Source organism: Treponema vincentii (genome assembly GCF_010365865.1).
In the GTDB taxonomy this organism is placed as follows: Bacteria; Spirochaetota; Spirochaetia; order Treponematales; family Treponemataceae; genus Treponema.
The window spans coordinates 2,303,764-2,534,449 of sequence record NZ_CP048020.1; the positions used below are offsets into that span (position 1 = coordinate 2,303,764).

The 230,686-nt window shown below is 44.5% G+C and carries 203 protein-coding genes, 5 tRNA genes and 10 pseudogenes (2 of these 218 running past the window's edge); 100 read left to right on the top strand and 118 right to left on the bottom strand.

All coding sequences use genetic code 11. The annotated features are described in order from the left end of the window. Window positions 1–287, top strand: the 3' portion of a protein-coding gene (gene rlmN, locus GWP43_RS10755; protein WP_162664847.1) for a dual-specificity RNA methyltransferase RlmN. Its footprint begins 739 nt before the window's first position; 287 of the gene's 1,026 nt are visible here — the last part of the coding sequence; its start codon lies beyond the left edge, outside the window; it ends in the stop codon at window positions 285–287. A gap of 145 nt (window positions 288–432) precedes the next feature. Here rlmN and GWP43_RS14995 read toward each other — a convergent pair whose 3' ends face one another. Genes GWP43_RS14995 through GWP43_RS10765 form a run of 3 tightly spaced genes read right to left on the bottom strand, consistent with a single transcriptional unit; the run spans window position 433 to window position 2,025 of the window. Beyond that, window positions 433–774, bottom strand: a complete 342-nt coding sequence (locus tag GWP43_RS14995) for an OmpL47-type beta-barrel domain-containing protein (protein ID WP_230977677.1) — start codon at window positions 772–774, stop codon at window positions 433–435. Between the two features lie 28 nt (window positions 775–802). Continuing rightward, window positions 803–1,477, bottom strand: a complete 675-nt coding sequence (locus tag GWP43_RS15000) for an OmpL47-type beta-barrel domain-containing protein (RefSeq protein WP_230977678.1) — start codon at window positions 1,475–1,477, stop codon at window positions 803–805. Between the two features lie 44 nt (window positions 1,478–1,521). Next, a complete protein-coding gene (locus tag GWP43_RS10765) occupies window positions 1,522–2,025 on the bottom strand; it encodes an OmpA family protein (protein ID WP_162664157.1) in 504 nt (167 codons plus the stop codon). 381 nt (window positions 2,026–2,406) lie between these two features. On the opposite strand from GWP43_RS10765, the gene GWP43_RS10770 reads away from it, so the two are divergent. Both GWP43_RS10770 and GWP43_RS10775 read left to right on the top strand, forming a co-directional pair. Further along, window positions 2,407–3,231, top strand: coding sequence for an SDR family NAD(P)-dependent oxidoreductase (locus tag GWP43_RS10770; RefSeq protein WP_162664158.1), 825 nt, complete (start codon window positions 2,407–2,409; stop codon window positions 3,229–3,231). A gap of 101 nt (window positions 3,232–3,332) precedes the next feature. Beyond that, on the top strand, window positions 3,333–3,827 hold the full coding sequence (locus GWP43_RS10775) for a flavodoxin domain-containing protein (protein WP_162664159.1): 495 nt from the start codon (window positions 3,333–3,335) through the stop codon (window positions 3,825–3,827). Between the two features lie 106 nt (window positions 3,828–3,933). Here GWP43_RS10775 and GWP43_RS10780 read toward each other — a convergent pair whose 3' ends face one another. After that, window positions 3,934–4,710, bottom strand: coding sequence for a MerR family transcriptional regulator (locus GWP43_RS10780; protein ID WP_162664160.1), 777 nt, complete (start codon window positions 4,708–4,710; stop codon window positions 3,934–3,936). 122 nt (window positions 4,711–4,832) lie between these two features. Between GWP43_RS10780 and GWP43_RS10785 the strand changes: the two genes are divergently transcribed. From GWP43_RS10785 to GWP43_RS10795, 3 genes are all read left to right on the top strand, one after another. Continuing rightward, window positions 4,833–6,245 carry a YfcC family protein gene (locus GWP43_RS10785; protein WP_162664161.1) on the top strand — a complete coding sequence of 471 codons (1,413 nt, stop codon included), beginning with the start codon at window positions 4,833–4,835 and terminating at the stop codon, window positions 6,243–6,245. Window positions 6,246–6,324: 79 nt separating this feature from the next. After that, window positions 6,325–7,464, top strand: a complete 1,140-nt coding sequence (locus tag GWP43_RS10790; RefSeq protein WP_162664162.1) for an amidohydrolase family protein — start codon at window positions 6,325–6,327, stop codon at window positions 7,462–7,464. Window positions 7,465–7,530: 66 nt separating this feature from the next. Beyond that, the gene (locus GWP43_RS10795; protein WP_162664163.1) at window positions 7,531–8,922 is read left to right on the top strand and encodes a YfcC family protein; all 1,392 of its coding nucleotides are present in this window, start codon (window positions 7,531–7,533) and stop codon (window positions 8,920–8,922) included. A 37-nt stretch (window positions 8,923–8,959) separates the two neighbouring features. Here GWP43_RS10795 and GWP43_RS15285 read toward each other — a convergent pair whose 3' ends face one another. Further along, window positions 8,960–9,487, bottom strand: a complete 528-nt coding sequence (locus GWP43_RS15285) for a PD-(D/E)XK nuclease family protein (RefSeq protein ID WP_269138852.1) — start codon at window positions 9,485–9,487, stop codon at window positions 8,960–8,962. A 4-nt stretch (window positions 9,488–9,491) separates the two neighbouring features. Continuing rightward, complete coding sequence (locus GWP43_RS15290) at window positions 9,492–11,720, bottom strand: PD-(D/E)XK nuclease family protein (RefSeq protein WP_269138853.1); 2,229 nt, start codon at window positions 11,718–11,720, stop codon at window positions 9,492–9,494. Window positions 11,721–11,967: 247 nt separating this feature from the next. Between GWP43_RS15290 and GWP43_RS10805 the strand changes: the two genes are divergently transcribed. The 5 genes from GWP43_RS10805 (at window position 11,968) to GWP43_RS10825 (ending at window position 14,808) form a co-directional block, all read left to right on the top strand. Continuing rightward, on the top strand, window positions 11,968–13,230 hold the full coding sequence (locus GWP43_RS10805; RefSeq protein WP_162664164.1) for a DUF2715 domain-containing protein: 1,263 nt from the start codon (window positions 11,968–11,970) through the stop codon (window positions 13,228–13,230). A gap of 56 nt (window positions 13,231–13,286) precedes the next feature. Beyond that, the gene (locus GWP43_RS10810) at window positions 13,287–13,805 is read left to right on the top strand and encodes a hypothetical protein (protein ID WP_162664165.1); all 519 of its coding nucleotides are present in this window, start codon (window positions 13,287–13,289) and stop codon (window positions 13,803–13,805) included. A 114-nt stretch (window positions 13,806–13,919) separates the two neighbouring features. Beyond that, window positions 13,920–14,177, top strand: coding sequence for a hypothetical protein (locus GWP43_RS10815; protein ID WP_162664166.1), 258 nt, complete (start codon window positions 13,920–13,922; stop codon window positions 14,175–14,177). A 75-nt stretch (window positions 14,178–14,252) separates the two neighbouring features. After that, on the top strand, window positions 14,253–14,540 hold the full coding sequence (locus tag GWP43_RS10820) for a BrnT family toxin (protein WP_162664167.1): 288 nt from the start codon (window positions 14,253–14,255) through the stop codon (window positions 14,538–14,540). Further along, window positions 14,518–14,808, top strand: coding sequence for a BrnA antitoxin family protein (locus tag GWP43_RS10825; protein ID WP_162664168.1), 291 nt, complete (start codon window positions 14,518–14,520; stop codon window positions 14,806–14,808). The genes GWP43_RS10820 and GWP43_RS10825 overlap by 23 nt, the downstream gene beginning before the upstream one ends. Before the next feature lie 319 nt (window positions 14,809–15,127). Here the strand turns inward: GWP43_RS10825 and GWP43_RS10830 are convergent, their stop codons facing one another. Next, a complete protein-coding gene (locus GWP43_RS10830; RefSeq protein WP_162664169.1) occupies window positions 15,128–15,838 on the bottom strand; it encodes a hypothetical protein in 711 nt (236 codons plus the stop codon). Further along, window positions 15,829–17,265, bottom strand: a complete 1,437-nt coding sequence (locus tag GWP43_RS10835; protein WP_162664170.1) for a hypothetical protein — start codon at window positions 17,263–17,265, stop codon at window positions 15,829–15,831. Before GWP43_RS10835 ends, GWP43_RS10830 begins: the two co-directional genes overlap by 10 nt. Window positions 17,266–17,464: 199 nt before the next feature. On the opposite strand from GWP43_RS10835, the gene GWP43_RS10840 reads away from it, so the two are divergent. After that, window positions 17,465–17,707, top strand: a complete 243-nt coding sequence (locus GWP43_RS10840) for a hypothetical protein (protein WP_162664171.1) — start codon at window positions 17,465–17,467, stop codon at window positions 17,705–17,707. A gap of 236 nt (window positions 17,708–17,943) precedes the next feature. Here the strand turns inward: GWP43_RS10840 and acrA are convergent, their stop codons facing one another. From acrA to GWP43_RS10855, 3 genes are read right to left on the bottom strand one after another with little or no spacing between them, the layout of a single operon-like run. Further along, on the bottom strand, window positions 17,944–19,047 hold the full coding sequence (acrA, locus tag GWP43_RS10845; protein WP_162664172.1) for an acryloyl-CoA reductase electron transfer subunit beta: 1,104 nt from the start codon (window positions 19,045–19,047) through the stop codon (window positions 17,944–17,946). A gap of 20 nt (window positions 19,048–19,067) precedes the next feature. Then, window positions 19,068–19,868: an acryloyl-CoA reductase electron transfer subunit gamma gene (gene acrB, locus GWP43_RS10850; RefSeq protein WP_162664173.1), complete on the bottom strand. Its 801-nt coding sequence runs from the start codon at window positions 19,866–19,868 to the stop codon at window positions 19,068–19,070. A 15-nt stretch (window positions 19,869–19,883) separates the two neighbouring features. Beyond that, entirely contained in the window at window positions 19,884–21,056 is a 1,173-nt protein-coding gene (locus GWP43_RS10855; RefSeq protein ID WP_162664174.1) for an acyl-CoA dehydrogenase, read from the bottom strand. A 221-nt stretch (window positions 21,057–21,277) separates the two neighbouring features. On the opposite strand from GWP43_RS10855, the gene GWP43_RS10860 reads away from it, so the two are divergent. From GWP43_RS10860 to GWP43_RS10875, 4 genes are all read left to right on the top strand, one after another. Beyond that, window positions 21,278–22,654: an aldehyde dehydrogenase gene (locus GWP43_RS10860; protein WP_162664175.1), complete on the top strand. Its 1,377-nt coding sequence runs from the start codon at window positions 21,278–21,280 to the stop codon at window positions 22,652–22,654. Between the two features lie 110 nt (window positions 22,655–22,764). After that, a complete protein-coding gene (locus tag GWP43_RS10865) occupies window positions 22,765–23,787 on the top strand; it encodes a calcium/sodium antiporter (protein ID WP_162664176.1) in 1,023 nt (340 codons plus the stop codon). A gap of 16 nt (window positions 23,788–23,803) precedes the next feature. Further along, window positions 23,804–24,697, top strand: a complete 894-nt coding sequence (locus GWP43_RS10870) for an RsmE family RNA methyltransferase (RefSeq protein ID WP_162664177.1) — start codon at window positions 23,804–23,806, stop codon at window positions 24,695–24,697. Continuing rightward, the gene (locus tag GWP43_RS10875) at window positions 24,694–26,412 is read left to right on the top strand and encodes a hypothetical protein (RefSeq protein ID WP_162664178.1); all 1,719 of its coding nucleotides are present in this window, start codon (window positions 24,694–24,696) and stop codon (window positions 26,410–26,412) included. The genes GWP43_RS10870 and GWP43_RS10875 overlap by 4 nt, the downstream gene beginning before the upstream one ends. Before the next feature lie 161 nt (window positions 26,413–26,573). Here GWP43_RS10875 and GWP43_RS10880 read toward each other — a convergent pair whose 3' ends face one another. From GWP43_RS10880 to GWP43_RS10895, 4 genes are all read right to left on the bottom strand, one after another. After that, a complete protein-coding gene (locus GWP43_RS10880) occupies window positions 26,574–27,209 on the bottom strand; it encodes a PrsW family glutamic-type intramembrane protease (RefSeq protein WP_162664179.1) in 636 nt (211 codons plus the stop codon). Between the two features lie 13 nt (window positions 27,210–27,222). After that, window positions 27,223–27,876 carry a pyroglutamyl-peptidase I gene (pcp, locus tag GWP43_RS10885; RefSeq protein WP_162664848.1) on the bottom strand — a complete coding sequence of 218 codons (654 nt, stop codon included), beginning with the start codon at window positions 27,874–27,876 and terminating at the stop codon, window positions 27,223–27,225. A gap of 375 nt (window positions 27,877–28,251) precedes the next feature. Next, window positions 28,252–29,250: a DUF979 domain-containing protein gene (locus GWP43_RS10890; protein ID WP_162664180.1), complete on the bottom strand. Its 999-nt coding sequence runs from the start codon at window positions 29,248–29,250 to the stop codon at window positions 28,252–28,254. Continuing rightward, a complete protein-coding gene (locus GWP43_RS10895) occupies window positions 29,243–29,917 on the bottom strand; it encodes a DUF969 domain-containing protein (protein ID WP_162664181.1) in 675 nt (224 codons plus the stop codon). Before GWP43_RS10895 ends, GWP43_RS10890 begins: the two co-directional genes overlap by 8 nt. Window positions 29,918–30,068: 151 nt before the next feature. On the opposite strand from GWP43_RS10895, the gene GWP43_RS10900 reads away from it, so the two are divergent. The 3 genes from GWP43_RS10900 to GWP43_RS10910 all read left to right on the top strand — a co-directional run bounded on the left by GWP43_RS10900 (window position 30,069) and on the right by GWP43_RS10910 (window position 32,811). After that, window positions 30,069–30,371 carry a BrnT family toxin gene (locus GWP43_RS10900; RefSeq protein WP_230977679.1) on the top strand — a complete coding sequence of 101 codons (303 nt, stop codon included), beginning with the start codon at window positions 30,069–30,071 and terminating at the stop codon, window positions 30,369–30,371. Beyond that, a complete protein-coding gene (locus GWP43_RS10905) occupies window positions 30,352–30,627 on the top strand; it encodes a BrnA antitoxin family protein (protein ID WP_044015505.1) in 276 nt (91 codons plus the stop codon). Before GWP43_RS10900 ends, GWP43_RS10905 begins: the two co-directional genes overlap by 20 nt. A 489-nt stretch (window positions 30,628–31,116) precedes the next feature. Next, entirely contained in the window at window positions 31,117–32,811 is a 1,695-nt protein-coding gene (locus GWP43_RS10910) for a DNA repair helicase XPB (protein ID WP_162664849.1), read from the top strand. Between the two features lie 163 nt (window positions 32,812–32,974). On the opposite strand, the gene GWP43_RS10915 is transcribed toward GWP43_RS10910, so the two are convergent. The 3 genes from GWP43_RS10915 to tsaE form a co-directional block, all read right to left on the bottom strand. Continuing rightward, a complete protein-coding gene (locus GWP43_RS10915; RefSeq protein WP_230977681.1) occupies window positions 32,975–34,012 on the bottom strand; it encodes an HD-GYP domain-containing protein in 1,038 nt (345 codons plus the stop codon). 143 nt (window positions 34,013–34,155) lie between these two features. After that, the gene (gene tsaB / locus GWP43_RS10920; protein WP_230977682.1) at window positions 34,156–34,731 is read right to left on the bottom strand and encodes a tRNA (adenosine(37)-N6)-threonylcarbamoyltransferase complex dimerization subunit type 1 TsaB; all 576 of its coding nucleotides are present in this window, start codon (window positions 34,729–34,731) and stop codon (window positions 34,156–34,158) included. Beyond that, a complete protein-coding gene (gene tsaE, locus GWP43_RS10925; RefSeq protein ID WP_162664184.1) occupies window positions 34,728–35,183 on the bottom strand; it encodes a tRNA (adenosine(37)-N6)-threonylcarbamoyltransferase complex ATPase subunit type 1 TsaE in 456 nt (151 codons plus the stop codon). The genes tsaB and tsaE overlap by 4 nt, the downstream gene beginning before the upstream one ends. Before the next feature lie 311 nt (window positions 35,184–35,494). Between tsaE and GWP43_RS10930 the strand changes: the two genes are divergently transcribed. The 10 genes and pseudogenes from GWP43_RS10930 (at window position 35,495) to GWP43_RS10970 (ending at window position 42,002) form a co-directional block, all read left to right on the top strand. Further along, entirely contained in the window at window positions 35,495–36,322 is an 828-nt protein-coding gene (locus GWP43_RS10930; RefSeq protein ID WP_162664185.1) for an RluA family pseudouridine synthase, read from the top strand. Further along, the gene (locus tag GWP43_RS10935) at window positions 36,319–37,173 is read left to right on the top strand and encodes an RsmB/NOP family class I SAM-dependent RNA methyltransferase (RefSeq protein ID WP_162664186.1); all 855 of its coding nucleotides are present in this window, start codon (window positions 36,319–36,321) and stop codon (window positions 37,171–37,173) included. Before GWP43_RS10930 ends, GWP43_RS10935 begins: the two co-directional genes overlap by 4 nt. A gap of 46 nt (window positions 37,174–37,219) precedes the next feature. Beyond that, window positions 37,220–37,993: a tRNA (guanosine(46)-N7)-methyltransferase TrmB gene (trmB, locus tag GWP43_RS10940; protein ID WP_162664187.1), complete on the top strand. Its 774-nt coding sequence runs from the start codon at window positions 37,220–37,222 to the stop codon at window positions 37,991–37,993. Beyond that, window positions 37,993–38,346 (top strand): hypothetical protein, encoded by a 354-nt coding sequence (locus GWP43_RS10945; RefSeq protein ID WP_162664188.1) that lies wholly within the window; start codon window positions 37,993–37,995, stop codon window positions 38,344–38,346. Before trmB ends, GWP43_RS10945 begins: the two co-directional genes overlap by 1 nt. A gap of 9 nt (window positions 38,347–38,355) precedes the next feature. After that, window positions 38,356–38,730, top strand: a complete 375-nt coding sequence (locus GWP43_RS10950; RefSeq protein WP_162664189.1) for a chorismate mutase — start codon at window positions 38,356–38,358, stop codon at window positions 38,728–38,730. 70 nt (window positions 38,731–38,800) lie between these two features. After that, window positions 38,801–39,550: pseudogene (locus tag GWP43_RS15010) on the top strand (glycogen/starch synthase); the annotation flags it as partial. A gap of 207 nt (window positions 39,551–39,757) precedes the next feature. Continuing rightward, on the top strand, window positions 39,758–40,438 hold the full coding sequence (locus GWP43_RS15015) for a glycosyltransferase (RefSeq protein ID WP_414162735.1): 681 nt from the start codon (window positions 39,758–39,760) through the stop codon (window positions 40,436–40,438). Window positions 40,439–40,591: 153 nt separating this feature from the next. Then, window positions 40,592–40,867 carry a hypothetical protein gene (locus GWP43_RS10960; protein WP_230977683.1) on the top strand — a complete coding sequence of 92 codons (276 nt, stop codon included), beginning with the start codon at window positions 40,592–40,594 and terminating at the stop codon, window positions 40,865–40,867. 72 nt (window positions 40,868–40,939) lie between these two features. Next, entirely contained in the window at window positions 40,940–41,869 is a 930-nt protein-coding gene (locus GWP43_RS10965) for a hypothetical protein (RefSeq protein ID WP_162664191.1), read from the top strand. A gap of 60 nt (window positions 41,870–41,929) precedes the next feature. Then, window positions 41,930–42,002, top strand: a tRNA-Phe gene (locus GWP43_RS10970). A 231-nt stretch (window positions 42,003–42,233) separates the two neighbouring features. Here GWP43_RS10970 and GWP43_RS10975 read toward each other — a convergent pair. From GWP43_RS10975 to GWP43_RS11015, 9 genes and pseudogenes are all read right to left on the bottom strand, one after another. Further along, window positions 42,234–43,749: pseudogene (locus tag GWP43_RS10975) on the bottom strand (carbon starvation CstA family protein). 199 nt (window positions 43,750–43,948) lie between these two features. Then, window positions 43,949–45,868: a PfkB family carbohydrate kinase gene (locus GWP43_RS10980; protein ID WP_162664192.1), complete on the bottom strand. Its 1,920-nt coding sequence runs from the start codon at window positions 45,866–45,868 to the stop codon at window positions 43,949–43,951. Beyond that, on the bottom strand, window positions 45,855–46,763 hold the full coding sequence (rbsK, locus tag GWP43_RS10985) for a ribokinase (protein ID WP_162664193.1): 909 nt from the start codon (window positions 46,761–46,763) through the stop codon (window positions 45,855–45,857). Before rbsK ends, GWP43_RS10980 begins: the two co-directional genes overlap by 14 nt. Window positions 46,764–46,782: 19 nt before the next feature. Next, window positions 46,783–47,718 carry a nucleoside hydrolase gene (locus GWP43_RS10990; RefSeq protein WP_162664194.1) on the bottom strand — a complete coding sequence of 312 codons (936 nt, stop codon included), beginning with the start codon at window positions 47,716–47,718 and terminating at the stop codon, window positions 46,783–46,785. Between the two features lie 11 nt (window positions 47,719–47,729). Further along, window positions 47,730–48,653 carry an ABC transporter permease gene (locus GWP43_RS10995; protein WP_162664195.1) on the bottom strand — a complete coding sequence of 308 codons (924 nt, stop codon included), beginning with the start codon at window positions 48,651–48,653 and terminating at the stop codon, window positions 47,730–47,732. Further along, a complete protein-coding gene (locus GWP43_RS11000) occupies window positions 48,646–49,722 on the bottom strand; it encodes an ABC transporter permease (RefSeq protein ID WP_162664196.1) in 1,077 nt (358 codons plus the stop codon). Before GWP43_RS11000 ends, GWP43_RS10995 begins: the two co-directional genes overlap by 8 nt. Then, window positions 49,719–51,284 carry an ABC transporter ATP-binding protein gene (locus GWP43_RS11005; protein ID WP_162664197.1) on the bottom strand — a complete coding sequence of 522 codons (1,566 nt, stop codon included), beginning with the start codon at window positions 51,282–51,284 and terminating at the stop codon, window positions 49,719–49,721. Before GWP43_RS11005 ends, GWP43_RS11000 begins: the two co-directional genes overlap by 4 nt. A 98-nt stretch (window positions 51,285–51,382) precedes the next feature. Beyond that, complete coding sequence (locus GWP43_RS11010; RefSeq protein ID WP_162664198.1) at window positions 51,383–52,462, bottom strand: BMP family ABC transporter substrate-binding protein; 1,080 nt, start codon at window positions 52,460–52,462, stop codon at window positions 51,383–51,385. After that, window positions 52,459–53,850, bottom strand: coding sequence for an ADP-ribosylglycohydrolase family protein (locus tag GWP43_RS11015; protein WP_162664199.1), 1,392 nt, complete (start codon window positions 53,848–53,850; stop codon window positions 52,459–52,461). Before GWP43_RS11015 ends, GWP43_RS11010 begins: the two co-directional genes overlap by 4 nt. 260 nt (window positions 53,851–54,110) lie before the next feature. Between GWP43_RS11015 and GWP43_RS11020 the strand changes: the two are divergent. Then, window positions 54,111–55,176 (top strand): annotated as a pseudogene (locus GWP43_RS11020) (PD-(D/E)XK nuclease domain-containing protein). Window positions 55,177–55,436: 260 nt separating this feature from the next. Here the strand turns inward: GWP43_RS11020 and gap are convergent. The 7 genes from gap to GWP43_RS11045 all read right to left on the bottom strand — a co-directional run bounded on the left by gap (window position 55,437) and on the right by GWP43_RS11045 (window position 62,797). Then, a complete protein-coding gene (gap, locus tag GWP43_RS11025) occupies window positions 55,437–56,486 on the bottom strand; it encodes a type I glyceraldehyde-3-phosphate dehydrogenase (protein WP_162664200.1) in 1,050 nt (349 codons plus the stop codon). A gap of 176 nt (window positions 56,487–56,662) precedes the next feature. Continuing rightward, a complete protein-coding gene (locus tag GWP43_RS11030) occupies window positions 56,663–58,540 on the bottom strand; it encodes a hypothetical protein (RefSeq protein WP_230977685.1) in 1,878 nt (625 codons plus the stop codon). Next, complete coding sequence (locus tag GWP43_RS15020) at window positions 58,515–58,787, bottom strand: metallophosphoesterase (protein WP_230977686.1); 273 nt, start codon at window positions 58,785–58,787, stop codon at window positions 58,515–58,517. The genes GWP43_RS11030 and GWP43_RS15020 overlap by 26 nt, the downstream gene beginning before the upstream one ends. Continuing rightward, window positions 58,784–59,374, bottom strand: coding sequence for an AAA family ATPase (locus GWP43_RS15025; RefSeq protein WP_230977687.1), 591 nt, complete (start codon window positions 59,372–59,374; stop codon window positions 58,784–58,786). Before GWP43_RS15025 ends, GWP43_RS15020 begins: the two co-directional genes overlap by 4 nt. Further along, window positions 59,364–60,812 (bottom strand): 3' terminal RNA ribose 2'-O-methyltransferase Hen1, encoded by a 1,449-nt coding sequence (locus GWP43_RS11035; protein ID WP_162664201.1) that lies wholly within the window; start codon window positions 60,810–60,812, stop codon window positions 59,364–59,366. The genes GWP43_RS15025 and GWP43_RS11035 overlap by 11 nt, the downstream gene beginning before the upstream one ends. 49 nt (window positions 60,813–60,861) lie before the next feature. Beyond that, window positions 60,862–62,070: an exodeoxyribonuclease VII large subunit gene (gene xseA, locus GWP43_RS11040; protein ID WP_162664202.1), complete on the bottom strand. Its 1,209-nt coding sequence runs from the start codon at window positions 62,068–62,070 to the stop codon at window positions 60,862–60,864. A gap of 46 nt (window positions 62,071–62,116) precedes the next feature. Continuing rightward, window positions 62,117–62,797: a DUF3298 and DUF4163 domain-containing protein gene (locus GWP43_RS11045; protein ID WP_162664203.1), complete on the bottom strand. Its 681-nt coding sequence runs from the start codon at window positions 62,795–62,797 to the stop codon at window positions 62,117–62,119. 556 nt (window positions 62,798–63,353) lie between these two features. On the opposite strand from GWP43_RS11045, the gene GWP43_RS11050 reads away from it, so the two are divergent. The 5 genes from GWP43_RS11050 to aroC all read left to right on the top strand — a co-directional run bounded on the left by GWP43_RS11050 (window position 63,354) and on the right by aroC (window position 68,253). After that, window positions 63,354–63,599 carry a type II toxin-antitoxin system prevent-host-death family antitoxin gene (locus tag GWP43_RS11050; protein ID WP_162664204.1) on the top strand — a complete coding sequence of 82 codons (246 nt, stop codon included), beginning with the start codon at window positions 63,354–63,356 and terminating at the stop codon, window positions 63,597–63,599. Continuing rightward, window positions 63,599–63,931: a type II toxin-antitoxin system RelE/ParE family toxin gene (locus GWP43_RS11055; RefSeq protein WP_162664205.1), complete on the top strand. Its 333-nt coding sequence runs from the start codon at window positions 63,599–63,601 to the stop codon at window positions 63,929–63,931. The genes GWP43_RS11050 and GWP43_RS11055 overlap by 1 nt, the downstream gene beginning before the upstream one ends. A 660-nt stretch (window positions 63,932–64,591) precedes the next feature. Beyond that, window positions 64,592–66,244, top strand: a complete 1,653-nt coding sequence (locus GWP43_RS11060) for a leucine-rich repeat protein (RefSeq protein WP_162664206.1) — start codon at window positions 64,592–64,594, stop codon at window positions 66,242–66,244. Between the two features lie 155 nt (window positions 66,245–66,399). Further along, window positions 66,400–66,999, top strand: coding sequence for a hypothetical protein (locus GWP43_RS11065; protein ID WP_162664207.1), 600 nt, complete (start codon window positions 66,400–66,402; stop codon window positions 66,997–66,999). 138 nt (window positions 67,000–67,137) lie between these two features. After that, window positions 67,138–68,253: a chorismate synthase gene (aroC, locus tag GWP43_RS11070; protein WP_162664208.1), complete on the top strand. Its 1,116-nt coding sequence runs from the start codon at window positions 67,138–67,140 to the stop codon at window positions 68,251–68,253. A gap of 67 nt (window positions 68,254–68,320) precedes the next feature. On the opposite strand, the gene GWP43_RS11075 is transcribed toward aroC, so the two are convergent. After that, window positions 68,321–68,392: transfer RNA gene (locus tag GWP43_RS11075), tRNA-Val, on the bottom strand. A 179-nt stretch (window positions 68,393–68,571) separates the two neighbouring features. Here GWP43_RS11075 and sufC point away from each other — a divergent pair. The 5 genes and pseudogenes from sufC (at window position 68,572) to GWP43_RS11100 (ending at window position 73,956) form a co-directional block, all read left to right on the top strand. Beyond that, window positions 68,572–69,302, top strand: a pseudogene (sufC, locus tag GWP43_RS11080) (Fe-S cluster assembly ATPase SufC). Between the two features lie 8 nt (window positions 69,303–69,310). Further along, window positions 69,311–70,759, top strand: a complete 1,449-nt coding sequence (sufB, locus tag GWP43_RS11085; protein WP_162664209.1) for a Fe-S cluster assembly protein SufB — start codon at window positions 69,311–69,313, stop codon at window positions 70,757–70,759. Beyond that, on the top strand, window positions 70,759–71,973 hold the full coding sequence (gene sufD / locus GWP43_RS11090; RefSeq protein WP_162664210.1) for a Fe-S cluster assembly protein SufD: 1,215 nt from the start codon (window positions 70,759–70,761) through the stop codon (window positions 71,971–71,973). The genes sufB and sufD overlap by 1 nt, the downstream gene beginning before the upstream one ends. Further along, complete coding sequence (locus GWP43_RS11095; RefSeq protein WP_162664211.1) at window positions 71,966–73,162, top strand: SufS family cysteine desulfurase; 1,197 nt, start codon at window positions 71,966–71,968, stop codon at window positions 73,160–73,162. The genes sufD and GWP43_RS11095 overlap by 8 nt, the downstream gene beginning before the upstream one ends. 8 nt (window positions 73,163–73,170) lie before the next feature. After that, window positions 73,171–73,956, top strand: a complete 786-nt coding sequence (locus GWP43_RS11100; protein ID WP_162664212.1) for a TIGR00282 family metallophosphoesterase — start codon at window positions 73,171–73,173, stop codon at window positions 73,954–73,956. A 123-nt stretch (window positions 73,957–74,079) separates the two neighbouring features. Here GWP43_RS11100 and GWP43_RS11105 read toward each other — a convergent pair whose 3' ends face one another. The 6 genes from GWP43_RS11105 to GWP43_RS11125 all read right to left on the bottom strand — a co-directional run bounded on the left by GWP43_RS11105 (window position 74,080) and on the right by GWP43_RS11125 (window position 77,627). Continuing rightward, the gene (locus GWP43_RS11105; RefSeq protein WP_230977688.1) at window positions 74,080–74,283 is read right to left on the bottom strand and encodes a thioredoxin domain-containing protein; all 204 of its coding nucleotides are present in this window, start codon (window positions 74,281–74,283) and stop codon (window positions 74,080–74,082) included. Between the two features lie 165 nt (window positions 74,284–74,448). Then, window positions 74,449–74,841 (bottom strand): hypothetical protein, encoded by a 393-nt coding sequence (locus GWP43_RS15030; RefSeq protein WP_230977689.1) that lies wholly within the window; start codon window positions 74,839–74,841, stop codon window positions 74,449–74,451. Next, window positions 74,828–76,342 (bottom strand): hypothetical protein, encoded by a 1,515-nt coding sequence (locus GWP43_RS11110; RefSeq protein WP_230977690.1) that lies wholly within the window; start codon window positions 76,340–76,342, stop codon window positions 74,828–74,830. Before GWP43_RS11110 ends, GWP43_RS15030 begins: the two co-directional genes overlap by 14 nt. 80 nt (window positions 76,343–76,422) lie before the next feature. Beyond that, window positions 76,423–77,232: a class I SAM-dependent methyltransferase gene (locus GWP43_RS11115; protein ID WP_162664213.1), complete on the bottom strand. Its 810-nt coding sequence runs from the start codon at window positions 77,230–77,232 to the stop codon at window positions 76,423–76,425. 230 nt (window positions 77,233–77,462) lie between these two features. After that, window positions 77,463–77,544: transfer RNA gene (locus GWP43_RS11120), tRNA-Tyr, on the bottom strand. A 9-nt stretch (window positions 77,545–77,553) separates the two neighbouring features. After that, a tRNA-Thr gene (locus GWP43_RS11125) sits at window positions 77,554–77,627 on the bottom strand. Window positions 77,628–77,823: 196 nt separating this feature from the next. Between GWP43_RS11125 and GWP43_RS11130 the strand changes: the two genes are divergently transcribed. The 3 genes from GWP43_RS11130 to GWP43_RS11140 all read left to right on the top strand — a co-directional run bounded on the left by GWP43_RS11130 (window position 77,824) and on the right by GWP43_RS11140 (window position 81,114). Next, window positions 77,824–79,089, top strand: a complete 1,266-nt coding sequence (locus GWP43_RS11130) for an ABC transporter substrate-binding protein (protein WP_162664214.1) — start codon at window positions 77,824–77,826, stop codon at window positions 79,087–79,089. Between the two features lie 253 nt (window positions 79,090–79,342). Further along, window positions 79,343–80,260 (top strand): carbohydrate ABC transporter permease, encoded by a 918-nt coding sequence (locus GWP43_RS11135; RefSeq protein WP_162664215.1) that lies wholly within the window; start codon window positions 79,343–79,345, stop codon window positions 80,258–80,260. Between the two features lie 17 nt (window positions 80,261–80,277). Beyond that, window positions 80,278–81,114: a carbohydrate ABC transporter permease gene (locus GWP43_RS11140; RefSeq protein WP_162664216.1), complete on the top strand. Its 837-nt coding sequence runs from the start codon at window positions 80,278–80,280 to the stop codon at window positions 81,112–81,114. Window positions 81,115–81,215: 101 nt separating this feature from the next. Here GWP43_RS11140 and aspA read toward each other — a convergent pair. Both aspA and GWP43_RS11150 read right to left on the bottom strand, forming a co-directional pair. Then, a pseudogene (aspA, locus tag GWP43_RS11145) lies at window positions 81,216–82,617 on the bottom strand (aspartate ammonia-lyase). 90 nt (window positions 82,618–82,707) lie between these two features. Next, complete coding sequence (locus tag GWP43_RS11150) at window positions 82,708–83,121, bottom strand: cytidine deaminase (protein ID WP_162664217.1); 414 nt, start codon at window positions 83,119–83,121, stop codon at window positions 82,708–82,710. Between the two features lie 23 nt (window positions 83,122–83,144). On the opposite strand from GWP43_RS11150, the gene GWP43_RS11155 reads away from it, so the two are divergent. From GWP43_RS11155 to GWP43_RS11185, 7 genes are all read left to right on the top strand, one after another. Further along, a complete protein-coding gene (locus GWP43_RS11155; protein WP_162664218.1) occupies window positions 83,145–84,263 on the top strand; it encodes a PQQ-binding-like beta-propeller repeat protein in 1,119 nt (372 codons plus the stop codon). 21 nt (window positions 84,264–84,284) lie between these two features. Next, on the top strand, window positions 84,285–85,148 hold the full coding sequence (locus tag GWP43_RS11160) for a peptidoglycan DD-metalloendopeptidase family protein (protein WP_162664219.1): 864 nt from the start codon (window positions 84,285–84,287) through the stop codon (window positions 85,146–85,148). Between the two features lie 216 nt (window positions 85,149–85,364). Continuing rightward, a complete protein-coding gene (locus GWP43_RS11165; RefSeq protein WP_162664220.1) occupies window positions 85,365–86,012 on the top strand; it encodes a bifunctional 2-keto-4-hydroxyglutarate aldolase/2-keto-3-deoxy-6-phosphogluconate aldolase in 648 nt (215 codons plus the stop codon). A 77-nt stretch (window positions 86,013–86,089) separates the two neighbouring features. After that, a complete protein-coding gene (locus GWP43_RS11170; RefSeq protein WP_230977691.1) occupies window positions 86,090–87,673 on the top strand; it encodes a ClC family H(+)/Cl(-) exchange transporter in 1,584 nt (527 codons plus the stop codon). 136 nt (window positions 87,674–87,809) lie between these two features. Beyond that, the gene (locus GWP43_RS11175) at window positions 87,810–89,159 is read left to right on the top strand and encodes a uracil-xanthine permease family protein (protein ID WP_162664222.1); all 1,350 of its coding nucleotides are present in this window, start codon (window positions 87,810–87,812) and stop codon (window positions 89,157–89,159) included. 5 nt (window positions 89,160–89,164) lie between these two features. Next, the gene (locus GWP43_RS11180) at window positions 89,165–89,878 is read left to right on the top strand and encodes a nucleoside-triphosphatase (RefSeq protein WP_162664223.1); all 714 of its coding nucleotides are present in this window, start codon (window positions 89,165–89,167) and stop codon (window positions 89,876–89,878) included. After that, entirely contained in the window at window positions 89,875–90,696 is an 822-nt protein-coding gene (locus tag GWP43_RS11185) for a nucleotidyltransferase family protein (RefSeq protein WP_203232406.1), read from the top strand. Before GWP43_RS11180 ends, GWP43_RS11185 begins: the two co-directional genes overlap by 4 nt. A 170-nt stretch (window positions 90,697–90,866) precedes the next feature. On the opposite strand, the gene GWP43_RS11190 is transcribed toward GWP43_RS11185, so the two are convergent. The 3 genes from GWP43_RS11190 to GWP43_RS11200 all read right to left on the bottom strand — a co-directional run bounded on the left by GWP43_RS11190 (window position 90,867) and on the right by GWP43_RS11200 (window position 95,114). After that, window positions 90,867–92,108, bottom strand: coding sequence for a hypothetical protein (locus GWP43_RS11190; protein WP_162664224.1), 1,242 nt, complete (start codon window positions 92,106–92,108; stop codon window positions 90,867–90,869). 85 nt (window positions 92,109–92,193) lie between these two features. Then, window positions 92,194–93,642 carry a hypothetical protein gene (locus tag GWP43_RS11195; RefSeq protein WP_230977692.1) on the bottom strand — a complete coding sequence of 483 codons (1,449 nt, stop codon included), beginning with the start codon at window positions 93,640–93,642 and terminating at the stop codon, window positions 92,194–92,196. Window positions 93,643–93,887: 245 nt separating this feature from the next. Then, window positions 93,888–95,114: an exo-beta-N-acetylmuramidase NamZ family protein gene (locus GWP43_RS11200; protein ID WP_230977693.1), complete on the bottom strand. Its 1,227-nt coding sequence runs from the start codon at window positions 95,112–95,114 to the stop codon at window positions 93,888–93,890. A 112-nt stretch (window positions 95,115–95,226) separates the two neighbouring features. On the opposite strand from GWP43_RS11200, the gene mgtE reads away from it, so the two are divergent. Together mgtE and GWP43_RS11210 are read left to right on the top strand one after the other, a co-directional pair. Then, entirely contained in the window at window positions 95,227–96,576 is a 1,350-nt protein-coding gene (mgtE, locus tag GWP43_RS11205; protein ID WP_162664227.1) for a magnesium transporter, read from the top strand. A 24-nt stretch (window positions 96,577–96,600) separates the two neighbouring features. Next, on the top strand, window positions 96,601–97,227 hold the full coding sequence (locus GWP43_RS11210; protein WP_162664228.1) for a diacylglycerol/polyprenol kinase family protein: 627 nt from the start codon (window positions 96,601–96,603) through the stop codon (window positions 97,225–97,227). 1 nt (window position 97,228) lies between these two features. Here GWP43_RS11210 and GWP43_RS11215 read toward each other — a convergent pair whose 3' ends face one another. Next, complete coding sequence (locus tag GWP43_RS11215) at window positions 97,229–98,095, bottom strand: hypothetical protein (RefSeq protein ID WP_230977694.1); 867 nt, start codon at window positions 98,093–98,095, stop codon at window positions 97,229–97,231. Window positions 98,096–98,576: 481 nt separating this feature from the next. Here GWP43_RS11215 and GWP43_RS11220 point away from each other — a divergent pair. Next, window positions 98,577–99,876 (top strand): annotated as a pseudogene (locus GWP43_RS11220) (NCS2 family permease). Window positions 99,877–99,998: 122 nt separating this feature from the next. After that, on the top strand, window positions 99,999–100,934 hold the full coding sequence (locus tag GWP43_RS11225) for an NYN domain-containing protein (RefSeq protein WP_162664229.1): 936 nt from the start codon (window positions 99,999–100,001) through the stop codon (window positions 100,932–100,934). Window positions 100,935–101,230: 296 nt separating this feature from the next. Here the strand turns inward: GWP43_RS11225 and GWP43_RS11230 are convergent, their stop codons facing one another. The 19 genes from GWP43_RS11230 to GWP43_RS11320 form a co-directional block, all read right to left on the bottom strand. Continuing rightward, entirely contained in the window at window positions 101,231–102,997 is a 1,767-nt protein-coding gene (locus tag GWP43_RS11230) for an ABC transporter ATP-binding protein (protein WP_162664230.1), read from the bottom strand. Beyond that, entirely contained in the window at window positions 102,994–104,772 is a 1,779-nt protein-coding gene (locus GWP43_RS11235) for an ABC transporter ATP-binding protein (protein WP_203232407.1), read from the bottom strand. Before GWP43_RS11235 ends, GWP43_RS11230 begins: the two co-directional genes overlap by 4 nt. A 107-nt stretch (window positions 104,773–104,879) precedes the next feature. Continuing rightward, window positions 104,880–105,326, bottom strand: a complete 447-nt coding sequence (locus GWP43_RS11240) for a hypothetical protein (RefSeq protein ID WP_162664231.1) — start codon at window positions 105,324–105,326, stop codon at window positions 104,880–104,882. A gap of 72 nt (window positions 105,327–105,398) precedes the next feature. Next, window positions 105,399–105,800: a type II toxin-antitoxin system tRNA(fMet)-specific endonuclease VapC gene (vapC, locus tag GWP43_RS11245; protein ID WP_162664232.1), complete on the bottom strand. Its 402-nt coding sequence runs from the start codon at window positions 105,798–105,800 to the stop codon at window positions 105,399–105,401. After that, a complete protein-coding gene (gene vapB, locus GWP43_RS11250; RefSeq protein WP_162664233.1) occupies window positions 105,800–106,030 on the bottom strand; it encodes a type II toxin-antitoxin system antitoxin VapB in 231 nt (76 codons plus the stop codon). Before vapB ends, vapC begins: the two co-directional genes overlap by 1 nt. Window positions 106,031–106,172: 142 nt before the next feature. Next, a complete protein-coding gene (locus GWP43_RS11255) occupies window positions 106,173–106,787 on the bottom strand; it encodes a TetR/AcrR family transcriptional regulator (RefSeq protein ID WP_162664234.1) in 615 nt (204 codons plus the stop codon). Window positions 106,788–106,962: 175 nt separating this feature from the next. Then, the gene (locus tag GWP43_RS11260) at window positions 106,963–108,330 is read right to left on the bottom strand and encodes a CCA tRNA nucleotidyltransferase (RefSeq protein ID WP_162664235.1); all 1,368 of its coding nucleotides are present in this window, start codon (window positions 108,328–108,330) and stop codon (window positions 106,963–106,965) included. 27 nt (window positions 108,331–108,357) lie between these two features. Further along, window positions 108,358–109,593, bottom strand: a complete 1,236-nt coding sequence (locus GWP43_RS11265; protein ID WP_162664236.1) for a dicarboxylate/amino acid:cation symporter — start codon at window positions 109,591–109,593, stop codon at window positions 108,358–108,360. 257 nt (window positions 109,594–109,850) lie between these two features. Further along, window positions 109,851–110,435: a flavin reductase family protein gene (locus GWP43_RS11270; RefSeq protein WP_162664237.1), complete on the bottom strand. Its 585-nt coding sequence runs from the start codon at window positions 110,433–110,435 to the stop codon at window positions 109,851–109,853. 176 nt (window positions 110,436–110,611) lie between these two features. Further along, window positions 110,612–110,848, bottom strand: a complete 237-nt coding sequence (locus GWP43_RS14275) for a DUF2726 domain-containing protein (RefSeq protein WP_203232408.1) — start codon at window positions 110,846–110,848, stop codon at window positions 110,612–110,614. Between the two features lie 93 nt (window positions 110,849–110,941). After that, window positions 110,942–113,701 carry a DEAD/DEAH box helicase gene (locus GWP43_RS11280; protein WP_203232409.1) on the bottom strand — a complete coding sequence of 920 codons (2,760 nt, stop codon included), beginning with the start codon at window positions 113,699–113,701 and terminating at the stop codon, window positions 110,942–110,944. 106 nt (window positions 113,702–113,807) lie between these two features. Next, on the bottom strand, window positions 113,808–116,051 hold the full coding sequence (locus GWP43_RS11285) for a DEAD/DEAH box helicase (protein WP_162664238.1): 2,244 nt from the start codon (window positions 116,049–116,051) through the stop codon (window positions 113,808–113,810). A gap of 20 nt (window positions 116,052–116,071) precedes the next feature. After that, window positions 116,072–117,403 (bottom strand): ATP-binding protein, encoded by a 1,332-nt coding sequence (locus tag GWP43_RS11290; protein WP_162664239.1) that lies wholly within the window; start codon window positions 117,401–117,403, stop codon window positions 116,072–116,074. 251 nt (window positions 117,404–117,654) lie between these two features. After that, the gene (locus GWP43_RS11295) at window positions 117,655–119,475 is read right to left on the bottom strand and encodes a TerB N-terminal domain-containing protein (protein ID WP_162664240.1); all 1,821 of its coding nucleotides are present in this window, start codon (window positions 119,473–119,475) and stop codon (window positions 117,655–117,657) included. Window positions 119,476–119,499: 24 nt separating this feature from the next. Beyond that, window positions 119,500–119,994 (bottom strand): methylated-DNA--[protein]-cysteine S-methyltransferase, encoded by a 495-nt coding sequence (locus GWP43_RS11300; protein ID WP_162664241.1) that lies wholly within the window; start codon window positions 119,992–119,994, stop codon window positions 119,500–119,502. Window positions 119,995–120,031: 37 nt separating this feature from the next. After that, window positions 120,032–121,366 (bottom strand): hypothetical protein, encoded by a 1,335-nt coding sequence (locus GWP43_RS11305; RefSeq protein ID WP_162664242.1) that lies wholly within the window; start codon window positions 121,364–121,366, stop codon window positions 120,032–120,034. A 339-nt stretch (window positions 121,367–121,705) separates the two neighbouring features. Further along, a complete protein-coding gene (gene dnaJ, locus GWP43_RS11310) occupies window positions 121,706–122,857 on the bottom strand; it encodes a molecular chaperone DnaJ (RefSeq protein WP_162664243.1) in 1,152 nt (383 codons plus the stop codon). A 474-nt stretch (window positions 122,858–123,331) separates the two neighbouring features. Next, window positions 123,332–125,254 carry a molecular chaperone DnaK gene (gene dnaK, locus GWP43_RS11315; protein ID WP_162664244.1) on the bottom strand — a complete coding sequence of 641 codons (1,923 nt, stop codon included), beginning with the start codon at window positions 125,252–125,254 and terminating at the stop codon, window positions 123,332–123,334. Window positions 125,255–125,298: 44 nt separating this feature from the next. Next, entirely contained in the window at window positions 125,299–126,033 is a 735-nt protein-coding gene (locus GWP43_RS11320; protein WP_162664245.1) for a nucleotide exchange factor GrpE, read from the bottom strand. A 345-nt stretch (window positions 126,034–126,378) separates the two neighbouring features. Between GWP43_RS11320 and GWP43_RS11325 the strand changes: the two genes are divergently transcribed. The 4 genes and pseudogenes from GWP43_RS11325 (at window position 126,379) to GWP43_RS11340 (ending at window position 132,520) form a co-directional block, all read left to right on the top strand. Beyond that, window positions 126,379–127,617, top strand: a complete 1,239-nt coding sequence (locus GWP43_RS11325; RefSeq protein WP_162664246.1) for a hypothetical protein — start codon at window positions 126,379–126,381, stop codon at window positions 127,615–127,617. A gap of 125 nt (window positions 127,618–127,742) precedes the next feature. After that, window positions 127,743–129,485: a hypothetical protein gene (locus GWP43_RS11330; RefSeq protein ID WP_162664247.1), complete on the top strand. Its 1,743-nt coding sequence runs from the start codon at window positions 127,743–127,745 to the stop codon at window positions 129,483–129,485. Between the two features lie 191 nt (window positions 129,486–129,676). Further along, window positions 129,677–131,080, top strand: a complete 1,404-nt coding sequence (gene trkA / locus GWP43_RS11335) for a Trk system potassium transporter TrkA (protein ID WP_162664248.1) — start codon at window positions 129,677–129,679, stop codon at window positions 131,078–131,080. Next, a pseudogene (locus GWP43_RS11340) lies at window positions 131,077–132,520 on the top strand (TrkH family potassium uptake protein). The gene trkA and the pseudogene GWP43_RS11340 overlap by 4 nt, the downstream one beginning before the upstream one ends. 51 nt (window positions 132,521–132,571) lie before the next feature. On the opposite strand, the gene GWP43_RS11345 reads toward GWP43_RS11340, so the two are convergent. From GWP43_RS11345 to GWP43_RS11420, 18 genes are all read right to left on the bottom strand, one after another. Beyond that, window positions 132,572–132,644: transfer RNA gene (locus tag GWP43_RS11345), tRNA-Asn, on the bottom strand. A 93-nt stretch (window positions 132,645–132,737) separates the two neighbouring features. Further along, window positions 132,738–134,465 (bottom strand): AMP-binding protein, encoded by a 1,728-nt coding sequence (locus tag GWP43_RS11350; protein ID WP_162664249.1) that lies wholly within the window; start codon window positions 134,463–134,465, stop codon window positions 132,738–132,740. A 63-nt stretch (window positions 134,466–134,528) separates the two neighbouring features. Further along, window positions 134,529–136,457 (bottom strand): DNA topoisomerase IV subunit A, encoded by a 1,929-nt coding sequence (locus tag GWP43_RS11355; protein WP_162664250.1) that lies wholly within the window; start codon window positions 136,455–136,457, stop codon window positions 134,529–134,531. A 253-nt stretch (window positions 136,458–136,710) separates the two neighbouring features. After that, window positions 136,711–137,712 carry a LacI family DNA-binding transcriptional regulator gene (locus GWP43_RS11360; RefSeq protein ID WP_162664251.1) on the bottom strand — a complete coding sequence of 334 codons (1,002 nt, stop codon included), beginning with the start codon at window positions 137,710–137,712 and terminating at the stop codon, window positions 136,711–136,713. A gap of 12 nt (window positions 137,713–137,724) precedes the next feature. Beyond that, window positions 137,725–138,606 carry a DMT family transporter gene (locus GWP43_RS11365; protein WP_162664252.1) on the bottom strand — a complete coding sequence of 294 codons (882 nt, stop codon included), beginning with the start codon at window positions 138,604–138,606 and terminating at the stop codon, window positions 137,725–137,727. 70 nt (window positions 138,607–138,676) lie between these two features. Beyond that, window positions 138,677–139,387, bottom strand: coding sequence for an extracellular solute-binding protein (locus GWP43_RS15295; RefSeq protein WP_269138856.1), 711 nt, complete (start codon window positions 139,385–139,387; stop codon window positions 138,677–138,679). 38 nt (window positions 139,388–139,425) lie between these two features. Further along, window positions 139,426–139,527, bottom strand: a complete 102-nt coding sequence (locus GWP43_RS15300; protein WP_269138857.1) for an extracellular solute-binding protein — start codon at window positions 139,525–139,527, stop codon at window positions 139,426–139,428. Window positions 139,528–139,576: 49 nt separating this feature from the next. Beyond that, the gene (locus tag GWP43_RS15305; RefSeq protein ID WP_269138858.1) at window positions 139,577–139,921 is read right to left on the bottom strand and encodes an extracellular solute-binding protein; all 345 of its coding nucleotides are present in this window, start codon (window positions 139,919–139,921) and stop codon (window positions 139,577–139,579) included. Beyond that, window positions 139,902–140,840 (bottom strand): carbohydrate ABC transporter permease, encoded by a 939-nt coding sequence (locus tag GWP43_RS11375; RefSeq protein WP_230977695.1) that lies wholly within the window; start codon window positions 140,838–140,840, stop codon window positions 139,902–139,904. Before GWP43_RS11375 ends, GWP43_RS15305 begins: the two co-directional genes overlap by 20 nt. After that, window positions 140,837–141,712 carry a carbohydrate ABC transporter permease gene (locus tag GWP43_RS11380; RefSeq protein WP_162664253.1) on the bottom strand — a complete coding sequence of 292 codons (876 nt, stop codon included), beginning with the start codon at window positions 141,710–141,712 and terminating at the stop codon, window positions 140,837–140,839. The genes GWP43_RS11375 and GWP43_RS11380 overlap by 4 nt, the downstream gene beginning before the upstream one ends. After that, on the bottom strand, window positions 141,709–144,798 hold the full coding sequence (locus GWP43_RS11385) for a glycoside hydrolase family 2 TIM barrel-domain containing protein (RefSeq protein ID WP_162664254.1): 3,090 nt from the start codon (window positions 144,796–144,798) through the stop codon (window positions 141,709–141,711). The genes GWP43_RS11380 and GWP43_RS11385 overlap by 4 nt, the downstream gene beginning before the upstream one ends. Before the next feature lie 247 nt (window positions 144,799–145,045). Continuing rightward, window positions 145,046–146,743, bottom strand: coding sequence for an amylo-alpha-1,6-glucosidase (locus GWP43_RS11390; protein WP_162664255.1), 1,698 nt, complete (start codon window positions 146,741–146,743; stop codon window positions 145,046–145,048). Then, complete coding sequence (locus GWP43_RS11395; protein ID WP_162664256.1) at window positions 146,740–147,564, bottom strand: carbohydrate ABC transporter permease; 825 nt, start codon at window positions 147,562–147,564, stop codon at window positions 146,740–146,742. Before GWP43_RS11395 ends, GWP43_RS11390 begins: the two co-directional genes overlap by 4 nt. Next, entirely contained in the window at window positions 147,561–148,484 is a 924-nt protein-coding gene (locus GWP43_RS11400; RefSeq protein WP_162664257.1) for a carbohydrate ABC transporter permease, read from the bottom strand. Before GWP43_RS11400 ends, GWP43_RS11395 begins: the two co-directional genes overlap by 4 nt. Window positions 148,485–148,666: 182 nt before the next feature. Further along, window positions 148,667–149,887, bottom strand: coding sequence for an ABC transporter substrate-binding protein (locus GWP43_RS11405; RefSeq protein ID WP_162664258.1), 1,221 nt, complete (start codon window positions 149,885–149,887; stop codon window positions 148,667–148,669). A 233-nt stretch (window positions 149,888–150,120) separates the two neighbouring features. Continuing rightward, on the bottom strand, window positions 150,121–152,211 hold the full coding sequence (locus tag GWP43_RS11410) for a methyl-accepting chemotaxis protein (RefSeq protein WP_162664259.1): 2,091 nt from the start codon (window positions 152,209–152,211) through the stop codon (window positions 150,121–150,123). A gap of 148 nt (window positions 152,212–152,359) precedes the next feature. Continuing rightward, complete coding sequence (pepT, locus tag GWP43_RS11415) at window positions 152,360–153,568, bottom strand: peptidase T (protein ID WP_162664260.1); 1,209 nt, start codon at window positions 153,566–153,568, stop codon at window positions 152,360–152,362. 15 nt (window positions 153,569–153,583) lie between these two features. Then, entirely contained in the window at window positions 153,584–155,371 is a 1,788-nt protein-coding gene (locus tag GWP43_RS11420; protein ID WP_162664261.1) for a DEAD/DEAH box helicase, read from the bottom strand. Window positions 155,372–155,594: 223 nt separating this feature from the next. Between GWP43_RS11420 and nifJ the strand changes: the two genes are divergently transcribed. Together nifJ and GWP43_RS11430 are read left to right on the top strand one after the other, a co-directional pair. After that, window positions 155,595–159,149: a pyruvate:ferredoxin (flavodoxin) oxidoreductase gene (gene nifJ / locus GWP43_RS11425; RefSeq protein WP_162664262.1), complete on the top strand. Its 3,555-nt coding sequence runs from the start codon at window positions 155,595–155,597 to the stop codon at window positions 159,147–159,149. Window positions 159,150–159,590: 441 nt separating this feature from the next. Further along, the gene (locus tag GWP43_RS11430; RefSeq protein ID WP_162664263.1) at window positions 159,591–159,740 is read left to right on the top strand and encodes a hypothetical protein; all 150 of its coding nucleotides are present in this window, start codon (window positions 159,591–159,593) and stop codon (window positions 159,738–159,740) included. Between the two features lie 303 nt (window positions 159,741–160,043). Here the strand turns inward: GWP43_RS11430 and GWP43_RS11435 are convergent, their stop codons facing one another. The 4 genes from GWP43_RS11435 to GWP43_RS15645 form a co-directional block, all read right to left on the bottom strand. After that, window positions 160,044–160,952, bottom strand: a complete 909-nt coding sequence (locus GWP43_RS11435; RefSeq protein ID WP_162664264.1) for a radical SAM mobile pair protein B — start codon at window positions 160,950–160,952, stop codon at window positions 160,044–160,046. Further along, on the bottom strand, window positions 160,940–161,629 hold the full coding sequence (locus tag GWP43_RS11440; protein ID WP_162664265.1) for a radical SAM mobile pair protein A: 690 nt from the start codon (window positions 161,627–161,629) through the stop codon (window positions 160,940–160,942). Before GWP43_RS11440 ends, GWP43_RS11435 begins: the two co-directional genes overlap by 13 nt. Beyond that, window positions 161,626–162,063 (bottom strand): radical SAM mobile pair system MarR family transcriptional regulator, encoded by a 438-nt coding sequence (locus GWP43_RS11445; protein ID WP_016518098.1) that lies wholly within the window; start codon window positions 162,061–162,063, stop codon window positions 161,626–161,628. Before GWP43_RS11445 ends, GWP43_RS11440 begins: the two co-directional genes overlap by 4 nt. 165 nt (window positions 162,064–162,228) lie before the next feature. Further along, window positions 162,229–162,525 carry a recombinase zinc ribbon domain-containing protein gene (locus tag GWP43_RS15645; protein WP_203232475.1) on the bottom strand — a complete coding sequence of 99 codons (297 nt, stop codon included), beginning with the start codon at window positions 162,523–162,525 and terminating at the stop codon, window positions 162,229–162,231. Window positions 162,526–162,665: 140 nt separating this feature from the next. On the opposite strand from GWP43_RS15645, the gene GWP43_RS11455 reads away from it, so the two are divergent. Genes GWP43_RS11455 through GWP43_RS11470 form a run of 4 tightly spaced genes read left to right on the top strand, consistent with a single transcriptional unit; the run spans window position 162,666 to window position 167,576 of the window. Continuing rightward, complete coding sequence (locus GWP43_RS11455; RefSeq protein ID WP_162664266.1) at window positions 162,666–163,781, top strand: hypothetical protein; 1,116 nt, start codon at window positions 162,666–162,668, stop codon at window positions 163,779–163,781. Window positions 163,782–163,804: 23 nt separating this feature from the next. Further along, a complete protein-coding gene (locus tag GWP43_RS11460) occupies window positions 163,805–165,634 on the top strand; it encodes an ABC transporter permease (RefSeq protein ID WP_162664267.1) in 1,830 nt (609 codons plus the stop codon). A gap of 1 nt (window position 165,635) precedes the next feature. After that, complete coding sequence (locus tag GWP43_RS11465; RefSeq protein WP_044015199.1) at window positions 165,636–166,745, top strand: ABC transporter ATP-binding protein; 1,110 nt, start codon at window positions 165,636–165,638, stop codon at window positions 166,743–166,745. Between the two features lie 39 nt (window positions 166,746–166,784). Next, complete coding sequence (locus GWP43_RS11470; RefSeq protein WP_162664268.1) at window positions 166,785–167,576, top strand: inositol monophosphatase family protein; 792 nt, start codon at window positions 166,785–166,787, stop codon at window positions 167,574–167,576. A gap of 77 nt (window positions 167,577–167,653) precedes the next feature. On the opposite strand, the gene GWP43_RS11475 is transcribed toward GWP43_RS11470, so the two are convergent. Genes GWP43_RS11475 through GWP43_RS11485 form a run of 3 tightly spaced genes read right to left on the bottom strand, consistent with a single transcriptional unit; the run spans window position 167,654 to window position 170,041 of the window. Next, window positions 167,654–168,271 carry a hypothetical protein gene (locus tag GWP43_RS11475; RefSeq protein ID WP_230977696.1) on the bottom strand — a complete coding sequence of 206 codons (618 nt, stop codon included), beginning with the start codon at window positions 168,269–168,271 and terminating at the stop codon, window positions 167,654–167,656. After that, window positions 168,271–168,948 carry a response regulator transcription factor gene (locus GWP43_RS11480; RefSeq protein ID WP_162664269.1) on the bottom strand — a complete coding sequence of 226 codons (678 nt, stop codon included), beginning with the start codon at window positions 168,946–168,948 and terminating at the stop codon, window positions 168,271–168,273. Before GWP43_RS11480 ends, GWP43_RS11475 begins: the two co-directional genes overlap by 1 nt. Further along, entirely contained in the window at window positions 168,917–170,041 is a 1,125-nt protein-coding gene (locus tag GWP43_RS11485) for a sensor histidine kinase (RefSeq protein WP_162664270.1), read from the bottom strand. Before GWP43_RS11485 ends, GWP43_RS11480 begins: the two co-directional genes overlap by 32 nt. A gap of 171 nt (window positions 170,042–170,212) precedes the next feature. Here GWP43_RS11485 and GWP43_RS11490 point away from each other — a divergent pair, with 171 nt between their 5' ends. The 7 genes from GWP43_RS11490 (at window position 170,213) to GWP43_RS11520 (ending at window position 176,131) form a co-directional block, all read left to right on the top strand. Next, window positions 170,213–170,608 (top strand): hypothetical protein, encoded by a 396-nt coding sequence (locus GWP43_RS11490; RefSeq protein WP_162664271.1) that lies wholly within the window; start codon window positions 170,213–170,215, stop codon window positions 170,606–170,608. Then, window positions 170,605–171,072 carry a hypothetical protein gene (locus GWP43_RS11495; RefSeq protein WP_162664272.1) on the top strand — a complete coding sequence of 156 codons (468 nt, stop codon included), beginning with the start codon at window positions 170,605–170,607 and terminating at the stop codon, window positions 171,070–171,072. Before GWP43_RS11490 ends, GWP43_RS11495 begins: the two co-directional genes overlap by 4 nt. A gap of 1 nt (window position 171,073) precedes the next feature. Further along, a complete protein-coding gene (locus tag GWP43_RS11500; RefSeq protein WP_016518950.1) occupies window positions 171,074–171,685 on the top strand; it encodes a zinc ribbon domain-containing protein in 612 nt (203 codons plus the stop codon). 19 nt (window positions 171,686–171,704) lie between these two features. Then, entirely contained in the window at window positions 171,705–173,036 is a 1,332-nt protein-coding gene (locus GWP43_RS11505) for an SPFH domain-containing protein (RefSeq protein WP_162664273.1), read from the top strand. Window positions 173,037–173,062: 26 nt separating this feature from the next. Beyond that, on the top strand, window positions 173,063–173,398 hold the full coding sequence (locus tag GWP43_RS11510) for a hypothetical protein (RefSeq protein ID WP_162664274.1): 336 nt from the start codon (window positions 173,063–173,065) through the stop codon (window positions 173,396–173,398). An 88-nt stretch (window positions 173,399–173,486) separates the two neighbouring features. After that, the gene (locus tag GWP43_RS11515) at window positions 173,487–174,362 is read left to right on the top strand and encodes a hypothetical protein (protein ID WP_162664275.1); all 876 of its coding nucleotides are present in this window, start codon (window positions 173,487–173,489) and stop codon (window positions 174,360–174,362) included. 41 nt (window positions 174,363–174,403) lie between these two features. Then, a complete protein-coding gene (locus tag GWP43_RS11520) occupies window positions 174,404–176,131 on the top strand; it encodes a hypothetical protein (RefSeq protein WP_162664276.1) in 1,728 nt (575 codons plus the stop codon). Window positions 176,132–176,300: 169 nt separating this feature from the next. Here the strand turns inward: GWP43_RS11520 and GWP43_RS11525 are convergent, their stop codons facing one another. Beyond that, the gene (locus GWP43_RS11525) at window positions 176,301–177,467 is read right to left on the bottom strand and encodes a leucine-rich repeat domain-containing protein (protein ID WP_162664277.1); all 1,167 of its coding nucleotides are present in this window, start codon (window positions 177,465–177,467) and stop codon (window positions 176,301–176,303) included. Between the two features lie 133 nt (window positions 177,468–177,600). Continuing rightward, entirely contained in the window at window positions 177,601–178,476 is an 876-nt protein-coding gene (locus GWP43_RS11530; RefSeq protein WP_162664278.1) for a ketopantoate reductase family protein, read from the bottom strand. Window positions 178,477–178,556: 80 nt separating this feature from the next. Between GWP43_RS11530 and GWP43_RS15455 the strand changes: the two are divergent. Continuing rightward, window positions 178,557–178,655, top strand: a pseudogene (locus tag GWP43_RS15455) (NAD(P)H-dependent oxidoreductase); the annotation flags it as partial. Window positions 178,656–178,824: 169 nt separating this feature from the next. Here GWP43_RS15455 and GWP43_RS11540 read toward each other — a convergent pair. Together GWP43_RS11540 and GWP43_RS15310 are read right to left on the bottom strand one after the other, a co-directional pair. Continuing rightward, window positions 178,825–179,421: a hypothetical protein gene (locus GWP43_RS11540; protein WP_162664279.1), complete on the bottom strand. Its 597-nt coding sequence runs from the start codon at window positions 179,419–179,421 to the stop codon at window positions 178,825–178,827. A gap of 158 nt (window positions 179,422–179,579) precedes the next feature. After that, a complete protein-coding gene (locus tag GWP43_RS15310) occupies window positions 179,580–179,711 on the bottom strand; it encodes a hypothetical protein (RefSeq protein ID WP_256481804.1) in 132 nt (43 codons plus the stop codon). Between the two features lie 166 nt (window positions 179,712–179,877). Here GWP43_RS15310 and GWP43_RS11550 point away from each other — a divergent pair, with 166 nt between their 5' ends. The 8 genes from GWP43_RS11550 (at window position 179,878) to GWP43_RS11590 (ending at window position 187,243) form a co-directional block, all read left to right on the top strand. Beyond that, entirely contained in the window at window positions 179,878–181,083 is a 1,206-nt protein-coding gene (locus GWP43_RS11550) for a hemin-binding protein B (RefSeq protein ID WP_162664280.1), read from the top strand. Window positions 181,084–181,405: 322 nt separating this feature from the next. Next, window positions 181,406–181,624, top strand: a complete 219-nt coding sequence (locus GWP43_RS11555; RefSeq protein WP_162664281.1) for a helix-turn-helix transcriptional regulator — start codon at window positions 181,406–181,408, stop codon at window positions 181,622–181,624. Continuing rightward, on the top strand, window positions 181,621–181,953 hold the full coding sequence (locus GWP43_RS11560) for a HipA N-terminal domain-containing protein (protein ID WP_162664282.1): 333 nt from the start codon (window positions 181,621–181,623) through the stop codon (window positions 181,951–181,953). Before GWP43_RS11555 ends, GWP43_RS11560 begins: the two co-directional genes overlap by 4 nt. Further along, window positions 181,950–182,918 carry a HipA domain-containing protein gene (locus tag GWP43_RS11565; protein ID WP_162664283.1) on the top strand — a complete coding sequence of 323 codons (969 nt, stop codon included), beginning with the start codon at window positions 181,950–181,952 and terminating at the stop codon, window positions 182,916–182,918. Before GWP43_RS11560 ends, GWP43_RS11565 begins: the two co-directional genes overlap by 4 nt. A 648-nt stretch (window positions 182,919–183,566) precedes the next feature. Beyond that, complete coding sequence (locus GWP43_RS11575) at window positions 183,567–184,169, top strand: TetR/AcrR family transcriptional regulator (protein ID WP_162664284.1); 603 nt, start codon at window positions 183,567–183,569, stop codon at window positions 184,167–184,169. Between the two features lie 250 nt (window positions 184,170–184,419). Then, window positions 184,420–185,016: an MptD family putative ECF transporter S component gene (locus tag GWP43_RS11580; protein WP_162664285.1), complete on the top strand. Its 597-nt coding sequence runs from the start codon at window positions 184,420–184,422 to the stop codon at window positions 185,014–185,016. After that, entirely contained in the window at window positions 185,013–185,765 is a 753-nt protein-coding gene (locus GWP43_RS11585; RefSeq protein WP_162664286.1) for an energy-coupling factor transporter transmembrane component T, read from the top strand. The genes GWP43_RS11580 and GWP43_RS11585 overlap by 4 nt, the downstream gene beginning before the upstream one ends. Then, a complete protein-coding gene (locus GWP43_RS11590) occupies window positions 185,762–187,243 on the top strand; it encodes an ABC transporter ATP-binding protein (RefSeq protein WP_162664287.1) in 1,482 nt (493 codons plus the stop codon). Before GWP43_RS11585 ends, GWP43_RS11590 begins: the two co-directional genes overlap by 4 nt. On the opposite strand, the gene GWP43_RS15700 is transcribed toward GWP43_RS11590, so the two are convergent. The 10 genes from GWP43_RS15700 to GWP43_RS11635 all read right to left on the bottom strand — a co-directional run bounded on the left by GWP43_RS15700 (window position 187,213) and on the right by GWP43_RS11635 (window position 192,857). After that, window positions 187,213–187,419: a DUF4261 domain-containing protein gene (locus GWP43_RS15700; protein WP_462218613.1), complete on the bottom strand. Its 207-nt coding sequence runs from the start codon at window positions 187,417–187,419 to the stop codon at window positions 187,213–187,215. The two genes, GWP43_RS11590 and GWP43_RS15700, sit on opposite strands and share 31 nt — an antisense overlap. Before the next feature lie 106 nt (window positions 187,420–187,525). Then, complete coding sequence (locus GWP43_RS11600) at window positions 187,526–188,440, bottom strand: hypothetical protein (RefSeq protein WP_162664288.1); 915 nt, start codon at window positions 188,438–188,440, stop codon at window positions 187,526–187,528. 63 nt (window positions 188,441–188,503) lie between these two features. Next, on the bottom strand, window positions 188,504–188,680 hold the full coding sequence (locus tag GWP43_RS15035; protein WP_230977697.1) for a hypothetical protein: 177 nt from the start codon (window positions 188,678–188,680) through the stop codon (window positions 188,504–188,506). A 134-nt stretch (window positions 188,681–188,814) separates the two neighbouring features. Then, complete coding sequence (locus tag GWP43_RS11610; protein WP_162664289.1) at window positions 188,815–189,729, bottom strand: ketopantoate reductase family protein; 915 nt, start codon at window positions 189,727–189,729, stop codon at window positions 188,815–188,817. A 129-nt stretch (window positions 189,730–189,858) separates the two neighbouring features. Next, window positions 189,859–190,737 carry a DUF4261 domain-containing protein gene (locus GWP43_RS11615; protein WP_162664290.1) on the bottom strand — a complete coding sequence of 293 codons (879 nt, stop codon included), beginning with the start codon at window positions 190,735–190,737 and terminating at the stop codon, window positions 189,859–189,861. Between the two features lie 46 nt (window positions 190,738–190,783). Then, window positions 190,784–190,921 (bottom strand): NADPH-dependent FMN reductase family protein, encoded by a 138-nt coding sequence (locus GWP43_RS15040; RefSeq protein WP_230977698.1) that lies wholly within the window; start codon window positions 190,919–190,921, stop codon window positions 190,784–190,786. 55 nt (window positions 190,922–190,976) lie between these two features. Further along, a complete protein-coding gene (locus GWP43_RS15045) occupies window positions 190,977–191,243 on the bottom strand; it encodes a flavodoxin domain-containing protein (RefSeq protein WP_230977699.1) in 267 nt (88 codons plus the stop codon). Beyond that, window positions 191,236–192,153 (bottom strand): 4Fe-4S binding protein, encoded by a 918-nt coding sequence (locus GWP43_RS11625; protein ID WP_162664291.1) that lies wholly within the window; start codon window positions 192,151–192,153, stop codon window positions 191,236–191,238. The genes GWP43_RS15045 and GWP43_RS11625 overlap by 8 nt, the downstream gene beginning before the upstream one ends. Continuing rightward, window positions 192,150–192,626 (bottom strand): MarR family transcriptional regulator, encoded by a 477-nt coding sequence (locus tag GWP43_RS11630; protein WP_162664292.1) that lies wholly within the window; start codon window positions 192,624–192,626, stop codon window positions 192,150–192,152. Before GWP43_RS11630 ends, GWP43_RS11625 begins: the two co-directional genes overlap by 4 nt. Window positions 192,627–192,710: 84 nt before the next feature. Next, window positions 192,711–192,857: a hypothetical protein gene (locus GWP43_RS11635; RefSeq protein ID WP_162661909.1), complete on the bottom strand. Its 147-nt coding sequence runs from the start codon at window positions 192,855–192,857 to the stop codon at window positions 192,711–192,713. Window positions 192,858–192,941: 84 nt separating this feature from the next. On the opposite strand from GWP43_RS11635, the gene GWP43_RS11640 reads away from it, so the two are divergent. Beyond that, window positions 192,942–194,738 (top strand): hypothetical protein, encoded by a 1,797-nt coding sequence (locus GWP43_RS11640; RefSeq protein ID WP_162664293.1) that lies wholly within the window; start codon window positions 192,942–192,944, stop codon window positions 194,736–194,738. Window positions 194,739–194,833: 95 nt separating this feature from the next. Then, window positions 194,834–195,613 carry a hypothetical protein gene (locus tag GWP43_RS11645; protein ID WP_162664294.1) on the top strand — a complete coding sequence of 260 codons (780 nt, stop codon included), beginning with the start codon at window positions 194,834–194,836 and terminating at the stop codon, window positions 195,611–195,613. A 239-nt stretch (window positions 195,614–195,852) separates the two neighbouring features. On the opposite strand, the gene GWP43_RS11650 is transcribed toward GWP43_RS11645, so the two are convergent. After that, window positions 195,853–196,131 (bottom strand): hypothetical protein, encoded by a 279-nt coding sequence (locus GWP43_RS11650; RefSeq protein ID WP_162664295.1) that lies wholly within the window; start codon window positions 196,129–196,131, stop codon window positions 195,853–195,855. Between the two features lie 409 nt (window positions 196,132–196,540). Between GWP43_RS11650 and dxs the strand changes: the two genes are divergently transcribed. Further along, a complete protein-coding gene (gene dxs / locus GWP43_RS11655) occupies window positions 196,541–198,412 on the top strand; it encodes a 1-deoxy-D-xylulose-5-phosphate synthase (protein WP_162664296.1) in 1,872 nt (623 codons plus the stop codon). A gap of 575 nt (window positions 198,413–198,987) precedes the next feature. Further along, complete coding sequence (locus GWP43_RS11660) at window positions 198,988–201,282, top strand: immunoglobulin-like domain-containing protein (RefSeq protein ID WP_162664297.1); 2,295 nt, start codon at window positions 198,988–198,990, stop codon at window positions 201,280–201,282. Window positions 201,283–201,614: 332 nt separating this feature from the next. Here GWP43_RS11660 and GWP43_RS11665 read toward each other — a convergent pair whose 3' ends face one another. Both GWP43_RS11665 and GWP43_RS11670 read right to left on the bottom strand, forming a co-directional pair. Continuing rightward, window positions 201,615–202,340, bottom strand: a complete 726-nt coding sequence (locus GWP43_RS11665; RefSeq protein ID WP_162664298.1) for an HNH endonuclease signature motif containing protein — start codon at window positions 202,338–202,340, stop codon at window positions 201,615–201,617. Further along, complete coding sequence (locus GWP43_RS11670) at window positions 202,318–203,937, bottom strand: AAA family ATPase (RefSeq protein ID WP_162664299.1); 1,620 nt, start codon at window positions 203,935–203,937, stop codon at window positions 202,318–202,320. The genes GWP43_RS11665 and GWP43_RS11670 overlap by 23 nt, the downstream gene beginning before the upstream one ends. 722 nt (window positions 203,938–204,659) lie before the next feature. On the opposite strand from GWP43_RS11670, the gene GWP43_RS11675 reads away from it, so the two are divergent. The 9 genes and pseudogenes from GWP43_RS11675 (at window position 204,660) to GWP43_RS11715 (ending at window position 215,099) form a co-directional block, all read left to right on the top strand. After that, window positions 204,660–205,715, top strand: coding sequence for an aldose epimerase family protein (locus GWP43_RS11675; RefSeq protein WP_162664300.1), 1,056 nt, complete (start codon window positions 204,660–204,662; stop codon window positions 205,713–205,715). Between the two features lie 65 nt (window positions 205,716–205,780). After that, the gene (locus tag GWP43_RS11680) at window positions 205,781–206,395 is read left to right on the top strand and encodes a V-type ATP synthase subunit E (RefSeq protein ID WP_162664301.1); all 615 of its coding nucleotides are present in this window, start codon (window positions 205,781–205,783) and stop codon (window positions 206,393–206,395) included. A 3-nt stretch (window positions 206,396–206,398) separates the two neighbouring features. Next, window positions 206,399–206,944, top strand: coding sequence for a hypothetical protein (locus GWP43_RS11685; RefSeq protein ID WP_162664302.1), 546 nt, complete (start codon window positions 206,399–206,401; stop codon window positions 206,942–206,944). Beyond that, window positions 206,941–208,735 (top strand): annotated as a pseudogene (locus GWP43_RS11690) (V-type ATP synthase subunit A). The gene GWP43_RS11685 and the pseudogene GWP43_RS11690 overlap by 4 nt, the downstream one beginning before the upstream one ends. Then, window positions 208,716–209,999, top strand: coding sequence for a V-type ATP synthase subunit B (locus tag GWP43_RS11695; protein WP_162664303.1), 1,284 nt, complete (start codon window positions 208,716–208,718; stop codon window positions 209,997–209,999). The pseudogene GWP43_RS11690 and the gene GWP43_RS11695 overlap by 20 nt, the downstream one beginning before the upstream one ends. A gap of 66 nt (window positions 210,000–210,065) precedes the next feature. Beyond that, on the top strand, window positions 210,066–210,683 hold the full coding sequence (locus tag GWP43_RS11700; protein ID WP_162664304.1) for a V-type ATP synthase subunit D: 618 nt from the start codon (window positions 210,066–210,068) through the stop codon (window positions 210,681–210,683). After that, window positions 210,680–212,641, top strand: coding sequence for a V-type ATP synthase subunit I (locus GWP43_RS11705; protein WP_162664305.1), 1,962 nt, complete (start codon window positions 210,680–210,682; stop codon window positions 212,639–212,641). Before GWP43_RS11700 ends, GWP43_RS11705 begins: the two co-directional genes overlap by 4 nt. 54 nt (window positions 212,642–212,695) lie before the next feature. Next, window positions 212,696–213,118: an ATP synthase subunit K gene (locus GWP43_RS11710; protein ID WP_006187911.1), complete on the top strand. Its 423-nt coding sequence runs from the start codon at window positions 212,696–212,698 to the stop codon at window positions 213,116–213,118. A gap of 217 nt (window positions 213,119–213,335) precedes the next feature. Further along, window positions 213,336–215,099: a hypothetical protein gene (locus GWP43_RS11715; RefSeq protein WP_230977700.1), complete on the top strand. Its 1,764-nt coding sequence runs from the start codon at window positions 213,336–213,338 to the stop codon at window positions 215,097–215,099. Here the strand turns inward: GWP43_RS11715 and GWP43_RS11720 are convergent. The 3 genes from GWP43_RS11720 to GWP43_RS11730 are packed head-to-tail and all read right to left on the bottom strand — an operon-like array spanning window position 215,081 to window position 218,614. Further along, entirely contained in the window at window positions 215,081–215,731 is a 651-nt protein-coding gene (locus GWP43_RS11720; protein ID WP_162664854.1) for a shikimate kinase, read from the bottom strand. The two genes, GWP43_RS11715 and GWP43_RS11720, sit on opposite strands and share 19 nt — an antisense overlap. Before the next feature lie 22 nt (window positions 215,732–215,753). After that, window positions 215,754–216,476: a YkgJ family cysteine cluster protein gene (locus GWP43_RS11725; protein ID WP_162664307.1), complete on the bottom strand. Its 723-nt coding sequence runs from the start codon at window positions 216,474–216,476 to the stop codon at window positions 215,754–215,756. Next, window positions 216,473–218,614 (bottom strand): methyl-accepting chemotaxis protein, encoded by a 2,142-nt coding sequence (locus tag GWP43_RS11730; RefSeq protein WP_162664308.1) that lies wholly within the window; start codon window positions 218,612–218,614, stop codon window positions 216,473–216,475. Before GWP43_RS11730 ends, GWP43_RS11725 begins: the two co-directional genes overlap by 4 nt. Before the next feature lie 112 nt (window positions 218,615–218,726). Here GWP43_RS11730 and GWP43_RS14280 point away from each other — a divergent pair, with 112 nt between their 5' ends. Further along, the gene (locus GWP43_RS14280; RefSeq protein WP_203232411.1) at window positions 218,727–218,987 is read left to right on the top strand and encodes a hypothetical protein; all 261 of its coding nucleotides are present in this window, start codon (window positions 218,727–218,729) and stop codon (window positions 218,985–218,987) included. 375 nt (window positions 218,988–219,362) lie between these two features. On the opposite strand, the gene GWP43_RS11740 is transcribed toward GWP43_RS14280, so the two are convergent. From GWP43_RS11740 to smpB, 5 genes and pseudogenes are all read right to left on the bottom strand, one after another. Then, complete coding sequence (locus GWP43_RS11740; protein WP_162664309.1) at window positions 219,363–220,037, bottom strand: DUF2259 domain-containing protein; 675 nt, start codon at window positions 220,035–220,037, stop codon at window positions 219,363–219,365. Window positions 220,038–220,193: 156 nt separating this feature from the next. Next, the gene (locus tag GWP43_RS11745) at window positions 220,194–220,946 is read right to left on the bottom strand and encodes a lysophospholipid acyltransferase family protein (RefSeq protein WP_162664310.1); all 753 of its coding nucleotides are present in this window, start codon (window positions 220,944–220,946) and stop codon (window positions 220,194–220,196) included. Window positions 220,947–220,956: 10 nt separating this feature from the next. Continuing rightward, window positions 220,957–223,086 (bottom strand): ATP-dependent DNA helicase, encoded by a 2,130-nt coding sequence (locus tag GWP43_RS11750; RefSeq protein WP_162664311.1) that lies wholly within the window; start codon window positions 223,084–223,086, stop codon window positions 220,957–220,959. 6 nt (window positions 223,087–223,092) lie between these two features. After that, window positions 223,093–223,947: a TP0183 family DNA metabolism protein gene (locus tag GWP43_RS11755; RefSeq protein ID WP_203232412.1), complete on the bottom strand. Its 855-nt coding sequence runs from the start codon at window positions 223,945–223,947 to the stop codon at window positions 223,093–223,095. A gap of 9 nt (window positions 223,948–223,956) precedes the next feature. Beyond that, window positions 223,957–224,421 (bottom strand): annotated as a pseudogene (smpB, locus tag GWP43_RS11760) (SsrA-binding protein SmpB). A gap of 338 nt (window positions 224,422–224,759) precedes the next feature. On the opposite strand from smpB, the gene GWP43_RS15050 reads away from it, so the two are divergent. The 6 genes from GWP43_RS15050 to mtaB are packed head-to-tail and all read left to right on the top strand — an operon-like array spanning window position 224,760 to window position 229,127. Next, entirely contained in the window at window positions 224,760–224,978 is a 219-nt protein-coding gene (locus GWP43_RS15050) for a hypothetical protein (protein WP_230977702.1), read from the top strand. A gap of 10 nt (window positions 224,979–224,988) precedes the next feature. Further along, window positions 224,989–225,291, top strand: a complete 303-nt coding sequence (locus GWP43_RS15055) for a S26 family signal peptidase (RefSeq protein WP_230977703.1) — start codon at window positions 224,989–224,991, stop codon at window positions 225,289–225,291. A gap of 15 nt (window positions 225,292–225,306) precedes the next feature. Continuing rightward, window positions 225,307–226,503 (top strand): coproporphyrinogen-III oxidase family protein, encoded by a 1,197-nt coding sequence (locus GWP43_RS11770; RefSeq protein ID WP_162664313.1) that lies wholly within the window; start codon window positions 225,307–225,309, stop codon window positions 226,501–226,503. A 20-nt stretch (window positions 226,504–226,523) separates the two neighbouring features. Further along, entirely contained in the window at window positions 226,524–226,886 is a 363-nt protein-coding gene (locus GWP43_RS11775; RefSeq protein ID WP_162664314.1) for a bactofilin family protein, read from the top strand. Between the two features lie 13 nt (window positions 226,887–226,899). Beyond that, window positions 226,900–227,538, top strand: coding sequence for a tetratricopeptide repeat protein (locus GWP43_RS11780; protein WP_162664315.1), 639 nt, complete (start codon window positions 226,900–226,902; stop codon window positions 227,536–227,538). 56 nt (window positions 227,539–227,594) lie between these two features. After that, on the top strand, window positions 227,595–229,127 hold the full coding sequence (gene mtaB / locus GWP43_RS11785; protein WP_162664316.1) for a tRNA (N(6)-L-threonylcarbamoyladenosine(37)-C(2))-methylthiotransferase MtaB: 1,533 nt from the start codon (window positions 227,595–227,597) through the stop codon (window positions 229,125–229,127). Window positions 229,128–229,222: 95 nt separating this feature from the next. On the opposite strand, the gene GWP43_RS11790 is transcribed toward mtaB, so the two are convergent. Then, window positions 229,223–230,275, bottom strand: coding sequence for an ABC transporter substrate-binding protein (locus tag GWP43_RS11790; protein WP_269138884.1), 1,053 nt, complete (start codon window positions 230,273–230,275; stop codon window positions 229,223–229,225). After that, window positions 230,157–230,686: the 3' portion of an ABC transporter substrate-binding protein gene (locus GWP43_RS15315; protein WP_269138859.1), read on the bottom strand. Its footprint extends 178 nt past the window's final position; 530 of the gene's 708 nt are visible here — the last part of the coding sequence; its start codon lies off the right edge, out of view; its stop codon occupies window positions 230,157–230,159. Before GWP43_RS15315 ends, GWP43_RS11790 begins: the two co-directional genes overlap by 119 nt.

Genomic DNA, 230,686 nt, shown 5'->3' on the forward strand with positions numbered 1-230,686 from the left:
CGCTGCTTAAAGATGTAAACACTTCCTATAAAGCTGCGCAGCAAGTACGCGCTTTCGCCGAAGGACTCAACGTTCATATCAACCTTATCCCGTGGAATCCCGTGCAGCAATTACCGTATAACACTCCTTCCGATTCCGAAATACGATCATTCTATAATTATTTAACAGCGGAAAATCTCAATGTAACAGTTCGCCAAAAGCGTGGCAGAACTATCGGCGGCGCCTGTGGGCAATTAGGTAAAAAAGGACGTACCGAACCGAAATACTCCGGTACAAAGCAAATCTAACTATATTTTTAGAAATCTCAGCATATAAAAAAAGCACCGACTAATCCTGGTCGGATTAATCGGTGCTCCGGTTAACTAAAGGTTAAGTTTCAACCGCTAAAATAGCGCAGCTGAACAACACTGTTGAAGTTTCAGTGTACCCGATTTATTGACCATCGGCGGGAACGCTCCATGTCGCCGGTTCGTTTCCCTCTCTGTCGATAATCTCTATGTCAGATGCAGGAGTGATCTTATCTACGTAGAACTTGTATGAGACGGGCTCCGATACGTTACCGACGTTATCAATTGCTTTTACATCGATATTGTAAACAGTGTCGGTAGAAAAATGGAGCGGCTCGATATACTTAACGTAATCGGCATCGTTGATTTTGACATAAAGTGCATCAACACCGGAAAGTTCGTCGGTCGCACCGAATGCCACCGATTCTTTGGTTGAAACGATAATACGTCCCTCTTCGTCAACGACATCGGAACTCGGGAAAATCATGTATGCATCATCTTTATTGATAAGGCGATCACTGTTTTCGATAAAAAACAGTCGGAGCGGTTGTATCAACGATAACGGATGTTACCGAAATAGGAGCTAAGTTGCCGACGTTATCAACAGCTGTATAATATATCTTTGCAGGTCCTCCTTCTTCGCTTATAGAGTAATAAGCACCTTCATCTTCTTTCCCATTACCATGGAGTGCTAAAGAATCCAAATCTGTGCCGATATAAGCTCCCGCAGTCCCGGAACCGGTTAAATCATCGATTGCCGAAATATACCATTTTGTCTCTGCAGAGCAGTAAGCAGCTAAACCTTTATAAAATAACGGTTCAGTTGTATTCAGCGTCGTTTTGGGCGCAGTATTGTCGACAATTACCGAAAGGGTTTTTGCAACTTCAAGGTTTTTGCTGTTATCGAAACCACGATATGAAATATCATGTTTACCTTCTTCCAAGATCTGGAAGGGATTGCGATAAGTCATAAAGCTCGAACCGTCCAGTGAGAATTCGACAAAATCGAGACCCGTCTCTTTATCTGCCGAATTAAGCTTAAAGAATACATCGCTGTTGACAAAATGTTTATCACCGTTACGGTATTGCATTGCCGCGCGTTGATAATCATGGGTCATTGTTTCAGGCACTTGTGCCCAAACTGAGAAGCAAAGAGCCGCAAAAGCAGCGGCAAAGAGTGATTTCTTCATAAATCCTACCTCCAAATACTATAAAAGATGACTCCGCATCTTTTTTAATAATAAATTTCAACTCTGCGGTTGTGTTTCCGTTCGGAAATTTCCGCATGAGATCCTGCGGGGTGCTCAGCCCCTTCCGCCGATATGGTAATATTACCCGCTGTAAAGGCTCCGGTTGATTCAAAATACTGTGCGACGGCATACGCACGTTGTAACGACAGTTTTTCTTCTTCTTTTGTGCTATCCAATTTTGCACAATGTCCGACAATTTTTATCTGTGTTACATCCTTCGCTTTCAACAGTTCGGCAATACTGTCCAACTTATGCGCGGTGAACGTATCAATCTTATACGTCTTCGGAGCAAAATAAACCGTCGTTTCGTTGCCGGTATTATTTTTCTCGCTTTGCTGCGGCTCATCTATTTTCTCTTCCGCAGGGGCATTTTCAACCTGCTGCGTTTCTGCAACAGGCTTTTCTTCCTTCTGCTGCTTAGGTTGTGTAGTACATCCCATCACAATTACCGCGATCAGCAACAGAAGAATACCTTTTAGCTTGCTCAAATTTTGACCTCCTCAAAATTTTTGTATTGTATAAAGGAAACTTTTGAAAACTAAAGTCTCTAAAAGTTCCATCCAGTTTTATAACTTCTCTTCAAACCGTTTAGTACTGTTATTATTTTAAATTGACATTTTTTACTGGGATTCAAAGAATATCGGCCGATACTCTTGCCAAAAGATATGTTATTGATAAGTGAAGTATTCTCTTACCGTTCGTAAGCTTTATATCCAAGGTGCTCCTACACCATAGATGTTATACTATCATCCCCATTTTTTTGTCAAGCCTCTTTTTTAAAAAGCCTATTTCTAGCTGAGTTTTTTTTGTATATTATGCATTATCATAGCTACGGTAGCGTGCAAGATTCGATAGTATGGGGTAACACAATGAATACGGAATACGGAAAAAAGGCAAAAAAAGTCGCAGTGGTAACGGGCGGAACAAGCGGAATCGGCTTGGAAACGGTCAAAGCTTTAAACAATAGCGGTTATACTGTGTATACCGTCAGTAGGCGCACACTTAACGGTCAAGTACCTGAATATGGCGAGCATTTTTCTGCGGATGTAACAGATGAAGATGCACTGATCAAGGTCTTTGCCGAGGTATGGGAACGGGAAGCTCGATTGGATGTATGTGTCTGTGCTGCCGGTTTCGGTATTTCGGGAGCCGTTGAGTTTACGAAGCTTGAGGATGCAAAAAAACAGCTGGATGTAAATTTTTTCGGCGCTTTTTTAACGATGAAGACAGCCGCTTCATACATGAGGAAGCAAGGCTTTGGAAAGATTCTTGCGGTGAGTTCGGTCGCAGGAGAAATTGCCATTCCCTTTCAGGCTTTTTATTCCGCATCCAAAGCAGCGCTTGGAAAATTATTGGAAGCATTTGCCGCCGAAGTTTTTCCGTTTGGTATACAGTGTGCGCTTATTATGCCGGGTGATGTCGCGACTCCGTTTACGGATGTTCGTAACAAATCGAATGCCGGTAACGATGTGTATTTCGGAAGAATCACAAAGAGTATCTCAAAGATGGAACGTGATGAACGGCATGGCATACCGGCGGATAAACTCGGTTCTTTTATTGCATCGTTAGCGGATAAAAAGCGGATTGGCTTCTTGTATCCCTATAACGCTCCCTATGCTCTGTTGATAAGCCTGTACCGTTTACTACCTCGCCGTTTAGCCCTCTTTATTGTCCGAAAGCTCTATGCCTGTTGAAGAAAATAAGACTTATTCTTGCTTTTTCTATAGGAATGATTATATTATAGTTACAGTTGATGTGTCAGTAATGATAAATCCATCATCAATAGGAGCGTTATATGAGCAAAACAGGAATTTTTTATGCAAGTAAAGGCGGCGTAACCGAAACTTTTGCAAAGCAGATTGCGGAAAAGCTGGGAGCCGATTTGCATAATATGAAAGATACGAAAGTTGATGCGATAGCGGACTATCAGAATGTCGTGCTGATGTCCTCCAGCTATTTTTTCGGCGCCTTAATGGAAGATTGGGGCGGTAAAGTAAAACTGCTGCACACAGTTGATTTTTCCGGGAAGAATGTCGCGATTGTCGGCGTTGGAAGCCAAGAACGCCATCCCGACAGCTTTTGCTCCGGAGCTGCGGACTTCTATGATAAGCTTCGCTTCAGCGGCGCCCGCTTTGTCGGTGATGTATGTCCCTGCGGATATGAATTCCAATTCTCCCGTATGGAAAGAGGCGGCAGAATGCTCGGTCTGTGCTTGGACAAGGGCGATGCTAAAGTGAACGAAAAAATCGACGAATGGGTAAAAGCCGTTCAGCCGGTATTTGCAAAATAAGTTTCGCCTGGGAACCTCTAAAAACGGCAAGCCTATCGGCTTGTTCTGTAATGAAATTCATTAAGTTATCCGCTTTGTGGACTGTGAATCAGTTTTTAGAGGTTCCTTAAAGTATTTCTATATAGGCTTTTAGATAATCTATTCTTTGATTGCGTATGCTTTCGCTTATTAAATAGTTTACGAGAATTTTTCCCGTCCTATGTCTTTTATGTATTATTTTTAGCTTTTCAGGGATATTGTTTAAGAAATTTCGATTTACAATTTCTTCTACAAGAAAAACAATATAACGCTGTTTTTCAGTTTTTTCCCAAAGAATTTTATCCGTTTTATCGGGATATTGCGTAATAATACCCCTCTCATCATCATTAATATCCGAGCTGTTAATGCAACGTACATAGAGAGAAGGATTATTCGCGTATTGTATGAGCTTTTGCTTGTCTCCGTAATCAAACTTTACAACATAGTTAAAGGGTATATCTTCATACGCATATTCTGTATTTTTTAGCTCTTTTATGTTTTTTATTTGTCGGTTTTTTAAAATAATTTTTTTCAACATTATTTTATAATTGTTTATTTTTGTTTCAAAGTCTGTATAGGCATCATTAAGTATTTTTTCGTAATCATTTAAATTTAACATATTAAACCGGCGCATCTCTTTTATAGGAATACCAAGATTGCGATAAAACGAGATTTCGGCAATATTGACTAAATCTGCAACCGAATATTTTCTATAATTATTCATACCATCTTGATTAACAGGAAAAATATTTTCCTTTTGCCAATACCGTAATGTCGGACAGGAGATATTTAAAAGCTCCGAAACTTCGCCGATTGTTAAGTCCTTATTCATAGAACGAAATAATAATAAAATTTTTGTTGACATTCAAGTTACTTTAAGCTTTATGATGAATCTAAAGAACCGGTTACCTTAAATAAATGGCTATTGAATTTTTTATAAGAGAGCTGCGGATTACCTGCGCTTCTCATTTTACAGGAGGTATTTGTATGTCTGACACTGTGGTAGCAAAAAAATGGTTTGAACGTATTAAAGTTCCCCATACCTATGTAATTCTCATAAGTATTCTTATTATTATGACCATCCTTACCCACATCATACCGGCAGGACAATATGAAAGAGTAAAGGAACCAATATCCGGAAAAATGGTCGTCGTTCCCGGCAGTTTTCAATTTATTGACACTAAAGCTCCAGGATTTTTTGATATATTTCTCTCTTTACAGAAAGGGTATGTCGATGCAGCCAATATTATGTTTTTAATTATATTTGCATACGGATTTGTATATGTACTGGTAAAAAATGGAACGATGGATGCTTCTCTTGGAGCACTCGTTAGACTTGTCGGTAAACATGTACAGCTTATGATTCCGATAGTCATGCTTGTTCTTGGAGTGTTAAGTTCAACAATGGGGATTTTTGAAGAGGTATATGGTCTTTTCCCTGTTTTTGTAGGAATAGCAATAGCGTTAGGTTACGATGCAATAGTCGGTGGTGCAATGGTATATCTGGGGGTTACGATCGGATATGCCGCAGGTACTTTTAATCCGTATAATGTCGTTATTGCTCAAGACGTGGCAGGCGTGGCCGCTTATTCGGGATTAGGATTAAGAATTGCGGTTTTTGTTGTATTTGAAGCTGCTGCAATATTTTATATAATGCGCTATGCTGCAAAAATAAAAGCAACTCCTGAAAAATCGATACTATACGGTTCCGATCCTTATATCATAAAAGAGAAAAGTATTGAGGAACTGACAAGTATAAAAATGACCGGAAGGCAAAAAGTTTGTTTGCTTATCTTTTTTGTTACCTTAGGTATATTATTATATTGCACGACTCAACTTGGTTGGTATATTGACGAAATAGCAGCCATGTTTCTAATGATGATGATATTTGCAGGCATTGCGAGCGGTTATTCCGCTACGGAAATATGTAAGACATTTATCGAATCTACAAAGTCTATGGTATCATCAATGTTAATTGTAGGATTTACCCGTGGGATTTTAATTGTTATGAAGGACGGAATGATTTCAGATACGATTGTCTATTATTTGGTATCCCTACTTTCGGAAACAAGTAAATATATATCTGCCTTTGGAATGCTCTTCTTGCAGAATATCATAAAATTTTTTATTACGGGTTCTTCCAGTCAAGCGACAATTACAATGCCGATTATGGCTCCTACTGCTGAACTAATCGGTTTAAGCAAGCAAATAGCCGTGTTGGCCTATCAATTCGGTAATGGGTTTGCGGAAATGTTTTGGCCTACCTCTTGTGCTTTAGGCTGCGGTTTAATGGGTGTGCCGATTGATAAATGGTATAAATTTGTTACGCCGCTCTTTGTTATCGTGCTGTTGCTGGAAATAGTATTTATGACAATTGCGGTAACTATAGGGTATCATTAATAATAAGGAATTTCTAAAACGTCAGTTTTTAGAGATATTCAATAAGTAACGATATATTAAATAGAGGAGAGGAGTCATTATGCTTATAAAGAATGGAAATATTTTAAACTTTCAAGCCGGCGGATTTGTTCGGCAAGATATTAGAATTATTGATGGAAAAATAACCGAAATTGCAGAAACATTGGATGCCGATAAAAATGAAGAAATTTGTGATGCTTCAAATAAATATATAACACCGGGACTGATTGATGCTCACAGTCATATTTGCATTAGTGAAGAAGGCCGCGGAGCGATCGGAGATGATTGCAATGATTATAGTGAAGCAGTTATGCCGTATCTTGATACAATCGATGCAATATATCCCTTCGATTCTGCTGTACAAGAAGCAACTGCTCACGGGGTAACATGCGCTTGTGTATGTCCCGGCAGCGATAGTGTAATTGGAGGAATGAATAGCGTTATCCAATTATATGGCAGAACAGTTGAAGAGATGTTGATAAAACGGAAAGCCGCAATAAAATGCAGTTTCGGCGAGAATCCGAAAAAGGCCGGATATGTTTTTAAGTCGAGAATGGGAAACGCGTACCTTTTGCGTAAATGTATCGAAGAGAGCCTTGATTATAAATATAGAAAGAACGAAGCTTTGAAACGGGGCGATTATTTTAAGCGGGATATAGGAAAAGAAAATATGCTTTTAGCAATAGATAAAAAGATTCCGTTCCATGCTCATGCGCACCGTTGTGACGATATATGTACAGCTATAAGAATATGTAAAGAATACGATATTGAGTTGGTTATCATTCATTGTACCGATGGAGAAGCTATAATCGATCATTTGGCTGCACATAAATATCCTGTTATTCTTGGCCCAACCATGTACCCGCGCTCAAAATTGGAAAGCATGTCCAGAAGTTTTAAAACGGCAGGGATTTTAAATAAAGCCGGCATAAAAATATGTATTACAGCAGATCATGATGTTACGCCAATATATTATTTATCGGTTTATGCAGCGCAGTCCGTTCGCGCAGGCTTGGATGAAATTGAAGGTTTAAAATCTATAACAAAGAATCCTGCTGAAGTATTGGGCATTGATGATAGAAAAGGCGAAATTCTTGTAGGAAAAGATGCAGACGTGGTAATTTGGTCAAAACATCCGTTTGATTATGATACGAATGTTGAAACTGTATATATTGCAGGAAAACCTATAAGGGGTCGCTAAAAATATACCCGAGTTTTTAGCGATATCTCACAGTATAATCAGTGTAGTTCTAATAATGGAGCGGCTATGATACAGTTTAAGAATAAGCTTCTTAATATTAAAATGCCTCATACTTATGTGATATTAGGTATTATTTTGTTATCGGTTATAGCACTTGCATATATTATTCCGTCTGGAGAATTTGATAGAGTACTGGATGAAAGTTCGGGGAAAATGATAATTATTCCCGATAGCTTTCATTATGCAGAGGGTATAAAGCCTCATTTCTTTGATATTTTTTTGACGCTTCAAAAAGGGTATGTCAGTGCAGCCGGAATAATGTTTTTAATGATTTTTGCTTATGGTTATGTATATCTGTTGATTGATAACGGAACATTAAACAGTGTGATAAATATTCTTATAAAAGCGTTGGGTAAAAAAACATATTTGATTATTCCGGTCAGTATGCTCATCTTTGGTGTCCTTGGTTCAACGATGGGAATTTATGAAGAAGTATACGGTATGGTGCCTGTCTTTATAGGGATTGTTACTGCCTTAGGATATGATGCCGTAGTAGGAGGCGCTATAGTGTTTGTCGGAGTTGCTACCGGATTTGCTGCAGCTACGACAAATCCGTTTTCAGTAGGTATTGCGCAAAGTATTGCCGGCATCAGTATGTATTCCGGGATTGAATATCGAATTTTAATTTTTATTGTATTTGAAGTAACGGTTATTTTATATCTACTGCAGTACGCAAGAAGAGTAAAAAAAGATCCTAAAAAGTCTATTTTATACGGCGAAGAACGGACGCTTATTTTCCCTTTTAAACAGAAAGAAGCTGTTATAACAGTAAGACAAAAAATTTGTTTGATGTTGTTTGTTTTTACAATCGCTATGTTGCTTTATGGGACAACCAAACTGGGATGGTATATTAATGAAATTGCGGCGATGTACCTTATGATGATGATTATAACCGGAATAACTTCAGGATATTCGACGGATAAAATATGTAAAACTTTTATTAAATCGACTCAAAGTATGGTAGGCTCTATGATGGTTGTAGGATTTACCAGAGGTATTGTATTGGTAATGCAAAATGCAAAAATATCCGACACAATTGTTTACTATTTATCGAGTATTTTATACGGACGAACAAAATATATATCCGCCATTGGGATGCTCTTTATTCAGAATATAATAAATTTTTTTATTACCGGTTCTTCAAGTCAAGCTGCAATTACAATGCCTATTATGACTCCCGTCGCCGATATTATACATTTAAGCCGTCAGACAGCCGTATTGGTTTATCAATTTGGAGACGGTTTCTCAAATATGTTTTGGCCTACAGCATGTGCCGTTGAATGCGGTCTTATGGGGATACCAATAAATAAGTGGTATAAATTTATGGCGCCTTTATTTTTGATTATGGTAGTATTGCAGATTATCTTTGCCGCTCTATCGGTTTTGGTGTACGTTTAAATCTAATGTATACTATTAAATACAACAGATATAAGTCTTATTCCTCAACGGTAAAGGTTGTTCTGCAAATAGTGTGAAAGGGGCATCCCATACAATCTTGCCATTGTACGGCTGCCGGTTTTCTAAAGTCTTCCATACCGACCTGCTGCGCGTACGCTTGAGCAATTTGTAAAAAAGCCTGAATCGACGGTTCAAATTCTTCCCTCGTTTTAGAAGAACGGGCACTTCCCTGAGGTATCACCTCTTTATCGTTGACGATGTATTTTTTATCTTCCTTGGTGATACCGAGGAAAAAAGCATGAAGTACTTCCTGTTTCAGTCTATTTTCTGCAAGGAAGATGTACATCGGCATTTGGAAATCTCGCATAGCTTCCGAGGTATAGTCTGTAGCGGACGGAACCTTGCCGGTTTTATAATCAATGATAACGGCGCGGCCTTCAGCTTCCTGATAGGCGATGCGGTCTACGAGTCCGTGATAGAGGATGTCTCCGCTCCGGTACTGCAGCTCGCCTTCTATCATATACGGCGTATAACCGTCCAGTTTTTCCGCGTCGAACGTAAGCACAAAGTCAACGCTTTTTTAAACTGCGCTTTTTAATCGATTCGATAAAAGGCGCGGCAAGCGGCCCTCGGAAATCGGTTTGGCTGTGAACGGTCTCATTAAATATCGATTCAGCCCACGTCCTATAATCGGCGAGATGCGCAGAGATAAACACCCTATCGTTTTCCCGTATACGCTGATAGAGCCGCTCCAAAATACGGTGGCAAATGATACCGATATAGCGCGGATTGAAAAGTTCCGCATCAGTGTCTTCTTCGTCGATGGAAAGCGCCGACGACAAAAACCATTGAGCCGGACAGTCGGAAAAAAGATGTAAGCCGCTTTGACTGATGCGGAATGCCCCGTCCGTATAATGTCCGGCCTTGAGCTTTTCCGAAAGTACCGGCAGACTGCCGTTAAAAGGTTCGGTTAAAAAGGAAAAGCCGCGCGCTTGTTTAATACCGGCGAATTGTTCAAATCCTGCTTTTTGTACGGAATACAGCGCTTCCGGCGCAGGTTCTTCCCGTTTAAAGAAGCGATATTCCTGCAAAAGAGAGTCGCTGTTATTCAGGTCGGGGCGGGGAGCAAAGGCGGTAAAAATGCCATTGCTGACGGTAAAGCCCGAAAAGGTTTGTTCGGAAACGGAAAAGCGCACGGCGCCGTATGTTGCATACACCGCAAAAAAGGCCTGCGTTGCATCTTTTTCGACAACGCCGAGTTCTTCCCGTTTGTCTTTCCGTAAGAAGGGAAGTTTTTGATAGATCACCCTGCTTGCTTTTTGATTGCAGTTGAGGACAAAGTGATGCGCAAAGGGCGTTGCAGCCGCGACTCTAAACGGAAAGATACTGACCGCTCTTCCGGTATTTTGCGGTACATAGATTTCGCGGGAAAGTTGAGCGGTAAAAAAGCGATAGGGTTGTGCAGGCAGACAGTCGGCAAAATCCTCTTCAAGCTGTACCAATTCCTGCATCAGTGTGATACAACGGCCGATGACGGCATTGTCTTCGGCTGAAAAGCCGTCGGGATTCAGATACTGCGCTCGAAAGAGGATGTACTGCCGCCTCATTTCGGAAAAGCTTTGAGCCTGCACGAACCGCTCCGCAGCTTTCATAAAAGGGAGGAGCCATTCCTTTGCCTGCTCTTTTTCTGCTTGCTCCTCCTCAGCACTGCTATGAGGATTATACGGAATAGGGAGTTTAAACGCCTCCTTCCAGACGTTTTTATAGTGTCCTTCATCCTTCCACGAAACGAGACAGTTGTTTTTTATGCCGAAATTGATGAGCGCCTGTATCTGCGCGGGATGCTTCCACGGAATATGAGGATTGAGCAGCAGCGGTTTAAGGCTTTCAAACGAGTAATGTTCCTGTACGCACTGTTCAAGCAGCGGAAAGAGCTGCCCTGCCTGCTGTTCGCCGAGTTTAAATCCGAGCCGAAATTCCGCAGGGATATTCCGCAATGCAAACTCCCGCTTGAGATACGGTACGGTATCTTCAATACCGGCAATGCTGAGCGCAATATCATCGGCGGGAACTCCGGTTGTCAAAATCTGCTCAACTGCGAGCGCGGTTGACCGGATTTCTTCCCGCATGGTGCCGAATTGGATAAGCGGCGTTGTTTCGGCTTTAAAGGCAGGGGCGGGGAGCATCGACAGTTCCGGCCGTTCTTCCAATAGACTGCGATACTCGTCAAAATCTTCCATTAATTCGGGATACAGTAAAATGTACTGTTGTGCATGAGGAATAAATTCCGCCCCTGCCCAAGAAGGTTCAAAGAGCCGGTGCGCATCCAAAAATTCCGTATATGCTTTTTTCAAAATCCGTAAATCGGAGAACTCGGCATCTTTACCGGCTTTATGCTGCGCCGCGCGTTTTTCCCAGTGATCCAACTGCGGCAAAATACCGGCAATCCATTGCGCAAATATAGCGCCGTCGGCTGCGTAGTCCGCCGGGATGATGGTCTGTAGAAAGGGTTTTGCCGCCGCAGCATTGTCGGCTGCAATATGATGCGCAAAGAGCAAGCGGATAATCTGAGACGCCGGGTTTTTATTTTCCGCTTGAGCGATACAGCACTCCGCCTTAAAGGTATCCCATGCGATAAACAGTTCGGCAGGAACTGCTGCAAGGCCGGTCAACGCAAGCGCACGGTGCATCCAAAGCCGAGCTGCAATCCGTGACGGAAACACAAAACACGTGCGGGCGTCCGTACCGTAGCGGCGGATACAATCTTCTATAGTGGAACAGCCGGATATGATGCGCATAACAACCTCTTAAATATGTGAAACCTCTAAAAATCTAGCCGACTTTTTAGAGATGCTTATGATCTGGTTTTTATCAGCGATGAAAGCTCAATAATGTATTATACACAAAAAAATCGGATTGAGCATCTCTTAAACGCAATTAGCGGTTTGCTTTACTTTTGCCCTGTAGGATAGTATAATAAGCGCATCGGTTCGCCTAGTCGGTGCATTTAAATTAAGGGATACATGAAAACGGAGGGATGAATAAATGCGCAAATTTTATTTTGTATTACTTCTTTGTTTTTTCTCTGCGATTCCCTGCTTTTCACAAGAAACGGCACTGCAGTCCAATGATACAGCGGAAGTCGAACACCGAGAACATGATACGAGCAGCGGGCAGCCGAACAATACTGCGCCATTGCAGAAGAAACACGCCGGATTTGACGAATATCTTTTTGCGCCGGCTGCCGGCATGGGTATCGGTTTTGAGCTTTCTACATCAAAAAATACATTGGAACTTCCGTTCGTCTTAGGCCCTTCAATTAAATTCGATATGCAATTTTCCCTTAGATCCGGTTTTTCGTTTTTACTCTTAAATGAAGTATTTTTTCCGCTTGCCTACACCGCAACAAACAAGGATTCTGCACAAGCGGGTTATATTCCGGTGTGGCATGGCGGGGTATTGTTCGGATATACTCACGGAGTAAAAACCGATTTGGAAATTACGGCAGCAGGCGGTTTGGGCGTGATGTTTATCTTACCTGAACTCGTAACTCAATTGAGTATTTCAAAATTTTTTACCGAAAAATACGGACTGTATTTCACATTAAATAATAAATTTGTTTTTTTACCTGCGGCTTTAGCGGACGATGGAAAAATGCGAGCGATGAGCACGGTAGATGCCGCCTTGGGAGCTTCCTTCCGTATCTATCCGAAAGAAAAATCGGTTACAGCTCAGCCTACGGTAAAATCTAAAAAACAGCGGAAGCGGGTTTTTGAACAGTATGTATTTGCACCGTCATTTGCCTTGTCAACGGTATTTTTAGGGATACGGCCTGATTTGTATATCATTATGGGACCATCACTTAATCTTGATATGATCTTTACAAAAGAAAAATCCGGTTTCAGTTTTTTTATCCATAATAATACGGCGGTGTGGTTTACAACCTATCCCAAAGACCCTGATGAACCGACACCGAAATTGGTATCTTTGCCGCTTACTCTGTTTCATTTTATGTTCGGGTATACTCACGGTAGAGGCAGTAATTTTGAAATCTCCGCGGGTATCGGCCCGGGATTTGCGCTTTCTCCTGCTCATTTTTTCAGGCCGGTCACACTCCTGCCTGCCGTCAGCACGGAAATTGCATTCACAACATATTTTTCAAAAAAATACGGGTTATATGTTTCGGCGCTTAACTCGTTTATATTTATTCCTTTCGGTTCATACAGGGGATCTGACGGGAAAAGAAAAACAAGCTATTTATTTATCGATATGCTCAATATCAGCATTGGGCCTTCGTTCCGCTTATAAAGAGCCGTTCATTTTCCACTACTATCGGGAAACATCAAGAAATGGAGGTTTGAGATATGAAACATCTACGATATTATTTATATTTTTGCATATTGTGCATCAGTGTGATGTCATGCACAAGTACGCCGGCTACCGGAGCGCTTTACTTTCCTATTACCGTATTAGCCGGTGTTGCCGATTTAACGGTTTCAACGGCTGGAGAAATACAAGCAGATGCTAGTGATAAAACCGAAGCCTTTGCAAGAAATGCAAGAATGCTGAATAAGGATTTGACTTTTGATGAAACAGAGAAGCATACTCAAAGAGAATCTCCGTCCGAATACGATTATCTTTCAAACATTCAGTTACAACCGCGGAGGGACAGTGCGGAAACGGTGAATCAGCAAAAAAATGATATGGAGCCTGTTTCTTCGATACGATTGCAAAAAGGCGAGTCATTTTCTACGCCGATACCGGTGCACAAGAAACTAACGGTTGTTGTTGAAAATAAGGATAGTAATGAACTAAGGTTTATGTGTACCGGTAAACAGTTCGTCTTGCAGCAGGGGGAAATGGTGATGCTGCATTTTCGATAAATGATAAACGCCGCTTGTCATCACAGTAGCTGCAAACGCCACCAAGCTCGCAGAGTTTAATGAAACGGTAAAGTGTGCTATACTGCTATGGGATGGATAGATAAGGAGCGTTCTATGAACGATATAATGATGCGGCAATACAATATGCTTTCAAAGGAGCTGCAGCAGGAAGTGCAGCATTATATTGAATATTTATTTGTAAAAATGAAAAAAACGAATAGACAACATATTGTAACAATACCCCAGCAAGAAAAAAATAGAGCTTATGATGCCCTGATACAGTATGCAGGTTGCCTACCGCCGGATATCGATTATAAACAAGAAGCTATAGAATTTGCGGTAAACTATAAACGCCGCTTACCATCACAGTAGCTGCAAACACCACCAAGCTCGCAGCGTTTAATGAAATGGTAAAGTGCGCTATACTGCTATGGGATGGATAGAGGTATGACATTTGAATGGGACGAAAACAAAAATAAACTCAACAAACGTAAACATGGAATATCTTTTGAAGAAGCGGTGTCCGTTTTTCTTGATGAAAAGCGTATTGAAAAATATGATTTTAAAAATTCGACTTTAGAAGAAGAAAGAATTGATACTATAGGTCGGACTAATAATATGATTATCCTATTTGTTGTATATACAGACCGTAATGATAACATACGGCTTATCTCTGCACGAAAAGCCGAAGTTGATGAGGAGGCAGAATATTATGAAAACTATGACGCTCGATGAAGTTAAAAATCTTCCGCCGCTTACGGAAGAACGGCTAAACGAAATCAAAAATTTTCAAAATACTGATTTTTCGGACTGCCCAAAGCAGACAAAAGAGGAGCTTAAACAATTCCGCCCTTATTATGAGCTTCATACAACATTACAAAAACATAAAAACCACACCGTACAGGTTAGTATTGATAGTGACATAATAGAAGCGTTACAGATTGAAACTCAAGAGTACCAACCACGCATAAATGCTATCTTACGGAAAGCTGTTTTTGGATAAACCATAAGGAACAAGGCATGAGGGAACCTCTAAAAACTTCCCGTTTTTAGAGGTGAGCTTTGTTCACCGGTTTTCCCTTAGATTTATTTGCGACCTTTGTTGATTACAGCTAAAGGTATCTCTAAAAACAGCTTTAGCTTAGAAAGGTATACCGATAGCAAAAATCGCTGAGGATACCGAGCTTACGCAAAAGGCAGTAGAACCATTATACCCAATGCTGCCCACCGAATAAACCGATAGAACCGAAGCAAGATGTTTTAATCCATTCCCTACCGCAGTTGCAGGGCATCTTCTCATTTAGAAAATGCCCTGCACCAAACTAGCCGTGAGCCTTACTGTTGCCAAGTAAAGCAAGGGATGTAGCCTGAGGTTTTTGTATGGAACTAAAGTTTATATCTTCTAAAGGTGTATCCGTCAAATCTTCATTTGTAAAATGAGTTTTAGTTCCTTCATCACGATATAAATGTTTTAGATTATCCCATATATCTTTTGGGCCAACATATTTTTCTGGAGGATATTTGCTAGGTTTTAATTGGTTTATTTCTTCTTCAGGCCATTTATCAAAGAATCTATTTTGTAAATTATATATTTTTATTGAATTATTTATATACGGGATTCTGTTTACCATACTTTTTAGAGATGCTGTTTTTAACTCTTCTGGTAATATTGCATTTTTTAATATAAGTGTATTAACACTAGAATCTAGCATATCTGTTGGTAAAATTGTGTTATCAAAAGTAACATTTACAGGACCTGTTGTTCCTCTATATTGCATTTTTGATAGGTTACTATTTTTAAATACTATATTTCCAATAACAGAATTTCCTTCAAAATTCAATAATTTTAAGTTTTCTTCAATCATGGTAGTAGTATCTATATTATTTAAAACTAAATTTTGTATTCTTGTTGATCTGCTATCTTTTTTGTAATACACTATCCCGTTTTTCATCAGTTCTTTTACGAAATTCCAATAATTGTTCCATAGGTAAAGGTTCAGTATTGTTTTTTCCACCATTGTATTCAGTAACATTTGGTCCTGGACATAAAAAAATCTTTTACATTTAAAAATTTCACACCACCGTTAATTTCTTTAATTGTATTTGAACCAGTAAGAAATGGAAGTAAATCCTTTACATTGCCTGTTACATACATATCCCCGATAACTAATGCATCTGTTAATTTTTCATTGTTAATTAGTTCTAAAATTTGATTCGCTTTGATATAAGGTGTTATGTCAAATCTACCACTGGTAATTGTTTCTTGTAAATCCCTTAATAAAATTTGAATACTATTTGGTTTATCATTTTTTACAGTTATATTTGTATCTTTTAATATATTTAGTTTTCCATTTGTTACTTCTTTATAAAATTCATTTACATCAAAATAATCTGTTAAAGTGCTTTTAAATGCTACAGGAACATTTATATCACCATCTTTAAAATTCAAAACCGCTTTATTAAGAGCATTAAGTTTAGTTTCTTTTAAAAATTTTGGAGTAATAGGAGTAGATGTATATTCCCATTCAATATTTTCGGAATTTCCTTTCCGCTTTTTATCAAAAGTATTTATTTTTAAGTTTGTTGAATCAAAATCAGGATTTGTTTTTTCTTTTAAATTATAAGCAATATATTTTGCTATTTCCGTTGTTTCTTCATTGGTACATTCCATAATATCTTCTAATGAAATATCACCATTGATAGTTTTTATGTTTGCATTTTCATCAAGTGTAATAGTTTGTTTGGTGCTGTCGGCATTTTCGATATTTAAAACACTTAATGCCTTTGCAGCTTTTTTTAATGTAGTTTTACTTATTGTGCAAGTGGTGCAATTATTATTTTCCGTTTTAAACGATTTTATGGTAAGAGCATCTGTGTTTATTATTACATTATTAGTGCTTTTTTCTGCTAATTCTTCAATTTTATCTAATGTTATATTTCCGCTTGCCTTAATTATATTTCCGCCCGCATCTTTGGTAACATAGATAACCGAATTTCCAATAGTTATTTGTTCTGCCGACTGGCTTGCTTCCTCTTCCACCGTAGCTGAAACTGCCGTTTCTTTTTCAATCTTTACCTTTTGCGTAATGGTATTATCTGTAACATCCGAATATGTTGCATCGCCTATCGTAAGCGCTTTAACCTTATAGCCTGCATTTGCAGAAAGCGTAAAGGTCAGCTCGCTGTTTTTTTCGACTTTTCCGCCGGCGGGAAGGGTGGGGGTTACGTCAATTTTGCCGTTTGCAGGCTGGGTTATGGTAACCTCGTACTTTGTTGCCGGTGTAGGATTGGACGGATTCGGATTAGGGTTTCCCTGTTCCGGATTTTCAGGTGGAGGATTAGTGAAATCGGGGGCAGGAGTTTTATGTAATTGCTTACACGAAATAAGCATTACAAGCGGGCTTAACAGCAGCGCCACTCCTAAAAATACAACAGAAACTTTCGCACGTTTGTTTTTCATAACAACCTCCATCTTTCTCTATATGCATAGCTTATATAGCTTTATGATACCATAGTTTTAAGTTGAGTGCAAGGAAGAATTTAGCCCAAGATTTTAACAGGGTTTTTGCATTACAGTGTAGAATAGAAATAGACTTTTGGTAGAAAAATTATAAAGATATGCGATACTACCGCAGATATCGAAATTTCGGAGAGGTATTATGCAAACATCACTTACAACAGTAATGGCTGAAGCTGTAGCTCTACCTTATGAGGATAGAGTTGAGCTTCTGACAGTGTTGGCAAAAAGTATATCAAAATCTGCTCTAGATACCTCAAAAAAGAATGAACAAAATTGGGGTAAAATGTTAGATTTGTATACGGGTTGTATGGGTGGTCTTTGCTCGAAAGAAGATCCTGTTGAATATCAGAGGAATTTAAGAGAAGACAGAGTAATTGACTGATCGTATTTTTGTTGATACAAATCCTTTGATTTATCTTCTTGATAATGTACAGCCATTTGCTGTATACAAAAAGTAGAATACAAATCTAACTGTCCGATTCAACCTGATATTCCCTATATCGGCATAAAAACACTCCAGATGCAGAACGCCGGGATGATTAAATCCTCTACATGAATACCAAAAAAGCCTGTTCTTCCGCAAAGGAAAAACAGGCTTTTTGCATCACAGCTTAAAAATTACAGGCTGCCTTTTGCCGCTTTAACTGCTTCGGTCAGCATCGGAAGTACCTTGAACAGGTCTCCTGCAATACCGTAGTCGGCTACGCCGAAGATCGGTGCATCGGGGTTCTTGTTAACCGCGATGATGTACTCGGAATCCTGCATACCGGCAAGGTGCTGGATTGCTCCTGAAATACCGACTGCCACATAGATGTGCGGATGTACGGTTTTACCGGTCTGTCCAACCTGATGGTTTGCATCCATCCAGCCGGAGTCAACAACGGCACGGGAAGCCCCGACAACGCCGCCAAGCGCCTGAGCCAAATCTTCAGCCAGTTTGATACCCGCTTTGGGGTCTTTACCGATACCGCGGCCGACGGAAACAACCACATTTGCTCCGATCAAGTCTACGATGTTTTTTGCGGTTTTCTTGATTTCGAGGATATCGACGCTGATATCGGCTTTGGAAAGTTCAACTTTCGGCTTTTCAATTACGGTCTTCGACGCTTTTGCCGAATCAAAATCCTGCTTCTTCATAACGCCGGGACGCACGGTTGCAATCTGCGGGCGGAAGCGGGGACACACAATCGTTGCCATCAAGTGACCGCCGAAAGCCGGACGGGTCATCTTCAAGTTGGTATTTACCTTAAAGGGTGTCTTTTCGACATCCATCGTCGAGCTGGTGCGGAGGAATTCCTTGTATTTTTCAGTATCGACATCGAGGTGCGTGGTGTCGGCGGTCAATCCGGTATGGAGCCGTGCGGCACAGCGGGGACCTAAGTCGCGTCCGATGGTTGTTGCACCGATTAAGAAAACTTCCGGTTTTTTATCCTGCACCAATGCGGTAATCACTTTTGTATACGCATCGGTTGTATAATCGGCAAGAAGATCATGTTCGCAGTAGTACACCTTGTCGGCACCGTAACCGCCGAGATTTTTTAATGCATCTTCTTTAATACCTTTTCCAAGTACAACGCCGCAGAGTTCGCCCTTTAATTCGTCGGCGAGCTTCCGGCCTTCGCTCAATAATTCAAACGAGGTGTTGAGGATTTCTCCGTTGCGCTGTTCACAAAATACCCACACGCCTTTGAAGGCTTCAGTGTCTTTGCTATCGTAAGCCATTTGTACATTCTCCTCCTTCATTAAATGATATGTTTTTCTGCCAGCATTCCGACGAGCTTTTCACAAGCGGCTTTGTCGGCGCCTTCCATCATCGTACCGGCGCCTTTTTGCGGCGGGGTAAAGGACTTGTATACGTTTGTCGGAGAACCTTCCAAACCGATTGTGTCTTTATCGATGAGCGGGTCATCCTTCAAGGTTTCGTAATTGTATACCTCATACGGCTTTGAGTAGCATTCCATAATACCGCTAACGCTCATATAGCGCGGTTCATTCAGCTCTTTAATACAGGTGATAAGACAGGGTGTCTTTACCTTGAGCATCATATAGCCGTCTTCGAGCATACGCTTTACCGTCAGTGTGTTGCCTTCTTTTTTAATATCAGCTGCGTAGGTGATCTGCGGGAGATTCAGTTTTTCAGCGATCTGCGGGCCTACCTGTGCGGTGTCCCCATCGATTGCCTGCCGTCCGCAGAATACAACGTCTTCCGGCTCGACACCGACGCGACGTACTGCTGCTGCCAAAATCTGGCTGGTAGCATACGTGTCGCTTCCGCCGAACTCACGGCTGGAAACCAGTACCGCCTTGTCAACGCCGCGCGCCAACAGCTCACGGAGCATGCTTTCTGCAGGGGGCGGCCCCATCGAAATAGCGACAACTTCACAGCCGGTTTGATCTTTCAGTTGCAGCGCCGCTTCAATCGCGTTTAAGTCATCGGGGTTGGTGATGGTCATCATCGAAGCGCGGTCAAGCTGCCCGTTTTCTTTGACGGCAACTTTTCCGGATGTATCGGGAACTTGTTTTACACAAACAATAGCTTTCATCTGTTCTTGTCCTCCTTAATTGACGCCGAGGTTTCCGGCAATAACCATGCGCTGAACTTCGCTCGTGCCTTCGTAAATTTCCGTAATCTTTGCGTCGCGCATCATCCGCTCAATCGGGTAGTCGCGGGTGTAGCCGTATCCACCGAAGAGCTGCAGACAGCGTCGGGTTACGTCGCTTGCGACCTCAGCCGCAACGAGCTTTGCCATTGCCGCTTCTACGGAATAACGAATATTGGGATTTTCGTTGGCTGCCTGTTTCTTGCATGCTGCCGCATAGACAAGATACTGAGCGCCTTGAGTGCGGGCTGCCATATCCGCAAGCTGGAACTGAGTGTTCTGCTGCTGGCTGATGCGCTTTCCGAACTGGACACGTTCTTTTGTATATTTGATGGTTTCTTCGATAGCGCCTTCCGCAATACCGAGCGCCTGTGCTGCGATACCGATACGTCCGCCGTCAAGGGTTGCCATAGCGATGATAAAGCCGCGTCCCTGTACGCCGAGGAGGTTTTCTTTCGGCACGATGCAGTCTTCAAATACCAGCTCGCAGGTGGAAGATCCGCGGATACCCATTTTCTTTTCATGCTTACCGATGGAGAAACCGGGGAATCCTCGTTCTACGATGAATGCGCTGATTTCTTTCATAGAACGGCCTTTCTTATCTTTTACCGTGCCGGTTACTGCAATAACGATAAAGACGTCGGCATAGCCCGCATTGGTGATAAAGATTTTGCTGCCGTTTAACACCCAGTGATCGCCGTCAAGCACTGCGGTTGTCTGCTGACCTTGAGCATCGGTTCCGGCGCCCGGTTCGGTTAACCCGAAAGCACCGATCTTTTTACCGGCGGCTAAATCGGGTACATACTTCATCTTTTGTGCTTCCGTTCCGAAGTGCATAATCGGATCGATACACAGTGAAGTATGCGCGGAAATGATAACGCCGGTTGTTCCGCATACCTTGCTCATTTCTTCCACACACATGGCATAGGTTAAAACGTCAGCCCCCTGTCCGCCGTACTGTTTCGGGACGGGAATGCCGAAGAATCCCAGCTTTGCCATCTTTTTGACATTTTCTTCAGGAAATTTTTCCTCTTCGTCGACTTCGGCAGCGAGCGGTTTTACTTCGTTTTGCGCAAAATCGCGAAACAGCTGCTGCGCCATGAGCTGTTCTCTGCTCAACGTAAAATCCATGTTGAATCTCCTTCGTTATATTGATTTTTATTAAAAATCTCTACTTTATATAGAGGCTTTTCTATAGTATAATAATGACCTACGCTGTTGTATCTCAGCAACCAATAGTAGTATTTTTATAGATAGATTATATCAGCAAACCGTCGAAATGGATAGGGGAAGAATCGTATTTTATCATACTTTTTTTCTCTTGAGCCTTTACGTCGGAGGAGAACGATTATATGACAAGAATAGCCATCGCCGCATTGGTGCGGAATACTTCAACTTTTTTTGCATCAAATGCGACAAAATCATATCAATTCCGCGCAGAACAGCTCCGTAAGTTGGGAGCCGCCGTTCACGCGTATGAGCAACGGATAAGCGATGCACTCTATAAGGATTTACACAAGGCGCCGATGGAGACCTACCTTACGGAAATCGGTATGGTGCAGGAGGAAATCCGCTTTCTATCGAAACATTTAAAAAAATTGATGAAGCCGAAACGGGTGCGCACGCCGCTCAGTCATTTTTTAGCGTCGAGTACGATTTATTATGAACCGTACGGCACCGTGTTGATTATGTCGCCGTGGAACTATCCCGTCAATTTAACGCTGACTCCGCTTGCCGGTGCGATTGCTGCAGGAAACTGCGCGGTGATAAAGCCGTCGAATTACACCCCCGAAACCTCAAAAGTAATCGCCGATTTGATTACGGAAACCTTTGATCCGAGCTTTGTTACGGTTGTAACCGGCGGACGAGAAGAGAATGCCGGGCTTTTGGAGCAAAAGTTCGATTACATCTTCTTTACCGGCGGTACGGTAGTCGGTAAGCTTGTTATGGAAGCAGCTGCGCGGAACCTGACGCCGGTAACGCTGGAACTCGGCGGCAAGTCCCCCTGTATTATCGATAAAACCGCCGATATGAAAGCGGCGGCGCGACGTATCCTTTTCGGTAAGATACTGAACGGCGGGCAAACCTGCGTCGCTCCCGACTATGTGTTAATTCACACTGCGGTAAAAGAAGCGTTTATCGAACAGTGTAAGGCAGTTCTCCGTGAATTTTTACCGACGGACGCGTATGCCTCATGCAATATGACGCGGATTGTCAACGACAAACATTTTGAACGGCTTTCTCATTTAATGGAAGGAGAAGCGGCTGTTATCGGCGGAGACAAGGATGTGCACGGGCGTTTTATTCCGCTGACGATACTGGACAATATCAGCTTTGAATCGCCGGTTATGCAGGAAGAAATTTTCGGTCCTATCTTACCGCTCATCCCGTTTAGCGATGTGCAGTGGGCTGTCGATCAAATCCGTGCCCGCCCGAAGCCGCTTGCCCTCTATCTCTTTACCAAGGATGCCGCCGTAGAGCAGAAGATCCTGTCGGAAGTATCGTTCGGCGGCGGATGCATCAACGACACAATCGTGCATCTTGCGACACCGTACATGCCCTTCGGCGGCGTCGGAACAAGCGGCATGGGGAATTACCACGGAAAACAAAGCTTTTACACATTCAGCCACGAAAAGAGCGTAATGAAAAAATCCCTGCTGGTAGACTTACCGATGCGCTATCATCCCTACAGCGAGAAAAATTTCAACCTCGTTAAAAAGTTTATGTAGGTGCATACCGAACGGTGTATCCGGCTGTGCCCTGCAAGTCGTCTTGCGTGATTCCGCCTAAACCGGTATATTTCCACATATTCCGGGTACTGATATTTTAAGAGGTTTATATGGATGCGCTCTTACATGATTTTTTAATGAATTCACCGGTTGTGATATCGTTGATTGTGCTTGTTGCAAGTTTGTTTACGCTGAGTAAGGGTGCGGATTGGCTGGTAGACAGTGCGGTTGCCCTTTCGCTCAAATGGGGAATGCCCAAAATGGTGATCGGTGCAACGATTGTCAGTCTCGGTACGACTCTGCCCGAAGCGTCGGTATCTACACTGGCAGCAATTAAAGGCAATGCGGAGCTTGCGCTTGGAAATGCTATCGGCTCGATTATTGCGGATACGGCTCTCATTATCGGGCTTGCCGCGATGCTTGGTACGGTGCCGGTCGACAAACGGCTCATCCATCGGCAGGGTACCGTTCAGTTTTCGGCAGCGCTGCTGTTGACGCTTGTTTCTCTTCCATTCTTTTCTCCTGGCAGGGAGGGAAAAATCTATCAGTGGATGGGCTGGATATTTGTCGTGCTGCTTGCGTGTTATATGTACATATCGTTTCGCTGGGCGAAAGAATCTATGGAAGAGAGCGAGCAGGATACGGCAGAAGAAAATCAAAAACCGCTGTGGCTGCTGCTTGTATGGCTGGCTGTAGGAATTGCGGTGGTCGTGCTCTCGTCTAAGATATTGATTCCTGCGGTAGAAGTTTCCGCTATAAAGATCGGTATTCCGCAGAGTATTATCGCGGCGACGTTGGTTGCGTTCGGCACGAGTGTACCCGAATTGGTAACTGCAATTACCGCCGTTCGGAAAGGACACGGAGAACTCGCGGCGGGCAACATCATCGGAGCGGATATCTTGAACGTTCTCTTTGTATTGGGCGTAGCAGCTGCGGTGACACCCACCGGTATCCGTGTGCCAGTAGATTTTTACTATCTGCAATTCCCGACCATGCTGCTGGTGCTCGGCATTTTCCGCTTTTGTTCAACACGTCAGCGCAGCGTCATAACTCGAATGCAAGGTGCGTTTTTGTTTATCTTTTATGCCGCATACATTGTCCTCAATTTTACATTAAGACATATCACGGGTTAAGGGCGGCAAGGCTGCCATGAATATCATTTTATTACGACAGGAAGAACTTTCAGACGGGAATTTTTCTTTTGCCAGAACTGATGAACGCTTTTTACATATCAAAAAAGTGCTGAAGCTCGGTGTGGGCGCAGTATTCAAGGCGGGTATCATTGACGGGGAAAAAGGAACGGCGGAGATCACTTCCTTTTCCGATGAGCTGTTGACTGCACGGTTTACCGTATCGGAGGATGCGGGCGGAGAAGGCGATGTTTCCGCGTTGCCGCCCATCAGACTGATACTCGGGTTTCCGCGTCCCATTCAGCTGCGCCGTATTTTGCGTGATGTCGCAGGGCTTGGAATTGAGGCGTTGTATCTGACCGGTACCGAGCTGGGTGAGAAATCCTACCTGCAGGCGGATATCGCTGCGGAAACGGAGATAGAGCGGCTGCTGATTGACGGATGCAGTCAGGCAGGGGATACTCATATTCCGAAAGTGTATCGAGCTTATAGTGTACGGCATTTTTTCGACCGGTATGAGGATGATATCCGTCCGGATCATCTGCGGGCAGCGCTCGATGTTCCTTTTCAAATTGAGCAAGGTTCTCAAGGTTCTATTGAACAAAATCGCATGAAACAAGGTTATATTGGGCAAAACCGTATTGGACACGCGCATAGTGAACAAGGCGACACACGCTGCATTCCTGTGATGCATCCGCTGCCTCAGCTGCAGTGGGACGGAAAACAAACGCTGTGGCTTGCCGTCGGGAATGAGCGGGGCTGGAGTCTGAATGAACGGCTGCTGTTTGCAAAAAAGCAGTTCACTGCCTATACTATGGGACGGAGAATTTTGCGTACGGAAACCGCCGTTACTTCCGCTGTTGCAGTGTGTCTTGCAAACTCCGGCGCATGGGATATGAGAGGAGCGCGATGAATCAGGATCAGGTAAAAGAGATATTATTGCAGATTGAAGAGTCGGGGCTTGAATTTTCGGTAACGTTTACCGGCAAGGCGAGCAAGAAAGTCAACGGGCTGTATAAAAGCGACACACACGAGATTCTGCTGCACAATAAAAACTTTTCCGTCGATAACGAACTGCTGTACACCGCTATTCACGAATATACGCATCATCGGCTCTGCGAGCTGGACGGCACCCGTTCCGGCCGTGTACATACGCAGCGGTTTTGGAGCTATTTTCACCGGCTGCTGCAAAAGGCGGAGGAGAAGGGGCTGTATAAAATCACGATGGAAGAATCGCCTGAGCTGCTCGAACTGACGGATACAATCAGGACGACCATCATGGCGGAGGACGGCAAGCTGATGAAGGAACTCGGCAGGCTTTTGAGCAAGGCGCGGGTGCTCTGTAAGCAAGCCGGTGTCCGCTACGAAGATTATATCGACCGTGTGCTGTGCCTGCCGCGCGCCTCCGCTGCGACGATTGAGAAAATACATGCGTTCGATGTAAAGCCGGAACTCGGCTATGAAGCGATGAAGGTGGTTGCGAATATTGCAAACCCCGATAAACGCGCCGCAGCAGAAGATCTTTTTTTACAAAAGCACAGCCCTGCGTTTGTGCGCGACAGCGTAAAAAATAAACCGCAGGATGAAGACCCTCGGCGTAAGTTGGAAAATGAAAAACGCCGGATAGAGCGCACGATTGTCAGCCTGCAAGCGCGACTCAGCGAGTTGGAAGACACGCTTGCAAAGATGCCCGTAACGCCGTTTATCTTTTGTTTTTCCTTTTTGCTGCGGCTGCTTTCTCCCCTTGCTGCGGATAATACCGGAGTCGGGCAAATGCAAATACCTGCGATACCGGACATTCCTGAAGTTACTATCGGCGGAGGGATCACTCGGCCGCCTGCGCCGCCCGTTATTCAGCCTCCGACATTTTTACAGCAAAAACGTACTCCATCGTCAGCAGCAGGGGCGAAGGGGAAACAGACGGGAAACGCCGCTTCCGCTTCCGATTCCGGTAAAAGCGATGTAAAAAAATCAACGGCGCTGAATGGGCTCAACGCTAAAACACTGGCGGCATTAAGCCAGAACAGCGGTAACCTGACGCTGCTCAATAATTTGCTCGGCACTGATGCGGGAGTAGGCGGCAATGCAGGTTTGGGCAATGTAACCGGTTTGCAAACCGATACGGGCGAAGCCATTTTAACAAAGATTTTAACCGAACTGGAAAAACTGCAAGCGCAAACCGGTCAAGCTGTACAGAAAGAAACCACATCAACCGGAAATACCGGCACGGGCAATGCGGCAGATGCTCACACTGCGCTTGCACAAGGGGCTGCGGCGGAGCTTATTCGGTTGCGGATAAACGGTAAGGAAATTAAAGACGATTTGATTTATACATTTTGTTCCGCTCCCGCCGCAAACGGTTCGTTTTTGTACGGAGCAGACCGCCGTTTTACGGCTAACGGCGCCGAGCTGAATGAGACCGCTTATTTTCTGTGCCGGAAGACGGAAGCTCAGCAGTACGAGATTACGATGGATTTACGCCAAGAACCGCTGAATGCAAATTCTTTTCTGTATAAACTCTATCAACTGAGCCCCGTATCGGTGGAGCAAACTTCGGATATCATCTTTTGGCATTATAAAGCTTCCGACCTTGAGGTAGAGTTGATATTCAGAATTGTGCATCTCTAAAAGCTCGGTTAGCTTTTAGAGATGCACGACGAGTTTTGATTTAAGTCTTTACAATGTAATGACTTAAATCAAAACATCGCAAATAAATTTAAGGAAACTGTCCAAAAACTGAAGTTGTTGGACAGCCCCTCTAAAAAACTGCGGTTTTTCGAGGTTCATAATTAAGGACGCGAAGGCGTAACAAGCCGTCCCGCATATAAGCAGGCAATGCCGAGTACTGCCGCTGCGGGAAGTATGAAGCCGCCGCCCAGCGAAATAAAAAAGTTATAAAGCCCGTGGAGAACAACCGCTGCGAGAAAGACGAGCGCAGCTTTCCGCTTTGTTTTGGTAGATATCATCGATGCATAAAAACAGCCGAGTGTCCCGTGTAATAAGGCGGCAGTAAACAGTCTGAGAAACTGCACGTTGGAATACCGCAAACTATACGAGATATTTTCAAAACCGCTAAAGACAAAGCCGAAGAATACGCCAAGCAGCATACTTCGTGTAATCCCGAATCTTTTTTTTAAAACTATAGCAGCCGTTAAACCGAAGAATCCTGTTTTAACACCTTCTTCTATCCAGGCTGCCGTAATAAAGCTGTTAAACAGGAGCCGTACCGCTTCCGATTGTTTTGCAATACCGACATCTAAAAAAGTATGCACACTATGCTGGAGCGCAAGCACCGGAAGCAGTGACGCTGCCGCTGCAAAGAATACGGCGGCAAGCGCATAAACAGGAACGTGTTTTTTTATTGCAATACAGACCGCTGCCGATGCCGGTAAAAATGCCGTTATCAGCAGCCCGATAATACTCATGCCGTACGAACCGCTAGCATATCTTTCCGCCCGAGACCTTTATGTCGGAACCGTGTTTGACGATGGCTTCAAGCGCGTGGGTAATGCCGCTGACAATTGTTTCCAAGCTCATCGAGGGGGTAAGCGCCGGTTTCCCGATTACCTGTTCGGGCAGAAACGGAATATGGATAAAGCCGCTTTTCATCGGTTTCCCCGCCACCGTCCTTTGCGCCGCAAGATGCGCGACACCGTAACAGACATGGTTGCAGATAAAAGTACCCGCCGTGTTGGAAATTGAAGCGGGAATTTTATGCGCTTTTATGTTTTCAACGATAGCCTTTATCGGAACGGTAACAAAATATGCAGCGGGGCCGCCTTTTACCACCGGTTCATCGATCGGTTGGTTCCCTTCGTTATCGGGAATACGGCAATCGTCGATATTAATACCGACTCTTTCTACGGTAATTTCGGATCTGCCGCCTGCCTGCCCGATGCTTAACACCACATCGGGATTTTCTTTTTCGACCGCTTCTTTTATCTTTGCTAAAGACTTTCCTACGACTGTCGGAATTTCAAGTTTGATAATCTGTGCGCCTAAAATGGTATCAGGCAATCGCTTAATGGTTTCCAGGGCGGGGTTGATTTTTTCTCCGCCGAAGGGATCAAAACCCGTAACTAAAATTTTCATCATGGCTCCTACAGGGCAATCGCATCAGAAAGTTTTTGGATATCTTTGCCGCAGCAGAGGCTGTCCGCCCTTTCCTTTTGAAAATATACGGGCATCTACTTCGTTATTTTACAAAAATTAGTCCTCAACGTGCAAAAGCACGTTTGCGGGTAATTTTTGTTCATGCCTCGTATATGCACCGCCTATTTCCAAAAGGCTAACGGGAAAACTTGTTTTAACAGACATAACCTCTATTATTCTGCGGAATTTGTTCGATTTGTCTGATGCGATTGCCCTTCTGCTAAAATAAACTGCACAAAATTTTATTCAAAATTTTGTGCAGACGGAAGGCAACCGTGTAAAGTATTTCCAGTACGGTTGCCCTTGTTTCTACTCCTAAAAGGCGAAGATTGACATCAAGATGATGTGCACGATGATCAAGGCAACCGACATAAAAGCTTGCGTTTTAATAAGCGTGTATTTATTTTCGGTTTCCAAAATTGCTGCGGGAACGATGTTGAAGTTCGCCGCCATCGGCGTTAAAAGTGTGCCGCAGTATCCGCAGGTCATACCGAGTGCACCGACAACCGCCGGATTCCCGCCTTGCATAATAACAAATGGAACGCCGACGCCGATGGTAATGACGGTGAAGGCGGCAAATGCGTTACCCATAATCATCGTAAAGATTACCATACCGAGGCAGTAGGCGATAACACCGAGAATGGGTACTCCTTGCGGTACAATACCGCTTGCAAACTGACCGATGATTTTACCGATACCGGCAGTTGCGAATATCGCTCCTAAAACGCCGAGTAATTGCGGGAGTAAGCTGGAGGAGCCGACTTGCATCAGCATCTTTGAAGTATCGTTGACGGTATTTTTCAATGTCGGTTTTGCCAACACCACCGCGAAAATCAACGCAATAATCGATGCAGCGCCGACAACCTGAGCGGTCGAAAAACCGAAGATGATTGCCTTACCTGCGGCATTGGTTCCAAGCGAAATGTTAAAGCTTTTGACCTGCGCCAATAGCATTGCTACAACGCCGATTAAAACCGCCGGAATAAAAATCTTATTGCCGACCTTTTGCGAATTTTTTTCTACCTCTTCTTTTTCGGCAGTCGGGATGTCTGCAATCTTTACCTGTTTTGTCAATGTCAAGATGCCCAGCAAAATCAATAAACCGCCGATAATGGCTCCGCCGTTCGGAACGTTCAATACGATCACTTTGCCGAACATGAACAACAAGCCTAAAATACCCCAAAACAAAAACGTCCCGCTCAAATGCTTTTTCCCTTTTAAAGAGATGAATGCGGTAATAATGGAAACAAGACCGCAGAGGCCGTATATGATTTCATCGATAATCATACTGTGCGAATGGATAAAACTAAACATCGCTTTTCTCCCCTTTTCTTAAGTGCTTTTCGAACAGCCAGCACTGGACAAGCGCGATGAGCACCATCGCAACACCCGCTAAAATGGAATACTTTGCGACATCAATATTGCTGATATCAAGTCCCTGTTCCTTCAAGGTGCCGGTAATCAACAGAACACCGGATGCAACGGGAAATATGTTTTGCCCGAAGAAGTTTCCGTAGTTTTCGGAAGCGCCGGCAAGCCCTTTGATTTTTTCAATATCTTCGTCAGTCAGTTTGATATTCTTCCGTGCGGCTCCCTCAGCCATCGGCAAAATGAGCGGACGGATAAACTGAACATGACCGCCCAACCGAATTGAAAAAGCGGAAGCAATCGTTCTGATTACAATGTAAAGCCAAATAACCATACCGGCGCTTGCGCCTTTAATCTTTTTGATACATTCCGCGGCGCGTAGTTTTAAGCCGTACCGTTCCATAATGGCGATAACAGGGAACGAAATAAAAAACAAGCTCATATAACGGTTATTGACAAATCCCGTTCCTATTGCATTGAGTACTTCAACCAGTCCCATTTTTGCAATTAATCCGGTAACGAGACCGGAAATCAATACGACTGCGACAACATCGAGTTTAAAAATAAAACCGACGATGATAATCGCAATGCCGATGAGAACAAAATAGTTCATATCATCTCCTATAAAAACTTTTGTAGAACACATTTTATCAGACTTACAGCCTGCTGTCTATTTAAAATTTTTTACATCGCAAATTAAATCTAAGGAAAACCTCTAAAAAATATACGCTTGACAAATGACTAAAATGTATATACAGTTAAGTATGGATAATGAGTTATTTGAATGGGATAACGAAAAAAATACCATCAATAGGCAAAAACATGGAATAGGTTTTGAAGAAGCTCTTTTGGTTTTTGATGATCCTCTTCATATAGAGTTATATGATGCCGCTCATTCTGATAAAGAGGATAGATTTTTAGCTATCGGCACGGTTTTGAATGTTCTTATTGTGTTGGTTGTTTATACGGAAAGAAATCAAAAGGTAAGAATTATATCGGCACGTCCTGCAACAAATAAGGAAAAGGAGTTGTATTATGATGCAGTCAATGACACTTTCGGAAGCTAAAAGTATGCTTACACAACAGCGGATAGAACAGTTAAAAACACTTGCTGAACAACCGATTGATACATCTGATATTCCGGAGCTAACACAAGAAGAGTTTTTTAAAATGTATCGTCCAATAAAAAAACCTCTTTCAATCCGTCTTGATTCGGACATTATTGTATGGCTTAAATCATACGGTAAGGGGTATCAGAGCCGAATAAATACCATTTTACGCAATGCGATGGCAGCGGAAAAACAAGCAGCACAGCGAAGATAATCCATTTGACACCGGTCAAACTTGTGTTCAGCGAAGTACACGGACGTACTTCGCTGAACGAGCGACACCGCAGATGCGCCGTTGACCAGTGTACGTCCCTGTACCCTGGTCAACGACGAGATTTGTGTATACCACAAATCTCGCTACTGCTTAATACCCCCGCCATCCTCGCCCAAAAATGAACATCCTTGTTCATTTTTGGGCTGCAAGTTTGCATTGCAAACTTGTTACTGTATGGAACCAGCGACATCCGTGTCGCCTCTGAGATACGTTGAGGATTAATTTGTGCGCAGTAACGAAAGAAATCCCCTTACAGCCATCGCTTTTGAAAATAGACGGCGCAGATACAAGGAGTTTAGCAAAAGCGAAGCGGAGGCGTACTTACTGTACGTTGAGCATTCGCTTTTGCGTAACGACGCAGTAGATGCGCCGTCTATTTTCAAAAGACCGATTTGACTAAACGTGAAGGATAGCGTAAAATTATCCGTTATGTCCGCTTCGTTAAAACCGCTTATCATTCAAGGCGACCGCTCCATATTACTCGACGTCCATGCGCCGGAAGCAACGGATGCACGCTTTGCACTTATCCCCTTTGCCGAACTTGAAAATTCCCCCGAACATTTGCATACCTATCGTTTAACCGGCTTGTCGTTATGGAATGCCGCAAGCGCAGGCTTCACTGCCGAAAAAATTACGGAGACGCTCAAACGGTTTTCCCGCTTTGATATTCCCCCTGCGGTACTCGGTTGGGTGGAAGAAACGTTCAGCAGATATGGCAAGATCAAACTGACCGAGTGTGAAGATAATTCGTTTTTGTATTTGACAGCGGAAAGCGATCGGATTTATCAGGAATTAAAAGCTTCGCCGAAGCTCGCAAAGTATCTGGTTGCTGCAGAAAAGCCGCGTTCGTTTTTAATTGCGCTTTTGAACCGCGGTACGGTCAAGCAGGCGTTGCTGAAAATGGGCTGGCCGGTGCGCGATGAGGTACCGTTGAAAGACGGTGCGCCGCTTGCGATAGCTTTACGTACACAGACAAAAAAAGGAAAAGATTTTATTATCCGCGACTATCAGCGGGAAGCGGCAGAAACCTTTATCGGTGATAAGGGGCCGGGAACAGGCTTCGGTACGATTGTGTTGCCCTGTGGTGCAGGTAAGACGATTGTCGGTATGCTGGTTATGTCGATGCTGAACACTGATACGCTGATTCTCACCACTAACACCGCCGCCGTACATCAGTGGAAGCGCGAGTTAATCGATAAAACCGAACTGGAACCCGATACCATCGGTATTTATTCAAGCGACACCAAAGAGATTAAGCCGGTTACCGTGGCAACCTATCAAATTTTGACATGGCGACCGGACACCGAATCGGAGTTCCCTCATTTTAAGCTGTTCCGGGAACGGAACTGGGGCTTGATTATCTATGATGAAGTGCATCTGCTTCCGGCTCCGGTGTTCCGCATTACCGCAGAGCTGCAAGTGATTAGACGGCTCGGCTTAACGGCAACGCTGATCAGAGAGGACGGCTGCGAAGGTGATGTATTCAGTCTCGTCGGCTCGAAGCGCTATGACGTGCCGTGGAAGGAACTGGAAGAAAAGGGCTGGATTGCCCACGCCTATTGTACGGAGATACGCATCCCCTTGCCGGTTTCCAAAGAGATTGAGTATGCCGCCGCCCCTTTGCGCGAAAAACACCGGATTGCGAGCGAGAACGAAGCAAAAAACGAGATTGTCCGGCAGCTGCTTGCACGGCATACCGACGACCAAATTTTGATTATCGGGCAATACATTACACAGCTGAAAAAGATAGCCGAAGCGGTACATGCGCCGCTCATTACCGGAAAAACACCGAATGCCGAACGGGAAGTGTTGTACGACTCATTCAGAGCAGGCGACATTTCCGTACTGGTGGTTTCCAAGGTAGCGAATTTCGCAATCGATTTGCCGGATGCTTCTGTGGCAATCCAAATTTCCGGAACTTTCGGCAGCCGGCAGGAGGAAGCTCAGCGGCTCGGGCGTATTCTCCGGCCTAAAGAACGGGATTCGTTTTTTTACACGCTGGTAACCCGCCATTCCGTCGAAGAAGAATGCGCCGACCACCGTCAAAAATTCCTTGCGGAACAGGGCTATGCCTACTCGCTCATCACCGATGCGGATTTCGCCGCCGATACACGCATACGATAGTGCAATGGAATCAACAGGGGGCTGCCTCAAAAACCGATTACTTTTTCGGTATCCCTGATGCAACGCAACAGATGTGCCGTATATTCTCGAAAAACCGTCAAGCTGTCCGATTCGATTCAGGGGAATGATAACTTTTGATTATGAATTGATCGCTAAACACTCACTACACCACCGCTCGTGGCACGGAATCCGGAGAATGTTCCTCTTCTTCATCTTTGAGGGTTTGCCATATTCTATCAAATGCATGGTGAATCTTTTTAAAATGCGTTACCAGCAGTGGATCAAAATGTTTTCCTGCATTTTCAAAAATATATTGTACCGCTTCATCATGTGAAAGCTCGTTTTTATACGAACGCTTCATACGTAACGCATCATATACATCAGCTATCGCTACAATTCTTGCCGAAAGCGGTATCATCTCTCCTTCCAATTTAAACGGATACCCAGAGCCGTCCCATCGCTCGTGATGGCTTAACGCTATCTCTTTTGCCATTGCAATAGGATAAGAAGACATAATAAGCGCTCCGTTTATTGTGTGTTCCTTCATTACTTCCCATTCGAGGCCGGTTAGTTTGCTTTGTTTTTGCAGAATATAATCCGGCGTCCCGATTTTTCCCACATCATGAATGGCAGCTAAAAAGGAAATATTATCGACAAAGTCCTGGGTAATTTGAGGATACCGGTTAAGTCCAAACAAGTAATCGGCAAATTCTTGGCAATAAAAATTGAGCCGTTGTGCATGGTTTCCGGTATCATTATCTTTCAACATAGATGCTTGCAGTAAACCGTTTAACATCATTTTATACATTTCGATCTGTTGAGCCGTTGTATCTTCAATAATTACCCAATATCCAAGCAAGTAACGATTCTCCTTATCAAAAAGCGGATGGAACCGTACTCTCGTATACAATGTTTTTAATGTATGCGATTTATGAACCATATTACCGATCCATGACCAACCCTTTTCTCGCGATCGTATACTTTCAAAAAAGTCTTTTATTTCCGTTTGAGTAAAGACTCTACCGAAAACATTAAAAAACGGCTTTTTTTCCAATGTATAATAACCTGCAAACAGTTTATATACGCTTTCGGTCATGTGGCGTATAACCAAATTACTGTCTACAATCATCGTAGGGATACTCCCTACTTTTGTTAATTCAGCAAGCTCGTTAAAATACGCCTCTTGTTCTGCCGCTGACATCTCTCCTGTAATTTGTTGTTTCCGTCCCGATGATATACTTTTTTTCCATAGATTAGTCCTTCTCCGCATCGCTCTTCCGAACATACTGAGGCCCCGCATAATCTGCAGCATTCTTCAGTACATTACCGTGCCTTTGCATATACTTAATCATTGAATATGCAAAAAGAGAGAGGAGCCGCTTCAATAAAATAAAAGCGAATATTACTTTGTAAAATTGCAACAGCATCTTTAAACGCTGCCGTTCCGTAGCCGGTAACCAGCCATTCTTCGTTTTCCGAAAAGTACGGGAGCATATCTGCCGCCGTCTTGTCAAAAGCTTCCGTTACTGCTGTTCCGTTTTTAAAGAGTTGGATATAAAAGCGATCTCTTTTTGCATCTATCACTGCGGCAATACTTCCATTCCACACCTCATACTGTGATGCAATGCATGGAAGTGTAGGAACGGGAATAAAGCAGCTATTACTGCTGAGCTGTAGCGCTTTTGCCGCGGCGAAGCCAAGTCTTAGGCCGGTAAAAGAACCGGGTCCTTCCGGCGCCAGTACTATTTCCGTGTCGGCGGCAGTAAATCCCGCTGCTGACACGGCAGCATCAATCAGAGGGAGCAACCGTTCAGCATGGGACGGACCGTTACCGGCGAAGGATTGAGTAACCAATCCTTTAGAGCCAAGCGCTGCAATTGTAAGGGTCGGAGTGAGGGTATCTATTGCAAGTATATTCATGGTGCCGCCTCATATTCGATTAAGCTGTCCGTTTGATACGGCCAGTTTGTGATAGTAATAGTTCTGCTTGTATCTTCTTCTGTTTTGATATGGATAAGGATGGTGCGTGCCGGTAATTCGGACATAATTTTTTCACTCCACTCGATGATACACACGCCCTGACCGTAGAGCATATCTTCAACGCCGAGATCTAAAAAATCTTCAGGTGAGCTGAGACGATACACATCCATGTGGTAAAGAGGCAACCGTCCATAATATTCCGATATGATGGTGAAAGTGGGGCTGGTAACTGCTTCGGATATACCAAGCCCTTGCGCAATACCTTTTGTCAGCTGCGTTTTCCCTGCAGCAAGCGACCCTTGCAATGCGAGCACATCGCCTGCATTGAGTAAGCAGCCCAAAGCCTGTCCAAAGTTAATAGTATCTTCTACCGTTTTTGTTCTGTATACCATATCAGCCCTAACTTTTTTCTTTCTTAGTTAAAGAAAACATCCTTCGTAATAGTTACAAGCGCAAATATACTATTCCGAAATCTGCTGTTTGTATAGGCCATCAACAGGAGTAAGAGAACGAATAGGATTCCTTAACAGATAATTTACTATCAATAAGTTTACCCCCAGCAGTATATGCGGTATCCCATAAAAATCAAACTTTTCATAATAACTTCTCCTTTTATTTTAGCATAACACTTGGATAAACCTTTGTCAAGTATCTTGTCTCATCGTAAAAAAATAACTATAATGCGTTTTTATTGTTGTGAACTATGTACAAAGAAACATCCCGTATTTATTTTGAAGATGATTACTGTGCGGTTGCGTATAAAGCAAGCGGCGAGCATTCCCAAACGTTTTTCGCGCCGCTTTTTCCGCATAAACCGTTTGTCACTCCAGTCAACCGGCTTGATACTCCCGTATCCGGTCTTCTACTGCTAGCTTTTTCTGCACAGGTACAAACGCTGTTTTCCCGCGCGTTTGAAGCCGGATCTGTGCAAAAAGAATATTGGGCAATATGCGAACGGTCTACAGTACACTCCGCAGCAGTATCGGAGCCGCAGCGGCTGGAGCATTGGCTCGGCTTTCATACCAAAACACAAAAAGCTTTTGCCGGCGCGGCTCCTATCGATATAACTCATGCAAATACAACTGCTGCCGATATCACAAAACCTAAAAAGCATAAGGAGCCGGCGCTTAAAAAAGCCGTTTTATATTGGACTTTATGCGGAGAAGGCGACCGGTACGACTTTATCCGTATCAGTCCGGAAACAGGGCGCACGCATCAGATTAGGGTACAGATGGCAGCCGCCGGACATCCCATCAAGGGAGATTTAAAATACGGAGCGCGGCGCAGTGAACCGAGCGGCGGCATACGGCTGCATTCCTACAAGCTCTCGTTTATCCATCCGGTTACGCACCAAAACATTACCGTTGAAGCGCCGCCGATGCAGCCCGATACCCTCTGGAAAGCTTGCATAGAGGCATGCACAAACAATACAGCGTTCACAAATAAAGGACACCATGAAGCAGGTACGGACACAACTGCCCCGGCTGCATTACCTACAAGCCATCAGATAGGCGCGGAGCGGCACCTGTGAAGCGGTCGAAGCAGGTAAGCGGGGCAGCCGCGTTCGAAGCTTACTACAACGCTCTTTTCGACAACCGTTGGACGGCGCTTCGGGAAGCGCTCTTACAAGAGACGCAACCGGTGGCGTTTTCGGTATGCGGCGGAAAGCCGTATTATCTTGACCAGGCGAGTATCTATGCGGCACAGGCGCTTCCGCCGATTGATGAGGGCAGCTATTTGGATATGTGCGCCGCTCCGGGCGGCAAAACGCTGGTACTCGCCTCCGGTATGGGACAGGAAGCGCAGATACAGGCAAACGAGTTGTCGCGGGCACGCCGAGCACGGCTGCTAACCGTACTTGATGAACACCTGCCGCCGGACATAAGCGCCCGCATCGAAGTTACCGGTTATGACGCCGCTACCTTCCCCCGCTATCGGCAAGCCTATTACGACCGCATTTTGCTGGATGCACCTTGTTCTTCGGAGCGCCATGTGATTACCGATGCGAAATACCTTGCATGCTGGACACCGGCACGGATTAAAATGCTGGCACAGCGGCAATGGGCACTCCTTTCGGCAGCTTTTCTGCTGCTTAAACCGGGCGGCTTTTTAGTATACGCCACCTGCGCGCTTGCCGATGAGGAAAACGACAGCGTTGTACAAAAGCTGTTAAAAAAATACGGAACCGAAGCTGCCATCCATAGCGGTACCGCAGCAATGGAATTTGGCGCGGCAAATCCCGAAACAATCGGCAAAAACAGTACACCGCCCATACTCGGCGAAAAAACGCTGTTTGGCAGCCGGTTTTTACCCGATACCTGCGGAGGAGCAGGCCCCTTGTATTTTTCGCTTATCGAAAAAGTGAATCACGAGAAGCTGTAAAAAACAGGTTCTTTTTAGGCCGCTCTCACAGCAAAGAAGGAATACCATGATAACAGAACAGACAGACCATAGTGAAAAAACCGGCATAGCCGATACGCCGCCGCAGGGACGCCCCATCAGAACCTTTGTACTGCGAAAGGGGCGGATTACTGAGGCTCAAAAAAAAGCGTATGCCGAATATGCGCCGCGCTGGTGCATCCCCTACAAAGCGCAGCAGCTTTCCTTTCCGGGGATTTTTGCGAATGATCACCCGGTCATCATCGAAATAGGCTTCGGCATGGGAGTCGCAACAGCTGAAATCGCAGCACAGCATCCCGAAATCAACTATATCGGAATTGAAGTTTTTCAAGCAGGGGTCGGGAAGCTGTTAAACGAAATTGAACAGCGCGATCTTAAAAATATCCGCATTATCGAACACGACGCTATCGAAGTATTGGAAAATATGATTCCCGACGCCTCAATTGCAGGGTTCCATATCTTTTTTCCCGACCCGTGGCAAAGGAAAAAACATCACAAACGACGGCTGCTCCATCGCCCGAGAACCGACCTGCTGGCTCAAAAACTGCAAGAAAACGGCTACCTTTACATGGTAACCGATTGGTACGACTATGCGGAGGACGCCTTTGCCGAACTTTCGGCCACCGAAGGGCTCCGTTCAAAATACGAAGGTTTCGCCCCTCCGCAGCCATGGCGTCCCAAAACCAAGTTTGAACAAAAAGGCCTCGATAAAGCGCACCCCATCACCGAGCTGATGTTTATCCGGACTAGGCAATGCGCACCCTTGCATGTTCCAATCGGACAAGTTATACTCGATCAATAATGGCATCTCCGATAATTAGAAAACACGTCACTATTCGTTTTTTGCATAGAACCGTACTTTTCCTCTTTACCGTTCTGATTGCCTTATTTGTTTTATTTATTTTGGGGAATGTTCAAAACTTTCTGGATTCAAGTCAGATTATTATTCTACGATTTCTGATAGCAGGCGGCATCTTACTGTTCTTAGTTGCTGTTTTTGCCTTTTTGTTTGAGATTAACTATAGTATTTATTTACGGAAACCCTACTACCTCGGTCGCTGCATTATCAGCGGTATCGCCTGCATATTCGGGCTGGCAATCGCAATCGTAGCTTCCGCTATTCTTCTACTTTCTAACGGTATCAATCAGGCATAAGGACATACAATGATTTTTCGGAAAAAACTGTACGCAGGAAGAGCAGCCGTATGCGCCCAAAATACACAGGAGCAGATCAAAACTGCCGTCGTTACCGCATACACACGCTTTTTGGAACTCAACAGATTGCATGAGAAAGACATCATTTCCCTACAATTTTCGATTACATCCGATATAACGGCAGCAAATCCTGCAACTTTATTGCGCTCCGCCGGTTATGCTTCTGCGACTGTGCTTTTTTGCAGTGCGGAACCGAATATCGACGGCAGTCCTCATGGTATAATCCGTTTTCTCTTTTATTACTATGGGAAAAAGAAAGCCGTACCGGTTTATTTGGGCGGGGCGGAAAAACTCAGGCCGGATCTGTTTAATCGTACAACATAGCGGATATTCCTGAAAATTACGGTTTTTAGCGGGTTCCTATTTTATTTTTCTTTAAGGATATTCTACTTTTATGAGCAGCAAAGAAAACAATGCATCCGTATGGGTTGTAAGCCGTGAATATGCCGGTTTTGCAGAAGCCGGAGGCGTAAAAAACGTTGTAAAATCGTTGGCAGAAGCAGCTGCCGATTCCGGTTTTGCGGTTACGGTATTTTTGCCCCATTACGGTAACAATAGCGAGGTTCTGGATAACTGTACAGGAGAAGTGAACATCCGTGTCGGCGACACATCGCATTTAGTGAGATATTTTGAACTTTTCAGGAAAAATATCCGTTTCATCTTTATCGACTCCGGCATTTTCACGGAAAAAAAAAAGATATTTATACCTACTGCACCGAAGAACTCGATTATTTTAGGGAAAAGCTGCACCGGCCCGATCTTAAAAAAGGAGACGGTTACGTAGACAGCCATGAAATGAACGTATTATTCCAAAAAAGCAATCTATTGCTATGGGTTACGGCATCATATCGCTCCGCAGGTATTGCACTGCCATGATGCCCACACCGCTTTGCTGCCTGCGTTTATCTTCGCCCGCTGTACGGGTAGGCGGCTATTTAGGCATACACGCGCACTTATCACTATTCATAACGCAGGGGACGGCTACCGTCAAACCTTTTATTCATTTGAATATGCGGCACATTTAACCGACCTCCCCCGCAGGGTATTGGAATACGGCAAAATCGATTATACCGTCGAACCCTTTCTTGTCGGTTCCGCCTTTGCCGATTTAACGACGGTTTCTCCGTGGTATGCAAAACAACTGATTTCGCCGGAACATTCGCCGTATTCCTATCTTTTTCCAAAAAGCCTTGCCGAAAGGCATATTCACATTACCGGTATCACCAACGGAATTGACTTTACAGCCTATAATCCTTGCAATACGGAATGTTCAGGGCTTCCCTTTGCATTCGACGTACAAAAAGAACAATTTGAAGGAAAATATGCCTGCCGTTCATTTTTATTGGATAAATTGCAGACGCAGACCTGTACAGCGCCACTGTATGATGGCATACAGCAATACGGCAGCATAGACCGACAGGAGAAAAATAAAACACTCTACCTGATGTATCACGGCCGGTTGGTTCGGCAAAAAGGCGTAGACGTATTACTCAAAGCAATTCCCCTTATACTGGAACACTCCCCTAGCCTGCGATTCATCGTAATGGGACAGGGAGACCCCGAGCTTGAAGCCGAAGCAATCGCTCTCGCTGCCGCGCTGCCCGGGAAATTTGTGTATTGCAAGGGATATAACCGGAAGGCTGCTCGGCTCATCACTGCCGCAGCGGACTTTATTGTTTTACCAAGCTTATTTGAGCCATGCGGCTTGGAGGACCTTATCGCGCAGGTCTACGGTACTATCCCGATTGCAAACGCACAAGGAGGCTTACAGAAAATCATAGACGGAAAAACAGGCTTCTTATACAAGCTCCCGGACGGCGAAGAACAAAATACCGACATACATATTAAAATATTAACGGAGGCCATACTGAAACAAGCGGAACATTTTTTTACAAGCGATAAAACAAAACTCATCGATATTCCATATTTTAAAAATATTATTTTACAGGCATACACAGCACTCCATACGAAATTTTCTTGGAAGCATATTTTTGTCGAACAGTACCTAAAACTCTATTTCCCTAATAGGTGATTTTTTCTTGTTATTGAAAGCCCCTCATTTTATGCCGATATAGAAAGGGAGAACCAATCAACAAGGGAAAAAATGAAAAAAGAGATTATTATAAATTTTTTGAATAAGCATTGGGACGAGTTTACTACTTTATTATCCGGGATAACTAATGCGATGCCTAGCCGCACACTTATGGAGGAAATTCCCGATGACCTCTGCGAATTTACAAATTTACTTTCAAAAATACTTGCAGTGCGGCAAATGTACACAACTGATAAACAGAAGGGACTGTTAGAAAAAGCACAGCAATTTCGAAAAAATGACTCTTCCTATAACAGAGAAGAACACGCGTCAATTATCGTTAAAAACGGCCTTTTTATGGTACAGCCTCAGCAATACAATGAAACATTGGATAGCTCTTTTAAGACACTTGTCGATTCGGTTCTCTAGCAAAAAATAATAATTTATGAATAATAAAGTACCTCTAATAAGAAATATAACATTTAATAGGAAATGCAAAATATGAAAGACAAAAAAACTGAATTGGAACTTAAAAAAGTAGCTATGCCCATTCCAGCCAAACGACGATTCGGCGATAGAAAAGAAGGAAGACGTATCCGTTCGGTAGAGCCTATGACGGTAGTGGCTCCCTTTATTATGCCATCAAGAATAGGATCACAAAATTTATTTCAAGACAGCATCAATGTAGCGGCAATTGAACATTTCGTGCATAAAAAGAGGGCAGAAGGCCTTACCGGTTTCGGTATTATGCATGTAGTGATCGCTGCCTATGTACGAACTATATCTCAACGGCCGGGAATTAACCGATTTTTAAGTGGATTACGGCTTTATGCTCGCCATAATATAGAAGTTGTTATGGCTGTCAAGAAAGAGATGACGCTGGAAGCCGAAGAAACAATGATGAAGTTTTTCTTTGACCGAAGTGCAACCGTTACTGATGTATATAACGAGATGACCCATAAAATAGATGAATATCGAAATACGCGGAAAGAAAAAGAGAGTGCTTTTGATAAAATCGCACGTAAACTTGGATTTATGCCGAATTTTCAATTACGTGCAGCGATCGCGTTTCTGAACTGGCTCGATTTCCACAACTTGTTACCGGAAAGATTGAGACTGCTCAGTCCTTTTCACTGTTCTGTTGTATTCTCTTCTATGGGATCATTAGGTATCCGTCCTATATTTCACCATTTGTACAATTTCGGTAATGCCCCCGTATTTATTACTTTTAGTGCAATGCGGAGATCACAAGAAATTACGCGAGATGGCACGGTTACTAACATACGGAACCTCGACCTTACTGTTACAACCGATGAGCGCATCTGCGACGGATTTTACTATGCATCCGCTTTCCATGAATTGCATAAATATTTAGAGGAACCTGAATTGCTTGAACAGCCGCCCGAAAAGATTATCTACGATATAGAATAAAGCTGTACATGGATACTTGACACATGTAAAAAAATCGGATATAAGTTCTTTATTATTTTTGCCGTTGTAGCTCAGTCGGTAGAGCAAAGGACTGAAAATCCTTGTGTCGACAGTTCGATTCTGTCCGACGGCATTATTCTTTTCCTGTCTTTAGTTTGCTTTTAATAACTGCTTATTTTTAATCTCTATTCTTCAATATAAATAATACGGATATGTAAAAGCTGCTCGGTATTAGATCCTCAAAAGACTTCAGTTTTTTAGCGATTTTCACAAATGTGTATATGCTGTAAAAGAACGTGTGACAGATTACCGGCGTGATGAAGAAGCCGTCACTTCTGTTAAGGCGGCTTCTTCATCATATTATTTAATTACTATGATGCGCACGTCCGATAATAATCTTCCGTTGACTTTCAAGGCTCTGTTGAGGCCGCATATAAATTCTCGTCATAAAGATGATAAAGAATACCGCTGCAACGACAATACCGACGACATACGAAATCGTAATTCCCTGCATGCCGAGCCGAACCAGATTGAAACACTCCGGCGCATACATCAGATAGGTAACGGAAACAGCCGACATAAAGGTAGCAGGAATAACCGCGATCCAGCAGCGATTCCGGTTAGGATAGTTTGTCGCAAGGTAAGCGCCGCCCGTCCATAAAACAATCATCGCAAGCGTTTGATTTGACCATGAGAAATAGCGCCACACAACGTTGTAGTTGATAAGCGAAATGCAGTATCCGACCAGCAGTAGCGGCACCGCGATTGAAAGCCGTACCTTCAATTTCTTTTCGTCGAGTTTAAACCAGTCAAAAATAATCATACGAGCACTGCGGAACGCGGTATCGCCCGAAGTAATAGGACACGCAATAACGCCGACCATAGCGATTGCACCGCCGACCGTCCCAAGAAGGCCGGTACAGATGGAGTAAACCGATTTTGAATTACCACCGCCGATGTCGAGGAGAGCTTTAAGGCCGGTACCTGATCCGTCTTTGTTCCAAAAGAACGCGATTGCTGCCGACGCCCATACCATTGCGATGATACCTTCGGCAACCATTGCGCCGTAGAAAACCCAGCGTCCCTCTTTTTCATTCTTTAACGTACGCGAAACAATGGGAGACTGCGTTGCGTGGAAGCCTGAAATAGCGCCACACGCTACCGTAATAAACATCAACGGCCAAATAGGGCGCTGGTGTGCACTTGGGTAGAGGTTTTCGAGTGTCAGTTCCATCATAGGGCGGGTTCCGCTATTCAGCATTGTTGCAATCGAAACGCCGACAGCCATTAAAATAAGGAAAATGCCGAAAATCGGATAGAATCGTGCAATAACCTTATCGACTGGAAGAAGGGTCGCAAGGAAATAGTATACAAGGATGATAATTGTCCACACTTTTACATTCAGCCATTCCGGAGTCAGCAGCGCAAGCAATCCCGCCAGCCCCACCATAAATACGACACCGACCATAACGAGCAGCACCAAGCCGAATACACGCATGATATTCTGCATGGTATGACCTAAGTATTTACCGGTTATTTCGGTAATACTGGCGCCGTCATTACGTACTGAGAGCATACCGGAAAGATAATCGTGTACACCTCCGGCGAGCAACGTACCGCCGACAATCCAAAGATAAACGCTTGGTCCCCCCCACAAAGCGCCGGAGATTGCGCCGAAGATCGGCCCTAAACCGGCAATATTCAAAAGCTGGATTAAAAAAGCTTTCGGTTTTGAAATCGGCACATAGTCTATTCCGTCAGGATTAGCCATAGCCGGAGTCCGATTGGCTTCATTCGGACTAAACACTTTTTTCTACAAATGTACCGTACACTAAGTAACCGACAATGAGTGCTGCAATACACAGCAAAAACGTTACCATAAAGAGTACCCTCCTGTGAATTGGATTTATGAATGACCCGTGAGCTTGCATTACTATTGAGTCATTACATATAAAGTATAAATCCGTTTTTCTCGCTTGTAAATAAAAAAAGGAGAAAATATAATCTAAATATAAATCCCACACCGATCCGTTTCCATCCACCTTAATTCCTACACAGCTTCCGCCATAATCCGCCGGCCTATATACAACACTGCTCCAGTGTCGCTCTGTCGATTAAAGACGGAACAACCCCTACCCGCGTTGTCGAAAATCCGGCGGCATAAAGTGCATACGGCAATGCGTCAGACAAGCTTTTTTGTTCGGATAAAAAGACGGCCAGTGCCGCAATAAAGGCATCGGCAGCTCCAGTTGTATCGATGGGTTTGAATATATCGACAGCTGGGAACCATCGCTCGTATTCGGAAGTTCGTACATAACAGCCATCGCTGTCGAGCGTTACGATAACCGTCTTGACGCCTTTTTCCAAAAACCATGCGACTTTTTCTTCCAATGTTCCGGCAATGGGACACAGTCTGTATAATTCTTTACGGTTCGGAATAAAATAATCCAGTTCCGGTAAAAGTTCTTCCGCTATTTCTTTTACGGCGGAAGGTTTCAGCATAATTGCAACGTTATATTTTCGTGCGGTTTCAATCGTCTTTTTAACTGCTTCCATAGGTATTTCGGTTTGCAACAAACAAAAAACTGCATCGGTAAAGAGCTGTTCGCTGCGGTATATTGAATCTGCAGAAATCGTTTCATTAGCACCGCCGTATAATACGATACCGCTTTCTCCATCACCTTGGATATGAATATAGGCTTTACCGGTAGAATGCTCTTCGTCTACATGCACAGCCGTTGCATCAATGCCGTTATCATGTAAGAGGTTCAAAATCATATCACCATCAAAGTCCCTTCCGACATTGCCGACCAGCGACACCTTGGCACCGAGCTTCGCCGCACCGACCGCTTGATTTATCCCCTTGCCGCCCGGTATTATCGAAACACTTTCAGCAGAAATGCTTTCTCCGGTCTGAGGATAATTGTTTACGGTAAGCAAGATATCCATATTGATACTGCCTACAACGATGATTCGTTTTTTACGCAAGGGTGCAGGTAGATCAATGCTTTTGTAATGATTACAAGTAAATGCTTCGGTATATGTCGGTATATCCGTTGCTTTCTTTTCGATTTTATCTATTAAATACCGGCATACAAAGCCTCCGAAATGAAATAAGGAAAGCGGAATCGCCGATATGGGCGGAAAGGGTTTGATATATTCCGCATCGTCGATACAGATAACGGAAAGATCCTGCGGTATCCGGAATTTATGTACCGTTGCATACTCATACGCCGTTACCGCCGTATCCCAATCACAGCAAACAAGCGCAGAACAATTATGTACCGAAAGCGCTTCCTGAACATTTTTACATTCAACATATAAACAATGGTGATCGAATAGACACCGCTCAACGCCTTGCCGTATTGCACATTCTTGCATATCGGTACCATCATATAAACAGCGTATTTTCGTATGCCCCAATTGTAACAATATATCTGCTGCGGTATATCCTGCTTTTTGGTAGTCATAGAATATACCGTTGGAACCGACAGCATTGGTATTCAGCGCTAGAAACGGAATACCGCGTTTATGCAACACCGCAGCAGCTCCAGTTCTATTGCATACTGTCGCCGCCGTTCCGACACTATCACCTTCTGCAACAATACCGGAAGTATCATTTTCTGCAGCAACTTCGACGGGTTCCCATAGAACCGCTTCTACCCTATTCTTACATAAGGCGGCGATGTGTTTTGATTCGCTTTCCGCAGAAGTAGAAAGGCACACCTGCACTTGGTACCCTTGCCGCTCCGCTTCATGCAAAAAACCGTTTGAGATCGATTGCCGTTTTTTTATGCCCGACAGTACAAGCCCTAATAAAAAGCTTTTTGAATTCGTATTATTTTTAATAAAATCATAGGGAGTGTACCGGTATTCCTTAACGATTTTAAGCACTCGTTCGCGCGTTTCAAGCTTTATCCCTTTATCCTTTCCGTTGATAATTTTTGAAACCGTCGAAACGGAAACACTGGCAAGCTCGGCTATATCATTTATCGTCAAAGGGTACCTCTGCCGCCGAGGGGATTGAGGTTTGCGCTCCCTTACGGGTAACAACAATTGCTGCGACCTCAGTTGCATAACGGACGGCCTGCAGTAGCGAAGAACCGGACGCAAGCCGAACCGCAAGCGCAGCTGTAAAAGAATCACCGGCGGCTGTCGTATCGACAACGGGAACGGAACGAGCAGGTACAAGATGCTTTCCCTCCGATTCGGAATTTACAAAAGCACCTTTTTCGCCGAGTGTAACAATGACATTCTTTACACCTTTTGTACGCAGCATATCGGAAGCGCTTTCATAGTCCGAAACATCTTTGCCCGTCAGTAATGAGAGTTCCGTCTCGTTCGGCTTGATAATATCAATGTATGCATAGAGTTCGGAAGGAAATAGTTTCGGTGCAGGAGCGGGATCAAGAATAAATGTCTTGCCTAATTCTTTTGCCCTGCGGGCGGCGTACACTACCGTTTGTATCGGTATTTCCAGCTGACACAATATGATATCACAGCTGTGCAGCAAATCGTCGTTATCGGCGATATCTTTTTCTGACAGTGTTTTATTAGCACCGGGAACAACAACAATACTGTTATCGCCCGCATCGTTTACCGTTATCCACGCAAGTCCTGTTGCGCAATCAGTGCGTACTAAAAGGCGGGAAACATCCACGCCTACAGACTGTAAGCTCTTCTTTTCGATTTCAGCATAGCGGTCTACGCCGACCGCTCCGAACATAACCGTTTGCGCACCTAACGAACCAGCTGCGTATGCTTGGTTTGCTCCTTTTCCGCCCGGTATCATATCGACAGTTTCCGCTAAAATCGTTTCGCCTGCTACCGGTATATGCGGAACACGAACTACCATATCGGCATTTAAACTGCCGATAACCAATATCTTTTTCATATTCATGCTTCCTGTTATTTTATGTATACGCCATACAGCATTGCTCAAGCAGCCGGACAAAACCTTCTCGATCGATATCCATACAAGCTGTAACATTCGGTTTTGGTCTGTTATTATTTACCCGCTTATCTGCAAGCGTCATACCGGCGGTATACTTTCCTTGCGTCTCGATAACAACATAGTAATCGCATACTTTAAACAACTCAGGTTTGATCAAATACGCAATAGTACACGCATCGTGGATAGGTGCGCCTTGGAATCCCAAATCAGAGTGAAAGCGGCCGAAGAAATCGAGCAACTCTGCAACCAGCACGGCAACCCGTTTTTCGGATTTACGCAGTCTTTCTATTTCTTCCGAAAAGATCATCGCTTTTTCGGTTACATCCAGTCCGCACATCACAATGGGAATACCGCACGAAAATACAATATGTGCCGCCTCGGGATCGACAAGGATATTAAATTCCGCTGCAGATGACCAATTACCGTGATCGATACCGCCGCCCATTAAACATATCTGCTTGAGATTTTTTTTCACATCGGGATATGCTAACAGCAAAATTGCAAGATTCGTCAGGGGGCCTGTTACGACAAACGTTACCGGTTCGGGGCTTTCAGAGATAAGCCGGCGGTGCAGTTCCCATGCGGATTCAGGCACACCGGTAAAATCCGTCTCCGGCAGAACCGGTCCATCCAACCCTGATTCACCGTGCACACTCGGTGCAACTTCCAATCTTCTGACGAGCGGATACGATGCCCCTTTTGCAAGCGGCGGAGCTTTTCCTAAAAACGAAATAATCTTGCGTGCATTAGTATATGTTTTTTCAACGGTTTGATTACCGGCGCTGACACTGACACCCAACACTTTGAGCTTTTCGGATGCAAACGCCATGATCAATGCTATTGCATCATCATGCCCGGGATCACAGTCAATTATAATCGGTATTTTATTGTCCATAGTTTTCTCCTTCAAGCGATTTGCGCTTTCCTACCGCGCTTCCGCCATGCTGAAAATACAATCAGTCCGACGACGGTTGAAATATAAGGAACGGTTTTTATGAATTCATCTGGGATGCTCATCGCCGCTAATACATTCGACAAGGCATCGGCAAAGCCGAAAAACAAGGCTGCAAACATCGTCGGCACCGGAGCCAACCGTCCCATTGCCGCAGCAGCCAACGCGATAAAACCGCGCCCCGCTACCATGCCTTTTGTAAAGGTACTCATGTATGCCATCGAAAGGAATACACCGCCTAACGATGCCAACAATCCGCTGATAAGCAATGCGATAACTCTGGTCTTACGAATAGGTATCCCGACGGATTCCGCTGCATCGGGATTTTCGCCTACGCAGCGAATGTGCATACCAAGCTTTGTTTTATACAGCAAAAACCAGACGGCAAATACCGTAAAGAACGCAATGTATGTCAACACGTTTTGCCCCGACAGAATGCTGCCTAACACGGGAATAGCGGCGATACCCGGTATAACCACTTTAGGAAACACCAATGAAACTAAGGAGGATGTACTGCCTTTATCGTGAATCAGCACATACATAATAAATACCGTTCCGCCTGCGGCCAATGTGTTTAACGCAATACCGGATAAAATGATGTCTGTTTTTAGATACAGCGCAAAGTAAGCCAGTAACACAGCAATTAATAAACCGCCGCCTAACGCAATTAAAAAGCCTATAAACAAACTGCCGGTTAAGCCAGTCCCCAGCGCTCCGAATGCCGCGGCAAAAAGCATAATGCCTTCCAATGCTATATTTGATGCACCTGAATTTTCCGCAACAACCGAAGCTTGTGCGGCAAACAATAGCGGAGTCGTAACACGCAAAACGGAATAAGCAAACTCCGCAGTTAAAATATAACTCAAAAAGTTATCCATCTAAGCCGCTCTCCTGTTGCATTTTAATGAGTGCTTTTTGCCGCCATTTACTTAAAAAGGCCTGAGCTGCGGCAAGCATTATAATAACACCTTGAATGATTGAAACCATTTCTGCAGTAACGTCCGTAGATGTCGCCATCTTATCGGCACCGATTTTTAAATACGCCAAAAAGAAAGCAGCAATCGGAATATAGTGCGGTTTATTTTTTGCAAGAATAGCGACAACGATACCGTCAAACCCGTACCCCGGCAAGCTTTGCCATTGGAACCGGTCATACATTCCCAATACCTCAACCGAACCGCCGACGCCCGCAATAAAACCGCCGATAAGCTGTGAGTATGCGATAATTGCCGTCGTGTTTAAGCCGGCATAACGGGCAAAGCGGATATTCCTTCCGGTTTGCATCAGACGATACCCCCATGCCGTACGGCGGATAAACAATACGGTCAGCACTACTACGGCGCACAATATCAACAGTCCGAAGTGCAATCGCATTCCGGGAATAAGACGTGCCAATTTTGCATTGGCAGGAATCAGGTACGTCGCCATAAATCCTGCCGACGGATCTTTAAAGGTCGTATTGGCAAAATATTTGGTTATGTAAAAGAATACATAATTCAACATTAAAGACGAAACCAACTCATTTGCATTCCATCGCTGCTTTAAAAAAGCCGGAACCCAGCAAACGACAGCACCGCATAACCCGCCGATAATAATCGATACAAGCGGTGCAATAACAGGAGGCAGCGGTATAAGCAATGCGGTAAATACTGCAACGGCACCACTCACATAAAACGCCCCTTCCGCACCCATATTAAACATATCTGCGCTGAACATAACGGCAACTGCAAGACCGGTAAAACTGAGCGGAATACATAACTCAAGTACGTTACCGAAACGGCGTGCCGATTCAAGCGGCCCTAAAAAGAGCTTTGAAAAAGCGAGCAGCGGTTCTTTACTGACAAATAAAATAATAAGAAACGATAAGAGCACCGCAATGCCGATCGCTGCAGCAAACCGTATCAATTCAAATCTTTTTTCAAATGAAAGGCGTCCTATTAATTTCATCGTAAACATCCTGCAAGTTCATGTGCACCTTGCTTTTTTAAGCCGAGCATATACTCTCCCAACTCAGTTTCGCTAACCATACCGGCATCCGGAAAATATGCTGTAATTTCACCGCCGTACATTACAACCAAACTGTCGCTTATTTCCAGAATCTCAGCCAAATCTGCCGAATTCACCAAAATAGCAGCACCGTTATCGCGCATTTCAATAATCTTTTGATGAATAAACTTTGCAGCGCCGATATCAACACCTCTTGTCGGTTGATCTGCGATAATACATCCTGCCGAGGTTGAAAATTCGCGTGCAATAATAACCTTTTGCATATTTCCACCGCTCAGCATTTTTACCGGCACATCGGCACTTTTTGTTTTAATCATAAATTGGTTGATAAGCGTATCAGCCCATTGTTTTATTTCATTCTTCTTTAGAATGCCCTTATGTACAAAGCGCTCATCTTCCGTAAAGACGGCAAATAAATTTTCTTGAATGGAAGCAGTTACCGCCGTTCCTACTTTTATTCTATCCTGCGGTATATAGGAGATACCTTCTTTTCTGATTGCAGCAATACTGCGCGATGTTATATCTTTACCGTTTAACATTACGCTTCCTTCAGTACAGTGCTGCAATCCGGTTATGGTATCGATCAACTCTTTTTGCCCGTTCCCTTCAACACCGACAATACCGAGAATTTTCCCCGCAGGCAAATCAAAACTCACATGCTTGAGTATGGGACGCCCGGCATCATCATCCATACATACATCCCGCAATTTTAAGACGGTCTCTCCGGGAACGCTCGGTTGTTTTTCTATTTCCCAATGTATATTTTTACCGACCATAAGGTTCGATATTTCTTTTTCAGAAATTTCTCCGGCGGAATACACGCCGACGGAAGTACCGTTACGCAATACGGTTATCCTTTCGCATATTTCTTTAACTTCATTTAATTTATGACTGATAAATATAATCGTACATCCCGAATTCCGCAGCTCTTTTAATTCAACAAATAATTCTTCCGTTTCTTGCGGAGTTAATACAGCGGTCGGTTCATCCAAAATTAAAATGCGCGCACCTTTATATAACGCCTTCAGAATTTCTACTTTCTGGCGCGTCCCTATGGGCAAATTTTTAATCTTTTCTTTCGGGTCAATAACAAAATGATATTGATTGATAATTTTTTGAGCCTGTTCGTTCATGAGTTTTTCACGAAGTAACGGGCCTTTTCCGGGTTCCATTCCAAGGCAGATATTTTCTGCAACACTCATCGATTCGACAAGCATAAAATGCTGATGTACCATACCGAATCCGTGACGAATAGCGTCAAGCGGGGATTTGATATGCAATTCGTTTCCATTATATAAAATCGTACCTTCAGTCGGTTGCTCAATACCGAATAATATTTTCATCAAGGTACTTTTACCGGCACCGTTCTCACCGACAAGCGCATGAATTTCTCCGGCGCGAACCGAAAAATTGACATGCCTATTAGCCGTAACACCGTTAGGATATATTTTTGAAATATCCTTCATTACTAAAATATCATCTGCCGTACTTTCAACATTCATTCGGATAGTCTCCGCATAAGCACGGAAAGTGAGGCCGGGGATTCCCAAAAAGTCGTTATGTTCGAGACATCCCCAGCTTCCGTGCAATGCTTTTTTAATTATGGGCGAGCGGAATCGATATATGCTGTTATATCGGCTTGCTTCATACCGAATGCTGTCTTAACTGCAATCTTTCCATTTCTGATTTGGGTTTCATACTCGGAAATATGCTTGCGAACTTCGGCAGGAACTTTTGCCTGATACACTTCATTATCTGCAAGACCGACGCAACCTTCATTTATTCCCAATGCTACGCGTTTCCCCCATATCAGTGTATTGCTTTGTATTTCTTTCATTGCAAGATACATGGACTTATCAACGCGTTTCAGCATCGAAGAGATAATGAGGTTTGATAAAACAGGATCAGTCTGCTTGTACAGCATAGCCTGATCGCTATCCACACCGATAATGAATTTATTCTTTTCCTTTGCAGCCTGCAGCGCACCTTCTCCGGCATTCGATGCGCAAACAAATATAATGTCGGCACCCATCTGATACTGTGTCAACGCAAGTTCTTTTGCTTTTGCAGAATCACTGAAATTTCCGACAAAAGAAGAAATGATTTTAATATCGGGAGAAACGGTTTTTGCACCTTGTATAAAACCGACTAAGAAATCGAGGATAACGGTATTATCCATACCGCCGATAAACCCGATTTTCTTCCCCTTTGTCATTTCCGCGGCAAGTACGCCTGCAAGGAAGGAACCTTCATTCTGCTTGTATTCTATCGAATAGGTATTTTTAAACAGCCCCGCAGAATCGGAAGCATAATCCATTGCCGTATCGTAGACGATGATTTTTTGATTCGGATAATCTTTTGTTATCTTTGATACAAGCGCCTGCATTTGCCACGTTCCGCAAAAAATAATATCGTGCTTTTCATCACAAAGATCACGCAATGCAGGTTCCCATTTTGAGTCATCATACCCGACTTCAACCACCTTGGTTTTGCAATGCAGTTCATTTGCGATCATCTTCATACCGTTGTTTGCGGAATCATGGAAAGACTTATCTCCAAGGTTTCCATTGATAATCAGCGCGACACTCGGTTCCTTTGAACCGCTGTTCTCTTTTGCACCGAAAGCAAACATAGACATGCCTAACAGTACAAACAGACTGACAGAAAGAATCTTTTTCATACATCCTCCAATTGTTTTACGACCGATACGGTCTTGTTAATAAGTTCTTGCAAACTTACCGTTTTATTTCCCCGTAAATAGGTTATAATTTCATCGCCAAAAGGATCCGTCCAGTGATCTTCGATTCCCTTTGTGCCTAACTTTGCACCAAGTGCAGCGCCCAGCTGTGCGGCATTACAATCGACATCTTGACCGCACATCGCGATATAGTGCATGACATCGTTAAAATTATCTTTGCCGAAATACAACGCAACTACTTCTGCCGCTGCATTCGGATACGCATGGATCCAGTTATACCGCTTGTATTTTTCTTCGCATGCCGCCCATGCCTCATAAAAATCCTGCTTTTTCATACACTGTGCCAATGCAAAGTGAAGCACGGAAGCATATTCCGAATCCCGTGGAATGCAGGAAACGGCTTTTTCCAAACATCTCCGCATGGGGTCTGCGCCGTATGCAAGGCTGACCAAAACAGCGTTAAACACCTCTCCGAGAATTCCATTCCCGTGGTGCGAAATTTCCGCGTCGCGCCATGCAAGCAGTGCAGCCTTACGAGGATTCAACGGGGCTACCTGACCGCACACGGCACCCCGCATTTGTGCACCGATCCATTCACGGTAGGGATTCCTAAACAGACCGCTTTCCGGAGGATACATCCCTCTACGTAAATTATCCAATGCAACCTGTTCGGCAGACCAACCGCAGGGAATTAACTCCAGCCATTGATCGGCAATATCGGCACTTGTCGGCATTCCCTGTGCTTTAAAGCACGCCTCGAGAAATGCGATCTCGTACGTTATATCATCGTTGTAAGTATTCGGCTTACGCACATACGTATGGATTTCGCCGAATTTTTTCTTTAGCTGTGCCGTCGTATATCCTTCAAGCGCCGTTCCAAAACCACCACCGCATAAACGGCCAAGCCACGCGGCCTTTGTTTTATCGTACAATACTGCATTCGACAGTGTTTCCGTTTCTGCTGCGGGAAACGCAATTGCTTTTTCATATTCGTCGAAACTTTGATAGAGCGTACTTTTCCAATAGTCGCTTGCAGTATCGCTCGGACACATAAAAAGGATATTAAATATGCGGGCAGTAATCCGCTGCAGCGTCTTCATATCATTCCGTTTTAGTGCATCAAGCCCTTCAGGAATCAAGTCCTCTGCAGCGCTTACGTCGCAGCCCAGCGCTTCTATAGACTGAACCGCCGCTATCACCACGCTTTCAGGGGCATGAGAGCCGGGCACATGACTTGCCCACTGCACACGAAGCAGATTATCCACCTGCTTTTCAGCGGCATTCGACGCCTCCCATGTTTGCTCGTCTTCCGATAGCACCACCGGAACGGCATTTTTTGTTAAATCGTAAATATATTCCCACGCTTTCATATCATCCTCGCATCGAATCTAACTTTATGAAAACATTTTTAGAAAACATTTTCATAACTTTACATACAGCATACACCCCAAAATTCCATCTGTCAAATGTTTTTTTGTGTAAAAGAGGCTGTTATTTTTACACATGGTGGTAATATCAAAGCAAAGCTGCAGGGACATTCAATCTATGCGAAACGTTTAATCTTCTGATGCTTTCCGCTGTCGACGGACTGTTGATTGACAGAGCATACAACATATCCTAAACTGTAAACATGAGCTTTCCACGGAAATTGCCGATCGGCATACAGAGTTTTAAGGTATTACGGGACGATCGCTTTCTCTATGTAGATAAAACAGCTTATATCTTTCAATTGGTAACAAGCGGCCGAGTCTATTTCCTCAGCCGTCCGCGACGATTTGGAAAAAGTCTTTTCCTTTCGACCTTGGCTGCATATTTCCGCGGTCAAAAAGAGCTATTCAAAGGACTATATCTTGAAAAGGCGGAAGAGGAGCAAGCGGTATGCGAAAACAGAGTTGCATGGCTTGAATATCCTGTGCTGTATGTACAATCCTTATAGCATACTCAATGCCTTTGATGATAAAGAGATCAAAAGCTATTGGTTTGGAACGGGAACACCGACATTTCTGGTTAATTACTTAAAAGAGGCTCGTTACTTTATTCCCGATTTGGACGGTCATGTTGAGCTGGATGAAGACGGGCTGCAAACCTATCGTGCCGTAGCTCAAGATGCACTGCCTATTTTGTTTCAAGCAGGATACTTAACCATAAAGAAATATATAGGTGATCTCAGACTTTATCGGCTCGGCTTCCCGAATGATGAAGTCCGGTATGGCTTTTTACATAATCTTTTACCCGCATATTCGGATGTACCGTTCGGTCAAACAGGGGTATGGGTAGGACGATTTGTACAAGACATCCGTGAGGGGAAAGTCGATAGCTTTATGGAACGGATGCAGTCGATTATAGCGGGGATACCCTATGATAATTTCAGTGAAGAGAACCTGAAGCTGCGTGAGCAGAACTATCAAACAGCGGTGTATTTGATCTTTGCGCTCATGGGACAGTTTGTACAGACTGAGGTACACTGTAATACCGGACGCTCCGATTGTATAGTACGCACAGCGGACAGCATGTACCTCTTCGAATTTAAGCTCTCCGGCAACGGCAGTGCAGAGGATGCGCTCAAGCAGATTAAAAACAATGGTTACGCTGAACAGTATAAGACTGACGGGAAGAAGATTATGCTGATCGGGAGCAGCTTTAGTGAAGATACACGGACTATCAAAGAGTGGAAAACCGAGGTGCTTGAAAAATAATCGCTAAGGCTGACAAGACGCGGTTTTGTTATAATCCGATCCAATGTGAAGATACGGCAAGCTCTTTTGCATAACGTACTTACCGATGGTGTGACTTTCTAAAGATATAGCATACGACAAAGGAAGAAAGTTGTGTTTGAGCGGAAGTCTTAAAAACGGTATATTTTACAAAGCCGCCAGAGTGGCAGGAATGCGGTAAAGATTAGAAAGGAAGGCAGCGCTGCAGAAGCGAATCGTCATTTCCACAGCGCCTAAAAAAATTATTTATTCATAAATTTGAGCAGGTCGATAACGCGGTTGGAATATCCCCACTCGTTATCATACCATGACACTACTTTAAAGAAGCGCTTTTCGCCCGGGAGGTTATTCTGGAGCGTTGCCTTGCTGTCATAGATGGAAGATCGTTTGTCGTGAATAATATCGGTGGAAACGATGTCTTCGTTGCAATAGCCTAAAATCCCCTTCATATAGGTTTCGGAGGCTTTCTTGAATGCTGCATCCAACTCTTCAATAGAGGTATCTTTTGTTGCACGGAAGGTTAAATCGACAACCGAACCGGTGGGAGTCGGTACGCGGAATGACATACCGGTCAGCTTGCCCTTTGTTGAAGGTAATACTTCGCCGACAGCTTTAGCAGCGCCGGTCGTAGACGGGATAATATTGATAGCAGCTGCCCGTCCGCCGCGCCAGTCTTTCAGAGAAACACCGTCAACGGTTTTCTGTGTTGCGGTATAAGAGTGGATCGTTGTCATCAATCCCGTTTCAATTCCGAAACCTTCTTTTAAAATGACATGGACAAGAGGTGCCAAACAGTTGGTGGTGCAGCTTGCATTGGAAACAACGTGATGTTTTGCAGGATCATATTCATTTTCGTTTACACCCATAACGATGGTTTTAATGGGCTTTGCGGCGTCAGCGCTTTTACCAGGCGCGGAAATAATAACCTTCTTTGCACCTGCTTCCAAATGGCCGTAGGCTTTTTCGTTTGTGTACAAGCCGGTGCTTTCGATAACGAGATCGATGCCTAATTCCTTCCACGGAAGCTGAGCAGGGGTTAAGCCCTTGCCGGAGACGCATTTGATTTCATGCCCGTTAATCACCAGTACATCATCGCCTTTTGTACCGATTTCGGCATTCATCTTGCCCTGTACGGAATCATATTTAAGCTGATAGGCAAAATACTTTGCATCGGTTGAAAGATCGACAACCGCAACGACATCAAATTTATCCTTTCCAAGCAAATTCTGTTCAACCAATGCCTGGAACACAAGCCGACCGATTCTGCCGAATCCGTTAATAGCTACTTTCATATTTATCTCCTTAAAATAGTGGAACACACCGGAGAAAAGCCTTTAAATGATACTGCGGCTATTCTTTGTGTTCTATAACTCTTTTTTTAACTGTAAATAAAAAGAGTACGGTTGTCAATATTATCCATACGAGGGTTTAAGTTCCCGACACTTTGCGTCGGAGATGTCGATTGTGTTTACAGCCGCGGGTCGGTCGGCTCACTTTCCATAGCAAGCACGCCGAATGCACTTTCGTGAATACGCCGGAGCGGTTCTTTCCGTACAAAGCGTTCGAGCGCTTCAATACCGAGGGCAAACTCCTGTAAAGCGAGGCTCCGTTTTTTTGCAAGCCCCCGTTTCTTAAGCCGGGTAAGGTTTTCCGGCTTGCAATATTCCGGCCCGTAGATAATCCTAAGGTATTCTTTTCCGCGGCATTTTACGGCAGGCTGCAAAAGCGTACCGTCTGTACCATAAGCGGTAAATTGGTACGGTTTTACCACCATTCCTTCACCGCCCTCACCTGTAAGCTCAAGCCACCACGTTACCGCATCGGCAATTTCCGCCTCATTGTCCAAATGCACTATTTTATACGGCGTTAGTTTAAAAAGCGTGGAATCTGCATGGCATATCTCGGCGATCTGTTCCATGTGCCATTGGTGGGTTTTATCGGCATGAACAGCTCCCTCCGTTGCTAAAATATGGAACGGTGCAAGTTTGTAATCATCAATGCCGGTAACCTCCCAGCAATAGGCGCGGTATGCGGAAACAAATTTTTCCGCTGCCTGCTTTTTCTCTGCAAAGGTATGCAGCATCTCCCGAGCGCCTTCTATACCGCGCTGTGCCGTTAAACGCAGCACGGCTTCCGCTTCCGAAAGTGCATTGAGCGCCGCGGATCCCGTTGCTGCATATTGCGCTTGAATAAGGCTTTGCGCCTTTACCGACCACGGCATCAGTTCTGCATCCAGACACACCCAATCGGTCTGATGCTTTTCCCAAAAGCCTGAGCGGGTAAGCCCATCCCGTACCTTTGTTAGAAACGCATGTTCGGTTTCCGGTTCGTTAAAGAAATTCCGCCCCGTGCGGGTATAACAGATACCAAAGCCTTCCCCGGTAATACCGAAGCGGTGCGCTGCGGTTTGTTCATCTTTGCAGATAACGAGTACCGCGCGGGAACCCATGTGCTTTTCTTCGCAAACCACCGCTTGAACCCCGCGGCTTTTGTAATAGCCGATTGCTTCGGCGGGATATTCCAAGAAGCCGTCGAGTGTGCTTGTTTCGCAGGGAGACATGGTAGGCGGCAGATAGATAAGCCACTTAGGGTTTACCGCAAACCGGCTCACTGCTTCCAGTGCGGCGATGGAGTTTTCTTGCCGAATCAAAATGTTGTGTTTCAGCCGTGTTTGAACAATCCGCCGCCCCGTTACGTCTTCTATATCGAGCACATCATCATCTTGCTGCTGCAATGACATGATCGTATTGTGTGCAGTGTTGCTGCCAGCGGTGCGTGCTGCTGCTTTGTCCCCCGACGGCTGCGTTGTTCCGCTACCAACTGGAGGTACTGCCTCCTCGTTCATTGGCAGCAGGACTGCTTGGACTGCCGCGCTGCTGAGTTCTGCTACCTCCAGCGGCTTTACCGGTTCGCAGTACATTGTGTAAGCCGGTACCGAAACGAGTTCCTCTTCGGGGTAGCGCAGCGCGGTGAGGGAGCCGCCGAAGACACAGCCTGTGTCAATATCAATGGTGTTGTTCAGCCATTGTGCGGATGGCACAGGGGTGTGTCCGTACACAACCTTTGCACGTCCGCGGTATTCCGCTGCCCAGTTGTACCGCACCGGTAAGCCGAACTCATCCGTTTCTCCGGTGGTTTCTCCATACAAACAGAACGAGCGTACCGCTCCCGAACCGCGTCCCTGCATCTCTTCTTTGAGCCCCGCATGGGCAACCACGAGCTTTCCTGAATCCAACACATAGTGACTGACAAGCCCGTACAAAAATTCTTTTACATCGTTCTTGAATGCATCGGTTTCACCTTCAAGCTGCCGGAGTGTTTCAGCCAAGCCGTGTTTTTCCTGCACTGCCTTTCCGGTGAGTTTTTTTGTGGAGCTTCATATCATGGTTGCCCGGAACACAGAGCGCTGTACCGCTTCTGACCATGCTCATAACCAGTTTGAGTACGGCGGGCGATGCGGGGCCTCGGTCAATCAAATCACCTAAAAAAATGACCGTGCGGTTTTCAGGATGACTGACTTTTAACCCGTAGTTTGTTCCGTCGTCTGCTGTTTTTTCTATTATGTACCGCAGTTTTCGCAGCAGCTCAATCAACTCTTCGTAACAGCCGTGTACATCCCCGATAATATCGAAGGGGCCATGCAGCTCAGCCTTATCGTTATAGAGCTTCTCCCGCACAATCGCGGGCACGTTATCGGCCTCTTCTTCCGACCGGAATGTGTAGAGTTTTTTAAAGCCTTCTTTTTTTTTATACTTTTGAGAGAACGCTTTAAATCCTGCAGCTGTCGCCGGATAACATGGGGCGGAACGTTCCGGTCTGTGCGTTGCTGATTTCTCGTTTCACATAACTCCTGCGGCATATCAAAGACGATAGCAACAGGCAGTACGTGAAAGGAACGAGCAATGCTGATGAGTTTTTTCCGTGCATCAGGCTGAATATTCGTCGCATCCGCAACCGTGAGTAAGCCTTTTTTCAACCGCATCGAAATAATATAATAGAACAGTTCAAAGGCATCGTTTGAGGCTGCCTGATTATTTTCATCATTGGAAACGATACCGCGGCACGCATCCGACGAAACGGTTTCATACTGGGCGAAATGTTTTTTAGCAAAGCTGCTCTTGCCTGAGCCGGAAGCACCCACGAGCAGTACTAAGGCTGTTTTTGGTATTCTAATTTCCATACGTAAATACCGCCATCTGCGACGGCGCTCCTATGTTTTCTTCTTCTTCACCGACTGGGAAAAATGCAACCGTATAATTATTTTCACGCGCAACCCGTTCCGCCCATGCTTCAAATTCCGAGCGTGTCCATTCAAACCGGTGATCGCTGTGCCGCACTTTTCCTGCTGAAAGATTTTCGTAGCGTACATTGTATTCACGGTTCGGCGTGGTCAACACAATGGTCTGAGGCTTTGCGTAGGTAAACAGGGATTTTTCCAGCGCAGGCAAGCGGTTGGGATCGAGGTGTTCTATTACCTCAACAACGGCTGCGGCATCGAACCCGCTGAACCGTTTATCCCGATAGGTCAGTGAACTTTGAAAAAGCGAAAGCCGCTCGCGCTGCTTTTCAGGCATTTCGTTCCAGTGGAGTTTGTCTTGGCTTTTTTCTAATTCCGAATACGAAACATCAGTGCCGGCAATCCGGGTAAACTGCTTTTCTTTTAAGAGTAGTCTGAGCAGCTTGCCGTCGCCGCAGCCTAAATCAATAACACTTGCAGCCCCGCTCTGCTTTAATTTTTCTGTGACAAGTTTGAGCCGTATGTCATGGAGCCGCTCTTTTTTTACTTTTTGCAGCTGAGTGTGAGCGGCAGCAGTATCTTCTATTTTCGTAAGTTCATCTTGCTCAGCCTCATTATCAGTGTCGGGTATGATGCCGTCTTCCGCTGCCTGCAGTACTTCAAAGGCGGAACGCACCAGCGATTTTAGGTTGATTAAATACCGCGAAACAATAATTTCCCGTTCAGGGTGCTGCTCAAGCCAGCCCTTGCCCTTTTGCAGCAATTTTTCAACTTCATTCTGTGTGATAAAATAGTGCTTTTCATTATCCAAAACAGGAATGAGTACATAAAGGTGCGAAAGTAAATCCTTCAGCGACAGGGTATTTTTGAGTGTCAGGGTAAAATACTTTCCGTAGCCCCATTCGGAAAATTGTGTGTCGAGCAGGTGCCGTTCCGCTTCAACTGTGTACCCGAGCGGTTCAAAGAGCCGTTTAATCAACAGTTCACCACCCCGAGGTGCAGGCAGCACGGAGATTTTGGCGGTTAAGGCAAGCGGCATATCGATAAATTCAGGATGCTCTTTACAGTTGCCGTTCATCGCACTCGAAAACGCCTTTGAAATTGCGCTGCTCATAAAAGAAGACGCAACATACGGCCGGTCGTTGACATACTGTCCCAGTAAAAAATCTTTTCCGGCAAAATTCTTTGCGTTGCGTACCATCCCGATGGGATCAATATCCAAAAGGAGAGCCGCTGTCACTTTTCCTTTTTCACACTCCGGATAAAATATATATGCAGCACCGACTGACAGCTCAACCTGCTGTAATTTATCGGGATGCTTGTGCAGCAAAAAGCTTAAAGCTGCGGCATTTTCTCCTTCCGCCGTTATGGTTAATAACATAGACACTCCGTTTTATCGACATAGGAAAAAATTTTTTTCCTATGAATCTCTAGGACTCATGTGTATCCCACTGTCCTTGAGCAGTGGCTTTGATTTCGCCGTCGGCAAGCCTAATGCGTAGTGAGCAGGCAGCTACCGCATCCTGCGCACGGCGGAGCACAAGTCCCGTCTGCCGATTGTAGACGATAGAATATCCTCTGTTGAGGATCTCCTGCGGGTTTGCCCCTTCAATGGTTCGGATTAGTAAGGCGAGCCGGTGCTTTGTGTTAGTCAGCCGCGCCTGCATTGTGTACAGCAGATTTTCTTTCGCATCGTCAAGGCGCATTAAAAGCGGCTGCTCGATACGGCGGAATTTCATCTCAAGCGACTCCGGTGTAAACCCTTTAATCGTAAGCCGTATTCTTTCCAAAGCGCTGCCGATACTACGCAGCATATCGGACTGTATTTGAGTGATGGTATCGGTAATTTCATCTAAGACCGGTACGGCAAGCTCGGCGGCGGCAGACGGCGTGGGTGCGCGCACATCCGCTGCAAAATCGGTGAGCGCCCAGTCGATTTCGTGCCCGACTGCGCTGATAACCGGAATTTCCGAAGCGGCAACGGCGCGGACAACTGCTTCATCGGAGAAGGGGAGCAGGTCTTCCAAAGAGCCGCCGCCTCTTCCGATAATGATAAGCTCCCCGAGTTTATACCGATTGGCGGTTTCCAGCTGGCGTACCAACACAGGCGCCGCCTCCGCTCCCTGAACGGGAGCGGGAAGCACGGTAACACTTACCGTGCGGTTCCTGCGCGAAAGTACAGTGAGGATATCGCGCAGGGCGGCGCCCGTTGGGCTGGTAATCACGGCGATACGGAGCGGAAAAAACGGCAATGGGCGCTTCCTGTCTCGGTCAAAAAGGCCTTCGCGCGCAAGTTTCTGCTTCCGCTCTTCCAGCATTTTCAGAATAGCGCCTTCTCCGGCTAGCTCCATCGTTTCGACGATTATCTGGTACGAACCACGCTGCTCATATACCGACAGCGAACCTGATACAATAACCTTGAGTCCGTCTTTCGGCTCAAAGCCGAGCGTCCATGTACGGCCTTTAAACATAACCGCTTGCAATGCGGCTTTTTCATCTTTTAGGGTAAAATAGAGGTGCCCGGTGCTTGAAGGGCGGCAGTTGGAAATCTCCCCCGCAATACGGAGGGAGGAAAAATTTTGCTCAAAAAGCGATTTGATAATGCCAGTAATCTCTTGTATCGAATATACGTGATCCATACCGGCATCATATCATAATATTATAAAAAATCTACGCTGTAAAAACCTACTTAAACAACGAGCGGGGAACAACAATTTCCGGCATACCGGAAGCATACGGCCCGACTTGGTATTGACTAAAGACAATGCGGACGGAATTTTTTTCAAGCTTAAAGACCGCAAAATTTTCTTTTGTAGGTTCCGTGCCTCTGTTAATCCAATCCTCGTCGGAGCTAAAGGTCTTCTTTTGAACTTGAGCATTCAGCTGTTTACGTGCCTCAGTTGAAAGAGCTGCAAGCCAGTCTTTTTTTGCCGGTTGCAAAGCTTCTTCCAATGAAAGCAGTTTCTTTGTTTGCTTGCTGTAGGTTATCGGAATAAGGGTGGTACTACCATGTGCTGCGCCGCCGACATATTGATAGACAGTTAAGAGAAAACTGATATGCTTCGAATCCTCATATACCGAACTGCTGTCAATATCGAATTGAAAACCTTGCGGATAGGCGGGCGCTTCCGCAGAAAAGAATTCGCTGTTAAAGGCTTCAAGAGCCTTCTGAACAACATCGGAAACTTGGGCATTGAGAAGAGGTTCTTTTCCAAAAACGGGATAGTCGATGTCGGCCTCGTAGCTGATCCCCTGCTTCTTGTTTTTATCTTTATCCTTCGCATAGACAGCAAACGCCAAGCAGCATAGCACCAAAATAAAACCGACTGTTGCACTTATACGTAAAGTACGGTTAAAATTCTTCATATTATTCTCCTGTAAAAATATTTAGTCGTATGTATCGACAATTGATAAAACATTTACAAAGTCTGAAAGGTTACCGCATAACAAACCTCGCATACATTACTTTCAAAATCACCTCATCTATGTTATAGTATTAACCACCGAGCGAGGGAGAACATAATTAATGATGTTTCCTGCCTTGTAGATAATAAAATCATCGTGCTGGCTGAGCATCAGTCAACCATAAATGAAAATATTCCTTGACGGCGAGTTTTGAGCAGGGTGCTCGGGCTTTTATTCACAATTAGTAAAATATATGAGAGTCAGGGATTCTACATTATAGATACAAACCTATGAAATTTATGTTCTAAATCATCGAAACAGCTCTACGCTTGAAGATATAAAGCCATTTTACGATTAAAAGCTTTGTTTTTTGTTACGTATAGCAATGGGTTCACTGCATTTTATCTGCAAAAGCTTATAATGCGGAAGCCTTGATATGAGAGTGTAATCTGCTTGACAGTTTATAAGTATTTTAAGATAATTATTTCGTAAAATATTACGAATATTAGAGGTATGTATGATTGCTATAAAACCTGTTTCGGATTTGCGTAATTATAATGAAGTTTTGCAGGATGTTGCTGATGAATCGCCGGTTTTTCTTACTAAAAATGGCAGGGGGTGTTATGCGGTAATTTCTATAAGAGATTACGAAAAATTGACGGCTACGAAAACTCTTTTTTCTGAATTGAAGAAAGGCGAAGAATCTGCTTTGCAAAACGGATGGCTGGACGCAACACAGGTCAGAAAAATGGCGGGACTTTGATGTTTGAGATAAAGATTGCTCCGCAAGCGGCAGCAGACTTACTTGAAATTAAAAATTATATCGAGAATGAACTTCAAAATCCCATAGCAGCACATAATACTATTTCAAAAATTATAGAAACTTATGAAAATTTGACGTTCTCTCCAAATGGAGGGATTTCTGTGGAAAAATATGTTTCGTTTCCTACCGATTATAAGTTTGTGCTTGCAAATAATTATTCAATATTTTATAGAATTGAAGACGAAGTTATAAGAATTATCAGGATTTTGTATTCAAGAAGAGATTTTGTTCGTGTTTTATTTGGAGAAGAGAAAAGAACGAATAGCGTCTAACACCCGCTTTAACCTGACATTGCGGACAAGCCGCAAATGCAGGTTAAACGAATGCTAGTAGCCGAATACGACTATGATACTGATATTGCAGTATAGCTTTTGCTCAAGGAATAGAGCAAGGAATAACGCAAGGCTCCCGCCAAAAAGCCTTCGAAACAGTGAAAATAATACTCACGATGGGCTATCCCCTTGGTGATATTTGCAAAATTGTCGGGCTTTCGCCAGTAGAAGTCGAAACGCTAAAAAAATAAACTGCCAAGATAGCACCTTGTACGCTTTTGGCAATGCAACGCAGTAGATGCGCCGTATATTTTCAAAAGAACCTTGACTTTTGCCACCTTCCACTATACCATATCCCCCTATGCAGATAAAAAAGCCGCACAGATCATTAGTTTTTCTTACTGTTGACAGAAGGGCATTTTCCCTCTTCAACGATAAAATAATAAGGCGTGCAACTCATTATCTGTTAAAGACTTATATGCCCCCCCCCCTCCCTCCGTTAAAATAACTCTTTATACTACAATAGTTTATACATTTTTAACCTTTTCTCTTTTACCTCAAACCGTACCGACTGCTTTGTATGCCGTTAGTACGGTTTTTGCATTTATACCGGTTTCCTGTTTTTCCATTCAATTACATAAATACAAAAGGAGGTGTACTATGCGTACACAAAAAAAAAAGGGAACACAAATGAAAAGAGTAGCTGTTTTAAGCCTCTTGTTTGTGTTTGTATATGCAGGCTGTAAGCAGGTGATTTCTAAACCGATGGTACAAACCGAAAACGTTGAGCTCACCCTCACTCAGTCTACAGCGAATGGCAGCGTCAGCGCCACGGTAGACGGTAACCCGCTCACCTTTACGGAAAACAAGGCTCAGGTAGAAAAGGGTAAAACCGTTGTCTTTACCGCTGTTCCTGCTGATGGGTACCGCGTAAAGAAATGGACGGGAACGGATAATCCTGCAAGTACCGATAAAACGGCGGTGCTTACGGTAAAAGAAAACGCGACTGTTTCTGTGGAGTTTGAAAGTACCGCTGTTCCGGTGCAGAAGTTTAATGTTACCTTTACTCAGCCCAAGCTGGGGAGTTTAAAGGCGCAGCTCGACGGCACTCCCTTTACCGGAGGCGAGGTTGAAAAGGGTAAGGTTATTGTGTTTACCGCTGATATTCCCGGCTGCTGCCGTATTAAGCAGTGGAACGGCACCGACACACCAGCTCATACAAATCCTCTTGCGACGCTGACGGTCTCTGCTCCCGTAACGGTTTCCGTTGACCTTGAATATAACAGTATCGTTGATTCTTCATTGCTGACAATTAACAATGGCGTATTAGAAAAATGCGATCCTGCGGCAGAAGGCGTAGTGGAAATTCCTGCCGGTGTTACGGCTATTAAGGATGAGGCATTTAAAAGTTGTCCATATATTACCGGTGTGCTTATCCCAAATTCCGTTACCGAAATTGGCAAAGAAGCATTTTATGAATGCGAAAGGCTTACGGCAATCAGCATACCTGAGGGTGTTACATCTATCGGCAAGTCAGCATTTTATAACTGCAAAAGACTGACGGCTGTAGATATACCGAACAGTGTTACAACTATCGGTGAGGTAGCGTTTGTGTACTGTTCACAATTGCGAAGCATAACCTTACCGAAAGATTTAACGGTAATAAGCCGTAGAATGTTCTACCAATGCAATGATCTTGAAACTATTCAATTGCCGGAAAGCATTACAGATATTGGTGCTGGGGCTTTTGATTATTGTACAAATCTGGAGGCAATAACACTTCCAAAAAGGATAACCGAGATAAAAGGCGATACTTTTTCAAATTGTAGAAGTCTTCGTACTTTCAATTGGGGGGAAGCACAGGTACGGACAATAGGTTCTTCGGCGTTTGAAAACTGCGGTCTCAATGATATTGTACTGCCTAAGACAGTTACAGCTATTAATAAAAGAGCTTTTGCAAATAGCCACATAGAAAGCATTAAAATAACGAGTGAAAATATTGAAATGGGAGAGCTTATTGTCTACAATTGCGAGCGGTTAAAGAATTTCGTAATTTTATCACAAAGCTGCACTTTCAATTTTTCAAGCGATGACTCTCACAACCGGTATTATAAGCTCTTTTCTTTTGAAGAGCTAATACGATACGGAAAGCCTTACGGAGATCCTCCACGCTTTAATACTAGATGGGCGCTGCGGGGGATCGTTCCATCCGGTTTAAAAGTCACCGTAAAATTAGAAACCGTGAAGAATACGTTAGTCTCTCCAGGTGGTATTCCTGCAACTCAAATCACGGTTGATCCGGCTTTGAAGTAACTGAAGATTTTTCAGGCGGTGCTATACCGTCTGAAAAAGCAAGTCCCCGCTTAACGGAGGAATGGATAGCTGGGACTTGTCCCGAAAGGGGGCAAGCCCCTGCGGAATAATGGTGAAGATATGAATAAATTTATATTGAGAGGAGAATGAGTGAGGTGAATTTGCTAGATGCATTGATGTGGCTATGGTGTCTAATAGGAACCCATGCCTCAGAGCTGAGTTTCTTCGTTACTCTTTTTGCAACGTTTTATATTCCTAAAAAGATAATGAATAACCAAATATATGCAGACCTTATTAGCGAATATCGTAGTGCTGCTATCGGTCAAGCAGTTCTTTCGGTTACATATTTTTATACACATGACTGTAATTCGGACATAACTAAGATAGAGGAGAAATATACCGAACGCTATAAGAAGGAAGTAGATTCATTATTAGATAATCAGAAAAAAGAGGAAAACAGATGTGAAAATAAAATTGAAAATTCGCTACATTTTCAACGCCGGTTACTATCGCAGTACTATTATCAACTGGCTTCGCTGCGTTATCAAGGGTGCTGGCTTACTCGGCTAGCAAAAAGAAAAGTACGGAAAGATTTTACGGCACGGGAAGCAAAATTACTAAGCCTGTTATCTTATATGAATAAGGTAGCTGAAAAGACCTTTATTGAGTATGACATCGGTGATATTCACTATATAACGGAGAATAAACAAAATGTGCTGTTGGAAAAACTTTATGATGAAGCACAACAGTGGTGAAGCAGATGCCTGCCTATTTGTACAAGGCGTCTTATGCGGTTGCCCTTACAAAAAGGTAAATTCGGTTTCTTCAATGTTTACCCCATCCTGCCCTCCGGCGATCTTGTGCTCTGCTGATATTTAGAATAAACTACCGCCATGGCAGGAAATACATTCGGAACGATCTTTACAGTTACTACCTTCGGCGAAAGCCACGGAGCCGCAATCGGCATTGTCGTGGACGGCTGCCCCGCCGGTATTCCGCTGGAGCTTGAAGATTTTACTGCTGCGTTTAATACGGCACGGCCTTCGGGTACTTTTGAAACCGCGCGGCGGGAACCGAATATACCCGAAATCCTTTCCGGCGTATTTGAAGGCAAAACCCTCGGAACGCCGATTGCGGTGCTTTTGCGCAATACCGATGCGCGTCCGCATGACTACGAAGCACTAAAAGACCTATACCGTCCCGGTCATGCGGATTTTGCCTACGAGGCAAAATACCGCCGCCGCGACTGGCGCGGCGGCGGACGCGCATCGGGGCGTGAAGCCGCTGCACGGATTGCCGCAGGCGTTATCGCAAAGAAAGTGTTGACACATTGTTCACCACTGTATTCTGCGCAGTATACGGCGTGCAAGGCTGACGGTAAACCGTTGGACGGCACATCCGCTGACGGAGAAAACCGCCTGCAGCATGGGGCTATCCTCCCAATCACTATAGAAACCTCAGCAATAGAAATTGCAGGCATCCCCTGTAACCCAATCTCCGCAACGGATGAACTCCCTTCGGAAATACATAGTAAACTCGCTTCGATTAAGCAGGCAGGCGATTCCGCCGGTGCTATTGTGCAGTGCACGGTACGGAATGTTCCTGCCGGTCTCGGTGAACCGGTCTTTGATAAGCTTGAAGCGGAACTCGCAAAGGCGGTGCTCTCCATCGGCAGCGTTAAGGGTATTGCATTCGGGGCTGGCTTTCAGCTGGCACGTATGTCCGGTTCGGAAGCAAACGCTCTCGATAAAAATCATCACGGGGGAATTGCCGGCGGCATATCCGACGGAAAAGACATTGTGTTTCAGGCAGTCATAAAACCGGTGCCTTCAATCGCTCAAGAACAGATAATGGAAACTGCAAGCGGAGACCGCATAAGTCATGCTATTACGGGACGGCATGATGTCTGCCTCTATCGGCGGATCATGCCTGTTATCGATGCGATGGTTGCCATTGTGCTTGCGGATATGATGCTTCGGCAAGGAGCAGCTCAAATCTTAAAAGTTTAATTAAATCGATATCGGATTGTAGCACTATTGAATTGTAGTGTCGTAGTAAATAATGAGAAAGATAAAATGGACGATACTGGGTTTGAACCAGTGACTTCTACCGTGTGAAGGTAGCACTCTACCACTGAGTTAATCGTCCGTTTTTAAACAACGGAATGAATGTAGCATATTCACCGATTTTAAGCAAGCTGACCATAAACAAATACATCGGGAATATTTTAAGCGGCGGCTCCTTTCTGTGCAAAAAAAAACTCTTGTAACGTATTTTGCATCTTGTTATAATATTTTACTTATGTATTTCACACGAAGGAGTTGCGTATGAAACCGCTATTACATATAGAAAATTTACATCTGTCGGTGAATGAAAAGCCGATTTTGCATAATTTGAACTTGACCGTCAACGCGGGCGAGATACACGTAGTTATGGGGCCGAACGGCGCCGGAAAGTCTACTCTTGCCGCAGCGATTGTCGGTAATCCCGTCTTTCAAGTTGACCAAGGCTCGATTTTTTTTGAAGGGGAATTGATCAACGATTTGCCTGTTTTTGAGCGGGCGCGGAAAGGTATCTTTCTTTCCTTCCAAAATCCCGAAGAAATCCCCGGCTTAAAGGTCGAAGAATTTCTCCGCGCGTCAAAGGAAGCTGTCACCGGTAAAAAAATACCGGCGCTCACCTTCCACAAGGAGCTGCTTCGATTGATGGAATCGCTCAGTATCAATCCCGAGTATGCAGACCGCAGTTTGAATGTCGGCTTCTCCGGCGGCGAAAAGAAAAGAACGAAATTCTCCAGCTTGCAGTCTTGCAGCCCAAGCTTGCCATTCTGGACGAAACGGATTCAGGGCTGGATATCGATGCCACCAGAATTGTATTTGAGGGCGTTGCAAAACTCAAAACGCCGGATATGGGCATCTTAATCATCACTCACCACAGCAAGGTGCTCGATTACTTAAAGCCCGATTATGTCCACGTGTTGATTAACGGATCACTGGTAAAGACTGGTGGCATCGAACTGGTAGAGCATATTCAAAAGCACGGATACGCAGGGATGTAGGAGCGGCTATGAGTAATGATTTTAGAGATTCCCGCTCGCCCCTGTTCCAAACGCGGAAGCGCACATTCGTTTCCGATATTGAGCGGGGCATTTACGATATAAAGGACAAAATCGATTATCAGTATTCCACCGGTATGGGGCTGAATGAAGATGTGGTGCGGAAGATTTCTGCCCGCAAGCTGGAACCCAAGTGGATGCTCGACCTAAGGCTGCAATCTTTGCAGTATTTTTTTGAACGGCCGATGCCGGACTGGGGCGCCGATATTTCCGACCTCAATATTCAAGAGATTATTCACTACATTGTTTCGGACGAAAAGCCGATGGCGACCGACTGGGATCAGGTACCGGAAGAGATAAAACAGACCTTTGACCGGCTCGGTATTCCCAAAGCGGAACAAACCTCGCTGGCAGGCGTCGGTGCCCAGTATGATTCGGAAGTAGTGTATCACAGCCTGCAGAAAAACCTTGCAGACCAAGGGGTTGTGTACCTCGATATGGAATCGGCGGTGCTGCGGTACGGTGATCTTGTCCGCGAGCATTTTATGAAGCTGATAAAGCCCAACGATCATAAGTTTGCGGCGCTGCACGGTGCGGTATGGTCGGGCGGTTCGTTTGTGTATGTACCCAAGGGCGTCAAGGTAGAGCTGCCGCTGCAATCCTATTTCAGACTGAACGCGAACCAGTCAGGACAGTTTGAGCACACGCTGATTATCGTCGATGAGGGCGCCTATCTGCACTTTATCGAAGGATGCAGCGCACCTAAGTACTATAAAAATGCGCTCCACGCGGGCGCCGTCGAGCTGTATGTCGGCAAAAAAGCGACCATGCGCTATTCCACGATCGAAAACTGGTCGCGCAACCTTTACAACCTGAATACCAAGCGGGCAATCGTAGAAGAAGACGGCGCTATCGAATGGGTGTCCGGCTCGTTCGGCTCGCGCGTAACGATGCTCTATCCTATGAGTATTTTGAAAGGCGACCGCTCGCGCTCCGAGTTTACCGGTGTTACCTTCGCTTCCGCGGGGCAGTGTCTCGACACCGGTACTAAAACCGTCCATATCGGTAAGAACACCGTGTCCGAAATGCACTCGCGCTCCATTGCGAAAAACGGCGGTGAGTCGAACTACCGCGGTTTGCTGGTCATCGGTAAGGATGCAACCGGCGCAAAGGCGCTCGCCGAATGCGAATCCCTGATGCTGGATAACGAGTCCCGCACCGACACCATCCCGATTATCGAAAGCCATACCGATGATGCCGACATCGGACACGAAGCGAAGATCGGGCGTATCAGCGATTCGATGGTCTTTTATCTGATGCAGCGCGGCCTCGACGAAGCGACAGCTAAATCCTTGATTATCAAAGGCTTTGTCGAACCGATCTCCAAAGAGCTTCCGCTCGAATATGCCGTCGAGCTGAATAACCTTATTTCTATTGAGCTGGAGGGAACGATAGGCTGATGAGAAACGACAACTATTTTAAACGGCTCGATTATCATATACGGGATGTACCGACGGCTCCTTTTTCCGGTATCTTTTTTCATACGGAATCTAAGACCGCACAGTATCTGCCGATTGAAGACTTCCTCAAAACATGCAGTGCGGAGCAGGTTGCAAAAATATTCAACACCGAAAAGTCTCCGCGCGAAAAAAACTGCGGGCTGGGGAAGCGTTTTACCGCTGAGGTGCAGGCAAAGCGGAACAGCGGCTTTTACCTCAAAATTGAAGCTGATAAAGCTGAATACGATAAGAACAGACCCGAAGCGATGCAGGATTTTTTCGTGCACTTCACCGTTGACGCGGCTCATTCCGTGTTGTTTGACCGGAGCTATATCGACATAGCGGATAACGCTGCGGCGCGGCTCATCCTGTACTTCGATACCGACGAAAAATCCCCCGCGCTGCAATCGTATCGGAACGGACTTATCAGTATCCGTATTGGAAAACATGCCGCAGTCGAAATTATCAAAATTCAAAACTTTGCAGACACCGCGCTCAATTTTGAAACGGTGCGGATGGATGTCGGCGAAAGAGCGAGTGTAACCGTTCACGACATACAGCTCGGTTCGCAAAAAAGCGGCGTGTCCTATTCTTCCTATATGCAGGAAGATTGGGCGGAAGTGTATATCTTCCCGCTGTACTTTGTCGATAAAACGCGCCGGATGGATCTTGAACATAATCTGATTATCAACGGCAAGAGCACGCTATCGGAGATAAAAGCCCGCGGCGCGCTCAAAAACGAGGCGCATAAGGTTTTCCGCGGCAATATTTTCTTGAATAAGGGCTGCTCAGCCTCCGTCGCTCGCTTTGCGGATAACAGCATCATGCTCGATAAAAATGCCGTCGGCGCGAGCATCCCGACTATCTTCTGCGATGAAGATGACGTTATCGGGGAGCATGCCGCGAGCTTTGCCGCCATCGACAAAGAAAAACTCTACTATTTAATGACCCGCGGCTTCGACGAACTCAGCGCCAAAAAGCTGATTATCGACGCTGCATTCCGCCCCGTCTTTAACAGTATTCCTGATGAAGCAATAAGGAACCGGCTGAACGCAGAATTTGATGCACGCCTATCAACGCAGATTCAGGCTCAAGCGGATAAAACGGCCGCATCCAAAACCGAAATAGCGGCGTCAGACAGTGCTCAAGGCAAAATGGGGGCGGCACATGTATAAGCAATACTTCCCGTTACTGCGAAATCGGAATATTCACTATTTGGATGCTGCCGCAACCGCGCAGCGTCCGCAGGCAGTGCTCGACGGCGTACAGGCGTACTACACCCGCAGCAACGGAAACGCAGGGCGCGGCTCCCATACCCTTGCGATGGAATCCTCCGCATTGATTGAAGCCGCCCGCACTGCGGTAAGCGGTTTTATCGGCGCCGACGATTCCGGCGAGGTGGTGTTTACCAAGAATGCGACCGAATCGCTCAATATCATTGCATACTGCTACGGATTAGAGCAGCTTCATGCCGGCGATGAAATAATCATTTCGATTGCCAACCATCATGCAAACCTTATCCCGTGGCAGTTCGTTGCACGAAAAACCGGCGCCGCGCTGCGGTATGTCTACCTTGATGAACACGGCAACTTCGACATGGCAGGTTTTAAAGCCCTGCTCGGCAGCCGTACCAAGATTGTAGCGGTAACCGCCGCTGTCAATACCACCGGCGTTGTCTTTCCGGTACAGGAGATCATCACGGAAGCGCATAAGCACGGCGCCGTTGCCGTTATCGATGCGGCTCAGTCCATTGCGCATTTTCCGCACGATGTTGCGGCATGGGATTGCGACTTTCTCGCGTTTTCGGGACACAAGCTCTATGCGGAGTTCGGCGCCGGAGTGCTGTATGCCAAGCGCACACTTATCGAAAAAATGCCGCCCTTCCTTTACGGCGGCAGCATGATTGAATTCGTCGGCGAACAAACCAGCGAGTTTAAAGCGGGCGGTGCAAAGTACGAAGGCGGCACCTTAGATACCGCTGCGATTCATTCTTTACAGTTGAGTATCGACTTTTGGAAAAAGCTCGGGCTTGAAGAATTGCATAGCTATGTGGAAGGATTGCACCGCTCACTCTTAACCGCCTTAAAAAGCCTCGACTTTGTGGAAGCGTACTATACGGATGCGCAGCGGCGGGTACCAACCGTCGCCTTTAACGTCAAAGACGTCCATTCGCACGACACTGCGTATATTCTGGATGAGCAAGGCGTTATGGTCAGGAGCGGACACCACTGCACGCAGCCGCTAATGGAATACATGGGTATCAACTCCTGCTGCCGCGCAAGCCTCGGCATCTACAACACGCAGGAAGACATCGACGCCCTCGCCGCCGCCCTCAAAAAAGTGTACGAAATCTTTAAGCGGTAGATTGCATAATGGGTGATGAACTGATTCTTTTTTTTGGCGGAGATATTTGCGGAACACTCGGCGTCGATATTGCAGTACGGGTGATACCGGAGCTGATTAAAGCTGAAAAACTTGATTTTATAATCGTAAACGGAGAAAATGCGGCGAAAGGCTCCGGCATAGAATTGGAACAAGCCGCGCGTTTATTTGCTGCCGGAGTTGATGTTATTACCGGCGGGAATCACAGTATGGAGCGGTTTGACTTACGAGCCGGTTTCGGACAGGAACCTCGGATACTGCGCCCCGCAAACTACCCGCTTGCGCCGGGCAGCGGCATCATCACCGTGCGTAAACCGCAGGGGACGTTGACGGTACTGAATATACAAGGAAGGGAAAACATGCGCCCGATCGATTGTCCCTTCCAAACGGCTGACCGTTTATTAACGGAACAGGCTGACGGAATAGTTATGGTGGATTTCCATGCGGAATCGGTACAGGAAAAAGAAGCCCTCGCGTATTATCTTGACGGGCGTGTTTCCTGTGTGTTCGGCTCTCATACCCATACGCAAACCGCCGATGAACGTATTCTCACAGGAGGTACCGGCTACATTAGCGATGCAGGTATGATAGGGGCATTCCATTCGATCATCGGTAGCTCTATTGAGGCTGCTGTAGCCCGAAGCCTCACGCTTACCCCGCAAACCTTCAACATACCGGAAAGCGGAGAAGCGATATTCTGCGGCATTATTGCAAGGATATCATTGGAAACAAAAAAGACGCTTTCGTTAAAACGGGTATATAAGGCGGGTATCTAAAGACCGGCGGTTCCGTAAGATGAAACCGCTCAACCGGTCGGTATTTCCTAAAATATGTTCTTATTGATGCAGAGGGGGAAATACCCCGATACTTTGCCTCGGGGTAGAATGACTGTCTGCTTATTAGAGTAATGCCAGTATCTTGGCTTTATCAATAAATCCGAGAGAGCGTTTAATTTCTTTTCCGTTTTTGAAAAGGATGAGCGTCGGGATACTGGTAACGCCGAATCTTACTGCAAGGTCTTGCTGTTCATCTACATTAACCTTCGCAAGAACGGCTTTTCCGTTAACTTCCTTTTCCGCTTCTTCAAAAACGGGGCCAAGCATCTTACAAGGCCCGCACCACGGAGCCCCAGAAATCTACCAATGCCGTTTCGGCACCGTTGATTGTCTTGTCAAAATTTTCCTGATTTAAATGTAGTATAGCCATACCAATTTCCTCCATAAAATATGAAATGCATCGTTTACCGATCATCCGGTGTACTTATCTCATTACACAGAGTGCAGCACAAGCCACAATATATAATACTCCGTATAAAGCCTTAACGCCCCTTTATTTTTTACTTTTGCCAAACCGGGCGTACTGACAATTGCATCCGCTAAATTACGAATACGGTCGGATGTCAGTTTGGTAAAAGACTGCGTTCTATGTGCTATCTTTACCTGATCTCTGATAAAGGAGTTAACATCATCGGTATTTTGCTTTCTAATTGCAGGATCGATAATTGTATTCCACAGATCAAGCTGCTCAATAATACAGTCCTGCAAACTTTTATTTGCAGGAATAAACTCAGCCTGCAATTCGCTCGCAATTTCCCGTGGTGAAATTTTTTTATTAGTGGTCCCCGGTTGTTGTGGCAAGGATTCGGCTTTAGAATTTCCCATCCGGGCGGAGCGACGCGTCTTCTTTGGTCGCATAAAGAAAGCGATAATAGAAGATATGATAGGAATCGTATACCAAAAAGGCAATAGAATTTTTTGCATCCGTTAAAAGCTCTTGCCTGTTCATCATAAACAAGTCGGTATAGGATAATAACCGGTCGCGGGAAAATATTCTTCGAATCTCAGCCGCTTGATGTTCCGTAATACGCTTGTCAGCTGAAAGCATGGGAATAAACGGGGCACCCAGTAAGGCATACAATATCGGTACGTACTCCGCACATAAAGTTTTTAATAACTGGTTAAATGCCGAATCGGTGTGCATCGCATCGGATTGTTCAAACCGTATCAGCTGTTGATACCATTTCTTTAAACAAACATCCCGCAATTTTTTTCGGTTATCGTTTACCAGCGAGATAATTAATGGTACCGTTTTATCCAACATGATGTAATACCGCTCCCCATCAGGAGTTTTGAAACTGAGAAGATCGGGTAAATTAGCATCTCCATCCGAACCGGTTTTTTCCTGTATATATTCCTCAAGATCACTTTGACTATATTGCCCGAGCAACGGTACTCCACGGGAATCTTTAAAATTAACAATGGCAGCCTTATTAAAATAATATGGAGGTTTCTGAAGTGCCAAATCGAGATTCTTTAGGGCAGTTTCTCGTTGAAGCGACTGCTGCGTCTTATTCCGATAATAGTTATTCAGATATTCGATAATAAAGATAGCCTGCAAAATGGTGATTTCATCGCTCATTTTTTCGGTTTTCTTCGAAAATTCTTGTTTTACAACGGAACAAAGATAGCTCCAGTACAAATATACATCACCCGATTTTTTTAATGTGTACATTGCTTCGGACGAGTGGGACTGAATCGTAAGGATAAACTTTCTAATTGAATACTCTTTCCCGGGGTTTGCCGTTATCAATTTTTTTTGAATAAAATCTCGTAATTCGTCTTTCTGAAAGAAGAACCGTAATTTTGCGATTGCAAGATCAAGCATTTGATCGGTAGAAAAATTTCCCGGGAAAATAAGCGGAGGGGTGTCGTCAGGAAACATAAGCTGATACAGAAAGGTATCGTTTTCCGGTTCCGGCTGCAACTCGGTAAAATCGGTATTGATTCTAATATAACGGAGAAAACGCTTGGAAAAATTCTGCGGTATTGCGCTGGCAAGCGGAAAAGGTAATTCAGGTTTTTCACGAATCATCTCGTATTGACGTGTCACCTTATCGAGAAAATAGAATGGGACAAAGACAACTTTACCTTTCCGTTTGTCGTCGATAAGCTCTACTTTCCCTTCCGATTCAAGAGCTTCCAGCTCCGTTAACAATCTTGTTTCCGATATATCAATGAAAGAAGCAACATCAGGCTTTTCGGCTATGTTTCTTTGAGCATACTTTCGTAAATAATCGGTTAATTCGCTAATCCCAACAAATGGACTATTAAAGCGCAGAGCATAAGTGCGCAAAATATCCGGGAGTCTTACACTAACAGCCATTTGTTTCTTATTATTGCATACTTTTCCTAATTGAACAAGAGGAAAACTAAAGTTTGTGGGTATCCGATTTTAGTACCCGGTTAATTCAGTTTTAAATGCAAAATAATGGTTCTTCCCCCATCGTCACATACTTTCATCGCGATACGGGTATACAGTTTTAATTTACGCTTCAGCATCTTCCGCGCAGTGGTATAAAAGGTACGTTGCTCCATCAGTTCCATATCGCATTTTCGGGCAAAAGCAGAACCGTCATCCACATAAAAGTACATCTGCGCCGAAGTATTGCCTGTTTTTTGTACATATTTATTGGCATATTTTATACCAATTGCGTTTGTCGCATCAAAAATCAATTCACCCTTCGGAAAACGTTTTTTTAGCTCCGATAAAAAAGTTACTATCTTTTCTTCTCGAAAATATTGAAATACACCGGATACGACCAATAAAGACGGAAGAGAAGTGTCTATACCCTCTACCCACTCAAGTTTAAAGATATCCGCACCGATAAGCGTTTCGTTTTCTTTTGCTCCCAAGATATTTTTACGCAGCTCTATCACTTCCGGTAAATCGATTTCGTAAAAAGGAACATTGATGGCAGGCAATCTAAACGCAGCCGTTTCCAACCCGGCTCCGAGGTTAATGATATTACATTTTTCATGCTTGTCATAAAAACCTTTTATCATCTCGTCAAAATTATAATAGCGGGCGACTGAAGCCAGCATCGTATATTGGGATGATGATTTCCAAATCCGCTCAAATGCTCCTGCCGGAATTTTTGATTCCAACGACAAAGCCGTTCCATCATAAAAATATTCGGGAAAATGTTTAGACGCATAAATCCGCGCAGCCATCGGTATAAGCATCGTATCAGCCACACCGTTAAACTCATTCATAACCGCCTCCGTTAAGACTTGTACAGGGAATACTGAAAAATCCAAAAACTTCTATTTTTTAACGGCCTAAAGAATCTATTCCTGTTTGCTATACATAATACAATTAAATTAGGACTTTAAGTCAAGAGGAGACACATTTTTGTCATCCGTAAACAGTGGAAAATCGATAAGAAATGAAAACCGGCGAACCTCAGCTGGTATATTCGCCTTTATTTTTTTTGAAATAAAATTGGGGAGACAAGGATTCGAACCTTGGAAGGCGGAGCCAACAGATTTACAGTCTGCCCCCTTTGACCGCTCGGGAATCTCCCCATATCGATGAGCCAACTTAGGGATTCGAACCCTAGACCCCGAGATTACAAATCACGTGCTCTGGCCAGCTGAGCTAAGTTGGCATAAATATGAGATGCATCATATCGGTTTCCGTATTATCTGTCAAGTGTAAAATAAGAAAATAGATTTTTCTTGACAAATCGAAATTCACGGGTGATACTATAGTAAACGCTGCTAAAGCTATACTGCGGATTTTGCGTTGCAAAACCCAATTTCGCTTTTAGGCGGACAATAAATATTTTGTTGGAGGAGTGTTTTATGAAAAAATTCACGGCTGTGATGCTTGCCGGTGTTTTACTCGCGGCATTTTCTCCCGTTTTTGCAAACGGTGCAAATGAAGGGGGCGGAGGAGAGAAAGTTACGCTGACGATGGGTTCTTGGCGTACCGATGACGTTGCACAGATCAGCGCGCTGCTTAAAGAGTACAAAAAGGTAAAGCCGAATGTAACAATCGAATTTAAACCGACTATCAATGTCGATTACAATGCGACGTTGCGGCTGCAACTTGAAAGCGGCACCGGCCCCGATCTGATGTATGCTCGTTCGTATGCAACCGGTGAAAAATTGCTTATGGATGGCTATTTTGCCGATGTGTCGGACATTCCCGGTTTAAAATCGAACTTTACCGCAGGGAATCGTGCTCCATGGACTGCCGCCGACGGACGTAACTTTGCCGTCCCGTTTAATGCAATTGTACAAGTTGTCTACTATAATAAGGACATATTCAAGAAGGCCGGAGTTGCGGTTCCACAGACATGGGAAGATTTTTTAGCTGTCTGCGATAAGCTGAAAAAGGCCGGTATTACACCGATCGCCAACGGACTTGCCGACGAATGGGACATTAATGAATGCTTTATGATGGGTATTTTACCGGGCTTTGTCGGTGGAGCCGAAGGTCGTATGGCATATCAGTCGGGCAAGGTACCTTTGAACGATGCTAAAATGGTAAGCGCTTTTCAGGCAATGGCCGATGTAGCAAAATATTGCCCCAACGGTTTTGCCGCTCTTACCTACAACGATTCAATTGCATTGTTTGCTACCGGACAGGCTGCCATGTGGGTAGACGGATCGTGGAATGTCGGGGCATTTAAAGACGTTTCATTCAATTGGGGAACGTTTATACCGCCCGCTCCTGCCGGTAAAAAAGCAGCCGTTTGTTTCCATCCCGACACAGGTATGGCGTATAATAAGGCAAGTAAGCATGTTCAGGAATGTAGAGACTTTTTAGCATGGCTATGTACGGTACAGGGCGCAACCGTTTGCGCCGAATTTATGCCGACCGGCTTTTTCCCGATGATTAATGCCCCCATCAAAATCAAAGATGCTCACGCAAATGAAATTCTCGCGCTTACCGCAGGAAAACTGCAGGATGCACGCTTTGTATGGGAACGCTGGATGGATGGATCCCCCAGCGGCTATGTACTGATGAATCAGGGCGTTATCGCTGTTATGAAAGGTGAAAAAACCGCTAAGCAAGCTGCCGATGCATTGGCTGCAGGGGTTGCAAAATCGTATAAACCTTAAGGTTTAGTTTCTTATCCGATACGGACGGGATGAGTTGCCGAAACGGTAAATCAACACCCCCGACGCAAGCGTCGGGGTACAATGCTCAACGTTTCGCATTGTATGTTCTATAAGGTGGTTGCAGTCGGCTTTAATACCCTTTGTTACGACGCAGAGCGTTGCCGAGGACGGCGGGTATTAAACCCTCCGCACGAATAACCTTTAAGGCAACCCATCCTCCGTTCATGTTGCTTTGAGCGACGGAGTTGCAAATATGCATATTAAAAAAAGTGATAAGTACGGATGGCTTATATATCTTTTGCCTGCTTTTGTCGTGTACACTGTCTTTATGGCTTTTCCACTGGCGGATTCAATCAGGCTTAGTTTTTTTTCCGGTTCTTCGGTCTCCGGTAAAAATGTCTTTGTCGGCTTAGATAACTATAAAGCTCTTTTTGGTGATGCCGAAAATGCCCGCCGGTACTGGGGTGCATTCAGCAATACGTGGTATTTTTTCTTTATTCACATGCTGGTTCAAAACGTTTTAGGCCTTACATTTTCGCTCATGCTCACCGCGAAGGGTATGAAGTGGACACGTTTTTATCAAACGATTATTTTTATTCCGGTTACTTTGGCTATTTTGGTTACCGGATATTTATGGAAGCTTATACTCAACCCCCAGTGGGGTGCCTTGCCGCTCCTGTTAAAAAATATCGGCCTTGAAACGCTCATAAAACCGTGGCTCGGTGAACAGCAATATGCGTTGACAGCTATTTCGTTGGTATCATCGTGGCAGTGGGTGGGTATCCCCGCTATGATGATTCTAGCCGGTTTACAAACCATTCCGGACGATTTGTTGGAGGCTGCCGACATTGCAGGCTGTAACGGCTGGCAAAAAATTCGATATATAAAACTCCCGTTAATAAAACCGGTGCTCGGCATGGTTGCAATTTTAACATTCGTAAATAACTTCAATGCGTTCGACGTTGTTTTTGCGATGGAAAATGTAAACGGTGCGCCGCAATATGCGACCGATCTGATCGGTACGCTTTTTTATCGCGTAGGAATTGCAGGGCAGCACCCCGTAGGTATCCCCAATCCCGGTATGGGAGCCGCAATTGCAACGGTAACGTTTATTATGCTGATGATCGGCGTCGGTATTATGCTACGCTTGACGCAAGGCGACAAGAATTAAAGTAAAGGGGAAATAGGATGAAAGCTTCTCTTTCACGTGACAGAATGCATCTCGGTTCTCATGTTGTACTTATTTTTTGGACGTTTTTAGTGCTTTTCCCTTTGTGGACGATGATTGTCAATTCGTTTAAGTTTAAATTCGACATTTATACCGACCCTTTCGGATTGCCTAAAAAATGGAATTTCGAAAGTTATGTGTCGGTTATAACGGACGGCGACTTCTTTTTATATTTCCGCAACAGCCTTTTTGTAACGCTCGGTTCGATTTTTCTTGTGTTATTATTCGGCGCTATGGCGTCTTATGCGTTAGTAAACTGGAAACATAAAGCTTCCCGTTTTTTATATCTGTTTTTTATCGCGGGGATGATGCTTCCGATCAAAATCGGGAGTATCCGTCTTTTGCAGCTGATTAAAGGACTGGGGCTTTTAAATACGCTCTGGGGCTTGTTCCCCGTATATACGGCGATGGGGCTGCCGATAGCCGTATTCGTCTTAACTGAATTTATCCGTCAAATTCCTGCTGAACTGACCGAGGCTGCCGTTATTGATGGCGCGACACGTAACAAAGTCTTTACCATTATTATCCTGCCGCTTTTGCGTCCCGCGCTTGCAACCGTTGCCATCTATAATCTTATTCCGTTCTGGAATGACTTATGGTTCCCGCTTATCTTTATCAACCAAGATGCACACAAGACCTTGCTGCTCGGCGTAACACGCTTGTTTGGACAGTATATGACCGATTGGTCTCGGATTTTAGCTGTGCTTACCTTGTCGGCCATTCCCGTTTTGGTATTATACCTCACGATGTCTAAAAACTTTATTAGGGGGTTAACTGCCGGCGCCGTAAAAGGATAAATAGAAAGCAACCGCAAGCAGCGATGCCTGCACCGCTGCTCTTTTTCGCGTTAGGATAGGCTATACATTTAAAACCTGAGGTTTTTGGACAGCCCCGTTTCTTACAGCTTGTGCATTTTCTTAGGCTGCGTCATATTCTCCGGTTTCAGAATTTCGTCGAGCGCCTCCTTCGATAATAAACCGCGTTCCAACACAAGGTCATAAACGCTGCGGTTATCTTTGAGAGCGGTTTTGGCAATATCGCTTGAGGTTTCGTAGCCGAGTACCGGATTAAGCGCTGTTACCAAGCCGATACTCCTGTAGGTAAGCTCCTTGCACCGCTCGACATTCGCTTCGATGCCGTCGATACAGCGCTGCCGAAGCGTAGACATACCGTTGTTTAAAATCGAAATCGATTCCAAAATACTGTAAATGATGACCGGTTCAAAGACATTCAGCTCCAACTGTCCCGCTTCGGATGCCATCATCACTGCCGTATCATTTCCGATAACGCGGAAGCATACCTGATTCATCACTTCGGGGATAACGGGATTGACCTTACCGGGCATAATCGATGAACCGGGCTGCATTGCCGGAAGATGAATTTCGTTCAACCCGGCGCGCGGCCCCGATCCAAGCAAACGCAGGTCGTTGCATATCTTAGAAATTTTTACCGCAAGTCGTTTCAGCTGTCCTGAATAGGACACAAAGCAGGAGGTATCATTCGTTGCGGCAATCAAATTCGCCGCTTTTTTTAACGGGATAGCCTGAAATTTCCGCAAGCCGCTTGGTTACCAAATCCGCATAAGCGGGATCGCTGTTGATGCCGGTGCCGATAGCGGTAGCACCCATGTTTATTTCGAGTAAGCCCGAAACAGCTTGCCGGATATGCGGCACTTCGCCCTCCAAACTCGCTGCATACGATTCAAATTCCTGACCGAGCGTCATCGGCACTGCATCCTGTAGCTGGGTACGTCCCATCTTGATATGGCTGCCGAACTCCTTTCCTTTTTTGCGGAAAGAGGCAACCAAGTTTTCAAGCTCGGTAATCAGACTTTCCGTGTGTAAGCAGATACCGAGTTTACCTGCCGTCGGGTACGCATCGTTGGTGGACTGCGCAAGGTTGATGTGGTTGTTTGGATGGCAGAATTGGTACTCACCTTTTTTATGCCCCAACAATTCAAGCGCACGATTTGCAATCACCTCATTTGCGTTCATATTGGTTGATGTTCCCGCTCCGCCTTGAATCATATCTACAGGGAACTGTTCATGCAGCTTACCTGCAATAATTTCTTTACAGGCGGCGATAATTGCTTCCGCCATCGGTTTGTCCAATAAACCTAATTCATAATTTGCCTGTGCCGCCGCCTGTTTCACCATCGCAAGGGCTTTTATAAAACCCGGATAAGCGGAGAGATGCACGCCGGTAATATTGAAGTTTTCCGTACAGCGGAGTGTTTGTACGCCGTAATACGCCTCGTCGGGAACATCCCGATAACCTAACAAATCATGTTCTTGCCGCATTATTTCCTCCTTTTTTGGCAATTGAAAAACCCAAAAGGCTGAGTTTTTAGAGCATCTCAGCTCAATTTTTTTATCAGCAGATAAATTTTCTTATTTTTGTTGCAGCTCGTGGAGTGAATCGAAGGGATAGACTCCGCCTACGGTTGTCTCGATTCTATTACCGGCCGATGACCCGAAAACAACCGGGGCATCCGGCTGCATAAACTCTGAAATAACCTGCCGACACGCACCACACGGTCCGACCGGATAATCCGCATCGGGAGTGGCAATTGCAATAGCGGTAAAATTTTTTTTACCCATTGCGATGGCACGGAAAATAGCAGTACGCTCGGCACAGTTGGTCAATCCGTAAGAACGGTTTTCGACATTCACACCGGTAACAACGCTGCCATCATCAAGCAGCAGCGCAGCACCTACTCTAAAATGAGAATAGGGAGCATACGCATTTTTTGCCGCCTCCATAGCTTGTTCAAAGAGATGATCATACTTACTTGAATCTTTCATACTACTATTATACCATATAGACTATGAAAATTACAGCTTTCGATAATCGTTTTATTATCTTTCCCATCCTTTTTTTATTCATATATATCTTCGCAGCAGCGATACCGCTTGGTTCCGATATCTATCTAAAACCCGTATGGGTACGCGCCATTACACCAGATAGCGCTCAAACAGAATTGGAAGGGATGGGCAGCGATGCCAAAAATGCAAACCAACAAGAGGCAGCGGAACAATTCGTCGGCAAAACACCAAAGGTTTTTTTAACGGAAAACCGATTCGGTTACTTTACCGCCAACGGCGAATTGCTCCGTTCATCCCCCGTTACACAGCGCATTTCAGCTTCTTCTGCAGCGTGGACGGAATACGGCAGCGATGCCTATAAAACGCCGATTTATCGCCCCGACGGTTCACTGATAACTGTCATTGAAGAACAGGGCTTTGTATACATCGACGAAGGCCGTTTCTACCTATTTGAGCCGGGTGGAAATGCTGTCAAACAATATGATACCGATGGAAAACTGCGCTGGCGTTACCTGCATACCGCACCGATTACCGCCTTTCATAGCACAGAAAGCGGCGTCATCATCGGGTTTTCAGACGGCAAACTGGTCGCCCTCGATTCTGCAGGCAATGTGCTGTCCGACTTTTATCCGGGTGGCAGCGACTATCAGGTCATACTGGGAGCAGCACTCTCTACCGATGGAAAACTCGCTGCCTGTGTGTGCGGAATTGACAGCCAGCGGGCGCTGCTTATACGGATAGACGGCAATAAATATAAAATCATACATCACCGAAAATTAGAAGGAAATCTTCGCAAGCAGGTCTTTGTAGATTTCGATATAAACGGGAAAAATGCTGTCTTTGAGTGTGCCGAAGGTATCGGTTTTATCGACTGCGATCGGTTAATCTCAGGTATTATACCTCAACGCAGTACGATTATCTCCGCTGGTCAAAATCCATATAAGAATATTATGGCGATTATAAGCAAGCAGGAGCAAAGCTCAACATTATCGTTTATAGAAGCGCCTTTCTATGTCGTCGGCCGAACCTCTTTTCCTTCAAAAAATATCTTTCTTATGCAGGAGCAAGGAACGATATTCCTCGCAACCGACACAAAATTAGCGCGTATCGATATAAAATAAATTGATAAATAGGATACTGATATGAAAAGATTTTTCTTTTGCATTTTAGCTGCAGCGATATGTGTTGCTGGATTGTCCGCATTGGAATGGCCTGCTGACACACAAAAATTCTTAAGGCTTTTCGGACAGCGCATCGGTGAAAATACTTTTGAACAAGGTTTAACCTTTGAGGATGTAACAGCGGTACGCGCTGCCGATGACGGAATACTCTTGATCGCTCTGGATAAAAAATACGGAACCGGTTCATTTCCTTCCACACTCGGAAATGCACTAATATTTTTACACGATGACGGACTCCAAACGGTTTACGGAAATCTGGACGACACCACAATGTTCCGAACCAGAGTAACCACCGAAGCAGCTACGGTTATCGGAAGAACGGGAAACAGCGGATGGGGGGAACCTAATGCCCTTATCTTTCAAGTCAGTGATAATCAAAAAAAAGTGTATATCAATCCATTGCTCTTGCTCCCATCGGTTAACGATAAAATAGCACCGCAGATACAAAATATCGTTTTGATAAATGAACAGGACACCGCGTTTCAAGTAAGCGGGCAAAAAAACGTACGGCAGGGAAGCTATGAATTATATGCGGATATCTCTGACACGGTTGTGCAAGGCGGCCATAGCTTTAGCCCCTTCCGTATTACGATTTTTGTAAACGGAACAAATATTCGAACCATTCCATTTGAAATCATTACGCAGAAAGACGGCAGTTCTTATTTAGGTAATACCGCTATTACCGATACGCTGCTGTACCGGCGGAAAGGCGAACTCTATTTAGGGAAAATTATCTTAAACCGCGGAAAATCCGATATATTAATTACAGCCCGGGACATTACCGGCAATGAAAAATCGGAACGGTTTACCATCCAAGTAGACTAGCTGAGAGAAGCGGGGTAATCGTATCAGGTACTTTTAGGGTATCCCCGCAGAAGAATGGATGCTGTCCAACCAGAGTTGAACCTCTTCGCGGTTCAAATGGTCGTCCAACATCCATTCTTCTGCGATTATTGTTTAGCTGCCTGATACGATTACCCTTCCCGTAAAAATAAACTGTGCGAAATTTTAGGTAAAATTTTGCACAGAAGGGAGGAAATAGTGAAAAAATACGAACTGATACAGGCGCTGATTGAGGCGGGGGCGGTTGCCGTTATTCGGGCGGAAAATAAGGCACAAGGGCTTAAAATCGTGGAGGCGGTGCGTGCCGGAGGAATCACGGCAATCGAAATTACGATGACGGTACCGCATGCCGACGAAATTATCCGTGAGTTAAACGAAGCATTCGGTGCGGATGTATTGCTGGGAGCCGGTACGGTACTCGATGCGGAAACCGCGCGGGTGTGTATCCTTGCCGGTGCGCAATACATTGTCGGGCCGTCTTTTAACGAGGACTGTGCCCGCCTCTGCAATCGGTATGCGGTGCCGTACATTCCCGGCGTGATGACGCCGCAGGAAGCGGTGCGGGCGCTTGAGTTCGGAGCAGACATTCTCAAGCTGTTTCCGGCGGAGCTTTTCGGGCCTAAAATCATCAGCGCCTTTAAAGGGCCGCTTCCGCAGGGAATTTATATGCCGACCGGCGGCATTACCGTCGAAAATGCAGCCGAATGGATTAAAGCCGGCGCTGCAGTGCTCGGTATTGGCGGATCGCTGACAAAGGGAGCTAAAACCGGCGACTTTGGATCGGTTACCCGCACCGCCCGTCAATTAAAGGAAGTAATCGCCGCTGCACGCGGTTTACAGTTGTAATCTAAAGGAAGCGGGAACATCTTAATAGTCGATGATCTTTTTTCAACCCCGTTAGGATGGAATCCTCAAGAATTATTATGAATACCAATTCGGAAACAGGCACATTGCTGAAAAAAAGGCAAGAGAATAAATGGCTTTTAGTGTTTGAAAGCCTCTTAACCGGCTTATTGACGGGGCTGGTTATTACGGGTTTTCGTCTTTCGATCGCCCATATTAAGAATATCCGTGTTGCATTATACGGTGTCATTCGGACAGTTGGTGCTCCCGGCGTTGTTCTTGCGCTGGCAGGGTTGGCGCTGGTAGGATTATTTATCGGTTTTATTATTACGAAATGGCCGATGATTAAAGGCGGCGGAGTAGCACAGATCGAAGGCGTCTTTATGAAAAAATTGCAGTTCTCCCCGCTTTCGGAACTTCCCCTCAAATTTATCGGTGGTGTCCTCGGAATTGGACTGGGGCTTTCAATGGGTCGCGAAGGTCCTTCCGTGCAGCTTGGCGCTTATGTCGGGGATGCCATTGAACGGCTGGGAAAACGATCGTTTACCGAACGGATATGTCTAATCACTGCGGGCGCCGCCGCCGGCCTTTCGGCAACCTTTAATGCCCCTTTTGCTGCAATTGTTTTTGCTCTGGAAGATATTCATCATCATTTAACGCCGTTACTCTTAGCTTGCGTTATGGCAGGGTCTTTTGCCGGCGATTTTGCCGGAAGTGCCTTTTTAGGATCCGGCCCGATTTTCCGATTTTTTACAACCGTAGAATTTCCACTGTCTCAATTTGCATGGCTGATAGGACTTGGGATGTTTGTCGCGCTTGTCGGACATGGGTTTAAGCAGTCGATCTATTTTTTCCAACGATGCTATAAAACACTCCATATTCCGCCGGTTCTGCGGCCGGTTGTTCCATTCCTGTTGTCACTGCCGGTCGGGTTGTGGCTAAGTTATTCCTCCGGCGGCGGAGACGGGCTGATAAAGGCACTGACTGAACAGTCCTTCCCACTTACAACGCTGCTGATGTTTTTAGCCGTTAAGCTGCTTTTTACCGGCATTTCTGCGGGATCAGGCGCGATCGGCGGTATTTTCGTACCGCTTCTTGCGTGCGGCGCAACCGGCGGCGCATTGTATGCAACGGCGCTCGTGCATCTCGGTTTATTGGCACCGGAGCATGTGAATACCATGATTCTCTTTGGGATGGCAGCCTGTTTTACTACCGTTATTAAAGCGCCGCTTACGGCTTGCGTTATCGTGTTTGAAACGAGTGGGGCACTCCATCAGCTAAGCGGCTTGGTACTTACCTGTCTAACAGCCTATTTGACGGCAAGCTTTATCGGTTCGCAGGCGCATGACCACATCTTATTGGAGCAAATACTCGAAGCCGAGCAAGGCGACATACAATCTTCAAGCAATAAACACAGAACATATCGCCCGCAACTTTATGAATTGCCGATCGGCTTGCACTCAATTGCTGCATTAAAGAAAGTCCGTGAAACGGACTGGCCTCAAAAATGCCGCATCATCGGCGTTATGCACGGCGAACATGAGTCTGTCCCCGACGGCAATACCATACTGTACCCCGGCGATAAATTGATTATCCTTGCGGAAGATGATACCGGCTCTCTGCTAGAACAACTCACCGGTTTGACCGATGAACGAGCTAAATAATTTTTAGGTTATCTCATAAATTTTTCTTGCTATTTACCGTATTCAGGGCTATACTGATAGAATGAGTAAGCATTCGCATCTCTATCATTACTATGGTGAGATTGAGCGGGTGACAATTTAAGTTAAGGAGGAGATTATGAGTATTTCAAAAGAAAATATTTATAAGCTTGAAGGCCGTGTTCCGCTAAAAACCGCAATCCCTCTCGGTATGCAGCATGTTTTGGCTATGTATGCCGGAAACCTCGCACCGATTTTGGTTATATCGGGTGTGCTTAATATCCCGGCGGATATCAAAGTTTCGTTGCTGCAAAGCGCTATGTTTGTTGCCGGCGCCGTTACGTTCGTCCAGTTGCGGCCTATCTGGAAAATCGGTTCGGGACTCCCCACCGTTATGGGAACCAGTTCAGGATTTATCCCCGTTGCTATCGGCGTAGGACTGCAATATGCCGCAATGGGAGACTGGTCAAACGGATATGCTGCCATTCTCGGTGCATCCCTTATCGGCGGTTTAATGGAATTTATGCTAGGGTTTATTGTTAAACCGCTCCGCAAGTTCTTACCGCATGTTGTTACGGGAACCGTTGTTACCACGTTGGGTATTTCGCTTATTCCCGTCGGTATTAAATTTGTCGGCGGTGGAGTCGGTCTTGAAAAAACTCCCGGATTCGGTTCGATAAAGAATCTGTTAGTCGCACTCTTCGTCTTTTTAACGATTATCTTTATCCGGCAAATGTTTACCGGTTTTTTGAGTATTTCCTCCATCCTGATCGGACTTATCGCAGGGTATATTGTCGCGATCTTTGCCGGTATGGTTGATTTTACGCCGGTAAGAAATGCCGCATGGATTTCCGCTCCGTTGCCGTTCTTTGCCGTAGGACACCTGAACCTCGCCTTCCATTGGGATGCCATCGTTCCATTTCTGCTTGTCTACCTTGCAACAACCGTAGAAACAATCGGTGATAACACCGGCATTGCAGTCGGCGGTCTCGGACGCGATATAACCGACAAGGAATTGCAGGGCGCAGTTCATGCAGACGGCTTCGGCAGTATGTTTGCAGCCATCTTCGGCGTTATGCCGAACACCTCGTTCAGCCAGAACGTCGGGCTTATCGGTATGACAAAGGTTGTCAACCGCTTTACCATCGGTATCGGCGCAGGCTTCTTGGTATTGTGCGGTTTCTTCCCCAAACTCGGCGCAATTGTTTCGACTATCCCGAACCCGGTATTGGGCGGCGGTGTATTGCTGATGTTCAGTATGATCACCATGAGCGGTTTAAACTTGATTTATCAAAGCGGAAAAATTGCAGAACGCGATGTTGTCATTATCGCAGCATCGCTCGGCGTTGCCTTCGGTTTAAGCAATGTACAAGAAGTTATGCAGCACTTACCGATGTGGTTCCAGAATATCTTTAAACAGGCCATCGTCGGCGCCTTTGTTACCGCGCTTATTTTGAATCTCTTGTTGCCTAAATCAAAAGAGGATTAACCGATTTGAGCATATTGCCGCACAAGAATAAACCTTCCAATGATCCTGACAATTTCGACGCCGGTAGGCCGATCGTTTCGGAACTTGGAAAACGGATATTCTTTGTTACCGGCGAACGGGGCTGCGGAAAATCTACGTTTCTTGCAGCCCTTATACAAAAGTTCAACCTGCAGCCATCAGGCTTTATTACAAAAAGAGAAGCGCCGCCGGAGTGTGCAGTGTATATGCATCAGGTTGTCACCGGTACCGCAAGATACCGGTATACAACCGGCAACAAAGTCGGAATATGTCCCCAGCAAAAACCGGTCGGTTTTGCCCCGGTATTTGATACATTCGGGGTTATGTGTTTGAAGCAAGCGAAGGAGGTAATACTTTCTTCGATTGGCGGCGAACATTCCGACGCCGATTGCGATGCAGCGTCACTGTCCCCTACCCTGCCGGTAATCTTAATGGATGAACTCGGCTTTATGGAAGCGGAGGCGGATTTCTTTTTCCGCACCGTATGCGATCTGCTTTCCGACTCCCGCTATTATATCATCGGCGTCGTAAAGCCGCGGGGAACTCGCTTTCTGTCCGTCTTGGAACATAAGCCGGAAGCCGTAGTATTCCATTTGACGGTACAAAATAGAGCAGAACTGTATGAACGGCTTGGGCGAGCGCAAAGTTTTGCATCATTTTTAGATACTGCGGAAATCGGAGTTCCAAACGATAACAAATGATGCCGAGTAATATGCAAACAATCTCGACAGTGTCCGAAAACAACAATACCGGCAGCCCCATCAAACTCCCCACTGCAATTCTCCTTGCAGGAGGACTGTCAACCCGCATGGGCTGCTGTAAACAGCTGCTCCCGCTTTGCGGAAAACCCTTAATCGGATACGTCATTGAAACATTACTTGAAGCAGGTATTACCCATCTGGTGATCACGGTAAATGCCGAAACACAGCAGCCCATAACAAAAATGATAGCGCAGCTGACACAAATCAAATCTACGCAAAAACCACCTGTGCACAACGGATGCCAAAAGAGCCTTGACGCCGGCAACGCAACCCGCCAATCATTCCACTGTGATATTGCCTTTAATCCGGATCCGGCGCGGGGACAGGGACATTCGGCGGCTCTTGCAGTACAAGCTGCGTGCCGCGGCTATGCGGAAGCTCTTGCAGTAAACACAGCCGCTCCCCTTCATCACCCAAGCGGCTTTTTATTCTGCACCGCCGATCAGCCTTTTTTGCAAGCCGACAGTATCCGCGACCTCTGCACCGTCTTTCAAAATAATCCCAACCACATTGTTTCTGCGGCCTTTAACGGCAAGCACTGTTCTCCGGTTATCTTTCCGGCGGCACTAGCCGGTGAGCTCAGCCGCTTGGACGGAAGTATCGGTGGCAGAACCGTGATGAACGCTCACCCTGATCTGATTCTACCCTCCCCGCTCCGCTCCGAAATGGAAGCCTTCGACATCGATACGCCTGAAGACTTTAAACGGGCGGAAGAGTATGTGCATCAGCACACACAGGGCAACTGCAGCGAAATATAGAAGGTTTATTTTCAGCCGCTTACATCGCGCGGCTAAAAAACACTGCGAGTTTGCCTACCGACAAACATCGCAGATTGTATGTACGCTATCGCGTACTAATTGAACAACTTCCAAAGTTGATACTTTGTTCAGTTGTTCAATTTTAAGGAAGGTATACCTTCGACGTTCCTTTACCGTCCTAACCGGAACATGAGTGTTTTACCCCGGATCATAACCAGTGAAATACTTTCCATGCCGGGAACACTTTCTGCTGCCGAGTAGACGATATTTTCCATATCTTCCACTCTGCCGAAATATTGTACTGCGTACTTTGTTTGAGCGGTAGATTGATACACAACCCGTATTGTTTCGACTTTAGTGTTCAATACATTTCGGAACTTGTTCATCAGTTTACTGTCGGAACTATTGTTAATAGTAATTTCATACCGAATACCTTGTGCATAATCCCGCACCAATGCTTTTTTCGCTTGATCAACGGCAACACTCATTGCTTTAAAGACCGTTGACTTTATCGCGTTCTGTGCCGCAGCTTCGGTACTTCCGCGGTCGAACGTCTTAGGACTGCTATAGGGTACAGCGCCGAGTAATTCTCCCGTAGACGGATTGTACATTTTCAAGTTAACTTCAGCTTGAGCATAGTAACCGCCTGTTTCTCGGCCGCCCTGCACAAAACCGTCCACTTCAATATAAACATCAGCGCCAAGTTTTTGCGCAATCCACTGTACAACCGAAAGATCAGCCGTATCAGGTTCTTGAGTAAACAGCGTAGCACTATCTGATTTTAATGCTTCTACCGCGGCATAATCAACGGCACGGTACCCATTGTCAAGCAGGTATTTATTCGCCATGTTGACGGCAGACTTGGAAAATGTACTCCCATCTTTTGCCTTTTGATTTGGAACAACCATATACAGCATACTATCGACATACTGTGTGATAAATCCGACATTATTTCCTTGCAATTCGCTCTTGATTCTTGCCTCATGTACTTCAGGACTCGATAGAATATTGCCGCCCTTTGCAGAATAGGTACCGATCATATCGAGTGTACGGCGTAATTCATCCATTTTTACCGGTACGGTGATCTCACAATAGTATCCACGGTACGTTTGATCGCGCCGCAAAATACGCATATAGTCGGTTTCAAGGTAAGCATTCGGTCTTGTCCCGGCGTAAAAAGCGGAATGTAACTTACTACGATTCTGCATTTCTTCCGTCTCTCCGATAAGGTCGATAACGGCAAGCCGCAGGGTATTCGCTTTTGCCTGAGTCAGTGCCTCCAAAAACGTATATCCCTCTCCGGAACCGGCATAATAAGGGTTGTTGCCTGTGTACTGCGGAATCCGCGGCATAACGGTACATGATGTCAAAAGCACCGACAGCAGTGCATATAATACAATGTTTCTTTTCATAGTTTTCTCCTTATCGTGTGAGTTATATCGGGCAGCTGTCTAAAAACTTCAGTTTTTGACAGTTTCCTTAGCTTGAGGTGCATGCCTAGAACCTGCGGGTTATTCCTATAAAAACATGAAAGTTCATGTGTGATGATAGAACATCCCATGCATAATTATTAACCTTATCGAGTTCCGGCGGAGGAAATAGGCTTTCTTTTTTCAATTTTTCAGCCGCCTGCGCGGGACTCAGTAAATTATGCATATAGCCGAATCCGGCACTACCGCCTATCGTCCAATTCCGCGAAATAAAGTAATCTGCCGATACAAGCACCCTCCCGCCGAGTTGAGTTGCAGTAACGGTATAAGTCTTTGCTGAATTTGATTGCGCGGCAACGGATGTACCCGAAAAGCAAAATTGTAATTCCGGTGTAATCTTAAAACGGGATGTATAGAAATTATAAACCCCGATACCTAAATATCCTGTTCCGAAAGGAGTAAGCCGCATCGGTTTTGCACTCAATACAGCGGAGGATCCAATCGGTTGTTGTATGGCATACTCATATCCGACCGATATACTGAGATGAAAATTTGCCTTGTATACAGCCCGTATACCGAAAGTCGGCTGAACACGCAAAAACTCCTTTGAGTCTTTTGTCATTACGCCGGTAATGGGAACCGTTATACCTGCATATCCTTGCAGTAGAATACGGGATCCTAAAAGCTCTTTAACAGAATCCCCTTCGACAATCGGCTGGTCTGCATAAATCACTTTTGCAACTGAGAAAGTATCGTGTACTTCCGAAATAATTAACAAACCGGTTTCTTTTACCGACTGCTTTCCGGCAACTGAGATGGATTTTTGCAGGATATATTCATCTCCTGCATTTATACCGATATCCTTTCCCAGCTCGATTGTAACGGTATTGTTTTCATGGTCAACGGCAAGTACTCCGCTTGCCAATGCAAACTCCGGTTCAAATTTAATTGCCGTATAAACCGAACTTATTAAAGAACTGATTGCTTCGTCAACCGCATCGGAACGCCGTTTTGCGACTTTTTTAACGGATAGCGGTATAACCCGCTCACTCGCGGAACCGGAAACGTCAAGGATAGATATTGCCCCTTCTATTCTGACTATCCAATACTTTTTTATAACTTTTTTGCCCTCAACTACAGTTTCTTCAAACATAAGACGTTCATCATAGTCGGTAATCCGGGGCGCAAATACCAAAAAGGCTCCGGTAAGCCGTTCCCAATCGGCACGTGTAAAAGCCTCTTCTCCTGATAACACGGTTTCGGAAATTTCCGACCGCTGTTCTTTCATTCTTTTGATTTGATCGATAAAGGACACAATATTGTTTGAGTTGAGCCGGTACTCCATACCGATTACGTTAAACCGTTTAAAAGAAGTAACAACATCGATAATCCGTTGATCTATTCTTGCGGCAACTTCGGAGGGAACATATCCCGAATGAGAAAGTCTAAAAACTGCGATATCTTTTTTACCGCTTACTATTTGGGCAGAGAGCAGCGCTGCTACGAGCACATACACTATAACGAATATGTATCTTTTAGGACATTTAACCATGGTCGTATACTAGCACAATCGATAATTTCAGCACAAGAGGAAGGATTGGTAACCGCATAAAACGTTTACCGGATATATTCCCGCATAAAAATTGAGGCTGCTCAACCAGAGTTGAACCTCTTTGCGGTTCAAATGGTCTCACAGCCTTAATTTTTATGCGGTGTTTAAGCTATCTGTCTTATGCGTTTGTCCTTCTGCTAAAATACTAACTAATACAGAAGATATTTCTTGCGGATGTTGCTAAACAGCTTTGTCTCTTTTTCAATGCGGGTAAAATAATCCTGTGTAGTTTGCAAAGGATTGGTGAGCTGTGTACAACCTGTTAATAAATGGAGGCCGCAATATTTTTTGCCCACATTGTTTATCGTAAACTTGTCGGGGTAGAGGTGCTTGAGTTCGTAGAACATGGCAATTGCCGTCTTAACGGGCGAAAAACTGCAGCGGTCGGTAACGGCAATTTGTACTCCCCCGCAGAGCTGCCCCGTATAGAGCGAAATCGATGGGGTAAAAAATGCGGGCAAAAAACGCACGCCGTCCAAGCCCAACCGATTCAGCTGATCAGCTAGACGGTAAGCATCGATATAAGGCGCTCCAAGGTATTGAAACGGCATCGTTGTTCCCCGTCCTACCGAAAGGTTGGTTCCTTCAAATAAACAGACACCGGCATATACGAGCGCGGTGAGGGGCGACGGAATATTGGGAGACGGCGGCACCCATATCAGAGGCAGCTCGTCAAAGTAGGTCTCTCTATCCCAGCCTGTCATCGGGATTACCGTCAAATCACAATGAATACCGTATTCGGTGTTGAAGAGCAAGGCAAGTTCCCCGACCGTCATACCGTGCCGTTGCACAATGGGAAAATATCCCGTAAAGGAACGGTATTCAAGCTCCAGCATATTCCCCTCGACGGTGCCACCAATCGGATTTGGGCGGTCAAACACGACAAATTGTTTTTTATACCGCGCACATTCTTCCATCGCGTATGCCATGGTGGAAATATAGGTATAGAAACGAGCTCCGACATCTTGAATATCAAAGCAGAGAATGTCGATATCTTTTAACATTTCCGGCGTCGGCCGTTTGGTATTTCCGTAAAGGCTGTATACCGGCAGCCCCGTTCGCGGATCGGCGCTGTGTCCGATGGATGCCCCCTCCCGTTCGTTGCCCTGTATACCGTGTTCGGGCGAAAAAAGCGCCGTAAGCTGCACCGACCGGCTCAACAGCACCGCAGAGGGCGTTCCCGCGGAATCGATACCGGTTTGATTGGTAATCAGTCCTACTCGCTTTCCGGCAAAAATGGCACGATATTGCGGCAACTGTTCAATTCCCAATTTTAACCGATTTTCTGCAACGGCTTCTTGGCATACAATACAAAACAAGAAGAACAATACCGCCGCTGCCTTTAGTTGGCGTAAATGGCATACAGACATTTTCATAAGGAGATTCGACCCAAATATATTTCTCATTGGGAGCATTATAGAGTACCTATACATTTTTTTAAACCGGTATAGCAGAAACCGGCCATTTTAAGTATACTAGGGCTTAACTATGGAAGATAAGACGCAGGAAATGGAGCGGATTCAAGAGCTGCTCGACAATAGGCACTACGTGGCATTAATTGCGGAACTCGCCGAGATGAACGCGGTTGATGTCGCTGAAATATTGGATAAAGAAAATGCGGCAAATGCAGTATTCCTCTTTAGAATGCTTCCCAAGGATCTTGCAGCCGAAGTATTCGCACTCCTTTCGAGTGAACAGCAAAGCGCATTTATCTCATCGATTACCGATAAAGAGCTCGGTCCTATTTTGGACGAACTTGCGTTTGATGACGTCGTAGACCTTGTAGAGGAGATGCCGGCAAACGCAGTACGGAAAATATTAGCGAACTCCGGCGAAGAAGAACGCAAGCTCATCAATCAATTCCTCAAATATCCTCCCGATTCCGCAGGAAGCCTGATGACGATTGAGTACGTCAGCCTTAAAAAGACGATGACGGTAAAACAGGCGTTGGACTACATCAGAGAGACGGGACTTAAAAAAGAAACGATCTATACCTGTTATGTAACCGATGCTAACAGGGTACTTGAGGGCATCGTTTCATTAAAAGAACTCGTGTTGGCGCCCGAACAGGAGCTTATTGAAAATATCTTTGAAAGCGAATGTATCTATGTGAACACGCACGATGATCAAGAAAGCGTTATCGCGGTTTTTAAGAAGTACGCCTTTCTTGCCCTGCCCGTTGTCGATGCGGAAAAACGGCTGATCGGTATTATCACCGTTGACGACGTCATGGATGTTATGGAGCAGGAAGCTACCGAAGACTTCCAGATTATGGCCGCTATGCAGCCGTCCGAAGACGCATACCTGAACACCGGCGTTTTTACACTCGCCAAGCACCGTATCGGCTGGCTGATGCTCCTGATGGTTTCGGAAACCTTTACCGGCAAGATTATCGAACACTACACCGAACTGCTGGCAACACTTACCATACTCACCTCATTTATTCCTATGTTGATGGATACCGGCGGAAATTCGGGCAGCCAGTCATCGACATTGATTATCCGCGGTCTTGCTACCGGCGAAATTCAGCTGCGCGACTGGGGTAAAGTATTATGGAAGGAACTCCGTATCGCAATTATGGTAGGTGCGCTGCTCGGGCTAACTATTTTTGTAAAGGCTTATTTCTTGGACGGAAAACCGATTCTGATTTCTGCAAGTGTCGGGCTAACGCTTGTTGTAACCGTTACTATTGCAAAACTCACCGGCGGACTTTTACCGATTCTTGCAAAAAAACTCCACATGGATCCCGCTATTATGGCAGGCCCGCTCATCACCACGATTGTAGATGCGGTCAGCCTTATCGTTTATTTTAGAATCGCAAAGTTCCTGTTGTTTTAAAGGCTAATAGTATATTGGGATTATATGAAATGGTTTGAACGCTTCCGATACCGTACATTCTCTCAAACTGCCTCCGTAGAGGAACTGTTGGTTGAAGTGTTTAGGAAAACCATTCATCTGTCTTCTGCTTTAACCGTTGTATTTGCCGAACACTGGTATACGCCTACGATTATCGCTATTGTTGCTATCACGCTGCTCTACTGTATCTCAGAATTTTTTCGTATGCGCGGCTATGAGCTTGGTATCATTGCGCATATTACTCGTTACGCATCACGGGCACGCGATAAAGGGCGGTTCGTATTGGGACCGCTAACACTTGCCACCGGAGTGCTTGCCGCACTTTTGTTTTTCCCCATGCATACGGCAAAAATTGCAATATTTGCACTTGCTTTCGGGGACGGCCTTGCGAGCCTTGTCGGAAAGCGTTTTGGAAAAATTCACTTAGCTTTTTTTAAAGATAAGACCGTTGCCGGAAGTGTAACCTGCTTTGCCGCTGTGTTCCTTTCGTCCTTTGCCGTCAGCGGAAAGTTTTGGAAAAGCCTTGTATTGGGTATTGCCGGGGCGTGTATCGAAATGCTGCCCCTAAAAGATTATGACAACCTTTTGATACCGGTTGCTATCGGTTTTCTTGCCTTACTGCTCCATGCGTAAGCTATTGCCACAGATAAAACTGATGAATTGCTTTGAGGAAAAGGCCCCCACCTACTAGCAAAGCTACAATGCCAAAGACAGTAAAAAACCAGGAACCGGTATACAGTAAAAGCGTATATGCAATTAACATTATCAACAGCTGAATTGCAGCCTTCCGATACTCGGTAATACTGCGATAAATGCCGACCAACAAAAACGATACAACTGCCAATACGCAGACAATCCCACTAAAGGAATAAAGGAGATAGCGATAGGAGCGAGAAAATGAGAAAAACGAGACCACTTGAATGGTATCGATCGGAATAACATGAGACAATGCAAACGCGATAAAACTCAGCAAGAAAATAATAGATCCCGTTTCCCGCGTAAAAGTTTTATGGGCAAAGAGGCTTGAAGTTAAAAGCGCCAAGCAGGCTCCAAACCGAAAGAAGAAAATAATCCGTGCAACGGAAGCCATAAAAACGGTCAATAGCGGATACCGTTCTTGCAACGGAAAAAGGAGCTGTAACGCTTCAACAGACAGTGCGAAAATAAACAAGCCAAAAAAAGAAATCTCAAGAGCATGAGTTTTTTCGAAAAGAAAGAAAATACAAACAAGCAGTGCCAATGCTATTAGCGGAAATGCTGCGATACCGATCATGGCTGCATAATTATTATAGGCAAAAAACGGAAGTCTAAATAACTGAAAAGTACTTTCCGAGACTGTCGGCAACTTCGCAAGCAAATTATGCGCAACAATAACAATACAGCAGCTTATGCTTCCGATTACCATGAGCGCAGTAATACAAATACCGAAAATTAAGATTCTATTACGTCCGGCTATTGTCATATCGTGATTAGTATAGTTGGAAACGCCTAGTTCTGTCAAATATACCTTTTGAAAATATACGACGCATCTACTTCGTTGCCTTGCCAAAAGTGTACATCCTTGTACACTTTTGGCAGCGAGTTTCAGCATCGCTGAAACATCGCTTCTGATATAACCAGCGGCATCCGTGCCGCTACTGCAAACAATCCTCAACGTATCTCAGAACCGCCACGGATGGCGGTGGTTTCAAGAAGTAACAAGTTTGCTTGCAAACTTGCAGCCTACGAATGTACACGGATGTACATTCGTGGGCGGGGATGTCCGTGGTTCCGCGCAGCAGCGACGTTTTTGCGCAGCAAAAACTCGACGTTGAAAAGTGTACACGGAGGTACAAAAAACGGCTTGATGCATTTATTCTGACAATATAGCCTAAAAAAAAATAAGGAAGCAAAAAAAAAATTTTCTTGCGGAAACAATTATTCCGTGATACACTAATAGAAATGCTGACTGGTACTCATTTATTCTAAAAGGAGGCTACTTTATGGAAAAACTCTTTCAGCTTCAAGCGCACAAAACGAATGTGCGTACCGAAATCATTGCAGGATTAACAACTTTCCTTGCAATGGCGTATATTCTTGCCGTCAACCCGCTCATTTTAAGCGATGCAGGCTTGAATCCCGGCAGTGTATTTACGGCTACCGCATTATCTGCGGCAATAGCAACCTTGATAATGGCCGTACTTGCCAATCTTCCTGTCGCGCTTGCTCCCGGCATGGGCTTAAATGCTTTTTTCACGTATACTGTTGTTATCGGAATGAAGTATTCACCCGCAACAGCATTAACGGCAGTATTCCTCGAAGGCTTACTGTTTATTTTGCTGTCCTTTTTCAATGTACGGGAAGCGATTGTTGAATCAATCCCGATCAATCTGAAGAAAGCGGTTGCAGCAGGTATCGGCCTTTTCATCACATTAATCGGTATGAAAAATGCGGAAATCATCGTTGATAATCCTGCGACATTAGTCGGTCTCGGCAACGTTACTTCAGGAGCTGCTTTATTGGGACTCATCGGTCTGGTTATTACTGCAATTCTGTACGTTCTACATGTTCCGGGTTCAATTCTCCTTGGAATTTTAATTACTACCGTAATCGGTATTCCAATGGGTGTTACGGCACCGTTCGGCGGATGGGAAAATTGGTCTATCGTAAGCGCTCCGGCAGCTCCGGTTTTCTGGAATTTCGATTTCAGCAATATCTTCAGTTTCCAGTTCTTTACGGTATTCTTTTCATTCCTGTTTGTTGACATTTTTTGATACGGTCGGGACCTTAGTCGGCGTTACCAACCGCGCAGGACTTATCGACAAAGACGGAAATATCCCACGGGTAAAGCAGGCATTGCTCTCCGATGCTATCGGTACGGTTTTCGGTGCTATGCTGGGAACTTCTACCGTTACCAGCTTTGTCGAAAGCACTTCCGGCGTAGCGGCCGGAGGAAGAACCGGTTTAACCGCGTTGACAACCGGTGTATTTTTCTTAATTGCCTTGATTTTCTCGCCACTTTTCTTATTGATTCCGTCAGCAGCTACTGCACCGGCGCTTATCATTGTCGGATTCCTGATGCTGAGTGCCGCAGCCGAAATCGATTTCAAAGATCCTACGGAAGGTATTCCTGCGTTCTTGACAATCGTTATGATGCCGTTTACCTACAGCATTGCCGAAGGTATTGTGTATGGCATTCTTTCCTACGTTATTTTGAAGGCCATAACAGGTAAATTCAAGCAAATCCCGATTATCAGCTGGATATTGTTTGTTATCTTCTTATTGAGGATTATTCTCCATTAAGCTGTTTTACAGTTAAAACTATACACATCTCGGACACTCATATAGAGTATGGGTGTCCGTTTTTTTTCTTACAGCAAAAAGCGCCTCCTTGAAAAATATACAAATAAGGATACAATATCTGTATGGACAGAAAATATGTACTACTGATCGACGGCGACAATATTCCGCCGAGTTTTTTGGAAGCCATTATCACCGAAGTTTCTAAAGAAGGCGAATTATTGATAAAACGTTTATATGGAGACTGGACAACACCGAATATGAACGGGTGGAAAAATTGGCTTGAAAAGATCCCCATTCGTCCGGTACAACAATTTCGTAACGGGCCAAATGCAACCGATAATACTATCATTATGGATGCTATTGAGCTTGCCAACACCAATAAAAGTATTAATGCTGTTTGCATCGTTTCGACTGATTCCGACTATTATAGCCTTGCGCTTAAATTGCGGGAGTACGGGCTTTATGTTCTCGGTATTGGGAAACAAAATGCTAAGGCTCTTTGGGTAAACGCTTGTAATGAATTTAAATATCTGGAAAACCTCGATAGTGCAACAACCCCTGAAGAGGAGAGTCAAGATTCTCCCTTCGATTCTCTGGAAAAATTATTAAACCATGCCTATAAAAACTCACGAATGACAGAAGACGGATGGGTCAGTCTTTCCGATTTAGGCAAATCCATCCGACGGAGTATGCCGGAATTTGATCCCCGATCTTATAACCATAATACCTTACGAGAAATTCTTGAAGCTTTTCCCGATCAATATGAAATGACAACCGATAGACTGGTTCCGCCTAACCATTGGATTAAAGCGAAAGAACAACAAAAAAGCGATACGTTAAGCGGCACCATTAAACGCTTTAAAGGAAACTGGGGAATTATCGAAACTGTCGATCACGGCGATTTCTACTTTGGTCTTACAAACCTTACCAAATCTTCCCGTCGTAAAAAGATTACGGAAGGAATGCAGGTACGCTTCAAGGTGTTTAAGGAACCGAACGCTGACGGAGAGAACTTTGCCGAAAGAAACGGCAAGGCAACAGACGTGGAACTACGATAAACGAGTTTGTTGTATACTGCTATTAGGTAGCTCTCAAATATTTACCTGTTTTCGCAAGTTCTTATTATCTTCATTTTTAAATAAGACGTTACAAACCGCTGACTGTGGGATTAATATGCAGTACGGTGTATATGTACTGTTACTGTAGGTACATAAATTCAGTATGACTCTGATATTCGACATGTTTTTTATGGCTACGACCTGTTATCAAAGCTTATACTAGGAGGAACGCTTCTTACAAAGAACCTCCTAAAAAAATATCTCGAAAAAAGTGAAGCCGTCTATGCCACCCATTCCTAACGTTCTCTCCGATCAATCTTCCACCCGATTGCTTCTTCACGGATGCCGACAAATCTCCGGTATAGCCCTGCCTGTTTCATAAGTTCGGCATGAGTACCCCGTTGCACAATACGTCCTTCGTCAAGCACAATAATTTGATCCGCTTTGCGTACCGTATTTAAACGGTGCGCAATCATCAAGAGCGTTTTATTTTTTGTCAGCTCCTCGATAGCTGTTTGCAACTCGTGTTCATTTTCAGGATCGACACTGGCAGTCGCTTCGTCTAAAATAATAACAGGCGCATCCTTGAGAATTGCCCGCGCGATGGAGATACGCTGCTTTTCTCCCCCCGACAGTGTTGCGCCGTTTTCTCCGATTCTAGTTTGATACCCGTCCGGCAGTGCAGTGATAAAATCATGACAGCAGGCTTTTTTTGCTGCGGCAATCACTTCGTCCATCGTTGCATCCGGCCTACCGAAACGGATATTGTTTTCTATCGTATCTTCAAACAGGTATACGCGCTGAAACACAATAGAAAAATTTTTCAAAAGACTGTCGCATGTGTAGTCCTTAACGTTGATACCGCCAAGTAAAATTTCACCCTGACTGACGTCCCAAAAGCGCGCAATTAAATTACACAGTGTTGTTTTTCCCGAACCGGACGGTCCGACAATCGCGCAGCTTGTTTTTTGCGGCACCGTAAAATCGACATTCCGTATCACTTCTTTTGTATCATTTCTATCGTAAGAAAAAGAAATATTCCGAACCGTAATGTCATAATTATTCGGAATATGCTCCGTACCGTTTTCATCCAATAACGGCATATCCGATATTTCTTCCAGCCGGTCAAGAGAAGCATCAACTACCCGTGCAACAGCGGCCGTACTTCCGGCAAGTTCCACCGTTGCATAAATCATAAAACTTGCGACAGTCAGCAACAAACATTTTTTCGGTGTTATATTTCCATGCATTAAAAGATAGGGGGCTGTAATGAGTATTGCCGCTCTAACCACTTTGAATATTGTTTGAAAAGCAGCCGCGAGTTCGGAGAAAATCTTTTCCAAAATGATATTTGCCGCTGCGCTTTCACTGATTGCTGCATCAACCGTTTTACCGGATTGCTCGCCGAGTCCGAATGCTTTTACCACCGTCATCCCTTGAATGTATTCCAAAATACCGGTTACCAGTTGTGCTTGCGCCGCCTGCCTGCGCGGTGAATATTTTTCTCCCGCAGCTTGAGTTTTTGCATAAATCAAAAACGAAATTAAAAGACCGGCAAGCATCAGCAATCCGATTCTCCATTCATAAACAAACAGCCATACATTGATAACAAAGGCGTGAATAAATCCGCCTGCGACCGCCTCCAGCACCGTTACCGCACTTGTTTCAAGATCACCGAGTGTGGTGGTAACCGCAGCGGTAATGTCTCCTAATCGGTGCTCACTGAAATACCCCATCGGTGCACGCTTTAATTTTTCACCGAGGTTCATCCGCCACTCGCTGCACATGGCAAAACTTCCCAATGTTCTATTTATAGAAGCGATATTGATAAAAACGATTTTGCCCACAATACTGAGCAGCATAATTCCGAGCGATACCCAAATCGTTTTGTACGACATCCCATTTCCTGAAATGGTGGAAAGGATTCCGGAGAGAACCGTCAGAATTGCCATAATGGGAAGCATCTCAAAAAACGAATTACCGATATGAAAAATAAAAGAGAGTATCAATCTTCTTTTTTCCGCACCTGAAAAATGCAACAATCGTTTAAACATAGTAATCATACAGCCTCCCCAGATTTTTTATCGCTTACGCTGATGTGCGCATTCCACAGTGTGCGATACAGTTCGCACGATTCCAACAGCGATTGATGCCTACCCTCCGATTCAATGCGTCCGTGATTCATAACGATAATTTTATCTGCCATCGTGATAGTCGAAAGCCGATGCGCAATGACGATCAATGTTTTTCCTGCAACCAGTTCTCCGATAGAACGCTGAATGACTGCTTCATTTTCGGGGTCGGTAAAAGCGGTCGCTTCATCCAGCATAATGATGGGACTGTCTTTTAGTATTGCGCGTGCGATTGCAATGCGCTGCTTCTCTCCGCCGGAAAGATTATTCCCTCCGTCTCCTGCGACCGTATCATACCCTTGAGGAAGTGCCTTGATAAACTCGTGGCAGCTTGCTTTCTTTGCAGCCTGTTCTATCTCGGCATCCGTAGCGTCCGGTTTCCCAATCCGTATGTTTTCCCGAATGGATAAATGGAATAAATAATTATCCTGTGAAACATAGCCAACTCGCTCCATCACTTGCGAAAGCGGAATGTTCCGTGCATCGCAGCCGCCTATCATAACCGAACCTTTGCTTGCTTCCCAAAACGAGGCGATTAAGCGGGCAATGGTAGATTTGCCCGAACCGGACGGATCGACAAATGCAGTCATCCCATTCGGAACCGCTTGAAATGAAATGTCATGCAAAACTTCCGTATCGCTATATGCAAACGATACATGAGAAAATGCAATAGTATTTTCTTTAATGGGCACACCATTCTTCGGACGGTTCATTTCTTCCGCTTCCAACAATTTCGCAATTTCTTTTACGGTAGAGTCTACCATTGCAAGACTGTCCGTGTAACGCAGCGCCTGAATGAGCGGTGCAATAAGACCGAGCGACAAGATGATACACGATATAAAACTTCCGGCGGATATACTCCCGTGTATGAAAAACCAACAGCCGAGAGGCAGCACACCTAATAAACTGGAAGGAGCAATTGCAATTCCCGCAGCGTAGTAAGGATTGGTCTTTTTAAACCATTCCGCTTTCGCATTCTCATTTTCCGCTATTGCCTCAGTATATTTCCGATATGATACGGTGCTTTGATTAAAGGCTTTTATCACTTCGATGCCGCCGATGTATTCAACCGTTGCGGCATCCATATTTTTACTTGCCGTAAGAACTTTTGCATACCGCTTTTCGTAGTCCTTCATCATCCCCATATAACAAATAAGGCCGAGCGGAAAAGTTGCAAAAGCGGTAAGCGCTAAGCGCCAATCAAGATAAAAGAAATAGACTAACATTAAAAAAGGAATCAGCAGATTAGCCGTCAGTTCCGGTATGATATGAGCAAGCGGTAATTCCAGTTTTTCTACCGTATCGACCAGCATTGTTTTGAATTTACCGGATGGGGTATCCAGTATAAAACCCATCGGAACGCGGGAGAGCTTTGCCGTCAGCTGCATACGGATGTTTTTCAGCACGGTAAACGCCGCACGGTGAGAACGTATCGTAGAAAGTGTAGACAGATAGAGCTGCCCAAGATACCCGGCAAGTGCAATAAGTGCCGTTACAAAAATTGCCTGTAGGGTATAATCCCGTGCGCATATCCGAATGATAAGGCGGGACACGGCAAGGTATGGTATAATTCCCGCAGCTGCGCCCAATACGGCAAAAATCACGGAAGTGACGAGCAGCCTCTTACAGGGTTTTGCAAGCTCCAATAGATACTGTAAAGCGGTTTTTTCCGCAGTATGTTCACCGGTTTTTGACAATTTTTCCATCCTTTCATCATCAATTTATATCAATGATATATATCAGTGATATAAAATAGAAAAGGAGCAACTTTGTCAAGGGAGTGGAGGGTGGTAGGAAAAACTCTCGTTTAAGCTTATGTTAAAAGCTCTTCTAACTTTTCTCTTGCCTTTTTAGCTTCAATTCTATTTGGGATTATGACAAGCAAAATCCCAAAAACAAGCATGATATAAGGGACTAAAGCAGCCGGCATAGGAAATCCGGCGAATGGAACTATTAAACATCCCGCAAGCACGCCGGTAAACCATACAACTAAAAAAACGATAACAGAGATAGCCATTCTCATTCTGATGTTGATTGTTGAACCATACTCATGTGCTTCAATAGTTCCAATTATCAAAGGTAAAAATGAATTTCGATAATGTATACATCTACAAATTTTAAATGAATTTTCAGATACGCTCCCTTCAAAATATTTGTCTCCTTTGGGAAAATCAAATACAGAAGTTTTTATGTAAGTATTGCCACGTATAATTTGCAGAATCTCATCCTTTGATTTCTTTGTTTCAATTATAAAACGCATAGTACTCCTCATAACACTAGCCGTTAGATATTGCACCACAATGTTAAGTTGAATCGGCTGTTTTGGTTTGTCCTATTTCTTTGTCCAGTCTTCTACTTTTATCCAGGGAATTCTAGCAAATTCATCGTAATTATTTGTTATAACGATTAAATTTCTTGTCATAGCTTGGGCTGCAATTTGCATATCATACGGATCGATAACGCTCCCCTCCTTTTCAAGATACGCTCTGATCATACCATATGTTTCCGTATCTTCTGCCGTAAAATCAAGAATATTAAAATCAACACAAAAGTCTAATAAAGCCTTTCGATTTTTTTCTCTGTTCTGACTTTTTGAGGCTCCATATTCCATTTCAGCGATTGAAATAGACGATAAAAACAGATCATTACCGCTTGTCGCAAAAATCCTTTTAGTGAGAACGGGAAATGTATTCTTAATGAGAAAAATACAAATATTCGTATCCAGCAAATACATTAAAATGCTTCTCTTTCTGTCAATGAAGGTTGCTTTCTCCCTTCCGCCATAAAGTCATCAGAGAATTCCGATAAACTTTTTTTAAGATTTTCCCAGGGACGATTTTGAGGATACAAAATTATTGTTGTTCCAATCTTCTTGATAAAGAGTTCTGTATCGTCAATATGAAATTCTTTTGGAATCCTCACCGCTTGACTGTTCCCACTCATAAAGACTTTTGCACAAACCATAATAATCCTCCGTATATATGATAATATATACACAGATGTTTACGCATGTCAATCTTTAGTTGATCCTATATACGAGATTTGCATATGCATCATCGGTCATATCTCAAAATAGTATTGCTTACAGCGACACCACTTCACAATCTTACGTTAGCTTTAAAATACCGTCCCAACCGCAGTTAAAAAAGACGGCTAATTCTTTTACATACTCAAGCGCTTTTTTGCGAGACATATCATGAGCAACTGTTTCAAACACGGCGGTAAAATAGGCGCTTGTAATCATGTGATGCAGTTCACGGCTCACAACACCTTCAAGCTTTCCTCGCTTTCGTAAAAGGCGGTAGTATTTTTCGGTGACGGATACCTCAAGCTCAACTAAATCGTGAATATAGTGCTCGTACTTTGTTCCGGCAGACCGGCAAATTACGAGTTTAAATGCATCGAAATTATCATAAATATAGTTTACGAAAATCTGCAGATATTCCGTAGACAGTTTCCTGCTGAATTGCGTTTCACTTTTTTCGATTAAATCGAAATGAGCTTCTTGCGCATGTTTGAATTGTTCAACCAAACCGTCTGCCGCTTCGGATACCAGCGCGGTAAATAATGCTTCCTTATCGGGGTAATAACCGTAGAATGCCCCCTGCGTAAAACCGGCATCCGCTACAATTTTCCTTAATGATGCATCCTTAAAACCTTTCTGCAAAAATTCCTGTTTGCCGATTTCCAATATTTTTTTCTGTGTGTCGGATATGTTCATATTGTACTCCAATGCTAATCGGTATCTTCCGAAACTATCGTTTTACGATAGACCGATTGAAAGATGTCATGTCTTTAATATCTTTCAATTTTGATACCGTTTTTTGCACCTTGTCACCTCTCAAATCTAACGGAGGGTATAAAACAGACTGTAGGGAAAAAATGCTAACCCATACCTATTGAAACCGTTGTATCCGCTCATAGAGCGCTGCGGCAATGGGTAAGAGCGCCTCTTTAGTGTTTTGCGCAGGATCATCCAATACCGTTTCCAAAAGATCATGCAAAACAAGACCGAGACATTTCCCCGCCGGGATACCGATAGCCATTAGATCCTTTCCATTAACCGCTAAATCTTTAAGGCTGTACGCCCCGTCCTCTTTGAGGAGCGTATCAATCCGTGCCGTAAATTCTACAAGAAAGTTCGGCTCTGCATACGTACCGGTGAGCCCGAAAACATCCGCTTTTCGCAACGCAAATAAATCATCGATATTTTCTTTCCCAACGCGGACGATAAAACGGCGGACAGCGGCGTCAGTCCATGAAGGATCATAATGGAACATGTGTTCGGCAACTAAATGAGCAGTCTTTTCTATTTCGGCATTGGAGTATTTCAGGCGTCGCATAATGCTGCGAGTCATTTTCTCGGAAATAGCTTCATGACGGTAAAAGGTACAGCTGCCGTCCACCGCTTCCTTGCGGGCAGCGGGCTTCCCGATATCGTGGAAAAGTCCCGCAAGCCGGATATGGATGTGTTCCATTCCTGCTGGGCAGGCATTGCACACCAGAAAACTGTGGTCGAGTACATCAAAGTGATGATAGCTTCCCTGCCCGATGCCACGGCATTCCATCAGTTCCGGAATAAAGAGATTCAGCAGCCCCGTGCTTTCCATTAGCCGCAAGCCGGTAAGCGGGGTTTGACAGCTGAGCATTTTTGTAAACTCTTCGCGGAATCGTTCAATCGAAATTTTTTTGGTGATATGCAGCGCCTGCGGGATTGCTTGCAATGTTCCTGCATCGACGGTAAAGTCGAGCTGCGCTGCAAAGCGGACAGCACGGACGGGACGCAAGCCATCCTCTAAAAATCGGTCGAGCGGATTCCCGACTGTTTGAATCCGCCCTGCACGGATATCCGCTCTGCCGTTAAAGGGATCGACGATTTCTCCGTCAGGAAGAGAAACTGCAATGGCATTCATCGTAAAATCGCGGCGGGCAAGGTCTGCTTCTATACTTGCCGTATATGCAACCGCTGCAGGGTGCCGTCCGTCGATATAATCCGTTTCGGTACGGAAAGTTGTACATTCGATATGCTTATTTTTATAGATGATAGTAACGGTACCGTGTTCTATTCCGGTAGGAATTGTCCGCCGGAATAAGCGCATTACTTCCTGCGGTTGCGCATTGGTTGCAATATCCCAATCGCTTGCTTTTTTCTTTAAGAAAAAATCGCGGACAGCCCCTCCTACGAGATATGCGGAAAAGCCCGCTTCATGGAAATATCCGCTGATTTCTTTGAGCAGAGAAGAAACGGGAAATTTTTGTTCCATAATTTTACACTTCAATACCGGCTTCGGTTAAATAAAGAATCGTAAATCTTTTCTGCCGGTCATGTTGAATCGATACGCTGTGATATAGGTTCCCGTTATTGCAGTTAATGCGTTAATTGCTGCCGCGATGGAGCTGATAAAAAACGCAGCCGGACGTAAAATCAAATACCCCGACTCAAAGCCTCGTCCGTAAAGCATACACAAGGAGGTCAGCGCAATATATGTTCCCCCGATAGAAAACCGTCCGAGCAAACATGAAAAGAGAGAGGCATATCCCACAAGCCAAAATATATCGCTAAAAGCTATCCTAAATACATTAATCGAATAAGATTTTAAAATCACAACAAAACTAACGGTAATGACTAAAGCCGAACCCGCTCTTCCAAAATTAGAGAAAACAGGAAGGGCAACGGAGGAAATGCGCCGGCGTACACCGAGGCTTTCGTTGGAGTGACGCAGCAATACACTGAGCGCAACATGGGTATCCTGTGAAAAAAAAGCTGCCATCATGGGTGCGAGGCTTGCATAGAGAACTCGATACGGATTGATATCGCGGCAAAAGATTTTCAATAATGCGGGATAAATAACAAGCGCGATAATCAACAAATCGACAATAAGCAGAATTGCAAAATCGGCAAAAACCGCAGTCAAGAGCATTTCGTGAAATTTAATTACCCAGTAGGACGAAACGGCTACCATACCGAATACCAGCATATCCACAAAAAAGACCAGTACCGCATAAGAAATCCGCGCCAAGGAATCGATAAGCGTGATGGTCGGCTTCGCAATATTTCTGTCAACGGCACAGCCGGCTCCTGCAAACCCACCGAAAATGCAAAGCGGTAGGATATAGGTTCCATTTATCAGTGCTTCGAACGAGCTGGAAGGAAGTAATTGTAATAGCGATTCTTTCACACCAAGAACTTGTACATCGGATATGCCTTCTACAAAAATAGGTATACGAGCGGGTGTATGAATAAGTACGGATATTAATCCGATACAGGACAATAATAATGCGGCACCGCAGATAATGAGGCTTGTAATAATCGCAACTTTGAGCAGACTTCTATTTTCACGTAATTCAAAGATACTGAGCGTAAATCCGAAAAAAACTGCCGGATAGAGGGCATACCTTCCGAACTGTATCGCTGCTTTTGATAAAAAGTCTACAGCCTGTACAAATAGCGTATTTTCAGCACCGGCGACAAGAGCAAAGGTCACCCCCAGCACAATACCGATAAAATATTTCAACCAAATTTTCATAACGACTGAGTGTAACCCAAAGATTGTACTGCGTCAACGCCAGCACGCTACGGGTACACGCATCAGGTAGTTATGACAGCCCTGCAAAATATATAGGCTGTTCAACCAGAGTTTCGCTGCTACGCAGCTCAAATGGTCTCCCAGCCTATATATTTTGCAGAATTGGAGCTATTTCCCTGATGCGTTTACCCGTCTACTGGAAAAATGTGCGAAATTTTGGATAAAATTTTGCACAAAAGGAAGGTAAACGCATCAAGCTATTTTTTCATCAAATCTACGCCTGACTTCCATGCTTGGCCGACTTTTTCTCCGATGGCATAATAGCCGTTTTGGAATTGATCAAAAATGAATGCATTGAGCTTTGACGGTTCAACTTTGCCCTTTTCGTTTAAAACAGCCTCATCTGCAAGAACTCCGACGATTTCCCCGACAACGTAAAAGCCGAACACTGCATTTTTTATCTCTACTACTTTGCACTCAAGCGTAAGGGGAAACTCTTGGATAATCGGTGCGTCTACCTTGGCGCTCTTAACCGCCGTTAAGCCGCTGCGTTCAAATTTATCCGGCATCGTATTTCCGCTTGCAATACCAAAGAAATCCGCTTCCTCGATATGAGGGATATCCGCAACACTGAGGGTGAACGCTTTTTTGTACTTGAGATTCGCCGCAGTCTTATGTTTTTCATCAAGATTCATCAAAACCATATTTTCTGCACAGATACCGCCCCATGCCATATTCATTACATCAACTTTTCCATCCTCACCGTAAGTCGCTATCATGAGTACGGGCATCGGGAATAAAAACGGATGAACTCCCAGCTCTTTTTTTGTATGGCTCTGCATTGTGTCCTCCTATACGCTGTCTTGTTTTTTTAACAGCATGTTCGCATAGAGATTATAAATAAATGGCTGGGCATACGGATCAAAAGGCAAAGCTCTGACAGAAAGAAAAGTCGCACTTGCCGTCTCACTCGGTGCACCAACCGATGGACTAATTATATACACCATTAACAATCTGTCTACTTATATGAATCGGGCGCCTGACCAAAATATCCGACTAATATATCTTTGATATAGTTGTACCGCCGAGCATAAGAATTTTCTACAGGAATAAGGGTAAATCCTTGCTCTTTGCAAATATCTTTTTTCTTCGTGTCATTATCTTTTATGGTCGCATTATTATAATGCTCTCGTCCGTTTAATTCAATCGCAAGGATTGGTTCTTTCTTATTTCTATAGCCGATTTTATAAATCACAAAATCAAAACTGCATCGAAAAAAATAGTCCCGATGAACCGTCCCCGGTTTAAAAATATGCGAAGCTTGTACTTCTGTTTCGACGCAGTATTTTTAATTTTTTAAAGAAATAATTGAAAGTGCATGGTTCAATGTTTCCAAAAAAGCGTCTTCTGTTTCCGTTTTATACGGTTTTGTACCAAGTGCTCGCGAATCATTTGTACAGTTTGTTATCTTGTATGAGCCCTTTGCTTTTACATATTCCGCAAGTTCATAGATATCGTCTGATTTTGTCTTCTCTGCATTCCGGTGCAGCTGATTAAGAACAGTATTATTTGAAAATATCACAAGGCGATCTTTTGCACGGGATGTTGCAACATTGATAAGCTCACCATTATTTTTTAACCACTCGTAAGTTTTATTATTAGTGGTATCGGTCAATGCGAGTGAGAATAGAATAACATCCTTTTCGTCGCCTTGGAATGCATGAACCGTTCCGCAACTGTATTTTTTTGGATTGATACCAGCTTCCCTTATTGAAAATTCTATCTGTTCCTTTTGACTTCTAAACGGAGTAATAATCCCGATACTTTTATCAGGATTATTTTTTATATAATGTACAATCGCTTCCGCTTCTTGTTTGGAAGTATTTTTAAAATTAGTTCTTGTACTATCAACATTATAAAATACCAATGGTTCCGAAACCGTAGACTCTGATACTATATTTAACCGGTTGTTATAATATTTTTCATTATTGAATTGAATGATTTTTTTATTACAACGATAATGATTATGAAGTAAGATTTCTTCGCTGATTGAATCGTTTGCTAAAAAAGTTTTATAGATTGAATTTGTAATATAATCGTAATCGTCAGAAATACCGTATTTTGTTCTTAATGCTTTGTTGATATTCTCATCCAAGGTAATTACCGGATTAAGCTGTTGCGGATCACCTACCAGCATAAGCGTTTTACCGCGTATAATCGGGATAAGTGATAGAGCTGTATTACACTGACTGGCTTCATCAATTATAGTGCAATCAAAACAAAGTTTGCCACTGCCGAGTTTATGCGCCGAAATACAAGTAGTTGCAATAATCGGAAAAATCTTTTGCAGTTTGCAAATATTATCATCGACGGATGTATATTTATTAAAAGCCGTAATGCGTTCTTCCTCTTTTTCAAGTTTTAAAATAAGACGAAGATCATCATACTCCGGTTCTGATAGCTGTTGGATATATCTTGCTGATATATAATAAAGATATTTTAGAAACTCATTTTCATCATTTTCCAAAAGATTAAGAGCATCCTGATCGGAAACCTTGGGGATTTCATTAAGTTTCTTTCTGATTGCATTAAGCTGCTGTCCTTCCAAAACAAGCCGCATTTCCATACTTGTGTTTTTTTCAAGCATTGCTTCAAGTGTATCTTTTCGTTCGGCAAGTTCTACCGTTTCTTGATGATTTTTTAACAATGTCGATAGTTTTTTTGTTCGCTCTATCGTATCGTATTTATTTCGTTCAAGTGTTGTACTATATATTGTAATGTTTGAACATTTTTGATACAGCGTTTCTATATAGTTTAATGCTTCTTTTACTTTCTCATTACTGCCAAGGCGGAGAATTGGAAATGGTATAATATCGATAGTTCCGGAGTGCCTTTTATATTGCAGTGAACTTAAAGTCTGAAACACAGTATCGATTGGATGGTTGTTATACGAAGAAAATAGAACCGTTTTATTGTTAAAGAATGCGGTGATAATAGTGTTTATTATTGTATTGGTTTTGCCTGTTCCGGGCGGCCCTTGTGTATACGATACAGGGCTATGCATTGCATTGTGTATGGAAAGCAGCTGATCAAGATTTATTTTTTTATTCAGTAATGTTATCGGTATATCATTTTCATTTTTTTCAATACTATGCAGTTCTCCGAAGAATGCACGTATTGGAATGGAGACCTTACCGGTTTCATACATAGTCAGAATCGATTCGTATTCTTTTTCAAGATTGACTTTGACATTTCGTTGTAAATATAAAAAATACGGACGATCATCTATTTTTCCTTTTGAAATTTTTTCCTGAATGATGTTTTCAATTTTTTGTAAGTTTTTATCAAAATCTTTGAGTAGATATAATTCACATGGTTCAAGAAAGCGACGAATACTTTCAATCTTACCGTCGTCCGAATCGGCATTCATATAGAATTCTTTATTAAAAGAAATTTCGTTTGATATTTCTAATGTATGTTTTTCGACATTTAAAAATATTTCACGATACGCAAGTACATATAGCCCTTTCCGGGTATAAAGGCTTAGTTTATTTAGACACAGCTGCCCCTCCATTTGATGTTTTTTCTGCTTTATATTCAGTTTTTTATTAAACGCATCAACAATTTCTCGATACTGCGTATCAGATAAGCAATATTCTTGTGGATTACTGAGGAGGACATTGTCATCTAAATTTTCTATGAGGCAAAAATCATTGTTTAATGACGGAATACTTTCAAATTTATTGCAATCCGCAAGGTAATTGAGAATTTTGAAGTTTGCAGAGCCATCAAATAGTAATTCATACTTTGCAGGATTACAATCAATATCGTCAACAAGATGTTGATTTATCGGCATATATGTACCATTTACAATACTTGCCGATAGTATACGTTCTACAGAAAGCAACATATTATCTGCAAGTGTATACGTATGAAGATGGAGGCCACTGCATTGTAAAGTGTACAATGTTCCGTCCTTATTTTTGAGAATGTCTTTTATTCCTATCCAGAATCGAGAAACTTGCTCACTTTTTTTATTGCAGTACTCAACATAGAGCCACTTTCCTTCATATACTGCACGAAAAATTTGTCTTGTAATGCTATTCATAAGAGTATCCGATATTGCTCTTACTTAGAAGTATAGACATATTAGACCTGTTCGGCAACTTCCGTTTCTAAACAGGTTTATTGTATAACTTGGTCTGTGTTTCATATTATGTTTTCTCCATATTTCCCTTCCATCCCAGCACCCGCTGCTTCATTCCGGCGATATCCAGCACTCCTAAGGCAAATCCTTTGCGCACCAGCTCAGAGGGAACATACTCGTCGTATTTGTCAAAGACGGGAACTTCGTTCTCGTACACAAGCTCCAGCGGATCAAAGTTTTGTGCGGCTTCTTCGGCAATAATGCGATAGAATTCCTGTGCGCTTACCTGCATGGTGAACTGTAGGTAGTACGGTCTGGACGGACTCAAGCCTTTGATCCCAAGCCGTGCACCGCAGCGGAGCTTGAGAAAACGTTCCAACGCAAGAAAAGCATAGCTGCCCAGCTGAGGAAAGAGCGCCCACATAGAGCCGCCGAGGGAAATGAGCGGGTGAGTGTCCATCCCTGCCTTGCTGAACGTATTCCGCGCTTCCTGCAATCGGCACACGGCATGGCGCATCAGGTACGGGTAGCTTTTCTGTTCGGCAAGGACAGTATGCATCCGTTCCAAAATACGGGTATGTATATCGCCTGCCACATCACCGAAATACGCAGGGATATTCCCCTTTACCAGCGTACAGTATACCTCGCGGCGCTGGTGATCCACCTCGTCCACTACCCACACTCTGCCTGCAATGGCTATCTTCTCGCCCGCAGGCGGCGGCTTGACGATTGTTCCCAGCTCTTCGGAACCGGAACGCACCGTGTATTCGATATTTTCTTGGAACACTGCGTAAAACTTATAATTGTTGACAACCCGCTCTCCGGTAATCCCGACAATCAGCCCGCCGTTTTCCGTGCGGTTAATATGATCAATAGTGATAAGGTGCCGGAGCAAGGTACGGAAGTCCTCCTGAGTGATGCGGCGGAATACCGACAGGGTCAGTACTCTGGAGGCCAGCTCTGCCGGTGTCATCTCACCTGAGGAGGCAAGCGTACTCATGGTCTGGTGATAGAGCAGGGAGAAGGGCAGCTTTTCCGTGCGCGGCGGTTCCACAAAGCGCTCTTCGATATAAAGCTGAACAAGTGCAATTCCTTGAATGAGATACCACGGAATCATCTCCGGCAACATTGCCCGCGCTTCGGGATGATCTTCCCGCATAACAAACCACATTTCCGAAGGAGTGCCGCGCCGTCCGGTACGTCCCATACGCTGTAAAAAACCGGAAACGGTAAAGGGTGCGTCAATCTGGAATGCCCGCTCCAGCCTCCCGATATCAATCCCCAGCTCCAGTGTAGCGGTAGCGCACACACTGATGAGCGAGTCGTCATCCTTCATTTCTTCTTCCGCACTTTCGCGGTACGAAGCGGAAAGGTTGCCGTGGTGAATTAAAAAGCGGTCGGGTTCGTGGTTGACTTCACAGTATTGCCGGAGGTGCTGGCATACGGATTCGCACTCTTCGCGGGAATTGGTAAACACGAGGCATTTTTTACCGCGGGTATGCTCAAAGATATAGCCCATCCCCGGATCGGCAGCCTTGGGGGCAGTATCCGTCGCGGCTTCTACGGTAAGCGCCTCTACTGTGATGGGCTTGCCTTCGTCAGCTTGAGGTTCCGTGTTGAAGAAGTGTTCCATCGAAAGCCGCCACACCTCTTTGCCGCCGTCGCATTTGGGGATAGCCGTTTCTCTCCCGCTGCCTGCAGCAAGAAAGGCTCCCGCTTCTTCAGGGTTACCGAGTGTGGCGGAAAGCCCAACCCGCCGGGGATTGCAGCCCGCAGTCCGGCAGAGCCGCTCGATCAGACAAAAGGTTTGCCCGCCGCGGTCGGCACGCAACAGGGAGTGGACTTCATCAATGACAATAAACCGTAGGTCATGGAACAAAGAGGGTATTTCGCTCTGCTTGGTGATCATCAGCGCTTCAAGAGATTCCGGGGTGATCTGCAAAATCCCCGCCGGTTTACGGAGCAGCTTCCGTTTTTGGCTCTGCGGCGCATCACCATGCCATCGCGTTACAGCGATTCCCGCTTCCTCGCAAAGCTCGTTCAGCCGTCCGAACTGATCATTGATGAGCGCCTTGAGCGGAGCGATGTACAACACTCCCACCGAGGCAGCAGGCTCTTCGTATAAGAGGCTCAAGATTGGAAAAAACGCCGCTTCGGTTTTGCCGGAGGCGGTGGATGCCGTCAGCAGCACATTGTTATCGGTATTGAAAAGAGCATCGCCCGCCGCATTCTGCACCGCGCGAAGCGCCTGCCAGCCGGAGCGATAAATATAATCCTGTATAAAAGGGGCGTATTGATTAAAAATATCCATCGCTCTTCTGCGCACTCACCTTAAATCGTAAACTCGGCATAGTTTTCATCGGTGGTGTCCGATACCGCATCAGACTTTGCGTACGAAAATGTATCGGAGTTTAGTAACTCGATAATGCTCATTCCCGGATTTTGGTACAAAATATCCAGCAGCTCGATAAAATCCCGGATTACTTCGCGCGGGGTGATATGCACATCGGCGCCGATTCGCTCATATTCAATTTTAATAAACCCAGCCAAGTCATTTGTGGCGATTTTCTGCTCATAGCCGTAGAGTCCGGCGTGCATCACAGCGAGCTTTTCACAGAGGATCAGCATTTCTTCCGCAGTAATCGGGTCAAGCCGGATTACCGGCGCAAGTAAGTCCCGTGCACCGGGCTTAGAAAACTTCCCCTCTGCAAGACGGGAGCGGAGCGCCTCGTAACTGTACACACCGCGCCGCTTATCCTCTATCGCCTGCGGTGTTGCCCCCATGATAATACCGAGGTATTTTGCCTTTCCTTGTAAGGTGTCGTTGTACATGGTGAGGAGTTTTTCGTAATTGTACTGGCGTGTGATGGAGTTGGGAACTTTATAAATATTGACGAGTTCATCGATCATAATCATCATGCCGGAATAACCCGCCAGCCGGAAAAATGTTGCAAAGAGTTTGAGATACTCGTACCAGTCATCATCCGTAATAATGATATTGACACCGAGTTCTTCCTTTACTTCACGCTTGAGGGCATATTCACCCCGGAACCACCGCACTACTTTTGCTTTCGTTTCATCATCGCTCTTGAGGTACGCATGATAATAGGCTGAAAGTAATTGAGCAAACTCAAAACCGTGTACCAGCTCGCTCACCGAAGCAGTTACCGCGTAAATCTTTTGATCGACAAGCGCAGTCAGCGCCGGGTCTCCGGGGTGAAACCCGCTTTCTTGCAAGGCTTCACTTTGCACGCTGCTGATCCACCGCTCCAATATCAGCGTGAGTGCACCGCCCTCCGGTTTTGTCTTTGTGGAAAGATTCCCGATCAACTCACGGTAGGTTGCAAGCCCCTGCCCCCGCGTTCCTTGCAGTCGCCTCTCCGGGGACAGGTCTGCATCCGCAACAATGAACCCTCGATCCATCACATAATTTCGGATAGCTTGCAGTAAAAAGCTCTTTCCCGCTCCATACCGCCCGACAATAAAGCGGAACGAAGCGCCTCCTTCGGCGATAATATCAACATCATGCAGCAAGGCTTGAATTTCGTTTTTCCTTCCGACGGTAATATAAGGCAGCCCAATACGTGGCACAACACCGCCTTTTAAAGAATGCAATACTGTCTGCGCAATCCGCTTCGGAACTTTTCTTTCCGCTTCGTTCATGTTATTTCATCTCCCACTATCCAGGACAACCGCATACGGATATTTTAAGCGGTTGTCTTCATTTTGTGCGAAATTTTTGAGAAAATTTCGCACAGGCTATTTTAAAAGCGTAGGGCAATCGCATCAGAAGTGTAGATCGAATTCCGCAAAATAATAGGTTGGGCAACCATTTGAGATGCAACGCATCGAAATTCTGGTTGAACGGCCTATTATTTTGCGGGGGATTTACAATAGCCTCTGATGCGATTGCCCTATCCCAATATCCCGATAATATTATCACGATAATCTTCCACAAGGGTAATCGTTTCTCCCTCGCATTCTACCACCGTATCGCCGATAAGATCAAACAAGGCCTCGTTGAGAGCATCGGCGATAACGCTCGGCATTCCATGCTGTGCTGTAATCAATTCCTGTACCGGCTCTCCGCGGAGCAGCATCTGCAACAGCTGTATCTGCATACCGTCTAACAAACCATCTAACGGAACGGACACTCCGGACGGAACGGATTGTACGAATGCTGAATCCGACGGCACTGTTGCGGACGGCATGGATGCGGTCGATGGAACGGCCGCCGGAATCGGTATAGGTGCAGCGTCCGGTATGGTATCTCCGGCATATTCGGAAGTACCGGTGTGCTTTGAGTGTTCCGTCTGTTTGGATGCAGCCTCCGGCGAGCCCATCGTCTCTTCCTCGGTTAACAGACTGTCTTGAGTTTCAAGCGCATCCTTTCTGATTTTATCCAGACCGGAAAAGTCAATCGAGACCTTAGGACGCGCCGCTTCGATTTTTGCTTTCCGATCTTCCTCTATAACCGCCTCTATATAAGGTACCGCCCATGCCGCTTCTTTTCGCTCTTTTAGCGGATGTCTTATTTTGAGGTATAAGCGCAGTCTTCGGTCTGTTTCATGTAAAAAGTCAGCAATTATCTTTCTATTAAAATAGTAGCTTTGATACGTTACCACATACCATGCTCCCTCTTTAAAGAGATATGATCGAGAAGGATTCAGCTCATATGCGACGGATTTTCTTTTCTTACTATTATCATAGTAAAGTGTGTATTCAAGAGGGTGCCAGTCCTGTGCTCTTCGGCGCCCAAAACAAAGTTGAAAAGGTTTTTTTCCATCTTCTTGATATTGAACGGAAGCAAGCCGCCATACGGCTACAAAGAGGGTGATAGCTTCCGTCCCGCGCTCTTGTATCAGCTTCGATTCGGCAGTCTTCTTCCCACCGAACACACAGAGCGCATTAAACACTTCCTGGGCATTGAATTTTTCCGGATAGTGAAGAATTTCAACTGCGGCGTCTTTTTCCAGTATGTCGCTGTCCGCATATTTACGGGTAATATCCGGGGCAAGTCCCTTCAATACAGCGAATTCCAGCATCCAGCGATGAAGCATATCTCGCAGATATTTGTCGCCAAATCCTGAATCGATATAACCCGTTTCAAATTCTTCCATTTTCCTAAGACTGTCTTCCACCGATTTCGTTCCTATCCCATTGAGCAGCTCATACAGATACATCGATACAAACGTTTCGCAGTGCTTCTGATAGTTTCCCTTCCGCAGCTCTGTCCGCCACGTAAAATACCCGCGTAGCTGAGCTAATGATAAATTATGGTAAGATGGCCAACACTCGTATATTTCTCCTTTCCAAGGAACATTATCTTCATAGTTCTCCATGAATTTTCCTTGCACATAGAAGTTTTTGCACTGCTGTCTAAAAGAACCGTCCCCATATTGATAGAGATTCTTCATTCTTCGGATTTGCTCCGGAACATACTTTTTCGCTTTTGGTGTTGCGCTGTTTGAAGCTCTATCCGGTGCTGTTTTTTGCGTTGGCTTGGGATTATTACCGAATGCTGTGGTTTGTTGTGCTGTTGTATTATCATTCGCTGGGTTTATCGTCAGTGTCTGACCATAGAAAAGCGGCGCGTCCCGATACTGAGCCTGCTCCGTATTGCTGTTATCGAGAATCACCGTGAAACCGTTTTCATTATTGTAGCCGCCCGCTTTGTCTATCATCTGCTGCGGTGTCGATTCCAAGTCTTCCGCAAATTTTAATATATCTATCATACCCACACTGTATTTGCCTGCATCTTAAAGAATTTTCTCCAGCGTCAGTAATGCTATTTTTCTATCAAGGCCGCCTGCATAGCCGGTTAAGCTGCCGTTTGCACCGATAACGCGATGACAGGGCACTATAATAGAAATTCCATTATGACCGACTGCGCCGCCAACCGCCTGTGCGGACATCCGGGATAGACCTCGTTGACGGGCAATCTGCTTGGCTATTTCACCGTAGGTAGTTGTATGCCCGTATGGAATAGTACAGAGGATATTCCACACTGCATTTTGGAAATCCGTTCCGTTAAAATGGAACGGCACGGTAAAATCAGGTTCTTTTCCGGAAAAATAGACATCAAGCCATCGCTTTGTTTGGTGTAAAAATGGGGTTTCTTTTTCTTCATGCTGTTCTTCAAGATACTGAGCAAAAAACTTTTCGCCGTTGAACCACACGCCGGTCAAACCTGCGCTGTCTGCTGCCAGCAAAATGTTCCCCAGCGGAGAATCATACCATTGGGTATATGTCATACGTATCCTCGGTTATCACATTTCAAGGCAACCTGTTTTAAAACTCATACGCGAGAGTGAGTCTGATAAAGCTATTGCGGTAAAATTGTCCGAAGCTTCCGGTCTTTTTACCGCCGAAGATACCGGCATTACAGTCGATAAGCAAGGTTGCGAGCTGCCAGTGGATACCGGGCATAATGCAAAAGTCTGCGTCCTCAAGCCCGACAATGGCGCCGAGCTTCCATTCCAAGGAATTACGCAAGAGGGTTTGCGATACGGAAAAGGCGAGCTTAGTATCCGTTGCTTTTTTGCCGTATTCCACATCGTTGTTTTGAGCAACGCTTCTGTTATGATGAAGCCGAATATTTTCCGTTGCGGTCAAACTCACGGTAAAGCCGAGGGGTGCGGAATAGACCGCGCCGATATTCCACGCAAGCGACGGGTTATATATGGAAGGATTATTGCCTGATAAATCCGAGGTGATATTTGCGGCGAATTCCGCACTGAGCGATACGGGGCCGAGTCCGACACCGTAGTCGATACCGATGTGGTGATAGGGATTATAGAGACCGGTAAAAGTTGTAGGGAAAAGGGTTTCAAACGCAAGCTCCGGCAGCCGACCGTAAAAATACTGAATGCCGAAGTCGTGCTTACCTCCTACGGCAGCCGTAAGCCGCCCGCCTCCCTGCGAATATGCGAGGGTATTGGTAGCAGGCTTATGAAAGACCGAAGCACTGTTACCCCATATCCGATCAAACTGCTGTGAATACCAGCGGTCGGTTTTTCCGGTAACAATGCGGTTCCCTTCAAATACCGGCAAATATACACCTTCCAGTTTGAGATCGTGCGGAAGGTACACAGTAGCGGATATGAGCGGGCGGGCAATTTTCATCTCCTGCGGGGCATACATTAGCGTAAGATCGGTTTTGTCGCGAGGATTGACGATATCAAGCACGCTTAAACTTTCCGCCCGCCCCCAGTTCATCTTTTGGATGCCGCCGGTAATTACAACCGAACTAAAGAGCATTTTAAGATATGCTTCGTCAATCCACGGAGCAATCTGGGACTGTTCGGGAAAAACAGCCTGCGTTTTGCCGAGCAGGGGAGCGAGGGTTTTACCATTAAGCTTAACGCCGAAATAGGCTTCCGTCATCGGCGCAGTTGCATGAACATGCAGCTTTCCCTCAATCAGCGAGCCGGGCTGTACATCCTTAAAAGTCTTAAAATCGTTAAAATAAAACGAGCCGCCGAGGGAAAGCTTTCCGCCGATATCAATCGAAAAAGCACTACCCGATTCTGCCTCGCTTTCAAAGCCGAAGTCATCGGCTGCCTCTTCCGCATTCAACGCCGCCGCACAGCACAGACAAAATAAAAATATAAAACCCCTTTTCATCCTTCCCTCCAACGCTCTTGAAAATAGAGTCTCCGTAAGCTTTTGAAAATAGACGGTGCAGATACGAGGCGCGAGCACAAATTAACCGCAGGCACGCCCAAGAATGTACGTCCTATACATTCTTGGGCTACGAGTTTTCTGACGAAAAACTCGCTGCTGAGTAGAACCACCGCCGTCCATGGCGGTTCTTAAATGCCTTTTGCCGTAAGCCTTTTGCAAATAGACAATGCAGATGCTAGGAGCCTAGCCGAAATAAAGCGGAGGCGTACTTGTTGTACGTTGAGCATTTATTTCGGCGTAGCGACAACGCAGATGCACTGTATATTTGCAAAAGTCATGCTATAACTTGGACAGAGGTACCATCTCCGGCGTCGTATTTTCACCTTCCATCGCAGAAAATTCGCTGAGCAGTTTTCTTCCGTTTGAAGATATTCGCGTCGGTATTTTTATGATGACCTTGAGGTAGAGGTCGCCGGTTCTGCCGCTTGCTGCGGGAACACCTTCTCCGCGCACCTTGAGCGCATCGCCGTGTTGCGTACCTGCGGGAATTTTTACCGTCAGGCGCTTATCGTTCAGCGATTTTACGGTTATCTCTCCTCCGAGCGCGGCTTGCGTCATCGAGATGGGAATTACACAGTACAGGTCATTTCCGTGCCGTTCAAATAAGTGATGCGGCTTAATAAAGATGAATACGTAGAGGTCGCCGTAATCGCCGCCGCCTGAACCTGCATTCCCCTGTTTGGGAATGGTGATACGCTTTCCTTCTTCTACGCCGGCGGGAATTGTGATAATGATTTTTTGCTTTTTCCGCTCTAAGCCGGAACCGCCGCATTTTTTGCACGGGTTTTCGATAATGGTACCCGATCCGCCGCAGCGCCGACACGTACTCGCAATGGAGAAAAAGCCGGTATTCTGCCGTACCTGTCCGGTACCCTTGCAGTCAGGGCACATCTTTCTGCCGCTCCCGCCGACGCTTCCCGAGCCTTTGCACTCCGAACAATGCTCGTCGCGTGAATACTGTATTTCAATCTTCTTGCCGTATACAGCGTCGGTAAAATCGATCTGCAGGTCATACCGGAGGTTTGCGCCCCGCGCGGGGCCGCTGCTGCCTCGTGACGAACCGCGGCTCGATGAACCGAATCCGCCGAATCCTCCAAAGCTGCCTCCGCCGAATAAGCTTTCGAACAGGTCGGAAAGACCTCCTCCGCCGCCGAAGATATCTTCAAAGCCTTGGAATGCGGACGGGTCAAAACCGCCGCCCATATTTTTAACACCGTCAAAACCGTATTGATCATAGACGCTGCGTTTTTTATCGTCAATGAGCACTTCGTAGGCTTCAGTCGCCTCTTTAAATTTTTCTTCCGCTTCTTTATTTCCGGGGTTTTTATCGGGGTGATATTGAATTGCCAATTTGCGATAGGCTTTTTTTATTTCATCAGCAGTAGCGGTCTTTGCTACACCCAATACCTCATAATAATCTCGTTGTGCCAAAATAAGCTCCGTCTAGGGTAAACGCAGCAAACGATTTTTTAGTATATCCCGCAGAATCCTGTAGGCTGTTCAACCTTTCCTTTTAGAAATATGCGGGCATCTACTTCGTTATTCCACAAAAATTAGTCCTCGACGTGCAGAAGCACGACTGCGGGTAATTTTTGTTCATGCCTCGTATCTGCCTCGCCTATTTCTAAAAGGCTAACGGAAAGACTATTTTTAACAACAATAGTCTTTCCGTCTGCGATTTGTTTTTATCTGTTTGCTGCATTTACCCTTATCTTAAAAAAATATGCTGGCATCTGCCTAGCCTATTTCTAAAAGGCTAACGGAAAGACTATTCTTAACAAGAATAGTCTCTCCGTCTGCGCTTTGTTTCTATTTATTTGTTACGCTTACCCTTATTGTAAAAAAAATATGCGAAATTTTCAAGAAAAATTCAAGAAAATTTCGCATAGAAGAAAAACTTCTTAGTTATTTATCTTCGTCTTTTACGACTTCGTAGTCCACGTCGTCGGCGGTTCCCTTGGTGGGATCGCTGTCGTCAGCGCTACCTGCTGTACCTGCTCCGGCAGCTCCCGCCGCACCGGCTCCGGCACCCTGCTGCTTGTACATTTCTTCTGCAATTTTGTATGCAGCCTGCTGTAACGCTTCGGTCTTGGACTTAATGTCGGCAGTATCTCCGCCTTCAATCGCTTTCTTTAAGGTTGCAACGGCATCTTCGATACGCTGCTTATCAGCTGCGTTTACCTTATCTCCCATTTCCTTCAAGGTCTTTTCGGTCTGATAGATCATCGAGTCCGCTTCGTTGCGTACCTCAACCTTTTCGCGCTCTTTCTTATCGTTTTCGGCGTTGGCCTCCGCTTCCTTCACCATGCGGTTGATTTCATCTTCGCTCAAGCCGCTGGAACTTTCGATGCGGATGTGCTGTTCTTTACCCGTTCCAAGGTCTTTTGCGGAAACATGCACAATACCGTTCGCGTCGATGTCGAATGTAACTTCAATCTGCGGAACACCGCGGGGAGCCGGAGGAATACCGACCAAGTCGAAGTTGCCGAGCGTCCGGTTCTGGCTTGCCATACCGCGCTCACCCTGCAAGACGTGAATTGAAACCGCAGTTTGTCCGTCAGCCGCAGTAGAGAATACCTGGCTCTTGCGGGTAGGAATAGTGGTGTTACGGTTGATCAACGGAGTGAACACGCCGCCCATCGTTTCGATACCGAGCGAAAGCGGGGTAACATCGAGCAACAGTACGTCTTTGACATCGCCGCCCAAAATACCGCCCTGAATAGCAGCGCCGACCGCAACCGCTTCGTCGGGGTTTACGCCCTTTGAACCTTCTTTACCGAAAATTTCTTTGATAATCTGCGCAACCTTCGGCATACGGGTAGAACCGCCTACCAGCAGGATTTCGTCGATCTGATTCGGTTCGAGCCCCGCGTCCTTTAAGGCTTTGCGGCACGGTTCTTTGGTGCGTTCAAAGAGGTCGTCGGTCATCTGCTCGAACTTTGCACGGGTCAATGTTTTCTGCAAGTGCTTGGGGCCGTTCGCATCGGCAGTAATGAACGGAAGGTTGATTTCCGTTTCCGCACGGCTGGAAAGCTCGATCTTTGCTTTTTCCGCCGCTTCACGGAGCCGCTGCAATGCCATACGATCCTTTGAAAGGTCGATACCCTGATCGGCCTTAAACTCTTTTTCGAGCCACTCAACAATGCGGTTATCAAAGTCATCGCCACCCAAGTGGGTGTCGCCGTTGGTCGATTTAACCTCGAATACGCCGTCGCCCAATTCCAAAATCGAAATATCGAAGGTACCACCGCCAAGGTCGTAGACCGCGATAACCTTCTCTTTCTTTGAATCCTTGTTAAAGCCGAATGCAAGCGAAGCCGCCGTCGGTTCGTTGATAATCCTCTTTACATCCAAGCCGGCGATTTTACCGGCATCCTTCGTTGCTTGGCGCTGTGCATCGTTGAAGTATGCAGGAACGGTGATAACCGCTTCCGTTACCGGTTCGCCTAAATAGTCTTCTGCGGTTTTCTTCATTTTCTGCAGAATAAACGCTGAAATTTCCTGAGTTGAGTATTTTTTACCGTCCACTTCGATGCGGACATCATCACCCTGCGGTACGATTTTATACGGAACGCGCTTGAGTTCGTCGGTTAATTCGCTGTACCGATGGCCGATAAACCGTTTTACCGAATAGATAGTACCTTCCGGATTGGTAATCATCTGGTTTTTAGCAGGCTGACCGACAATCCGCTCATCTTTTTTGAACGCAACGATAGAAGGCGTGGTACGTCCTCCTTCGGCATTTGGGATAACGACGGGCTCTCCGCCTTCCATAATCGCAACACAAGAGTTGGTTGTTCCTAAGTCAATTCCGATAATCTTTCCCATAATAAAAACTCCTTATTTGTTTGATCCTTAAATAAAGGATTATCTTATTTTTTCTCTGCCGGTGTAGGCATCAATACCATAACCTTTGCCGGACGGAGAATCCGTTCCTTCAATTTATACCCTTTTTGCAGTTCCGCTCCAACAGTCGGTTCCGTAACCTCGGCCGAAGGGTTTGTTGCAACGGCTTCGTGAATGTCGGGGTTAAAGGGTTTTCCCTGCACTTCGTAATACTGCAGACCGTACTTCGACTCAAGTAGCGAAGATAAGCCGCTCCGGATCATCACAACGCCCTGCATAAAAGCGGCGGCGCTATCTTCTCCGGCTTTTTTACCGGCCTCGATTGCGCGGTCAAAGTCATCCAATATCTGCAAGAGGTCGGAAATCAAATTCGTGTTTGCGTAATCGATTGCCTCCTGCTTTCCTTTTATCATACGCTTGCGGTAGTTATCGAAATCCGCAGCCTTGCGCAGATATTGATCCTGCAATTCCTTGCACTTTGCTTCCAAAGATGCGAGCTTTTCGGCAGCGGACGGCTCCGGCTTCGTATCTTTCGATGCTTCCGTATTCGGAGCAGTTTGTCCGGTCGCCGTATTTCCATGCTCTTGATTGCCGGTTTGCTGTTCCGGTGCCGCATGTTGTTCGGCATTTCCTGTGCTGTTACCATGCGGGTTTGCATCTGCGGCTTTTTTACCGGCTGCGGAGTCCGTGTTCATACCGTTCTGCTCTGCCGGCTGGGTCTCGCACTCCTGCTCATGTTTTTTTCCGTGTTTCTTTGTCATTCCATTCCTCAAATTCTCCGGCGTGTATCTGTCTATCAGCCGAACCGCCGTTTGTATTTCTCGTTTGACAAATAGAAAATACTAACGGAATCGCAAATGGTCAAGAAAAAATAATTGACAGGGTAAACGTATCAGGTTGTTTTTCATATCCGCCACGGATGGCGGTGATGCTATACAGCAGCGAGATTTGTGCAATTTACCTTTAATCGGTATTATGATAGTATCCGGCTAAGATGGATGGAGCAGTGTAAGTGTCGCGTTAGTAAATCTCATCGCGACCTGTAAAACAGAGATTGTGGCAGCCGTTTCCACGTAACTTAATACGAGAAGAAGGAGACCTCTTCTATGCGTAAGATTCTTAGTTTTTTGGTAATTTTTGTTTTATGTGCCGGATGTGAAAATTATAAGGCCGATATTGACGACTATTTAAGTTATTGGTCAACAGAGGCTGCAATTGTCCGGTCTAGCTTTAACCCTGCAATCACCGTACAAACCGATACAGACACAATACAGAGTATTCCTTCATCAAGCGATGTAACGGTAATATTTACCGTCCGTAATCCCAAAAACGTCACCTTTAAGTTGCCGCAAGATGCAGGCGCCCCTACCGATATTATCGTTTTTCCCACAGACGTTGCCGGCACAACGACAAACAGCCCAAAACGACCAAACGATTATGAACTGATACAGGATTCAAACAGTCAATTAACGCTCACATATAAAAAGAAATTTTTGCAAAAACATGAATACGGCAAAAAGAATATCGGGCCGACGATTACGCTGTATGCTAAAGACGGGAGAAAATTTTCAGAAACATTTAAGCTCAATGTAAAAGCAAATACCCCGCCGCCCAATCTTACCTATCGGGCAATCGGAAAAACCGCTACACCCGATGGAAACGGTAAGCAGTATTATGTTTTGTTTCTCGAAGCCAAGGGTATGGATACGGAAATAAATAGTTCCGAACTTCTGCATAAAAATATTGCACAGCTTTCTATCGCCGAAGGCTCCGGCTCATACACCTCGATACCGTTAACGGTAAAGACAGACAAAAGCGGATTCGATATCAGCAGCGCAGGCGGGCGGTTGTTGGGATACAGTGATGCAATAGCTTTATTGTCTACAGAGGTTAAAGAAGGAGTAACGCCCGATCCATTACCGGCTTCAACTGAAAAATGGATTATCCGAATAAAAACGGATGTCCCGGTGGGCGGGGCGGTAAAGCAGTACCGGCTTCGGCTGCAAGATGAAGCTGGGCTGCTTTCCGAAGATGAATTACGCGCTTCTACCAGTACCAATAAGGTTAGTCCGGTTACTATAACCGTCACAAGCGGTTCGTGGACAGTAACACCAAAGCACGGAACAAATGCTGACCCTCATGAAATAACCTATGGATCGGGAGTACAAAACATACTCTTGAAAGCTGAAACCGCTACGAGCGGAGCTACGGTGCACTATAAATTGGAACGTAACGGACTCACCGTAAGCGAAAGTTCCGGTTCAACGCCGCTAACCATAGAGCTGCCTACCGTTCCGAATGTCGTGTATAAACTCACGGCATGGGCGGAAAAAAGAAGGATTTGATAATAGCCAAAATGTAGTTGTATTCTATAACAGTAAGGGACTGGAAGTAAGCGCGGCGGGACCGGGGGCTTGGCAACGGCTTAAAGATGCTGTAGAAAGGGGCCGCAGATGGTGACGTCATCATTGTGAATGGCACGATACAAGCAACCTCTGCTTCCGGTAATTTCGGCAATATTACCGTATCCAAGAGCATCACAATACGCGGCAAGAGCGGTAATCCTGCGACCGATATTCTCGATGCAAACAAGGATACCGGAGGCAAGTCGGCACACCGTATCTTTAATGTGACAGGCGGAAATCTTACGATGGAAGGTTTAACTCTCACAGGCGGCATGGCGATAGCTCCGGGGGTCGGTACAAACATCGGGGGTGGCATATATGTCGGTGCGAATAGTAGGGCTGAACTTAAAAACTGTATTATCACTGCTTGCAAAGCAGCAAGAGTGGGCGGAGGAATTTATTCGAAAGGTGAGCTGATTTTAGATAACTGTACTATCGGTGGAGAGCAGTACTACGACGGAATGGATCCCGCTAAACCAGAAGGAAATACGGCATCATCAGGCGGGGGTGTAAGTTCTAACCAAGGTAATCTTACTATAATTGGCGGAGCGATTACGTATAACACCGCGGATAGTCCCGGCGGCGGGATAGCCTTTGGGTCGAACGACAGGACAGCCACTCTAAAGGTTACAGGAACGGATATTTCACACAATAAGGCGAAGGAGACGGGAGGAGGCATCTACCTTAGTGCCCCCGGTTATTCCGACAAATACGTGAATGCAACGCTGCAGGATGTTACCGTAAAAAACAATGAACTGACAAGTACGAACGTAAATGATTGGAGGAAAGGCGGAGGAGGGATATTCTTCACAAACTATACTAATGGGGCAACTCTTACCATAATAGGCGGAAGTATTGAAGGTAATAATGCTAGAAACTTTAACGGCGGCGGTATTTACATAACGACAGATCGAGACGATTATGTAAACGGTACGCTGACGTTAAAAGACGGTGCTCGTATTTCAGGGAATAGCGCCGAAAATGGCGGCGGTGTCGCGGTGAACAGTGCAAAGCTTATTATAGAGTCAGGCTGTACTATCGGCGGCGATAACGCTTCTCAAGGCAATACGGCAAAAACTTCAGGCGGCGGTATCTCCGTGGGTAAAAAGGCTGAGTGTACGATTAAAGAAGGTGTTACTATCCGGCATAATAGAGTGAGTAACGGAACAAATATTATGGACGGCGGCGGTGGCTTGTATATCAAAGATACCGGTACCCAAGCTGATAACGGTATTGTTACTATAACAGGTACGCTGGGGAACCCTGTTCGTATTGAAGACAATGAGGCTCGCGGATCAATCGGTGTCGGCGGAGGCATCGCAAACAACGGAACGATAACACTTACCCATGTGCATATCAGCGGTTGTAAAGCGCCCGACTCTGCAGGTCTCGGCGGGGGCATTTATGTCCGGCGCGGAGCGTGTACGCTTATCGATAGTAATGTGAACGGCTGTGAGGCATCGGGAGCTGGCGGCGGTGTGTATGTATATAAAGGCGCGGATGGAGCGGGAGAATTTACAATGCAAAGCAGTACCCGCATTGTTCCTTCGGCTAATAACTACAGGGGAAAAAATGATATATTTTTAAGGGATGGTGCTTGTATTAAGCTTTCCGGCGGATTGACCGGCAAAAGGTCTGTCGGACGCATTACGGTACCGGATACAAACTACAACGCTTCAACCAAAGTCCTTCACAGCGATATTTCCGTTGACGAAAACTACAAAAAGTTCACGGTAACGCCGAAGGGTAGTCAAAATTGGTATGTCGGCTCAAATGGCGCGCTGACGACAACTCAGCCGACCCCCTAACCGTGCCTATGCACTAGCAGGAAGGAGACAAGCAGGGAAAGTTGAAAAGGGAGTAAATCACAGGGAATAGGAAAGCCCATTTATATTATGAATTATGAATTATGAATTATAAATTATAAATTATAAATGGGCGCATTCCCCATCAATGAGCCCCTGTCCATGCCGGTGCTTTTGTGCTAGTATCATTGCAAATGACTGTCATTATTATTGGCGCAGGCGTAACAGGGGTTGAGCTTGCCCGAAGATTAATCGCAAAAAAGCATAATGTGGTTCTTATCGAACAAAATCAAGAAACCGCCCGCCATGCAGCCAACCGCTTGGACTGTATCGTAACGGAGGCGAGCGGTAACGACCCGAAAGTCTTGACCGAAGCCGGTATCCAACGGGCAGACGCGCTGGTTACCCTTACCGACAGTGACGAACTGAATATGATTATCTGCGGTGTTGCCGAATCTCTTGCTCCCAAGGTACTGAAGATTGCCCGCGTAAGAAATGAAAATTACGTTGCATCGCTGAACACCGGAAAAGACCGTACGTTGGGTATCGATTTTTTGGTGCATCCCGACCAAGAAGCGGCGCTCGCCATCATCAATGCGGTTGAGCACGGGGCTGTCAGTGATATTATCGCCTTTGAAAATTCTCCGTATCAGCTTACCTGTTTTACCATCGGTGCAGGAAGCAAGCTGGACGGAGTTACACTGCAAAATATTCGCACTGTTGCTATCGATAGTCCTTTTGTTGTTGTTGCCGTAGAGGATGAGAATAAGACCGTCATTCCTTCAGGCGGGACAGTGCTTCATGCCGGTATGAGAATCTCAATCCTAACGCTGCCGAATTATATTGAACGGTTTTATGCGCTTGCGGGATTCACGGTGAAACCTATCAAAAAGATTGCACTGGTCGGTATCGGGAAGGTTGGCAAGCGAGTTGCAGCGAGCCTTATCGAAAAGCATTCGTTTGGTATGTTTAAACGTTTATTCGGCCTTCGTACCAAATCCCGCTGGGAAGTTGCCATTATCGATAAAGACAGCGCCCTTGCAAAACAAGCCGCGGCGGAGTATCCCGAAGCGCGTATCTATAGCGGCGACGTTACCGATGAGGCATTTATAGAAGAAATTGCGCTTAATTCCTTCGATCTCGTTATCAATGCGACGCAAAATTATGAATTGAACATGATTACTTCTGCATACCTTAAAACACTCGGCATCCCCAAAACCATTGCGCTGGTACAGAGTTCCGTGATGTCGAATGTCGCATATAAAATCGGTGTAGACGTTGCAATTCCTTTAAAGGACGTTACGGTTGACGTTATTATGAGCCATCTGGGCGGTAAGCATCTTACCCGTATTCATACGATGGGTGCAGGTGAGCTCGAGATAGTCGAAGTCATTATTTCCGATCAGTCGGAAGCGGTAGAAAAAAGCCTGAAAGATATTGCAATGCCCGGCGTGTTCCTTATACTGCTCATTACGAACGAAACAGGCTGCCGTATCCCCGATGGAAATACCATCCTTGAAGCGGATGATAAACTCGCCATTATCGTACAAGTAACAAAGAGTGACGAGGTGGTTAAATATTTTACCGGTAAAAAATGAAATTTCTCCAATGTTTAACTATTATCTTTATGATTCTTTCGATTGTTGCCGGGAGTTTTTTGATTCCGGTCGCAGTCGCTGTCTACCTGCATGAATGGAATGTGCTGTCGGCATTTTTCATACCGATGGCAATTTTGTGGGCAATAACACTCCTCTTATTTATGAGAACCAAACGACAGCCGATTCAGCTTACCGTGCGCGAAGGAATCCTTTTGGTAAGCGCCGCATGGCTCGGCGCGGGCTTATTGGGTGCGGTTCCGTTCATGCTGTCGGGATTTGTGCCGCACTTTAGCGATGCGTTTTTTGAATCGGTTTCGGGTTTTACGACCACCGGCGCAAGCGCCTTACAGAATATCGAAAGCTATCCGATGGCGCTGCGGGTATGGCGTACGCAAATGCACTGGCTTGGAGGTATGGGAATTGTTGCGTTAACCGTGGCGTTGTTCCCGTTGCTCGGCGTCGGCGGTTTTCAGCTGATAAAAAAGTGAGACAAGCGGCCCGGACAAGGGAAAAGTAACGGCAAAGATTACGCATACGGCAAAAGCGCTCTGGTTTATTTACTTGGGGATGACGGTTTTGCAAATTATCCTCTTATGTATTGCAGGAATGCCGTTTTTAGAAGCAATGTGCCATAGTTTTTCTACGCTCGGAACCGGCGGGTTTTCAACGCAAAATACCAGTATCGGGTATTATAACTCGGCAGCTATTGAAATTATCTGTACAGTGTTCATGTTTTTGGCGGGCGTGAATTTCAGCCTCTACTTTCATCTTTTTACCGGAAAGCCCGAAGAATTTTTTAGGAATTCCGAATTACGGGCGTATATCCGTATCGCTTTTTGTGCAGGAGTCGGTGTGGCGTTAGTGCTTGTGCCGATTTACGGCATAGCAGCCGCTTTTCGGCACAGCTTTTTCCATGTTGCGTCGATTATGACAACCACCGGATTTTCTACGGTGAATTACTGCGCATGGCCTGCGTTTGCCCAAGCGCTCCTCTTTTTACTGATGTTTGTCGGCGGGTGTTCCGGTTCAACGGCAGGCGGTATCAAAGTTATTCGCTGGGTTATTTTACGTAAGCAAGCCTTTAACGAAATGCAACGGCTTTTACACCCACATGGTGTGTTCAGTATTCAACTGAACCGCCGCCCGGGACGGAAAGACGTTGTATACAGCGTTGCAGGTTTTATATTCGTCTATTTTGTGTGTCTATTGGTAACGTTTTTAGCGGCGGCCTTAACCGGAACAGACATCCTTACCGATATAGCTGCATCACTTACGTTGGTCGGAAATATCGGCGCCGCATTCGGCAAGGTCGGAAGTGGTGGAGATTTTTCATTCTTTCCGCATTGGGCAAAGGTTGTGTTTTCTTTTTCTATGCTGGCAGGTCGTTTGGAGCTTTATACCATCGTTATCTTATGTGTACCCGCCTTTTGGCGCCGGTAACCGGATAAAACCAAAAAAGCTCAAACAGTCATACTGTTTGAGCTTTGGAAGCTCCCCCGCGCGGGTTCGAACCACGGACCCAGTGGTTAACAGCCACTTGCTCTGCCTACTGAGCTACAGGGGAAAGTGATAAATAACTATGGACAAACTTATACTGAAAATAGGAAAAAATGTCAAGCATTTCAGAGAAAATTACACGATCAGACTTGCAGGTATCTTATTTCCCTGCCGGAACCTCGCCTTCTTTTTTCCCTCGATTTGCAAAATTATAGAGATATCGCTTAATTTTTTGACTGGCAGTCTTCTCAAACCCTTCGACCGGTTCGATCTTATCGATCCGCGACATCTTATTCACACTGGAATTAACGAAAAATTTAATCTCGTTTAAAATTTCCGCTCGTTTATAAGCCATCGCATCCGTCAAGCCGGAAACAGCGCCTGCTACGGCGGATTGCAGATTTTGAATGGCAGAGCCTTCTTTGTTTTGATTCTGTTCTTTTTGCACCTCGGCTGCGATTTTTTCTTCATCAAGCTGTACGTAGGCGACAAGAGAAGACTTTTCTCCTTCAACCACGAGCGATTCCGTTACGAGCGGATGCTGATTCAGCACAAATTCAATATCTTCGGGGTAAATGTTCTCACCGCTGGCGCCGAGGATCATGTTCTTTGACCGGCCTTTAATCGCTAAATGCCCTCTTTTATCCATCATAAAAAGATCGCCGGTTTTGAACCAGCCGTCTTCGGTAAACGAATTTTTTGTGAGTTCAGGGGCGCGATAGTAGCCTTTCATCACATTTAGTCCTTTGACCAACAGTTCCCCGATACCGGTTTTGGGGTCAGGGTTATCGATTTTCACTTCGACATCGGGGATAGCGTAACCAATCCAGCCCGGAACGCTTTGGCGGACGGTAGAACCGGCAATAAGCGGCGCCGTTTCCGTTAAACCATACCCGATAACATACGGGAATTTAGCATCTCTCAAGAATTCCTCAACGGTCGTATCGGTTTTCGAGCCGCCCAATCCGAAAAATTTCAGGTGTCCGCCGAACGTTTTTTTCAGCTGCTTTCCGGCAAGGCGGTTAAGGAGTTTCTTGCCGAGCTTAGTATGATACAGCCATGCACGGAACGGCGAGGAAGTAAGCGCAGGAAGTATCTTATTTTTGTATATTTTTTCCATAACGATGGGAACGCTTAGCATCATCGTCGGGCGTACCTTCGTCAAAGCAGGAAGGAGTATCCGCGGCGATGGGATTCCTTCGAGGTAATACACGCAGGCGCCATTCAAAAAGAACATCAAAAAGCCGATCGTAAATTCATATACATGAGAAAGCGGCAGAATGGAAAGCGCCCGGTCATACTCGTTAATACGCTGGCAGGACTGTCCTGCGATTGCATTGCAAACGAGGTTTTTATGCGAAAGTTCCACACCCTTGGAACGCCCCGTCGTACCGGACGTATAAATAACGGAAGCGGTATCGTCTTCTTTGCAGGTATGAGGCGGAGGGTTGCCGTCTCTTATTTCCGTACCCTTTTTAACTGAAAAGTCCTGAATATCGATGAGAACGGAAACGGTGTCGGGTACTCGGCTCATCAGTTTTTCCGAAACGATGATCATCGTCGTCTCGGAATGCTCCAAACAGGCCTTGACCTCTTTGTCGGTAAAATCGGGCAGCAGCGGCACGGCAATGGCACCCATCGTAACAATCGCAAAATAGGCGATCCCCCAATGAGGAACGCTATGACTGTAGATTGCAATCTTATCGCCGGGGTTAACACCGAGACAGTACAGACGTTGCTGCAGCTGCTTTATCTGCTCACCGGCTTCATTGTACGAAATCGGTTCTCCCGACACAAATGAAAGTGCTGGGCGTTCCCCAAATCGCTTGATGCTATTTTCCAGCATCGCTTGAAAGGTATAATGTTTTAGTTCATTGATTGTTTGCATAGGCAGTTTTCTCCCTACAAGGCAGGGCATCTCTAAAAAGATTCGACTTCCAGAGGTTTCCCGTTACTTTTTACTATTTTTTTTCGTTACCGGAGCCGCTGCTGTCGCTTCTCGTTCTGCAAGACGTACTCCTTGTGCTTTTAATCCCTTTTCGGGATAATCCGCGGTTTTGAAACGCTCCTCGGTCTTCTTTGTTCGAGGTTTAGGCGCGTATTGCACCGTAAACTCGAAATTTTCTGCCGTGCCCGCATACAGCACAGTCGCCGTATCCGGTACAAACAGGTAATCGCGGTTCAAGATATAGGATTCAACCCGTGCCCGTTTGATATACGGATACTGTGTTTTCTCATCTTTATAAATAACCGTAAAGAGGATTTGTGACAATAATTCTTTTTCCGCAAAACCGCAATACCACATACCGGTATCGACAAAGAGCCGGTCGGGCACATCCATAACGGTGTACACCCCACTTTTACGCAGAATAAAGATGCGGTCATACGGCGAAACTTTGAGTATTTCTTTTCCGGTAGTTACGGCGGTACCGAGGTAGCCGGTTGCTTCGTCATAGCGGAGCGATAAATCGCGGTTAACCGCTTCTTTTACATCTACTTTGGTAAAGCCGGTAATCTCCGTTTTGCGCGCCGTAACTTCGGGCGGCAGCTTTGCGAGTATCCCGTCAAGGACGCTGAGCGCATACTTTTTAAGGTTCTTTAAAAGACGGGCAATCTCTTTGAGCCGGGCGGATATTTCCTGTACCTCGGCACGGTTTTTTTGAATGTCATAGAGCGAAATACGCCGAATGGGGATTTTGAGGAGCCGATCTACATCTTCTTCCGTTACTTCCCGTATCAGCTCTGCCTTAAACGGTTCAAAACCTTTGATAACCGCCTTAATGACCGACTCGGCTGTTTTCATCGTTTCAATCTTTTTATAAATCCGCTCTTCGATAAATATCCGCTCGAGTGTTCTGAGGTGCAACCGATCGGTCAGCATCTCCTGTTCATACAAAAGTTCATCTTTCAGCAGGGCGGTCAGCTGTTTTGCGTGGGTTTTAATCACTTCGGTAACAGTCGTTTGAACCGGCAGATTGTCTTGAATGACCAGCAAATTACAGGAGATCGATTGCTCGCAATCGGTAAAGGCATAGAGCGCATCGACAACATCTGCTGCGTACACGCCGCGCGGCAGCTTGAGTTCTATTTCTACTTGTTCCGCCGTATAGTCGTTAATTTCCGAAATTTTTACTTTTCCCGACTTCGACGCCGATTCTATCGAAGCGATGAGGCTTTCGGTAGTGCTGCCGAAGGGGAGTTCGCGGATAACAATCCGTTTATCGTCGGAGGTGTCCAACTTTGCCCGCACCAGCACCTTGCCCTTGCCGTCCTGATAGTCGGACACGTCGATAAGCCCGCCGGTTTGAAAGTCGGGATAGAGCGTAAAGGATTTACCGGAAAGACAGGCTTTTTCCGCCTCGATGATTTCGCGGATATTATGCGGAAGTATCTTGGTAGACATACCGACGGCGATGCCTTCCGCCCCGATAAGCAATACGACCGGCAGCTTAGCGCGGAATACAACCGGCTCTTTGTTTCTGCCGTCATAAGAAGGAACATATCGCGTAATATGGGGATTAAACAGGATATCTTTTGCAAATTCGGTGATGCGGCATTCGATATACCGCGGGGCGGAGGCTTCGTCCCCTGTAAAGAGGTTGCCGAAGTTCCCCTGCTTGTCGATAAAGAGACTTTTATTGGCGAGTACCGTCAATGCGTTGCCGATGGAAGCGTCCCCGTGCGGGTGATACTTCATACAGTAGCCGACGACATTGGCAACCTTATGGAACTTTCCGTCATCCATCTCAAAAAGAGAATGCAGAATACGCCGCTGTACCGGCTTTAAACCGTCCTCTACGTCGGGAATTGCGCGGTCACGGATAACATAACTGGCATACTCTAAAAAATTCGTGTTAAATAAACTTTCTACATAGTCCATACAAGATTATTGAGCATAGCGGAAAAACCCGAACGTGTCCAGATTCGCCAGCAGGGTAAACGCATCAGACTCTCTTTTTAACACCCCGCAAAATCAGGAGGTCGTTCAAGCAGAGTTGAACCTCTTCGCGGTTCAAATGCTTGCCCAGCCTCCTGATTTTGCGATTTATATTTATTCGTCTGATGCGTTTACCTTTCCTCTAAAAAATAAATTGTACGAAATTTTATTTAAAATTTCGTACAGAAGGAATAGCTTACCGTGAAATATTCCGTACACTTTCACGCACAATCAGTTCACACGGGATGACGACTTTTACCGGAACTTCTCTGTCCGAGCGGATACGGTCGGCTAAGATACCGACGGCTTGCCTTCCCATTGTCCGCATGTGCAGACTGACGGTGGTAAGCGGCGGAACCATATATTTTGCAGAAGATATGTCGTTAAAACCGACAATACTGATTTGATCAGGTACCTTCCATCCCAATTCATACGCGGCTTTATAGGCACCGACTGCAATAGAATCGTTTACAACAAATACGGCAGTCGGAGGCTCCTGTTGTAATAAAAGTTGTTTCATAAGGGTGTAGCCGCACTTAGGAGAATAATCTCCCTTACACAAATACTCCTGCCGCCAAATGTTATATTTTTTCATATAATTTATATACACTTCGGAGCGGATATCAGGTACTTCGTTTCCGTCATAATCGAGTTCCGTACCGCCGCCGCCGACAAAGGCTATTTTTGAATGGCCGTTTTTGCGCAAATAATCCAACACACCGATGACGGCTTTTTCCATACCGATAACTACAGAATCAAAACGGGTTTCGTCGGGATTACAGTCTACAAATACAACCGGTTTTTTTAGCGCAGCAATTTTTTTTACAATAGAGGGGCTAAAGGTTCCAATACAAATTATTCCGTGTACCGGCGGTATAGATCCGGTGAGCGCCGATACCGGTATACTCATTCGTACAAACCCTTCATCTTCCATTTTTTTTTCAGCAGCTACACGTACCGCCAAATAAAAGGGATCGGCAAGTTCCTCTTCGTGAGAATATGAACTCATCAAACCTATTTTTAATTTAATCTTTTTCCTTTTTTTATTATTCCGCTCATATTCAAGACTTGCCGCCGTTTCAAAAATGCGACGGCGGGTCTCATCAAGGACACTGAGTGTTTCATCGTAATTTAGAACGCGCGATACGGTAGCAGCCGAAACGCCCGCTTTTTCGGCAATATCTTTTATTGTAGCCATTACGTTACCGTATCACAACTCTTTTTTTAAACGCAATAGTTTTTTCAATTTCAGCTCCGAGATGAGTACAGCGCTTAAAATCAATAGGGCGCCGCACAGTACTCGAAATGAAAGTTTTTCGTGTATCAGCAACACAGAAAAAAGAGTGGCAAATACCGCTTCCAGCGACAAGATGATAACAGCCTGTACTTGCTTTACATATCGTTGTGATGAGGTCTGTAAAAAATAGGTAATTGCCGTACTGACAATACCGAGATATAAAATCGATAATAAAGCATTTTTCCCCCACACTATTCCCGCCATTCCGCCGGTAAACGGCAATGAAATACAGGATAAGACAAAGGCTGTTGTTATCTGGACAAAGCTGAGGATATCAGTTCGATAATGGGGAGCATATTTACCGGTAAAAAAAACTTGACAGGCAAAAAAGAATGCGCCGGCAAGCGAGAGCGTATCTCCGATGCCGATAGTAAAATCTTTTGTCAATGTTAAAAATCCCGCCCCAGCCATCGCTAAAATCATACCGGTGAATTCACGCAGTGCAGGACGCTTTTTATATGCACCCCACACGAGGAAGGGAACAAAGACAACATTCGTCGCCGTTAGAAATGCGTTGTTAGACAGTGTGGAAAACTTTAAACCGATCGTTTGTAACGTGAACGCAAGAAATAAGCACAGCCCCATGATAACACCGGCTATCACCTCTTGTTTTAAAACGCTCTGCAAACTTTTACGTGCAGCAAAAAACATAATGATTGATGCAAGGAAAAAACGCACCGCCATAATTTGCATCGGCGTAAATGCGGTCAACGCAAGATCTACGGCAAGAAACCCTGCACCCCACAATATGGTAGCCGATAATAATCCGACAACGCCTAAAAGCTCTTTATTCATAATCATAATCCTACGGGAAACCTATAACCTATCCGAAGTTATCGGATAGGTTATAGTCGATAACTATAAGCTATCTTGCAAACTTTGTCGATAAATCCCGCTGCAATTCAATCAACGTAGTATCTATATCTTCATTTTTTAACAAGATACGAGAAACAGCAGCGCCGATCATATCATTTGCTTCGGCTATGTTAGGATTTTGCGGAAAGGCAGGGATTTTTTTCCCATTTTCAATAAATACGTTATAGATAGCATCGCCGCCGAAAAAATCATCCCCTTGTTCAAATACAGGCTCGCTATAACTCGGAATAAACGATGGATATAATCCGTATTTTTCAAAACCTCCTGCTTGCAAAGCGGTATCGGTCATTGCAAATTTTACAAATTCTTTTACCAGATCAGGTACAGCTGTTTTTGCATGAATGGCAACCACGGAACCGCCGTTTGCACAGCTTGAAGAGCCACCCGCACTTATTTTCGGCAAATCGATAACGCCCCACTTTCCGGCAGTATCGGGAGCTTTATCTTTTATTGTTCCGATCATCCATACCGCTTCGGGAATTGTTGCAACCGTTTGGTTAGCAACCGTACCTTCATATTCATCCCAGCCGTTGTAATTTTGCCCGATACCGGCATCATAGATTTCTTTAAAAAGGTGCATCGCCTGCAACGACTGCGGAGTATCAACGAGAGGTTTCCCGTCTGCATTAAACACCGACTGGCCAAGTTCTGCACAGAAAACTGCATAAAGCGACGGTTTAGTCGGCCGTATAGGCAGCATCTTAACCGCTTTCCCCGAAGGTGTTTTACATACGGCGCTTATTTTTTTTTTCCGGCAACGATAAAATCACTCCATGTAACAATATCGGAAGCCTTTACACCGGCTTGCTCAAAATAATCTTTGCGATAAAATAATCCCATGGGCCCCGCATCCCACGGGAACGCATGAATTTTTCCGTTAAATTTTACCTCACCGATTTTTTACCGGTAGAAAATTCCGTTCGTCGACAACATCCGTTAAGTCAAGAAAGCCCTGAGGAAACTTATCGACATATCCGGCAAACACATCTCCTTCTATCGAAACGACATCAGCGATTCCATTTCCTGTTGCCAGAGATGTTGATAGCTTATTATAAATCTGATCCGTTCCCATCTCTTCAAATTCAAATTCGACATTAGGATGTGTCTGCTTAAATTTTTCCGCTGCACTCTGCAACTGCATTAACGCAACATCCCATGACCAAACTGAAATGGTAACGGTTTGATTTTCCGCTTTATTTGCGGTACTTTTTCCTCTACACCCGGTGAACAGCATAAAAAACTGCCGCGGCAATATACAAGCCGCTTACAATACGCTTTGTCATTTTTTCCTCCTTATATTCGAGAATCATTTCCCGAACACCGCTTATTCTTTTACGGCGCCTCCCATGACGCCGGCGATAAACTGTTTTTGAAAAATAAAAAATATCAATAACACCGGCAGCGTTGCGATAGCAGCTGCTAAAAGTATAACTGCATAATTTTTTGTTTGTAGGATTCCCATCAAGCATCGCGAGACTGACCGGCAGAGTATACAAACGTTTGCTGCCAAGGATGATAAGCGGCCACATAAAATTATTCCACATACTGGTAAACATATAAATAATAAGCGCCCCCAAGGCAGGCTTTACATTCGGCAATACAATTTTAGCAAAAATCCCCAATTCACCTACGCCGTCTATCCGTGCGGCCTCAAGTAAAACCGGAGGAAAATGAAGCATATTTTGACGCATAAGGAAGATACCGAATGCATTTGCAAGGAGCGGTAAAACAACACCGGCATAGGTATCTGTTAAATTGATTTTAATCATCATTTCAAAAAGCGGTACATACATAACCAATGCAGGGATCATCATGGATGCTAAAATAAAACCGAAAATAACATTGCGCCCTTTAAATGAAAATAGTGCAAGTGCATAACCGGCTGCAGAAAATAAGACAGTGCATACGACAGTATAGATAACCGAAATGGTCAGCGTATTCCATGTACTGCGTAATAACCCTATTTTTTTACTCAGCAGTTGAAAATTACGTATCAATTCAAATCCGGGTACAAGGCGCGGCGGCACAGCAAGAATATCCGCGTTAGTATTTGTCCCCGAAACAAACATAAAATAAAAGGGGAACAAAGCTAAAAAGGTCGCAATAATCAAAATAATTAAACAAAGGATTTCTCCCGCTCTTTTATTTTTCATGTGTCGCTCCTTTCCGTTATCCTAAATTGCAAAACGGATAATACTGCAATCAGCACGACAAGCACATAACCGATAGCGGAAGCATAGCCGAATTTTAGATAAGTAAAACCGTTGTTAAATAAATATTGCCCTGCTGTTAATGTCGCATTGTTCGGTCCACCTTCTGTCAAAATAAAAGGTTCATCAAAAAGCTGGAGAGTCCCGATAGTAGAAGTTATCGTGCAAAATAAAATAACCGGTTTAATAATCGGAATAGTTATATAAAACAATATTTGGAAAAATGATGCGCCACTGATTTGCGCTGCTTCCGTTAATTCTTCGGGTATTGCTTGAATACCTGCTAGAAGAATGATCATATTATAACCAAGCCATCGCCACGTTATTGCAATGATAATTGCAAACCGTGCACTCCATTCGCCGTAAAACCAATTAACCGGCGGCAAACCTACAACCTTTAGTACATAGTTAATCAAGCCGTAATCGGAATTCATTAATACTTTGAATACAAGAGCATAGGCTACCAAGGCGGTTACCGACGGCAAGAATATTGCTGCACGGAAAAAGGCTTTTGCGCGGATGAATTTTTGCTCAATGAGCACTGCAATCAATAAAGCTCCCACAACCATAACAGGCACTTGAATTAATAGATATACAAAAGTATTAAAAAGCGATTTAAAAAAGATTCCGTCTTGAAATAGTTTTATATAATTCTCCCAATGAATGAATTCATAGGTACCTCCGCGATATTCGTAAAAACTTAAATATAAAGAACGAAACACGGGATAAACCATAAATACGGCAAAGATAATAATTGTCGGTGCAAGGAGAATATACGGAACATTATGCTTGGTAATAATATTTTTTTTCGTCATAATCTCTCCACGAAATCTGTCGGATTAGCAGGGCGGAAACGCATTGTAATTGCAAAATCGTTAATGCGGGTTTTGTTTTTATACATTTGTTCTTCGCCGCAGCTGTTGGAACCGAGGCCGCTGTGTTTTGCATCGATATGCACCACTACTCTTCCGGCTTTTTCTATGTTGCCGATATGGCCAGCTTTCTCCAGCGCATCAATTGTATAATCATGTACATTGATCCCTACCGGATTTTCAAAGCTGAATAACAGACCTTTACCGGAGCCGCTCAACAGGAGCCGTTCGACTTCTTCCCGGTGTCCGTTTTCCTGCGGTTTAACATATTCGGTATGCATGTCCTGCACGGACGCGGAATACACACCCTTTTGAGCATGGGCTTTCATATCACAGTAATTTTCTTCGAAACCTAATCCGTACCATGTAACACGGTTGAATTGCAGTGGCATACTGAATTCTATTCCCGCACGCGGAATCATCTGAGGAACAAAATCGGTATACGCAAATGAACGTGCTTGCAAGTCAAATTCAATCTCCCCGTCCGGAAATATTCGGTAACGGTATTCGCATTTAAATCCGAATGCTTGATTTAAAAAGGAGAAATGTGTGGAAATATGTACCGCTACATAATTTTTCTCGGAACTGTAGGTAAAGGCTTCCAACTGTTCTTGTTGTTTATGTATAAAATATTTCTCCTTCCAATCTTTAACTTTATACATATCGTTGTCTATCAACGCGCGCCGAACATTCGGAGTAAAACCTTCACATAGATAGCTTATTCCATCTACCGTATATTCAAGCAGTCTACCGGTTACCTTGCAAAACGCTACCTGCACCTCATTGCCGGACACAATAAGTTTTGTCTGTTCATCTGATATTTGCAAACCGTGTTCCGTGTCGTGTAAGCGCTGCCGAGGTATCCGCGCGACCGGTAATAAGAGCTGCTGCTTTGCAACAATAAAACCCGAATCCGCATATAAGGTCTTGTGTTTATGCGTAAATTGTATATTCAGATAATATGCTTCAAATGATTCTTTGGGTAAGGAATAGGGAATACGGATTGTCTCTTCCTTCCCCGCAGTGGCGGTCAACGTATCGATTATGCCGCTCGCATATACCGTACCGTTAGATACAACCTGCCAATATAAAGCAATATCATGCAAATCCGTAAAATCGTAGCGGTTCCGGATTGTAATCAACCCTTTGGCAAGATCTGCCGGATAGCAATCTACCGGAGCAATAACTTCTTTATAACACAAAAGGCCTGTGGACGGCGTTCTGTCCGGCATTAATAAACCGTCGATACAAAAATTGGAGTTAGTAGGTTCGTCACCGAAATCACCACCGTAATAATACGTTATACTCCCATCTTCTTTTGTGATTTGAATCCCGTGATCGTACCATTCCCAAATAAAACCGCCCTGCAATCTTTTATACCGGCGGAACAGGTTTTGATATTCTTCAAGATTGCCCGGCCCCGTTCCCATCGCATGAGCATACTCGCAAAGCAGATGGGGTTTACCGTGCGCGTCATTACCTTCGGCAATTTCTTGAAGCCGATTTAAACGGGTATACATTGTTGAATACACATCTGCGATTTCCGCATTACTATCACCCTCATAATGAAGGAGTCGGGTTTTATCGAGCAAACGGATACGGTCTGCAGCTTTTTTAAAATTGGTACCCATGCCCGATTCATTTCCCATCGACCACATCAGGATACACGGATGATTATAATGAGCCTTTACCATCCGTTCACACCTATCGATATAGGCGAGCTCCCATGATGCCGTCTCATTAAGCCAATTCGTCGCTTGTATCCATTCAAAACCGTGCGATTCCAAATCGGCCTCATCGATAACATATAAGCCGTAGGTATCACACAAATCGTAAAAATAATCTGCCTTGGGATAATGAGAGCAGCGAACGGCATTGATGTTATGCTGCTTCATCAATATGATGTCCTGCTCGACAACGGTCTTATCTACCGTACTGCCACCGGACGGACTAAAATCGTGCATATTGACACCGTTCAACAATATCGCTTTTCCGTTTACGGTAAAATTACCGTCAATAATTTCAATTTTTCTAAAACCGAGCGTCAGCGCTGTAGTGTCAAGTATTCGTCCGTCTTTTTTTAGTTCCAGCTGTAAGCAATATAAAAAAGGAGTCTCAGCAGTCCATGTATGCACCGAGGCAATTTCTTCGCGTATCACTCTGAGTCCGGAATTGCAGTTATTCGAGCAGAATACCGTACCGCTGTTTTGAACACCCTCCTGCATTGTATTACAGGTACTATCTTGAACGGCAGCGTAGCCGTGTGCTATCTCCCGTCCGCTGTCTTTTTCCGACAGATGATATTCTACCGTATAATCTGCACCTTCGGCTTCTGCACTCAGCAGAACATCGGCATATAACACACCGTCCTTGTATCCGTTTTTTAAATCGCCGCAAACAAAGCAAGTAGAAATTGAACATGTACTCTCGTGATACACCGTTACATCGCGAAGTATCCCGCTGAATACCCACATATCCTGCCGTTCCAAATACGAACCGTCAGACCATTGGTAAACTCGTACTGTGATTTGATTTTCACCTATAACCACGCAATGTGAAATATCGAATTCGGAAGCAAGCCTGCTTACTTTGCTATATCCGCAATGAATGCCGTTTATCCATACATCGAATGCGCTGCCGACACCGTCAAACCGTAGTATTGTTTTACCGTCTTGCCACGTATCAGGCACCGTGAAAGAACGGCGATATATTCCGGTTGGGTTTTCACTCGGCACAAACGGGGGATTGACAGGAAACAGATACCACACATCCGTGTAATGCATCTGCCCGTATCCCTGCATCTGCCAGCATGAAGGCACCGGTATCGTATTCCATTCCTTTGTCGTAAAGTTTTTCTCAAAAAAACCTTCAGGCGAAAATTCCGGCGCACGCAGGTATAAAAAATCCCATTCGCCGTTCAGCGATATATCGGTAGGCTGCATACCGCTGCGCATAAGATGCGGCTGCGCTTCCCTCCGCCCAATGTGTAAAAGCGTTTCATCTTCCCATCGTTTTTTTTGCCGTTCCATCTACTTCCTTCTTCAGAGCAATTGCATCAGCCTGTTTGTTAACAGCCCCGCAGAAGAATGGAGTCCGTCCAACCAGAGTTGAACCTGCGGTTCAAATGGTTGTCCAACCTCCATTCTTCTGCGGCATTTGGTTTACAGAGCTGATGCGATTGCTCTTCTTGTAAAATAAACTGCGTGAAATTTTGGACAAAATTTCACGCAGAAGGAATACCGCTTGCAATATTTCGATTGCGGTTGTCCTGTTCTCTTATGCGAATTCTTTTTCGAGTTGCAAAAATACGCAGGCTGGCCATGTGAAAGCCTGATCGTCGTACCCGCAGCCCGTAAACGCATCGTAATTTTCTGCCATTAAACCGATTTTTGTTACCTCAAAAAAACGGTACGCCAAACGTTTTGCGAAATCGGGATATCCGTTCGCTCTTAGTGCATCGATAAACAAATAGGTTACAGGCGCCCACAGGGGACCGAGCCAATAGCCGCCCTTCTTATATAGCAGACTGTTTTTTTGCTCGGTAGTGAGTCCGAACGGAGCTTCAAAGTTTTGTTCCAAATCATGCACTAATGCATCGGCAATCCGTTTATCCATGCGGTAGGCAATAACTAACGGCAGATACATCAGCAGCGAATGTCCCGTTCTAATTCTACTGCCCGTACCGGTATTCCATGCATGAAAAGCGCCATCCTCATAAAACCTGTCCATAAAGCCGGCAAAAAGCTCATCAGCCCGCCGCTTCCACTGTACAGCCTCCGTATCATTGCCAAGCCTTTGCGCAAAGGAGGATAAGATATCCATTTTTTGAATGAGGAAGGCGCTTAAGTCGGGAGATTCCACCGGAATACCTTCATGGAAAACGGAAGCATTATCCCAACCTGAATCATTACCGTGATAGTACAGCGGAAAAGCGCTTCCGTTCGGGCGGCGGCGGTCAAGCCAGTAAAGCGCGGCACGGCAAAACCTTTTATACGCCGGCATAAAGTATTCCATGCGGGAAAAAAGCGGATTTGCCTCCAGCAATTTGTGATATACCCATGCATGGATAGGCGGTTTTAAACAGTTAAATGATGCGAATGCATTATTAACATAGTCGGGATATGCACCGAATACATCCTGTGTGTCAAAAAAGATTTTCAGCTGTCCGTAGGCCGTCTCCGGATATACGCCTCCCAGTGCAAGCGCCGTAAAACAATTGTCCCAGCTCCAAATATTGAACATGGTGTTTTTAGACATATATACGGCATCGCAGGTTAATGCTCCCTGCGCATGGACGGTATTGTTCCATACAATATAACGGGCAAGCGAATGACTTTCTTGATACGCCTCGATGAAGCAGGGAAAGCGGCGTTTCCATTCATCATACTCGGCTGCAAGCTGTTGCTCCGCTTTATCAAAGTCGTCCCTTGTGCACACATCAGGACGAAAAGAAACGGTTGTGCTTCTAAGCACGGCGCAGGCAGCTTGCCCATCGGCATTAACCGTAAGTACAGGACAGGCGCTTCCTCGTACTCCCCACGTTGATGTTGCAGTGCAGCGCCCTTCCAAAACCGACACGCATATTTTTAATTGTTTATCATACAGCTGATGTTCATATTCCCCTTCGGAAACCTGCACAAGCGTATCGTATGCGCCGTCCGTAATTCCTTTTAAACGGATGGTAAAACCGGCAGCTTTGATAAAAAGCCGATCATCCGCAGTACATAACAGCATAACAAAACAGGCGGCATCATCTTGAGCATGAAATGAAAGAACGGTTTCCGTTCTTTCGCATATCAAGTTTTTCCATACATAACCGTCTATCGAAAGTTCATAGATATTTGAATCGGCACCGTCCCCTCCGTGAAGATCCCGTATATATACTTTTCCTTCATTTTCCGAAACGGCAAAATACGAACCGCGTGCACTGAAAGGTACCGTATCAATTCCATACGCAAAACCGTATGTATTCATTTTATTGCTCCTGAGGTGCCTTCGATAATGTATTTTTGTGCGATCATAAATAACACAATAGGCGGGATAATCATAATGACGGTAATACACAAAATGGGAATAATCTGCGTATCATGCACACCTTTAAACGACGCAAGTCCCAACGCGAGCGTATACTTTGCTCTACTCTGCAAGAAAATAAGCGGGACGAGATAGTCGTTCCATACCGTCAGCATATTTAAAACTGCAACTAAAATAAGTTGCGGTTTTAATATCGGCATAAAGATCAGTGCATAAATCTGAAACGCATGGGCACCGTCGATACGGGCGGCTTCCTCAAAGTCGCGCGGAACGCCCGCTATTAAAAATTGGTGCATCAAAAAAATATAATAGGCCGAACCGAAGAAGGCGGGCACAATCAACGGCTTTAACGTATTGATCCAACCGAAAAGATTAAACTCCATATACAGCGGAATCATTGTTACATCCCACGGAATCATCATCGTAGAAAGCATGATGATAAACAGAACGGTTTTACCTTTAAACCGATACCGTGCAAAGCCGTATGCAGTTAAAGAACAGGCAATGAGCTGCCCGATCGTCGTCATAACCGTAATAAGAACCGAATTAAAAAAATACAACCCGAAGGGCTGGGACTTCCATGCAGCAGCAAAATTACCCCATCGCCATTCTTTAGGAAAAAAGCGGGGCGGATACGCATTTGCCTCCGCTTCCGTTTTAAACACGGTTAGCAGCATATATATAAACGGAAATAAAAAATAAAGAGCAATTGCTATCAGCAGAGTGTATATCAGTATTTTACTTTTTTTCGACAGCCTCATGTTTTCCTTCCTGACAATTCAACAGTCCCACGTTTCCCTTTCTTGATCTCGGTTTCATAAAACACCCATGCGGAAGAAGACTTAAACACCAACATCGTCAATATCAAAATAATGATGAACATAACCCATGCATTCGCAGAGGCATAACCCAAACGGTGATGTTTAAATGCATTGCGGTACACGTACAATCCGTAAAAGTACGTTGCATTTAACGGCTCACCGCCGGTCAGCAGCATAACCAATGTCAACTGCTGAAATGCCGTTATCAACGAAGTTATCAAATTGAATAATATGGTCGGCGTAATAATCGGAAGGGTGATACTGAAAAACTGACGCGCAACGCCCGCTCCGTCCAAGTCGGCAGCTTCATATAAATCCGCCGGAATGGTTTTGATATTTGCGTAAAAGATGAGCATCATCGTGCCGACCCCGAAGGCACTTGCTAACACAACGGCGACTAATGCCCACGACGGATCTAACAGCCACTTAGGGCCGGAAATACCTATTAAAGACAAAAGATAATTGAAAATGCCGTAATCGGCATTCAACAGCCATCCCCACACAATCGAAACGGCAACACCCGAAATAACGGTGGGGATATAAAAGACTGTTCTAAAAAATTTAACGCCCGCGACCGGCTGAGAAATCAACAGTGCCAAAAACAGCGCGAGGCACATATTCAGCGGCACAAAAATAACGGCATATTTTAATGTAATAAACAGCGAACGGTAAAACTGCTTATCCTGCGTGAACATTGTAATATAATTTTTAAAGGCGGTGAAAACAGGGGGCTTTGTAATAGACCAATCAAAAAAGCTCATAATAAGCGACATCAGCAGAGGCCCTGCGGTAAAAACAATGAATCCTATCACCCATGGAGAAATAAAAAGATAGGGAGCTATTACGCTCTTTTTTTTCATTTTTAAAAATTCCTCCTAATGTCCTTATCTTGAAAAAATACTGTAAAATTTTAAATCACCATGCCCCGACGCAGAGCATCAGGGTACGATACTTGAGGTTTCGCACTACAGTCGACCTGTTCGGAAACTTCAGTTTCAGAACAGGTTACCTTAAAATGCGAACTGCTTTATGTGCTGCGTATTTATTTTATCTCGTTTAGAACGCTTGCACTGCTTTCCAATGTAGTCGGATTAAAGATTCTTTCAAAAGCTAAGGATAACTCATCCGACAGAGCAGACCAGGTAGGGCTTATAAAGGCCGAAGGAGTGTAGCCTGCACTATGTTCAAGCATAGTGTAAAAAGGAGCGGTTTTGTCGTCGGTCATAATATCCTCTTCGGCAACAACGGATTTTAAAACGGGAAGCTCATAGCCGATACGCTCTTTGTTTAATTCGGAACCTGTCCAGTATTTTATGAACTCCCACGCAGCGTCCTTATGTTTTGAACTTTTGGCAATCGATACTCCCGAACTGCTGAGGATGCTGACAGAATCTTTGCCTGCTCCTGCAAAGGCGGGAATTTCGACAATACCGTAATTCAAGTTTTCTCGATTAAAACGTGCAATCGCCCAACCCCCGTAAACATACATAGCGGTTTTACCGCCGCTCATTTCGTCCGAACCGCCTTTTTCGGTTGCAATAGCCCATCCTTGTTTTTCCATATTTTGGAACATATCGAATACGGCTATACTCTTGGCAGAATTCAAGTATCCGTCGGTATTTCCGTTGTTATCCATATAGCTTGTTCCGTTGCTCCACAGATACATTTCAAAATCGTACGGATCTGCCTTTAACTGGAATGAGAATCCTTTTACGCCCGGAACTTTTTCGGTGATAAGCTGAGCATTTTTTTGCAAATCATCCCATGTCCAATCGGAAGAGGGATATGCCAGCCCCGCTTTATCGAAAATATCTTTATTAAAATACAGACAGTGTGTGGTAAAACCGACCGGCATACCGTATATTGTTCCTTTCATTTGATTGTACGGCCACAGGGCTTCATAGAAATTTTCTTTATAGGCCTTACCTTCTTTTTCGATATACGGTTCCAAATTTTCCAAGCCTTCATAATAGGCTGGGTAGTTCCACATATACATAACATCCGGTGCGTCGCCCGATCCCATACCGGCGCTGATCTTGGTGTCGTAATCGTCGCCGTAGGCTTCCAATGAAACTTTGATATCGCTATGAGTTTCATTGAAGCGGTCAACCAGTTTTTGCTGAGCTTCCAAAGTTTCGGCGCTGTCCCACGAAGCAAATCTGATTTCCGTTTTACCGGAGGTTTTAGAGTCCTGTTTTGAACAGCCTGTAACGCATACGGCACAGGCAATAATGTACGCCATTACAATGAATAGTTTTTTCATACCTTTCTCCATAAAGGTTTTTGCAGGAAACATTGGTTTCCAAAAGAGTTTTTAGCCGTGCGCATTATGCACACACGTCAATTTACTTAGTAAATATATTGTAAATTTACCAAGTAAATTTGTCAAGTTTTTATTTATGTGGTTTTATGTCTATTGAAAGTTTAATGAAGGCAACTCAAGCGGGGGGCTTTTCTTTTTATCGAAAAAAAAGAAAAGTCCCTCCCCTATTTATTTTAATTGACTTTAAACTTGCTTACTTCGGCAGCAAGACCGGCGATGCTTTCTTTGTTACGCTGGGTAATTTGGTTAACTTCTTGGACAGACGTATTGATGTATGATGCACCCGACGTCATTTCATCCATACTGCCGGTGATAACGCGGGTAAGGTCGTCAAGTATCGCCATTTCTTTTGCAGCTTTTTCACCGCCCTTCAGCATTTCCGCAGAACCGCTATTAACTTCTACTGTAACCGTATTGATATTCTTAATTGCGGTAAGCACTTCCCTACTGGCATTTTCCTGTTCGCGCATTGCCTCGGTCAGTTGATTACTCATCATCTTAACCTGTTCCGACAGATTAAAAATGGCATTAAATTTTTCTTCAACGCTTTGTGCCGAATTTGAGAGGCTTTCGATTTCCGTGCCGAACTGTTTAAGCGTCGTTGTAATGGTTTTTCCCTGTGTTGCCGAATCTTCGGCCAGCTTGCGTATCTCATCGGCAACAACCGCGAAGCCCTTCCCCGCCTCGCCGGCATGGGCAGCTTCTATTGCCGCATTCATTGCAAGCAAGTTTGTCTGACTGGCAATATGTTGAATAACACCGCTCGCCTCTATTAAGCTGCCCGACTCTTCGGCGATTTTTTGCGTAATGGCATTGGAGCTGTGCAGCGTTTCTTTACCGTCGGAGGTCGCAGATGCAAGTGATTTTATCGATTCATCGGTCCTCTCCAAAGTCTTGGTAATCGAAGCGATATTGGCAACCATCTCTTCAATAGCCGAAGAAGATTCCGAAACGCTCGCAGCTTGAGTTGCAATACTGGTGTTCAATTGTTTAATGGTTTGAATAATCTCTTCAATAGTTGCGGATGTTTCGGTAACGCTTGAGGCCTGGGTAAATATCTTCCTCTTTACGTCCTCAATATGAGTGCTGATTTCATTTGCAGCGCCGGCGGTTTCAGACATATTTTGGGCAAGCTCATCGCCTATCTTTGTCATTGCCCCGGCATTTTTATCAACGGATTGAATAGCTGTTCTGATTTTTCCGATCGTTTGGTTAAAATATTCTGAAAGATTACGGATTTCATCCAAGCCGGTTACCGGCAAACTGACGGTTAAATCACCTTCGCCCTGTGCAATATCTTTTAATGCGGCTGCGACACGTACAATCGGGCTGATAATTCGACGTGACAACCAATACACTACGAGAGCAGCGATAAGCAGCATTGCAATACCGATCAGATACATCCAACGGTTCAATATACGGACATCGCTTAAAAATTCTTTAGCCGGTGCACGCAGCATTACAACCCATCCGGTTTTCATCTTCTTGCCTACGACAAATTGAGCTTCTCCGTTATACGAACCCGAACCGTTCACGACATCATCCGAGCTAAAAACCGATTCGACAAGCACAGATAACGAAGCCATGTCCTTATCGGTCTTCGCAGCCTCGCTAATGGACGTTTTTGCTGTAACGCGACTAAAATCGGTATCACCGATAACTCTCCTACTCGTCCCGACGATAAAAACCGAACCGCCTGCACCAACGGTAACCGTTTTACAGATATCGGAAAGATATTGCCCGTCTATATCAATAGAAAAAAAGCCACTAATCCGCTTATCTTTATCATACATAGGAATTGCATACGAGATAAGAAAAACATCTTTTCCTGCTTGAAAGGGTTCGGACAAGAACGGTGTTCCGCTCATCACCGTGTTGTACCACGGTTGATCGCCGCAAAAAAAACTACTCCCGTCCGCACGGATGAGGTTGCCGTCCATACCTGCCATACCGTAGTTTTTTACGGAGGGTTGACGTTTAATCAGGAAATCGATTTCTTGCAATCGTTGTTGAATAGTTAAACTTTCATCAAACAGAACCGGCGTATCGGCAACTCCTTCCAACCAGAAGGAAAGATCCTCAATTTCATGATCGATCTTTTCGGCAGTTGTAGTTGCTTTGTTTTGCAGTAATTCCATAACTTTTGCGGTAATGGCCCGTCTGACAATACTGCCTGCCAAAACAGTCTGCAAAATCGATACCGTAACAATAAATATTGCAAAAATAATAATCAGTCTTTTTTGCAAGCCGAGTTGTTTCTTCATTGCTTATCCTCACTCTAGAACACGAATATGGCCGCAAGGCGGTAGAACGATTATTAATTACATAATATCTATTATCATTATCTATTATATCATGTCAATTATTCCAAGGTAGCTTACAACAAACCTATTTTTAACAATCACAGCCTATTTACCCTACGGCATTTTCGATAATACGGATGAGTAAATCGATCCCTTTATAGATAGAGCTTACGGGGATGCACTCAAAACGGCCGTGGAAGTTAAAGCCGCCGGCAAAGATGTTCGGACAAGGGAGTCCCATAAACGAAAGCCGTGCGCCGTCCGTCCCGCCGCGGATGGGATGGATAATCGGCGTGATGCCGATCTCTTCCATAGACTTCTTCGCAAGGTCGATAATTTCGATATGCGGTTCAATTTGTCCGCGCATATTATAGTAGCTGTCTGTAATGGAAAGCGTGATGATGGCGCCATATTTTGTGTTCAAAAAAGCAACGGCATTCCGCAGCAGCGTCTTCTTTTGCTCAAATTTGTCGGTAGAATGGTCGCGGATAATGTACGACATGGAGGTGTGATCCACTGCGCCGTTAAGGTGAGTAAGGAGGAAGAAGCCTTCATACCCTTCCGTATATTCGGGCTTTTGTTCTACCGGCAGCATAGCGTCCAGCTCGCCGGCAACTCGCAGCGAATTGATCATGATATTTTTTGCCGTACCCGGATGGACGTTCTTCCCTTGAATTTCGATTTTAGCGCTTGCAGCGTTAAAGTTTTCGTACTCCAACTCGCCGATTTCTCCGCCGTCGATGGTATACGCAAAATCCGCACCGAATTTTTTTACATCGAAGAGGTCTGCACCTCTGCCGATTTCCTCATCGGGGGTAAAGCCGATTTTAATCGTACCATGCTGCACCTGCGGGTTGTCGCGGAGGTATTCAACCATCCCCATGATGATGGTGATGCCCGATTTATCATCCGCACCCAAAAGCGTGGTGCCGTCAGTGGTGATAATGTCTTCGCCGATAAGTTTGTTGAGGAACGGAAATTCCTTTACCGTCAGCGAATAGGTCTCGTTCAGTTTAATATCGCCGCCTGTGTAGTGCACAATTTTCGGATTGACACATTTTCCGTCCAAGTCGGGCGCGGTATCCATGTGTGCAATAAATCCGATAACCGGCGCTTTTTTATCGGTGTTGGCAGGGATTGTTCCGTAGACATATCCGTGCGCATCCTGTTCGGCATCGGCTACGCCCAGCTCGTGCAATTCCTGCACTAACATCTTTCCAAGCTCAAGCTGTCCCTTGGTGCTGGGGCATTCGGGATTATCTTCATTCGATTTGGTATCGACTGCAATGTATTTAAAAAAGCGTTTTACTGCATCCATATCTCTCATCACTCCTTACTTTCCGGTAAACAGTTTTTTCAGCATACCGAATATACCTGTTTTTTGTTTTACCGGCTGGGCTTGTGCCGAAGACTGTACCGGCGCCTTTCCGGTTCGGCTCCGCTGTTCAGGCATTCGGTCTTGGTTCGGCCGTCTCTTTTGCTTTGAACCCTGCCGTGTATCGCCCGTTTGAGACGGAACATATTTATCACCTTTGCGCCGCTTTTTCTCAGGCTGTCCCTGCCGGTTTTTAGCGCGGTTTACTGGGGCTCCCGCCTTTCCTTTCTTGTCGGCAGCAGGCTGAGCATTGCGGCTTTCTTTGGCGCTTTCCGTACCCTCGTTGGTATCCGCAAGGGCGGCGCTCTCCTGTGAGGCAAGTTTTTTTCCGTACCGGTTTTTGTAATATGCCATCCGCTCTTCAAAGCTCAAACCGCCGAGTGAGTCGGCAGATTTTCTATCGGTTTTGTCTTCTCCCTGCGTGCCTTTCTTTTTGCGTTTGGAATCGGCAAGCCGGGACGCAGGTTTCGCTGTTTTAGCGCCGCGCCGGGAGTCTCTCTCTTCCCGCCTCAACTTTTCGCCGGGGCGCAGTTTGCGTCCGAACCGTCCGCCGGATCGTTCTTCGTCAAAGGAATCGCGGTCAAGCCGTATATACTGATCGGCGCTGCGGTCTTTTTCAAAATCCTCTTCGCCGGGAATAACAACCGGTATCTTTGCTTCTATATACTTTTCGATATCGGGAAGGTTGTACACATCCTGTTCCGAGCAGAGGCTGTACGCAGCGCCGGTCTTTCCCGCCCGCGCCGTTCTGCCGATTCGGTGTACGTAGTTCTCCGCTTCATTCGGAAGGTCGTAGTTGATAACCATTGCGAGGTCGTTGATGTCGATTCCCCGCGCCGCGACATCGGTTGCAACCAAACAGCTGAGTTTACCCGCCTTAAACGAATCGATAATATGCAGCCGCTTCGGTTGGGGCAAATCGCCGATGAGGAACTCCGTCGCATAGCCGTTAATGCGCAGCCGCTTTGCAACAATCTCCGTTGTCTTTTTGGTATTGCAGAAGATGATAGCATTCTCCGGTTTTTCGTTACGCAAGATACCGAGCAGCAGGGACATCTTTTGCTCCGCAGCCACGTGGAACAGCTTCTGATTGATTTCATCAACCGTCACATTATCCGCATCGATGGTGATTTCTTTTGCATCGATGGTGTATTCCCATGCAAGGTTTTTTACCCATGTATTTAAGGTCGCGCTGAACAGCATCGTTTGCCGCTCTTCCGCCTTGGACAATACCGAAAGGAGGCTGCGCAAATCGGGATAAAAGCCCATATCGAACATACGGTCTGCTTCATCAACAACTAAAAAGCCGACGTTTTTCAGCTTCATGGTTTTTGATTTTTCAAGATCGATAACGCGACCGGGGGTACCGATGATAAGGTCTACTCCGTTTTTAAGCGCTTCTTCCTGCTGCTGATACCCGACGCCGCCGTAAAAGCTCGCGGCACGGATCCCCGTATGTTTACCTAATTTAAGCGCTTCTTCTTCAACTTGAACGGCAAGTTCCCGCGTGGGAACAAGAATCAAAGCAGGGCGGCGGTCTTCGGTTCCTGCAGCAAGCATCCGTTGCATCAGTGTTACCAGATACGCAGCTGTTTTTCCCGTACCTGTTTGAGATTGTACATAAAGATCGGAACCGTCCATTCCTGCGGAAAACACCTGCTCTTGAACAGGCGTGCATTCAATATAACCGGCTTCTTCAAGCCCCTGTAAAAGAGTGGAATCAAGATTACAATTAGAAAAATTCATTTGTCGGTGAGTATAGCACACAGGGGCAATCATGAATAGCGGATTAAAAGATTTTTACCTCGATAAAGCTCCGTTTAAAATGCACTTAAACGGCAAAAAGAAACTATTGTCCAACTCTTGCACTTTTTGCATTAAAAGACTATGCTGTATGCAAATTGGATATATTATATTGAATAATATAGTATACGCACCCATTCACACCATACTTTAGAAGGACGATACTATGCCTGAAAAAAACCTCGTAATGATTGACGGTAATACTGCCGCCGGTCATGTCGCGCATGCACTCAGCGAAGTTATCGCAATTTATCCTATCACGCCGTCAAGCCCGATGGGGGAAGTTGCCGATGAGTATTCCGCCCACGGAAAAACCAATATCTGGGGAACCGTGCCGCAAGTCGTCGAACTGCAATCCGAAGGAGGAGCCTCCGGAGCCGTTCACGGTGCATTAACCACGGGAGCGCTCTCTTCAACCTTTACCGCATCACAGGGTCTCTTACTGATGATCCCCAATATGTACAAAATTGCCGGTGAGCTTACCAGCACGGTATTCCACGTTGCAGCCCGTGCTCTGGCAACCAGCGCACTCTCCATCTTCGGCGACCATCAGGACGTTATGGCATGCCGCCAAACCGGTTGGGCAATGCTGGCTTCCAACTCCGTACAGGAAGTTATGGATCTCGCGATTATCGCTCATACTGCGACGCTTGAAGCGCGCGTTCCGTTCCTCCACTTCTTCGACGGTTTTAGAACCTCTCACGAAATTCAGAAGATTGAAGAAGTTTCGCAGGATGTGATGCGCCAGATGGTCAATGACGATCTGGTACGCGCACACCGTCTCCGCGGCTTAACGCCGGAAAAACCGATGATTCGCGGAACCGCTCAGAACCCCGACGTATACTTCCAAGCGCGCGAAGCGGTTAATAAATACTATCTGGCAACCCCCGAAATCGTTCAGCGGGTTATGGATAAATACGCGACCTTAACCGGACGCGCTTATCACTTGTTCGACTATTATGGCGATCCCAATGCGGAATCGGTCATCATTCTGATGGGTTCAGGTGCTGACACGGTAGAAGAAACCGTAGACTATCTGAATAGCCAAGGTAAAAAGTACGGCTTACTGAAAGTACGCTTATACCGCCCCTTCAGCGCGGAAGCTTTTGTAAAAGCATTACCCGCTTCCGTACAGAATATCACCGTACTCGACCGATCGAAAGAACCCGGCTCGCTCGGCGAAGCCCTCTACGAAGATGTGCGCACTGCAATCGGTGAAATGCAGGCTGCAAAGAAATGCCCCTTTACTCACTATCCCGTTATCCTCGGCGGTCGCTACGGTATGGGTTCAAAAGAATTCACTCCGGCAATGGTTAAAGCCGTATTCGATAATATGGAAGGAGAAAAGAAGAGCAACTTTGCCGTCGGTATCGAAGACGACGTAACGCATGTAAGCCTTGCCTACGATCATCACTTCCATGTTGACGATTCCGGTATGCATCAGGCGATGTTCTACGGGCTCGGCTCGGACGGTACGGTCGGCGCTAACAAGAACTCCATCAAAATTATCGGTGAAGCGACCGACAACAACGCGCAAGCCTATTTTGTGTACGACTCCAAGAAGTCCGGATCAATTACCACATCGCACCTGCGCTTCGGCAAGAAAAAGATCCGCAAGCCCTACCTCGTCGGACAAGCAGACTTTATTGCGTGTCATAAATTCACCTTCCTCGAAACCTACGATATGCTCAAGAGTCTTAAAAAAGGCGGTACTTTCCTTTTAAACAGCCACTGGAATAAGGATGAAGTATGGGAGCATCTGCCGATAGAAGTGCAGAAAGACCTTATCGCGAAAGAAGCGAAGTTCTACGTTATCGACGGTGTCAAGATTGCGGAAAAAGCGGGTATGGGCAACCGTATCAACGTCGTTATGCAGACCGCATTCTTTAAGATTTTCGGTATTTTGCCCGAGGACGAAGCGGTAGCGCTGATTAAGAAATTTATCGAAAAATCCTACGGCAAGAAAGGATCGGAAATCGTTCAGAAGAACATCAAGACCATCGATATGGCGCTTGAAGGGGTTGAACAGGTTACCTATCCCAAAGAGGCAACGAGTAAACTTTCTCGCCATGCCGCAATGAGCGCCGATGCGCCGGAGTTTGTCCGCAAAATATTAGGCAAAATCGCTATCAATGAAGGTGATGCGGTAAAGGTGAGCGAAATTCCGGCAGACGGTACCTTCCCGACTGCAACGACTCAGTATGAAAAACGTGCAATTGCAGAGCATATACCGATTTGGAAGAGCGAACTCTGTATTCAGTGCGGTCAGTGCACCATTGTGTGTCCTCATGCTGCTATCAGAATGAAGGTCTACGATAAATCCAATATCGGCCATGCGCCTTCCGCATTCCGCTCTATACCGTATAAGGGCAAGGAATTCGATAATTCCCTCTTTACCATTCAGGTTTCTCCCGAAGATTGTACGGGATGTGGTATCTGCGTGGAGCAGTGTCCTGCAAAGTCTAAGGAAAATCCGGCGATTAGAGCGATTAATATGGAAGGCTTTGTCGAGCACCGTGCTGTTGAATCGGAAAATTGGAAGTTCTTTATGAGCCTTCCCGACCCCGATACGCGCAAGGTCAACTTGAGCCAGCCGAAAGGTATCGGTATGCGCCGCCCACTCTTCGAGTTCTCCGGCGCTTGCGCAGGTTGCGGTGAAACTCCCTATATCGGTGTTCTGTCGCGACTCTTCGGTGATCGTGCCGTTATTGCAAACGCAACCGGGTGTTCTTCCATTTACGGCGGTAATCTCCCCACAACTCCGTATGCAAAACGTGCGGACGGGCGAGGACCGGTATGGTCAAACTCCCTCTTTGAAGATGCCGCCGAATTCGGTTACGGTATGCGCTTAACCAGCGATAAGCTTGCGGAATACGCGCGCGAAGTTGCCGGTAAGCTCAAGGCAAAAGGTGTTGCCGTTGCCGCTATTGATAAGGTATTGAGTAATACGCAGGCCGATGATGCGGCAATCGATGAGCAGCGCGGCTTTGTTGCCGATCTGAAAAAGGAATTGGAAAAATCTTCCGACCCGCTTGCAAAAGAGCTGTTGTCCTTGACCGATCACTTTGTTAAGCGTTCCGTATGGATACTCGGCGGTGATGGTTGGGCATACGATATCGGATACGGCGGTTTGGATCACGTGCTTGCTTCCGGCAGAAACATCAACGTACTGGTACTCGATACGGAGGTGTATTCCAACACCGGCGGTCAGATGTCAAAGGCTACCCAGATCGGCGCTATTGCAAAATTCGCCGCATCCGGTAAGGAGACCAGCAAAAAAGACCTCGGTATGATGGCGATGAGCTACGGCTATGTGTATGTTGCACAGGTTTCCATGGGTGCAAATATGTCGCAGGTTATCAAAGCATTCCGTGAAGCGGAAAGCTATGACGGGCCTTCGATCATCATCGCATATAGCCATTGTATCAACCACGGTATCAACATGACGAAGGGTATGTCGAACCAGAAAGAGGCCGTTACCTGCGGTCTGTGGCCGTTGTACCGCTACGATCCGCGCTTAACAGATCAAGGTAAGAACCCCTTCCAGCTTGACAGCAAAGAGCCGGACTTTAACCTTGCAGACTTTATGTACAAAGAAGTACGCTTCAAGTCGTTAAAGAATGCAAATCCCGAACGCGCTCAAATGCTGCTTGATAAAGCGGTTGCGAAGGCAAAGCGGCGCTGGCAGGAGTATAAGTATCTGGCCGACCGCCCGTTCTAAGCGGATACTGAATAGAGAAAACCTCTAACGATCAAACGAGATTGTTAGAGGTATTCAGTGATGTAACGATAAAAACAAGCCGCTTGCTTCCGGTTGGAGGCAAACGGCTTTGTTATGAAAGGCACTGTAAAAGTTTTGCAGCGCCTTTTTTATTCGTGGAGAAGGACTCATCTCCGATATGCCGCGCCGAAAAACACGGCGTTTCCTACCAGCATCCCGAAGCTCCGCCGCAAATAGTTTAAGGCAGCAAGATAAGCCGCAAGAGTATTGAAAAACCATCTCCTTTCATATCCCACATATTTTTATATTTTTCGTTGACAAGTTTTTGAAAGCTGCGGTGTAATTAACCCCATCCGGGCTCTTGAAAAACCGTTTTGAATCTTTCAAGGTGTCCGCTTATTTTTTCAAAAATTTACAGGAACAAAAAAGGAGTTTTCTAACATGAAAAAATTTGGAATTGTAGCGGTTTGTTTGTTGTTAACCGGGCTTATTGCCGGATGCGGGCAGCAAAAGAAAACAGACGATGTGCTGAGTGTTATCAATAATGCGAAAGACACAAGCATTGAACAGTTAATCGAGCGTGCAAACTGATAATAAAAAACTACAGGAAAGATACTTCAAGCCTTTTTATGTGACTTTTCGGGGTGAAAATCGGGGAAAATCCCCGTTCTAAGCCTTTCAAAAAATCACACAAGGGTTTGTACTAACCTGTGGTCATGTATGAAATTATAGGTTTTAAGCAACAAAAAACACCGTATTACTACGATGTTTTTCGTTGTTCATATTCTGTTTAAGATACTGGCAAACTGGAATTGTTCTAAGTCTTCTCGGTTGCACCTTCTTGCCCTTCGGACAAGGAGTCTCCCTCGTTCAAAGAGCTCGGTCAATTTCTGTTTAACGATTTCTTTTTCCGGTATTTTCTGTCCCTCGGATTTCCTCATGATAGAAATAATCCACGATCACCGGATGTCCCTGCGGGACTCTGCCATAAGGCATTTCATTATCCACAAAGGGACAATCATACTTTTTAGCCATTCCCTCAGCTTTTACTTCAAGTGCTTCAAAGTAGCTGCGGTTATGCTTGTTATAGATCTCATCGTAAAGCGGTACAAGATCAGGATATTTTCCAGCGATATAATCCATAATCGTCTTCTTGAAACCGCCCCGAAGATTGAGATTTTCGAGCCAGAACAGATCGCACTGACCCTTTACCCGCTCAAAGATCGCTTCAAAATCCGTGATACCGGGGAATACCGGGGATACGAAACAGACTGTACGGATACCTGCATCATATACCTGCTTCATAGAAGCGATACGACGCTCAATGCTCGAAGCAGAGTCCATATCGTTCTTAAAATTTTCATCCAGTGTGTTGATCGACCATGAAACGGTTACTCGTGCAAGCTTCTTCAGCAGATCAATATCTCGTACCACAAGATCAGACTTTGTGCAGATTAGAATATCTGCGTCACTGCCGATCAGCTGCTCCAGAAGTTTTCTGGTATTCCCGAATTGCTCCTCCTGTGGATTGTAGCCATCCGTCACAGAACCGATGACCACCCGCTGTCCGGCATACTTCTTCGGATTTTTAATTTCCGGCCAATGCTTCACATCAAGGAAAGTGCCCCATTCCTCCTTGTGTCCGGTAAAGCGCTTCATAAAAGAAGCATAGCAATACTTGCAGGCATGTGTACAGCCTACATAGGGATTGACCGAGTAACCGCCTACCGGCAGACTGGACTTGGTCATGATGTTCTTTGTTCCCACCTCACTAATGAGGATTCCATCGATTACTTCTGCCATGATCTCTGTACCACCAACACTTTATTGAATTCTTCTGGCATTTCCTGAATCATATTTTCATCCCCTATGATAGAGACAAGGTCTTCCTTCATAAACACCGGAATGCCGAGCGCGTGTGCCTGATCCGTCAGAGACCATGCCCACTCCGGCTCCGTATGAACCTTCCTGCTCTGAGCTCCAGTCATGGTGCCGACAACAATCCAGTTGATTCCGGAAAGGTCAACTGAACCGGGATCGTCGAATAACGGTTCAAAGGTAACATGGTAGTGTTTTGCTCTGACGTTTTTCCGAAGGGCGTCAATACGCCACAGTTCTGCTTTCCTCGTTACCGTAACGCCAAACCATGCGTTTTCCAGATCGGTATCAAAATCCAGCAGATCGGGGCGCTTGGTAAGAAACAGGAACTGATGCTGTGGGTTTTCACGGATCTTTGCAAATACCTCGTCTCTCCATTCCAGCTTCCATCCGGAGAGATCGCTCATGCCGGTAAGAAGAAAGTTCTGCGGACGTTTCTTTTCCATCATCTTGAGCTTACATGGGAAGAACTCAGGAACAGAGAAATCATCAATTATATGCCAGCGTTTCACATTGTTGCGGGCATAGCAATATGCACACCCCACTGTGCAGCCGATGACGATATTCATGTTCTGAATCTGATTTTTGATACAAATACTCATGACTCCTGCCAATCCTCAAGATTCTTTCTGATGCGGTCGAGGCATTCCTCAAACCGGGTAATTTCTTCCTCCGAAAAACCTTTGTAGTAAATGCTGCCCATATCATCAGATACAGAATCGTACTCGCCCTTTAAGGCATGTGCTTTCTCAGTCAGAAACAGGAGTGTTTTCCTTTTGTCCGTTTCAGACTGAACGCGGCTTATCAGCCCTTGATTTTCCATTCTTTCCAGCATCGTCGTAAGAGAAGTTATCGCTAATCCACATTTGATCGAGAGTGACCCAATCGGGATTCCATCCTCCTGCCACAGCACATAAAGAATACGCCCCTGGGCTCCATTGAACGCATCAATATTCTTTTCACTGAGAATCTTCTCAAAGATCCGGTCTCCAAGCTGTTTTATTTTGGTAACAAGGAATCCTCCATTCATTTCCATACAAAAGATCCTATATAGTAGTTTATCAAATCATACTATATAGGAGTTTTATTGTCAACAGTTTGTATGTCTAAATAGAGGTAAATTCCGATTTGTCGTTCTTAATCAAAAGTATTATACCACTTCTTTGTAAACTTTTCCGCCCCTTCGACTATACTCTCAACTTCATGACTGCTTGAATACTTGCCGAAAAAGAAAACTGCCATCAATCAGACAGAACTCCGATTGATTGTGCTTCGGTTTTTCCTCTTGCTTGTCTTTCCAAAGGGATTGCAGTTCCAAAGCAAAGGCTTTTTCATCATTTAGAACGAATTTTGAAAAGCGTTTAACTGCCGATAATATCAAGGCTTCAACAGTATCAGCACTAATTGTATGGGAAGTACAAGAATTAACCCTGCTTGCATACCCGCCGCAACGGTAAGAATACTGGATAGAACCATCTTTCTTCTTTGTCCAGCGTATTTTGTATTTCTCGTTGACAAATTTTTAAGAGCGAAGGTATAATCAACCTCATCCGGGCTCTTAAAAAACCGTTTTGAGGCTTTCAGGATGCCCTGTTGTTTTTCCAAAAATCTACAGGAACGAAAAAGGAGTTTTCTAACATGAAAAAATTTGGAATTGTAGCGGTTTGTTTGTTACTAATCGGGCTTATTGCCGGATGCGGGCAGCAAAAGAAAGCGGACGATGTGCTGAGTGTTATCAATAATGCGAAAGACACAAGCATTGAACAGTTAATCGAGCGTGCAAAGGCGGAAACCGGTGATTTTACCGTGTACTCCACATCCTCGAAAACCGATAAAACGGTCAAGGCGTTTTTTGCTAAATACGGACTGCAAGGAACCGGTTCCGGCGTAAAGCAGAATGAAAAAGATTTCTATTCTGCTATTGAAAAGCTGATTGACGGCGGTTCGGCAGAAATTGATGCAGTCGTTACCCAGAACGGAGCTTCTTTAAGTGTTGAATTAGGCGCTGGAAATCTTATCAATTATAATCCCGTTGTACCCGGCGCAGCGAAGAGCGATATGTACGCGTTTATGTACTATTTTAAAGAATTTGCAATGGATAAAAAATTCGATGAACAGATCACCAATGTGTGGGATTTAATCGATACCTCATCCGCAGTCTATTACCGGAAAGCGGGAGAACCGATTAATCAGCTGTTTATGGCAGCGTTGACAACCGATGCATGGGCGCAAAAATTGTCTGCTGCCTATGACGAAAAATACGGCGCAGGAACATGTGATTCCGCTGTTGCTGCCGGAAACTTTAAGAATGCAGGCTATCTATTTATAGACGGTTTTGTGAAAAAAGCAACCGATTACGAAAGTGAAGGAAAGATAGCCTCCAAGATTGTTGTCGATGCGGAAAAGCCCGTTATCGGATTTTCTCCGGTAACAAAGTATTCAACCGGTGCAGAGGGAACGTACAACAAAGTAAAATTTTTCAATAAAATGAAAGGCTTTAACGGTTATGCGTATAAATTTTATACACAGATTGCAAAAACAACCGACCGTCCATATACGGCGATGCTTTTTATTAACTATCTGTCAACGGCAGAAGGCATTGCAACCTATCAGGAAGGGAATGGAGTGTATTCTACAAATAGCATGGTACAACAGGACATAGATTCGTTACTCGACGGATTTGTACTGGAAAATTATACCGATGTAAAATCAGATTGGGCATCGATTGTCAAACTTCTTGAAGGGTATAATTGATCCGGTTTGTATCTTGTATATATATGAAACCTATGACACTTACCGTGAAGAGGGCCGGCAACAAGTTAAAAGCATTTTTTGCACAGCCCTCAAATATCATTCTTACCGTTGCGCTCATTTTACTCGGTGCAACGACTATCTTCCCGCTCATTTCGATGATTATCGAAAGTTTTACCGTACATTTACGGGAGGCTTTGTTTCATGGAGAGCCGGCGGGAAGCATATCGCTCAGCGGATGGAAATCGCTTTTACTCACGTCGGAGTATAACTACAGTAAAAATTACTTTTACGTTCCGCTGTTTAACTCAATCTCCATGGCGTTGATTGCTTCCGCAGTTGCGATTGTTATCGGCGGAGTATTTGCATGGTTTATCAACCGGACGAACATCCCGCTGAAAAAACCGATATCGGCGCTGCTTTTATTTCCGTACATTATGCCGTCGTGGACGATTGCACTTTTTTGGCACAATATGTTTGCTAACGTAACGGTGCACGGATGTAGTGCAAACGGGATTATCGCTTCGTTGTTCCATATCTATGCACCGGAGTGGTTTGTTTACGGACGATTCCCTATCGGGATGACGCTCGGTATTCACTATGCGCCGTTTGCCTATATTCTGATCGGCGGTATTCTGAAAAACATGGATGCCAACCTTGAAGAAGCGGCAACCATTCTAAAAACGCCGCGCTGGAGAATCCTTACAAAGATTACCTTACCGATTGTAGCTCCCGCGATGATGAATACATTTTTGCTGGTGTTCGCCAGTTCCGTAAGCGCGTATGCCGTACCCGTTTTTCTCGGTACTCCTATCGGCTTTATGACGTTAACCACCTCGATGACCTATTTTAATCAGGCGTATCCGGCGCAAGGCTATGCAGTCGGTATCGTGCTGGTAGTATTAGGGCTATTCGTACTGGGCATCAACAACCTGTTTACCGGAAAACGGAAGTCATACACAACGGTAACCGGCAAGAGTTCGCAAGTATCATTCATCAATCTAAAAGCAGCGCGGCGTCCGCTTGCAGCAGCAGGTCTTCTTATCGTCTTCGCTATCTCCATTCTGCCGATGATCACCTTTGCACTGGAATCGGTACTGAAAAGCGCCGGTAATTATACACTCGGCAATATGTCGTTTCATTTCTGGATCGGAGACCCCAATTCGCAAGCTCTGCAAGCGCAATACTATAACTGGGAAGGCGGTATTCTGGTCAATGCACATGTATGGAGTGCGCTGGGGCATAGCTTACTGCTCTCACTTGCCTGCGCACTGATTGCCGGTACGTGCGGATTGTTGGTCGGCTACGCGGTTGTAAACAAACGGCATTCCAAGCTATCAAAAATCGTGAGCACACTTGCGTTTATTCCATATCTTATTCCTTCGATGGCGTTCGGTATGGCGTACCTTGCGCTATCGGTTAACTGGTCGTTTTTATACGGATCGTTTTTTCTGCTCGTGTTGGTCGGTGCGATTAAATATATGCCTTTTGCAACGAAGTCCGCTACAGGCGCGATGCTGCAACTGTCAGGTGAAATAGAAGAAGCTGCAATTTTAACCAATACGCCGTGGTGGAAACGGATGCTGAAAATTATCTTTCCGATTCAAAAGCCGAGTTTCTTGTCGGGATATCTTTTGCCGTTTATCTCGTGTATGCGCGAATTGTCTTTGTTCGTGCTTTTGATTGTGGATAGTAATTTCATTACGACAACCCTATTGATGTATTACAACGAAAAAGGATATTCGCAGTACGGCAATGCGTTAAACTTATTGATTGTCATTATCGTGCTGCTTATCAACTGGGTGGTGAATAAATTGACAGGCGCAAGCGTTACGAAAGGCGTAGGAGGAAAATAAGATGTCTGAGATTATATTGGAACAGGTGACAAAGCAATGGGGAAAATTTGTCGGCGTCGATAACCTCAATATGACAATAGACGACCGTGCATTTGTAACGCTGCTTGGTCCTTCCGGCTGCGGAAAAACCACAACGCTCAGGATGATTGCGGGACTGGAAACGCCTACATCGGGAAAGATTATTATCGACGGTACGCCCGTCTTCGATTCGGAGAAAGGAATTAATGTACCGCCGTCAAAACGGAATGTCGGCTTTTTGTTTCAAAACTATGCGTTGTGGCCGCACATGACGGTGTATCAAAATATTGCATTCGGCTTGCAAAATTTAAAGTGGGATAGCCGGCGCATCAGAGAACGGGTGGCGGAGCTGCTTGCCTTGCTGAAAATCGAGCAATTTGAAAAAAGATATCCGAGTGAGCTTTCAGGCGGACAACAACAGCGGGTTGCCATTGCGCGCACGCTTGCTCCCAATCCCAAAATTTTATTTATGGATGAGCCGCTGTCAAACCTTGATGCAAAGCTGAGGACGGAAATACGGGTTGAACTGAAACGGCTGCACAGCACTACCGATTCCACATTTGTGTATGTTACGCATGATCAGTTGGAAGCGATGACGCTTTCTACGAAGGTCTGCATTATGGAAAAGGGACTGTTAAAGCAATACGCCGCTCCGCTCGAAATGTACAATAAGCCGTCGTGTGTATTTGTCGGCGACTTTATCGGCAATCCTACTATGAATTTTATCGAGGCTGAATACCGTAAGGGTACCATTCAATTTTGCGGATTGCAGGCGGAATTTGTCAGCGATACGCCGCTCCCGTTTGAAGAAAAAAGTGTTATTCTCGGCATTCGTCCTGAATATGTGCAGATAAGCGAACATGGAAGTGCAGAGGGAACCGTCTTTTCAACCTTACCTGCGGGCATGGAAACAACCGTTAAAATCAATTCACACGGTACCATTCTTACCTCCGTTGTATTCGGCAGTGTCGATTATGACATTGATAAAAAAGTCTCATTCGATTTTTCCGGTAACTCCATCATCCTCTTCGATAAAGAAACCGAAGCAAATATTGCGATGGGTCACTTGGGCATCTCTAAAACTCAAGGTTAGTTTTAAGGGGTTCACACTTGCAGTTTTATGGATAGCAGCATGACGTCAGAAACATTACATCACCTCTACGATTATTTGGTTCCGCTGGTAACGGGAGCCTATCGGGAAGCATCACGGTATAATGTTCAGGGGATTGAAAAAAAAGAATTGAACGATATTGCCACGTTTACCGACCGGTTTATGGAACAAGCAATTGTAGAAGGCATCCGGCAGCGCTTTCCCGATCATACGTTTATCGGCGAAGAATACGGCGAAAACCGTGGGGAAAGCCCCTACGAATGGCTTATCGATCCGATTGACGGTACGGTGAATTTTGCTGCCGGTATTCCGATGTTCGGCACAACGCTCGCCTTGCGGAAAAATAAAGAAACGATTTTCGGTATCATATTCGATTGGCCGAATAACGCTATTTATTACGCAATCAAAGGCGAGGGAGCGTACTGCGGCACTATAAAACTGCGGGTGTCGCAGCGTTCGCGGCTTGACGAATCGATTGTCAGTATTTGCTTAACATCAAGTTATAATGCCGAATACAGCGAGAAGGTACTCACCCTTATACAAAAATTGCAGCCGCACGTACGCGGCATACGGATAATTGTTTGTACGGTCTATGAGCTTATCTGGCTTGCAACCGGCAAAAGCGAAGCGATGATCAACGTGAAGCCGTCAATGGGCTTAAGTTCCTGCGCCGGTAAGTTGATTGTCAGCGAAGCGGGCGGTACGGTAACCAATCTATCGAATAAGCCGCGACAAGAAATCGATGATTTATTAATCACCAACTCGGTTATCCATGATGAAGTGTATAACATTATCGCGCAGGTATCCAAATAATACTATCCCGTGATATGACGTACTCACATCACGGGTATTCCCGATCTACTATGAATGATAAACACAGCGGAAGTACTCTACACCGACGCTATTGATTTTTTATAAAATCTATATACGAACAAGCTTACTGTTGCACTGAAAACTTTATCTATCAAATTTGTAACGGTGCCGCCGAAGTATGCCGCAAATGTTAAGCTCTGTGTTACAACATAGATTCCTTGAACGGCATTGTCTACTTGAGGAATGGATGTATTTGCTGAGTAAAAAAGATAGGAAATGGTGTCGCCTAGAATTGAATTGGTAATGGCTGAGATAAAACCTATCCACATAAAATTTTCGGTTGTGTAAGAAACATCCGTATAAGAGGTATTCGGGTTTGAAGGTGTCTTGGCTTTTTTCCGTTCGGAATAAAATACCAGATGTGCAACTACTGCGGTAGAAATATGACATAGCATAAAAAGAATCCCTGTATTTGCGAAAATACACAAAAGAGCGTTACTTGCGATTGCACACACAATCCCCGGAATAAGTCCGCACAAGGCTGTTACGGCAATAGTAAGCAAAGAATCCAAATATAAAGGAAAAGCAACAAGCCCTGCAAGATATGAACACATATAATTAATCAAAATGCTTGCAATGGTGAAAATGACTGTAAACATCCTTCGGCTGATTCGGTTCATTACATTTTTTCTCATTAAAATAGCAGCCCTAAAAGTTTTGCTTTTTCAATCAAATCATGCCGATCGCGAATAAACATTTTTCCGTAAACGGCCGTCCGCTGATTTAAGATTGTTTTTTCCGATTTTCCGAGCAGTTTTGCAATTTCAACTACATCAAGCCCTTCAGCAAGATGAATGAAAACTTCTTGCTCTTTTTTTGAAAGACTTTTGTAATTATCAAAAAGATAGCTTTTTTCGTCACGGACGATGTGCTTGCCTTTATTCTGCGGTAAAAGAGTGTGCAAAACTTTGCTTGCAACGCTATTGTAATACGTGTTCCCTGAACCTACCACAAGGATTGCTTTTTCAACTTCATCAATCGAGGCTTCTTTTGTAATAAAACCTTGAACGCCGATCAAAAGTGCATGTTCTACGTGAATATCATCATTGTACATAGTGTAAACCAAAATTAAAATATCAGGCTTCACACCTCTCATTTTTGAAACCGATTCAAGCGAGTTTTCACCGTCGAGGTTTAAATCGAGAATCACAATTTTGATATCTTTATCTTCATTAAGTTTTTTTACCGCTTCTGGGATTGTTCCGACACCGATTATCGAAAGTGACGGATTTCTGTTTTGAAGCATAAAAATCATTCCGTCCCGTAAGCCCGTGTGATCATCAATGAACAGAATCTTTAACGGTGATTGCAATGGTAAAACCTCCTTCATTTATAAAATCCGCGCTGCCGTCTATCAGTTGGGCACGCTTTTTGATATTGGTAAGTCCGTAATGCTTTACAGCAGCTTTTAGCTTCTTGCTTTCAACGTCGGTTTCTTCAAAACCTTTTCCGTTATCGCAGATGATAAAACGGAAATCATCAATCCCGTCCACAATTTTTATTTCAACTTGTGTTGCATCGGAATGCCGTGAAATATTGCTCAGCGCTTCCTGCAAAATTCTGATAAGATGTGTCTTTTGCGTATTTTTGAGCGCAATTATTTTCTGACTTGCAACATATAGATTTGTTTTTATTCCGAAATTCACTTCAAATGCAGTGCAAATCTCGCGTATAATTTTTTCAAAATCTTCCGTAAACTCAATACTTCCGGAACCGATCATATAACGAATTTCGTTTAGAGCTTGTTTTGCGTAAAATTTTGATTTTGAAAAATCTTCTTTTTCAAGATAGATATTGAGTGCGGCAAGATTCTGCGCAACTCCGTCGTGAAGGTCGCGGCTGAAATTATTCTGCTCCGTCTGCATTGTTTTAAGTTGTTCAAGCTGTATTGAATTTTTAAAGAATTTCTCAAGGATTATAAAGACGGCAATCGCAATCAGAAAAAGAGCACTGTATAAAAGAGAATCGTATCCGAGATTAAGTCTTGTCTGCACCCCATGAATGTGATTTTGAAAGTTGATAATAGCATCCGTGTTACGATTACCGCTTTGAATATTTTGAATGATTGCTTCAAGTTCTTTTTTTAGAGGTGCATCAAAATAAGTGAAGGCTTGGTAGTCCGATCTCAGTTTAAGAGCAATTGATTCAAAATCTACAGGATTTTTCGAAAAAATGTCAGCGCTATCTCTGCCGGCAACTATGCTTTTCGGATCCATTTGAAGCAATAACATTTCCGTGTCGAGTTTCTGAATCAGATTGTTGCTTGCCCGCTTAAAAAAGATTGTGCAAAAAAAGATTGCGAGTGCGGTGTAGATAAATATCGACTCGATTTTAAAAATTTTCTTAATAAGACTTAGCAGCATGATTTTCCAGTAAAATTGTTCGGTAATGAAACTATCGACCATATCTAGTATAACACGAACCGATATTCATGTCTTGGGAAAAATTCCCAAAGTTTTTAGGAAAAATGACCAAAGGAATATGCAGACGATGAAGTATAATTGCAAAAAAGCCGAACTACAATGCTGATTTTGTCGGCATCGCTGGAAATAAATAATCATTATTGGAGGAATAAGATGGGATTTTTAAATCATGTAAAAACTGCTTGGAATGGACAAGTTCGCTGTGACTGGTGCGGAAAATACTACAAGCAAATAGACGGAGACGGATTATTCGGTTCTGCCGGCGGACTTGTAGGACGTGCTGTCGCCACGGCAAAGAAAAACTACTGTTCAAAGGCGTGCAAATTAGCGGCAGAAGAAGCAAAAGCCGAAAAAAAAGCGGATTTTGAAGAACGTAAGGCAAAAGGCGAACTTACCGAAATGGAAAAAATAAAAGACCAAATGGCACAGCCTTTTGAAGAGGCAAAACAACAGATGAAAGATTCAATCGCACAGCCGATGAACGAAGTCAAATCTCAAATGAAAGGTGCCTTTGGCTCTGCTTTTGGCGGAATATTCGGGAAAAAATGATGAAAGATTTAGAAAAAGGAAAAAATCCGGAACAGGATTTAATAAAATCCTTTTGTGATAGACTTGGTGCTGTTCAATGTAGTAATTGCAGAGCGAAAAATCATGCAGACATTGAATACATCAACGATAGCGGTGATTTTTGTATGGTTGAAGCAAAAACTCATTTATCCGGCGACGGGCATAATGCAGTACACAAACTTTTTGGCGAGCTTTTGAAACTAACAGGTTATCAATCATCAAAAACACATGAGAACATTAAATATCAACTTTTGATAGACAACAGACCTGATGAAACAGGAAAACGAGGAGGACAGTTTTTTCATGAATTACTTGTAAAACATATTCCCAAAGATAAGTTCATTGCATTTGGGAAAATTGTTCCTATCGACAAAGTTATTGAATTTGATATGAAAACAATAAAAGAATTCTCTTGGGAAGAATTTTATAATTTGGAGGAAAAATAAAATGGCATTTTGTCAAAATTGTGGAAAAGAATTAATGGACGGTGCAAAATTCTGTGATTCTTGCGGAACACCGGCAGGAAATACAGGAAGTGAAAATCAACGCAAACAAGTTTTTGATGGGGAACTGAAGAAATGCCCATCATGTGGAGCAATTCTATCAAGCGATGATTTAAAATGTCCTCAATGCGGCATTGAACTGAGAAATATCAAAGCATCATCTTCGGTTACGAATTTTAACAGTGATTTATTCAACACTCCAAAAAGTGACAGATCCGATTTTATTACATCGTTCCCGATTCCAAACGCAAAAGAAGATTTTTTTGAATTTTTATACATTACAGTTGGTTCCGTTACGCAGCCCTGCTCTGCTCCACTAGGCTCAATAGATGACCAAATTAGAACTGCATGGATTAATAAATATAAACAGTTAAAAACACGCGCTCCTTTTATTTTTGCTAAGGATCCGGAAAGTTTGGCACAAGTAAACCAAATTTTTAAGACAACTAAAATAAGAATGCCATTGTGGCAGAAATTTTTGATTTTTGTCTTTGGCGGTTTTGCAGCACTAATTGTACTTCTTGTCGTTTTAACAAAACTCGGAATACTGAATTAATAATTTTGGAGTAAAACTAATGGGCATATTCAAGAAAAAACACGAAGACGGTTTAATGGATGTTATCCGTTGTGATGAGCCGACATATTTGATTTGGAAATGGAGACCTAAGGGAGCGGAAGAAGCGAATTCTACAAAAAAAGAGAACGCAATCCGCTACGGTTCAAGTCTGCGTGTGAAAGACGGTGAAGTCGCTGTCTTTGTTTATCACCAAAAAGACGGCACAATGCAGGACTATATTGAAAGACCTTATGACGATACGATTAAAACAGCAAACCTTCCTATTCTCTCTTCGATTGTCGGTGCGGCATTCGGCGGGGCGAGCCCTTTTCAAGCGGAAGTTTATTTTATAAACCTTGCGGGAATCATTCAGGTAAAATTCGGGGTTCCGTTTTTTGATGTAGCTGATGCACGCAATACTAATTTTACCGTTCCCGTTGCGGTTCGCGGTTCTATCAATTTTAGACTTACGAATTACAAAGAATTTATAAAACTTCACAGGCTTATTGATTTTGACCTTGAGGCTTTTAAATTGCAGATTCGGGATGCTGTTTGCAAATATATAAAATCTATTGTTACAAATATCCCGTTTGATACAGGGCTTCCCGTAATTCATCTTGAACGAAAGATTTTTGAAGTCAGTAGTGTTTTGCAGCCTATTTTAAAACAACGGCTTGAAAGTGAGTTCGGTGTTACAACAAGTTCGGTTGATATAAGCGATATTGAACTTGATAAATCAAGCGAAGGTTATCGTGAATTAAAAGCAGTTACAACAGACATCATAAGCGAGCAGGAAAAAGCAAAAAGTGCTATCAATATTCGCCAGATGGAAGGTATGGCGGAAATCAACATGGAAGAGTACCAGCGGGAAAGACGGCTCGGAACGGAAAGTTCAAATCTGGCTGCTCATCAGATTGACCAGCAGACACGAGTCGGCATTGCAGGAGCGGAAGCACTGGGAAAGATGGGAGCGGCAGGCGGTATCGGCATAAACCTTGGCAACGGCGGCGGTTTTAATCCGGCAGGCATGATGGCAGGAATGGCTATGGGAAGTGCAATCGGGCAGAATATGGCCGGAATGATGCACGGCGCTTTGGGCGGATTGAGTCAGCCGGTTCCGCCGCCTCCGCCGCAAGTAAGTCAATACAATGTTGCAGTAAACGGACAGACAACAGGCCCCTATACGGTTGCAACACTTTCTCAAATGGCAGCAAGCGGACAGTTTACGCGCGAAAGTCTTGTTTGGAAAGCCGGTATGGCAAACTGGATGACAGCCGGAAACGTGCCTGAACTGTCGGCAATTTTCGGTCAAAATACTCCGCCGATTCCGCCTGTACCGCCGATGAGTTAAACGGGTCATAGTATGGAGAAAACTTTATGAAAATAAATTGGATTTTAGTTTTGATTTCACTCGGGATTTCCGCATTTATATGCTATGGTTTTTTTTCAGGAACAGGGAATATGTTTCTTACTGTCGGAGGCGGAGTTTTTCTTTTTGTTACTCTATTCGGAATGTTTGGGATTTCTTTTGGAAGAGGAAGTGCGAATATAAAAATCTTTTCGAGTATTTTCCTTGTATTGGTACTGGTTGAACATTTGATTTTTGTTTTTTCAGGATTTAGACAAACTGCGTACATAGTCATAACAGGTGTTTTATTTCTGCTTTATCTTTTGATTTTCTATGGAATTGTAAAAGCATTGAAAGAAGAATGAATGAAGCAAATCTTATCATAAAGCAAAAATCGAAAATCACAAACCTCGCATTTCTTACTGAACACACCGGTGAGATCCGTTTTTCAGTATGGGAACTAAAAAACAAATGACAAAAGATGATACCGGTTTTTTATGGCAAAACCTCGTACGATACAAGCGGGCAAAAGAACGCGGGCATAAATCGGCTGAGCGTTTTCTTGATGAAACGTATGAAAATTTCGGCTTTTTCGGAACTCTTCTGCACAAAATGCAGAGCGGGCTTGCCGCACATATACTATTTGATGACGAAAACGCTTTTCTTCGTTTTTACGGAAGCTCTATCGCACTGTTGCGTAAAGATTGGCAAGACGGCATGACATGGGAAGAACAGCACACGGCAGTTACGGTAGAGGAAAATCCTCAGTTCGTGCATGTGCTTGATTTAGCCGATATTTCGACATTTTCTCTTACGGAAAAGGAAAAAAATGATATAAAGACTTTTATCCGTTTGAATTGGCGATTGATCCGTCAACTCGGAACGGCAGATAATCCCGAATCCTCCGATTTCATCGATGCATTTGATTTTTCACTTCGCCGGTTCGTACAATCCCCTGAAAAAATGAAGATCCGCGGTATCAGCGTATTCGCAAAACCGGATGGCGGTTTGCCGTTTTCACTATTCACAGGCATAAAAGATATCGGCGGCAACCTTCGCGAGTTCCACAAGGGAAACTTTGAAATCCCTCATGCTTATATCTACAGTGCAGACGGTTCTCTCGCTTCGCGTTTCCGTATTGACTCTCAGGATATCCCTAAAAAACTTTCAACACTGTATAAAACCGATATGCCGCTCGGAAAATACGAAGCTCAAATTATTGCATGGGCAAAAAAATCACCGGCACGGATGATTGAAGAAAACTGCCATACAAATTGGGATTCAATGCGAGCTGCATGGCAGAATTCTTTTGAAGAAATGTATTCATAAAAGGAAACTTAATTATGTCAGAACATAGTAAGGAAAGAAAAATGCAGGAAAAAAATCAATGCTCTATTATTACCTACTCTCCATCAATTGCAAAATTCTCTTCGCTCCAACAAGCGATAGACTCCGTTCCGGAAAACGGAATGCTCAAACTTAAGGCGGGCATTTTTAAAGGTTCTTTCACGGTGAAATCAAAAATCACGATTGAAGGCAGCGGATTTTCTGAAACGGATGCTTTTTTAGAAAATTTACAAACAGTCATCATAGTTCCTGATGATGAAAAGATTTTCATTCAAAGTGCCACGGTTGTAAAAGGAATTATTTTTGTCGGTGAAAAATTTTATGAAGAGCATAAAGAAGACTTTTGGGCAGAAACGGCGGTCTTTATTCCTGATGGATATATGAAGTGTGTGGATCAAGAACGCAATAAAAAGGCAAACGAGATTCACGAAAAACTTCAAAAAGAATTTCAACAATTTTCAGACACCAACGGCAGAGATGCTTTGTATGACTTACTTGATGAAAATCCGTCTGAATCTTTGCTTAACATAGATACAGACGGTACAAAATTGAACAGTGTTTTGGTGATTGGTTCTTTGAATTGCGGAATTTCCGTATCCGGACAAGCGGAATTTTCGGGAGTTTTTGCATTTAAAAACAGATTTTCAAATCTTTTTATATTTGAATCTGGAGAAGTTTGTTTTTTGTCTGCCGTAAATAAAGTAAATTTTTTTTCCTATTCTTATAGGGAATACGGGGTTTGTGGCTTCGGGAAAATCGCCGTTTCCGAAGATATATCAATTTATGCTGTTGGCAATATGCTTGAAGGTTTTTATCTGGCAAGTTCTATGAATGTAGAAAAAAGATTCGGACATTTTTCTGCTTATAAGAATTTTGGCGGTGGAATTTATCTTTGCGATGCAGTATTGATGAATGTAAAATCAATCTATTCGGAAGCAAATGGAGATTATGGTATTTGCCTTAACGGAAAAGCAAAAATACAAGTTGGAAGGATAAGTACATACAATAATAGGGGACATGGAATAATTCTTTTTCAGAATTCTGAACTTTTCACAGGACTAATTACTTCTTGCAATAATTCGGGAGCAGGAATCGGCATCACAGAGAACGCAAGATTAGAAAGTAAGGATGAGGTTTTTATTTCCGGAAATGATGGGATAGCGGGAGGTCTTGCACTCCAAAGAAATGCAATCGCCAAGATATTCAGTTTAAACGCGACAAAGCACAAGTGTTCAGTTAAAATAAAAAACAATGCAAAATTGTTTATTTACGGAAGCAAGTCCGAAATCTACGATGACGAGGATTGCCTTATGGATATTGATGATAGTGCAAAAGCAGAATTGAGCAATGTCCGTTTTTTTCATGAAGAAGAAGAGAGCGGATATATAACTCATGCAGATGAATGCAGCGGTCATATTTTTATTTCGGCAAACGCAAGTGTAAAATTGTCGGGCTGCTATTTTTATAATTTTCCCTACGAAAACCCCATCATCTATATTTCCGACTCTTCAAAACTAAAATGCAAAGACTGCTATTTCGGTTTTTCACCAAAAAAAGATACCTATTACGGACAGGTAAAAAAGATAAAAAGTATAATTCGTGCTGTAGGAAATTCAACAGTAAAAATCGAAGATACAAGAGAATGTTTTTACGCAAACAAATATTTTATTACGGCAGAAAAATCTTCAAAAATTGAAACAGATGCAGGAGAAGTAAGATTCATAAACCCGAAAAAGAACACAACCAAATAATGATTCGTGCGGAGTGGGCAATACCCGCCGTTCCTCGGCGTTGGTTCTTCAATCAGTTCTAAGCCGTTTAAATATGCAAACTTAATTAATGTTAGACTTATTGGGTTATGATAATACGGTATCAAAATTAAAAGATATCATCAAAGCTCATTACAAATTATCAAATAAGCTACAGCTTCTGCTCAACGATAATTTGCTCATCGCGTATACCGCTGCCACAATCTCTTAGCAAGTTTTTTACCGATTCACTTGAAACAATAAAGTGCGCATCAAGATTAATATCAGTAAATGCATCCTCACTAATCGAAGTAACGCTATCCGATATCACAACGCTTGTTAAAGAGGTACAGCCGTAAAATGCTGCCCAGCAAATCTCTCTAACACTGTCAGGTATAGTAATATTTGTTAAAGAAGCACAGCAGGAAAAAGCCTCCTCGCCAATTTCGGTAATACCGCGAGGTAGTACAACACTTGTGAGCGAACTACAATTATGAAAAATCTCCTCCCGTATTTTTGTCACGCTATCCGGCATCACAATGCTGGTTAAGCCGGTACAGCCGGAAAACGCTCGATTACCGATTTCAGTAACACTAACCGGTATTGCAATACTTTTCAAAGAGCAGCAGTCGGCAAATGCATCCGCAATAATCTCAGTCACACTATCAGGGATGATAATACCGCCTTGTAAACCTGCAGCAGCAGCGATCAGTGTTGTCTTGTCCTTTGTATACAGGATATTATTTTCACTGCAATACACCGTATTTGCATTATCAACGGTAAGATGTATTAAACCGGCGCAGCTCCCAAAAGCTCGCCCTCCAATCTCCGTAACACGCGCTGGAATCACAACATGTGTTAAAGCAGTACATAAGATAAACGCCTCCCAGCCAATTTCAGTAACAGAGTCAGGTATTACAATATTTATGAGGGAAGTGCAGCAGCTAAATGCCGACCAGTCAATCTTAGTAACACTGTCAGGAAGCTCAACACGTGTTAAAGAACTACAGCGGAAAAACATCTTCCAACTAATTTCAGTAATACTGTCGGGTATTGTTACGCTTGTTAAAGAACTGCACTCATTAAAAACTCCGCCGCCGATTTTCGTAACACTGTTCGGTATCACAACATGTGTTAAACCGGTACAGCCGGAAAATACTTCTTTGCCGATTTCAGTAACACTATCGGGAAGAACCAGACTACCTACTAACTTTTTTTTATCAACTACGGAGATTAGTGTCCCATCTCTTATGTTCAGCAGTTTGAGATTTGTTTTTTCTTCTGCCGTCAATAGCAATTCATCTACGCTTGCAATATCGTCTTTATTGGTAGCTGGCATATCACACTCCATCGCAAATAAGCTTAAGGAAAACTTCTAAAAACGGATTCGCAATCCGCCTTAGCGGATATGATAAACCGTTTCCTTGCAGAACAAGCCGATAGGCTTGCTGTTTTTAGAAGTTTTCCCGTATCTATTCCTTTTCAAGATATCGATATAATTGTACATGCAGCCGATTCATTTCATCGGGAGCTTTCATTGAGTGCCGGTACATAAACATATATCCGAAACGGCTCTTAAAAATAAATGTAAAAACGAGCTGCAGCATCCGAATTGGCAGTAGTCTTAAAAGATGCATTTTCGGCGGTGAAAGTTTTACGCCGGAATAGTACAGCATAGTAACGTTGCTTTTAATTTGTTGTACGGTATCATACATAATGTTCGATTCTTTCCAAACCGTTTCCGGATTTTTTGCTTTATAATACGCATCGGCAATCGGAACAACCAGCGCAAGATGACAGAGCTGCCAGCAGTGCATATCTTTTACAATCCCGTGCGGTATGTTCGATGCGGTAAAAAGAGCGGCAAGTTTTTTCAAGCGCTCGGATTTATTCCCATTGATTTCGGCAAAGGTTGTAACTTGAATAATACGCGGCGTAAAGTCCGCTTTAAGGATGCCGTTTTCATAACTGCCGCCTGCACCCGGAAATGCCGGTATAATACGTCCTGTTCCGCAAATACGTTCCCAATTACCATACGCTTCAAGCGTGTTGACCATTGTAACAATATTCGGACTGATATTGTGCTTCAACTCTTGTAACGCCGTATGTACTTGATTTTCCTTTACCGTTAGAAAAATAAAATCATACCAATCATCATTTTCCAATGTACCGATAACGGTAACATTTGCTCTATGAATTTTGCCGTTTTTCTCATACTGTAGACCGAGGGTTTGCAGTGCTTTAAGCCTTTTCCCTCGTGCGTACACCGTGGTGTTATATCCTGCTTCAGCAAACGCAGCGGCATACAAACTGCCGATTACACCTGCACCGTAGATTAAGAGTTTCATTTTACTACCTGTCTAATAGCCGTACAGTTTTCAGTTTCCTATCGTTAGTATAGAACATTTTTATCTTTGATGGTATGCTCATAGACAGTAACGCAGGATATAGCGAAGCTGCACGGAAAGAGGTAGAGCAGAGCGCAAGGGACTATTTAGCTTGGTTGGATGCACTGAGGCAAACATAAGGCATAATCGACAGAGAAGACCGTTTGAATTATTGCATATCCTTTGCTTTTTCAGCAACGCTCTGCGTCGTAACAAAGGGTATTAAAGCAAAAACGACAACACCGTTCTTTATCGGGCACGGGGAAAGTGCAAGGATTGCCTTTTCGGATTCAGCTATACTTTATATATTTAAAGTCCCTTTAAGTAACAATTGAAATAATCTTTTTCTCTATAGATTTTTACATTCGAAAATTTTTTTAACCCGGTCTTTCGGTAATTTTGTATTTTGCCGCTACTATCTATGTAGCTGTGATTTATCACTTCGGCAATATCTGAAAAATTATAATTTTCGGGAAGATCAAAAAAAGCGAATGAAAAGGCTGTGCCGAAATTAAAATAATTTCCGTCACGCATTTTCACAACAAACCCCGTCCAGCTCATTAACGTTTCGCCTCTTATTTGCTTTAATATTTCTATCGGAAAAGAATACCGGCTTCTTTCTATTCTTACTATTTTTTTAGAGTCTATGATATTATGTTCTATACAAAAATGACTTACGATTTTCCTGTAAGGATTCTCCTCATTATTGAGAAAAATTTTATTTTCTTTTTCGAATCTTCTTATCACTAAATCCATATATGTATCCGCACACGAAAATTTTACGCATGGAATAATCACATTGTCTCTTAAAACCACAGACGCTCGATATATAATACATCCATATATATCATCCACTACCGGTTCGATATTCATTTTTAAAAATGTAATTATTTCTTTTTCATTCATATTCAATTCCCTCGTTCTTTCTATCCGATAATCAATTCTCCAATGTATTTTAAAGAATATTAAAATGCAATTGTTTCCGGCACTTGCGTATCATCACGATACACAATGCAGATTTCATATTTACGAAAACCTATATCATTTACCAATTCAATATCAACCTACCCTGACGCCCCCCAATGCATAAATCCGATCCGTGCATTTCGAAGTCCTACATCTTCAAAATAATATTTTATCGGAGTACCGATATATTTTCTTCCCTTTGCATCAAAGCGATGAGCCGCATGTATCATAAACGCATCTTCTAATTCCCGCAATCACCTTAATCATTCCGTTATGCATACGGAAGATTTTATCGATTCGGCATATTCTACCATTCCGATTATTCGGTTGCGATACCATTGACATTTTTGATTGTTTGCGCCACTATCCCTACCCTTGTATTTTACGGAGGTTTTTATGACATCTAAAAAGTATTTACAGGCAGCTATAGGTGCTGCTCTGTTGTCGGTGTGCCTGCTTGCAGGCTGTGCCAGTGTTCCTGCTACCGCAGTATCGGATACTGCAGCAGCTTCAGAACTTGCTGTTATGAAAGGTTCATGGCAGCCCCTCAGCCGTTTTGAAGATGATGCTGTTTTGCAGGATGTATACGCTAAAAATGCTGCTGCAATGCCGTACTATAGTGAAGGCGGATTAAAAGCAGCGGTACATTATGCGGTGGCGGCGCCCGTGATAAAAGCTGTTTTTGACGGTTCAAATACGGTAGCGTTTACTGTACGTACTGCCGACGGTTCTGAGAAAGAGGTTTTGTGTGAATATACCTTTAAAGGTACACGCCCTATGGTTGAAGATTCGACTCGCAATTGGCTCACATTTGAAGCGGTAAAACCAATTCAAGAATTAAAGAATCTGCGCTATTTTGTTGTTACGGCTCCTCAAGTTGATAAAAAAACCGGAATAAAATCATTTGATGCCCGCTTCGGCAAATGGGGCATTCGATCGCTGGTACATGGGGATCCTTTGAAGCGAGCTCCTTTTGTAGAAGCAAATCTTCCAAAAGAAGAGGTACTTAAACAGTTTACGGCTGTTATCAATACAGTGGCAGCAGAAAAATTACCCAAAGAGCCGCTTGCGTTATATAATGGCAAATGGGTAAATTCAGTTACCGTTTGCGAAGATCCGCGCCCCGCTATTCAAAATGTTTACACGCAATTGATTAAAGAATTTGCCGGACAAAATCCGAAGGGCGGTGATTATACAAAAGAAGATATTATGGCACTGGTGTACAAGGCATTCGGTGCCGCCGATGATTTTACTCATATTGAATTTGTTGCAGGAAATGGTAAAAATGAGATTATCGTATGGAAAGGCAATAAAGAAGTCAGCCGCAGTTCATATATACAAGATAGTGCACATGCCGCACATCCGGCATATCGTGCATTTTCCGCTACTGATCCTTCATTTAAAGGCAAGTTGGCTCATTTTGCAATTACCATTCCCCACGCTGTCCCACCTCACATGCATTTCTGGTACGGGACTTCCGTCGAAGAAGCCGCAAAAATGAAGAGCGCTCCTACCTGTATACGTGCTGATGTATCTGAAGAAGAAATGGTGCAGCATATCCTTGATAGCTGCCGGAGCTTTTTAAAAGGTTCTATGCATTAATTAAAACGGAGCTGTATTACCGATGGCAAAAACAACTAGTTTTTACCATCGGCAGGAGTATTAAAAACGCTCCGCACAAATAAACGACAGAATACCGTCACATAAGGATTCTATACTTTAAACTGATTATCTCAATCATCAGAATTATAAATCTTATCTAAGTGATACTGATTATCTGTAAACTGTACCTTATCGGGTATAATTACTTACTTCAAATGCTGTTATATACCCGATAGGGTATGTTTTACTGTTCTTTCTTTGACATTATACCCTAAAGGGTGTATATTATATATCCAACAGCTTAACAGGGGTCAATGTGTATATGAATAGAATAGCAGAATTCATTAAGATAAGTAGAAAAGCCGCCGGTTTGACGCAGGAAGATTTTGCGATGCGGTCGGGTCTTGGACTTCGTTTTGTCCGTGAACTGGAGCAAGGAAAAGAAACCGTACGCATGGATAAAGTGAATGTTGCATTGGCAATGTTCGGCATGGAAGCCATTCCGGGTAAAAAAGGTGTAACTTCGGCAGCATATAAATGACAAATATATTCAGAACCGCATACGTCTATGTATATAATAACTTTGCCGGAACGTTGTGCGAAACCGATGAGGGATATTCTTTTTCTTACGATGAAGCCTATATCGCAACAGAAGATAATCATCCTGTTTCATTGACGCTTCCAATACGTAAAGAACCTTATACATCAAAAACATTGTTTTCTTTTTTCGACGGATTGATTCCCGAAGGATGGCTTCTTGAGGTTGTAAGCCGTAATTGGAAGATAAACCTTAAAGACCGATTTGCCTTACTGTTAGTTGCTTGTAAAGATCCTATCGAAAATGTCAGTATAAGAGAGGAAAAGATATGAACTGTCTGTGTTGCGGAAAGCCGATAAAAGACAATAATGAAAGTAGCGGCTGGCATAAGCCATGTATAAAGAAATTTTTCATGACAAATGCTATTCCGAAAATTGAAATAACAGACTCGGTACTGAAAGAGCTAGCAAAAGAAAGCACCAATAAAGGCTATACTATTCCGGGTGTTCAGAAAAAACTTTCATTACATCTTTCAAATGAAACGTATCCCAGATTGACTGTTGTGAATTCCCCCACAGGATATATTTTGAAACCTCAAGTAAAAGAATTCCGTGCCTTGCCGGAGTGTGAACATCTTGTTATGTCTATGGCAGATAAAGCTAAGATTATAACCGTCCCTCATGCGCTTGTAAAAAGCAAAGACACTTATGCGTATATTACAAAAAGAATCGATCGTATTTTTCCAAAAGATTCGAATGTAAAGAACATTACTCATGTAAAGCTGATCGCTATGGAAGATTTTTGTCAACTTGATTTAAGATTGACTCAAGATAAATATAAAGGTTCTTACGAGCGATGCGGGAATATCATTAAGAAGTACTCTTATCGTTCCGGTCTTGATATGACCGAACTGTTTTATCGACTCGTCTTTTCATTTATTGTTGGAAATTCCGATATGCATTTGAAAAATTTTTCCTTGATTGAAACACAATCGGGTTCGGGAGCGTATCATTTTTCCCCTGCGTATGATTTGCTTCCGGTAAATGTCATTATGCCGGAAGACAAAGAAGAATTTGCTCTGCCGATGAATGGAAAGAAGAGAAACATCCATCGTAAAGATTTTCTTATCTTTGCAGCCGGTTGTGGAATAGCGAAACTTGCAACGGAGAAAATGATAGAACAATTGATATTGATGACGCCTGTTTTTATTGAAATGTGCCGTAATTCTTTAATACCTGATGATATGAAAAAAGCCTTTATAGCATTAATTAATAAAAGAGTTTCCGCTTTAAAGTAGTATGAAGATGGACGAAAAACGATATACTCGCATTCTTGACTCCAAAGAAGCTTCATAGAGTTTCATTTATAATTCCTGTCTAATAGCCGTACAGTTTTCCGATCTGGTTATACATTGTAAGTTTAGCTTTCATAATTTATCTTAAAAATCCCGTGTCGTATCAGAAATTTCCAATTCCATTGCCTAATTATGTTTTCCAGTTTTCTAATTCTAATAATGGAATATTTTTAAAATACTTTGTATTATTCGTTACTAAAGTCAAATTGCCGTCGGACTTGTAACATTGCCATACTATGCCTCCATATCTACCATACGGCAAGTAGTATGAAAAAACAAGCAAAGCTCATGATTTCTTTTTCAATCTATTATCTGACAAAAACAAATGGGAACCTCTAAAAACTTCAGTTTTTAGAGGTTTTCCTTAAGCTTATTTGCGATGTTTTTAATAAGTCATTTATATTTATAGACTTATTAAAAACTCGACGGGCACCTCTAAAAATCTAACCGAGTTTTTAGAGGTGCCCAAATGTGACTTCTTGACTTTTTCTCTCGTTCGGTGCATTATAGACAGACACTCGTTCTGTGTGTTTTTTTCTTTGTACGGTTAGCGTCATCTAACATGTACGGCAAAAACTAAGGAGCCGATTTTTGAAGCGTAACAGCAAGAAGCCTGAAGTCCGTAAACAGGAATTGATCGAAATTGCTGCAAAGCTTTTTGCAGAAAAAGGATATGAAGCGGTATCCGTACGGGACATCCTTGATGTCGTTGACGGCGCCCCCGGTATGTTTTACTACTATTTTAAGTCAAAGCAAGATATTTACGTTGCAGCTATGGAGCAATACATTTCCGAACGCTTGGAACGAAAGTGCCGGATGCTGGAAGACGATACCATTCCGTTTTCTAAAAAACTCGCTGCATTCCGTAGTATGATTCGGGAAGATATCAGCGGGTATACGGAGCGGTTTATACCAAACGGCGATGTGTCCATTTCAGATGCTTCGTATAAAATTTGGGATTTTCTCCAAATGTTAAACCGCATGATTAAACCGTATGCCAAGTTTCTTTTGCAGGCATACAATGAAAGGCATTTATCGGATAGGCTAAAACTAACGGAAGAAAATGCGGAACTGTTTGCGACATTTATACTCTACGGTTCGTGGGGAACTATCTATAACGGAAAGTTTACCAAGAGCGATAAAAATTTCACGATGGAGGATGTGATAGCGGTTACCGATAAGCTTTTGCAATAACGATACACATACATAATAATGATCACTTCTAATACAACCTGATAAAAATGGAAGGATTGAGAAGTGTGCACTATCGGATATTTTTTTTACTACGGCAACGGGAATGATCCTTACGGACATTCCCGTTGTTGCGTTTTAGGGAGTATTGAACGAATTCTGTCTGTCGATTTCAAATCTACAAGTTCACACACTGAAGTTAAAGACATAATGCGATGCTAATGCGCATAATTATAATTATAAGGAGTGTTTTATGGACAATCAAAAAAACACAAAGTCTTCCAGAGGGGCGATTGCCGCAGGACTTTTTATCGCGCTCTATCTTGTAACCTACGTTATCATCGGCGCGATCTGTATGCCTGTTGCAGTGCTTTTCTTGCTGATGCCGGAACTGGTGGCTTTCTTTGCAGCGCCTATCTATCATACGATGCTGACAAAGGCGCCCGGATGGATTTCGATCTTTCTTGCAGCGGTTATTCCCAGTCTGTTCTTAATTGCAACCGGGCATATTCCCATTGCGCCGTTGGTTGCTGTACCGGCAGGTCTCATCGCTGTATTGTTGGCAAAAAAAGGGCAATACAAAAGCTTTAAGTGGAACGCAATCAGCCATACGATTTTTTCACTCAATCTATTCGGAGGATTCCTTCCTATTTGGGTTATGCGGGATTACTTTTTTCAGCATACGCTTGAGGGCGGCATGAGCAAAGCGTTTTGTGATACGGTGCGAGCGCTTACTCCATGGTGGGTACTTCCGGTTATGATGATTGCAACCATGCTCAGCTCGCTGCTCGGTTCTTTGTTCACAAAAAAAGTATTGCATAAACGTTTGGAAAAAGCAGGTATTGTATGAAGCATTCTGCGGGCGGACTCTATACAACAAAACGGCAGAATAACGGATTAGTGTTTGATCCCAGAACTAAATTGATATTACTGATTGAATTTGATATTCTGATGTTTTTAGGCCGCTCGCTATTCTATGAAATGGGCGTGTTCTTACTGTGTTCCCTCATTCTTGCGATCGGAGGACACCGGAGAAACTCAATCAAGTGCATCGGCATCTTTGCAGTCTGCGCCGCTATTGAACAACTGATACACCCCTATATGTCTCATTCTTTGATTTCGCTGGTTTACTTTGCCGTTGCACTTGTACGCAAGGTTTTACCGATTTTTATTTTAACAAAGTGGTCTGTTGAAACAACAAAGGTGAGCGCTTTTGTAGCTGCACTGTGGAAGATGCGCCTTCCAAAAAATATGATTATAACCGGCTCCGTAATTTTTCGCTGCTTCCCTACCATTCGGGAAGAATGGAATGCAATTCAATCCGCGATGCGTATGCGGGGCATTGAATGTAATGCGCGGAGTCTTTTATTCAAACCGTCGGAAACGATTACGTATATATTGATTCCTCTTTTTATTTCAATCTTGAACATCAGCGATGAACTGGCAGCCGCAGCATTATGCAGAGGGCTTGATAATCCGGGCACACATACCTGTATGACGGAGATAGGTTTCAAGCGGCAGGACGTAGCGCTTTTGATTCTTGTTACAGGTATTTTTGCCGGTATGTGCATTGTTAGAATACTGGGAGTGAGGCTATGATCCATATTCAAAATGTTTCTTTTACGTATGAACAAGCGGATACGCCAAGCCTCAAAAATATCAACCTCTCTGTTAAAACAGGCGAATGCGTCTTGCTTTGCGGAAAGAGCGGATGCGGAAAAACCACACTGATACGGCTCCTCTGCGGTATGCTGCCTGACTTTTATAACGGAGTTTTTACAGGCAGTGTGTCGGTGAAAGGAATTGATCCCGTTACCGCACCGATGTATGAGATTGCAAAAACGGTCGGTACCGTTTTTCAAAATCCGCGTACACAGTTTTACACCGTTAATACGACAAGTGAAATTGCATTCGGATGTGAAAATTTCGGAATGGAGCCGAAACTCATTCAAGATAGAGTATATGAAACCGCCGATGCGCTGCATATAAACTCGCTCCTTGACCGAAATATTTTTCAACTTTCAGGCGGAGAAAACCAAAAAATCGCATTCGCAAGTATTTATGCCGTTAATCCCGATATTTACGTCTTGGATGAACCTTCTTCCAATTTGGACAATCACGCTATCAATGAATTGCGATCGATACTGCAGTTTTTAAAAGCGCACGGAAAAACCATCGTCATCGCAGAACACCGAATCCGGTATCTCAAAGAATTGGCGGATCGTGCGGTATATATGAAAGAAGGACAAATTGAAAAAGAATACACCATGCAGGAATTGGATTCTATGTCGATTGCAGAACGGATGGAAACCGGTATACGGCCGGTTTCGTTAGGCGGTTTTTCTTCTATTATAAAAGAGCAGGGTGAAAGCAGCGGAGATATCGGAGCCGATGCCTCAATACAAATGGAAGACGTTTGTTTTTCTTATACGAAATATAAGGGGCAGCCTTCGCTCACTATCCCGGAGGCTTGTTTTCCGGCAGGAACCGTCATTGCGGTTACCGGAAACAATGGAGCGGGAAAATCGACATTGGTTTCAGTGGTCGGCGGATTATTAAAAAACAAGAAAGGCACTGTTAAGCTAAACGGAAATATTCAATCGGCAAAAGAACGCTTATTCGTGAGCTATATGGTGATGCAGGAAGTAAATCATCAGTTGTTTACGGACAGTGTAAAGGAAGAAATTGTGCTTGGCGTTAAAAATCCGGACGAGGAGGCATTGCATGCCGTTTTGACCAAGATGGATATAGAGCGTTTAAAAGATCGCCATCCTATGACGTTATCCGGTGGACAAAAACAACGTGTCGCGATTGCGGCAGCGGTCTTTTGCAAAAAGAAAATTTTGATCTTTGATGAACCGACAAGCGGTCTTGACTTCTTTCACATGATGCAAACGGCAGAACTCATTAAAACGCTGAAAGCCGATGACACCTATATATTTGTCATTACGCACGATTATGAATTGATTGCGACGGCCTGTGATATCGCCGTTGAAGTAAAAAACGGCCGCATTGAATCGCAGTACGTATTGAATACAAAAGGGATTCAGCAATTACAGAACTCTATATTTTCGTGAGGTGATGAGAGGCCATTGTTGATTTTGAATACGGGGGCGGGACTGTATACGCTACTTTGCTTGGTGTTATCATTTATTAAAAGATACGACGCGGTGTTGTATGCATGATTTACAATCAGGTTCGGATCGAGTCCATGAAAATGATATTGTATGTCGGGCAAGAACAACAAGCTCATACCGAGCGTATCGACAAGCATGTCTTCGCCGCCTTAAATAGTAAAGAAACGGACGTTCATTTTACCAATTTTCTTTGAGATTATTATAGTTTGTATGTTCTCAAATTTAGTACATAACAGATTTAACCAAAATAAAAAGTATTAAATTCCTCTCAGGCGCAGCTTTGTCATCGGCAATTTTCATACATTCGGTTCTTACCAGAGGATGACGATTTAAATTAGCGGCGAGCGACCAAAAGGCTGCATTTTTTATAGATGCACGGTACAATTCTTCACCTGTTATATTCAGTGTTTTAATGAGTTTTTTAAAACTTTCAAGATGTTCCGTATAGCTATCTAACACGGAAATATCGCAGTCTTCCATGGGCGCATCCGGCTCCTCATTGTTATATTTAATATTAAAATCAGAAAGAAGTTTTATAAGCTCTTTTTTTTGTTCTTTAGTGCCCGTAAACGTCGTAATCTTATGCTTAAAAATATCTTTCCATGCTAACACCGAGGCAATTTTTCGAATAGGTGCGGAATCGCCTGTTGCAAAAAAAATACTCCAGAGTATATCGAGCTCCGTTGAATTAGTGATATCGGCTGTCAGCGGATCATACTTGGTCTTATCATCGATAATACCTTTGATAAAGCCTTTTAAATAAGCATCGTTTTCTTTTTCATAAAGCTTATTCAAAAGCTGTTTATCTTTGAGGCTGACAACCAGAATAAGGAATCGCCGCTCTTCGCTATCGCTTTTGCCATATATGGTCATAAGCTGATTGAAAGATTGTTCCGTAGGAAAGATTTTCGAAAAAAAGAATACCGTCGGATAATACCACGAGGCTTCTCTGTCAGGGTGATGGTCGTTAAAAAAAGATTCCAATAATTCCGGCGCTTTTTGGTAGTCTTTCGTTTTATAAAAATCCATTATTCGGTCATCGACGCTTCCGTATTCTTGTGCGACAGCATGCGTCCCACAGATTACGGCAAATACAAACATACAAAAAATACTGATAATAGTTTTCGGTTTTCGCATATACCGCCTCACTTCTCAATGATTATGCACGATATTTTAACCGATCTTACATAAACCGTCTATTCACAAAGAGAAATCAAAAGTGGAGTTGAAAAGCATTGCAAAATGGTCATACAATATGTTCAGATGATAACCGTGTTCCTTCCATGTATCGCCGCAAAATGACCATAAAATAATCACTAAAAATAAGGGACTGATAAGCCATATTCCCATGCGTTTATCGTTCGGTAAGATACCCATAAACAAAAGCTTCCCGAGTTCGGAAAACGCAAGGGAGTATCAAGCCTGTTTAAGGCGAAAAGAACTATAAAGATGTAACCAAATGCCTCTCCATATATACTATACGGCAAGTAGTATGAAACAACAAGTAAAGCTCATGTCAAATCAATATATTTTTCATACGATCCCCACACACTCATGGGGAGCCCCAATGACCTGCCGGCATTCAAGACTTCTCTGTATCCAACCACCCATTCGCTGTATCCTTTTTTCATGTGGTTGATTATCATATCCAATGTGTTTTGTTCGGAAAATATTTTTTGCAATATACGGGCAATTAAAAAAACCGGAAGATTAAATAAATATGCCGGAAATATTCGATACGTTCTTACTCCCAGTAATCTGCACACCTGTATTCCTTCTCTAAAAGCAAGCACCATTTTCTTAATTGCATTGGGATTTGTAATAACATTTTCAAAACTACCGTATTCTGCAATCACACCAGCTGTAATTGCTTGCTGCAAATAATGAACTTTCAACCACTCAAAGATATTTTTATCAACCGTTATGTTTATACTGGAATTTTGTAATAATGATGAGAAATGCGGCAAGTAAATCGATGAACCGCCTAAACGGGTTGCTTCATCAAATATGATAATGTGTAAGCCTTTTTCGTCTCTTCCGCCGCCTATTGATGAAGGGAATGCAATAAGGTAATCGTCTTGAGAAAGATAGGGATCAATTTCGTTCTTTATATTCCAGTTATTCTGCATAAACACAAAATACTTTGTTTTATTTTTCAATTCTTTTAAATGCGGTAAGACGCTACATAATTGAAAACGATTTACGGCAACTATAATAGCGTCGTAATGATCTTCAATATGGGTAATAATTCTGCGCTCGAATTTCATTGTTTGGTACATAGTCGATCGTTTTCTTAAATCTTTATAGCTGATTGTAATTTCTTTTTCCGTGTCGGATTTCCCGTAAAAGTCCACTTCGTTATTACAAGACACCAGCCAGCCATATGCCGTGCCTATTGTTCCTGCACCGTAGATTAAGAGTTTCATTGTATAGCCTCAGTTATTTTATTTCAAAAATCACAATAGTTGCTTAAATCAGCTCTTTTCACAATATATTATATTATCGCATTAACCGCATAACAGCAAAAAGTGTACCGGATACTATCATTGTTGTGTTTATTCATACTGTCTGTTACCCGCAGCGTAGGCACCGGTATCTATATCGAGGACTTCGCGCACAGGCTGTATAAGCGATTCTTCGTAGCGGCATATCCATCGCTCAGGCTGCGCTGAACCGTCCGGTATACCGTCAATGGTGTTGCCGGTTTCTATGGTGTTATCATTTATTAAAAGATACAACGCGGTGTTGTATGCATGATTTACAATCAGGTTCGGATCGAGTCCGTGAAAATGATATTGTAAGTCGGGTAAGAACAACAAGCTCATGCCGAGCGTATCGACAAGCATATCTTCGCCGCCTTGAATAGTAAAAAAGCGGACGTTCACGGCAAATTGAATAAAACGGTTTTCACGGGGAAGCGTATGGTTGCGGATAGTTTCTGCAGTAAAAAGCTTTCCCGAATTTTCAAAATAAACGGCAGTACAGCCAGGAAAAAGCTCGACCAGCGCCTCTGTAAAATCCATATCGAGTGCTGCACGCTCCGATGCGGGAAGCGCCGCCGCCAGCATATCGGTACCGATGAGTGCATATCGGCATTTGGACAAAATAGCATCTTTATCGTCTCCGCAGTCCCACATCTGGCTTTTGGTAAAATCGTCAATGGTATTTCCGTCAAAGGCGGCGGGAGCAATCATTAGCATAGGCGGATACGCCCCATCCTTAAATTCCGCCCGATATCGAGTGGCGGCAAACTGCGCTACGGCAGTGTCCGAATCGTATGAAAAACATTCGGCATCTCCCAAGCGCTTTTGCATCACCGCTTCCATCTGCTCCCGAGCCGGCATTGTTACCGGCGCTTTAAACAAGAGCTTTACAATAAAAATGCCGCCGACTTTTTCTTCTTTGGTTAAATCCTGTTGAAAAATCTTATCCATATTTCACCTACCCTTCTCTTCTATTTTTGAAAGTATGAAAAAAATGTTACGCGTTTATAATATTTTTCTCAAAAAAATCGATTGCATTTTTAAAATCGTTTTCGTTCGGTCGGCCTTTGTTTAAACCGCCGATGAGTTTTAAGGGGCCGAAGGTATCGAAACCTTTACAGCCGAATATCCCCATGCAGATCTTTCCGTTTTGTTCGGTTCTTTTACGCAGCGTTTTTTCAAACCCTGTATTAACCGCTCCAGCGGTGTAAATAAAAAAACAGCTTTTGTACACCGCCTGCAAGCGCTTGTTCAAATAGTGTATCGACCGGTTTCGCAAATTTAAAGTAAAAAATTCCGGAGGCAAAACCGACCGTATCATATCGCTTAAAATCATCGGGATTAAAATCGACAGCTTTGATCAGAACTGTTTCAGGGTACTTCTCTTTTATTTTATACAGCACTTTTTCAGTGTTCCCGTGATGTGTTGAACTGTATACAATGCATACATTACTCATAGCATAATTCTCCTTCATTATTTATGTAGCCGTATCGTTTGGGGTATACGGCCGAGAGGTCTTTTTCCAAAATAATATTTCCATCATTTAATCTTTTTTGCGCAACCGTTCGATATGCAAAATCGATTGCGTTGCTTTTACAATGATAAAAACATTCTCCGCATAAGATACAATTTTTTTGATCTTTTATCGATACCTTACCATCTACAAAAATAAAATTGTTAACAGGACACACTGAAATACATTTTTTACATGCATGGCAGTTTTCTCGTATAATCGATACGGTTTTAAACTTTGCATGTATTTTTTCTTGCGAAAGTATGTTCAGCATAAGACGCATAGGGACTTTGGTATACGCAAAAGAACTGCTATTGTCTTGTATATGTTCCGTATGCAAACATAAATCAAAAATAGTACTTATGACCTTCTCTATTAAGCGTTCTTCCGCATCGCCGGGCTTGTGCTCCAGTATTTTGGTACGAAAAAATCTGCTCAGTGTATGAAAGGAGGCAAGTTTTATTCCCAAAACCGGCACATATTTTTCCTTTTTTAATGCACGCCCCATCTCTTCCAATGCAATAAATGAATGAGCACCTCCGTACGTGATAAACGGAACGGCAATTTTTGAACGCTTTTGATCCGGTTCAGGCAGCGCTTCAAGGATGCGCAATACATGAGTTTCCGCATGTCCTGCGTATACCGGCGCGCCTGCAAAAAGAGCATCGAATTCTTGTAAGCGTTCTTCCAAGATTTTTTGCCTTTCGGATTTTGAGGCAAACAACAGGTTATCATCTTTTGTAATATTTATGATATCCGCTGTGCCGCCTTTCTCTTCGATACTCCTCTGAATCATGCGTGCAGCAGCCAATGTGTGTCCCGAAGGACTAAATACAATGATAGCAGCTTTCATAGTAAACCCTCCCATACGCCTTCATTTGAGCTTAAATCGGGAATATTGTTATCTACCAATTCCGCTAAACGAGCAATTGCGTCAAATTCTTTTTTTGAGAGTGAATTTAAATACGCTGCAAGTTTCTCGTTAAAACCGGCATGAAATTTCTCGTGATTGTTATACGCAACGATTCCTTCTTTCGTCAGCTTAAAATAAACGGTTTTTTTGTTATCCGCTTTTTTATATTTTTCTATCAATTTTTTCTTGAGCAGCTTATCGGCAACTTGTGTTACAGCGCCATTTGTAATACCGAGTTTTTCCGAAAGCTCGGAAGCGCTGTGTCCGCCATCCAAACCTATCGCTTCTATAAAATGAATTTCACTTTGGTACAAAGTATGCTGTGTACCGAAAGTCCTTGGTCTTTTATCATTAGCGTTTATTTTGTACTGAATTTTTACCGTCCGTTTTATGAGATTTTCTACATCATTCATTGCATTGCCCTTTTTATTTTAGCTACTAAAATAAAAATACATTAAAATGCAGTCGATGTCAATATGTTTTAGCAACTAAATATTTTAATACACTAAATCAGTTTCATCAACTTCCAATTTAAGACCAAGCAAGAAGAACTTAACTCCTGCACGGATTGCAAAAAGTTTATTGTATTCCACCGGTTCTTCTTCCCAAAACCACGATGGCATTTTTAATTGAAATGGCAGCATTCCTATGATATAATCCAATCAATTTATAAAAGAAATCTAATATGTCCGTTCAACGGATAGCTTACTGAACCGCTTGGAGATAAAATGAAAAAATCACTTTTAATCATAGCACTTTTGTTCACCTCATTCACGGCATTTACTGACGACGGCGGTTCATACAAGCCGGAGGACTGGACTTACGGGAACATCTATGTCAAGGAGCCGAACGACAAAATCGCGCTGGAGCGAGAGCTTCTGGTTGTGGAGCATACGTATATCGGTGAATATGACAAGAAGAGCGACACGTTTCATAAAACCAGCGGGCGCGAAGTAACCGCACGCTTTGATTTTCTGAATACCACGAGGGAACGCGTCACCGTGCCGTGTGCATTCCCTGTGGTGGTAAAGACACAAGTCAGCGTAAAAAAAGATGGTACTGTTTCCGCCGAAGTGCCCGTAGGAAATGGCTACATGGCGAACGAGACTGTGATAGCTATTGCGTTCGGAAAAAGCGGCATCGAGGGCACAGCAAAGGAGGCACTTCTCTCGCTCGACAAAAAACTCCGTACACTTTCGGCAAAAGACTACCTCGCAGAGCTTTCACGCACGGAGCGTTCCGATTCAGTCATGAGACCGTGCTCCATAGAACAGGATGGGAACAGTGTTCCGATCCTGACAGTGGGAATCGAAACAACGGTGGAAAAGGACGAGGAAGGTACGAACTACATTTCGGAAAATGACTGGCATGATGTAAAAGAACTCTACACACTCACGCTCGTACTTCACTTCTATCATGAGCTGCACTTTGCACCGGCGGCACGGTCAAAACTTTCGGTCAAATATGACATCGATTCGGTAAAGAAAAGTTACCGTGGGGACACCTATGCGCTAACCTACGACATCTCCACAGGAGGCACATGGAAAGGGGCGATGAAAAGCTTTGTGGTGCTTTCCGACGGCACAATGACTGCGCACGGCTCTCAGGCAAATTTCGAAGAAACGGAATTCGGAGAGCTTTCGATAAATGGGGTGAACTTTAATCTATATACAGTAGAGAACTACAAACCTCAGAAAGGCGAACACCTTGTGTTCAAGGCCAAAACGCCGTACCGCGACGGTCTTTCCATAGTGTGGGAACGGCAAGATGGCAGGCAGACATTCGTCAAGGAAGTCCGCTCGTCTTCCGCTTACAAAGGTTCCTACAAAATCGCGGGAGATGGCGGACACATCAACTTCTCCTATCAAAACGAAGACGCTTACCTTCGCACATCAGGTTATGGTGTGGAAACTTCGTTCGATGGAATCCTTTTCAACGGCTGGGTCGAGGGGCGTGCAGGTGACGGGATCGGCGAGTGGATTGAGTTTACACTAATAAAAGCCGCGCTTGGTCCTTTCGCCTCAAACGGACTCGCCCGATTCGCGGGGAGACTATACAGCGATTATGGCTCCGGCTCCCCGGATTTTACCGTCTTCACGAAATCGGGCTATGCAGGGGCTACATGGAAAGAGAACAACCGCGTAAAGTCGATGATGCTCACTTCCTCCGCGCTTCAAAAGCCGATTGCGCTCGAACTTGCAGACATGTTCCCCGCCACTATGAACGATTTTTCAGACCAATGGATAGCGCTGAACGCCGTGAAAAATCCGCTCATCCTTCCAAAAGGCAGTTACCGCATGACTGTTCGAGGCGTGTATAAGGGCGAAAAGTACGACGACACCGCTATCGGCGAAGTGTGGTTTCTGCCGCTCTCCGCCGCCGCAGAAAGAATCCTTACTGCTGACTGTAATAACGATGGCTTTTACACCGCCCCAATCAAAGACATTGTGCAAACTCATGTTGCACACTATGTTTCGCGGCTGGCAGCAATACAGCAGGACGAAGAGGGACAGTGGGGAAAATAAGATGAGTATCAAGCGCTGTTTAAGGCGATACCTTACCGGTAGATTAAATCGGATAAATCAACTATCATTGTACATACTGATAGGAGGAAAGATAAATGAAGAAATTAAAATTTATCACAGCAGCGACAGCCATTATTGCAGCGGCTTTGTTTTGTACCGCCTGTCCGGACGGATCAAGGGCTGCCGAACAATTTCTTACGGGTTCCTATGGAACATACACATGGGCAGGAAATGATCTGACTATTACCAGCAATGAAAGCAATTTTGAAAGACACTTTGCAGGGGCTGGGGTACACAGCGTTACACTTAAAAAAGAAAGCGTAAGCAGTAGCGACTACCTTACAAGCGGAAAATACAGTCTTGATGCAAAAAATATAGACGGCGGTGTCTGGAAGGGTATTTTTTATTTGAACGGGAAAGGCTTCCGATACATTACGATTACGCTTAAAAGCGACGGCCACTGTACGGTTCAGCCCGGGTTATCGGTCGAAGAAGGGATTAAATTCCCGGAAGATTTGAAGATAAAAGGGAAATTCACGCAGGCAACCGGTTCGGCAGAAATGACATCTTTTACCGGTATGCCGACATACACTAGGATATTTTTTAGCAGTATTAAACACGGTTCTTTGAAGACTACGTGGGGAACAAAGGATGTCGAAACCTTTACGGATTATCAGACTCAAGACAGCCCCAATAGCGGAGGTAAAATAACTACGGAAACGTGGAAGGGATCGTCGTGGCTATTCGCAAACGAAACTGCTACCAACGTGTATTACAAGAAAATTTATAAATACGATAACTCAAACGCTTTCATTTCCGGCGAATTTGAAATTTTTATTCCGAAAGATACGGTTCTGCCTGCCGTACTTGAGTAACAGATACCCCATCCGGATCCCCATCTATGCGTTCCTGCTGTATAGTCAAGTTTTACTGCACAGCAGGATTCCTGTACAACCGGTTGTTCCCTTCCTTTATTCATAATGTCAGTTGCCCACACCGTAGGCGTCGAACCAATTTTCATTTTCGACTTCCGTAATTGTCATTGGGGCAATCACGTATACTTATTCTGTTGATACTGTACATCTGCTTGCACAAAATACAAGATAGCTACCGTTTACTGAACAAGAAACGGTGTCAAATATACCGGCTTCTTTTGCAAGGCTCCTTCCGTACTCACATCTTTTTGAGACAATACATACAGAGCGCCGACATTTGCCGAGAACTTTTTTGCAAATGCACCGATTGATTCGTGCTTTCCCGTTCCGGACGATTTTACCTCAAATGCTGAAATTTTACTATTATCCGAAATCAAAAAATCAACTTCGTAGTAATGGGTACTTCCGAGCTTTTCCCATGTGTGATAGTACAGTTCACGTCCTGTTGCCGTAATCATTTGTGCAACCGCATTTTCAAGAAAAAACGGCAGCCTTGACTTTTTACTGCTGTTCGGCTATTATCACCTATCTTTATAAATAAGGAGTGTGTTCACGTGCCCTGCGGAAAAAAACGGAAGCGACAGAAAATAGCAACGCATAAACGGAAGAAGAAGCTTCGAAAGAATAGACATAAGAACAAGTAACCTCTAAAAATATCATTACGCTTTTTAGAGGTTTCAATAATCTTGTATCCCTCTCGATTATACCGGCATACCGGTGTATAAAGTATATAAGAGGGATGTTTTGTGATTTTGCAAGATTATTATAGGCGTATTGTTCTATCGCTTTTACTACGGTAAGAAAGGGCTTTGTTGAATATCTTCACAGCCCTTTTTTTATGTACCCGGCAGTTCACTGAACATATACATGGATAAAAACGTACTCTTATCAATACGAGAACCGAAAGACCTACAATCTCTTTCAAGAGAGGAACTTCGTATATTAGCGCATGAGATGCGCAGCGTTATTTTGGAGACTGTAGGCGCAAACGGTGGACATCTTGCCAGCAATCTCGGTGTTATTGAATTGACTATTGCGCTGCATCGAGTATTTTCGAGTCCGAAAGACGCAATCATCTGGGATGTGGGGCATCAATCCTATCCTCATAAGCTCCTAACCGGAAGGTATGATAATTTTTCGACACTCCGCTTAAAGGACGGCCTCGCAGGATTCCCCAAACGGGAAGAAAGCCCCCATGATACATTCAATACAGGGCATGCCTCTACCTCAATTTCGGCCGCCGAGGGGATTCTTATCGGGCGAAAGCTGCAGCACCAAAACGGAAAGGTTATCGCTGTTATCGGTGATGGGGCTTTAAGCGGAGGCATGGCCTTTGAAGCGCTCCTAAATGTTACCCCATATACAAAGAATTTGGTTGTTATCCTCAACGATAATAAGATGTCTATCTCTCCGAACATACGGACAGTTTCCGAATACCTCAGCCGTTTAACCGTGCGGAAAGGATACCAGCAGTTTAAATACATCTTTGATACCGCTGTCGGCAAAATTCCGTTTTTAGGCAGGCGTATTAACTTTTTGATTCACCGGTTAAAGCGGGGCGCCAAGGGGATTTTTTACAGGAACAATCTTTTTGCCGATCTCGGATTTGAATATGTCGGGCAGCTGAACGGGCATAACGAAAAAGAACTTGAAAAAGTATTCCGTAATGTCAAAAATATTGATGCACCGGTGCTTATTCATGTTGAAACAAAGAAAGGGAAAGGTTACCCGCTCGCGGAAGATAATCCCTCCGCTTTCCACGGTATCGGACCGTTTAATATTGCCGATGGGAAAATTGAAAAGGCGAGTACCAACTCTTTTACCGAAGCATTTTCTCATATTATCACTGACGAGGCGGCAAAACGGGACGATATCGCCGCAATTACCGCTGCAATGGCGCAGGGGACAGGACTTCAGCGCTTCCAGCAGCAATATCCCGATCGTTTTTTTGATGTCGGCATTGCCGAACAGCATGCGGTAACTTTTGCCGCCGGACTTGCCGCAGCCGGTTTACGGCCTATCGCAGCCATTTACAGTACGTTTTTGCAGCGGGCAATCGACCAAATCATCCATGACGTTGCACTGCAAAAACTGCCGGTTATCTTTGCGATAGACCGTGCGGGAGCGGTTCCCTATGACGGCGAAACCCATCAAGGTCTCTATGACATCTGCTTTTTACGCAGTATTCCCAATATGACGGTGCTCGCTCCCGCCTCGGCAGCGGAAATGCGGGCGATGTTTGAATGGGCATTGCAGTTGGATGCTCCGGTTGCAATACGGTACCCTAAGAATACATGCGCAGCGGAATGCCCCGCATTTTCGCTGCCGATGGAAACCGGCCGCGGTGTGTTCACCGTAACGGCGGAACACAGCGATGTGCTGCTGGTGTGCACCGGCGGTATATACCCGGAAACCGTTCAAGCATCAGAGCTGCTTGGAAAAAAAGGGATATCCGCTGATATATACAATCTCCGCTTCTTAAAACCCATCGACGAAGCTTTTTTCTTGGAAAAAGCAAAAAAATACCCTGCGGTACTCTTTATCGAAGACGGCGCATATATCGGCGGCGTCGGGCATTATCTGGAAGCTCTGGTTCAAAAACAACTTTCAGACATAAAAACCGCAGTACGCGCTTTTCCCGACACCGTCTTTATGCAGGGCTCGCGGCAGGATGTTCTTGAATGCGCCGGCTTAACCGGCGAACAACTTGCCGAGACGACACAGGATCTCTGCCGTTAAGATACGAAACAGCAATCACTGTTAAAAAAATGGCCTGATGCTTTTCCCCTGCATATTTTAAAGGCACTTGTATTCTCTCCTTTTTGCTTCTATAATAATAGCGTTATGCAAAGCCGAATTGGAGAATTATCTCGCTATCAATTTTCTCAAAAATGCCGTAAAGCACTTGACACGTGCAAAATTTCCGGCACAATTCAGCATTCAGCATTCAGCATTCAGCATTCAGCATTCAGCATTCAGCACTCAGCACAATGTAGCATCCGATAGCGTTCTCAGCCAAAACCAGATAAGCAGCCCGCTTTGTTCTGCACCACCCCCCTCTACGCTCAAAAAACATACTTCTGCAAAAACCAATTCCATATACCGGCGCTCGTTTAGCCTTTTCGCAATCGGCGCCCGGCTGCAATGCTATCATTTTTCCACAGTATTCGTATTAGCTCACAGCATCCTAAAAGGTTTAGTTAGCAGATTTTCAAGAACACCTCATAATGAAGAATGGGGCTGTCAAAAAACCAACCAATTTTTGAGACATCCTTATCGTCCATATATAAAACTATCAAAATCAGGAGAATTCTATGAATCATGATGCAAAGAAAAATGTATGTCCTTTTATGAGGATGTGCTCAATCTGCATTGCGCTCATTGCAGCGGTAATGTTTTTCGGCTGTAAGCAGAATATGGGCAACGAAAGCAAAACGCCGTCACAGCCCAAGTACACGCTCACCTTTAGCGTAGACGGCGGGAACGGATTCCTTGAAGCGAAAGTTGACGGCACTAAAATCAATTCAAGGGATCAAGTTGAAAAGGAGAAAACCGTTGTCTTTACCGCAAAACCATTTTCCGATTATAGTGTTGATACGTGGAGCATCGACGGCAGCGCCTTTGAAGAAGGTTCCGGCACCGCAGGAAACCGAACGGCAAAAGTAAAAATTACAGCGGGCACAACAGTAAAAGTAAAATTTAAACCTACCTTAACGGATCAAGAAAAAGCTGATAAAGCAAAAGAGGCTTTACAGCTCAGTTTTCAAAACGGAGATACTGCAGACAGCATAAGCTCTCATTGGCTGAATCTTCCTGTGAGTGGATTACATAACACTAAGATTAGTTGGCAGTCAAACCGTGAAAATATAATCAAGATAAAGAAAGAAAATGAATGGAACTGTTACGGTAGTATTACTCGTCCCGAAGAGAATACGCAGGTAACACTGACGGCAAGTATTACAAGAGGCTCCGCTTCCGCAACAAAGTCCTTTCCAGTTACGGTACGCGGAATAAATGAGGATGCGGTAATCAGTGCGGCAGAACAGGCGGTAAGAGCGATTCCTTCATTTGTGACGAAAGATACGTCCCCTATTCAGTTAAGCCCCAAAGAAACGGTTTCCGTTTCGAACGGCAGCAGTAATTCTTCTGTTGAGGTCAATATAAAATGGAAGGCAGAACCGGCAGGGGTTATCTCAGATTCGGACGGTACGGTTACACCGCATGAAACGGAAATAAAGAAAGTAAGATTGACTGCAACCGCAAAAAAAGGAACCGCTAAAATATCAAAAGACATTGAGGTAACCGTATATCCTAAAAACAACGAACCTAATCTTCAAACTGTTGTAGAGAGTATTGTCAACGGAATACCGGCCGAAATTGATGCCGATATTCAGCTCCCGCAGTCTCCTACTGGGTATCAACTCACATGGTCATCTTCTAATGACAGCATACTAAAGATTGCCGGAAATAGCGGACATATTGAGACATGGGATTTGGTTAACCGAACGGTGAAATTGACTGCAACACTGAAAAAAAATGCTGCCGGTGAAGCGGCAACAAAACCGAAAACGCTTACAATAAAAGCTCGAAAGAAGTTTACAAGAAAAGCCAATATCTATGGAAACGGTGGAACTTATGAATTTGACGACAATAAGCTGACGCTGCGCCATGGAGACGATGAACCTGCTGCCGTATACCGTGTGAGCATTGATGCCGTTGCCAAAACAATAACAGCAACGCTTGAACGGATTACTTATAGTGGAAGAGGGCATTATACCACCAATACCTTGCTGAAACCAGAAGAAATGGCAAAAAGCCAGCTTGCAAGCACTAAACAACTATTTGATATGTATTTTTCTCTCTTTGAATTTCAACAAAAGCCGTTGGTTACACTGCAAGACATCAGAATCACTATACAACAGTTTCCAGATCAGCCTAACTTTAAGACCGATAAAGAGCTTTTCGAAAAATGGTTTCAATATTCGCTTTCAATGATGTCTTATGAAGAGTTTTTGAAAAAAACTAAGGAAGAACAGAGTGAACTGCTTAAGACAGTATTAAAATCATGGCATGACAGTATCTACAAGACTTTTGGTTTTGACAAAACGGTTCCGCTTACAGAAGCGAGAGCAAAACAGAAATTATTCCTAAAAAAGGCTGCAGATGCCCGCCTTGAAAGAGCCAAAAAAGCGTATGTATATCAGTACCACATTGAAGGAGAGGTCTTGCATACTAACGCACAGTATATCCCCAATACGCTGTGGTACCGGCAGCCGGGAAAATACAGCTTTCATGCGGAAGATGGCGAAATAAAGGATGTATCCCTATTGGTTAATACTGAATTCGATGGAACGACTTATAGTCACATAAACATCAAAAAAGCAAACGAACAGACGATGCAGTTTTTTGCAGGGAATTATGATGGCAGCCCATCCTTTACAGCACAGGACGACGATAGAGGCGTACCGAATAAAGAGATAAAGGTAGATATTACCGGAGAAGATAAAGACGCTCATACACTATCCGTGCAGATAAGCGGGGCAGTTTCCTTTACGGGCGTCCTCACCTTTTCCGGAAGAGCTATTCCAGAATCATGGGATGAATTTTAACGCTATTCGGCTGCCTTTAAAACAGGCGGCCGATATATAATCAACAACTCCGACGCAGAGCGTTGCCGAGAAACGGCGGAGAGCCGGCGGTAAACCCGCAGCTTGCCGGACTTCTTACCGCTGCCCATCATTTAGGACTGGCAACTTCTATTGTAACATAAACAAAGCATTCGGCTCAAAAAAATTTCCATGCCGTCAAGTATCATGTTCTTTTCCAAAAGCAGCCTCATACTATGAATAATCCGATCCCGTCTCCGTTGCCGCTTAATTTTGATTACTTACTTATCAAATAAAATCTATGATAAATACGCATTTTTGTTCTTACAAATATTTTATAAATAATTCATTATTACATCTTTTTTCAATTTCCCTAATGATGTGTCATTAATGGAACAATATTTCTCAGGAAAAAGCAGTGTCATATTTGAATAGTTCTCTATACGTTTGCCAAAAAAGCTTAAAAGCTCATTTTGCTTCGCAGAATTATAATACTTCATTCTCTTGAAAAGATTTACTACTTCATATCTATGGAATTGATAACGCTCATTCAATTTAAAAACAGAAATATTATTCTTAGCTCGTACAACATCAGCTGCTGCGGCGGAAGCACAGGCAATTAATTTAATATCAAAACCTTGTTCATAAAGATAGTCCGTGCTATTAAGCTCTATTCTAAACTCCATAATACTATCAAAATCATCGAAATATGGGTGTATATGCGTTTTTCTTGAAAATGCGTTATCTCTTTTTAACCGCTCATTACATGTCTTGCAAGAAGGTATAAGATTGTCGAGTTCAAGCTGCAAGATTTGATTCCCCGTTGTTTTGTTGTTTGGAATAAAATGGTCAATGTCAGGTCTCAAAATAGGATGGCCATTCTTATCATAAACTGTATAGATGTATTCAATATTACAATAGGGGCAGACTTTTACCCCAATGATACTGGTAAATTTATATGCCTTATCCTTATTGCCAGAAAACTTTTTATATGTCTTATATTGAGATAGGATTTGTTGTGCTGCTTCTTTCTGTTTTTCAGATAATTCTATTTTTTTCATACACCTGAATTCTATCTTTCATTAAATTACGTAATAAGTCATCACCAATTTTTGAAGTCAACAAATGCCACTCATTTAAGGTTTCATCCGTAACTTTTTCTTGCTTATTAATCCTTTCAATAATATCCATCAATCTTGTTCTTGCAAATTCCCCAATTGTATTATGCATAAAAAAATTGGTGTTATACATTTCACCAATATTTCCAGCAAAACTTTCCTTGTCTGCTTTTAATTCTGTTATTCTACCATTTTCTTTCTCAAGATAAATAATGTAATCATTTGTCAAATCAGAAAGCAAAAACGGTGAATGAGTAGCAAATACAAGGGTAAATCGTTTATCTGGATTGAAAGTTCCGTCATTCATAGAAATCAAATAATTCTTTACTTCTTTATATGCATTTATATAATCATTTATAAAAGTTCTGCACCACTCAGGATGCAAATAGGCTTCAGGCTCATCTATATACCACCAAAAGCCGTCAGTTTGGATCATTGAGTGAAGAATTTCATATCTGTACTTCAAAGAACGCCATTCACCATCGCTTAAATTATACAAAAACCTAACTGGTAGAGATTCATTTGAATAACCATTAAAATACAAAAGAGAACTAAGACCAGTTTCTACAAATCGACTTTTCCGCATTTCCTTATCAAATGCTTCTAAGAATTCGAATATCATTGATTCACAATCGTGAATTGTTTTTTCTACTTCTGCTATTTGAGAAATTTTCATTTCTTTATGAAGAAATAAATTTTGTATTTTTTGTATTTCATCTACAATTTCTGGAGCATAAGTTGTATAGACAAAATTTTCTAAAAAAGATTGCAAATCAATATTATCCTCGTTCATCTGTTGTTCAAATATATAAGCTGCTTCATCATAAGTGTTATCTTGAAAAGTATGAAGCAGAAAATATGACAATAAATCTGTTTTTAGCCATAATTTCAGTTCAAATATATTCTCATTCTGAAACATCGATTTTCGATTACCTGTAGCCATTAATTCAATTTCATTATCGAAATTCCAAATTTCAACAGAAAAATGTGTAAAGAGTTTGCCATCTACAACTCCGTCATATAAAATAGGAGTTTCTGTATAGAACTTTACAATATTTTTTCTAAAATCGAAATCAGGTATTCGCATATTCTTGTGACTTACACAGCAAGTTGAAGGACTAAATTCATAATAGCTATCAGAATCCAATAAAATACTTTCACTATCGAGAAAAATATTGCATTTTATTGAAGAGGCAAAATTTCCATTTTTGTCTTTTAATAGATAAAACTTTTTTATTTCGACGTTGCTCGCATTGGTTCCAGCCATTATTTCAAGCAAGGTTGATTTTCCACAGCCATTTTTACCGCATAAAACTTTTAAATTGACCTGCTCATGTGTGAATAAATCAACAAAATCATCTTTTGTTTCTAAACGCACGAAGGAACTATCATCTTCCTTATATTGCCAATCAACAAGCTTATATGGGGGATAAAAACAATACCCCTGTTCCTTGAAAATTGTGTATTCATGAATATAAAAGAATATCAGTTCGGCAGAATAGAAATCAAAATCTACTTGCTTCTTGGTGAAAATACTCATAGATGTATTGTACTATACTATAGGGTACCTCTTGTCAATACAAAAAAATACGACAAGCTACCGAATCAGACGGCTTATTCTTTGCATATCGATAAAATCCAAGCCACTGGTTGGTTCATCTAAAATAATCATCGGGATATTCTGCACATGGCGGTACTGATATGTTGAGGATTTTCAGAAGCAACGTTTTGCCGGGGGCAAAACTTGCAAGTTTAAGCGGCATTGCCGCTTAAACGTTGGCACGAATGCCGCGCGTATTAAGCAGAAACAAGTTTGACACCGGTCAAACTTGTGTTCAGCGAAGTACATGGACGTACTTCGCTGAACGAGCAACGCCGTAGATACCCCTCTCTCCAGCGCTTTTGCAAATAGATGGTGCAGATACGAGGCGCGAGCGCAAATTACCCGCAGACACGGTATAAAATGTACCTCCCTGTACATTTTATACCTACGTGTTTGCAGGGCAAACACACTGCTGCGTGAAACTACCACCATCCATGGCTGTTCTGCATCTCCAGCACTTTTGAAAATAGGCGATGCAGATGCTAGGAGCGTACAAAAAATACCCGCAGGCGTACTTGTTGTACGTCGAGGACTGTTTTTTGTTAAGCGACAACGCAGATGCGCCGCATATTTTCAAAAGTATCCTTGTAAATTTGTGGAAAGGATTGTACAATAAATACCAGCGTTTACTTTTTTGCAGGTAACTTTGGGCAGGTAGTATGGAAGTAAAGAAAGAGCGGTTCGGGATGCTGTCATCGGGAGATGCGGTATCGATTTTTACGGTTTCTAATGGCACAATGTCGTTTTCGGCAATCGATTACGGCTGCTGTATTACCGCGATTTTATTACCCGCAGCAAAGGGCGGATATGACGATATCGTGCTCGGCTATTCAACGCTCGAAGGGTATATCCGTAATAAGCCTTATTTCGGTTCTATTGTCGGGCGATGTGCAGGTCGTATTTCAAATGCCCGCTTTTCTATAGAAGAAAAATGCTATACACTGACCCGCAATGACGGCGGAAGACATTGTTTGCATGGCGGTTATCCTCTGTATGGCAAGCAGTTGTGGCAAGCGGAACCTATTTCCGGCAGTGATGAGGCGGGTATCCGTTTTTCCAGAATAAGTCCTAACGGAGAGCAAGGCTTTCCCGGCGAAGTTCAGCTTACCGTTTCGTATACCCTCAACAAAAACAATACTATCACGCTTCGGTACGAGGCACATACAACAAAAACAACCCCAATCAGTCTAACAAATCATACGTATTTTAATCTGAACCCTGCGGGGATGCAGGATGATGGAAGTTATGTTTCGGTGTTGAATCATCAAGTTCAGCTTTTGGCAAGTCGCTATGCAGAGGTCGACGCTTTGCTTATACCGACCGGCACGCTGGTGCCCGTAGCAGGGACGCCGTTCGATTTCCGTACGCCGAAGTTGTTATCACAGGATTTTGCTCAATTGAAAAACGGCTATGACGATACATGGCTGCTTGATGCGGATGGTGCGGACGATGTTCCGCTTGCTGCGGTTGTAACGGAGCCGACGACAGGCAGAACGCTGCGTATTTATTCAACACAGCCGGCAATTACGATGTATACCGGAAACTTTTTAAACGGAGAGCAGGGTAAAAACGGCGATGTGTATAACAAGCATTCCGGCGTGTGCTTTGAAACTCAGCATATACCGGATTCGCCCAATCATCCAGCGTTCCCTTCCGTATGGGTTCAGCCCGGCGAAGCGTATCGGCACGAAACGCAGTGGCGCTTTACGGTTTAGTAGAGGACTGATAGAATAGAAATTGATCGAATCGATATATACGATATAAGAGAGGTGAGTTGATTATGGAAGTTCAGTTACAGGATCTTGTTGAAAAGATCAAGCAGGACGGTATTGCTTCTGCTGAACAGCAAGCTGCGGGTATCATTGCCGAAGCGGAGAAAAAGGCAAAGGCTATCGTTGCGGATGCGGAAAAAGAGGCTGAAACCTTGTTGAAGAAGACTGAAGTCGAATCCCAACGGTTTACAAACGCTTCGGAGGCTGCCGTTAAACAGGCTTGCCGCAATGCGCTCATCGCCTTTAGAGAAGGAGTTACCGCTTCTCTCGATGCCCTCATCAAAGCGGAAACCGCAGCGGCATATAACAGCGATGTACTCAAAACGCTGATTCCCGAAGCGGTAAAGGGTTGGATTAAAACAAACGAAGCCGATATTTCCATTATTCTGTCCCCTGAAGATGCTAAAAAGCTGGAAAGTGCTTTGCTCGCTGCGTTTAAGAAAGAGGTTGAAAAAGGCATCGAGGTTAAATCCGATGCACAGCTTGCAGGCGGCTTTAGAATTGGGGTAAAGGACGGTTCGGCATACTATGATTTTTCTGCAGAAGCGGTTGCCGATTTGTTTTCCGCCTATATCAGCTCACGCGCTGCACGCCTGTTGAAGGATGCGGTAAAGGAGTTATAAGGAGTGGCTTCATACTATTATTTGATGGCTCAGCTGCCGTCAATTATGCCGCACACCGACCCTCCGCTTTCTTACGCGCAATTTAAAGAGCTTGCCCTGCGGTTTTTAACTGAAAAAGATGCCGCCGTGCTGGAATCTTTAACGCTCGTTCCGCCCCGCGAGGCTGTCCATACGGCTTCTGCTGTGGTGAACGAATGGTATGCGTTTGAACAAGAACTGCGGTTTGCGCTTGAACAAATACGCGCTGCAAAGCTGAAACGGGATGAGCGGATTGCTCCTGCAGAAACACCTGCTTCCGCCTTTGATATCGGCGCTATTGTGCGCGGGGTTTCCAACATCGATGACCCCTTAGCGGCGGAACGGTATTTGCTGAATGCGCGGCTTGCGGCAGCGGATCAGCTGCGGAAACTGCATTTTTTTGATAGCGAAGCGGTTTTCGGCTATGGAATTGTATTACTGTTGAGCGAACGGGCTTCAAAATTTAAGATGGAAACCGGCCGCACAGAATATCACTCAATTTATACACAAATTCTCGGAGAAAAGATATGAGAGGAACGAAAGGAAAGGTAGTCGGTATTAACGGGAATATGGTCAGCGTTGAGTTTGACGGTCTGGTTACGTTAAACGAAGTTGGCTACGTCCATATCGGCGACACCAAATTGAAGAGCGAGATCATCCGTATACGCGGCTCCGTTGCTCAGATGCAGGTATTCGAAATTACCAAGGGTATCCGCGTCGGTGATGAAGTTGAGTTTACCGGAGATCTCTTGTCGGTTGAACTTGGGCCGGGACTGCTCGGCAGAGTGTATGACGGTTTGCAGAACCCGCTCCCCGACCTTGCAGAAAAGGCGGGCTACTTTTTTGGAGCGCGGTATCTATTTAAATGCGCTTCCTACCGAAGCACAGTGGGATTTTACGCCGGTTGCACAGGTCGGCGATACGCTCGTGCGCGGCGATGTGCTGGGAACCGTGCCGGAGGGGAACTTTACCCACCGGATTATGCTTCCCTTCGGTATGTACGGCACATACACGCTTTCTTCCATTAATCCGGCGGGACAGTACACCGTACACGAAACCATTGCGGAAGTAATCGATGAACGCGGGAAAAAGTATCCGCTTACGATGAGCTTCCGCTGGCCGGTAAAGCGTGCAATCGACTGCTATGCCGAACGGCTCAAGCCCTCCGAAACGCTTGTTACCAAAATCCGCACCGTAGATACCTTCTTCCCGGTAGCAAAGGGAGGAACCTACTGTATTCCGGGGACGTTCGGTGCCGGTAAAACCGTTTTACAGCACGCAACCAGCCGTAACGCAGAGGTTGATATCGTTATCATCGCCGCCTGCGGTGAGCGCGCCGGTGAAGTTGTAGAAACCTTAAAAGAATTCCCTGAATTAACCGACCCCCGCACGGGACGTACCCTGATGGAGCGGACGGTTATCATTTGTAATACATCGTCGATGCCGGTTGCGGCGCGCGAGGCTTCGGTTTATACCGGCGTAACCCTTGCCGAATACTACCGCCAGATGGGGCTTGACGTTCTGCTCCTTGCAGACTCCACCAGCCGCTGGGCGCAGGCTTTGCGCGAAATGTCCGGACGCTTGGAAGAAATCCCCGGTGAAGAAGCCTTCCCCGCCTACTTGGAATCCTACATTGCAGCATTCTATGAGCGCGCCGGTATTGTCCGCTTAAAGGACGGTAGCAAAGGCTCTGTAACGATCGGCGGTACGGTTTCCCCCGCAGGCGGTAACTTTGAAGAGCCGGTTACGCAGGCAACGCTAAAAGTTGTCGGTGCCTTCCACGGACTTTCCCGCGAACGCTCCGATGCCCGTAAATATCCCGCCATCCACCCGCTCGATTCATGGTCGAAATACCCGAGCGTACTCGGCACGGCGCAGGTGGAATACGGCAGAAGGATGCTCCGCCGCGGTACCGAGGTCGAACAGATGATGAAGGTTGTCGGTGAAGAAGGTACCAGTATGGAAGACTTTATTGTCTACTTGAAGGGAGACTTCCTCGACGCGGTTTATTTACAGCAAAACTCCTTCGATAAGGTTGACGATGCCGTTTCCGTAGAGCGCCAGCGCTATATTTACAAACTGATCCTGCGCATATTGGGTTCTCAGTTCTCCTTTAATACCAAGGATGAAGCTCGCGCATACTTTAACAAGCTGCGCCAGTCCTTTATCGACTATAACTATTCGCCGTGGGAATCGCCGGAATTTAAGCAGCACGAAGCAGCTATTACCGGAGCGCTTTCCGATAAGGCAACAGGGCTGGATGAAAAAGCGGCAAAACTCATAAAAGAAGCGGAGGCACATCATGAAGAAAGTGTACAGTAAGATTGAATCTATTAACGGTTCGGTTATAACCGTCAAGGCTGAAGATGTGTCCTACGGTGAGCTTGCGCAGGTACAGACAAGCTTTGGCGCCTCGCTTGCACAGGTCAATAAGCTGGATAGAGGGCTTGTTTCACTGCAGGTATTTGCAGGCGGACGCGGCGTTTCCACCGGTGATGAAGTACGCTTCCTCGGTCGGGAAATGCAGGTAAGCTTTTCCGATGACTTACTCGGACGTATCTTTAACGGTTCGGGTGAGCCGCGCGACCAAGGCCCGATGCTCAAGGATAATATGGTAGAAATCGGCGGCCCGTCCGTAAACCCGTCCAAGCGTATTATGGCAAAGCGCATGATCAGAACCGGTATTCCGATGATCGACGTATTCAACACCCTCGTGGTTTCCCAGAAGCTACCGATTTTCTCAAGCTCCGGTGAACCCTACAACGAACTGCTCGCACGTATCGCAATGCAGGCTGAGGTTGATGTCATCGTACTCGGCGGTATGGGACTGAAATACGACGACTACCTCTATTTTAAGGACACATTGGAAGAAGCAGGCGCGCTGAGCCGCACGGTGATGTTCGTACACACCGCCGCCGACCCGACGGTAGAATGTTTGATGATCCCCGATATGTGTCTTGCAGTTGCCGAACAGTTTGCACTCAAGGGCAAGGATGTCCTCGTCCTTTTAACCGATATGACCAACTTCGCCGATGCGATGAAGGAAATTGCCATTATACAGGAACAGGTTCCGTCAAACCGCGGCTATCCCGGCGACCTTTACAGCCAGCTTGCCGCCCGCTACGAAAAGGCGGTTGACTTTGACGATGCAGGTTCGGTTACCGTTCTTGCCGTTACCACCATGCCCGGCGACGACGTAACGCACCCCGTTCCCGATAACACCGGATATATCACCGAAGGTCAGTTCTATCTTAAACACGGACGCATCGAACCGTTCGGAAGTCTTTCCCGTCTCAAGCAGAACGTCAACGGCAAGACCCGCGAAGATCACCGTGCGCTCATGGATAATATGATCAAGCTCTATGCTTCCTACAAGGACACGCTTGAGAAAAAGTCGATGGGCTTTATGATGAGCGAATGGGACGGCAAACTGCTGAAATACGGTGAACTTTTTGAATCCCGCATGATGGATTTGTCGGTGAACATTCCGCTTGAGGAAGCGCTCGATAACGGATGGAAGATTCTTTCATCCTGCTTTACTCCTGAGGAAACCGGTATTAAGTCCGATTTGATTAAAACCTTCTAGCCCAAGGATGCGCAGAACAATCCCACTGCGGATTAATGCGTTTCCTTCTAATTATAAGGAATAGCGATGGCTATTAAACTGACGAAAAACGAGCTGAAAAATCAAAAAGAATCGCTTAAGATGTTCCAGCGGTACTTGCCGACGCTTCAGCTTAAAAAACAGCAGCTGCAAACCGAAATACGCACGATTGAGACGCATGCAAAAGAGGTTCGGCTGAACCGAGACGCGCTGCACAAGGAGTTTGAGCAGTGGATTGCCGTCTTCGGTGAAGCGGGAGTCTTTACACCTGAAATCCTCAAGGTGAAAGAAGTGCGTACCTCGACGGGAAATATTGCCGGTGTTTCGATACCGGTATTTTCCGGGGCGGACTTTGAACGCAGCAGCTACGATCTTTTTACAACGCCGCTCTGGCTCGACATTGCTTGCGACCGGATGGAGCGGGTTTTATCGCTCGATCTTGAAGCCCAAATCCTCGACGAACAGGTTGCACGGCTCAACAACGAACTGCGTACCACAACGCAGCGGGTCAACTTGTTTGAAAAGGTAAAGATACCGGAAACAAAGCGGAACATCAAAAAAATTTCCGTGTATCTGGGAGATCAGCAGGTAGCGGCGGTTGTGCGCGGGAAGATTTCCAAGAAAAACTTGGAAAAGAACGCTCCGGATGAGGAGGAAACAGCATGATTTTACCGATGAAAAAACTGACGCTCCTTGTGCTGGATTCTCAGAAAAAGGCAGCGTTAAAAACACTGCGGAACTTCGGTGCGGTGCATATCGAAAAGGAAGCCGCTTCAAGCGATACCTTGACGGAATTGCAGAACACGTATGCGAGATTGCAGCAAGCGGAAGCATTGATTACCGAATCGCAGCCGAAAAAAGCTGAAAAAACAAAGACTGAAACGCTTACGTTGAATCGGAATGACTTATTGCAGGCAGTTGACGAGATCCTTGAGCTTAAAGACCAAGAATCAAATACACGAGCTGCAATCAATAAGCTGACCGGCGACATCGAAGCATACAATGCTTGGGGGGATTTTGATCCCGAAGATATACGCAGCTTTGAAGAAAACAGCATCTATTTGACGATGGGCGAGCTTCCGGAAAAGTCATATACAGCATTGCCTGAAACGATTAAAACGGTACGGCTTACAGGCGGCAAAAAAACAGTCCGCTTTGCGATAGTGTCCGAAACCGCAGATGTTCCTGCCGATTTGCCGTCCGATTTTAGTCCGCTTATTTTACCGGATATGCGGCTGTCGGCAATGCATACCGAAAGGGAACGGCTGCAAAAACAGCTGCCCTCATTCAAAGCAAAGATTGGGGCACGAACTGAATTGCTTGCGCCGCTCAAGGCAGAGGCAAAAAAGCTTGCAAAAGAGATTGAGTTTGAAAGCGTCCGTGCCGGTATGGAAGTAATTCCGCTTGAGGAAGATACGGCAGCTGCCGGTTCTTCCGTAACGGTTAATGCGTCTGATGTGGGTAATACCGCTGCTGCCGTTTCCGGCAACCCGATTAGCAGCACTGCCGGGAATGCCGAAAAAGAGCCGATACGGCTTGCACGGCTCTCCGGTTATATTCTTGCTGAAAAACAAGCTGATTTTGCAGGTCTTGCAAAGGCAAACGGCTGGGCATTTATTTCAGATGATCCTGCTGAAGAAGATGCCGTTCCGACTGCCATGCGGCATAACCGGTTTGTACAGCTGCTTACCCCGCTGACGGACTTCCTCGGTACCGTGCCGGGCTACCGCGAACCCGATATTTCGCTGTGGTTCCTGCTCTTTTTCGGTATCTTCTTTGCAATGATTTTCGGGGACGCAGGCTACGGCGGCATCCTCGTGATCTTATCGCTCATCGGAATCGTCAAAGCAAAAGCGAAGGAGCAGCCCGCTCCGCTTGCCATGCAGATGTTCCTTTACCTCGGTGTCCTCACCGTTATCTGGGGGACTGCAACCTGCAACTGGTTCGGTATCTCGGTGGAGTACATCCCCGCATGGCTGAAAAACCTGTCCGTACCGGCTATCTCGAACGTAACGGAAGAGAGCATCAGAAATGCCAACTTGATGCAGTTCTGCTTTACGCTCGGGCTTATTCAGCTGACAATCGGGCATATCATCTCGATTGTGCGGAATATCCGTTCTCCGCAGATACTGGGACACATTGGCTCCATTGCGATGCTCTGCGGAATGTATGTCGTGGTACTCAGCCTTGTCGTCAGCGCCGAGCGGTACCAGATTAACCAACCGGTACTGATTGCAGTAGGTGGCGGCTTTGCGCTTAACTTTATTTTTTCAAATTATCAAACCGGTATCGGGCAGAGTATCGTGGACAGTCTTAAAAATATCATCACGATGTTCTTAGGGGTGGTAAACGTCTTTGCCGATATCATGAGCTATATCCGTCTTTGGGCAGTCGGGCTTGCAGGTTCTGCAATCAGCGCGACAGTCAACCAAATGGCGGGACCGGCGCTCGGCAGCTTCCTCATCTTTTTGGGTGTGCTGCTGTTATTCTTCGGACACGGGTTGAACTATATTATGAACGTACTTTCGGTTATCGTACACGGAGTGCGGCTTAATACATTAGAGTTTTCAAACCATGTCGGGTTAACGTGGGCAGGGTTCAAATACGAACCTTTTGCAGAATAATTAAATAAGAAGAACAACTTCTTATCGAGTAGATTATAAACTTGGAGGATTTCAATGAGTTTTGGTATGTTTGGTGCAGCAGCTGCACTCGGTATTTCGGCATTCGGATCGGCATTAGGGCTTGCTATCGCAGGACAGGGCACAATCGGGGCGTGGAAGCGGTGTTATTTGAATAATAAACCGGCTCCCTTCATCCTCCTCGCATTTGCAGGTGCCCCGCTCACGCAGACCATTTACGGCTTCTTGCTGATGAACAAAATGCTTACTTCAAAAGCGGATCCGTGGTTCCTGTTAGGTGTCGGTGTTGCGTGCGGTCTCGGTATTGCAGCTTCCGCTATTGCACAGGGTAAGGCTTCCGCAGCAGGTTCTGATGCGTTGGCGGAAACCGGTAAAGGTTTCGGTCAGTACATTACCGTTGTCGGTCTTTGCGAAACCGTCGCGTTGTTCGTTATGGTTTTCGGACTGATTAACTGCTAACAGTGGTGCTCAAACGGATTTCGGCTTCTGCCGGAATCCGTTTTTTGTTTTAAACCCTCCGCACAAATAAAAGAACTTATTTACCTCACTCTTTACCCATAAAAACTTCTTTTCACATATTTTTTCTTCAAAAACATAAAAATTATTAGCCGAAACGCCGTTGATGTCGCATAAAAGGGGCATGAACCTTATAAAATTTTATTACGGCATCAAGTGTATGCCAACCCTATTGTGTATGTTTGTTACCCTCTTCGGATGCGTTTCTACGCAAGGCTACGGGCAACAATCGCTTTTTGACCGTCTAACCAATGACCGTTTTATATTCGGTCTACAAAACGGCGAGGAATACGATATCGATGAATACCCCAATGAAGATTCCGATGAGGATTCCGGCACCGAGACGGATGAATACAATTTCGATAAAGCTTCCGAAACCGGATCGGAAACAGGCGGCGGACAACAGACGGGCGAATCAACTGAGCAGCAAACGGATAAAGCGCTTACCCAACAGACAGACGAATCGGTCAAACAACAAATAGACAAAGCGGATTCCTCATCGGACATACAACAGAATGATAAGGCTGATGCAAAACACACAGCCCCGGAACGCGACTATTTTTTCCGATATGTACACAGTGTTCATAAAGGCGCCCGGATTTCTGCCGGAGTCAGCGGTCGCGGTTACATCGGTTATTTGCAGCTTGAATCGCCGATGCCCGTACCCTACTTTGAACTTTCGGTGAGGAATTTCGGTGTCGGGCTGTATCCGCTTGCAGCACTGCAACCTTCTTTTCCTGAAAAAAATATCCCAACGCTTTTCCTCGGTGCAGGAAGCCTCACCTTTGATAGTTTCTTAAAAACGGCGCAGTTTTCCGGCTTTTCGAAAACAAAAGCAAGCTACGGCGGAGTCAAATTTCCGCGAGAACAGTTCATCGGTATCGGGAATGCGCAAAAGGCTATTCAATATGGGGTTGAAGTATACGGCAGCGGATGGAACAGCGCTTTTTTTGCAAGCCCCGAACCAAAGAAGCAGCGGATGCGCTACGGCCTTATTGGCGGTTGGCGTATGAATCAGAAAAAAGCGGACATCAACTTTGCCATTCAATATCTTACCGCTTTTATGCCGGAATTGATCAGAGAGGTAAAAACATCTTCTGCAGAATCCGCAGGCATATATGGTGGAGATATCCGGCAGCGTTACCACACGCTTTTCGGTTTAAACGCCGTTTTTACTCATCCGGTTGTCTCGTTTTCGACAACCGGTTTTTGCAGCTATGCGGCAGACAAAACAGTTTCCGGTGCGGTACAAGCCGAAATCGATGCTTGGTACCGGTATGCGGGTATACGAACCGGCGGCAGCTATACCGGAGCGCGCGCCGTCAACTGGGATGGAAAGCAGCAAAACGAACAGGTTACCGTTTTTATTCAGCCGCACTTTAAGGTGGGCATTTTCTCGCTGTCCGCGCTCTATGGATTCAGTATGGAAGATAAAACAATGCTGCATAACGGCGGGCTTATTACACAGGTAAAACATGAAGTAATCCGTTGGAAGGCAAGCTGGGATTACCGCAATGAACTGCATACTATTAAAACGGAACTGATATGCATAAGCAAACCGAAATGGTTTAACGGCGTTCAATGGTTCCAAAAAGCGACTGCCGGAGCTTCCGTTGAATTACAGGATAAAACTGCCAATCCGTTTATCTTAAAAAAGTATGCTATCCATATAAACGGTCATTTCTGCATTACCGACGGCGTTTTTTGCGGTATCGCCGGTTCGTTTTCCCAAGCAGTACGAAAGGAAGAAACCGAAAATGAACGCCTTATATACCTGCAAAACCCCGTGTATGGCGGCGGCGTATATGTCAGTTTTAAGCGAGACGGTATCGGAAAGGTACACTCCGGCAAATTGGAAGTTTCGGTAAAAAATGAAAAGCCGTATTACGATATTAAGCTTGTGTATCAGGTTCGCGGAAAGTGAGAGGATTGCTCCGCTATCTTCTGAGCGGCGGCGACACAATCCAAGCCGGCCGTGTCGATGATAAGGTTGCAGTTCCTGCGGTACAGTTCGGTGCGGCGCGTATACAATTCGGTAAACAGATGCCGCGCTTCCGCTTTTTGAGCAACAGGCAGAAAGCGTAGAAATGCCGGATAATACCCTGTTTGCAGCGCATCGTGCGTCAAGCGTTCAAAAAGCGCCGCTTCCGTTGCATAGAGGAATACCCGCAGCGGTATTGCTGCAACGATGGCAGACGCTTCCATGTTATCGCAGATGCCGCCGCCCGCCGCAATGACAGCACAGTTTTCTACGGCTGCCCCCTGCCGATTCTCAGCTGAGCCGTCGGTTGGCAGGGGCAGAGGTGTAGAGTGCCGCAACGGCTCGGCTGCAAAGACATCCCCGCCGCAGTCATGTAGAGCGCAACATTCACGCAGGGCAGCAGCTTCCGCAGCATGTAATGCGGATACCCCTCCTTGACGGCAAAGCTCCCGCGGCGTTAAACCGGTACGGATACGGATAAGCTCATCGGTGTCGTAAAAGGAGCAGCCGAGCCGTTTAGCAAGGAGTCTCCCTACGGAAGTCTTTCCCGAACGGCTCAAGCCTAAAAGTATCATGAAGTTCACGATAGCGGCAGTGCTAGGCACTTAACGGATGCGGTGAAGGACAATCGGGTTCGGGCGGTGTGATAAAGTGCAACAGCATTTTCAGCTTTTTAATCGCAGCAGGGAGCGCAATCCGCAGCGGGAGGGGGTGTGTATCATCGGGATTCAGAGCCAAAAGGCTTGACGAAGCGGCGCCCATATACGGCGGAACAGCACCGAATAACCGCATCATCTCCTCTTCTCCATATTGCCGCCCCGTTTGAACATCTTGCACCGTACCTGTCCCGTTGATAGGGGTACCGGAAATTCCGCCTGCTGCATTACCGGCAACTACGGAAGGTTCCATATACCGGCATGGCTTCCAGCGAATACGCCTGTCTTTACCATGATCTCCCGAAAAACCGAATAACCGGCATATCAGACACCGTCCGCCGTACACCGTGCAGTGATACGGGCTTTCGGGGTCAAACAGAACGCAACCGTCGCCTCCGATAGAAGCACCGCTGTCCGCTTCGGCAATACGTTCCGCTCGCTCGCTCTGATTTTCCAGCATCCATGCTGCGAGATACAGCGCTTCAGCCTCATATACTTCAGGTTCAAAATGAACGCAACAACTACCGCAGCCGTCAGGGCATTGCATGGGGCTTTTTGCCTTCCATATTTTTTGATCTGCGTCTATATCATTATACAACGAATCAACTGCCGTCAAAATATCATAGATCACAGTACCCGCAAATTTTTCCGCTTCTTTTATCATATCGTAAATTCTTTTACCTTATTCGCCAATATTTCGATACTTTCTTTATTTTTTTGAACCAGATCATTTACCTCTACAACGGCATTATTTATTTGAATAGCACCGGCAGACATTTCGTCCATGCTGTTGGTAATAACCTGAGTCAATCCATCCAGTTTATTCATCTCCTGCGCAACTTCTCCGCTGCCCGAAAGCATTCCCGATGAACCGGCTTGTACCGTATTCGTAGTAATATTGATATCTTTAATCGCTGCCAATACTTCTTTATTCGCATTCATCTGATCTTGCATGGAACGCGTAATAAAGTCTTCCTGATCGGAAATTCGGGTCGCAAGTTCATATACCTTATCAAAGGTCTGTTCGGCACCGTTACCGGCAGCTATCAGCGTACGAATAATTTCAATAGATTCTTTCAGAACACCGCCGATTTGCTTTCCCTGTGCATTTGATTCTTCCGCAAGTTTACGGATCTCATCTGCAACAACCGCAAAACCTTTTCCGGTTTCTCCCGCATGGGCGGCTTCGATAGCGGCATTCATAGCGAGCAAGTTTGTCTGGCTTGCAATATTCTGAATAATCAGACTCGCTTCCAAAAGTGCATCGGATCGTTCTGCTATTTGCTTAACTACCGAGTTTGCCGTATTAGCGCCGTTTTTCCCCTCACGAGTCATCGAATACATCTCTTTTATCAAATCATTATTTTTTTCAAGCGTTTGCGTAATAGTAACAATATTTGCAGCCATTTCTTCAACTGCAGAAGAAGAGTGCGCAACTGAATTTGCTTGTACTGTAATCTCTTTGTCCAGTTCTTGAATTTGCGCAATAATATTTTCAACTACATTGCCGGTTTTTTGAACACTCGAAGCCTGGGTTTTTGCTTGCCTTTTAATACTTTCCACATTTGCACTGATTTCGTTTATTGCACTTGCCGTTTCGGCCATATTATTATAGAGATCATCTCCCACATGCTGCATCGCCTTCGATTCATGGATAAGCGAATTAATCATACCGGCAACCTTATCCATTGTCGTATTAAAATCGATCATCAGACGACCGATTTCATCATTTTTCTTAATGTAAAATCGTCCGGTCAGATCGCCGGATGCCATTTTTGCAAAGATAAGCTGCAACTTTCGGAAATATCCTTTTACCCGTTTGGAGAACCAGAAAATAAGCCAGAAGAATACAATCAGCATCCCCGTTCCGACTGCTGCCATACTGACAACGATTCGGTAAAAACTTTCCAATATCTCACTATTTTGCATCAATATCGCTATTTTCCATCCTAATTCATCAATAGCAAAAACCCGTATCCGCCACTGAATATTATCGATCGTAACAACTTTCGTTTCGATACCGATATCTTGAAAATGTTTAAGGTATTGATTACCGGTACTATCCAGCTTTGTAAACACTAAATCTCGATGCATCGGATCGGCTAAAATAGTCCCGTCATTTTGAAACAACATTACATATCCTGCCTTGCCGACTTTTATCGAATCAATAAATGAAGTAAGTTGCTCAAGTTTTACCTCAAGTCCCAGATTTCCGATAAAACGCCCTTCCGGCGATAATACTTGTCTGGAAAAACAGATAACAGGGGCCCCTATCGTCGACATATACGCAGGGGTCACAACGGTATCGCCACCGGCAGCTTCCGCTTGTTGATACCATATACGCTTTCGCGGATCAAATCCCGCGCTGACGGTATCATCCCACGAACTGGCAAACCCGCCCCATTTTGATCCGAAAAAAACTTCCGCGATATCGGAATATCCGTTATAGACACGCTTAAACAGCGTTACTATATCTTGCTCTATCTCTCCTTTCGGTACATTTTTCAGTATCATGTTCTGCTTTGTAGTCGTATAATTATTGAGGCTGGTATCAGCAACTTGCACGATAGGATGCTCTGCAAGCACTTTTGCCGTATTTTTATTATTTTGCATAAACAGCATGATCGTTTGTTCTATCAGCGAGAACTGCTGGGATGAGGTTCGGTCGTATTGTTTTATATTAACCTGATATACTTGAAAACCGATTATAGCGCAAGCGCATATTATTAAAATACACAATATAACGACGCCGGCAAGCAAAATTTTAGCGCGCAGGGATATATTCCTTTTTCTAGTATCCATCATTTCTCTCCTCAATAACAAATGATAATTAAAGAATGCCTAAAAGAAGAATCCTATTTTCCAAATAATCCGCGTTGTCCTGCTTTTATCCATTTACCGGGTATGCGCGATAATGCTGACTGGTTTATTTGTGCAGCCAACCATTCGGTATAGAGAGCATTATCTTCTCCTTCAAGACGAACAAGCATTGTTTGCAAAAAGAGCGTTTTCTTCCTGTGCAATCGTTGCCGAACTTGCCTCCGCCATCCTCACAAAGGCCCCGGAAGCAGCGGCAACCGGTATATTCCCGCATGAAGGAGAGACATCTCGATGTACAAATATTAACTTCCCCGATTTTTTTATGAATAAAATACCGCATGAAAGTGTAGGCTAACTGTATATTTGCAGTAATCAATTCGGTAACAATCTTATCGGCATGCAATACACCGGTATTGGAATATAATTCGGTATATGCCGGTGCATCAAAGATCAGCAGAGCAGTTTCAATATTCAACTGTAAATTTTTAAATTGGAGTGGTAAAGATTGAAGAGAGAATACGGATTGGCGATTCCATAATAGCACAGGGCCTATCGCATTCTCCGCTTTTTTATCTTTTGTTCGTTCGGCATCGGAAATAACAATTACGCGTTGACCCTGTACTCGTAGGAAATCAGCTAAACTTAACGAAAAATTTAAACGATCGTCTGTTATCAGTATATCAGTACTCATAGTTACTAGTATATACCGAATAAATAAAAATTTAAATAGCTAGTCGATTAAAGTCGCTTCGACCATATAACGGAACGAATCACCTGCCACAGAGCGTTCTTTTTTTTCTATGATGAAAATCAGAGCGCGAGAGGTATCGTCCATCAGTATTTTCTTAACGGCATAATTTTTAACACCACTTCGCACATAATCGGGGCGGCCGACTTCTTTTTTTACCTTGGTACCATTCGGTTTTGTTTTTTCTACCGTTAAATAAAATGAACTTTCCGTTTTTGATTTTTGTGTCGTATTAAGCACAACCGTATATTCGTCGCTTGTCTGGAAGTCGCGGAAAAATAGTGTTTGATTTCCTTCAGTTGCTTCTGTTTGCGCATAAAGAACACGTCCCTGCCGTGTTTCGGAAATACCCCACTTGCTCAGTGAAACTTGAGCCCTATTCTGCAGTGCAAGGAAAGTCGATTTACTTTCTTTTCCTTCCGTTTGCTTTGAAGGAGATGTTCTGAAAATACCGTTGGGGAGAAAAGTATTGGCACCTACATCGACAGCGTAAATTTCGGCATACGCGCGATAGGTTTTATCCTGTAAACCGTATTGGCCGAAAGCAAACTTAGTTCCGTCAGCGGAAAAGCCTAAATTAACAAAGTTTGCAAGATCGCCGGCATAAACGGCAGCCGCAAAGACCGCCATAACAATTATGGTATAAAATTTTCGCATAACAACTCCTGCGCGTGAAAATCCGTGGATTACGTTCCTATACTTGTATCGGAATATAAAATGCAAACTTTAAAAAGGGGAAGCAAAACAAGCACTTTATCTTGTTCAAAGTAATCGGAAACCAATTACCAAATACTACAAATTATCCATTACCCATTACTTACTCAGCTGTCGCCAGACTTTAAGCTGTTCTTGTATCAAAGCCTTACCTTCTTCCAAAACTTTTAACTGGGCTTCTTTTGTAGTGGGTGTCGGATATATTTTAAGAACTTTTACCCGATATGCGCCTCCACGTAGATTGGTTGCAAGCCGTGTTATCGAAGAGATATTCCATCCGCCGTCAACCGCGGCAACAACTACCGGCATCGGAGCCTTGGATAAAAACCGCCGGAAACCGGCCGAATGAAAAGTTCCGACTTCGCCATTCTTTGAGCGGGTTCCCTCAGGAAAGAGTATCGGTATCCAATTGTTGCGCATCACCCGTCGCGCGAATGCATCCATTGCCTGCATGGCCTGACTGGGACTACCGGTACGCTGCACGATACAGTGTTCGTCACTTTTCAGCATAACGGAAACTAACGGCACATAGTCTGCCAGTTCCTTCTTCGCAACAAAACGAACCCGCTTTCCACCGAGATAGTTCATAAACACCACAATATCTAAGATGCTTTGGTGGTTGGAAATCAGCAAATACTGTTCCGGCAGCCGCGGCACAAGAGAATAATCCCCTCTGAAATGGAAATTAAGATAAGCAGAAAAAATCGAAAAGATACGGTGCGCGACAACGGTCGAAATATGTGCATTGATTTTTTTACACCACGAGCGGTGAATAGCATAAGCAATACGGTTTAATAACGCCCATCCGGCCAAAGTGCCGATACAGCATATAATACAAAAAACACCAAGCATAAAGTCCCTATCAATACAAAAAGTTTTCGACAGTATAAACTATTTCTTCTAAAGATGCAAAGCATTGCTTGGTTTTAGGAATACTGTCGATAAAAATTCTCCCGTACTGTTTAACAAGCGCCCGCTTGTCGAGCAGCGTTACAATGCCGCGGTCGGTTTGCGAGCGCATCAGGCGGCCGAAGCCCTGCCGGAATTGTACAACCGCTTCGGGGACGCTCAGCTGCATAAACGAGCTGCCGCCTCTTTTTTCGATGGCATCGGCACGGGCGCGAAAAAGAGGTGCACTCGGCACGGCAAAAGGGAGTTTTACCAAAATGACATGGCTGAGCGCCTCTCCCGGTACGTCGATGCCTGCCCAAAACGATGCGGTCGCGAATAAGCTGCTTTCGATATGTTCCTTAAAGGTTTGCAAGAGGCGGCTGCGGTCGTCCTCTCCCTGCTGTAAAAGCTCCATATCGGGCAGCTGAGTGCGGGCGTACGCACAAGTTTGTTTTAACGACTCGTAAGAAGTAAACAGGACAAGCGTTTTTCCTCCGGTCATTTCAATCAATTTGGTAACGGCGGTGTTCACAAATTGCTGAAACTGCTCATCATCAGGGGCAGGTGCATCGGTCGGGATGTTTAAGAGCACATTTTTGTCGTACGGGAAAGGCGATTCAAAGGTACCGGTGCGCACCGGCTTGTCGGAAAAAGGATGCAAGCCGACCCTGCCCAGCCAATACGAAAAGCTCGTGCCGATTTTCAGGGTTGCGGAAAGGGCAATGACGGTATCGAAGGGGATGAATACCGCCTGCCGCAGCAAACCCGACATATCCACCGGCGTTTGATTAAAGTACGGAACTTCCCCCGCAGGGCTTTGGTATTTTTCTATCCAAAAGACATACTCGGGCAGTTCTTTCCAACGGAAAAAATTTTCGAGCGTTTCGGAAATGTCTTGCAGCCGGTGCAGTGCAAGCGAACCTTCCCGCACCGCTTCTTCATACGGAGAACCTTCATCCGGTTCGGCATTGGTAATCAGCACCGCGAGCTTGACATTCAGGATATTCAGCTCCGCGTAAAAATCCTTGCACGCGGCAAGCAGCGCCGCCGTCTTCGATGCCGGAACCTGTGTAAAACCGAGACTGCTCACATTCCCGCAAAACGAGAGCGCCCGCGCCTCCAATACGGAGTAAGCCGTTTGCGTTTTTGCAAGAGCGGCGATAATAGCAGGCATCAACTCGGCTTTAGTAGAAACCGCAGTGATTTTTTCGATACAGCCGGCGGCTTTTCCCTTTTTAGTACGGGAAAGCGTTGTAATACAGCGGGTTAAATCATAGCGGGAAAAGGTACGCGAAAAAAATCCGCTTGCCGCCTCTTCAATCGTGTGAGCTTCGTCAAAGATGATTGCGTTAAAGGGCGGCAGAACGGCAGTTGAATCATAACCGGCGCCTTCTTTTCTGCTGGCGAGATCGGCAAAGAGCAGATGGTGATTAACAATTAAGAGCGCTGCCTTTTCCGCTTTTTTACGCAGCTTCATCACAAAACAGTCAGTATAAAAAGGACAGCGCTGCCCAAGGCAGTTATCCGATTCGGAGCAAATCTTTGACCACAATCCTGCCGCGGGCATAAACGGGAGTGAAGAGCGGGCGCCGTCTTGGCATGTTTGCGCCCATTTTTGAATGGCTGCCAACTCTTCCGCTTCCTGACTAAAAAGATCAGGTTCCTGTACCGTTTGCATAAGCCGCCGCAAACAAAGGTAATTCTGCCGCCCCTTAATGAGCACCGCCTGCGGCTGTTCCGATTGTTCACCGCATACACCGAGTATTTTTAAGGCGTCGGGAACATCCTTATCGACGAGCTGATGCTGTAAATTGATGGTGCCGGTGGAGATAACAATACGAACTTTGTTGGCAAGCGCCCATTCAAAGGCGGGCAGCAAGTAGGCTAAACTCTTTCCGACGCCGGTTCCTGCTTCAAAAACACCGATTGCGCTGTCGTTAAAACAATGCGTTATTGCGCGGATAAGATCAAGCTGTGACGGGCGTTCTTCATAGCGGTCAAAAAAAGACGCAAAGCTGCCGGTTTCTTCAAGATAGCCTGCTATTGTATCGGCATTAAGGCGGTGGTATACACGTTCCTCCGCTTCATCTTCGTAGTGCATAAAGGCTTAATCGCGCAGCCATTCTACCGTTGCGGTATCGTATTTAACACTGATAATAGCCGTTTCATTGTATTGAATCTGAGCATCGACCTTTGTGCCTGAAAGAATTTTTTTATCGGGGGATACCAAAAAGCGCCACTGTGGAGGATTGGTTTTTTGAACCGCTTGGCGGGCAATTTCATCGGGTAAATTGAGAAATTGGCGGGGCTGCAAACTGCCTTTTTGCGTTACCAGCAAGTATCCGTTATCGATTTTTAAATCGAGTGAGACGGACACACCGCTTGAGAATACCGCCATTCCGCGACCGCCGCGCAAGATCATCACACGGTCGAGCCCCGGCTCCCCCTTCCATGAACCGGCAAGCGAATCAACAGTGTCGATGTATCCGAACTCCGTATTCTGCTCAGTTTGTGGCAGGGAATGCGCAAGTTGCTCCAGCGGAACCGAAAAGTCAAAGAGGTTGAACACTAACAGTCGGGAATCAAGGAGAATCTTGTTAATATTATCGTATACTTTTGAAATGATGCGGGTAAACTGATCTTTTCGTCCCTTTAAAATAAGTTCAAGCTTAATCCCCTCCGGAACCTCTTCCAATGCCCCGAAGAAAATATATTCAATAGCCGGATTTTTAGGAAAATCAACCGGCGCGGACTCATTACGCAAATCAAAGATAGTATAGGTTTTAAGTTCTTTAATAAAAGAGAAAACAAGATTATCAACCGTTTGGGCAATCTGTTCGTTCATAGTAGGAGCCTGTAATTGATATACGGCAACGCCCGGAAGCGCCGAAAGCACCGGTGGCAGGCTAATAAGCAGAAGGAGAAGCATTATGTAAAGTTTCTTTGTTTCTCTATATTTCATTGCTCGTTATTACCTGTTCTTTAGCTGCAATTCCCGTTGTACATCCCGCTTAATATCCCGTTCTTTTATGTCAGCGCGTTTATCAAACTGCTTTTTCCCTTTACAAATTCCCAGCATAACCTTAATTCGACCTCGCTTTAAGTAAAATTCAAGCGGGATGAGCGTATAGCCTTTTTCTTCCGTTTTTCGAGTTAATCGTTTAATTTCATCCTTATGCAGCAGCAGTTTCTTAGGACGGTCAGGATCATGGTTAAATATTGAAGAATATACATATTCCGAAATGTGAAAATTCTTTAACCATACCTCATTTCGTATAATTTCGGCAAACGAGTCGGGGAACGAAATGCGCCCGTCCCGTACCGATTTTATTTCGGTACCTTGCAACGCAATTCCGCACTCTATTGTTTCTTCGATAGAATAGTCAAAATGCGCTTTTTAATTTTTTGCGATAATTTTTATCGACTCTCCATCCATTAAGCTTATTATATTCATCTGAAAATACTTGTCAACGTGGAAGCAAAATGGTACTGTATTGGAGGTATCTTTAAAGAGTCGGTTAGCTTTTTAGAGGTTCTCACTGGCTGCCTTCACTCGGATGTGTCAGCATCACCGGTAAAATAGGTTTTTTATGTTTTTTCAACGGTACAAATTTACTTCATATACTGAACGACGAGCAAAACGGTTTAGAATTTTCCGTACTGCCTTTATTATTTTCTTAATTTTTATACTGTATCAGCTTATCAGTTCGTATATTATCGCCGCATACCGAATTCAAGCGGATACGATGCAGCCGACTTTTTTCCTCCGGTGATATGATTATCACAACCCCCTTTTATTCCCCTCAAAAAGATATTGAACGGGGTACACTCGTAACGGTCGAACCGATTGAACGGCCCCATCAAAATTTTTTTGAAAAAATGGTGCAAAAAGTCGTTGCCTTTTTTACCTTCCAGCTGGTCAATCCCTTTTCAGCTAATCAGCCGTCGCAAGCAAAACCTTTTTGTTCGGCGCGTTGTCGGCATTCCCGGTGATACACTATATATGGAAGATTTTGTGCTGCATATCAAAACAAAAGACGGCGAGCATTTCTTAACTGAATTTGAAGTAACAAAAAACGACTATAACGTCAAAAGCGAAAACCTACCGGAGAATTGGGATACGTCACTGCCATTCTCGGGCTCTTATCCCGAAATTACGCTCAAAGAGGGGGAATATTTTGTACTCTGCGACAATCGAATTGCATCAAGCGATTCACGCCTCTGGGGGCCATTACAAGCGACAACACAGATTAAGGGACGCATCCTAATGCGATATTGGCCGTTTTCCCGCATTTCAATTTTCTAGCCCGAAACCATACCCGTGAAGCCGTCCGGTCTTTACATTCATATCCCATTCTGCACACAAAAATGCCGCTATTGCGATTTTTATTCGATAACGCAAAAAGCGGGCTTTTTCCCTTATCATCCTAATCCCCAATTTATCGAGCGACTCCTGCAAGACGTCCGTTCTTTTAAAGAACGCTATGCTATTGAAGCATGGAAAACCGTCTATATCGGCGGCGGTACACCTTCGCTGCTGCACCCCGATGATATTAGCACCCTTGCGGCCGGTATCCGTAAAGAGCAGTATCTGGCGGTTCAAGAATTTACGATAGAGGCAAATCCCGAGGATATTCATCCCGAATGGCTTGCAGCCTGTAGCGAAGGCAGTATCAACCGGCTTTCCATCGGCGTACAGACTTTTGATAACGATGTATTGGCCGTAAACGGACGCCGCGGGTCAAAAGAAAAAACGATAACAGCGTTGAATACGATAAAAAGCCGATGGCACGGCGAACTTTCCTGTGATTTAATCGCAGGTCTGACAGGTCAAACCGCGCAGAGCCTTTCCGACGATGTGCAGCGACTCATCGATTACCGCATCGAGCACATCTCCCTCTACGGGCTTTGCAGCGAAGAACCGCTCCCCGATACCCGTGAAGATTTTATTTCCGAGCTTTTACGGGAGAACACCGAGCTTTTAGCTGAAAACGGGTACATCCGGTATGAGGTGTCGAATTTTTCGTATCGGGATAAGCACCGTTCCCTGCATAACCAAATTTATTGGAATATGGAACCATACGTCGGAATCGGCCCTGTTGCATGCGGAACTCTGATACATGAAGATAGCGGCGGAAAATTTATCGCAGCGGAGCGTTTTGAAGGAATCAAAGATATCGGCAAATGGATGACCGCAGCCGACCGTACTTCGGTATATCCGTGTGAACATATCGACCGGAATATCTTTTTGGAAGAGGTTCTGCTGATGGGTTTCCGACTTTCGGAAGGGATTAACCGGCCGGCATTTGCACGGCGGTTCGGCGCGGATATTACTGCCTTTATCGGCAATACCCTCCGCCTCTGGGAAAAACGCAGGCAGTGCCGCATCGGAGCCGATCGGGTCTACCTTACTGAAGAAGGCCTGCTTTTTCTCAACCGCTTTTTAATCGATGCGCTGTCGGAACTGGATACAAAAGCACAATGCCCTGCCGGAAAGCCTCTTGACCTCGACGGTTAATCATTGTTATTCTATGTGCTATGACAGAAACGGATAAAATAGCGTTGATAGATTTGGATGAAGAAGATTACGATACGGTTTTAGCTGAGGATATTGTCTTTGACGGGATCATTAAGTTTGAAAAGCCCTTTATGATAAAGGGTGCCGTACAAGGAACCATTCAATCTTCAAGCGATTTAATGATCAGTGAATATGCAAAAGTAAAGGCAAAGATAAACGCAGACCGCGTTATTATTAAAGGCGAGGTCATCGGTAATGTTACTGCTACAACATCCGTACATGTATTTGCCTCAGGTAAATTAACCGGCGACGTAACAGCTCCCGAAGTAATACTGGATAGCGGTTGTTTTTTCAGCGGAATTTGTACGATGAATCGGCACTAGAGGTTGTAAGAACGTGTTTGCTTTTCGCAAAAGATTTCCGGCAGGAATCGCATTAGTTTTTTTAACGCTCTTTTTTCCCTATTGTATTTATGCACAAAAGGGTGATGATGCGCTGGTATTATATCGTGAAGGCCGCTATAAAGAATCCGCATCGGTATGTTTAAACGAAATAGAACGAATGCCCCGCAATATCGACAGCTATGTTGTGCTGACATGGGCGCTGCTTGCCGACGAACGCTATCAGGAAGCGGCCGACTGGACAGTTAAAGGGCGGGAAGTTTCGCAATATGATCCGCGGCTTATTGAAAGCCATGCACAAGCGCTCTATCACCTTGGAAGGAACGAAGAGAGTCTGCATCTCTTTGAAGAGTATATCGCCTATGCGCCTAACGGTACGAAGGTAAGCGGCGTGTATTATCATATCGGAGAATTGTATTTGCGTATGGCAAAATACCGTCATGCCGATATAGCCTTTTCTACCGCTATCAGGTTGGAACCGCTCAATAGCGTGTGGTGGACGAGGCTTGCGTACTCGCGGGAACAGGCAAAGGAATACCGGGCAGCATTGGAGGCGTATTCGTCTGCATTGCAGCTGAATAAAAATTCAACCGATGCTCAAAAAGGTTATGAACGCGTACTGCACCGCTTTTAATCCGTCGCAGCGCCCGCCCTTCTGCTTGACTCTTTGTGCAGGTTTTCTTCATTAATATGAATGTTCAATTATGTTCAATACGAATTGAAACGCTCGGATGCAGGCTTAATCAAACGGAGGCTGAGTCCTTTGCCGCGCTGTGTACCGATGCAGGATTTTCCATCTATACCGGCCATGCCGATTATGCCGGATACGCCGGTACAACGCCTGCCGACACTCCAACGATAACAGCCCCGGAATCCGCGGCTCCCATTCGATTATCTTCCGCGCTGCCGCCCGAACAGACGGTTCTCTGCTTTGTGAATACATGCACGGTAACCGGCAAAGCGGAACAAAAGGCGCGCCGGCTGATCAGATTACTGGTGAAGACACACCCCCATGCTGTTATTCTGGTAACAGGCTGCTATGCGCAACTGGAAGCCGCGGAAATAGAAGCGCTACACCCCCACATACTCGCGTTTCCCGGACAACAGAAAGATTTATTAACCGAAATACCGGCATACCTTGCAAAATTGGTAGCCGACAGCGCTTACTTTGACACAGCCTTTTTTCTAAGCGCAGTGCGCGCCTACCTTACCGACCTGACAACCAAAGCTCCGCAGCATACACAAAACAAACCGGTACAAAACTCATCAGTACAAAATACATCCATACACGGCATACGGGAGAACCGGCTATTCGCACTCAGCTCCCCGCATTTTTTATTTCACTCACGCGCACTGCTGAAAATTCAGGACGGCTGTAACGATGCCTGTGCTTATTGCAGGATACGGCTTGCACGGGGAAAATCCGTGTCGCTGCCCGCCACCGAAGTCCTCGAACGGCTTCGCTGTATAGAAGAAACCGGTGCTCATGAAGTAACACTGACGGGCGTGAACCTGTCGCAGTACCGGAGCGAAGCCGGGGACTTTGCCGATATGCTCAAACTCATACTGGAAAACACTGAGATGCGTATCCGCATTTCGAGCCTTTATCCCGATAGGATCGATGAGACACTTGTTCCGCTGCTGGCACATCCGCAGATTTGCCCCCACTTCCACCTTTCCGTACAATCGGGCAGCGATACCGTCCTTAAAGCGATGCACCGAGGCTACAGGAAAGCTACCATATATCAAGCGGTTTCCGAACTTCGCCGCGTAAAGGACAATCCGTTTATCGGTGCGGATATCATCGCCGGTTTCCCCGGTGAAACGGAAGCTGATTTTGAGGAAACGTACCGGATGTGCCGTGAACTTGAGTTTGCGGGAATACATGCGTTTCCCTTCTCCGCCCGCCCGGGAACAGAGGCGTGGAAAATGCAGCCAAAAGTACCTGAACGGATTGCAGGTCAACGGATGAAAAAGCTGAACGAACTGGCGGAAACGCAATCCGCATCATATTTACAGGCATGGGATGGAAAACTGATATGCGGGGTTGTCGAAGCGCCGCGCAACGGACAGCAAACCGTTATCACGGAAAACTATCTTTCGTTGCTTTTAATACGGGATTCTTTACAGGAGCGTAATTTACACGGCGGCGAATATGTCCGTGTACGAGTGCAGGGAAAGAATGCCGTACTAACGGAAATCATCTCCGACCCGCACAGCTAACCGAAGCAACCTCACATCATTTTGATGGGTAATAGGTAATGGTATCGATGGGCATCTCTAAAAGTCTAACCGAGTTTTTAGAGATGCTCTATTATTTATAAGGGAAACACTATTACCCGCGTCATATCGAGGCTGTACGGATTGTCGGCAAACGCAATATCCTTCACCTTTTCCGAATTGTATACTGCCATCTCCCTCGCGTAAGAAATCGGTATGTTCACCGCCTCATCGTGCAGCGTTGTTAAAATGAACCGGTAATCGTCCCGTATCGCATCTTCGTCTACGGTACTCATCATACCGGCAATACAGGCATCGATGCGCGCTTTTTGCACCAAGCCTGCCTGAGAGGTTTTATCCAACCCGTCGTCCGCCATCGCAGTCAAAAAGACATGCGGGTCTTGGGGAAAGCCGTAAGTGTCGTTGACGGACAGTTCAAATGCACCCGACGTACCGGTATCGAACCACGTCATCGTTTCGTACCCCTGCAAGACAAGATCAATGCCGATATCCGCAAGCTGCCCTTTTACCGCTGTCAGTATTTGCCCGTCGATGGGCTTTGCACTCTGATAAATCGCCCGCAGCTGTAATGGCGTTCCATTGCGCATCCGTATTCCCTTGCCATTCAGTTCCGTCCAACCGGCCTGCTCAAGCAGAGACACCGCACGCGCTTTATCGTATTGATACGGCGGCAGCGCAACATCGCAATACGGCATATCGCGGGTAAACAGCGTATCCGCCTTAACCTCGCTTCCGTGCAGTACCGTATTGATAATTTCATCTTTATTGATTGCGTACTCAAGCGCCAAACGCAACTGCTTATCCCGCGTAAGCGGCGAAGACGCATTGAGCAGCAGATTTCGTGTAATATAAGTTTTATCCGAAAACCGCACGGTCAACCCAGCCCTCGCACCGTTCTGATTCGCCATTCCGTTCTGCGCCGGCATCCTGACCTGCTCCAGTATATCGTAGGTAATTTGATACGAACCGAACAGTACATCGATTTCTCCCGCTTTAAGCGCAAGAGCGCGACTATCCGCATCGGGGATAATCATTACGGTAAACGACTCCAGTCCGCCGTTTTGTCCATACCATTGCGGATTTTTTGTAAACCGATACCGCTGCCCCGCAACACAGTTTGCCGCCTTTATCTCGTAGGGATCCCGTTCCCGCCGTATCCGCTGTATAGGAGCCGTAGGGATTATTCCCGTTTTCAAACAGACGAGGAGAAAGCATCCCAAACGCCGACGCACTTAACTCCTGCAAAACGGCAGGGTAAGGCTCTGCATAGCGGAACCGCACCGTGTATTCATCTGCCGCCTCCACCGCACTGATCCGCGAAACCGCCCCATAATAGCCGAGATAGTCCCCGACAAATTCCTGCATCTTTTCAATGTTGACCTTTACCGCCTCCGCAGTAAACTGCTCCCCATCGGTAAACGTAACCCCGCGCCGTAAATGAAACGTCCACGAATGTTCGTCATGCTCCCACCTTTCGGCAAGAGCCGGTTTCACTTCCCCATTCTCAAACCGGACAAGCGTTTCATACACCATCTCCGAAT

Excerpts from the sequence above, each read along its gene's own strand:
- GWP43_RS10825 (WP_162664168.1), top strand. The coding sequence starts at position 14,518 with ATGAAAACTATGACGCTCGATGAAGTTAAAAATCTTCCGCCGCTTACG.
- nifJ (WP_162664262.1), top strand. The coding sequence starts at position 155,595 with ATGCCTGAAAAAAACCTCGTAATGATTGACGGTAATACTGCCGCCGGT.
- GWP43_RS11460 (WP_162664267.1), top strand. The coding sequence starts at position 163,805 with ATGAAACCTATGACACTTACCGTGAAGAGGGCCGGCAACAAGTTAAAA.
- GWP43_RS15700 (WP_462218613.1), bottom strand. The coding sequence starts at position 187,419 with ATGAGCTTGTTGTTCTTGCCCGACATACAATATCATTTTCATGGACTC.
- GWP43_RS11725 (WP_162664307.1), bottom strand. The coding sequence starts at position 216,476 with ATGATAAAAGAAGCGGAAAAATTTGCGGGTACTGTGATCTATGATATT.
- GWP43_RS11405 (WP_162664258.1), bottom strand. The coding sequence starts at position 149,887 with ATGAAAAAACTATTCATTGTAATGGCGTACATTATTGCCTGTGCCGTA.
- pepT (WP_162664260.1), bottom strand. The coding sequence starts at position 153,568 with ATGGATGCAGTAAAACGCTTTTTTAAATACATTGCAGTCGATACCAAA.
- GWP43_RS11650 (WP_162664295.1), bottom strand. The coding sequence starts at position 196,131 with ATGATTACGGCAACAGGACGTGAACTGTACTATCACACATGGGAAAAG.
- GWP43_RS11710 (WP_006187911.1), top strand. The coding sequence starts at position 212,696 with ATGAGTTTTGGTATGTTTGGTGCAGCAGCTGCACTCGGTATTTCGGCA.
- GWP43_RS11150 (WP_162664217.1), bottom strand. The coding sequence starts at position 83,121 with ATGAAAGATTCAAGTAAGTATGATCATCTCTTTGAACAAGCTATGGAG.
- GWP43_RS10830 (WP_162664169.1), bottom strand. The coding sequence starts at position 15,838 with ATGTTACTGAATACAATGGTGGAAAAAACAATACTGAACCTTTACCTA.
- GWP43_RS15045 (WP_230977699.1), bottom strand. The coding sequence starts at position 191,243 with ATGAGTAATGTATGCATTGTATACAGTTCAACACATCACGGGAACACT.
- GWP43_RS11530 (WP_162664278.1), bottom strand. The coding sequence starts at position 178,476 with ATGAAACTCTTAATCTACGGTGCAGGTGTAATCGGCAGTTTGTATGCC.
- GWP43_RS15040 (WP_230977698.1), bottom strand. The coding sequence starts at position 190,921 with ATGGGGATATTCGGCTGTAAAGGTTTCGATACCTTCGGCCCCTTAAAA.
- GWP43_RS11060 (WP_162664206.1), top strand. The coding sequence starts at position 64,592 with ATGCGTACACAAAAAAAAAAGGGAACACAAATGAAAAGAGTAGCTGTT.
- GWP43_RS11255 (WP_162664234.1), bottom strand. The coding sequence starts at position 106,787 with ATGAACATATCCGACACACAGAAAAAAATATTGGAAATCGGCAAACAG.
- GWP43_RS11035 (WP_162664201.1), bottom strand. The coding sequence starts at position 60,812 with ATGTTATTAACCATAACGGCGGAAGGAGAAAATGCCGCAGCTTTAAGC.
- GWP43_RS11100 (WP_162664212.1), top strand. The coding sequence starts at position 73,171 with ATGGGTGATGAACTGATTCTTTTTTTTGGCGGAGATATTTGCGGAACA.
- mtaB (WP_162664316.1), top strand. The coding sequence starts at position 227,595 with ATGAATGTTCAATTATGTTCAATACGAATTGAAACGCTCGGATGCAGG.
- GWP43_RS10865 (WP_162664176.1), top strand. The coding sequence starts at position 22,765 with ATGGATGCGCTCTTACATGATTTTTTAATGAATTCACCGGTTGTGATA.
- GWP43_RS11475 (WP_230977696.1), bottom strand. The coding sequence starts at position 168,271 with ATGAGAAAAAATGTAATGAACCGAATCAGCCGAAGGATGTTTACAGTC.
- GWP43_RS11610 (WP_162664289.1), bottom strand. The coding sequence starts at position 189,729 with ATGAAACTCTTAATCTACGGTGCAGGAACAATAGGCACGGCATATGGC.
- trmB (WP_162664187.1), top strand. The coding sequence starts at position 37,220 with ATGATAACAGAACAGACAGACCATAGTGAAAAAACCGGCATAGCCGAT.
- GWP43_RS11485 (WP_162664270.1), bottom strand. The coding sequence starts at position 170,041 with ATGGTCGATAGTTTCATTACCGAACAATTTTACTGGAAAATCATGCTG.
- GWP43_RS11500 (WP_016518950.1), top strand. The coding sequence starts at position 171,074 with ATGGCATTTTGTCAAAATTGTGGAAAAGAATTAATGGACGGTGCAAAA.
- GWP43_RS10870 (WP_162664177.1), top strand. The coding sequence starts at position 23,804 with ATGAATATCATTTTATTACGACAGGAAGAACTTTCAGACGGGAATTTT.
- GWP43_RS11055 (WP_162664205.1), top strand. The coding sequence starts at position 63,599 with ATGTTTGAGATAAAGATTGCTCCGCAAGCGGCAGCAGACTTACTTGAA.
- GWP43_RS11295 (WP_162664240.1), bottom strand. The coding sequence starts at position 119,475 with ATGATAGATATATTAAAATTTGCGGAAGACTTGGAATCGACACCGCAG.
- GWP43_RS11400 (WP_162664257.1), bottom strand. The coding sequence starts at position 148,484 with ATGAAAAAAAAGAGCGTAATAGCTCCCTATCTTTTTATTTCTCCATGG.
- GWP43_RS11380 (WP_162664253.1), bottom strand. The coding sequence starts at position 141,712 with ATGACGAAAAAAAATATTATTACCAAGCATAATGTTCCGTATATTCTC.
- GWP43_RS11350 (WP_162664249.1), bottom strand. The coding sequence starts at position 134,465 with ATGCAAACAATCAATGAACTAAAACATTATACCTTTCAAGCGATGCTG.
- vapB (WP_162664233.1), bottom strand. The coding sequence starts at position 106,030 with ATGGTTTGTGCAAAAGTCTTTATGAGTGGGAACAGTCAAGCGGTGAGG.
- GWP43_RS11375 (WP_230977695.1), bottom strand. The coding sequence starts at position 140,840 with ATGAAAAATAAAAGAGCGGGAGAAATCCTTTGTTTAATTATTTTGATT.
- GWP43_RS15050 (WP_230977702.1), top strand. The coding sequence starts at position 224,760 with ATGATTATCACAACCCCCTTTTATTCCCCTCAAAAAGATATTGAACGG.
- GWP43_RS11755 (WP_203232412.1), bottom strand. The coding sequence starts at position 223,947 with ATGAAATATAGAGAAACAAAGAAACTTTACATAATGCTTCTCCTTCTG.
- GWP43_RS10770 (WP_162664158.1), top strand. The coding sequence starts at position 2,407 with ATGAATACGGAATACGGAAAAAAGGCAAAAAAAGTCGCAGTGGTAACG.
- GWP43_RS14995 (WP_230977677.1), bottom strand. The coding sequence starts at position 774 with ATGATTTTCCCGAGTTCCGATGTCGTTGACGAAGAGGGACGTATTATC.
- GWP43_RS10815 (WP_162664166.1), top strand. The coding sequence starts at position 13,920 with ATGAACGATATAATGATGCGGCAATACAATATGCTTTCAAAGGAGCTG.
- mgtE (WP_162664227.1), top strand. The coding sequence starts at position 95,227 with ATGGAAGATAAGACGCAGGAAATGGAGCGGATTCAAGAGCTGCTCGAC.
- GWP43_RS10855 (WP_162664174.1), bottom strand. The coding sequence starts at position 21,056 with ATGGATTTTACGTTGAGCAGAGAACAGCTCATGGCGCAGCAGCTGTTT.
- GWP43_RS11230 (WP_162664230.1), bottom strand. The coding sequence starts at position 102,997 with ATGATTACTATGTTTAAACGATTGTTGCATTTTTCAGGTGCGGAAAAA.
- GWP43_RS11200 (WP_230977693.1), bottom strand. The coding sequence starts at position 95,114 with ATGAAAATGTCTGTATGCCATTTACGCCAACTAAAGGCAGCGGCGGTA.
- gap (WP_162664200.1), bottom strand. The coding sequence starts at position 56,486 with ATGAAAGTAGCTATTAACGGATTCGGCAGAATCGGTCGGCTTGTGTTC.
- GWP43_RS15305 (WP_269138858.1), bottom strand. The coding sequence starts at position 139,921 with ATGCTGTTCACCGGGTGTAGAGGAAAAAGTACCGCAAATAAAGCGGAA.
- GWP43_RS10860 (WP_162664175.1), top strand. The coding sequence starts at position 21,278 with ATGACAAGAATAGCCATCGCCGCATTGGTGCGGAATACTTCAACTTTT.
- rbsK (WP_162664193.1), bottom strand. The coding sequence starts at position 46,763 with ATGAAAAAGATATTGGTTATCGGCAGTTTAAATGCCGATATGGTAGTT.
- GWP43_RS11635 (WP_162661909.1), bottom strand. The coding sequence starts at position 192,857 with ATGCTGCCATTTCAATTAAAAATGCCATCGTGGTTTTGGGAAGAAGAA.
- GWP43_RS11555 (WP_162664281.1), top strand. The coding sequence starts at position 181,406 with ATGAATAGAATAGCAGAATTCATTAAGATAAGTAGAAAAGCCGCCGGT.
- xseA (WP_162664202.1), bottom strand. The coding sequence starts at position 62,070 with ATGGATCACGTATATTCGATACAAGAGATTACTGGCATTATCAAATCG.
- GWP43_RS15300 (WP_269138857.1), bottom strand. The coding sequence starts at position 139,527 with ATGGGATTATTTTATCGCAAAGATTATTTTGAGCAAGCCGGTGTAAAG.
- GWP43_RS10840 (WP_162664171.1), top strand. The coding sequence starts at position 17,465 with ATGCAAACATCACTTACAACAGTAATGGCTGAAGCTGTAGCTCTACCT.
- tsaB (WP_230977682.1), bottom strand. The coding sequence starts at position 34,731 with ATGAATATACTTGCAATAGATACCCTCACTCCGACCCTTACAATTGCA.
- GWP43_RS10805 (WP_162664164.1), top strand. The coding sequence starts at position 11,968 with ATGCGCAAATTTTATTTTGTATTACTTCTTTGTTTTTTCTCTGCGATT.
- GWP43_RS10945 (WP_162664188.1), top strand. The coding sequence starts at position 37,993 with ATGGCATCTCCGATAATTAGAAAACACGTCACTATTCGTTTTTTGCAT.
- GWP43_RS10905 (WP_044015505.1), top strand. The coding sequence starts at position 30,352 with ATGACACTTTCGGAAGCTAAAAGTATGCTTACACAACAGCGGATAGAA.
- GWP43_RS11365 (WP_162664252.1), bottom strand. The coding sequence starts at position 138,606 with ATGAATAAAGAGCTTTTAGGCGTTGTCGGATTATTATCGGCTACCATA.
- GWP43_RS11750 (WP_162664311.1), bottom strand. The coding sequence starts at position 223,086 with ATGCACTACGAAGATGAAGCGGAGGAACGTGTATACCACCGCCTTAAT.
- GWP43_RS11565 (WP_162664283.1), top strand. The coding sequence starts at position 181,950 with ATGAACTGTCTGTGTTGCGGAAAGCCGATAAAAGACAATAATGAAAGT.
- GWP43_RS11470 (WP_162664268.1), top strand. The coding sequence starts at position 166,785 with ATGACGTCAGAAACATTACATCACCTCTACGATTATTTGGTTCCGCTG.
- GWP43_RS11560 (WP_162664282.1), top strand. The coding sequence starts at position 181,621 with ATGACAAATATATTCAGAACCGCATACGTCTATGTATATAATAACTTT.
- GWP43_RS11325 (WP_162664246.1), top strand. The coding sequence starts at position 126,379 with ATGCGTAAGATTCTTAGTTTTTTGGTAATTTTTGTTTTATGTGCCGGA.
- GWP43_RS10950 (WP_162664189.1), top strand. The coding sequence starts at position 38,356 with ATGATTTTTCGGAAAAAACTGTACGCAGGAAGAGCAGCCGTATGCGCC.
- GWP43_RS11495 (WP_162664272.1), top strand. The coding sequence starts at position 170,605 with ATGATGAAAGATTTAGAAAAAGGAAAAAATCCGGAACAGGATTTAATA.
- GWP43_RS11280 (WP_203232409.1), bottom strand. The coding sequence starts at position 113,701 with ATGAATAGCATTACAAGACAAATTTTTCGTGCAGTATATGAAGGAAAG.
- GWP43_RS11140 (WP_162664216.1), top strand. The coding sequence starts at position 80,278 with ATGAAAGCTTCTCTTTCACGTGACAGAATGCATCTCGGTTCTCATGTT.
- GWP43_RS11305 (WP_162664242.1), bottom strand. The coding sequence starts at position 121,366 with ATGAAAAGGGGTTTTATATTTTTATTTTGTCTGTGCTGTGCGGCGGCG.
- GWP43_RS11260 (WP_162664235.1), bottom strand. The coding sequence starts at position 108,330 with ATGGAACAAAAATTTCCCGTTTCTTCTCTGCTCAAAGAAATCAGCGGA.
- GWP43_RS11600 (WP_162664288.1), bottom strand. The coding sequence starts at position 188,440 with ATGCGAAAACCGAAAACTATTATCAGTATTTTTTGTATGTTTGTATTT.
- GWP43_RS15000 (WP_230977678.1), bottom strand. The coding sequence starts at position 1,477 with ATGAAGAAATCACTCTTTGCCGCTGCTTTTGCGGCTCTTTGCTTCTCA.
- GWP43_RS11520 (WP_162664276.1), top strand. The coding sequence starts at position 174,404 with ATGCAGGAAAAAAATCAATGCTCTATTATTACCTACTCTCCATCAATT.
- GWP43_RS11000 (WP_162664196.1), bottom strand. The coding sequence starts at position 49,722 with ATGAAATTAATAGGACGCCTTTCATTTGAAAAAAGATTTGAATTGATA.
- GWP43_RS10775 (WP_162664159.1), top strand. The coding sequence starts at position 3,333 with ATGAGCAAAACAGGAATTTTTTATGCAAGTAAAGGCGGCGTAACCGAA.
- GWP43_RS11130 (WP_162664214.1), top strand. The coding sequence starts at position 77,824 with ATGAAAAAATTCACGGCTGTGATGCTTGCCGGTGTTTTACTCGCGGCA.
- GWP43_RS15025 (WP_230977687.1), bottom strand. The coding sequence starts at position 59,374 with ATGGAAATTAGAATACCAAAAACAGCCTTAGTACTGCTCGTGGGTGCT.
- GWP43_RS11160 (WP_162664219.1), top strand. The coding sequence starts at position 84,285 with ATGAAAAGATTTTTCTTTTGCATTTTAGCTGCAGCGATATGTGTTGCT.
- vapC (WP_162664232.1), bottom strand. The coding sequence starts at position 105,800 with ATGTATTTGCTGGATACGAATATTTGTATTTTTCTCATTAAGAATACA.
- GWP43_RS10835 (WP_162664170.1), bottom strand. The coding sequence starts at position 17,265 with ATGAAAAACAAACGTGCGAAAGTTTCTGTTGTATTTTTAGGAGTGGCG.
- GWP43_RS11270 (WP_162664237.1), bottom strand. The coding sequence starts at position 110,435 with ATGCAGAGCCATACAAAAAAAGAGCTGGGAGTTCATCCGTTTTTATTC.
- GWP43_RS11185 (WP_203232406.1), top strand. The coding sequence starts at position 89,875 with ATGATGCCGAGTAATATGCAAACAATCTCGACAGTGTCCGAAAACAAC.
- tsaE (WP_162664184.1), bottom strand. The coding sequence starts at position 35,183 with ATGGTATACAGAACAAAAACGGTAGAAGATACTATTAACTTTGGACAG.
- GWP43_RS11135 (WP_162664215.1), top strand. The coding sequence starts at position 79,343 with ATGCATATTAAAAAAAGTGATAAGTACGGATGGCTTATATATCTTTTG.
- GWP43_RS11050 (WP_162664204.1), top strand. The coding sequence starts at position 63,354 with ATGATTGCTATAAAACCTGTTTCGGATTTGCGTAATTATAATGAAGTT.
- GWP43_RS11510 (WP_162664274.1), top strand. The coding sequence starts at position 173,063 with ATGAAAATAAATTGGATTTTAGTTTTGATTTCACTCGGGATTTCCGCA.
- GWP43_RS15310 (WP_256481804.1), bottom strand. The coding sequence starts at position 179,711 with ATGATACATGCGGCTCATCGCTTTGATGCAAAGGGAAGAAAATATATC.
- GWP43_RS11490 (WP_162664271.1), top strand. The coding sequence starts at position 170,213 with ATGGGATTTTTAAATCATGTAAAAACTGCTTGGAATGGACAAGTTCGC.
- GWP43_RS11285 (WP_162664238.1), bottom strand. The coding sequence starts at position 116,051 with ATGGATATTTTTAATCAATACGCCCCTTTTATACAGGATTATATTTAT.
- pcp (WP_162664848.1), bottom strand. The coding sequence starts at position 27,876 with ATGAAAATTTTAGTTACGGGTTTTGATCCCTTCGGCGGAGAAAAAATC.
- GWP43_RS10965 (WP_162664191.1), top strand. The coding sequence starts at position 40,940 with ATGAAAGACAAAAAAACTGAATTGGAACTTAAAAAAGTAGCTATGCCC.
- GWP43_RS11670 (WP_162664299.1), bottom strand. The coding sequence starts at position 203,937 with ATGAGTATTTTCACCAAGAAGCAAGTAGATTTTGATTTCTATTCTGCC.
- GWP43_RS11675 (WP_162664300.1), top strand. The coding sequence starts at position 204,660 with ATGGAAGTAAAGAAAGAGCGGTTCGGGATGCTGTCATCGGGAGATGCG.
- GWP43_RS11155 (WP_162664218.1), top strand. The coding sequence starts at position 83,145 with ATGAAAATTACAGCTTTCGATAATCGTTTTATTATCTTTCCCATCCTT.
- GWP43_RS11550 (WP_162664280.1), top strand. The coding sequence starts at position 179,878 with ATGACATCTAAAAAGTATTTACAGGCAGCTATAGGTGCTGCTCTGTTG.
- GWP43_RS11720 (WP_162664854.1), bottom strand. The coding sequence starts at position 215,731 with ATGATACTTTTAGGCTTGAGCCGTTCGGGAAAGACTTCCGTAGGGAGA.
- GWP43_RS10990 (WP_162664194.1), bottom strand. The coding sequence starts at position 47,718 with ATGGACAATAAAATACCGATTATAATTGACTGTGATCCCGGGCATGAT.
- GWP43_RS10880 (WP_162664179.1), bottom strand. The coding sequence starts at position 27,209 with ATGAGTATTATCGGGCTGCTGATAACGGCATTTTTACCGGCATCGGCA.
- GWP43_RS10810 (WP_162664165.1), top strand. The coding sequence starts at position 13,287 with ATGAAACATCTACGATATTATTTATATTTTTGCATATTGTGCATCAGT.
- GWP43_RS10995 (WP_162664195.1), bottom strand. The coding sequence starts at position 48,653 with ATGGATAACTTTTTGAGTTATATTTTAACTGCGGAGTTTGCTTATTCC.
- GWP43_RS10900 (WP_230977679.1), top strand. The coding sequence starts at position 30,069 with ATGGATAATGAGTTATTTGAATGGGATAACGAAAAAAATACCATCAAT.
- acrA (WP_162664172.1), bottom strand. The coding sequence starts at position 19,047 with ATGGCTTACGATAGCAAAGACACTGAAGCCTTCAAAGGCGTGTGGGTA.
- GWP43_RS15035 (WP_230977697.1), bottom strand. The coding sequence starts at position 188,680 with ATGGGTATCTTACCGAACGATAAACGCATGGGAATATGGCTTATCAGT.
- GWP43_RS15030 (WP_230977689.1), bottom strand. The coding sequence starts at position 74,841 with ATGGGAAATTCTAAAGCCGAATCCTTGCCACAACAACCGGGGACCACT.
- GWP43_RS11440 (WP_162664265.1), bottom strand. The coding sequence starts at position 161,629 with ATGAGTATTTGTATCAAAAATCAGATTCAGAACATGAATATCGTCATC.
- GWP43_RS11630 (WP_162664292.1), bottom strand. The coding sequence starts at position 192,626 with ATGAATGATGTAGAAAATCTCATAAAACGGACGGTAAAAATTCAGTAC.
- GWP43_RS11540 (WP_162664279.1), bottom strand. The coding sequence starts at position 179,421 with ATGAATGAAAAAGAAATAATTACATTTTTAAAAATGAATATCGAACCG.
- GWP43_RS11320 (WP_162664245.1), bottom strand. The coding sequence starts at position 126,033 with ATGACAAAGAAACACGGAAAAAAACATGAGCAGGAGTGCGAGACCCAG.
- GWP43_RS11240 (WP_162664231.1), bottom strand. The coding sequence starts at position 105,326 with ATGCGTTTTATAATTGAAACAAAGAAATCAAAGGATGAGATTCTGCAA.
- GWP43_RS11680 (WP_162664301.1), top strand. The coding sequence starts at position 205,781 with ATGGAAGTTCAGTTACAGGATCTTGTTGAAAAGATCAAGCAGGACGGT.
- GWP43_RS11640 (WP_162664293.1), top strand. The coding sequence starts at position 192,942 with ATGAAAAAATCACTTTTAATCATAGCACTTTTGTTCACCTCATTCACG.
- GWP43_RS11105 (WP_230977688.1), bottom strand. The coding sequence starts at position 74,283 with ATGCTTGGCCCCGTTTTTGAAGAAGCGGAAAAGGAAGTTAACGGAAAA.
- GWP43_RS11300 (WP_162664241.1), bottom strand. The coding sequence starts at position 119,994 with ATGACATATACCCAATGGTATGATTCTCCGCTGGGGAACATTTTGCTG.
- GWP43_RS11360 (WP_162664251.1), bottom strand. The coding sequence starts at position 137,712 with ATGGCTACAATAAAAGATATTGCCGAAAAAGCGGGCGTTTCGGCTGCT.
- GWP43_RS11435 (WP_162664264.1), bottom strand. The coding sequence starts at position 160,952 with ATGGCAGAAGTAATCGATGGAATCCTCATTAGTGAGGTGGGAACAAAG.
- GWP43_RS11705 (WP_162664305.1), top strand. The coding sequence starts at position 210,680 with ATGATTTTACCGATGAAAAAACTGACGCTCCTTGTGCTGGATTCTCAG.
- aroC (WP_162664208.1), top strand. The coding sequence starts at position 67,138 with ATGGCAGGAAATACATTCGGAACGATCTTTACAGTTACTACCTTCGGC.
- GWP43_RS11290 (WP_162664239.1), bottom strand. The coding sequence starts at position 117,403 with ATGAACGAAGCGGAAAGAAAAGTTCCGAAGCGGATTGCGCAGACAGTA.
- dnaK (WP_162664244.1), bottom strand. The coding sequence starts at position 125,254 with ATGGGAAAGATTATCGGAATTGACTTAGGAACAACCAACTCTTGTGTT.
- GWP43_RS11110 (WP_230977690.1), bottom strand. The coding sequence starts at position 76,342 with ATGGCTGTTAGTGTAAGACTCCCGGATATTTTGCGCACTTATGCTCTG.
- GWP43_RS11740 (WP_162664309.1), bottom strand. The coding sequence starts at position 220,037 with ATGCGAAAATTTTATACCATAATTGTTATGGCGGTCTTTGCGGCTGCC.
- GWP43_RS11455 (WP_162664266.1), top strand. The coding sequence starts at position 162,666 with ATGAAAAAATTTGGAATTGTAGCGGTTTGTTTGTTACTAATCGGGCTT.
- GWP43_RS11665 (WP_162664298.1), bottom strand. The coding sequence starts at position 202,340 with ATGAAAAAAATAGAATTATCTGAAAAACAGAAAGAAGCAGCACAACAA.
- GWP43_RS10795 (WP_162664163.1), top strand. The coding sequence starts at position 7,531 with ATGATACAGTTTAAGAATAAGCTTCTTAATATTAAAATGCCTCATACT.
- dxs (WP_162664296.1), top strand. The coding sequence starts at position 196,541 with ATGGATAAAAACGTACTCTTATCAATACGAGAACCGAAAGACCTACAA.
- GWP43_RS11590 (WP_162664287.1), top strand. The coding sequence starts at position 185,762 with ATGATCCATATTCAAAATGTTTCTTTTACGTATGAACAAGCGGATACG.
- GWP43_RS11355 (WP_162664250.1), bottom strand. The coding sequence starts at position 136,457 with ATGGACTATGTAGAAAGTTTATTTAACACGAATTTTTTAGAGTATGCC.
- GWP43_RS11660 (WP_162664297.1), top strand. The coding sequence starts at position 198,988 with ATGAATCATGATGCAAAGAAAAATGTATGTCCTTTTATGAGGATGTGC.
- GWP43_RS10890 (WP_162664180.1), bottom strand. The coding sequence starts at position 29,250 with ATGTTTAGTTTTATCCATTCGCACAGTATGATTATCGATGAAATCATA.
- GWP43_RS15055 (WP_230977703.1), top strand. The coding sequence starts at position 224,989 with ATGGAAGATTTTGTGCTGCATATCAAAACAAAAGACGGCGAGCATTTC.
- GWP43_RS11695 (WP_162664303.1), top strand. The coding sequence starts at position 208,716 with ATGAAGAAAGTGTACAGTAAGATTGAATCTATTAACGGTTCGGTTATA.
- GWP43_RS11445 (WP_016518098.1), bottom strand. The coding sequence starts at position 162,063 with ATGGAAATGAATGGAGGATTCCTTGTTACCAAAATAAAACAGCTTGGA.
- GWP43_RS10915 (WP_230977681.1), bottom strand. The coding sequence starts at position 34,012 with ATGTCAGCGGCAGAACAAGAGGCGTATTTTAACGAGCTTGCTGAATTA.
- acrB (WP_162664173.1), bottom strand. The coding sequence starts at position 19,868 with ATGAAAGCTATTGTTTGTGTAAAACAAGTTCCCGATACATCCGGAAAA.
- GWP43_RS11385 (WP_162664254.1), bottom strand. The coding sequence starts at position 144,798 with ATGGAACGGCAAAAAAAACGATGGGAAGATGAAACGCTTTTACACATT.
- GWP43_RS10960 (WP_230977683.1), top strand. The coding sequence starts at position 40,592 with ATGCCTAGCCGCACACTTATGGAGGAAATTCCCGATGACCTCTGCGAA.
- GWP43_RS11730 (WP_162664308.1), bottom strand. The coding sequence starts at position 218,614 with ATGGATACTAGAAAAAGGAATATATCCCTGCGCGCTAAAATTTTGCTT.
- GWP43_RS11715 (WP_230977700.1), top strand. The coding sequence starts at position 213,336 with ATGCCAACCCTATTGTGTATGTTTGTTACCCTCTTCGGATGCGTTTCT.
- GWP43_RS11700 (WP_162664304.1), top strand. The coding sequence starts at position 210,066 with ATGGCTATTAAACTGACGAAAAACGAGCTGAAAAATCAAAAAGAATCG.
- GWP43_RS11095 (WP_162664211.1), top strand. The coding sequence starts at position 71,966 with ATGTATAAGCAATACTTCCCGTTACTGCGAAATCGGAATATTCACTAT.
- GWP43_RS10930 (WP_162664185.1), top strand. The coding sequence starts at position 35,495 with ATGTACAAAGAAACATCCCGTATTTATTTTGAAGATGATTACTGTGCG.
- GWP43_RS11005 (WP_162664197.1), bottom strand. The coding sequence starts at position 51,284 with ATGAATGTTGAAAGTACGGCAGATGATATTTTAGTAATGAAGGATATT.
- GWP43_RS15290 (WP_269138853.1), bottom strand. The coding sequence starts at position 11,720 with ATGCGCATCATATCCGGCTGTTCCACTATAGAAGATTGTATCCGCCGC.
- GWP43_RS11115 (WP_162664213.1), bottom strand. The coding sequence starts at position 77,232 with ATGAATGAGTTTAACGGTGTGGCTGATACGATGCTTATACCGATGGCT.
- GWP43_RS11625 (WP_162664291.1), bottom strand. The coding sequence starts at position 192,153 with ATGAAAGCTGCTATCATTGTATTTAGTCCTTCGGGACACACATTGGCT.
- GWP43_RS11615 (WP_162664290.1), bottom strand. The coding sequence starts at position 190,737 with ATGGATAAGATTTTTCAACAGGATTTAACCAAAGAAGAAAAAGTCGGC.
- GWP43_RS11175 (WP_162664222.1), top strand. The coding sequence starts at position 87,810 with ATGAGTATTTCAAAAGAAAATATTTATAAGCTTGAAGGCCGTGTTCCG.
- GWP43_RS10875 (WP_162664178.1), top strand. The coding sequence starts at position 24,694 with ATGAATCAGGATCAGGTAAAAGAGATATTATTGCAGATTGAAGAGTCG.
- GWP43_RS11225 (WP_162664229.1), top strand. The coding sequence starts at position 99,999 with ATGGACAGAAAATATGTACTACTGATCGACGGCGACAATATTCCGCCG.
- GWP43_RS10785 (WP_162664161.1), top strand. The coding sequence starts at position 4,833 with ATGTCTGACACTGTGGTAGCAAAAAAATGGTTTGAACGTATTAAAGTT.
- GWP43_RS11505 (WP_162664273.1), top strand. The coding sequence starts at position 171,705 with ATGGGCATATTCAAGAAAAAACACGAAGACGGTTTAATGGATGTTATC.
- GWP43_RS14280 (WP_203232411.1), top strand. The coding sequence starts at position 218,727 with ATGCTGACTGGTTTATTTGTGCAGCCAACCATTCGGTATAGAGAGCAT.
- GWP43_RS10780 (WP_162664160.1), bottom strand. The coding sequence starts at position 4,710 with ATGTCAACAAAAATTTTATTATTATTTCGTTCTATGAATAAGGACTTA.
- GWP43_RS11170 (WP_230977691.1), top strand. The coding sequence starts at position 86,090 with ATGAATACCAATTCGGAAACAGGCACATTGCTGAAAAAAAGGCAAGAG.
- GWP43_RS11525 (WP_162664277.1), bottom strand. The coding sequence starts at position 177,467 with ATGCCAGCTACCAATAAAGACGATATTGCAAGCGTAGATGAATTGCTA.
- GWP43_RS10895 (WP_162664181.1), bottom strand. The coding sequence starts at position 29,917 with ATGAACTATTTTGTTCTCATCGGCATTGCGATTATCATCGTCGGTTTT.
- GWP43_RS11745 (WP_162664310.1), bottom strand. The coding sequence starts at position 220,946 with ATGCTTGGTGTTTTTTGTATTATATGCTGTATCGGCACTTTGGCCGGA.
- GWP43_RS11645 (WP_162664294.1), top strand. The coding sequence starts at position 194,834 with ATGAAGAAATTAAAATTTATCACAGCAGCGACAGCCATTATTGCAGCG.
- GWP43_RS10790 (WP_162664162.1), top strand. The coding sequence starts at position 6,325 with ATGCTTATAAAGAATGGAAATATTTTAAACTTTCAAGCCGGCGGATTT.
- GWP43_RS11390 (WP_162664255.1), bottom strand. The coding sequence starts at position 146,743 with ATGAATACATACGGTTTTGCGTATGGAATTGATACGGTACCTTTCAGT.
- GWP43_RS11775 (WP_162664314.1), top strand. The coding sequence starts at position 226,524 with ATGACAGAAACGGATAAAATAGCGTTGATAGATTTGGATGAAGAAGAT.
- GWP43_RS11395 (WP_162664256.1), bottom strand. The coding sequence starts at position 147,564 with ATGAGGCTGTCGAAAAAAAGTAAAATACTGATATACACTCTGCTGATA.
- GWP43_RS10910 (WP_162664849.1), top strand. The coding sequence starts at position 31,117 with ATGTCCGCTTCGTTAAAACCGCTTATCATTCAAGGCGACCGCTCCATA.
- GWP43_RS11585 (WP_162664286.1), top strand. The coding sequence starts at position 185,013 with ATGAAGCATTCTGCGGGCGGACTCTATACAACAAAACGGCAGAATAAC.
- GWP43_RS11410 (WP_162664259.1), bottom strand. The coding sequence starts at position 152,211 with ATGAAGAAACAACTCGGCTTGCAAAAAAGACTGATTATTATTTTTGCA.
- GWP43_RS11430 (WP_162664263.1), top strand. The coding sequence starts at position 159,591 with ATGAAAAAATTTGGAATTGTAGCGGTTTGTTTGTTGTTAACCGGGCTT.
- GWP43_RS11010 (WP_162664198.1), bottom strand. The coding sequence starts at position 52,462 with ATGAAAAAGATTCTTTCTGTCAGTCTGTTTGTACTGTTAGGCATGTCT.
- GWP43_RS10820 (WP_162664167.1), top strand. The coding sequence starts at position 14,253 with ATGACATTTGAATGGGACGAAAACAAAAATAAACTCAACAAACGTAAA.
- sufB (WP_162664209.1), top strand. The coding sequence starts at position 69,311 with ATGAGTAATGATTTTAGAGATTCCCGCTCGCCCCTGTTCCAAACGCGG.
- GWP43_RS11465 (WP_044015199.1), top strand. The coding sequence starts at position 165,636 with ATGTCTGAGATTATATTGGAACAGGTGACAAAGCAATGGGGAAAATTT.
- GWP43_RS11265 (WP_162664236.1), bottom strand. The coding sequence starts at position 109,593 with ATGAAAATTTGGTTGAAATATTTTATCGGTATTGTGCTGGGGGTGACC.
- GWP43_RS11515 (WP_162664275.1), top strand. The coding sequence starts at position 173,487 with ATGGGAACTAAAAAACAAATGACAAAAGATGATACCGGTTTTTTATGG.
- GWP43_RS11420 (WP_162664261.1), bottom strand. The coding sequence starts at position 155,371 with ATGAATTTTTCTAATTGTAATCTTGATTCCACTCTTTTACAGGGGCTT.
- GWP43_RS11045 (WP_162664203.1), bottom strand. The coding sequence starts at position 62,797 with ATGAAGAATTTTAACCGTACTTTACGTATAAGTGCAACAGTCGGTTTT.
- GWP43_RS11190 (WP_162664224.1), bottom strand. The coding sequence starts at position 92,108 with ATGAAAAGAAACATTGTATTATATGCACTGCTGTCGGTGCTTTTGACA.
- GWP43_RS11580 (WP_162664285.1), top strand. The coding sequence starts at position 184,420 with ATGGACAATCAAAAAAACACAAAGTCTTCCAGAGGGGCGATTGCCGCA.
- sufD (WP_162664210.1), top strand. The coding sequence starts at position 70,759 with ATGAGAAACGACAACTATTTTAAACGGCTCGATTATCATATACGGGAT.
- trkA (WP_162664248.1), top strand. The coding sequence starts at position 129,677 with ATGACTGTCATTATTATTGGCGCAGGCGTAACAGGGGTTGAGCTTGCC.
- GWP43_RS15295 (WP_269138856.1), bottom strand. The coding sequence starts at position 139,387 with ATGCTGCCTATACGGCCGACTAAACCGTCGCTTTATGCAGTTTTCTGT.
- GWP43_RS11210 (WP_162664228.1), top strand. The coding sequence starts at position 96,601 with ATGAAATGGTTTGAACGCTTCCGATACCGTACATTCTCTCAAACTGCC.
- GWP43_RS11235 (WP_203232407.1), bottom strand. The coding sequence starts at position 104,772 with ATGGAAAAATTGTCAAAAACCGGTGAACATACTGCGGAAAAAACCGCT.
- GWP43_RS11015 (WP_162664199.1), bottom strand. The coding sequence starts at position 53,850 with ATGAAAGCGTGGGAATATATTTACGATTTAACAAAAAATGCCGTTCCG.